The 224,554-nt window shown below is 73.6% G+C and carries 203 protein-coding genes, 1 pseudogene and 2 riboswitches; of the genes and pseudogenes, 91 read left to right on the top strand and 113 right to left on the bottom strand.

The features are described 5' to 3' along the window. Positions 1-98: 98 nt before the first annotated feature. Positions 99-833 carry a GntR family transcriptional regulator gene (locus tag AB0B76_RS13655; protein ID WP_360374327.1) on the bottom strand — a complete coding sequence of 245 codons (735 nt, stop codon included), beginning with the start codon at positions 831-833 and terminating at the stop codon, positions 99-101. A gap of 92 nt (positions 834-925) precedes the next feature. Here AB0B76_RS13655 and AB0B76_RS13650 point away from each other — a divergent pair, with 92 nt between their 5' ends. The 6 genes from AB0B76_RS13650 (at position 926) to AB0B76_RS13625 (ending at position 6,109) form a co-directional block, all read left to right on the top strand. Further along, the gene (locus tag AB0B76_RS13650; RefSeq protein WP_360374325.1) at positions 926-1,579 is read left to right on the top strand and encodes a putative N-acetylmannosamine-6-phosphate 2-epimerase; all 654 of its coding nucleotides are present in this window, start codon (positions 926-928) and stop codon (positions 1,577-1,579) included. Beyond that, positions 1,576-2,451, top strand: a complete 876-nt coding sequence (locus tag AB0B76_RS13645; protein WP_360374323.1) for an ROK family protein — start codon at positions 1,576-1,578, stop codon at positions 2,449-2,451. The genes AB0B76_RS13650 and AB0B76_RS13645 overlap by 4 nt, the downstream gene beginning before the upstream one ends. 80 nt (positions 2,452-2,531) lie before the next feature. After that, a complete protein-coding gene (locus tag AB0B76_RS13640) occupies positions 2,532-3,038 on the top strand; it encodes a SigE family RNA polymerase sigma factor (protein ID WP_360374321.1) in 507 nt (168 codons plus the stop codon). A 29-nt stretch (positions 3,039-3,067) separates the two neighbouring features. Beyond that, positions 3,068-3,715 carry a hypothetical protein gene (locus AB0B76_RS13635; protein ID WP_360374319.1) on the top strand — a complete coding sequence of 216 codons (648 nt, stop codon included), beginning with the start codon at positions 3,068-3,070 and terminating at the stop codon, positions 3,713-3,715. 84 nt (positions 3,716-3,799) lie between these two features. Further along, on the top strand, positions 3,800-5,293 hold the full coding sequence (locus AB0B76_RS13630) for a serine/threonine-protein kinase (RefSeq protein ID WP_360374317.1): 1,494 nt from the start codon (positions 3,800-3,802) through the stop codon (positions 5,291-5,293). A 93-nt stretch (positions 5,294-5,386) separates the two neighbouring features. Beyond that, positions 5,387-6,109 (top strand): hypothetical protein, encoded by a 723-nt coding sequence (locus tag AB0B76_RS13625; protein ID WP_360374315.1) that lies wholly within the window; start codon positions 5,387-5,389, stop codon positions 6,107-6,109. Between the two features lie 34 nt (positions 6,110-6,143). On the opposite strand, the gene AB0B76_RS13620 is transcribed toward AB0B76_RS13625, so the two are convergent. The 8 genes from AB0B76_RS13620 to AB0B76_RS13585 form a co-directional block, all read right to left on the bottom strand. After that, positions 6,144-6,851 carry an SDR family oxidoreductase gene (locus AB0B76_RS13620; protein WP_360374313.1) on the bottom strand — a complete coding sequence of 236 codons (708 nt, stop codon included), beginning with the start codon at positions 6,849-6,851 and terminating at the stop codon, positions 6,144-6,146. Further along, positions 6,851-7,675 carry a 5-deoxy-glucuronate isomerase gene (gene iolB / locus AB0B76_RS13615; RefSeq protein ID WP_360374311.1) on the bottom strand — a complete coding sequence of 275 codons (825 nt, stop codon included), beginning with the start codon at positions 7,673-7,675 and terminating at the stop codon, positions 6,851-6,853. Before iolB ends, AB0B76_RS13620 begins: the two co-directional genes overlap by 1 nt. Further along, complete coding sequence (locus AB0B76_RS13610; RefSeq protein ID WP_360374309.1) at positions 7,675-8,814, bottom strand: glycoside hydrolase family 88 protein; 1,140 nt, start codon at positions 8,812-8,814, stop codon at positions 7,675-7,677. Before AB0B76_RS13610 ends, iolB begins: the two co-directional genes overlap by 1 nt. Further along, positions 8,811-9,482, bottom strand: coding sequence for a hypothetical protein (locus AB0B76_RS13605; protein ID WP_360374307.1), 672 nt, complete (start codon positions 9,480-9,482; stop codon positions 8,811-8,813). Before AB0B76_RS13605 ends, AB0B76_RS13610 begins: the two co-directional genes overlap by 4 nt. A 5-nt stretch (positions 9,483-9,487) precedes the next feature. Beyond that, positions 9,488-10,381, bottom strand: coding sequence for a carbohydrate ABC transporter permease (locus AB0B76_RS13600; protein WP_360374305.1), 894 nt, complete (start codon positions 10,379-10,381; stop codon positions 9,488-9,490). Next, the gene (locus tag AB0B76_RS13595; RefSeq protein ID WP_360374303.1) at positions 10,378-11,283 is read right to left on the bottom strand and encodes a sugar ABC transporter permease; all 906 of its coding nucleotides are present in this window, start codon (positions 11,281-11,283) and stop codon (positions 10,378-10,380) included. The genes AB0B76_RS13600 and AB0B76_RS13595 overlap by 4 nt, the downstream gene beginning before the upstream one ends. A gap of 76 nt (positions 11,284-11,359) precedes the next feature. Next, the gene (locus AB0B76_RS13590; protein WP_360374301.1) at positions 11,360-12,667 is read right to left on the bottom strand and encodes an extracellular solute-binding protein; all 1,308 of its coding nucleotides are present in this window, start codon (positions 12,665-12,667) and stop codon (positions 11,360-11,362) included. Continuing rightward, the gene (locus AB0B76_RS13585; RefSeq protein ID WP_360374299.1) at positions 12,664-14,586 is read right to left on the bottom strand and encodes a DUF2264 domain-containing protein; all 1,923 of its coding nucleotides are present in this window, start codon (positions 14,584-14,586) and stop codon (positions 12,664-12,666) included. The genes AB0B76_RS13590 and AB0B76_RS13585 overlap by 4 nt, the downstream gene beginning before the upstream one ends. A 155-nt stretch (positions 14,587-14,741) precedes the next feature. On the opposite strand from AB0B76_RS13585, the gene AB0B76_RS13580 reads away from it, so the two are divergent. From AB0B76_RS13580 to AB0B76_RS13555, 6 genes are all read left to right on the top strand, one after another. After that, entirely contained in the window at positions 14,742-16,475 is a 1,734-nt protein-coding gene (locus tag AB0B76_RS13580) for a heparinase II/III family protein (RefSeq protein ID WP_360374297.1), read from the top strand. Then, entirely contained in the window at positions 16,472-17,557 is a 1,086-nt protein-coding gene (locus AB0B76_RS13575) for a substrate-binding domain-containing protein (protein ID WP_360374295.1), read from the top strand. The genes AB0B76_RS13580 and AB0B76_RS13575 overlap by 4 nt, the downstream gene beginning before the upstream one ends. Positions 17,558-18,587: 1,030 nt before the next feature. Beyond that, positions 18,588-19,358: a serine protease gene (locus AB0B76_RS13570; RefSeq protein ID WP_360374293.1), complete on the top strand. Its 771-nt coding sequence runs from the start codon at positions 18,588-18,590 to the stop codon at positions 19,356-19,358. A 13-nt stretch (positions 19,359-19,371) separates the two neighbouring features. Continuing rightward, a complete protein-coding gene (locus AB0B76_RS13565) occupies positions 19,372-19,812 on the top strand; it encodes an SRPBCC family protein (protein ID WP_360374291.1) in 441 nt (146 codons plus the stop codon). Positions 19,813-19,887: 75 nt separating this feature from the next. Continuing rightward, positions 19,888-20,991, top strand: a complete 1,104-nt coding sequence (locus AB0B76_RS13560) for a substrate-binding domain-containing protein (protein ID WP_360374289.1) — start codon at positions 19,888-19,890, stop codon at positions 20,989-20,991. A gap of 89 nt (positions 20,992-21,080) precedes the next feature. Then, entirely contained in the window at positions 21,081-22,526 is a 1,446-nt protein-coding gene (locus AB0B76_RS13555; RefSeq protein WP_360374287.1) for a ricin-type beta-trefoil lectin domain protein, read from the top strand. A 54-nt stretch (positions 22,527-22,580) separates the two neighbouring features. Here AB0B76_RS13555 and AB0B76_RS13550 read toward each other — a convergent pair whose 3' ends face one another. From AB0B76_RS13550 to AB0B76_RS13540, 3 genes are read right to left on the bottom strand one after another with little or no spacing between them, the layout of a single operon-like run. Beyond that, a complete protein-coding gene (locus tag AB0B76_RS13550) occupies positions 22,581-22,970 on the bottom strand; it encodes a nuclear transport factor 2 family protein (RefSeq protein WP_360374285.1) in 390 nt (129 codons plus the stop codon). Next, positions 22,967-23,908, bottom strand: a complete 942-nt coding sequence (locus tag AB0B76_RS13545) for a hypothetical protein (RefSeq protein WP_360374283.1) — start codon at positions 23,906-23,908, stop codon at positions 22,967-22,969. The genes AB0B76_RS13550 and AB0B76_RS13545 overlap by 4 nt, the downstream gene beginning before the upstream one ends. Beyond that, complete coding sequence (locus AB0B76_RS13540; RefSeq protein WP_360374281.1) at positions 23,905-24,261, bottom strand: PadR family transcriptional regulator; 357 nt, start codon at positions 24,259-24,261, stop codon at positions 23,905-23,907. Before AB0B76_RS13540 ends, AB0B76_RS13545 begins: the two co-directional genes overlap by 4 nt. A gap of 121 nt (positions 24,262-24,382) precedes the next feature. On the opposite strand from AB0B76_RS13540, the gene AB0B76_RS13535 reads away from it, so the two are divergent. Both AB0B76_RS13535 and AB0B76_RS13530 read left to right on the top strand, forming a co-directional pair. Beyond that, positions 24,383-25,756 (top strand): glycoside hydrolase family 43 protein, encoded by a 1,374-nt coding sequence (locus tag AB0B76_RS13535; protein WP_360374279.1) that lies wholly within the window; start codon positions 24,383-24,385, stop codon positions 25,754-25,756. A 113-nt stretch (positions 25,757-25,869) separates the two neighbouring features. Next, on the top strand, positions 25,870-27,552 hold the full coding sequence (locus AB0B76_RS13530) for a protein kinase (RefSeq protein ID WP_360374277.1): 1,683 nt from the start codon (positions 25,870-25,872) through the stop codon (positions 27,550-27,552). Between the two features lie 106 nt (positions 27,553-27,658). Here the strand turns inward: AB0B76_RS13530 and AB0B76_RS13525 are convergent, their stop codons facing one another. Both AB0B76_RS13525 and AB0B76_RS13520 read right to left on the bottom strand, forming a co-directional pair. Next, the gene (locus tag AB0B76_RS13525; protein WP_360374275.1) at positions 27,659-28,810 is read right to left on the bottom strand and encodes a hypothetical protein; all 1,152 of its coding nucleotides are present in this window, start codon (positions 28,808-28,810) and stop codon (positions 27,659-27,661) included. A gap of 85 nt (positions 28,811-28,895) precedes the next feature. Next, positions 28,896-29,729 carry a patatin-like phospholipase family protein gene (locus tag AB0B76_RS13520; protein ID WP_360374273.1) on the bottom strand — a complete coding sequence of 278 codons (834 nt, stop codon included), beginning with the start codon at positions 29,727-29,729 and terminating at the stop codon, positions 28,896-28,898. Between the two features lie 61 nt (positions 29,730-29,790). Between AB0B76_RS13520 and AB0B76_RS13515 the strand changes: the two genes are divergently transcribed. Further along, positions 29,791-30,384, top strand: coding sequence for a pentapeptide repeat-containing protein (locus AB0B76_RS13515; protein ID WP_360374271.1), 594 nt, complete (start codon positions 29,791-29,793; stop codon positions 30,382-30,384). Between the two features lie 110 nt (positions 30,385-30,494). Here the strand turns inward: AB0B76_RS13515 and AB0B76_RS13510 are convergent, their stop codons facing one another. From AB0B76_RS13510 to AB0B76_RS13500, 3 genes are all read right to left on the bottom strand, one after another. Continuing rightward, the gene (locus AB0B76_RS13510) at positions 30,495-31,493 is read right to left on the bottom strand and encodes an NlpC/P60 family protein (protein ID WP_360374269.1); all 999 of its coding nucleotides are present in this window, start codon (positions 31,491-31,493) and stop codon (positions 30,495-30,497) included. Between the two features lie 7 nt (positions 31,494-31,500). Then, positions 31,501-31,658: riboswitch (cyclic di-AMP (ydaO/yuaA leader) on the bottom strand. Between the two features lie 117 nt (positions 31,659-31,775). After that, on the bottom strand, positions 31,776-32,876 hold the full coding sequence (locus tag AB0B76_RS13505; protein WP_360374267.1) for an MFS transporter: 1,101 nt from the start codon (positions 32,874-32,876) through the stop codon (positions 31,776-31,778). Positions 32,877-32,936: 60 nt separating this feature from the next. After that, complete coding sequence (locus AB0B76_RS13500) at positions 32,937-33,443, bottom strand: DUF1269 domain-containing protein (RefSeq protein ID WP_360374265.1); 507 nt, start codon at positions 33,441-33,443, stop codon at positions 32,937-32,939. 158 nt (positions 33,444-33,601) lie between these two features. Here AB0B76_RS13500 and AB0B76_RS13495 point away from each other — a divergent pair, with 158 nt between their 5' ends. The 5 genes from AB0B76_RS13495 to AB0B76_RS13475 are packed head-to-tail and all read left to right on the top strand — an operon-like array spanning position 33,602 to position 37,941. After that, entirely contained in the window at positions 33,602-34,408 is an 807-nt protein-coding gene (locus AB0B76_RS13495; RefSeq protein ID WP_360374263.1) for an alpha/beta hydrolase, read from the top strand. A gap of 3 nt (positions 34,409-34,411) precedes the next feature. Beyond that, positions 34,412-36,841: a SpoIIE family protein phosphatase gene (locus tag AB0B76_RS13490; RefSeq protein ID WP_360374261.1), complete on the top strand. Its 2,430-nt coding sequence runs from the start codon at positions 34,412-34,414 to the stop codon at positions 36,839-36,841. A 1-nt stretch (position 36,842) separates the two neighbouring features. After that, the gene (locus AB0B76_RS13485; RefSeq protein WP_360374259.1) at positions 36,843-37,190 is read left to right on the top strand and encodes an STAS domain-containing protein; all 348 of its coding nucleotides are present in this window, start codon (positions 36,843-36,845) and stop codon (positions 37,188-37,190) included. Next, on the top strand, positions 37,187-37,435 hold the full coding sequence (locus tag AB0B76_RS13480; protein ID WP_360374257.1) for a hypothetical protein: 249 nt from the start codon (positions 37,187-37,189) through the stop codon (positions 37,433-37,435). The genes AB0B76_RS13485 and AB0B76_RS13480 overlap by 4 nt, the downstream gene beginning before the upstream one ends. Beyond that, complete coding sequence (locus tag AB0B76_RS13475) at positions 37,372-37,941, top strand: hypothetical protein (protein WP_360374255.1); 570 nt, start codon at positions 37,372-37,374, stop codon at positions 37,939-37,941. The genes AB0B76_RS13480 and AB0B76_RS13475 overlap by 64 nt, the downstream gene beginning before the upstream one ends. Here the strand turns inward: AB0B76_RS13475 and AB0B76_RS13470 are convergent. The 7 genes from AB0B76_RS13470 to AB0B76_RS13440 all read right to left on the bottom strand — a co-directional run bounded on the left by AB0B76_RS13470 (position 37,929) and on the right by AB0B76_RS13440 (position 44,182). Further along, positions 37,929-38,552 (bottom strand): ABC-2 transporter permease, encoded by a 624-nt coding sequence (locus AB0B76_RS13470; RefSeq protein WP_360374253.1) that lies wholly within the window; start codon positions 38,550-38,552, stop codon positions 37,929-37,931. The two genes, AB0B76_RS13475 and AB0B76_RS13470, sit on opposite strands and share 13 nt — an antisense overlap. After that, the gene (locus AB0B76_RS13465; RefSeq protein ID WP_360374251.1) at positions 38,549-39,424 is read right to left on the bottom strand and encodes an ABC transporter ATP-binding protein; all 876 of its coding nucleotides are present in this window, start codon (positions 39,422-39,424) and stop codon (positions 38,549-38,551) included. The genes AB0B76_RS13470 and AB0B76_RS13465 overlap by 4 nt, the downstream gene beginning before the upstream one ends. After that, positions 39,421-39,798, bottom strand: a complete 378-nt coding sequence (locus tag AB0B76_RS13460; protein WP_360374249.1) for a GntR family transcriptional regulator — start codon at positions 39,796-39,798, stop codon at positions 39,421-39,423. The genes AB0B76_RS13465 and AB0B76_RS13460 overlap by 4 nt, the downstream gene beginning before the upstream one ends. Before the next feature lie 80 nt (positions 39,799-39,878). Continuing rightward, positions 39,879-41,726: an Hsp70 family protein gene (locus AB0B76_RS13455; RefSeq protein WP_360374247.1), complete on the bottom strand. Its 1,848-nt coding sequence runs from the start codon at positions 41,724-41,726 to the stop codon at positions 39,879-39,881. Positions 41,727-41,816: 90 nt separating this feature from the next. Further along, positions 41,817-42,641 carry an SMP-30/gluconolactonase/LRE family protein gene (locus AB0B76_RS13450; protein WP_360374245.1) on the bottom strand — a complete coding sequence of 275 codons (825 nt, stop codon included), beginning with the start codon at positions 42,639-42,641 and terminating at the stop codon, positions 41,817-41,819. 132 nt (positions 42,642-42,773) lie between these two features. Further along, on the bottom strand, positions 42,774-43,070 hold the full coding sequence (locus AB0B76_RS13445; RefSeq protein ID WP_360374243.1) for a MoaD/ThiS family protein: 297 nt from the start codon (positions 43,068-43,070) through the stop codon (positions 42,774-42,776). Beyond that, the gene (locus AB0B76_RS13440) at positions 43,067-44,182 is read right to left on the bottom strand and encodes an exo-alpha-sialidase (RefSeq protein ID WP_360374241.1); all 1,116 of its coding nucleotides are present in this window, start codon (positions 44,180-44,182) and stop codon (positions 43,067-43,069) included. Before AB0B76_RS13440 ends, AB0B76_RS13445 begins: the two co-directional genes overlap by 4 nt. Positions 44,183-44,254: 72 nt before the next feature. On the opposite strand from AB0B76_RS13440, the gene AB0B76_RS13435 reads away from it, so the two are divergent. Beyond that, positions 44,255-44,794 carry a DUF488 domain-containing protein gene (locus AB0B76_RS13435; RefSeq protein WP_360374239.1) on the top strand — a complete coding sequence of 180 codons (540 nt, stop codon included), beginning with the start codon at positions 44,255-44,257 and terminating at the stop codon, positions 44,792-44,794. Here AB0B76_RS13435 and AB0B76_RS13430 read toward each other — a convergent pair. The 3 genes from AB0B76_RS13430 to AB0B76_RS13420 all read right to left on the bottom strand — a co-directional run bounded on the left by AB0B76_RS13430 (position 44,780) and on the right by AB0B76_RS13420 (position 46,731). Continuing rightward, complete coding sequence (locus AB0B76_RS13430; protein ID WP_360374237.1) at positions 44,780-46,006, bottom strand: MFS transporter; 1,227 nt, start codon at positions 46,004-46,006, stop codon at positions 44,780-44,782. The genes AB0B76_RS13435 and AB0B76_RS13430 overlap by 15 nt on opposite strands. Positions 46,007-46,120: 114 nt before the next feature. Beyond that, positions 46,121-46,423: a hypothetical protein gene (locus tag AB0B76_RS13425; RefSeq protein WP_360374235.1), complete on the bottom strand. Its 303-nt coding sequence runs from the start codon at positions 46,421-46,423 to the stop codon at positions 46,121-46,123. A gap of 8 nt (positions 46,424-46,431) precedes the next feature. Continuing rightward, positions 46,432-46,731, bottom strand: coding sequence for a hypothetical protein (locus tag AB0B76_RS13420; RefSeq protein WP_360374233.1), 300 nt, complete (start codon positions 46,729-46,731; stop codon positions 46,432-46,434). A gap of 309 nt (positions 46,732-47,040) precedes the next feature. Here AB0B76_RS13420 and AB0B76_RS13415 point away from each other — a divergent pair, with 309 nt between their 5' ends. The 4 genes from AB0B76_RS13415 to AB0B76_RS13400 are packed head-to-tail and all read left to right on the top strand — an operon-like array spanning position 47,041 to position 51,433. Next, a complete protein-coding gene (locus AB0B76_RS13415) occupies positions 47,041-47,637 on the top strand; it encodes a class I SAM-dependent methyltransferase (protein WP_360374231.1) in 597 nt (198 codons plus the stop codon). Between the two features lie 60 nt (positions 47,638-47,697). Then, positions 47,698-48,645, top strand: a complete 948-nt coding sequence (locus tag AB0B76_RS13410; RefSeq protein WP_360374229.1) for a hypothetical protein — start codon at positions 47,698-47,700, stop codon at positions 48,643-48,645. Beyond that, positions 48,642-50,333, top strand: coding sequence for an insulinase family protein (locus AB0B76_RS13405; RefSeq protein ID WP_360374227.1), 1,692 nt, complete (start codon positions 48,642-48,644; stop codon positions 50,331-50,333). The genes AB0B76_RS13410 and AB0B76_RS13405 overlap by 4 nt, the downstream gene beginning before the upstream one ends. 20 nt (positions 50,334-50,353) lie before the next feature. Continuing rightward, complete coding sequence (locus AB0B76_RS13400; RefSeq protein ID WP_360374225.1) at positions 50,354-51,433, top strand: DUF6183 family protein; 1,080 nt, start codon at positions 50,354-50,356, stop codon at positions 51,431-51,433. 105 nt (positions 51,434-51,538) lie between these two features. Here the strand turns inward: AB0B76_RS13400 and AB0B76_RS13395 are convergent, their stop codons facing one another. Genes AB0B76_RS13395 through AB0B76_RS13380 form a run of 4 tightly spaced genes read right to left on the bottom strand, consistent with a single transcriptional unit; the run spans position 51,539 to position 53,943 of the window. Continuing rightward, a complete protein-coding gene (locus AB0B76_RS13395) occupies positions 51,539-52,036 on the bottom strand; it encodes an SDR family NAD(P)-dependent oxidoreductase (RefSeq protein ID WP_360374223.1) in 498 nt (165 codons plus the stop codon). An 11-nt stretch (positions 52,037-52,047) separates the two neighbouring features. Next, positions 52,048-53,385 carry a cation:proton antiporter gene (locus tag AB0B76_RS13390; protein ID WP_360374221.1) on the bottom strand — a complete coding sequence of 446 codons (1,338 nt, stop codon included), beginning with the start codon at positions 53,383-53,385 and terminating at the stop codon, positions 52,048-52,050. Positions 53,386-53,412: 27 nt separating this feature from the next. Then, a complete protein-coding gene (locus AB0B76_RS13385) occupies positions 53,413-53,784 on the bottom strand; it encodes a hypothetical protein (RefSeq protein ID WP_360374219.1) in 372 nt (123 codons plus the stop codon). Positions 53,785-53,799: 15 nt separating this feature from the next. Continuing rightward, complete coding sequence (locus tag AB0B76_RS13380; protein WP_360374217.1) at positions 53,800-53,943, bottom strand: hypothetical protein; 144 nt, start codon at positions 53,941-53,943, stop codon at positions 53,800-53,802. Here AB0B76_RS13380 and AB0B76_RS13375 point away from each other — a divergent pair. Continuing rightward, positions 53,896-54,114: pseudogene (locus AB0B76_RS13375) on the top strand (ABC transporter ATP-binding protein); the annotation flags it as partial. The gene AB0B76_RS13380 and the pseudogene AB0B76_RS13375 overlap by 48 nt on opposite strands. Further along, on the top strand, positions 54,111-55,124 hold the full coding sequence (locus AB0B76_RS13370; RefSeq protein WP_360374215.1) for a zinc-binding dehydrogenase: 1,014 nt from the start codon (positions 54,111-54,113) through the stop codon (positions 55,122-55,124). The pseudogene AB0B76_RS13375 and the gene AB0B76_RS13370, both read left to right, overlap by 4 nt. A gap of 10 nt (positions 55,125-55,134) precedes the next feature. On the opposite strand, the gene AB0B76_RS13365 is transcribed toward AB0B76_RS13370, so the two are convergent. Continuing rightward, positions 55,135-55,863 (bottom strand): ElyC/SanA/YdcF family protein, encoded by a 729-nt coding sequence (locus AB0B76_RS13365; RefSeq protein ID WP_360374213.1) that lies wholly within the window; start codon positions 55,861-55,863, stop codon positions 55,135-55,137. A gap of 116 nt (positions 55,864-55,979) precedes the next feature. Between AB0B76_RS13365 and AB0B76_RS13360 the strand changes: the two genes are divergently transcribed. Next, a complete protein-coding gene (locus AB0B76_RS13360) occupies positions 55,980-56,915 on the top strand; it encodes a hypothetical protein (protein ID WP_360374211.1) in 936 nt (311 codons plus the stop codon). Between the two features lie 3 nt (positions 56,916-56,918). Here the strand turns inward: AB0B76_RS13360 and bluB are convergent, their stop codons facing one another. Then, the gene (gene bluB, locus AB0B76_RS13355; RefSeq protein WP_360374209.1) at positions 56,919-57,539 is read right to left on the bottom strand and encodes a 5,6-dimethylbenzimidazole synthase; all 621 of its coding nucleotides are present in this window, start codon (positions 57,537-57,539) and stop codon (positions 56,919-56,921) included. A 36-nt stretch (positions 57,540-57,575) separates the two neighbouring features. Next, positions 57,576-57,780: riboswitch (cobalamin riboswitch) on the bottom strand. 35 nt (positions 57,781-57,815) lie between these two features. Between bluB and AB0B76_RS13350 the strand changes: the two genes are divergently transcribed. After that, complete coding sequence (locus AB0B76_RS13350; RefSeq protein ID WP_360374207.1) at positions 57,816-58,700, top strand: alpha/beta hydrolase; 885 nt, start codon at positions 57,816-57,818, stop codon at positions 58,698-58,700. Positions 58,701-58,709: 9 nt separating this feature from the next. Here AB0B76_RS13350 and AB0B76_RS13345 read toward each other — a convergent pair whose 3' ends face one another. Next, positions 58,710-59,231, bottom strand: a complete 522-nt coding sequence (locus AB0B76_RS13345; protein WP_360374205.1) for a TrmH family RNA methyltransferase — start codon at positions 59,229-59,231, stop codon at positions 58,710-58,712. A gap of 151 nt (positions 59,232-59,382) precedes the next feature. Between AB0B76_RS13345 and AB0B76_RS13340 the strand changes: the two genes are divergently transcribed. Next, positions 59,383-59,973: a transglutaminase family protein gene (locus AB0B76_RS13340; protein ID WP_360374203.1), complete on the top strand. Its 591-nt coding sequence runs from the start codon at positions 59,383-59,385 to the stop codon at positions 59,971-59,973. On the opposite strand, the gene AB0B76_RS13335 is transcribed toward AB0B76_RS13340, so the two are convergent. The 3 genes from AB0B76_RS13335 to AB0B76_RS13325 form a co-directional block, all read right to left on the bottom strand. Further along, positions 59,970-61,220: a hypothetical protein gene (locus AB0B76_RS13335; RefSeq protein ID WP_360374201.1), complete on the bottom strand. Its 1,251-nt coding sequence runs from the start codon at positions 61,218-61,220 to the stop codon at positions 59,970-59,972. The genes AB0B76_RS13340 and AB0B76_RS13335 overlap by 4 nt on opposite strands. Positions 61,221-61,329: 109 nt before the next feature. Next, positions 61,330-62,334, bottom strand: a complete 1,005-nt coding sequence (locus tag AB0B76_RS13330) for a cobalamin-dependent protein (protein ID WP_360374199.1) — start codon at positions 62,332-62,334, stop codon at positions 61,330-61,332. Beyond that, a complete protein-coding gene (locus tag AB0B76_RS13325; protein ID WP_360374197.1) occupies positions 62,331-63,827 on the bottom strand; it encodes a SpoIIE family protein phosphatase in 1,497 nt (498 codons plus the stop codon). The genes AB0B76_RS13330 and AB0B76_RS13325 overlap by 4 nt, the downstream gene beginning before the upstream one ends. Positions 63,828-63,965: 138 nt before the next feature. On the opposite strand from AB0B76_RS13325, the gene AB0B76_RS13320 reads away from it, so the two are divergent. Together AB0B76_RS13320 and AB0B76_RS13315 are read left to right on the top strand one after the other, a co-directional pair. Continuing rightward, positions 63,966-64,352: an STAS domain-containing protein gene (locus AB0B76_RS13320; RefSeq protein WP_360374195.1), complete on the top strand. Its 387-nt coding sequence runs from the start codon at positions 63,966-63,968 to the stop codon at positions 64,350-64,352. A 29-nt stretch (positions 64,353-64,381) separates the two neighbouring features. After that, the gene (locus AB0B76_RS13315; protein WP_360374193.1) at positions 64,382-65,440 is read left to right on the top strand and encodes a hypothetical protein; all 1,059 of its coding nucleotides are present in this window, start codon (positions 64,382-64,384) and stop codon (positions 65,438-65,440) included. A 64-nt stretch (positions 65,441-65,504) separates the two neighbouring features. Here AB0B76_RS13315 and AB0B76_RS13310 read toward each other — a convergent pair whose 3' ends face one another. From AB0B76_RS13310 to AB0B76_RS13295, 4 genes are all read right to left on the bottom strand, one after another. Then, entirely contained in the window at positions 65,505-66,638 is a 1,134-nt protein-coding gene (locus AB0B76_RS13310) for a Pecanex-like protein 1 (RefSeq protein ID WP_360374191.1), read from the bottom strand. A 164-nt stretch (positions 66,639-66,802) separates the two neighbouring features. Then, entirely contained in the window at positions 66,803-67,588 is a 786-nt protein-coding gene (locus AB0B76_RS13305; protein WP_360374189.1) for a DUF1775 domain-containing protein, read from the bottom strand. 54 nt (positions 67,589-67,642) lie between these two features. Further along, positions 67,643-68,335 carry a hypothetical protein gene (locus tag AB0B76_RS13300; RefSeq protein ID WP_360374187.1) on the bottom strand — a complete coding sequence of 231 codons (693 nt, stop codon included), beginning with the start codon at positions 68,333-68,335 and terminating at the stop codon, positions 67,643-67,645. Positions 68,336-68,500: 165 nt separating this feature from the next. Continuing rightward, positions 68,501-69,292 (bottom strand): SDR family oxidoreductase, encoded by a 792-nt coding sequence (locus tag AB0B76_RS13295; RefSeq protein ID WP_360374185.1) that lies wholly within the window; start codon positions 69,290-69,292, stop codon positions 68,501-68,503. A gap of 134 nt (positions 69,293-69,426) precedes the next feature. Between AB0B76_RS13295 and AB0B76_RS13290 the strand changes: the two genes are divergently transcribed. Further along, positions 69,427-69,819: a hypothetical protein gene (locus AB0B76_RS13290; RefSeq protein ID WP_360374183.1), complete on the top strand. Its 393-nt coding sequence runs from the start codon at positions 69,427-69,429 to the stop codon at positions 69,817-69,819. Here AB0B76_RS13290 and AB0B76_RS13285 read toward each other — a convergent pair. Next, positions 69,806-71,242: a glycoside hydrolase family 43 protein gene (locus AB0B76_RS13285; protein ID WP_360374181.1), complete on the bottom strand. Its 1,437-nt coding sequence runs from the start codon at positions 71,240-71,242 to the stop codon at positions 69,806-69,808. The genes AB0B76_RS13290 and AB0B76_RS13285 overlap by 14 nt on opposite strands. A 60-nt stretch (positions 71,243-71,302) precedes the next feature. On the opposite strand from AB0B76_RS13285, the gene AB0B76_RS13280 reads away from it, so the two are divergent. Continuing rightward, positions 71,303-71,782, top strand: coding sequence for a flavin reductase family protein (locus tag AB0B76_RS13280; RefSeq protein WP_360374179.1), 480 nt, complete (start codon positions 71,303-71,305; stop codon positions 71,780-71,782). A 7-nt stretch (positions 71,783-71,789) separates the two neighbouring features. Continuing rightward, positions 71,790-73,031, top strand: a complete 1,242-nt coding sequence (locus AB0B76_RS13275) for a glycosyltransferase (protein ID WP_360374177.1) — start codon at positions 71,790-71,792, stop codon at positions 73,029-73,031. A 16-nt stretch (positions 73,032-73,047) separates the two neighbouring features. On the opposite strand, the gene AB0B76_RS13270 is transcribed toward AB0B76_RS13275, so the two are convergent. The 4 genes from AB0B76_RS13270 to AB0B76_RS13255 form a co-directional block, all read right to left on the bottom strand. Continuing rightward, positions 73,048-73,872, bottom strand: a complete 825-nt coding sequence (locus AB0B76_RS13270) for a hypothetical protein (RefSeq protein WP_360374175.1) — start codon at positions 73,870-73,872, stop codon at positions 73,048-73,050. 81 nt (positions 73,873-73,953) lie between these two features. Further along, positions 73,954-76,143: a carbohydrate-binding protein gene (locus AB0B76_RS13265; protein WP_360374173.1), complete on the bottom strand. Its 2,190-nt coding sequence runs from the start codon at positions 76,141-76,143 to the stop codon at positions 73,954-73,956. Positions 76,144-76,156: 13 nt separating this feature from the next. After that, positions 76,157-78,319: an RICIN domain-containing protein gene (locus AB0B76_RS13260; protein WP_360374171.1), complete on the bottom strand. Its 2,163-nt coding sequence runs from the start codon at positions 78,317-78,319 to the stop codon at positions 76,157-76,159. A 155-nt stretch (positions 78,320-78,474) separates the two neighbouring features. Next, positions 78,475-79,512, bottom strand: a complete 1,038-nt coding sequence (locus AB0B76_RS13255; RefSeq protein WP_360374169.1) for a LacI family DNA-binding transcriptional regulator — start codon at positions 79,510-79,512, stop codon at positions 78,475-78,477. Positions 79,513-79,576: 64 nt separating this feature from the next. On the opposite strand from AB0B76_RS13255, the gene AB0B76_RS13250 reads away from it, so the two are divergent. Then, entirely contained in the window at positions 79,577-80,428 is an 852-nt protein-coding gene (locus tag AB0B76_RS13250; RefSeq protein ID WP_360374167.1) for a methyltransferase domain-containing protein, read from the top strand. Between the two features lie 165 nt (positions 80,429-80,593). Here AB0B76_RS13250 and AB0B76_RS13245 read toward each other — a convergent pair whose 3' ends face one another. The 3 genes from AB0B76_RS13245 to AB0B76_RS13235 all read right to left on the bottom strand — a co-directional run bounded on the left by AB0B76_RS13245 (position 80,594) and on the right by AB0B76_RS13235 (position 83,103). Beyond that, complete coding sequence (locus AB0B76_RS13245) at positions 80,594-81,469, bottom strand: TIGR03560 family F420-dependent LLM class oxidoreductase (RefSeq protein ID WP_360374165.1); 876 nt, start codon at positions 81,467-81,469, stop codon at positions 80,594-80,596. 341 nt (positions 81,470-81,810) lie between these two features. After that, complete coding sequence (locus AB0B76_RS13240) at positions 81,811-82,506, bottom strand: alpha/beta fold hydrolase (RefSeq protein ID WP_360374163.1); 696 nt, start codon at positions 82,504-82,506, stop codon at positions 81,811-81,813. A gap of 210 nt (positions 82,507-82,716) precedes the next feature. Further along, positions 82,717-83,103, bottom strand: a complete 387-nt coding sequence (locus AB0B76_RS13235; RefSeq protein ID WP_360374161.1) for a tautomerase family protein — start codon at positions 83,101-83,103, stop codon at positions 82,717-82,719. 69 nt (positions 83,104-83,172) lie between these two features. Here AB0B76_RS13235 and AB0B76_RS13230 point away from each other — a divergent pair, with 69 nt between their 5' ends. Both AB0B76_RS13230 and AB0B76_RS13225 read left to right on the top strand, forming a co-directional pair. Continuing rightward, positions 83,173-83,616, top strand: coding sequence for a MarR family transcriptional regulator (locus AB0B76_RS13230; RefSeq protein ID WP_360374159.1), 444 nt, complete (start codon positions 83,173-83,175; stop codon positions 83,614-83,616). A gap of 77 nt (positions 83,617-83,693) precedes the next feature. Further along, positions 83,694-85,748 carry a phosphocholine-specific phospholipase C gene (locus AB0B76_RS13225; protein WP_360374157.1) on the top strand — a complete coding sequence of 685 codons (2,055 nt, stop codon included), beginning with the start codon at positions 83,694-83,696 and terminating at the stop codon, positions 85,746-85,748. Here AB0B76_RS13225 and AB0B76_RS13220 read toward each other — a convergent pair. After that, on the bottom strand, positions 85,717-86,739 hold the full coding sequence (locus AB0B76_RS13220; protein ID WP_360374155.1) for a HEAT repeat domain-containing protein: 1,023 nt from the start codon (positions 86,737-86,739) through the stop codon (positions 85,717-85,719). The two genes, AB0B76_RS13225 and AB0B76_RS13220, sit on opposite strands and share 32 nt — an antisense overlap. A 3-nt stretch (positions 86,740-86,742) precedes the next feature. Further along, positions 86,743-87,390 (bottom strand): HEAT repeat domain-containing protein, encoded by a 648-nt coding sequence (locus tag AB0B76_RS13215; protein WP_360374153.1) that lies wholly within the window; start codon positions 87,388-87,390, stop codon positions 86,743-86,745. A gap of 190 nt (positions 87,391-87,580) precedes the next feature. On the opposite strand from AB0B76_RS13215, the gene AB0B76_RS13210 reads away from it, so the two are divergent. After that, positions 87,581-89,089, top strand: coding sequence for a CehA/McbA family metallohydrolase (locus AB0B76_RS13210; protein ID WP_360374151.1), 1,509 nt, complete (start codon positions 87,581-87,583; stop codon positions 89,087-89,089). Positions 89,090-89,227: 138 nt separating this feature from the next. Here the strand turns inward: AB0B76_RS13210 and AB0B76_RS13205 are convergent, their stop codons facing one another. From AB0B76_RS13205 to AB0B76_RS13185, 5 genes are all read right to left on the bottom strand, one after another. Then, a complete protein-coding gene (locus AB0B76_RS13205) occupies positions 89,228-89,593 on the bottom strand; it encodes an MTH938/NDUFAF3 family protein (protein ID WP_360374149.1) in 366 nt (121 codons plus the stop codon). A 90-nt stretch (positions 89,594-89,683) separates the two neighbouring features. Beyond that, positions 89,684-90,721, bottom strand: coding sequence for a LacI family DNA-binding transcriptional regulator (locus AB0B76_RS13200; protein ID WP_360374147.1), 1,038 nt, complete (start codon positions 90,719-90,721; stop codon positions 89,684-89,686). A gap of 96 nt (positions 90,722-90,817) precedes the next feature. Next, positions 90,818-92,896, bottom strand: a complete 2,079-nt coding sequence (locus tag AB0B76_RS13195) for a discoidin domain-containing protein (protein ID WP_360374343.1) — start codon at positions 92,894-92,896, stop codon at positions 90,818-90,820. 238 nt (positions 92,897-93,134) lie between these two features. Further along, positions 93,135-93,605, bottom strand: a complete 471-nt coding sequence (locus tag AB0B76_RS13190) for a hypothetical protein (protein WP_360374145.1) — start codon at positions 93,603-93,605, stop codon at positions 93,135-93,137. A 10-nt stretch (positions 93,606-93,615) separates the two neighbouring features. Continuing rightward, positions 93,616-94,470, bottom strand: a complete 855-nt coding sequence (locus AB0B76_RS13185) for a helix-turn-helix transcriptional regulator (RefSeq protein WP_360374143.1) — start codon at positions 94,468-94,470, stop codon at positions 93,616-93,618. Between the two features lie 155 nt (positions 94,471-94,625). Here AB0B76_RS13185 and AB0B76_RS13180 point away from each other — a divergent pair, with 155 nt between their 5' ends. Further along, positions 94,626-95,609 carry a hypothetical protein gene (locus tag AB0B76_RS13180; RefSeq protein WP_360374141.1) on the top strand — a complete coding sequence of 328 codons (984 nt, stop codon included), beginning with the start codon at positions 94,626-94,628 and terminating at the stop codon, positions 95,607-95,609. Here AB0B76_RS13180 and AB0B76_RS13175 read toward each other — a convergent pair. Continuing rightward, positions 95,581-96,297, bottom strand: coding sequence for an SDR family oxidoreductase (locus AB0B76_RS13175; protein ID WP_360374139.1), 717 nt, complete (start codon positions 96,295-96,297; stop codon positions 95,581-95,583). The genes AB0B76_RS13180 and AB0B76_RS13175 overlap by 29 nt on opposite strands. Positions 96,298-96,376: 79 nt before the next feature. Here AB0B76_RS13175 and AB0B76_RS13170 point away from each other — a divergent pair, with 79 nt between their 5' ends. The 5 genes from AB0B76_RS13170 to AB0B76_RS13150 are packed head-to-tail and all read left to right on the top strand — an operon-like array spanning position 96,377 to position 100,854. Beyond that, positions 96,377-96,928: a TetR/AcrR family transcriptional regulator gene (locus AB0B76_RS13170; RefSeq protein ID WP_360374137.1), complete on the top strand. Its 552-nt coding sequence runs from the start codon at positions 96,377-96,379 to the stop codon at positions 96,926-96,928. 35 nt (positions 96,929-96,963) lie between these two features. Continuing rightward, a complete protein-coding gene (locus AB0B76_RS13165; protein WP_360374135.1) occupies positions 96,964-97,971 on the top strand; it encodes an ATP-binding cassette domain-containing protein in 1,008 nt (335 codons plus the stop codon). Continuing rightward, entirely contained in the window at positions 97,968-98,759 is a 792-nt protein-coding gene (locus AB0B76_RS13160; RefSeq protein WP_360374133.1) for an ABC-2 family transporter protein, read from the top strand. Before AB0B76_RS13165 ends, AB0B76_RS13160 begins: the two co-directional genes overlap by 4 nt. 1 nt (position 98,760) lies before the next feature. Continuing rightward, positions 98,761-99,546 (top strand): ABC-2 family transporter protein, encoded by a 786-nt coding sequence (locus AB0B76_RS13155; RefSeq protein ID WP_360374131.1) that lies wholly within the window; start codon positions 98,761-98,763, stop codon positions 99,544-99,546. A gap of 36 nt (positions 99,547-99,582) precedes the next feature. After that, positions 99,583-100,854, top strand: coding sequence for a hypothetical protein (locus tag AB0B76_RS13150; RefSeq protein WP_360374129.1), 1,272 nt, complete (start codon positions 99,583-99,585; stop codon positions 100,852-100,854). Here AB0B76_RS13150 and AB0B76_RS13145 read toward each other — a convergent pair. Then, on the bottom strand, positions 100,832-102,118 hold the full coding sequence (locus AB0B76_RS13145; RefSeq protein ID WP_360374127.1) for an FAD-binding oxidoreductase: 1,287 nt from the start codon (positions 102,116-102,118) through the stop codon (positions 100,832-100,834). The two genes, AB0B76_RS13150 and AB0B76_RS13145, sit on opposite strands and share 23 nt — an antisense overlap. Positions 102,119-102,164: 46 nt before the next feature. On the opposite strand from AB0B76_RS13145, the gene AB0B76_RS13140 reads away from it, so the two are divergent. The 3 genes from AB0B76_RS13140 to AB0B76_RS13130 all read left to right on the top strand — a co-directional run bounded on the left by AB0B76_RS13140 (position 102,165) and on the right by AB0B76_RS13130 (position 105,396). Beyond that, on the top strand, positions 102,165-103,595 hold the full coding sequence (locus AB0B76_RS13140; protein WP_360374125.1) for a PLP-dependent aminotransferase family protein: 1,431 nt from the start codon (positions 102,165-102,167) through the stop codon (positions 103,593-103,595). Between the two features lie 92 nt (positions 103,596-103,687). Beyond that, the gene (locus AB0B76_RS13135; RefSeq protein ID WP_360374123.1) at positions 103,688-104,770 is read left to right on the top strand and encodes an LLM class flavin-dependent oxidoreductase; all 1,083 of its coding nucleotides are present in this window, start codon (positions 103,688-103,690) and stop codon (positions 104,768-104,770) included. 2 nt (positions 104,771-104,772) lie between these two features. Beyond that, positions 104,773-105,396, top strand: coding sequence for an FMN reductase (locus AB0B76_RS13130; protein WP_360374121.1), 624 nt, complete (start codon positions 104,773-104,775; stop codon positions 105,394-105,396). Here AB0B76_RS13130 and AB0B76_RS13125 read toward each other — a convergent pair. After that, positions 105,368-106,300: a GNAT family N-acetyltransferase gene (locus AB0B76_RS13125; RefSeq protein ID WP_360374119.1), complete on the bottom strand. Its 933-nt coding sequence runs from the start codon at positions 106,298-106,300 to the stop codon at positions 105,368-105,370. The two genes, AB0B76_RS13130 and AB0B76_RS13125, sit on opposite strands and share 29 nt — an antisense overlap. Before the next feature lie 39 nt (positions 106,301-106,339). Between AB0B76_RS13125 and AB0B76_RS13120 the strand changes: the two genes are divergently transcribed. Then, on the top strand, positions 106,340-107,764 hold the full coding sequence (locus tag AB0B76_RS13120; RefSeq protein WP_360374117.1) for an MFS transporter: 1,425 nt from the start codon (positions 106,340-106,342) through the stop codon (positions 107,762-107,764). Positions 107,765-108,497: 733 nt separating this feature from the next. On the opposite strand, the gene gndA is transcribed toward AB0B76_RS13120, so the two are convergent. From gndA to AB0B76_RS13105, 3 genes are all read right to left on the bottom strand, one after another. Continuing rightward, entirely contained in the window at positions 108,498-109,934 is a 1,437-nt protein-coding gene (gene gndA, locus AB0B76_RS13115; protein WP_360374115.1) for an NADP-dependent phosphogluconate dehydrogenase, read from the bottom strand. 140 nt (positions 109,935-110,074) lie between these two features. After that, positions 110,075-110,323, bottom strand: a complete 249-nt coding sequence (locus tag AB0B76_RS13110) for a hypothetical protein (RefSeq protein ID WP_360374113.1) — start codon at positions 110,321-110,323, stop codon at positions 110,075-110,077. A 45-nt stretch (positions 110,324-110,368) separates the two neighbouring features. Further along, the gene (locus AB0B76_RS13105) at positions 110,369-110,923 is read right to left on the bottom strand and encodes a helix-turn-helix domain-containing protein (protein ID WP_360374111.1); all 555 of its coding nucleotides are present in this window, start codon (positions 110,921-110,923) and stop codon (positions 110,369-110,371) included. A gap of 109 nt (positions 110,924-111,032) precedes the next feature. Here AB0B76_RS13105 and AB0B76_RS13100 point away from each other — a divergent pair, with 109 nt between their 5' ends. After that, on the top strand, positions 111,033-111,746 hold the full coding sequence (locus tag AB0B76_RS13100) for a GNAT family N-acetyltransferase (RefSeq protein WP_360374109.1): 714 nt from the start codon (positions 111,033-111,035) through the stop codon (positions 111,744-111,746). Positions 111,747-111,929: 183 nt separating this feature from the next. On the opposite strand, the gene AB0B76_RS13095 is transcribed toward AB0B76_RS13100, so the two are convergent. Then, positions 111,930-112,091, bottom strand: a complete 162-nt coding sequence (locus AB0B76_RS13095) for a hypothetical protein (RefSeq protein WP_360374107.1) — start codon at positions 112,089-112,091, stop codon at positions 111,930-111,932. A gap of 146 nt (positions 112,092-112,237) precedes the next feature. On the opposite strand from AB0B76_RS13095, the gene AB0B76_RS13090 reads away from it, so the two are divergent. From AB0B76_RS13090 to egtD, 10 genes are all read left to right on the top strand, one after another. Continuing rightward, the gene (locus AB0B76_RS13090; protein WP_360374105.1) at positions 112,238-112,675 is read left to right on the top strand and encodes a DUF3307 domain-containing protein; all 438 of its coding nucleotides are present in this window, start codon (positions 112,238-112,240) and stop codon (positions 112,673-112,675) included. 51 nt (positions 112,676-112,726) lie between these two features. Further along, positions 112,727-113,209 (top strand): sigma-70 family RNA polymerase sigma factor, encoded by a 483-nt coding sequence (locus tag AB0B76_RS13085; protein WP_360374103.1) that lies wholly within the window; start codon positions 112,727-112,729, stop codon positions 113,207-113,209. Next, complete coding sequence (locus AB0B76_RS13080; RefSeq protein WP_360374101.1) at positions 113,202-114,221, top strand: hypothetical protein; 1,020 nt, start codon at positions 113,202-113,204, stop codon at positions 114,219-114,221. Before AB0B76_RS13085 ends, AB0B76_RS13080 begins: the two co-directional genes overlap by 8 nt. 76 nt (positions 114,222-114,297) lie before the next feature. Beyond that, entirely contained in the window at positions 114,298-114,774 is a 477-nt protein-coding gene (locus tag AB0B76_RS13075; RefSeq protein WP_360374099.1) for a hypothetical protein, read from the top strand. Next, positions 114,771-115,142, top strand: a complete 372-nt coding sequence (locus AB0B76_RS13070; protein WP_360374097.1) for a DUF393 domain-containing protein — start codon at positions 114,771-114,773, stop codon at positions 115,140-115,142. Before AB0B76_RS13075 ends, AB0B76_RS13070 begins: the two co-directional genes overlap by 4 nt. Then, positions 115,120-115,794 carry a TetR family transcriptional regulator gene (locus AB0B76_RS13065; RefSeq protein ID WP_360374095.1) on the top strand — a complete coding sequence of 225 codons (675 nt, stop codon included), beginning with the start codon at positions 115,120-115,122 and terminating at the stop codon, positions 115,792-115,794. The genes AB0B76_RS13070 and AB0B76_RS13065 overlap by 23 nt, the downstream gene beginning before the upstream one ends. Before the next feature lie 82 nt (positions 115,795-115,876). Beyond that, the gene (gene egtA, locus AB0B76_RS13060; protein ID WP_360374093.1) at positions 115,877-117,079 is read left to right on the top strand and encodes an ergothioneine biosynthesis glutamate--cysteine ligase EgtA; all 1,203 of its coding nucleotides are present in this window, start codon (positions 115,877-115,879) and stop codon (positions 117,077-117,079) included. Beyond that, positions 117,072-118,319: an ergothioneine biosynthesis protein EgtB gene (locus tag AB0B76_RS13055; protein ID WP_360374091.1), complete on the top strand. Its 1,248-nt coding sequence runs from the start codon at positions 117,072-117,074 to the stop codon at positions 118,317-118,319. The genes egtA and AB0B76_RS13055 overlap by 8 nt, the downstream gene beginning before the upstream one ends. Further along, positions 118,319-119,074, top strand: coding sequence for an ergothioneine biosynthesis protein EgtC (egtC, locus tag AB0B76_RS13050; RefSeq protein ID WP_360374089.1), 756 nt, complete (start codon positions 118,319-118,321; stop codon positions 119,072-119,074). The genes AB0B76_RS13055 and egtC overlap by 1 nt, the downstream gene beginning before the upstream one ends. Before the next feature lie 2 nt (positions 119,075-119,076). Next, positions 119,077-120,048: an L-histidine N(alpha)-methyltransferase gene (gene egtD / locus AB0B76_RS13045; RefSeq protein WP_360374341.1), complete on the top strand. Its 972-nt coding sequence runs from the start codon at positions 119,077-119,079 to the stop codon at positions 120,046-120,048. Between the two features lie 257 nt (positions 120,049-120,305). Here egtD and AB0B76_RS13040 read toward each other — a convergent pair whose 3' ends face one another. Next, positions 120,306-120,635, bottom strand: coding sequence for a PadR family transcriptional regulator (locus tag AB0B76_RS13040; protein WP_360374087.1), 330 nt, complete (start codon positions 120,633-120,635; stop codon positions 120,306-120,308). A 633-nt stretch (positions 120,636-121,268) separates the two neighbouring features. Here AB0B76_RS13040 and AB0B76_RS13035 point away from each other — a divergent pair. Both AB0B76_RS13035 and AB0B76_RS13030 read left to right on the top strand, forming a co-directional pair. Next, positions 121,269-123,413 (top strand): serine/threonine-protein kinase, encoded by a 2,145-nt coding sequence (locus AB0B76_RS13035; protein WP_360374085.1) that lies wholly within the window; start codon positions 121,269-121,271, stop codon positions 123,411-123,413. Further along, positions 123,410-123,838 carry a protein-tyrosine phosphatase family protein gene (locus AB0B76_RS13030; RefSeq protein WP_360374083.1) on the top strand — a complete coding sequence of 143 codons (429 nt, stop codon included), beginning with the start codon at positions 123,410-123,412 and terminating at the stop codon, positions 123,836-123,838. Before AB0B76_RS13035 ends, AB0B76_RS13030 begins: the two co-directional genes overlap by 4 nt. On the opposite strand, the gene AB0B76_RS13025 is transcribed toward AB0B76_RS13030, so the two are convergent. Further along, on the bottom strand, positions 123,822-125,996 hold the full coding sequence (locus tag AB0B76_RS13025; protein WP_360374081.1) for a glycoside hydrolase family 3 C-terminal domain-containing protein: 2,175 nt from the start codon (positions 125,994-125,996) through the stop codon (positions 123,822-123,824). The genes AB0B76_RS13030 and AB0B76_RS13025 overlap by 17 nt on opposite strands. Before the next feature lie 87 nt (positions 125,997-126,083). Between AB0B76_RS13025 and AB0B76_RS13020 the strand changes: the two genes are divergently transcribed. Then, positions 126,084-126,653 (top strand): TetR/AcrR family transcriptional regulator, encoded by a 570-nt coding sequence (locus tag AB0B76_RS13020; protein ID WP_360374079.1) that lies wholly within the window; start codon positions 126,084-126,086, stop codon positions 126,651-126,653. Here AB0B76_RS13020 and AB0B76_RS13015 read toward each other — a convergent pair. Next, positions 126,604-127,809: an MFS transporter gene (locus AB0B76_RS13015; protein ID WP_360374077.1), complete on the bottom strand. Its 1,206-nt coding sequence runs from the start codon at positions 127,807-127,809 to the stop codon at positions 126,604-126,606. The genes AB0B76_RS13020 and AB0B76_RS13015 overlap by 50 nt on opposite strands. Continuing rightward, on the bottom strand, positions 127,806-129,257 hold the full coding sequence (locus AB0B76_RS13010; RefSeq protein ID WP_360374075.1) for a bis-aminopropyl spermidine synthase family protein: 1,452 nt from the start codon (positions 129,255-129,257) through the stop codon (positions 127,806-127,808). Before AB0B76_RS13010 ends, AB0B76_RS13015 begins: the two co-directional genes overlap by 4 nt. Before the next feature lie 332 nt (positions 129,258-129,589). On the opposite strand from AB0B76_RS13010, the gene AB0B76_RS13005 reads away from it, so the two are divergent. Next, the gene (locus AB0B76_RS13005; protein WP_360374073.1) at positions 129,590-131,653 is read left to right on the top strand and encodes a M4 family metallopeptidase; all 2,064 of its coding nucleotides are present in this window, start codon (positions 129,590-129,592) and stop codon (positions 131,651-131,653) included. Positions 131,654-131,701: 48 nt separating this feature from the next. On the opposite strand, the gene AB0B76_RS13000 is transcribed toward AB0B76_RS13005, so the two are convergent. Together AB0B76_RS13000 and AB0B76_RS12995 are read right to left on the bottom strand one after the other, a co-directional pair. Then, entirely contained in the window at positions 131,702-132,082 is a 381-nt protein-coding gene (locus AB0B76_RS13000; RefSeq protein ID WP_360374071.1) for a PPOX class F420-dependent oxidoreductase, read from the bottom strand. Beyond that, positions 132,079-132,231 (bottom strand): hypothetical protein, encoded by a 153-nt coding sequence (locus tag AB0B76_RS12995; RefSeq protein ID WP_360374069.1) that lies wholly within the window; start codon positions 132,229-132,231, stop codon positions 132,079-132,081. The genes AB0B76_RS13000 and AB0B76_RS12995 overlap by 4 nt, the downstream gene beginning before the upstream one ends. Before the next feature lie 234 nt (positions 132,232-132,465). Between AB0B76_RS12995 and AB0B76_RS12990 the strand changes: the two genes are divergently transcribed. Beyond that, positions 132,466-135,882: a BTAD domain-containing putative transcriptional regulator gene (locus AB0B76_RS12990; RefSeq protein ID WP_360374067.1), complete on the top strand. Its 3,417-nt coding sequence runs from the start codon at positions 132,466-132,468 to the stop codon at positions 135,880-135,882. Here AB0B76_RS12990 and AB0B76_RS12985 read toward each other — a convergent pair. Beyond that, on the bottom strand, positions 135,861-136,319 hold the full coding sequence (locus AB0B76_RS12985; protein ID WP_360374065.1) for a GNAT family N-acetyltransferase: 459 nt from the start codon (positions 136,317-136,319) through the stop codon (positions 135,861-135,863). The genes AB0B76_RS12990 and AB0B76_RS12985 overlap by 22 nt on opposite strands. 79 nt (positions 136,320-136,398) lie before the next feature. On the opposite strand from AB0B76_RS12985, the gene AB0B76_RS12980 reads away from it, so the two are divergent. The 3 genes from AB0B76_RS12980 to AB0B76_RS12970 are packed head-to-tail and all read left to right on the top strand — an operon-like array spanning position 136,399 to position 138,688. Next, the gene (locus AB0B76_RS12980) at positions 136,399-136,929 is read left to right on the top strand and encodes a hypothetical protein (RefSeq protein ID WP_360374063.1); all 531 of its coding nucleotides are present in this window, start codon (positions 136,399-136,401) and stop codon (positions 136,927-136,929) included. A gap of 20 nt (positions 136,930-136,949) precedes the next feature. Continuing rightward, positions 136,950-138,044, top strand: a complete 1,095-nt coding sequence (locus tag AB0B76_RS12975) for a histidine kinase (protein ID WP_360374061.1) — start codon at positions 136,950-136,952, stop codon at positions 138,042-138,044. Then, positions 138,041-138,688 (top strand): response regulator transcription factor, encoded by a 648-nt coding sequence (locus AB0B76_RS12970; protein ID WP_360374059.1) that lies wholly within the window; start codon positions 138,041-138,043, stop codon positions 138,686-138,688. Before AB0B76_RS12975 ends, AB0B76_RS12970 begins: the two co-directional genes overlap by 4 nt. A 3-nt stretch (positions 138,689-138,691) precedes the next feature. On the opposite strand, the gene AB0B76_RS12965 is transcribed toward AB0B76_RS12970, so the two are convergent. Genes AB0B76_RS12965 through AB0B76_RS12955 form a run of 3 tightly spaced genes read right to left on the bottom strand, consistent with a single transcriptional unit; the run spans position 138,692 to position 141,526 of the window. Beyond that, on the bottom strand, positions 138,692-139,789 hold the full coding sequence (locus AB0B76_RS12965; RefSeq protein ID WP_360374057.1) for a nitronate monooxygenase: 1,098 nt from the start codon (positions 139,787-139,789) through the stop codon (positions 138,692-138,694). A 60-nt stretch (positions 139,790-139,849) separates the two neighbouring features. Next, positions 139,850-140,539, bottom strand: coding sequence for an ElyC/SanA/YdcF family protein (locus tag AB0B76_RS12960; protein ID WP_360374055.1), 690 nt, complete (start codon positions 140,537-140,539; stop codon positions 139,850-139,852). Between the two features lie 24 nt (positions 140,540-140,563). Further along, a complete protein-coding gene (locus AB0B76_RS12955; RefSeq protein ID WP_360374053.1) occupies positions 140,564-141,526 on the bottom strand; it encodes a carbohydrate kinase family protein in 963 nt (320 codons plus the stop codon). A gap of 20 nt (positions 141,527-141,546) precedes the next feature. On the opposite strand from AB0B76_RS12955, the gene AB0B76_RS12950 reads away from it, so the two are divergent. Further along, entirely contained in the window at positions 141,547-143,511 is a 1,965-nt protein-coding gene (locus tag AB0B76_RS12950; RefSeq protein ID WP_360374051.1) for a substrate-binding domain-containing protein, read from the top strand. Further along, positions 143,501-144,907, top strand: coding sequence for an extracellular solute-binding protein (locus AB0B76_RS12945; protein WP_360374049.1), 1,407 nt, complete (start codon positions 143,501-143,503; stop codon positions 144,905-144,907). The genes AB0B76_RS12950 and AB0B76_RS12945 overlap by 11 nt, the downstream gene beginning before the upstream one ends. Here AB0B76_RS12945 and AB0B76_RS12940 read toward each other — a convergent pair. The 6 genes from AB0B76_RS12940 to AB0B76_RS12915 all read right to left on the bottom strand — a co-directional run bounded on the left by AB0B76_RS12940 (position 144,895) and on the right by AB0B76_RS12915 (position 151,275). Next, the gene (locus tag AB0B76_RS12940) at positions 144,895-145,719 is read right to left on the bottom strand and encodes an alpha/beta fold hydrolase (RefSeq protein ID WP_360374047.1); all 825 of its coding nucleotides are present in this window, start codon (positions 145,717-145,719) and stop codon (positions 144,895-144,897) included. The genes AB0B76_RS12945 and AB0B76_RS12940 overlap by 13 nt on opposite strands. 52 nt (positions 145,720-145,771) lie before the next feature. Then, entirely contained in the window at positions 145,772-146,464 is a 693-nt protein-coding gene (locus AB0B76_RS12935) for a class I SAM-dependent methyltransferase (RefSeq protein WP_360374045.1), read from the bottom strand. 72 nt (positions 146,465-146,536) lie between these two features. After that, a complete protein-coding gene (locus AB0B76_RS12930) occupies positions 146,537-147,202 on the bottom strand; it encodes a response regulator transcription factor (protein WP_360374043.1) in 666 nt (221 codons plus the stop codon). Further along, positions 147,199-148,398, bottom strand: coding sequence for a sensor histidine kinase (locus tag AB0B76_RS12925; RefSeq protein ID WP_360374041.1), 1,200 nt, complete (start codon positions 148,396-148,398; stop codon positions 147,199-147,201). The genes AB0B76_RS12930 and AB0B76_RS12925 overlap by 4 nt, the downstream gene beginning before the upstream one ends. A 10-nt stretch (positions 148,399-148,408) precedes the next feature. Next, positions 148,409-150,394: a polysaccharide deacetylase family protein gene (locus tag AB0B76_RS12920; protein WP_360374039.1), complete on the bottom strand. Its 1,986-nt coding sequence runs from the start codon at positions 150,392-150,394 to the stop codon at positions 148,409-148,411. A 260-nt stretch (positions 150,395-150,654) separates the two neighbouring features. Next, a complete protein-coding gene (locus AB0B76_RS12915; RefSeq protein WP_360374037.1) occupies positions 150,655-151,275 on the bottom strand; it encodes an FtsX-like permease family protein in 621 nt (206 codons plus the stop codon). Positions 151,276-152,419: 1,144 nt separating this feature from the next. On the opposite strand from AB0B76_RS12915, the gene AB0B76_RS12910 reads away from it, so the two are divergent. Both AB0B76_RS12910 and AB0B76_RS12905 read left to right on the top strand, forming a co-directional pair. Next, positions 152,420-152,908, top strand: coding sequence for a MarR family transcriptional regulator (locus tag AB0B76_RS12910; RefSeq protein WP_360374035.1), 489 nt, complete (start codon positions 152,420-152,422; stop codon positions 152,906-152,908). Continuing rightward, positions 152,905-153,417 (top strand): hypothetical protein, encoded by a 513-nt coding sequence (locus AB0B76_RS12905; protein ID WP_360374033.1) that lies wholly within the window; start codon positions 152,905-152,907, stop codon positions 153,415-153,417. The genes AB0B76_RS12910 and AB0B76_RS12905 overlap by 4 nt, the downstream gene beginning before the upstream one ends. A 25-nt stretch (positions 153,418-153,442) precedes the next feature. Here the strand turns inward: AB0B76_RS12905 and AB0B76_RS12900 are convergent, their stop codons facing one another. The 9 genes from AB0B76_RS12900 to AB0B76_RS12860 form a co-directional block, all read right to left on the bottom strand. Then, on the bottom strand, positions 153,443-155,950 hold the full coding sequence (locus AB0B76_RS12900; RefSeq protein ID WP_360374031.1) for an RNA repair domain-containing protein: 2,508 nt from the start codon (positions 155,948-155,950) through the stop codon (positions 153,443-153,445). Positions 155,951-155,990: 40 nt separating this feature from the next. Further along, on the bottom strand, positions 155,991-156,164 hold the full coding sequence (locus AB0B76_RS12895) for a hypothetical protein (protein WP_360374029.1): 174 nt from the start codon (positions 156,162-156,164) through the stop codon (positions 155,991-155,993). 54 nt (positions 156,165-156,218) lie between these two features. Then, positions 156,219-157,583 carry a pectate lyase gene (locus tag AB0B76_RS12890; protein ID WP_360374027.1) on the bottom strand — a complete coding sequence of 455 codons (1,365 nt, stop codon included), beginning with the start codon at positions 157,581-157,583 and terminating at the stop codon, positions 156,219-156,221. Between the two features lie 154 nt (positions 157,584-157,737). Further along, the gene (locus AB0B76_RS12885; RefSeq protein ID WP_360374025.1) at positions 157,738-158,094 is read right to left on the bottom strand and encodes a cupin domain-containing protein; all 357 of its coding nucleotides are present in this window, start codon (positions 158,092-158,094) and stop codon (positions 157,738-157,740) included. After that, a complete protein-coding gene (locus AB0B76_RS12880; protein WP_360374023.1) occupies positions 158,091-159,092 on the bottom strand; it encodes a Gfo/Idh/MocA family oxidoreductase in 1,002 nt (333 codons plus the stop codon). The genes AB0B76_RS12885 and AB0B76_RS12880 overlap by 4 nt, the downstream gene beginning before the upstream one ends. After that, positions 159,089-160,396 (bottom strand): mannitol dehydrogenase family protein, encoded by a 1,308-nt coding sequence (locus AB0B76_RS12875; protein WP_360374021.1) that lies wholly within the window; start codon positions 160,394-160,396, stop codon positions 159,089-159,091. The genes AB0B76_RS12880 and AB0B76_RS12875 overlap by 4 nt, the downstream gene beginning before the upstream one ends. After that, positions 160,384-161,667 (bottom strand): enolase C-terminal domain-like protein, encoded by a 1,284-nt coding sequence (locus AB0B76_RS12870; RefSeq protein ID WP_360374019.1) that lies wholly within the window; start codon positions 161,665-161,667, stop codon positions 160,384-160,386. Before AB0B76_RS12870 ends, AB0B76_RS12875 begins: the two co-directional genes overlap by 13 nt. Continuing rightward, positions 161,664-163,076, bottom strand: a complete 1,413-nt coding sequence (gene uxaC, locus AB0B76_RS12865) for a glucuronate isomerase (RefSeq protein ID WP_360374018.1) — start codon at positions 163,074-163,076, stop codon at positions 161,664-161,666. The genes AB0B76_RS12870 and uxaC overlap by 4 nt, the downstream gene beginning before the upstream one ends. Then, positions 163,069-164,331 carry a Gfo/Idh/MocA family oxidoreductase gene (locus tag AB0B76_RS12860; protein WP_360374016.1) on the bottom strand — a complete coding sequence of 421 codons (1,263 nt, stop codon included), beginning with the start codon at positions 164,329-164,331 and terminating at the stop codon, positions 163,069-163,071. The genes uxaC and AB0B76_RS12860 overlap by 8 nt, the downstream gene beginning before the upstream one ends. Before the next feature lie 253 nt (positions 164,332-164,584). Here AB0B76_RS12860 and AB0B76_RS12855 point away from each other — a divergent pair, with 253 nt between their 5' ends. The 6 genes from AB0B76_RS12855 (at position 164,585) to AB0B76_RS12830 (ending at position 170,413) form a co-directional block, all read left to right on the top strand. After that, entirely contained in the window at positions 164,585-165,565 is a 981-nt protein-coding gene (locus tag AB0B76_RS12855; RefSeq protein ID WP_360374014.1) for a LacI family DNA-binding transcriptional regulator, read from the top strand. Positions 165,566-165,602: 37 nt separating this feature from the next. After that, complete coding sequence (locus AB0B76_RS12850; RefSeq protein ID WP_360374012.1) at positions 165,603-166,898, top strand: extracellular solute-binding protein; 1,296 nt, start codon at positions 165,603-165,605, stop codon at positions 166,896-166,898. Positions 166,899-167,025: 127 nt separating this feature from the next. Beyond that, positions 167,026-167,880, top strand: coding sequence for a sugar ABC transporter permease (locus AB0B76_RS12845; protein WP_360374339.1), 855 nt, complete (start codon positions 167,026-167,028; stop codon positions 167,878-167,880). Positions 167,881-167,954: 74 nt separating this feature from the next. Continuing rightward, complete coding sequence (locus tag AB0B76_RS12840; RefSeq protein ID WP_360374337.1) at positions 167,955-168,725, top strand: carbohydrate ABC transporter permease; 771 nt, start codon at positions 167,955-167,957, stop codon at positions 168,723-168,725. A gap of 2 nt (positions 168,726-168,727) precedes the next feature. After that, positions 168,728-169,336, top strand: coding sequence for a hypothetical protein (locus AB0B76_RS12835; RefSeq protein ID WP_360374010.1), 609 nt, complete (start codon positions 168,728-168,730; stop codon positions 169,334-169,336). A gap of 153 nt (positions 169,337-169,489) precedes the next feature. After that, entirely contained in the window at positions 169,490-170,413 is a 924-nt protein-coding gene (locus tag AB0B76_RS12830; RefSeq protein WP_360374008.1) for an alpha/beta fold hydrolase, read from the top strand. A gap of 34 nt (positions 170,414-170,447) precedes the next feature. On the opposite strand, the gene fxsT (AB0B76_RS12825) is transcribed toward AB0B76_RS12830, so the two are convergent. The 3 genes from fxsT (AB0B76_RS12825) to AB0B76_RS12815 all read right to left on the bottom strand — a co-directional run bounded on the left by fxsT (AB0B76_RS12825) (position 170,448) and on the right by AB0B76_RS12815 (position 177,682). After that, a complete protein-coding gene (gene fxsT, locus AB0B76_RS12825) occupies positions 170,448-175,376 on the bottom strand; it encodes an FxSxx-COOH system tetratricopeptide repeat protein (RefSeq protein WP_360374335.1) in 4,929 nt (1,642 codons plus the stop codon). 130 nt (positions 175,377-175,506) lie between these two features. After that, complete coding sequence (locus tag AB0B76_RS12820) at positions 175,507-175,989, bottom strand: hypothetical protein (RefSeq protein WP_360374006.1); 483 nt, start codon at positions 175,987-175,989, stop codon at positions 175,507-175,509. Positions 175,990-176,002: 13 nt separating this feature from the next. Continuing rightward, positions 176,003-177,682: a RyR domain-containing protein gene (locus AB0B76_RS12815; RefSeq protein ID WP_360374004.1), complete on the bottom strand. Its 1,680-nt coding sequence runs from the start codon at positions 177,680-177,682 to the stop codon at positions 176,003-176,005. A gap of 269 nt (positions 177,683-177,951) precedes the next feature. Here AB0B76_RS12815 and fxsT (AB0B76_RS12810) point away from each other — a divergent pair, with 269 nt between their 5' ends. Then, complete coding sequence (gene fxsT, locus AB0B76_RS12810; RefSeq protein WP_360374002.1) at positions 177,952-181,497, top strand: FxSxx-COOH system tetratricopeptide repeat protein; 3,546 nt, start codon at positions 177,952-177,954, stop codon at positions 181,495-181,497. A gap of 13 nt (positions 181,498-181,510) precedes the next feature. On the opposite strand, the gene AB0B76_RS12805 is transcribed toward fxsT (AB0B76_RS12810), so the two are convergent. After that, entirely contained in the window at positions 181,511-182,398 is an 888-nt protein-coding gene (locus AB0B76_RS12805; protein WP_360374000.1) for an alpha/beta hydrolase, read from the bottom strand. Positions 182,399-182,594: 196 nt separating this feature from the next. Between AB0B76_RS12805 and AB0B76_RS12800 the strand changes: the two genes are divergently transcribed. From AB0B76_RS12800 to AB0B76_RS12790, 3 genes are all read left to right on the top strand, one after another. After that, entirely contained in the window at positions 182,595-183,719 is a 1,125-nt protein-coding gene (locus AB0B76_RS12800) for an FxsB family cyclophane-forming radical SAM/SPASM peptide maturase (RefSeq protein ID WP_360373998.1), read from the top strand. 5 nt (positions 183,720-183,724) lie between these two features. Further along, entirely contained in the window at positions 183,725-185,482 is a 1,758-nt protein-coding gene (locus AB0B76_RS12795; protein ID WP_360373996.1) for an HEXXH motif domain-containing protein, read from the top strand. A 253-nt stretch (positions 185,483-185,735) separates the two neighbouring features. Further along, entirely contained in the window at positions 185,736-185,933 is a 198-nt protein-coding gene (locus AB0B76_RS12790; protein WP_360373994.1) for a hypothetical protein, read from the top strand. Positions 185,934-186,053: 120 nt separating this feature from the next. Here the strand turns inward: AB0B76_RS12790 and fxsT (AB0B76_RS12785) are convergent, their stop codons facing one another. The 13 genes from fxsT (AB0B76_RS12785) to AB0B76_RS12725 form a co-directional block, all read right to left on the bottom strand. Next, entirely contained in the window at positions 186,054-190,031 is a 3,978-nt protein-coding gene (gene fxsT / locus AB0B76_RS12785; RefSeq protein WP_360373992.1) for an FxSxx-COOH system tetratricopeptide repeat protein, read from the bottom strand. Between the two features lie 8 nt (positions 190,032-190,039). Then, positions 190,040-191,230 carry a TIR-like protein FxsC gene (locus AB0B76_RS12780; protein ID WP_360373990.1) on the bottom strand — a complete coding sequence of 397 codons (1,191 nt, stop codon included), beginning with the start codon at positions 191,228-191,230 and terminating at the stop codon, positions 190,040-190,042. Positions 191,231-191,368: 138 nt separating this feature from the next. Then, positions 191,369-192,571 (bottom strand): ROK family protein, encoded by a 1,203-nt coding sequence (locus tag AB0B76_RS12775; RefSeq protein ID WP_360373988.1) that lies wholly within the window; start codon positions 192,569-192,571, stop codon positions 191,369-191,371. Between the two features lie 34 nt (positions 192,572-192,605). Beyond that, positions 192,606-193,142 carry a sigma-70 family RNA polymerase sigma factor gene (locus tag AB0B76_RS12770; protein WP_360373986.1) on the bottom strand — a complete coding sequence of 179 codons (537 nt, stop codon included), beginning with the start codon at positions 193,140-193,142 and terminating at the stop codon, positions 192,606-192,608. 96 nt (positions 193,143-193,238) lie between these two features. Continuing rightward, positions 193,239-196,799, bottom strand: coding sequence for a choice-of-anchor D domain-containing protein (locus tag AB0B76_RS12765; RefSeq protein ID WP_360373984.1), 3,561 nt, complete (start codon positions 196,797-196,799; stop codon positions 193,239-193,241). Positions 196,800-196,975: 176 nt separating this feature from the next. Further along, positions 196,976-197,641: a response regulator transcription factor gene (locus AB0B76_RS12760; RefSeq protein ID WP_360373982.1), complete on the bottom strand. Its 666-nt coding sequence runs from the start codon at positions 197,639-197,641 to the stop codon at positions 196,976-196,978. Continuing rightward, entirely contained in the window at positions 197,638-198,732 is a 1,095-nt protein-coding gene (locus AB0B76_RS12755) for a sensor histidine kinase (RefSeq protein WP_360373980.1), read from the bottom strand. Before AB0B76_RS12755 ends, AB0B76_RS12760 begins: the two co-directional genes overlap by 4 nt. Before the next feature lie 220 nt (positions 198,733-198,952). Next, complete coding sequence (locus AB0B76_RS12750) at positions 198,953-201,367, bottom strand: FtsX-like permease family protein (protein WP_360373977.1); 2,415 nt, start codon at positions 201,365-201,367, stop codon at positions 198,953-198,955. A gap of 1 nt (position 201,368) precedes the next feature. After that, positions 201,369-202,109 (bottom strand): ABC transporter ATP-binding protein, encoded by a 741-nt coding sequence (locus AB0B76_RS12745; RefSeq protein ID WP_360373974.1) that lies wholly within the window; start codon positions 202,107-202,109, stop codon positions 201,369-201,371. 56 nt (positions 202,110-202,165) lie between these two features. After that, the gene (locus AB0B76_RS12740) at positions 202,166-202,666 is read right to left on the bottom strand and encodes a hypothetical protein (RefSeq protein ID WP_360373971.1); all 501 of its coding nucleotides are present in this window, start codon (positions 202,664-202,666) and stop codon (positions 202,166-202,168) included. 399 nt (positions 202,667-203,065) lie between these two features. Next, entirely contained in the window at positions 203,066-203,293 is a 228-nt protein-coding gene (locus AB0B76_RS12735; RefSeq protein ID WP_360373968.1) for a hypothetical protein, read from the bottom strand. A 199-nt stretch (positions 203,294-203,492) separates the two neighbouring features. Further along, the gene (locus tag AB0B76_RS12730; RefSeq protein ID WP_360373965.1) at positions 203,493-203,672 is read right to left on the bottom strand and encodes a hypothetical protein; all 180 of its coding nucleotides are present in this window, start codon (positions 203,670-203,672) and stop codon (positions 203,493-203,495) included. Positions 203,673-203,742: 70 nt separating this feature from the next. After that, positions 203,743-204,570 (bottom strand): ROK family protein, encoded by an 828-nt coding sequence (locus AB0B76_RS12725; RefSeq protein WP_360373962.1) that lies wholly within the window; start codon positions 204,568-204,570, stop codon positions 203,743-203,745. Between the two features lie 74 nt (positions 204,571-204,644). On the opposite strand from AB0B76_RS12725, the gene AB0B76_RS12720 reads away from it, so the two are divergent. Further along, complete coding sequence (locus tag AB0B76_RS12720; protein WP_360373959.1) at positions 204,645-207,005, top strand: ricin-type beta-trefoil lectin domain protein; 2,361 nt, start codon at positions 204,645-204,647, stop codon at positions 207,003-207,005. Positions 207,006-207,010: 5 nt separating this feature from the next. Here AB0B76_RS12720 and AB0B76_RS12715 read toward each other — a convergent pair whose 3' ends face one another. Next, complete coding sequence (locus tag AB0B76_RS12715) at positions 207,011-207,769, bottom strand: alpha/beta fold hydrolase (protein ID WP_360373956.1); 759 nt, start codon at positions 207,767-207,769, stop codon at positions 207,011-207,013. A gap of 46 nt (positions 207,770-207,815) precedes the next feature. Between AB0B76_RS12715 and AB0B76_RS12710 the strand changes: the two genes are divergently transcribed. Continuing rightward, positions 207,816-208,469, top strand: a complete 654-nt coding sequence (locus tag AB0B76_RS12710) for a helix-turn-helix domain-containing protein (RefSeq protein WP_360373953.1) — start codon at positions 207,816-207,818, stop codon at positions 208,467-208,469. Here AB0B76_RS12710 and AB0B76_RS12705 read toward each other — a convergent pair. Continuing rightward, entirely contained in the window at positions 208,466-209,563 is a 1,098-nt protein-coding gene (locus tag AB0B76_RS12705; protein WP_360373950.1) for an RICIN domain-containing protein, read from the bottom strand. The two genes, AB0B76_RS12710 and AB0B76_RS12705, sit on opposite strands and share 4 nt — an antisense overlap. A 239-nt stretch (positions 209,564-209,802) precedes the next feature. On the opposite strand from AB0B76_RS12705, the gene AB0B76_RS12700 reads away from it, so the two are divergent. The 4 genes from AB0B76_RS12700 to AB0B76_RS12685 all read left to right on the top strand — a co-directional run bounded on the left by AB0B76_RS12700 (position 209,803) and on the right by AB0B76_RS12685 (position 216,207). Continuing rightward, positions 209,803-210,555, top strand: coding sequence for an ROK family protein (locus tag AB0B76_RS12700; RefSeq protein ID WP_360373947.1), 753 nt, complete (start codon positions 209,803-209,805; stop codon positions 210,553-210,555). A 255-nt stretch (positions 210,556-210,810) separates the two neighbouring features. Then, a complete protein-coding gene (locus AB0B76_RS12695) occupies positions 210,811-214,698 on the top strand; it encodes a tetratricopeptide repeat protein (RefSeq protein WP_360373944.1) in 3,888 nt (1,295 codons plus the stop codon). A 67-nt stretch (positions 214,699-214,765) separates the two neighbouring features. After that, positions 214,766-215,350 carry a tetratricopeptide repeat protein gene (locus tag AB0B76_RS12690; protein ID WP_360373941.1) on the top strand — a complete coding sequence of 195 codons (585 nt, stop codon included), beginning with the start codon at positions 214,766-214,768 and terminating at the stop codon, positions 215,348-215,350. A gap of 71 nt (positions 215,351-215,421) precedes the next feature. Beyond that, positions 215,422-216,207 (top strand): phosphotransferase, encoded by a 786-nt coding sequence (locus AB0B76_RS12685; RefSeq protein WP_360373938.1) that lies wholly within the window; start codon positions 215,422-215,424, stop codon positions 216,205-216,207. Between the two features lie 102 nt (positions 216,208-216,309). Here AB0B76_RS12685 and AB0B76_RS12680 read toward each other — a convergent pair whose 3' ends face one another. Beyond that, a complete protein-coding gene (locus AB0B76_RS12680; protein WP_360373935.1) occupies positions 216,310-216,642 on the bottom strand; it encodes a VOC family protein in 333 nt (110 codons plus the stop codon). Then, the gene (locus AB0B76_RS12675) at positions 216,639-217,601 is read right to left on the bottom strand and encodes a YafY family protein (RefSeq protein WP_360373932.1); all 963 of its coding nucleotides are present in this window, start codon (positions 217,599-217,601) and stop codon (positions 216,639-216,641) included. Before AB0B76_RS12675 ends, AB0B76_RS12680 begins: the two co-directional genes overlap by 4 nt. 67 nt (positions 217,602-217,668) lie before the next feature. On the opposite strand from AB0B76_RS12675, the gene AB0B76_RS12670 reads away from it, so the two are divergent. Then, positions 217,669-218,349 (top strand): alpha/beta hydrolase, encoded by a 681-nt coding sequence (locus AB0B76_RS12670; RefSeq protein ID WP_360373929.1) that lies wholly within the window; start codon positions 217,669-217,671, stop codon positions 218,347-218,349. Here the strand turns inward: AB0B76_RS12670 and AB0B76_RS12665 are convergent, their stop codons facing one another. Beyond that, on the bottom strand, positions 218,350-219,147 hold the full coding sequence (locus tag AB0B76_RS12665; protein WP_360373927.1) for a hypothetical protein: 798 nt from the start codon (positions 219,145-219,147) through the stop codon (positions 218,350-218,352). It abuts the gene before it with no gap. 141 nt (positions 219,148-219,288) lie between these two features. Here AB0B76_RS12665 and AB0B76_RS12660 point away from each other — a divergent pair, with 141 nt between their 5' ends. After that, positions 219,289-220,374, top strand: coding sequence for a cellulose binding domain-containing protein (locus AB0B76_RS12660; RefSeq protein ID WP_360373924.1), 1,086 nt, complete (start codon positions 219,289-219,291; stop codon positions 220,372-220,374). Positions 220,375-220,443: 69 nt separating this feature from the next. Here AB0B76_RS12660 and AB0B76_RS12655 read toward each other — a convergent pair whose 3' ends face one another. From AB0B76_RS12655 to AB0B76_RS12645, 3 genes are all read right to left on the bottom strand, one after another. Further along, positions 220,444-222,723, bottom strand: a complete 2,280-nt coding sequence (locus AB0B76_RS12655) for an ABC transporter permease (protein ID WP_360373921.1) — start codon at positions 222,721-222,723, stop codon at positions 220,444-220,446. Positions 222,724-222,725: 2 nt separating this feature from the next. Continuing rightward, positions 222,726-223,457 (bottom strand): ABC transporter ATP-binding protein, encoded by a 732-nt coding sequence (locus AB0B76_RS12650; protein WP_360373918.1) that lies wholly within the window; start codon positions 223,455-223,457, stop codon positions 222,726-222,728. A 71-nt stretch (positions 223,458-223,528) separates the two neighbouring features. Next, complete coding sequence (locus AB0B76_RS12645; RefSeq protein WP_360373915.1) at positions 223,529-223,954, bottom strand: hypothetical protein; 426 nt, start codon at positions 223,952-223,954, stop codon at positions 223,529-223,531. A 31-nt stretch (positions 223,955-223,985) separates the two neighbouring features. Between AB0B76_RS12645 and AB0B76_RS12640 the strand changes: the two genes are divergently transcribed. Next, positions 223,986-224,414 (top strand): DUF2716 domain-containing protein, encoded by a 429-nt coding sequence (locus tag AB0B76_RS12640; RefSeq protein WP_360373913.1) that lies wholly within the window; start codon positions 223,986-223,988, stop codon positions 224,412-224,414. The last annotated feature ends 140 nt before the right edge of the window (positions 224,415-224,554 follow it).

Raw genomic sequence — 224,554 nt, 5'->3', positions numbered from 1 at the left:
TCGCCCTCGCCGCCGCCTACGCCGGCCACACCTGGGGCCTCGGCCGCCTCTGGGCCAAGCTCCCCTTCATCCAGCGCAACCGCTGGCTCATCTGATCTCTACTCGCCCCCCGCACGGCGGCCGGCTCCCGATCGGGAGCCGGCCGCCGTGGTCACGTCGATCTCGAACGAGTAGCGGTCGCCGCGGTACGTGGACGCGGCCCGCTCGACGGGGCGGTCGCGCTCGTCGAAGGCGGTGCGCTCGACCAGCAGGGCCGGGCTGAACGGCGGGGCGTCGAGCAGCGCGGCCGCCGCGGCGTCCAGGACCGTCGCGCGGATGGACTGCTCGGCCCGCGCGATCCGGATGCGGTACCGCCGGTGCAGCTCCGCGTACAAGGAGCCCTCGACCGTCGTGAGGCCGGGCACCAGGGCCGCGGGGAGGTACGTGTGCTCCAGGCACATCGGGATCCCGTCCGCGGTCCGCACGCGCTCCAGGTGCAGCACCTCGCCGGCCGGGCTCAGCGCCAGGGCGAAGCCGATGTCCGGGCCCGCCGCCACGAGCTCGGCGACCCGCAGGACCGACCCGGGCGCGAGGCCGCGCCGGCGCATGTCCTCGGTGAACGACGTCAGCTCGATGGTCTTGGCGATCGGCGGCCGGGCGACGAAGGTGCCGGCGCCCTGCACGCGGTACACCCGGCGCTCCCGCTCCAGGCGGTCCAGGGCCTGCCGGACGGTCATGCGGCTCACGCCGAACGCCTCGGCCAGGTCACGCTCGGGCGGCAGGCGCTCGTCCGGGCCCAGCTCGCGCTCGATGAGCCCCTCAAGGTGCGCGCGCAGCTGCTCGTGCTTCGTCACGCAACCTCCCATGGTCCGTACCACATGAATGCTAGCGCAGCGACGAGGGCAGACGCTACGGTAATTGGACTAGACCAATCCTGGAGGATCAGATGTTTGACGCCATCGCCGGTGGGCTCGTGGTGTCGTGCCAGGCGCCCGACGGGCACCCGCTGCGCTCGCCCGACGTGATCGCGCGGCTGGCCCGGTGCGCGGCGCTCGGCGGGGCCGTGGCGGTGCGGGTGAACGGCCCGCAGGACGTGCGCGCGGTCAAGGCCGCCGTCGACCTGCCGGTCATCGGGCTGCACAAGGTCAGGGCGGCCGACCGGTACCTCATCACGCCGCACCGGCCGCTGGTCGAGGACCTCGCCGCGGCCGGGGCCGACATCATCGCGGCCGAGGCGACCGGCCGCGGCGACCTGTCCGTCGCCGAGCTCGTGCGGTGCACGCACGACCTCGGGCTCCCGCTCATGGCCGACGTCGCCACCGCGGCGCAGGGCCTGGCCGCGTGGGCGGCCGGGGCGGACCTCGTGGCGACGACGCTGTCCGGGTACACGACGGACAGTCCACAGGGGACGCAGCCGGACCTCGCGCTGGTGTCCAACCTGGCCGTGGCCGGGGTCCGCACGGTCGCCGAGGGCCGGCTCGCCACCGCGGCGCACCTGCGGGACGCCTTCGCCCTCGGCGCCTTCGCGGTCGTCGTCGGTACCGCGATCACGGACCCGATGGCCCTGACCCGCGACCTCGTCACCGCGATCGCGCGGTGAAGACGGTGCTCGGCATCGACATCGGCGGGACGAAGATCGCCGCCGCGCTCGTGTCCGCCGACGGCACCACCGGCCCGCTGCACCGCGTGCCCACCCCGGCGCGCGAGGGCCCGGCCGCGGTCCTGCGGGCCGCCGCCGAGCTCGGCCGCCGGGTCATGGGCGACGCCCCGGTCGCCGCGTGCGGGGTCGGCACGGCCGGGGCGGTGGACCCGCACGGGCGCATCGCGCACGCCACCGACTCGCTGCCGGGCTGGGCCGGGACCGACGTGCGGGGCGGGCTGGCCGCGGCGCTGGGCCGGCCGGTGCTGGTGCGCAACGACGTGCACGCGCTGGCCGTCGCCGAGGCGGCCTGGGGCGCCGCGGCCGGGGCGGGCACCGTCCTCGTGGTCGCGGTGGGCACGGGCATCGGCGGCGCCGTCGTGGCCGGCGGCGAGCTCGTCACCGGGCGCCTGGGATTGGCCGGCAGCATCGGCCACCTCCCGGCCGCCGCCGCGCTGGGCCGCCGCTGCGGCTGCGGCGCGCTCGACCACGTCGAGGCCTACGCGGCCGGCCCGGCGATCGCCGCGGACCACGCCCGCCGGGCCGGCCTGGCCGCGGTGCCGCCGCTGGAGTACGTGGACCCGGGCGCCGCGGCGGTCGCGTTCGCCGCCGGGGTCCTCGGCCGGGGCCTGGCCGCCGCCGCGAACCTGCTCGACCCCGACGCGATAATCCTGGGCGGCGGCGTGCTCGGCCTCGGCGAGCCGTTCCGGGGCCTGGTCGTCGCGGCCCTGCGCGCGGCCGCCCTGCCCGGGGTCGCGGACGTGCCGGTACGCGCTCCGGCGCTCGGCCCCGCGGCCGTCCTCGCCGGAGCCGCGCGGCCGCTCCTGGGTTAGCGGCGAAGTTTCCTCGGCGACCGCCCAACCGATGCCGGGCCGCGCCCGTCTGTCGGGTGTCAGGGGCGAAAGGAGACGACGTGACGAACGAACGGGACGAGCAGTTCCGGCAGTACGTCCAGGCGCGAAGAGCCGGGCTGCTGCGCACGGCCCGGCTGCTCACCGCCGGCGACCACCACCTCGCCGAGGATCTGGTGCAGGCCACGCTGACGAAGCTGTACGTCAAGTGGCCGCGCTACCGCCGGGCCGGCAACCCGGGCGGGTACGTGTACCGGATCATGGTGAACACGCTGACCGACGAGCGACGGCGCCCGGCCGCGCAGCGCGAGCGACCGGCGGCGGTGCTGCCGGACGTGGCGCAGCCCGAGCCGGGCGTTGACCGCGAGTCGGCCGACGAGCTCGTCGCCGCGCTGCGCGGCCTGCCACCGCGCATGCGGGCGGCGGTGGTGTTCCGCTACTTCCACGATCTCGACGTCGCCGGGACGGCGGCCGCCCTGGGCTGCAGCCAGGGCACCGTGAAGAGCCAGACGGCCCGCGCGCTGGAGCTGCTGCGCGCGAGCCTCGTCCCGGTCGGCCTACGGCCCTGACGACCACATCACCACGCGAAGGGGCACTCATGGACACCGACCTGCACGACCGCCTCGACCGGCTCGCCGGCCCGGCCGCGCCGCCCGGCCCGGACACGCTCGAGGCCGACCTGACCCGGGGCCGCACGGCCCTGCGCCGCCGTCGCCTCGGCCGCCTCGCCGGCGCGTCCGGCCTGGCCGCCGCGGTGCTCGCGGCCGCGCTCGCCTACCCCGCGGTCCGGGACGCCCGGCCCGCCGCCCCGGCCGGCACCGGCACCGCGGGCACGACCGCGACCGTGCACCTGGTGGCGTACACGGGCACCCAGCCGGCGGGCTTCACCATCGACGAGGTGCCGCAGGGCTGGGAGGTCCAGGGCGTGGACCGCTACGGGCTGACGCTCGCGCCGGTCGGGATCGCGGACCGGGAGCCCGACTCGTTCGTCGGCAAGATCGCGATCATGGCCCAGCGCTCCGTGCCCGGCGACGTCGCGCGGCAGGACGTGACCGTGCAGGGCCGCCCGGCCCTGCTCGTCACCATGAAGGACGACACCCGGCCGTCGACCCTGTTCGTCCGGCAGGACAACGGGGTGTACCTCGTGATCCAGGTCTGGGAGTCGCTGGGCTGGACCGGCGGCGACATCGTCCGCTTCGGCGGCGGCGTGCACATGCAGCCCGGCGCCCTGGACACCGCGGGCTGAGCCGGCCACCCTTCCCCATCGCCGATCGTGATCGTGATCGAACGGTGATGCTTAGCCACGCGTCGATGGGGAATGGTGGGCTGCGTGGAGCGGCAGGTGCTGGGCGGGCGGTACCAGCTCGACGACGTGGTGGGCATCGGCGGCATGTCGACCGTGTGGCGCGCCCGCGACCGGGTCCTCGACCGCGACGTCGCGGTCAAGCTGCTCTCCGGCCGCTACGCCGCCGACGCCGCCGCCCGGCAGCGCATCCGCGTCGAGGCCCGGGCCGCCGCCGCGCTCGCCCACCCGAACGTCGCGCAGGTCCACGACTTCGGCGAGAACGTCGAGGCGGGCCGGCGCACCCCGTACGTCGTGATGGAGCTCGTCCCCGGCCCGACCCTGGAGGAGCGCACGGCCGCCGGCCCGCTGCCGCCCGCGGTCGTGCTGCGCGTCTGCGCCGAGGTCGCCGCCGGGCTGGCCGCCGCGCACGCCGACGGCCTCGTGCACCGCGACGTGAAGCCGGCCAACGTGATCCTCGCCCCGACCGGCGCCAAGCTCGTCGACTTCGGCATCGCCACCGTCGCGGGCCCGGCCGGCGCCGCCGAATCCGACGACGAGCTCTTCGGCACCCCCGACTACCTGGCCCCGGAGCGGCTCACCGACGACATGGTGACCCCGGCCTCCGACGTGTACTCCCTCGGCGTCCTGCTGTACCGGCTGCTGGCGGGCCACCAGCCCTGGCCGGCGTCCGGCGCCGCCGACCTGCTCGTCGCGCACCTGGAGACCGACCCGGCCCCGCTGCCGGACCGGCCCGGCGTCCCGGCCGAGGTCGCCGAGCTGTGCCGCCGGTGCCTCGCCAAGGACCCGGCCGCCCGCCCCACCGCCGGCGAGGTCGCGACCGCGCTGGCCGCGGCGGCCGGCATCCGCACCGTCACCGACGACCTCGCCCACCGGATGGCCCCGCCCGCCGTCGACGGCGGCTCCTCCACGATCCTCGTCCGCCTCACCGCGACGGCGGCCGCCCACCGCCGCCGCGCCCGGCTGGCGGCCGCCGGCGTGCTGGCCGCGGCCGCCGCCCTCATCGCCGGGCTGGTCATCGGCGGCCCCGGCCGCACCCGGTCGGCCGCCGCGCCGCCGCAGCCCCCCGTGCCCGCGCCCGCAACGGTGGGCGGCGGCGCGGCGGCCCCGCCCGCGCCGGGCCCGGCACCGTCGGCGAAGGCGTCGGCGACCCTCGCGGTGGTCCCCGGAACCGGCGCGACCGGCGCGACCACCGGCGCCACGACCAGGGCGGCGCCTCCGGTCGCCACCACCGCGGCGCCCGCCGGGAGCCCGGCGCCGGCCCCGACGGAGGCCGCGCCGACGGTGCCGGCGCAGACCTTCACCTCGGAGGGCGGCACGATCCGGGCCGGCTGCACCGCGGACGGCCGCGCCGAGCTGCTGTCGTGGACCGCGACCGCGCCGTACCGGGTCGACCGGGTCGACTCCGGCCCGGCCGCCGCGGCGTCCGCCGCCTTCGCCCGCGGCAACATCGTCGTCGACATGACCGTGACGTGCACCGGCACCGCCCCGGCGGAGACGACGACCCGGCGCACGAAGTAATGCCCGCATTACCCCGCGGACTCCCCCCAGCGTGCTGGTCCGCGGCGGCCGGGTCGGCCAGGCTGAGGCCGTCCCCCCGCCGAAGGAGTTCCGATGCGCAAGCTGGTCGCGCTCGCCCTGGCGCTCGTCGCCGCGTTCGTCTTCGCCCCCGGGCCGCTGGCCGCCGTCGGGCCGGGCCACGGGCTCGGCGACCCGCAACGGCTCGGCACCGCCCTGCGCGGGGCGTTCGCCGGCTCATGGAGCGCGGGCCGCCGCAGCCCGGAGCTGGCCCGGGTGGTCGACTACTGGCTGCGGTACCACCTGGTCAAGGCCGTCATCGCCGCGCTGCTGCTCGCCGCGCTCGTCGCGATCGCGCTCCGGCTGCGGCACTGGGCCGCCGCGTCCGTCGTGGCCGGGGCCGGGCTGCTCGCGCTCGCGACGGTGATGGCGAACGTGCAGGGGGCCATCGCGCCGTTCTCGTCGCTGCTGCCGATGCTCCTCGAGGGCCCGGACGCCGAGCACGGCGTGCTCGCGCAGGTGCGCCGGGAGCTGGCCGCGGGCGGGACGGGCCGCCCGCTGCTGCGGAGCATGGTCGGGGACTTCGCGCGGTACCACGAGGCCATGGCCGTCATCGCCGCGCTCGTCGCCATCGGGCTCGTCACCGTGAGCGTGGTGCTGTGGCGGCGCTTCGCCGCCACGAGGGCGGCCGTGTCCGCTGCGCTCGGGGCGGTGACGGCGCTCGCGTCGCTGGCGGCGCTCGTGATCGTGGTCGCGAACACGAGCACCGCGAACGACCCGGCGCCGGCCCTGGCCGCCCTGTTCGACGGCGGCTGGTGAGCACGACGGCCGGTGAGCACAACGGCCGGTGAGCTCAGCGCGCGAGCCAGCCCCCGTCGACGGCCAGAACGGTGCCATGGACGTACGCCGCCGCGTCCGAGCACAGGAACACCAGCGCCCCGGCCAGGTCCTCCGGGGTGCCCCAGCGGCCCGCGGGAATGCGGTCCGAGATCGCGGCGAACCGGGCCGGGTCCGCGCGCAGCGGGGCGGTGTTGTCCGTCTCGATGTACCCGGGCGCGATGGCGTTGACGTTCACGCCCCGCCCGGCCCACTCGTTGGCGAGGGCCTTGGTCAGGCCGGCCACCGCGTGCTTCGACGCCGCGTAGGACGCGACGCCCACGCCGCCCTGGAAGGACAGCATCGACGCCACGTTCACGATCCGGCCGCCGCCCGCGGCGAGCATCTTGCGGCCCGCGGCCTGGCACAGGTGGAATACCGCGTCGAGGTTCACGGTCAGCACGTCGTCCCAGTCGGGCCCGGACATCTCGGCCGAGGGCGAGCGCCGGATGATGCCCGCGTTGTTGACCAGGATGTCGACGCGGTCCAGCGACTCCACGGCCGCCGCGATCCCGGCCGGGCCCGCCGTGGCCAGGTCGCACTCGACGTCGGCGCCGGTGCGTCCCAGCAGTACCACCTCCGCGCCCGCCTCCGCGAGGGCCGTCGCGAACCCGCGGCCGATGCCCCGGTTGCCGCCCGTCACGAGCGCGACGCGGCCGTCCAGCCGGAATGCGTCCAGGATCATCAGTGGCCCAGGTCGCGGAGCATGGGCACGGTGCGGCCGACCCACGACAGGTTGACGTCCTCCAGGGCGCCCTGGGTGCGCTGGGTGCCGGCCAGGACCCACAGGTAGTAGGTCGTGTAGCCGGGCGCGCTGACCACCGTGTGGTAGCCCTCGGGCATCATCTGCATGCCGTGGTCGCGGGCGGTGAAGTTCTCCTCGTAGCCCTCGTCGGTGTACATGCGGCAGATGCCGAACCCGTCGGACGGGTTGACGCGGAAGTAGTACATCTCCTCGTGCGCCGCCTCGGCCGGGAGGTTGTCGTGCTTGTGGCGGTGCGGCGGGTACGTGCTCCAGTTCCCCGACGGCGTGTAGGTCTCGCCCACGATGAGCCGCCGCGCGGGCAGGCCGGGCTGGGAGATCTCGGTCAGGATCTGGTGGTAGGTGCGGCCGAAGTTCGCCGCGCCCCACCGCCCGCTCGCGACCTTCGCCGGCTCGATGACGTACGGGTCGGTCGCCAGGTCGCTGGGCGCGCTCGGCAGCGCGATCTCGACCGCCGAGTCCGCCTCGACGGTGACCTCGGCCCCGGCCGGGATGTACACCGAGTGCGGCTTGCCCCCGAAGACGTTCGGGCGGCCGCCCACCTCGACGAAGCGCGCGGCGCCGACGGTGAAGGTCGCGGTGCCGCCGAGAATGACGGCCAGGATCTCCCGGTCGCCCGACGCGAAGGTGGTGCTCTGCCCGGCGTCGAGCCGCAGCAGCGAGAAGTCCAGCAGCGAGCAGGGGTTGAACGGCAGCGCGTTGCGGCCGCGCTCGGCCGGGATGTAGCAGTGGTACTTGTACTGCATCAGTGCTCCTCGTTCAGCCAGGGTGCGGTCCAGCCGGGCCGGGTCGCGCGGGTCAGTGCCTCGAGATAGAAGTAGTCGCCCCAGAGGGTGCCCTCGTCGACGCCGACGCCCTTCGGTTTGTCGTAGACGCCGTGGCGCAGCAGGGCGTTGGAGTCCGCGCCGGCCCCGTAGGCGGCGATGAGCGAGGCGAGGATGCGGTCCGCGGCCGCCGCGTACGACTCGTCCCCGAGGGCCGCGGCGAGCTCGTGCAGGCCGCCGAAGGCGATCGCGGCGGCCGAGCTGTCGCGCTCCTCGCCGCTGCCGTCGCCGAAGACGAGGTCCCAGTACGGCACGTGGTCGGCCGGCAGGCGGGACAGGAACCGGTCGGCGCAGCGGCGGGCCGCGTCCAGCAGCGCCGGGTCGCCGGTGTGCCGGTAGTTCAGCGTGAAGCCGTAGATGCCCCAGGCCTGGCCGCGGGCCCAGCAGGAGTCGTCGGCGCTGCCCTGCTCGGTCTCCCCGCGCAGCGGCGCGCCGGTGACCGCGTCCCAGTAGAACGTGTGGAACGTGGTGCCGTCCGGCCGCAGGATGTGCAGGCGCAGCTGCTCGGCGTGGCGGCGGGCCGCGTCGGCGTACCGCACGTCGCCGGTGACCCGGGTCGCCCAGAACAGCAGCGGGGTGTTCATGAGGCTGTCGATGATGGTCCGCCCGCGCTGCCCGGCGTTGTCGAGGTCGCCCCAGGCCTGGATGATCCCGGCCGGCTCCAGGACCCGGGTCAGCAGGTGGTCGGCGGCGGCGAGGGCTGCCGCGCGGGCCGTCTCGTCGCCGGTGCGCCGCCACGGCACCACGCAGGAGAGGGTGTACAGGAAGCCGAGGTCGTGCGTGTCGATGTCGACGCGGCCGTGGATGCGCTCGGCGAACCCGGCCACGTGCGCCTCGGCCTGGCGCCGGTAGGTCTCCTCGCCGGTGAGCTCGTACGCCAGCCACACCATCCCGGGCCAGAAGCTGGTCGTCCAGCCCACGTTGGCCCCCCGTGGCCGATAGCGCTGCCCGACGGTCGTGTCGCCCGGGTAGCCCGCCCCGAACTCGGTGAGGTTGGCGTCGATCGTGCGCAGTGCGGCGGCGACGGCCCCGCGAAGGGGCCGGACGTCGGTCGACGTCATGTGCGGTTACTCCTCAATGGTTCCAGTGCGGCCCGCAGCGCGTAGCGGCTGTTGGCCCAGATGACGTAGAGCAGCGGCGCCGCGGCCAGGCCGAGCGCGACCGCGGGGCGCGCGGCGAGCAGGGTGAGCAGCAGCGCCAGGACGACCAGCGAGAGCAGGGTCAGCGGCCAGTGCCGGACGCCCAGGTACACCGAGGCCCGCAGCACGTCGCGGACCCGGGCGGACGGCCGCTCGGCCAGCGCCGCCAGCCCGTGCAGCGCGGCCGCGACGACGAGCACCATCCCGGTGACCAGCACCGGGATCGCGACCGCGCCGACCGGGCGGCCCCAGGCGGCGCGGGCGTCGACGCCGAGCACCACGAGCACGGCCGCGGCGAGCGCGCCGAGCGTCGCCGCCCGCCGGAACGAGGCCCGCCAGGCCCGCGCGAACGTGGCCACGACGGCGGTCGAGCGCGTCTCGCTGTAGCCGGCGAAGACCGCGAACACCCCGCAGAGCCCGGGCGCGGCCACCGGCGCGAGCAGGGCCAGCAGCGGCCACGAGCGCGACGTGTCGGTGGCGAACGCGACGGCGAGCACCGGCGCGGCGCCGAGCACGAGCATCAGGTTGGTCGCCAGGCCCAGGTACAGGATGTCGAAGGCCGTCCCGATGGTGTCGTGGCGCAGGCGCATCGCCCTCACCCCTTCAGCCCGCTGGTGGCGAGGCCCTCGACGAAGTACCGCTGGCCGAGCAGGAAGATGACCGCGATCGGCAGGACCGACAGCACCGAGCCCGTCATGATGAGCGCATATTCCGCGTTGTACTGCGAGATGAACGTCGACAGCCCGAGCTGGATGGTGCGCAGGTCGGGGCTGCGCAGGTAGATCAGCGGCCCGAGATAGTCGTTCCAGGTGCCGACGAACGTGAGCAGCGTCAGGCTGGCCAGGGCCGGCACCGACAGCGGCAGCATGATCCGCCGCCAGATGCCGTACTCGCTCATGCCGTCCATGCGGGCGGCCTCGCTGAGCTCCTCGGGGATCGTCTCGTAGTACTGCTTCATGAGGAACACCCCGAGCGCCCCGAAGGCCTGCAGCGCGACGATCGACCAGCGGCTGTCCGACAGCTGCAGCTTCGACATGATGATGAACTGCGGCACCATGTACGACTGCCACGGCAGCGCGATCGTGCTGACGTACGCCAGGAACAGCGCGTCGCGGCCCCGGAAGCGCACCTTGGCGAAGCCGTAGGCGGCGAAGCTGCCGGTGAGCACCTGCAGGAACGTGACCGCGACCGACAGCAGCAGCGTGTTGCCCAGCCACGTGGTCATGTCCGACTTGCGCCAGATGTCGACGTAGTTGCTCCAGACGACGGTGTCCGGGAACCACGTGATCGGCACGGTGAAGACCTCGTTGTTGTGCTTGAACGAGGACAGCACCATCCAGAAGAACGGCAGCAGCAGCCCGGCGGAGGCGAGGAGCAGCACGAGGTACCCCAGCGCCCGCCAGACCGGGTGGACGCGCCGGCCGCCGCCGTCGGACCGGGCCAGGACCGACCCGGGGTCGAGCCTCGGAACGTCGAGCAGCGTGGTCATGACGCCCTCCGCTTGTTCACGGTGAACTGCACGGCGGTGATGAGGAAGCAGATGACGAAGAGCACGATCGAGATCGCCGACGCGTAGCCGAACTGGTTCTCGCCGAAGCCCTTCTGGAAGATGTACTGCGACAGCACGAGCGTCGACTGGCCCGGCCCGCCGTTGGTCAGCAGCAGGATGAGGTCGAAGACCTTGAAGCTGCCGATGGTGAGCATGACCGTGACGAAGAACGTCGTCGGGCGCAGGCACGGCAGGGTCACGGACCAGAACCGTTGCCAGGCACCGGCGCCGTCGATGCGGGCGGCCTCGTAGAGCTGGGTCGGGACGGTCTGCAGCCCGGCGAGGAAGATGAGCATGTAGTAGCCCATCTCGCGCCAGGTGCCCACGATGATGACGGCCGGCATGGACCAGTCCGACGACACCGTCCAGCCGGGCGGGTGGTCGACGCCGAGCGCCCGCAGCAGCGCGTTGATCGGGCCGAACTCGGGGCTGAACAACATGTTCCAGACCTGGGCGACGGCCACGATCGAGGTGATGTACGGGAAGAAGGCGACGGTGCGGAAGAAGGCGACGCCGCGCATCTTCCGGTTGAGCAGCAGGGCCAGGCCCAGCGCGGCGCCCATGGTCAGCGGGATGTGGAAGACGGTGTAGACGACCGTGTTCCACAGCGCGGTCCAGAAGCTGTCGTCGCCCCACATCTGCGTGAAGTTGGCCGTGCCGACCCACTCCGCGACGCCGAAGATGTTCCAGTCGGTGAACGCGAGGTAGAACAGCACCACCACCGGCACGAGGGTGAGCAGCGCGAAGCCGAGGAAGTTCGGCAGGATGAACGACCAGCCGATCAGCGCGTTGCGCACGGCGGGGCGGATGCGGCGCCGCCGGGGCGGCGACAGGGTTGCCATGGATGTCTCCCGGGGTGTCGACCGCCGGCGCTGCGTTGCGCACCCAGCGCCGGCGGTCTGTGCAGCTCGGTCGGGACTACTTGTTGAGGACCTCGTTCTTGGCCCGGTCCTGGGCCGCGGTGATCGCGGCGTCGACCGGCTTGCTGCCCGACAGCACCGCGGAGTGCGTGTCGTTGAGGATGTTCTGCAGCCCGGCCGTGTACTTCGACACCGGGTTCTCGGGCCGGGTGTCGTGGGTGGAGAACGCGAACTTGGACAGGTCGTCGGTCGGCATGCCCTTGAGCGCGAACAGCACCCCGGTCACCGCGGCCGTGTCGGCCGGGGTGATGCCGATGCCGGCCAGGCCCTTGGCGCCGCCCTCGCCCGCGGCGTAGGCGAGGAACGCCTTGGCCGCGGCCATCTTCTGCTTGTCGATGGCCGGGTTGATGCCCAGGCCGGTCGGGTCGCCGAAGGTGATCGGCTTGCTCGACGTGCCGGTGGTGCTCTTGTCGAACTGCGGCGCCGGGGCCATTCCCCACTGGAACGTGTCGGCGTCGCCGGTCGACTGCTGCTTGAGCAGCGTCGCGATGTACCAGGTGCCCATGAGCATCATCGCGGCCGACTGCTTGCCGAACTGGGCCTGGTAGGTGAGCTTGTTCGTGGTGGCGGTGCCGTACGTCGGCTGGGCGCCGGCGGTCTGCAGGTCCAGCGCACGGGTGTAGTACGGCTTGAGGTAGCTGAAGTCGCCGCTCTCCAGCTTGGCGCCGGGCGTCTGGGCCAGGGCGAAGCCCTGCACCGTGGACTGCCAGACGTGCTCGTAGTCGCCGAGGGCGTTGCCGCCGGCGCCCTTGATCGCGGTGGTCAGCTGCTTCGATGCGGCGGCGTAGTCGTCCCAGGTCCAGGAGCCGTCGGGGTACTTGACGCCGGCCTTGTCGAACAGCGCCCGGTTGTAGAACAGCACCCAGGAGTCCTGGCGGTACGGAACGGCGTAGGTCTTGCCGTCGACCTTGTAGCCGGACAGGCCGCCGACCTTGTCGCCGAGCTTGCCGGCCACGTCGGAGACGTCGACCAGCTGCTTGCCCGACTGGTACGTGTAGAAGTTCTTGAGGTTCTTCTGGACGTAGATGTCCGGGGCCTTCTTCGCCGCGAGGTCCGCGATCATCTGGGTGTCGTAGTTCGTGGCGTCGTACTCCTTGAGCTCGACGGTCACGTTGGGGTTGGCGGCGTGGAAGCCGTCGGCGAGGGTCTTGAACTCGGGGGTGGTGGACAGGCTCCAGCCGGCCAGCGAAAGCGTGATCGGGCCGCTGGGCATGGCCTCCGGGGTGGCGGCGTCGTCGCCGCAGCCGGCCAAAGTGAGCGCCAGGGCCGCGACGACGCCCAGCGTTGCCGAGAACGAGCGCTTCATCCCTTCTCCTTCAGGGTGATGGGGTGTGGGGTGTCCGCGCCGTCGGGCCAGGTGACCCGCACGTGCAGCTCGCCGCCGGACTCGTCCAGCGACACGCGGCACGGTTGCGGCGCGGGTGTTGCGCAGAGTTCGACGAGCGTCGCGAGCCAGCGGCCCGGACGTACGGGGAACTCGAGCCAGGGAACGCGGACGGGGCGGCCGAGCGGGCCGCCGTCGGGGTGCACGGCGACGCCCGCGCTCGGTGCGTCGCCGCCGGACAGGTTGACGATCCGGGACACCAGCGCCGCGCCGGTCGCGGCGGCCGTCCCGCCGGACACCAGGATCGGGCCGCCGCCCGCGACCGCCCAGCCCCCGATGCGCAGCTTCACGGCGGCCTCGGCGGCGGCCTCGACCCGGATCAGGCGCAGCTCCCACGGCCCGCGGACGAGCGACCACACGGTCAGCTCGGCCGCGAACCGGGCCTTGCCGGTGCGGCCGCTGCCGTGGTCGCGCTGCCCCGGCTCGGCGTCGACCCAGTGCGCGGCCGCGCGGGAGCCGGCCACGCCGACGTCGCCGTCGACCCGGACGTCCAGGGTGCACAGCCCGCTGCGGTGCGAGTGGTGCCCGGCGCGGTCGGCGAGCACGACGGACTGGTCGAGCGGGTCGGTCCAGCCGGCCTCGTCGAGCACCGGGGCGGTGGCGGTGGAGTAGCCGATCCGGGCGTACAGCGGCGAGTCTCCGGCCTCGGAGCCCTCGACCTCGTGGTCGGTGCCGTGGTTGACGATCCGCACCACGCCGTCGTCCCGGGTGCCGCTGACGATCCAGCCGGGCGCGGCGATCGCGCGCAGGGTGTCGCGCTCCGCCACCGGCAGCGGCTCGGCGGGCGCGGTCCACAGCGGATGGTCCGCGGGCAGCGCGATGCCGAGCAGGCCCTTGCTCGCCCAGTACGGGGAGGCCGGGCCGGAGTACGCCTGGGCCAGGCGCGGCCAGGCGTGGTGCCAGCCGAGGGTGAGCAGCCCGTCGGTGCCGGGAACGCCGCGGCCGGCGAAGTGGCGCACGATTCGTTCGGCCGCGTTGCGCAGGCGGCCGGGGGACAGTGAAGGTACACCCGCCAGACCGCCGACCCAGAAGGGCGCGGCGGCGGCGAAGCGGTAGATGAGGCTCCGGCCCTGCAGCAGCGGCGAGCCGTCGGCGCCGACCAGCTCGATCGCGTCGAGCAGGAACCGGTCCAGGTCGGCCCGGTCCCGTTCGATCCGGCCCCCGGCCAGCTCGTGCGCGCCCGCCATCCGGGCCCACAGCGCCGGGTACAGGTGCAGCGCCCAGCCGGTGTAGTGGTCGAAGGCGCGGGCCGGGCCGTCGGCGAGCCAGCCGTCGGCGCGGCGGAACGTGTCGTGGGTGGCGAGGTCCTCGGCGACGTCGGCCGCGGACCAGGGGCCGTCCACCGAGCGCAGGAACGTCTGCACCACGAGGCGGAACCAGACCCAGTTGATGCGGGGGTACGTCGGGTCGCCGACGGCCGGCGCGAGGTACCCGACGATCCTTTGCCGGACGCTCGCATCGAGGCGCGACCAGAGCCACGGGCGGGTCAGGTCGAGCATCAGCGCGATCGAGGCCGCCTCGACCTTGGCCTGGGCGTGCTCGCCGAGCCGGACCCAGCGCTCCGGCGAGTTCGGGTCCGTGCCGGTGGCCAGGCCGGTGGAGTACCACTCCAGCAGCTCGGTCGCGACCGGCCCCTCGCCCCGCTCCCCCGCGATGCGGAAGCCGGCGAGCAGGAACGTGCGGGCGAAGCCCTCCAGGCCGTCGACCGCGCGCCCGTAGCCGCCCTCGGGCCCGGGCGGGGTGATCCGCGCGTGGCCCGGCGAGGCGTGCCGGCGGGCGGCCGCGAGGATGCCGTCGGCGAACCGCAGCCAGTCCGCGCGTGTCCACTCCGTCTCCGGCACGATCCGCCCCTCCGGTGCGTGTCGGCCAGGTGAACGGCCGACGTTTCCGGGAAGTAAAACGCTCACGATCGACCATGTCAATCCCAACCGACCCTACAAATTCAAACGTGATCTGATACGATCACGTTCGATCATTGGCCTTGGGGAGGGCGTCGATGGAGCTGCCGGTCTGGGATCCGTCCACCGTGGACGGCCCGACGCTGGATGCCCTGCGGGAGCGGGCCTCCGCCACCCGTGACACGCCGTGGCCGGTGCCCCTCGCCAGCCAGTACGCGCGCTACTTCCGCGACGGCGACCGCGACTCCTACGAGCAGGTGATCTGGGCCCGCGACCAGCGCGTCAGCCGGGCCGTGGCCCTCGCCGCCGCCACCGGCGAGGAGGCCTGGCTCGACGAGGCGGCCGACGGCATCGCCCTGTTCTGCGAGCAGAGCTCCTGGTGCTGGCCCGCGCACGACGACACCTTCACCCGCCACGGCGCCGTCGTCCCGACGGTCACCGACCCCTATCTCGACCTCGGCGCGAGCGAGGTCGCCGCCCAGCTCGCGTGGGCCGACCACGTGCTCGGCGACCGGCTCGACGAGCGCCTGCCCGGACTGCGGGCGCGCATCCGGCACGAGGTGGACGTGCGGGTGCTGACCCCGTTCGAGCGCCGCCGCGACTGGCACTGGCTCGGCCTCGGCGGCAAGGTCGGCAACTGGACCCCGTGGATCCACGGCAACGTGCTCGTCGCCTCGGTCCTGGCGACCGACCCGGCCCGCCGCGCGACCCTGCAGGGCCTCGCCGCCGGCGGCCTCGAGCGCTACATCGCCGCGCTCCCCGACGACGGGGCGATCGACGAGGGGTACTCCTACTGGTGGAACGGCGCGGGCCGCCTCCTCGAGGCCCTCGAGCTGCTCGACCGGCCGATCGAGGGCCGCGTGCGCGCCACGGTCGCGTTCCCGCACTCGGTGCACCTCGGCGGTCCGTGGTACCTCAACCACGCCGACGGCCAGGCCCGCCCGGCGATCGACCAGCCGTGGGCCCTGCTGCACCGGGCCGCGCGCCGGGCCGGCGACGCCGAGGCGGAGGCCCACGCGGTCGCGCACCGGGTGCCCGGCGGCCCGGTCGCGCACGAGAACCAGGGCCTGGGCCGGCTCCTGCGCGCCCTCACCGACCCGGCCTGGCGCGCCGCCGTGCCGCGGCCCCTGACCGGCGGCGGCGACGCCTGGTTCCCGTCCACGCAGGTGCTGCTCGCCCGGGACGCGGCCGGGCTGACGCTCGCGGTCAAGGGCGGGCACAACGACGAGCACCACAACCACAACGACGTCGGCAGCGTGGTGGTGGCCCTGCGCGGGGTGCCGGTGCTCGTCGACCCGGGGCGGCCCACGTACACGGCGCTGACCTTCTCGCCGCGGCGGTACGAGATCTGGACGATGCAGAGCGGATGGCACAACGTGCCGCGGATCGCCGGGGCCGAGCAGGCCGCCGGGCCCGGGTTCGCGGCCCGGGACGTCGCCGTCGAGGACGCCGGCCTGACGCTGGAGCTCGGCGGGGCCTACCCCGGTGACCACCGGTGGCGGCGTAAGGCGCGGCTGGACCGGGCGACCGGGCGCGTGACGGTGACGGACGCGTGGGAACTGGCGGGCGGCGGCGGTACCACCGAAATCCGCTGGATGGCGGCGGGAGTCGTGCGGCTGGCGGAGGGGCGGGCCGAGGTGGACGCCCTCGACGGCGCCGGGACCGTCGCCCTGACCTGGACCCCCGCGGTGCCGTGCGCCGCGGTGGTCCGCGAGCTCGACGACCCCATGCTGAGCGGCGTCTGGGGCGCCCGGCTCACCCGGCTGGACATCGACGTCAGCGGGCTGGGCCCGGCCGGTACCCTCGAACTGACCATTGAGGAGCTTCGGTGAGCACGACGGACAACCGCGGACCGCTGCAGGTGGAGCGGCGGACCAGGCTGCTGGAGGTGTTGCAGCGCCACGGGGTGCTGCGCGTCTCCGACCTCACCGACACCCTGGGTGCGGCCGCGGTGACCATCCGCCGCGACATCGCGCAGCTGGCGGCCGAGGGCCTGGTCCGCCGCGTGCACGGCGGCGTGGCCCTGCCCGAGTCCGACGTGGACCCGGCCGACCTGGTCGCCACGCAGACCCTGGGCATGCTCGTGCCGTCGCTGGACTACTACTGGCCGCACGTCGCCCAGGGCGCCGAGGAGGCCGCCCGCGAGCTGGACATGCGCATCGTCCTGCGCGGCTCGGCCTACGACGCCGGCGACGACCGCCCGCAGCTCACCCGCCTCGTCGAGCAACTCGGCGTCGACGGGCTCATCGTGACCCCGCGCATGCACGCCCCGACCGCCGAGGCGACGGTGGCCTGGCTGGCGGGCACGGGCCTTCCGGTGGTACTGCTGGAGCGCACCGCCACGTTCGGCCCGCACCACGAGGTGCTGGAGTCCGTCGTGACCGACCACGCCCTGGGCGCCGCGATGGCCGTGCGCCACCTGGTCTCCCTCGGCCACCGCCGCGTGGGCGTCGTGGTCGCCGAGAACAGCCCGACCAGCCCGCACGTGCACCGCGGCTGGCTGGAGGCCGCGGCCGAGTGCGGCCTCGCCCCGGACTCCACAGTGGACGTCTCCGTGCCCGACGCGAAGACCCCCGAGTCGCCGGCCGCCCTGGACGCGGTGCTGGAGCGCTGCCTGGCCACGGGCACCACGGCCCTGCTCGTACACGCCGACCCGGAGGCCATCGCCCTCGTCCAGCGGTGCGAGGAGCGCGGCCTGTCGGTCCCGGGCGACCTGTCCCTGGTGGCCTACGACGACGAGGTGGCCGGCCTGTTCAGCCCCCCGCTGACGGCCGTGCGCCCACCACGGCGCTCGATCGGCCGCGCCGCCGTCCGTCTGGTCGCCGACCGCCTGGCCGACCCGGACCGCCCCGCCCACCGCGTGGTGATAAGCCCGGCCCTGCGCGTGCGAGGCTCCTCGGCCCCGCCGATGTAGCTGAATTCCCAGCTCGCTCCGCTCGCGGCGGGGGAGCTCCGCTCCACCCACACCCCCCTCAAAGTCTGCGCCGGCGCGCTCGAACACGAACAGTCGCGCACACCGCCGCGCCACGTGCGCGTCACTATTGAATTCGGCTTCGGCGGCCGGCTGGAAGAATGGTCCTTTAATTTCGCTTTCCGAGTCGCCGGGCGGCGTGGGAAGCATTCGATTTTTCCGCGCATCGCCACAGGGGCGGGCCGACGTGAGCGTTCTACCAGTGCGCGGCGCTGCGGGCAGGCGGGGCGAAACGGCTCGGCGCAATCCGTCCCAGCGGGCAACTCGGCACCCTCCACCACGTCCAGCGCCTCGGGCTCGCCGTCGACGTCGCCGTCGCCGTCGCCGGCGGCGGCGGCGGCGCAGTGGCTCACAGGGTGCCCGCCCTGGTCAGCGGCCGGAACCGACGGCGCGGGACATTCGACCTCCACAACCGGCAGATCCGACGGAACCTGCGCGAGCGCTTCTCGGCCCCGCTGCGCGAAGTACGCCTCCGCCGCCTCGACACTGCCGAACTTGTCGCAAAGCTTCTTCCGATGCCGCTGCGCGAGCCCCCAGTCCCGATGCCTCTTGTGCTCCTTCCGAAACTCCTCACCCCCCGGCGAATAGTTACGCCGCCGAGTCGGATCCCGCATCGCAGTAATTTCGGCCCGACTGAACAACCCCCGCTGCCCCAACACATATCGATTATCCCAAATCACGCACGGCAACAGGATCCCGTTTCAAATAGCGCAAGACCGGGACCACCGAATGACGACCCGCACGAACCCGCCGGCAAAACACGGCCAAGAGGCATAACCGCAGGCAGCAACGAACAGGGACCACGCTTACCCATTGCGGGCGCCGGAGGCGCCCGCGCACCATCGGCCGAGCGTCGTTTCGTCAGCCCCCCGTCCAAGTAAGCCAGCAGTATGGCCCAGACGCTATGCCCAGCCCCCAGACATCGACACATATCATTCGAACCATCATCCAAACGAGATTGGGGAGGCTCCGGATGGTTCGAAGGCTTCTGGTGGTGGTAGCCGCAATGACCGCCGCGCTCGCCGGCGTCGTGCCCGGCAACGCGCAGGCGGCCGTGCCCGGAGAGTCGGTGGTGGGCGGGACCCGAGCCGCTCAGGGCGAGTTCCCGTTCATGGTGCGCCTGTCGATGGGCTGCGGCGGCGCCCTGTACAGCCCCCGGCTCGTGCTGACCGCCGCGCACTGTGTGAGCCGTACCGGTACCAACACCAGTATCACCGCCACGCTGGGCGCGGTCGATCTGCAGTCGTCCAGCCGGATCACGGTCCGGTCGAACTACGTGTACCGGGCGCCCGGGTACAACGGCAACGGCAAGGACTGGGCGCTCATCCGGCTCGCCACCCCCGTGACCGGCCTCGCCACGCTGCCGATCGCGACCAGCACGACGTACAACACCGGCACCTTCACGATCGTCGGGTGGGGCGCGGCCACCGAGGGCGGGGGCCAGCAGCGGTACCTCCTCAAGGCCACAGTCCCGTTCGTGCCCGACGCCACCTGCGACAACTCGTACCCGGACCTCGTCCCGAGCGACGAGATCTGCGCCGGGTACGCCTCCGGCGGCGTCGACACCTGCCAGGGCGACTCCGGCGGGCCGATGTTCCGCCGCGACGCCGCCAACGCGTGGATCCAGGTCGGCATCGTGAGCTGGGGCAACGGCTGCGCGCGGCCCAACTACCCCGGCGTCTACTCCGAGGTGAGCACGTTCGCGAGCGCGATCGCGTCGGCGGCGGCATCGCTGGGTGGGTGATGAGATAGGAGGCATGACCCGAGTCGTCACCGCCGGCCGTGACATCGCCGCGCCCGCCGCCGCCATCTTCGAGCTCATCGCCGACCCCGCCCGCCAGCCGGAGTGGGACGGCAACGAGAACCTCCGGGAGGCGGCGGACGGGCAGCGGGTCCGCGCCGTCGGTGACGTCTTCGTCATGACGCTGACCGGCGGCGCGGTCCGGGAGAACCACGTCGTCGAGTTCGCCGAGGGGCGGCGCATCGCGTGGCGGCCGAGCGAGCCGGGCCGGCCCCAGCCCGGGCACCTGTGGCGATGGGAGCTCGAGCCGGTCGACGCGTCGAGCACGCGCGTCACGCACACGTACGACTGGACGGGCCTCACCGACGAACAGCGCTTCGCGCGTGCGGAGGCGACGACGGCCGGCAAGTTACAGGCCTCGCTCGACCGCCTGGCGGCCCTGGTTGAGGAGCGCTAACACAGCGGTTGACGAGGTATCGTCCGACATTTATGTTAACGGGCACGAAACAATCGGCGGGCCCGGAAGAGTGCCATGACTGATCGGCTGTTCGGCGTTCAACGCCACGAGCGGCTGCTCAGCGAGCTGCGCCGGGCCGGGTCGGTGCGCGTCGCCGACCTGGCCCGGGAGCTGGGCGTCAGTGAGCTGACCATCCGGCGTGACATCGCCGCCCTGGCCGAGCGCAACCTCGTCACCCGCGTGCACGGCGGGGCCACGCTGCCCGGGCAGGGGCCCGGCGTCGACCTGCCCCGGCCGGTGCAGCGGCCGCGGACGCGGTTCACCATCGGCATCGTCGTGCCGTCGCTGGACTTCTACTGGCCGCCGATCGTGGCCGGGGCCCGGGCGGCCGCCGCCGCGCTCGGGGTCGCGCTGCAGCTGCGCGGCTCGTCGTACGACCCGGACGAGGACCGGCGCCAGATCGGCCGGCTCGTCGAGGCCAGCCAGGTGCAGGGGCTGCTGCTCGCGCCGAGCCTCGACGCGGAGATGATCGACTGGATCGGGCGGCTGCCGGTGCCGGCGATCCTCGTGGAGCGCCAGCCGCACCGGTGGACCGCGACCCCGCGGCAGCTGGAGTGGGTGCGCAGCGACCATGCGCTCGGCGCCGAGATCGCCGTGCACCACCTGCACCAGCAGGGCCACCGGCACATCGGGCTGGTGCTGTCGCACGAAAGCCCGACCTCCGAGCACCTGCTGCAGGGCTGGCGGGCCGCCTGCGCCGACCTGGCCATCGCCGACGGGATGGTCGTCGCGCTGACCGCCCGCGAGCACTGGACCGAGATCCGTGACGTGCTCGCGCAGTGCCGCCGCGCGCGCATCACCGCGCTGATCGTGCACAGCGACCCGGACGCCATGTCGATCGCCCAGTTCTGCGCCGAGCACGGCGTGGCCGTCCCCGACGACCTGGCCCTGGTGTCGTACGACGACGAGGTCGCCCACCTCGCCGAGCCCGCGCTGACCGCGGTGCGCCCGCCGAAGCACCACGTCGGCCGGCTCGCGGTCGAGCTCATGGTGTCCCGCCTGCTCGACGGCGACCGGCGCCCGTCCCAGCGCGTGCTCGTCGCCCCCGAGCTGGTGGTGCGGCACTCCTCGCTGTCGCTGGTCCGCCGCCCCGGCATGTTCGTTTCTGAACGTTTCTGACCTTCTCCGTTCGCTTGGTGGCGCCGCCGCCTCCGCTCCACTCCGATGTCATCCAGGCATCGACAGTCATGGAACGAAGGGGTGAACCCATGCACACAAGGCGCCGCTCGCTCACCGCCACCCTGGCGGCGGCCCTGCTCACCGCCGGCTCCCTCGCCGCCCTCGCCACGCCCGCGCACGCGGCGACGAGCGACTTCCGCGGGGTCAACTGGGCCGACCAGCGGGACAACTTCGTCAACGACACGCTGGTGCTGGGCGGGCTGAGCACGTCCGACAGCTACGCGACGACGCAGACGAAGGCCGACAGGATCCTCACGGGCTTCCAGAACAACCTCGGCGCCAACACCGTACGGATGCCGGTGAACTACCCGACGGTGTCGGGCTCCTACTGGAACTCCTACACCGGCGCCATCGACAAGGCCACCAGCAAGGGGATGCGGGTCATCCTGAGCTACTGGGAGGCCGACAACTCCCGCGACGGGCTGGTGGACAACACGACCCAGTTCTGGTCGATGTGGGGCACCATCGTGGCCAGGTACCAGGGCAACGCCAACGTGTACTTCGAGCCGATGAACGAGCCGCACGGGTACAGCGACGCGGACTGGAAGAACGTCGCGGCCCAGTGGCTGTCGAACTACTCCGGGGTGCCGCGCGGGCGGATCATCGTGAGCGGGGCCGGGTACAACCAGCGGATCACGACGATCGGGGACGACAGCCGGTTCGCGGGCACGCTGATCTCCCGGCACACCTACCAGTTCTTCGACACCGGGCGCCTCACCGAGGACTCGTGGCGGGAGAGCCTGCGCACGAGCATCGGCGCCTACGCCTCGCGCACGCTCATCACCGAGTTCGGCGCGCCGATGACCGACGGGCGCAACTACAACGCACCGTCCACTTCGGACAGCTTCGTCGCCTTCATCCGGGGCACCGCGGCCGAGGCGCGCGCGGAGGGGCTCGGCACCGTCTACTGGCCCGGCGTGCGCATCGCCGATCCCTACCGCCTGCAAGAAATTTCCGGCAGCGGTACCAGCCTGAGCCTGTCGACAACGAGCGCCTCCGGCCGTGACCAGCTGCGCTACTCGTGGGGCCTCGACGGCGGCGGGAACACGACGCTGACGCACTACCGGGTCACCAACCGCAACAGCGGCCGCGTGATGGACGTCGTCGGCGCGTCGGTCGCGAACAGCGCCGAGGTCAAGCAGTACGCGAACAACGGCGGCGCCAACCAGAAGTGGGCCTTCGAGGACGTCGGCGGCGGCTACTTCCGCGTCGTGAACGCCTTCAGCGGCAAGTGCCTCGATGTCGCGAGCGCGTCGACCGCCGACGGCGCGAACGTCATCCAGTACACCTGCACGTCCGGCAGCACGAACCAGCAGTGGCAGTGGAAGGCCAGCGGCAGCTACTTCCAGATCGTCGCGCGGCACAGCGGCAAGTGCCTCGACGTGGTCGGCTCCGGCACCGGCGACGGGGTCGACATCTCGCAGTACACCTGCAACGGCGGGAACAACCAGCTCTGGTCGCGCGCCACCGCGTGATCCCCGAGGCGGCGGCCGCCCGGCTCTCCGGCGGGGTGGCCGTTCACGGGCGTACTAGACCCCGGCCTCGCGCTTGATCTGGTCGAACTGCGCCGCCATCGCGGCGGCCAGCGCCTGTGCGGCCGACATCGGCCGGACCATGACGGTGAACTCGTCGATCAGGCCGTCCTCGTCCAGGTGCAGGAAGTCGCAGCCCTCGACGGCGACGTCGCCGATCCGCGCCGCGAAGACGAGCGCATGGTCCCGGCCGTCGGCGCCGCCGAGCTCGCGGACGTAGCGGAAGTCCTCGAACACGCGCAGCACGCCCCGCAGGATCGCCGCGACCATCGGCTTGCCCTCGTAGGGCCGGAACGCCACCGGGCTGTGGAAGACCACGTTGCCGGCCAGGGTCGCGGCCATGGCCTCGGCGTCGCGCGCCTCGACGGCACGGCGGAAGCTGATCACGCGCCGAGCATATCCCCCGTGATGAAGTCCCACTGCTCGTCGGTGACGGCCATGAAGTCGTACGGCGTGAGCAGTTCCGTCGTGTCGTCGCTGTCGACGACGTGCAGGGTTCCGGGTACCCCACGCCGGCGCAGCTCGATCGCACGCCCGAGCATCCGCGCCGCGCCCGGGTCGCCCTCCTCCACCGAGCGCCGGGCCAGGGCGACCGCCTCGTCCACGCGCCCCATCCGCACCAGCACGTCGGCGAGGCCGGACGAGGCCATGGGCGCGCCGGCGACCGCGGCCTCCTCCCAGACCCGCAGCGCCGCGCGCAGCCCGGCCGAGACCCGGGCGAGCATCGCGAGCTCGTGCCAGGCGCCCGGATCCCCGGCCTCGGCGGCCATCCGCCAGACCTCGAGGGCCTCGTCGACGCGCCCGGCCGCCTGGAGCTTGCCGGCGAGGAACCAGCGGGCGGCGGGCTCGTCGGCGGCGGCCCGGTGCCACACGGCGCGGGCCTGCTCGGCGCGGTTCATCGCGTCGAGCACCTCGCCGAGCCGCCAGCGCGCGCTGCGCGAGCCCAGGAACGTCGCGATCCGCAGGAGCAGCACCGCGAGGGCCGCGGCCCGGCGGGGCGGGCCGCCCGGCGTGATGCGGATGACGGAGTCGCAGAACGCGAACACGGCCCGGCTCGCCCCGTCCAGCGCGAACCGCCGCCCGCGCAGGCCACCGGCGCCGGCGAGGAACCCCAGGGCGGTGGTGAGTTTGAAGAGCTTGCCGGGGCGGCCGACGATCACGGCCTCCCACTCCTCGGCCCGCTGGACGGCGCGCTCCGGGTTCGCGTACGCCCACCGGGCCGCGACCCGCACGATCCGGCGTGCCAGCCAGGGCGAGAGGTCGGAGCACTCGTTGATGGCCAGGCCCAGCAGCACGGGCGCGAGGAGCTGCCACCATCCGCTCACCGGGCACCGCCCTCGGCGGCCAGGCCCGGCCGGGTCACGGCGGCGGGCCCGTAGGCCGGAAGCCGCCGCCCGCGGGCGCGCAGCAGATCGGCCGCGCCGGTGACGCCGTGCGGGGTGAGCCGGTAGAAGCGCCGGCGGGGCTTGTTGCCGTCGGGGTGCTCGGCCTCCCAGCGGCCGGTCACCCAGCGGGCCTCCTCGAGCCGGTCGAGGACGCCGTAGGTGGTCGGCCCGGACCGCCGCGCGCTCTTCATGATGGCCCAGCCGTGCAGCTCCTCCTGCCCGTGCCGGTGAGCGTCGAGCAACACGACAAGCACGTCGAGCAACGGCGCGGTGACCCGCTGAAGAGGGGGCATGGTCCTTATCTTACCTAGCTCGGTTATTGACCCACTTGACATCATCTATGTGAGCGATAACATCGCTCACATCCGCTCAGCAAGCCGCTAATTGTGAGCGATAACAATCAGAGGTGACCTCTTGAAGCGTCGCACCCTGCTCTCCGCCGCGGGCGCTGCCGTAGCCGGCGCCGCGTTCGTCCGCCCCGAGAACGCGTTCGCCGCCACCTACTCCGGTTATGCCATGGCGTACTTCACCGAGTCCCCCACCATGGCCGCCGCGAACTACGGCCTGCACCTGGCCGTCAGCTCCGACGGGCTCAACTGGACCCCGCTCAACCAGAACAACCCGGTCGTCACGCCGACGCTGGGCAGCAAGGGCCTGCGCGACCCGTTCATCCTGCGCAAGCAGACCGGCGGGTTCGTGGTGCTGGCGACGGACCTCAACGGCACGGACTGGAACTACCAGAGCCAGTACATCCACGTCTGGGACTCCGCCGACCTGCGCACCTTCACGGGGTACCGACTGCTGAAGGTGCACTCGCTCGCCACCCACGCGTGGGCCCCGGAGGCCTACTGGGACGCCGGGCGCGGGCAGTACGCGGTCGTCTACTCGGCGGTCACCGGCGGCCACAACGTGCTGATGGTGAACTACACCAGCGACTTCGTGACGGCCTCGAGCCCGCAGACGTTCTTCGACCCCGGCTACGACGCCATCGACGGCGACTTCGTCAGCGTCGACGGGGTCAACTACATGTACTTCAAGAACAACACGAACAGCACGCTGCTCGGCACCCGCTCCTCGAGCCTGAACCCGGGCAGCTTCAGCATCTACACGTCGGGCATCGGCCCGGGCCGCGGCGTCGAGGCCCCGCAGATCGTCAAGTCGAACACGGCGAACACCTGGTACATGTGGGGCGACACGTGGAGCCCCAACGGCCGGTTCTTCTGCTGGCAGAGCACCAACGTGGCCGGCGGCTCGTGGAGCCTGCTCAACGACCGCGCGTACACCCAGCCGCTGAACTCCAAGCACCCCGGCATCACGCCGCTCACGTCGACGGAGCAGTCCAACCTCACCGCGAAGTGGGGCGCCCCGGCGTGGAACCGCGTGAAGTCGTACAACTTCCCGGACCGCTACGTCCGCCACTCCAACAGCGTCGGGCGCATCGACGCCTACCCGTTCGACCCGTACCAGGACCAGCTGTGGACCCTGGTGCCGGGCCTGGCCGACTCGGCCGGGGTGTCGTTCCGCTCGGTGAACTACCCGGACCGCTACCTGCGCCACTCGAACTACGCGCTGGTACTCAACACCAGCGACGGCACGAGCACGTTCAAGGCCGACGCCACCTTCTACAAGGCGGCCGGGTTCGCCGACTCCTCGTGGACGTCGTTCCGCTCGTACAACTTCCCGGACCGGTACCTGCGCCACTACAACTACGTGCTGCGCATCGACCCGATCACGAGCGGCTCGCCGAGCACCGACAAACAGGACGCGACCTTCCGCATCGGCTACTGACGCGAGCGGGACGCCGGCCTGACGGCCGTGGTGGACGGCTGGTAGACCTTGCGGTTCGCCGCCCGGCGGGATAGGAACAGTCGTCCAGGTGTCCGGCCGGCTGAGGGGGCTCGTTGATCGGCGCGGGAACGGTGCTGGCCGGGCGGTACCAGCTCGAGCGGCACATCGCCGGCGGCGGGATGGGCGACGTGTGGGAGGGCCACGACCGGGTGCTCGGGCGCACGGTCGCGGTCAAGCTGCTGCGGGCGCCCACCGGCGAGCCCGAGTTCGTCGAGCGGTTCCGGGCCGAGGCGCGCACCATGGCGACGATCAGCCACCCGGGCGTCGTCGACGTGTACGACTTCGGCGACGACCCGGCCGCCGGGGTGTATCTCGTCATGAAGTACATCGACGGCGAGTCGCTGGCCCGCACCCTCGACCGGGTGGAGCGGCTGAGCCCCGAGGCCACCATGCGGCTGGTCGCCGAGGCCGCCGAGGCGCTGCACGCGGCCCACGAGAAGGGCGTCATGCACCGCGACGTCAAGCCGGGCAACCTGCTCGTGCGGCCCGACGGCAGCGCGGTGCTCACCGACTTCGGCATCGCCCGCTCGGCCGCCGCGACCCACCGGACCTCGACCGGGCTGCTGCTCGGCACCGCCTCCTACATCGCGCCCGAGCGCGCCGGCGGGCGGCCGGCGACGGCGCAGTCGGATCTGTACTCGCTGGGCATCGTCGCGTACCTGTGCGTGGCCGGCCGTCTGCCGTTCGCGGGCGAGAGCCTGCTGCAGATCGCGCTGCGCCAGGCCAACGACGCGCCGCCGCCGTTGCCGCCGGACGTGCCGCCCGCGGTCCGCGAGGTCGTGCTGCGGGCGCTGGCCAAGGAGCCCGCGCAGCGGTGGTCCTCGGGCGCGGACATGGCCGTGGCGGCCCGGGCGGCGGCCCGGGCGGCCGAGGCGACGCGGCTGGAGGCGCTTCCGTCGGTACCGGACGAGAAGCCGCCGTCACGCAGACTGCTCGTGGCCGGGGTGGCCGCGGCGGTCGTCGCGATCGTGGCGGTGGCCGCGGTGGTCCTCGCGCGCGGCGACGACCCGAAGCCGCCCTCCGTGGTGGCCGACGGGGCGCTGCCGGCCGACGCCGCCGGCCTCGACGGCGTCGCGGCCGGCCCGGGCGCGTCGAGCGCCCCGGCCTCGGCCCGCCCCAGCGGATCGGTCCCGGCGGTACCCCCGGCGGCCGCCGCATCAGCCAAGGCGTCCCCCGGCGCGCCCCCGCCGCCGTCCGGCCTGCGGGCGACCCCGGTGAGCGCGGCCGCCATCCGTCTGCAGTGGACGGACAACGCCCGCAACGAGACCGGCTACGAGGTCATCAACGGCTCGACGTCGCACACCGCGGCCGCCAACGCGACCACGTACACGTGGGACGGCCTCGCCCCGGACACGTACATGTGCTTCAAGGTGCGCGCGATCGGCGCGGCGGGCCCGTCGGCGTACTTCCCGGCCGCGCAACAGGACTGGGTGTGCACCACGAGCCAGGCCGGCACGGGCCCGGCCGCCCCGAGCGGCCTGACCGCGACCCCGCAGGGCCCGGCCGCCGTCCGTCTGCAGTGGACGGACAACTCCGCCGACGAGACGGGCTTCACGGTCATCAACGGCAACACGTCGCACGACACCGCGACGAACGCGAGCTCGTACACCTGGGACGGCCTGAGCCCGGGCACGTACATGTGCTTCAAGGTGCGCGCCTTCAACCCCGCGGGCGTCTCGCCCTACACCCCCGCCGCCCAGGAGAGCTGGGCCTGCACCACGACCCCGGCCGCCTAGGCCTGCGCCCGCACGAGGTCCCGCATCCGCTCCACCGGCAGCGCCGGGTTCGCCGCGGCGGCCGGTCAGGTCACGCGGCCCTGACCGGCCGGTGGAGCCGAGCCGGTCAGGGCAGGGTGACCTGCGCCGGGGTCGAGCGCTGGGTGGTGGTGCCGTCGCCCAGCTGGGAGTTGGCGTTGTTGCCCCAGCACCACAGGCTCGCGTCGGTGCGGACGCCGCAGGTGTGGTAGCTCGCGACGAAGCCTGCCGTCCAGGTGGTGGCGGTGCCGACCCGCGTCGGGGCGGAGCGGTTGGTCGTGGTGCCGTCGCCGATCTGGGCGGTCATGTTGTTGCCCCAGCACCACAGGCTGCCGTCGGCGCGGGACCCGCACGTCGTGTCGACCTCGGCGCTGACCCGGCTCCAGGTGTTGACGGTGCCGATCTGGATCGGGGCGGTCTGGTACGCGCCGGAGACGCCGAGCTGGCCGTAGCCGTTCTCGCCCCAGCACCACAGGGTGTGGTCGGTCCGGGTCGCGCAGCTGTGGGCGAACCCGGCGGTGACGCCGCTCCACGTGGTGGCCGTACCCACCTGGGCCGGCGTGGTCGAGTAGGCCACGCTGCCCAGGCCGAGCTGCCCGGACGAGCTGTCGCCCCAGCACCACAGGGTGCCGTCGGTGCGGGTCGCGCAGCTGTGCGCGTAGCCGGTCGTGACGCTCGCCCAGGTCGTGGCCGTGCCGACCTGCTGCGGGGTGGTCACGGTGTAGACGGAGGAGCCGAGGCCGAGCTGGCCGAGGCGGTTGAAGCCCCAGCACCACAGGGTGCCGTCGGTGCGGACCGCGCACGTGTGGCTGTCGCCGGCGCTGACGCTCGCCCACGTGGTCGCGGTGCCGACCTGGACCGGGGTGGTCTTGTTCACGGTGGTGCCGTCGCCGAGCTGGCCGCGGAAGTTGCGGCCCCAGCACCACAGCGTGTGGTCGGTGCGGGTCGCGCAGGTGTGGCTGGCGCCGGCGTCGATGCCGGACCACGTGGCGGCGGTACCCACCCGGGTGGGGGTGGCCCGGTCGACGCCGGAGCCGTCGCCGACCTCGCCGCTCCAGTTGCTGCCCCAGCACCACAGCGTCGCGTCGGTCCGGACGGCGCAGGTGTGCGCGTAGCCCGCGGCGACGGTGGAGACCCCGGCCCCGGCCGCGGCGGCGGGGCCGGCCATGGTGCCGACGGCGAGCAAGACACCGGCGGCGGACGTCACCGCCGCGGCGATGACCCTTCTCAAGTGGCTCATGCGCTGCGACGGTAGGATCGCGCGGCCACGGTGGGCAACGGCGCCGCCACCGTACGGCCGTTGTCCTGGGACTTGACCGGGAAAGTTACAGCGTTCGATCGCTCCAGACCGCGCGCACCGCGTCGGCGAGGGCGGCACCCTGGCGCAGGCCGGCCTCGACGGCGGCGGCGCGGCGGGACGGGTCGAGCACGTTGGGGCCGAAGGCCTCGAGCGCGGCGTCGTCGGGCTCGATCACCAGGCTGCGCGCCGCGCCGGTGGCGGCGATCTCGCGGTCGATGAGCGGGCGGATCAGGCCGCCGACGGGCGCGATGACGAGCAGCGCGCCGGCACCCTCGGCGAGGTCCGCGTTCGTGCCCGAGCGCACCCCGCCGTCCATGTACCGCCGGCCGTCGATGGTGACCGGCGGAAACACGCACGGGACCGCGCAGCTGGCGGCGACGGCGAGCGGGAGGGGTACACCCGCGGAACGATCGAACACGGCGGACCGGCCGCCGTCGGTGTCCACCGCGGTGATGCGCAGGGCCCGGTCGGGCCAGTCGGCGACCGGCAGCTGGGCGGCGAGGCGCGCGACGTGGGCCTGCTCGTCGCCGGTCGGCGCGGCCAGGGCCATCGCGCCGATCTCGGCGATGATCTCGGCGCGGGGGCGGGACCGGTCGGCGAGCAGCGCGAACGCGGCGATGGCCGGCGCGATGTCGACGGCCGGGGCCGGGCGGTCCGGGGCGGCGGTCTGGGCGGCGACCGCGTCGTCGAGGGAGATCCCGGCGGCCACGACGGTGCCCACCACCGAACCGGCGGACGTACCCACGACGAGGTCCGCGTCGCCGACTCCCACCCCGGCGCGCGCCAGCCCGCCGAGGACTCCGAACTCCCAGGCGATACCGGTCATCCCGCCGCCGCCGAGCACCAGCGCTTTCGTCATTGCCGGAAGGTAACCCATCCGCTCACCCGGCACACCGCCCGGACGCGCGGAAGATCGAGTCATGCCGACCGCGCGGACCGTCGGCGGGCTGTCGATCATCGGCCTCGGGCTCGCCGCGGCCGCCCTGACCTGGTACGGCGGCGGCGGCCCGGACCCGGCGCACGGCCCCCGCTGCACCACCCCGAGCGCCGCCGACCTCAGCGGCCGGACGGTCACCGCCTTCGACCTGGACCGCCCGCTGCGCTGCGCCAACCTGCACCGGGCCACGCTGCAGGACGCGGCCATCACGAGCGCCGACCTCTACGGCGCCGACCTGAGCCGCGCCACGGCCCGCTCGGCGCAGCTGAGCCAGGTGAAGCTGACCCGGGCCGACCTGGGCGGCGCGGTACTGCGCGACAGCTCACTGACCGACGTCGGCCTGCAGAACGCGACCCTGCGCGACGCCGACCTGCGCGCGGTGTCGTTCCTGCGCACCGACCTGGCCGCGGCCGACCTGCGCGGCGCCGACCTGACCGGGGCCACGTTCGAGGCCTCCAACCTGCGCGGCGCCCGGCTGGCCGGCGCCCGCCTCGGCGGCACGTCGTGGGTGAACTCGGTCTGCCCCGACGGCACCAAGTCCACCGACGGCACCTGCGAGGGCCACCTCGGCGCCTGAGCGGCAGGCGGGGAGGCCCATCGGGGCTCCGGGCGCGCCCGGACGGCCCCCCGCTCGTCATCCCTCCCGGGGTGGAGCGGGGGTCCGCTGCGGTGGTGACATGCGACCCGTCAGGGGCGGCCGTAGCCGTACAGCGAGTCGATGTCGATGGGGGCCACCTTCACCACGGTCCGGCTGTTCGGCGCGTGGATGATCTGGTTGTTGCCGATGTAGATGCCCACGTGCCCGAGGCCGTTGTAGAACACCAGGTCGCCCGGGGCCAGCTGGCTCCGCGTGATGTGCCGGACCTTGCCCCACTGCTGCGCGGCGTTGTGCGGCAGCGAGACGCCGGCCGCGTTCCACGCCATCATGGTCAGGCCGGAGCAGTCGAAGGTGTTCGGGCCGGCGGCGCCGAAGACGTACTTCTTGCCGAGCTGGGCCCACGCGTAGTTGACCGCCTTGCCCGCCGCGCCGGAGACGGCCGGCGGCGGACCCGGGTTCGAGTTCGACGCCGTGGTCTTCGTCGGCGTCTTGGCCTTGGCGGCCGCGGCCGCCGCGGCGGCGTCGGCCTTGCGCTGCATCTCGTCGAGCTTGGCGATGTTGCCCTCGATCTGCTTGCGCCGCCCCTCGATGTCGGCCTTCTGCCGGCTCTGCGCCGCCAGGGTCTCGTTGAGGCGCTTCTGCTCGGTGTCGACGCCGGACTTCGCGGTCGTGTACTTGGCGAGGTCCGCCTGCTGGTTGCGGGATATCTGCTGCAGCGTGCCGACCCGGTCGAAGAACCCGTCCGAGGAGCTGGCGCCGAGCATCAGCGACCAGGTGTTGAGGTTGCCACCGGTCTTGTAGGCGTTGACCGCGATCTGGCCGGCGGTGGCGCGGGCCGCGTCCATGCTCGCCTGCAGCGGCTGGAGGTCGGCCTCCAGCTGCTTGATCGAGGCCTGGGTGGCCTCCAGATCGCCGTTGATCTTGTTGTACTGCTCGACGACGAGCTCGAGGTCCCGGTTGCCCTGGTCGATCTGGGCCTGCAGCTCGTCATGGGTCGGGTCGGCGTGTGCGGCACACGCCGGCGCGACCATCGCCGCGACCGCCACCCCGATGAGGAGCGAGCGCAGTGCCGTTCGTCCGTTGAACACGGCAGCGTCCTTCTTCCGGACCGCCTACCGGGTTAGCTGACGGGTTCGGGCGGGAGGAAGGTGCGCCCTACCGCGACCTTGACGGGCGCGGATTCACCCCACGGGGCGAGCCCCAAGTGGGTCCCCGGCTCGTGCGTCGCGCCTGCTCCCAGGCCCTTCGTACGACTCGGCGGCGCCGGCCCGGGCCGCCCAGGGGGTGGGCGGCGACTGCCGGCCGGCTGGAGCAAACGTAACGAGAACATCTCGGCGGCGGAACCGCGCAGGCCCCGATCTAAGCAACACTTAACGCAGACTCAAAGATCCGTAGGCGGCGCTGAGCAGCAGCGGTACCAGGGCCGTCATCGTGGCGGCCAGCCCGACGAACTCCGCCGACCAGCCGATCAGCGCCGGCCCGAGCAGGATGCCGGCGTACATGAAGGTGGTCAGCCGGGCGACGAGCACCGCGGGCTCGGGGCCGGGCAGCCGTCCCACCGCGCTGAAGGTGAGCGGGATCAGCACCGACGAGCCGAGGCCGGTCAGGGCGAACCCCGCCACCGCGGCGCCCGGGTGCGGGGCCAGCACCGCGGTCGCGAGGCCGGTCGCGGCGACGGCGACGCCGAGGCGGAACAGCGGGCCGGGCCCCCAGCGGGCGGTGAGCCGGTCGCCGGTGAGCCGCCCGAGGGTCTGGCCGCCGGTGTACGCGGTGATCCCCATCGCGGCAAGGCCGAGCGTCGCGTGCCGCACGTCGTGCAGGAAGATGCCGCCCCAGCCGAGCGCGCCGCCCTCGCAGATCATGAGCGCCGTCGCGGTCAGGCCGAGCACGAGCAGCGGGCGGCTCCAGGCGGCCCGCGGGGACGACGGCGCCGCGGCGCCCGGCGGGTCCGGCAGGCGTGGGCCGAGTACCAGACCGGCGGCCAGGAGCAGAGCGCCCGCCGTGACCGCGTGCACGGCCAGCGACACGCCCGCGTGGGCCAGGACGGCCGTGGACAGCGAGGCCACGACCGCGCTGATGCTCCAGCCGGCGTGGCAGCCGTTGAGGATGGGCCGGCCCGCCCCGCGCTCGACGGCGACCGCGAGCGCGTTCATCGCGGCGTCGGTGGTGCCGTGGACCGCGCCGAGCAGCGCCGTGCCGGCGGTGAACCACCACGGGCCGGGCGCGACGGCGAGGCCGGCCAGCAGCACCGGCATGACGGCGAGGGTGACCCGCAGGATCGCCCGGGCGCCGACGCGGGCGGTGAGCGGGCCGACGAGCTGCATGCACGCGATGGCGGCGAGCGCGAACAGCAGGCCGGCGAGGCCGAAGCGGCCGTCGGTGAGGTGGTACCCGGCCTTGAACGAAGGGGCCCGCACGATGTACGTCGACAGCGTGAGGCCGTTGAGGAAGAACACGGCGATGACGGTCACGCCATCACGACGATCGGCGAACCCCGGATCGGACACCGCCGGTCCGGGGCCGCCGAACGGTCAGACCCGCGCCAGGCGGGCCGCCTCGAGCGCGTCGCGCAGGCGTTGCTCGGCCTCGTTGCTGAGCGAGCTGTGCAGGAGGCGGCCGCCGAGGTGGTACGGCTCCATCTCCGCCACGACCTTGTCGACGGTGATCTGGTCGACGAGCAGGAACAGGGCCGCGTTGCCGGGCTCGAGCGCCGACCCGACGTCCTTCATGAACTTGTCGTCCACCCCGGTGTCGGTGAACTTGCCGGCGACGCCGCCCGCGGCCGCGCCGACCGCCATGCCGATGAACGGGGCGAAGAACAGCAGGCCGATGAGGCCGCCCCACAGCGCCCCGCCGGCCGCCCCGACGCCGGCCATGCTCGTCGACTGGTGCAGCTTGACCTTGCCGTCGCGGCCGGCCTCGACCACCGCGGCGTCGCGCACGGTGATCAGCCCCTGGCGCTGCAGCTCGATGATCCTTTCCCGGGCCGAGTTCGCGGTGGCCAGGTCGGGATAGCCGATCGCCACGAGTTCACTCATGGTGCCTCCTCCTAGTTGACCGTCCTTGCCCTGCAACGGTCTTCGAGTCGCGGCCCGACCGCCTCGCCCGGCGGAGATGACCGCCGCCGCCCCGAAGGCGGGGAATAGCCGCCCGACCCCTTGTTCGCGCACGTCGGGCACTAGTAACGTCACTGGCCGTGAGCGCAGTGCTGCGGAACAACGTGCGGCTCCTCGGCCCCGAGAACGCCGCCGCCCCGGCGATCGTGTTCGCGCACGGCTTCGGCTGCGACCAGAACATGTGGCGGTTCGTCGCGCCCCGCTTCGCCGGCGAACACCGCGTCGTGCTCTTCGACCACGTCGGCGCCGGCGGCTCCGACCTGAAGGCCTTCGACCCGCAGCGGTACTCCACCCTCGGCGGCTACGCCGACGATCTGCTGGAGCTCCTCCACGAACTCGACCTGCACGGGGTCGTGTTCGTCGGGCACTCCGTCGCCGCGATGATGGGCCTGCTGGCCGCGAACGCCGAGCCGGACCGGTTCTCCGGGCTCGTGCTCGTCGGGCCTTCCCCGCGGTACATCGACGACGAGGGCTACTACGGGGGCTTCAGCGCGAACGAGATCGACGAGCTGCTCGAAAGCCTCGACAGCAACTATCTCGGCTGGTCCACGGCGATGGCCCCGGTCGTCATGGGCAGCGCCGGCCGCCCGGACCTCGGCGAGGAGCTCACGAACAGCTTCTGCCGCACCGATCCGGCCATCGCGCGGCAGTTCGCCGAGGTGACGTTCCGGTCCGACAACCGCGCGGACCTGGGCAAGGTGAGCGTGCCGACGCTGATCCTGCAGTGCTCCGAGGACGTCATCGCGCCGCGTGAGGTGGGCGCGTACTGCAACGCCAACATCCCCGGCAGCACGCTGGTCGTGCTCGACGCGACCGGCCACTGCCCGAACCTCAGCGCGCCCGAGGAGACCTTCGCCGCGATCAGCGGTTTCCTCCGGACGGGCTGAGGCGTGGCGGAGCCGCTGCCCGAAGAGAACGCCGAGGATCTCTACGACAGCGCGCCGTGCGGGTACCTCACGCTGCTGCCGGACGGCACCATCGTGCGCGCGAACCGCACGTTCCTGCAGTGGACCGGCTACCGCCGCGAGCAGCTGGCCGGCCGGCGCGTGCACGAGTTCTACGCGCCCGGCAGCCGCATCTGGCACGAGACGCACCTGGCGCCGCTGCTGCACATGCAGGGCGAGGTCCGCGAGGCGGCGGCCGAGTTCCGCAAGGCCGACGGCACGAAGCTCGACGCGTTCGTGAACGCGGCCCTGCGCGCGGGCCCGGCCGGCAGCCAGGGGCTCGTGCGGATGACGGTGTTCGACGCGAAGGAGCGCCGCACGTACGAGCGGCAGCTGCTCGAGGAGCGCCGCAGCGCCGAGCGCAACGCCACGCGGATCCGGTTGCTGCAGAAGATGGTGGTGCGCTGCGCCGCGATCGAGCGCGCCGAGGAGATCGTCGAGCCGATCGTGCAGGTCGGCGAGGAGGCGTTCGCGGCGACCGCGACCCGGGTGTGGCTCATCGACCCGGCGCAGGCGGCGCTGCGCCCGCTCGGCGACGCCGAGGATCTGCTGTCGCTCGACGACCAGGCCCCGGAGGCGCGCGCGGCGGCGCTGCTCGACGTCGTCCGGTACGCCGAGGACGACGGCGGCCTGCGCCTGGTCACGCCCCTGCTCGCCGACCAGCGGGTGCTCGGGGCGGTGTCGTTCGTGTTCGCGCCCGAGCCCACGCGCCCGCGCACGTTCGGCGAGGACGAGATCGAGCTCATGCGCACCATCGGCCGGCAGGCCGGGCAGGCGCTGGAGCGCATCCGGCTGTTGCAGGAGACGATGCGGCGGGCGTGGCAGTCGGGCTTCCTGGCCCGGCTCAGCCGCGACCTCGACGAGACGGTCGGGTTCGCCGGCCGCGCGACGCGGCTCGTGGAGCTGCTCGTGCCCGACGTCGCCGCCTACGCCCAGATCGACCTCGACGCCGCCGGCGACCCGGACGGGGAGCCGGCCTGGCGGGCGGCCGCGCCCCGGCGGCCGGGCGGCGGCTGGACGATCCCGAACGACGTGCTCGCCTCGGTGCACGCGGCCGGGCGGGCCGGGACCCTGGCCGCGGTGCCGCTGATCGCGGCCGACGGCGACCGGGCCATGGTGCTGCCGCTGCGGGCCCGCAACGCGATACTCGGCACGCTGCTGCTCGCCGGCGGCGACGTGGCCGGGACGGGGCACGTCGGGCCGGAGTTCCTGGCCGACCTCGCCGACCGGGCCGGGCTGTCGCTGGACAATGCGCGCCTGGCCGAGCGGGACCGCGAGGTGGCGCACACCCTGCAGCGCAGCATGCTCAGCGGCGACTGGCCGGTCGACCCGCGCTACCACGTGGTGACCGCCTACCGGCCCGCGGTGCACACGCTCGAGGTGGGCGGGGACTGGTACGACGTCTTCGCCACCTCCGCCGAGAGCGTCGGGATCGTCGTCGGCGACGTGGTCGGCCGGGGCCTGCGCGCCGCGAGCGCGATGGGCCAGCTGCGCAGCGCCGTGCGCGCCCTCGCCACCGCGCACGACGGGCCGGCCGACGTACTGCGGCACATGGACGACTTCGTCTCGCACTTCGCGGCCGGGCAGATGACCACGCTCGCGTACGCCGAACTGGCGCTGGACAGCGGGGAGCTGCGGTACGCCTGCGCCGGGCACCCGCCGCCGCTGCTCGTGGAGCCGGGCGGGGTGCCGAGCTTCCTGTGGGAGGCGCGCTCCGGGCCGCTGGGCGCGACGGCGGCCGGGCGGGCGCGCAGCGAGGCGGTGCTGACCGTGCCGCGCGGGTCGCGGCTGGTGCTCTACACCGACGGCCTCGTCGAGCGCCGCGGCGAGCGCTTCCACCAGGGCCTGGACCGGCTCGCGGCCGCGGCCGCCGAGCACTGGCAGACCCCGCTGGGCTCGCTGGCGACCGAGCTCAGCGACGCCATGCTGCCGGGCGGCGGCGGCCACGACGACATGTGCCTGCTCGCGCTCGACTACGCCGACGCGCCGTCGTTCCGGGCCGAGGTACCGGCGCGCATGCGCGCCCTCGCGCGCTTCCGCGCGGCCCTCGACGCGTGGCTCGCGGCCCAGGGCGTCGGCGAGTACGACCGCTTCGGCGTGGTCCTGGCCACCGCCGAGGCCGTGGCGAACTCGATCGAGCACGGGTACGGCCTCGACGAGGCCCGCGGCGGCGTGGCCGTCCTCGCGCAGCTCGACGGCGACACCGTCGCCGTGCGGGTGAGCGACACCGGCCGGTGGCGCCCGCCGCGCTCGGCGCTGCAGCGGGGCCGGGGCCTGGCGCTGATCGGGCGCCTCATCGACGAGCTCGTGATCGACCGCGGTACCAGCGGCACCACGGTCCTGATGCGACGCCGCACCGGCGGCGAGAGGCGGTGACATGGACGGGGAGCGTCAGGTCCGGGTGTACTCCACGGGCGGCTGCGAGGTCGTCCAGCTGCTCGGCGAGATCGACCACGCGACCGCCCCGCTCGTGGAGCGCGACGTGCTCATGAGCGTGCGCGCCGCCAGCGGCGTCGTCGTCGACCTCACCGAGACGACCTTCCTCGACAGCGCGGGGCTGCTCTGCCTGGACCGCGTGGTGACCGCGTTCGGCGACCGGGGCGCCCCGGTACGCGTGGCCGCGCCGCCCGACGGGATGGTGCGCTTCACCCTCGACCTGATCAGCTTCCTGCCGGACCTGCTGTCCGAGAACGTCGACACGGCCGTGGCCGCGATGACCGAATGACCAGGGGTGCGCCGGCGGTTTCCGGCGCGGTGGCGGCCGGGCTGGGGCTGCTGGCGTTCGCCGCCGACGCCGTCGACGGCGCGGCCGGCCAGGTGCTCGTCGCGCTCACCAGCAGCGGGTTCGCGTGGGGCCTGGCGGCCTTCCTGGCCGGGCGCGCCGCGGACGGGCGGCGGCGGCCGTCGTGCAGGCCACGGTGCTGCTGGTGCTCGCCACGCTCGTGTACTACCTGCTCGTGCTGCTGGTGAGCCGGCGCTGGAGCGGGGGCACCCTCGAGGACGGGCGCTCGGCGGACCTGATGGGGCTGCGGTCGGTCGCCCTCATGACGGCGGTGTGGCTGGCCGGCTCCCTCGTCGCCGGGCCGCTGCTCGGGCTGCTCGGCCAGGCCGTGCGTTCGGAGCGGACGGCGCCCGCGCGCCCGGAGCGGACGGCGCCCGCGGCGCCCGCGCGTTCGGAGCGGACGGCGCCCGCGTTGCTCGCGGCCCTCGCGGCCGGCGGCGCGTGCGGGGCGTTGGCCGGGGAGGGCTGGTGGTTCGCGACAGTCGTGCCGCCGTGGCGGCTGCTCGCCGCCGGCGACGACTTCTTCCGCGGCGTCGCCGCCGGCGAGGCGCTCCGGCTGGTGCTGCCGGTCGTCGTGCTGCTCTGGCTCGCGGCCCGGCACCGGCTGTGGCCGGCGTGGCCCGCGCTGCTCGGCGCGTTCGTCGCGGCCGGCGGGGCCGGCGCGCTGTGCTGGTACACCATTCACAGAATCTGAAGCGTGCGCCGGTCGAGGATCAGGGCCACCACGGCCGACCCGGCGATGAGGGCGGCCCCCAGCGGCCAGAGCATCGGCACCCAGTCGGCAAGCGCCGCGACGGACAGGTTCAGCTTGATGACGGCCATCATGACCAATGCGAGGGGCAGCACCGTGGCCAGCACACTGACGCGGGTGTACCCGAACCGGATGAACAGCGGGAACTGGACCGCCACGTTTACCGCGAACATCCCCCAGGACACCGCCAGCACCGCGCCGAGCGTGTGCGCGCCGAACGGCTTGGACTCGGCCCGCGCGAGGATCAGGGTCAGCGCCGTGCCCAGCGCGCCCGTGATCAGGAAGGCGCCCAGCGCCCAGACGTAGTGCCCGTAGACCACCGCGCGGCGGCGCAGCGGCAGCACCGCGTACAGCGTCTCCAGGCCCGCCTTGTCGGCGATGTTGAACGGATAGGCGACGACCGACGGGGCGACCAGCAGCACGAGCGCCGGCAGCACCACCGTCGGCCGCGTGGAGAGCAGCACGGTCACGATGAAGAGCATGAGCAGACCCTGGCGGCGGTACGGCGCGACCGTGCGCAGATCCAGCAGCGCGACGCGCGCGACGGCGCTCATACGAGGCTCCGGCGGGCGGCGGGGGCACCGATGTGGATGGCGATCTCCTCGAGAGTCGGTGGTTCGACGAGGACGTGCCCATCGAGCAGGCCGGCCTCGTCGGCGCGCACGAGCGCCTGCACGCCGGCCGCGGTGCGCCGCGCCCCGATCAGCTCGACGCCGAGGCAGGAGTCGAGGTCGTCCGGGCCGCCCCGCACGATGCGGTACCCGTCCAGGAGCGCGTCCTTGGTACCGCTCGACACGATGCGCCCGTCATGGATGATCGTCACGTAGTCGCCGATGCGGTCCAGGTCGGTCGTGATGTGCGTGGAGAACAGCACGCTGTGCCGCTCGTCGACCATGAAGTCCCCGATGATGCCGACGAGCTCGTCGCGGGCGACGGGGTCCAGCCCGCTGGTCGGCTCGTCGAACACGAGGAGCCGCGCCTGGTGCGAGAGGGCCACGGCGATCATGAGCTTCATCGCCATGCCGCGCGAGAGATCCTTGACCCGGGCCCGCAGATCGAGGCCGAAGCTGTCGAGCAGCTCGCGGTACCGACGACTCTCCCAGCGGTCGTAGAACGGCCGCAGGGTCCGCTCGACCTCGCTCAGGCGCCAGTCGCCGACGAGGTAGGTGTGGTCGAGCACCACGCCGATGTCCTGGCGCAGGGCGACCGGCCCCGGCACCTGCCGGCCCAGCAGCTCGGCCTCGCCGGACTCGAACCGCCGCAGCCCGAGCAGGCACCGGATCGCTGTCGTCTTGCCGGCCCCGTTGGCGCCGATCAGCCCCATGACGAAGCCGGTGGGCAGCTCGAAGCTCACGTCGCGCAGCGCGAAGCGCCCGGTCAAGGCGGTGCCGACGCCGCGCAGCGCGAACGCCAGGTCCCCGCTCACAGCCGGACCCCCTCGGCCGCGATGAGCCCGTCGAGGATCTGCACGATCTCGTCGCGCTCGAGCCCGGCGCGCCGCGACGCGTCCAGCGCGGCCTGGAGCCCGTCCTCGACCTGCCGCAGGAGCTGCTCGCGCACGAGGGCCGAGTCCAGCGGCAGGACGTACACGCCCTTGCCGGGCACGGTGGCGATGAACCCGTCGGCGGCCAGCTCGGCGTAGGCCCGGGTGGTCGTGATGATGCTGATGCGCAGGTCGCGTGCGAGGACCCGCACGGACGGCAGCGCCTCGCCCTCGCCGAGCTCGCCCGCGAGAATGGCGGTGCCGACCTGCTCCTTGATCTGCTGGTACAGCGGGACGCCCGCACTGTTCGACAACACGACCCGCACGCTGACATCGCCCCTTCCGTACCTACTGTACATGTGCACTATATACAGTCGGTACGGTAGTGCCGCAAGCCTCAGTCGTCGGCGGCCGTGAACGACGACAGGACCGTGTCGAGGCTGGAGCGCAGGCCGTCCCAGGCGATCGTCGCGGTCATCCAGATGACGGCGTACGCGTGGTGCGGCCCGGTCACGAAGTTCCGGTAACGCACGTGGAACCGGGCACCACCCAGGGCGCAGGTGTACTCCCAGTCGGCCGCCGGAGCCGCCGGCCGCGTGCCGTTGCGATGCGGCGGGCTGTACTCCACGCGGTTGATGCCGATCTCCTGGTACCCGCCGCCGTCGAACCCGTCCGCGCACCGCATGTTCCTGGCCTTCACCTTGTCCAGGAAGTCCGTGTACGGGTCGGCCTTCGGCGTCGTCGTCTGGTCCACGATCAGGAACATGGTGCGCGACGGCTCGGCGAACAGCAGCCGCGTCCCCGTCTGCGTGACGCTCAGGTTGCCGGGCACCGCGACCTCGAAGCCGCTCGGGTCGTCGTGCAACCGCCAGCCGGCCGGAAGGCCGCCGGCCGCCGATGCCGACGCACGCACGAGCGACGCGGCCGCCGACGCGGCCGGGGATGCGGCCGGGGATGCGGCCCCGTTGCCCGCCGGCGAGCCCGACCCCGCGGCCAGCGTCTTCCAGGACACCACCGACACGATGGCGACCGCGAGCGCGATCACCACGGCGACCGCCGCCCACCACACGCGGCCGGAGCCCTGGGCAACGGAATCCGGCAGCGGTACCGGCGCGGGCGGCACCGGCGGGGCCGGCAACGGTGCGCTGGGCTGGACCACAGACGGGCGGGCGTGCAGGGCGCCCTCCGCGACCACGAGCTCGGGCTGGTCGATGACCGTCGGGGCGATCCCGAGCGCGCGGTGCAGCAGCGTGGCGGCGAGCGGGATGCGCGACGACCCGCCGACGAGGAAGACGCGGGCGACCTGCTCCGGTGGTACCGCCGCGCGCTGCAGAACCGCCCGCGTGAGCGCCACGGTGCGGGCCAGGACCGGCCCGGCCACGGCCTCGAACTCCTCGCGGGTCACGTGCACCGGGCCGCCCACCACCGGCAGGTCCAGGGTGGCGGTGCTGTGCCGGGACAGCTGCTCCTTCGCCGCCTTCGCGTCGTGCCACAGCATCCGGCGGGCGCGGTGGTCGGCCTCGGTCTCGGGCCAGTCGAGCCGCCGCCAGGCCGCGGCCGTCGCGCCGCCGGGGGCTTCGGCGGTCGCGGTGCGCAGGTGGGCCAGGAGCGCCGCGTCCAGGTCGAGGCCGCCCGCGTCCGGCAGGCCGTCGGCGGCCAGGACGTTGAAGCCCGTCGCCGTGCGGCAGACCACGCTCACGTCGAACGTGCCGGCGCCGAGGTCGTACACGACGATCGCGCGGCCGGGAGGGATCGGGTCGCCGAGGACCGACACGAAGTACGCGGTGGCGGCGACCGGCTCCGGCACGAACCGCACCGCGGGCAGCCCGGCCCGCGCGGCCGCCTCGGCGAGGACGGCGAGGCGCGGCCCGCCCCAGGTCGCCGGGTGGGTCAGCACCGTCTCCCCGGCGGCGCCGCCCGCGACGCGGCGCGCCTCCCCCGCGACCCGGGCGAGCACGGCCGCGATGAGCTCGACGACGGGGCGGTCGCGTTCGCCGAGCCAGACGGTACCGTCATCGATGCGCCGCTTCGGGTTGCCCTCGAAGGCCGCCGGGTTCCCGGCCGCGGCCCGCACCGCGTCGACGCCCACGAGCGGCTCCGCCTCGCCGGCCGCGAAGACCGCCGACGGTACGAGCGGCGAACCGTCCACGACGAGCGCCCGGATGCGCCCGTCGGGCCCGGCCAGCGCCGCGACCGTGTTCGACGTGCCGAAGTCGATGCCGAGGCGGATACGCGCGGCGTCCATCCCGTGACTGTAGGAAGCGCCCGGCGCGGACGGTAAGCGCGGCGCGGACGGTTCCCGCGGCCGAACGGCCGAGCCGCTCCGGGTATGCGCTCAGGGGCGCCCCACGCCCGGCGTGTCGACCTCCACGGCCAGGACGCGCCCGCTGCCCGGCGTCACCATCTCGGCCGCGGTCATGCCGTTCCACTGCGCGGCCGTGATGAACAGGGTCGTGCCGCCGAGCGCGCACGCGAACGCGCCCCGGTCCAGCTCGATCGTCCGGAGCACCGGGCCGCCCTCGGCGACGCGGGCGCAGAGCTGGTGGGGCACGTCGGCGTACCAGACCGCGCCGTCCGCGTCGAGGCAGATGCCGTCGGGTACGCCGTCGCCGAGGTCGGCCCAGACGCGGCGGTTGGACAGGTCTCCGTCCGCGGCTATGTCGAAGGCGACCAGCTGGTGCCGGTAGGAGTCGGCGACGATCAGCGTGGTGTCGTCGGGGGTGACCGCCATGCCGTTGGGGAAGGCGATGTCGTCGGCGACCTGGCGTACCGGGCCGCCGGGCGGGGCCAGGAAGACCGTGCCCGGCCGCGCCTCCTCGCCGCTCATCGGGTTGAAGTCGACGCGGTTGACGTACACGTTGCCCCGGCCGTCGGCCGCGATGTCGTTCCAGCCCTTCAAGCCGAGGTCGGCGTGCGGGACGAGGTCGCCGCCGGGCTCGCGGCGCAGCAGGCGGCCGTTCGGGGAGTCCACGACGATCAGGCGGTCGCCGGGCAGCCACACGGTGCACAACGGCAGCGACGGCACCCGCGCGACGACCTCACTCGCGCCGTCCGTCGCGACCGCGTGCACCTCGCCGGCGGTCCAGTCGGAGAAGTACAGCCGGCCGTCGTGCCACCGCGGCGCCTCGACGAGTCCGAGGCCGTCCATCAACACGCGCATCGCGTTCCACCTTTCGTCCGCATCCTGCCCTCTGTACGAACGACGGTGCACCCGAATCGACAATCAGGGCAGCGTCTTGCCCGCATTGCCCACCACCCACAGGGCTTCGCGCGCGCCGCGGCGAGGTGGACGTCAGCCGCCCGCCATCGCGCCGATGATCAGCAGGGGCTCGCGGCCGGCCGCGACCGGCTCCGGCAGTGCCGAATCCGGAGGCTCGTTGGAAAGGTCCTCTTCGCAGGCGTAGAAGCGGACGAACGCGCGGCGGGTGCCGGTCGCGCGGTCGCGGATGGTGCCGCGCAGGACCGGGTAGCGCTCCTCCAGCGCGTCGAGCACGCCGGCCAGCGTTGGCGCGCCGGGCACGTCCAGCTCCAGCTCGTGGGCGGCCTTCGCGAGGCCGCGCAGGTGCGGGGGCAGCACGACCCGGATCACGGTACCGCCTGCACCTCGACCGAGAGCACGGCCGGCAGGTCGCGCACGATGGGCGCCCAGGTGTCACCGGCGTCGGCGGAGCGGTACACCTGCCCGCCGGTAGTGCCGAAGTAGATCCCGCACTCGTCGAGCGTGTCGACGGCCATGGCGTCGCGCAGCACGTTGACGTAGCAGTCGGTCTGGGGCAGGCCCGCGGTGAGCGGTTCCCACTCGTCGCCGCCGCTGCGGGAGCGGTACACGCGCAGGCGCCCGTCCGGCACGTAGTGCTCGGAGTCGCTCTTGATCGGCACCACGTAGACGGTCTCGGGCTCGTGCGCGTGCACGGCGATCGGGAAGCCGAAGTCGCTGGGCAGGTTGCCGCTGACCTCGCGCCACGACCCGCCGCCGTCGTCGGTGCGCATGACGTCCCAGTGCTTCTGCATGAACAGCACGTCGGGGCGGGACGGGTGCATGGCGAGGCGGTGCACGCAGTGCCCGACCTCGGCGTCGGGGTCGGGGATCTGGCCGGAGACGAGACCGCGGTTGATCGGCCGCCAGCTCTGCCCGGCGTCGTCGGAGCGGAACGCGCCCGCGGCCGAGATCGCGACGTAGATCCGGTCCCGGTGCACCGGGTCGAGGATGATCGTGTGCAGGCACAGCCCGCCGGCGCCCGGCTGCCAGCCCGGCCCCGACTCGTGCGTGCGCAGCGCCGTGAGCTCCTGCCACTCGCGGCCGCCGTCGGTCGAGCGGTACAGCGCGGCGTCCTCGCCCCCGGCGTAGACGGTGTCGGGGTCGTCGCACGACGGCTCGAGGTGCCAGATGCGCTTGAACTCCCAGGGCCGGGGCGTGCCGTCGTACCACAGGTGCTCGCCGACGTTCCCGGCGTAGCCGAAGTCGTTGCCGACCGGCTCCCACGTGCGGCCGCCGTCGTCGGAGCGCTGGATCAGCTGCCCGAACCAGCCGCCGGACGGCGCGGCGTAGAGCCGGTCGGGGTCGGCGGGCGAGGCGTTGACGTGGTAGACCTCCCAGCCGCCGAAGTGCGGCCCGTCGACCTTCCAGTCGTTGCGCCGGCCGTCGGCGCTGAGGATGAACGCACCCTTGCGTGTGCCGACGAGAACCCGGACTCCGGTCACGGCGCCACCTCCCTCTCGTTCGCATCCTGCCACGAACCGGGCCCGCGCGCCGGGAGTCCCATACTGGTACCCGTGAGTGTGCGGATCTGCACCGTCGGGCACGGGGCGCGCCCGATCGGGGAGCTCGTCGCGATCCTCGTCGAGGCGCGGGTCGGCACGCTCGTCGACGTGCGGCGGGAGCCCGGGTCGCGGCGGCATCCGCAGTTCGGGCGGGAGGCGCTCGCCGCCGCGGTGGAGAAGGCCGGGATTCGGTACACCTGGCAGGGCGACACCCTCGGCGGCCGGCGCCGTCGCCGGGCCGGGTCGCGGCACACGGCGGTGCCCGAGCCCGCGCTCGCGGCCTACGCCGACCACATGGACACGGCCGCGTTCCGCGCCGCGATCGACGAGCTGGTCGCCGCGCCCGGGCCGCTCGCCGTGATGTGCGCCGAGACGCGGTGGACGCAGTGTCACCGGATGCTCATCGCCGACGCGCTCGCGCTGCGCGGCGCGGCCGTCGAGCACCTGACCGGGCCGGGCGCGCGCGAGCCGCACCGGCTGAGCCCGGGCGTGCGCCGAGACGACGACGACCGGCCGGTGTACGACGCCCAGCCGACGCTACCGGGGCTCTGAGTGCGCGATCCGCGTCAGCGAGCCCCACAGCAGGATCACGAAGAGGGCCGAGCCCGCGAACGCGAACCAGAACGGCGCCGCGACCCCGTAACGGTCCGCGAGCGCCCCGCCGACGGCCGAGCCGATCACCAGGCCGCCGAACACGCACACGGTGTTGACGCTGTTCACGCGGCCCTGCAGGTGTGACGGTACCGCCCGCTGGCGCACGGTGATCGACGTCGTGCCCCAGATGAACACGTGCGCGCCGAAGATGAACATGATCGCGCCCGCCACCAGCGGCGAGCGGGTCAGCGCCAGCGCGAGGTGGGTGAGCGTCTCGATGACCAGGCCCACGCGCATGATGTTGCCGAGGCTCACGTGCCGGGTCAGCCGGCCGTACAGCAGGGTGCCGAGCAGGCCGCCGGCCGCGCCGATCGTGGTGAGCACGCCGTAGCCGGCCGGGCCGAGGCCGAGGCGCTGCGTGGAGTACAGCACCAGCACCGACCACGCCGCCCCGAACGCCAGGTTGAAGATCAGGATCGTCAGCACGAGCGTGCGGACCGCGGGGTGGGCGACGGTCCAGCGGAAGCCCTCCACCATGTCGCGCCGGAGGCCGCCCGGGACGCGCTCGCCGCCGGCCGGCAGCGACGGCATCCGCAGCAGCATCAGCACCCCGGCCAGGACCAGCACGACCTGGGCCACCAGCGGCCACACGCGCCCGGCGGCGAAGAGCGTCGCGCCGAGCGACGGGCCGGCGAGCTGGTTCATGGTGATGTACCCGGTCGCCACGCGCGCGTTGGCGGTGGCGAGGTCGTCGCGGGGTACGAGCATCGGCGCGATCGTCCCCGTGGTGTTGTCGGCGAACACCTCGGCCGTCGCGAGCAGCCCCAGCCCGGCGAGCGCGATGGCGACCGTGACGACGCCGGTGGCGACGGTGACGACCAGCCCGGCGAGCACCAGGATGCGCGCGGCGTGCGCGACGAGCACGATCCGGCGCCGGTCGACGCGGTCGGAGAGCACCCCCGCGTGCAGCCCGAACAGCAGCGGTGGCGCCCACCGCAGCAGTGCGGCGAGCGCCACCGGGAACGGGTCGGCGGTCAGCGACGCGACGAGCAGGGGCCCGGCCGCGACCGCGACCCCGTCGCCGAGGTTGGTCGCCCAGACCGCCCCCACCAGCCAGCGGAAGGGCCGCCCCAGACGTGCGGGCAGCACCCGCTCCAGGCCGATCGTCACCACCGGAGGCTACGGACCGCTCCACGGGTGCCGCAAAGCCTTTCACGAACAGCCACCGGCTGCTGGACTGAGGCCTGGGCGCCCGGCCGCCCCGAACCGGCCGGGCGCCCGCGCTCAGCAGGCCTGGATCGACCAGTTGGGGTCGATCCAGATCGACGTCCAGGCGGCGTACCCGCCGGCCGGGACGTTCTGGCAGTACAGCCGGTGGTCCGACACGGTGATCCGCATCGAGTGCGCCGAGCCGCAGCGGTTGCGCACCACGTAGTAGACCGTGGCCCCCTGGAACACCGGACCGGCGTTGCGCACGCCGCACGTGCCCGGGTCCGCCTGGGCCGGGGCGCCCGGCGCGGCCACGCTCAGCGCCAGACCGGTGGCCGCGACGGCAACGCCGCTGAGGACCTTCCTCGACAGATTCATGACCCCTCCTAGCAGTTGACGCCGGACCAGTACGTGTAGACGCGTTGCGAGTTGTACCAGCGGAATCCGTACCCGTCGATCTGCAGGCACTGCCCCTTGCTGCCGTCGGCGAACACGATCTTGATCTTTATGCGCGAGGAGCAGATGTTGTTGATCTGATACAGGAAACCGTTGGGCGTGTTGGCGATCGGCCCCGCACCGGCCCGCCAGCAGTGGCCGGGGTCCGCGCTCGCGGACGCCGCACCCGGCACCGTGAGCGCGCCGGCGATGAGCAGCGGGGTGAGGACTCGCACGAGCTGCCGTCTCAACCTGGGCACAGTGACCTCCAATGGTCTTGAGAACCCGGAGTTGCCTTGCCGATCCGCGGATGGCGATGAATCTAGCGGCCCGCGCCGGCATGGACCCGCGCCGATGCCCGGGTTGAGAAAATCTTGAGACGGTAGGTTCGCGGTAGAAATTCAGTAGCGCACTGTGCCTTGCGGCGGCCGCACCTCCGCCGGCCCGGTCCACAGTCCACAGTGGACGTACGCGAGCACCGGTCCGGAGCCGCCTGGGGATCTTTGCCGTTCCGGCAAAGAAATTCGTCGGCCGGGCGGCCGCGACCCCAGGCTGGGGGCATGGACGCGCAGGAGTGGGAGGACCGGTACCGCGCGCAGGACCGGCTCTTCAGTGGCAACCCCAACGGGGTACTCGTGACCGAGGTCGCCGCGCTCGCGCCGGGGCGGGCGCTCGACGTCGGCTGTGGCGAGGGCGGCGACGCGCTGTGGCTGGCCGGACGGGGCTGGCGGGTCACCGCCGTCGACATCGCCCCGACGGCGCTCGCGCGCGGCGCCGCGGCCGACCCCGAGGGCCGGGTGACGTGGGCCCGGGCGGACGTGCGCGCGCAACGGCCGGAGCCGGGCGCGTACGACCTCGTCTCGGTGCAGTACTTCCCGCTCGGGCGGGAGCCGGGCGACGCCGCGCTGCGCGGGCTGCTCGACGCCGTCGCGCCGGGCGGCCGGCTGCTCTACGTCGGGCACGACGTCACCGACGGGTCCGATGCGGCGCCCTTCCGCCCCGAGGACTACTACCACCCGGCCGACGTCGCCGAGCGGCTCGGCGCCGGCTGGACCGTCGAGGCCGCCGGGACGCGCCCGCGCACCGCCCCCGCGCCGCCCGGCACGCACCACCGCCACGACACGGTCCTGCTGGCCCGGCGCGACGTACCTTCGTGAACCGCCTCCACCGGGAAAGGGGAGCGACACGGAGGCGGGCGGCGCCGTACGATCCCGCGCGTGATCTTGCAACTGCTCCAGTGGTGGCCGGTGCGCACGGACGCCGCCGCCTGGCACCCCGACCTCGCCGGGCTGCGCCGCCTCGTGCGGGCCGGCGACTGGGCCGGCGTCGAGGCGTACTTCGACGGCCTCCCGCCCCGGGCCGACCGCTCCACCGCGGTCCTGTTCGTCGCCAACGAGCGCGGCGCCGAGCACTTCCTGCAGCGGGCCGTCGACGCCCAGCGCGACTCCGCGCTGGCCCGCACGCTGCTCGGGGCGCGGTTCATCGTGATCGGCTGGCAGGCGCGCACCGCGGCCTACGCCAGGAACGTCTCGGCGGCGCAGTGGAAGGTGTTCGGGGACTACCTCGGGCGGGCCGAGCGCGTGCTCGCCGACGCCGTCGCGATCGACCCGGCCAACTCGGCGGCGTGGACCGAGCGCATCACCACCGCGCGGGCGCTCTCGCTGGGCCCGGACGAGTCGCGGCGGCGGTACGAGCGGGCGGCCGAGCACTGCGACACGCCGTACCGCGCACAGGTCCAGCTGCTGCAGAACCTGTGCCCGAAGTGGGGCGGCTCGTTCCCGGAGGTGCACGCCTTCGCCGAGCGGTGCCTGACCGGGGCCGAGCCGGGCTCGCTGAGCGGGGCGATCGCGGCGAACGCCCAGCTGGAGCAGGCGCTGCAGGAGGACTACGTCCGGGACATCCGGCAGTACCTCGCGCGCGCCGACGTCCGCCGGCGACTCGAGGCGGCGGCGGAGCGGACGGTACTGCATCCGGACTTCGCGCCCGGCCACGGCTGGGTCAATGCGCACTCGGCGTTCGCCGCCGCGTTCTCGCTCGGCGGCCACATCGCCGCCGCCCGCCCGCACCTGCAGGCGCTGGGCCCGTTCGTCGCCCCGTACGGCTGGGAGCAGGTCTCGGCGAAGTGGCCCGACCTGGTGCGGCAGGCCCGGCGGGACGCCCGGTGAGCGCGCCGGTCCGGCCGGCGGAGGTCGACGGCGTGCCGGTGCTGCTCGCGCCGCACGCCGGCCCGATGCGCGCCGGGCTGATGTTCCGGGTCGGGCGGGCCGACGAGACCGCGGCGACCGCCGGCATCACGCACCTCGTGGAGCACCTGGCGCTGCACAACCAGGGCGGCCTCGAGCACGACACCAACGGCATGACCGGCCTGACGACGACCCAGTTCGTCACCCAGGGCCGCCCGGAGGCGGTCGCCGCCTTCCTGCACGCGGTCTGCGCCGGCCTGCGCGCCCTGCCCCTGGAGCGCCTCGACGTCGAGCGGCAGATCCTGCGGACCGAGGCCGAGCACCGCTCCGAGCCCATGGGCGTGGCCCTGGCCCTGTACCGCTACGGCGCCCGCGGCTACGGCCTCCCCGCGCTGCCGGAGTGGGGCACCCACCGGCTCACCGCGGACGACGTCGCCGAGTGGGCCCGGACCCGCTTCACCCGGGCGAACGCGGTCCTGTGGGTCGCCGGCGGCGACCTCCCGCCCGGGCTGCGCCTCGACCTGCCCGCCGGCGAGCGCCACCCGCTGCCGCCCGAGACCTCGGCGCTGCCGGTGACCCCGGCCTGGTTTGCCCAGCCGATACCCGCGGTGGTGCTGGAGGCGCCGGTACCCCGCACCCGCGCCGCGGCCGCGTACGCGCGCCTGCTCGAGCGCGCCCTGTTCCGGGAGCTGCGCCAGGAGCGCGGCCTGTCCTACGTGGCCACCGCCGGGTACACCGCCGACGGCCGCCCGCAGGCCCGCGTCACGGCGATGGCCGACGGCCGCCCGGAGCGCCTGCGCGAGGTCCGCGACGGCTTCCTGGCCGAGGTCCGCCGCCTCGCCACCGACGACGTGGCCCCGGAGGAGCTCGAGCACGTCCGCGAGCACGGGCTCGCGGCCCTGGACCGGCCCGACGCCGAGGCCCGCCTCCTGCCCCAGCGCGCCACGGACCTGCTGTGCGGCCGGTCCGGCGGCACCGCCGACGAGCTGCGCGCGGGGCTCCGCGCCCTCACCGCGGCCGACGTGCGCGCGGTGGCGGCGGGCGTGGAACGCTCGGCGCTGCTCATGACGCCCCGCCTCGGGCTGGGACCGCCGGCGGGCTTCGAGCCGGCCCCGACGGGCTCGCGGTTCGCGGTCACCGGCACGCGCCACCGCTCCCGCGCCGAGCCGGACACGGTGCTGGTGCTCGGCGCCGACGGGGTGAGCGTGGTGCGCCCGGAGGGCCCGCGCACGGTGCTGTACGACGAGTGCGTGGCCCTGCTGCGCTTCCCCGACGGCGGCCGCAACCTGCTCGGCCCCGACGGCGTCGGGGTGCCGATCGAGCCGGCGCTGTTCCGGCTCCCGGGCGACCTGCCGGCCCGCCTCGACGCCGCGGTCCCCGCGTCCGTGCACGTGGACCTGCCGGAGCGCGACGAGACTCCGCGCCCGCCCCGGACGGCGGGACTGCGCGCCCGGGCGCGTTCGGTGGCCCTCGCCGTGCGCGTGCGGTGGGACCGCTCGGCCGTGGCCCGCGGCGGCGTGCGGCGGGCCGGGACGCCCGCGGCGCTGCTGCTGGCCGGCACCGCGTCCGGGGTCCTCGCCGTCGCCCTGCACGCGCGGCCGCTGGCGTGGCTCGCCGCGGTGCTGTTCGCCGTCCTGCTGTACCGCCGCCGGATCCGGGGCCGCTGGTAGCCCTCGCTAGAGTCCCGGGCGTGGAGAACGATCCGGACGCCATCGCCGCCGGCATCGCCGGCCAGGAGAACGTCACCGAGCTGTGGCACCTCGCCGACCGGCGCGTGGCCGCCGGGGACGCCGCGTTCGTCGTCGACCTCGGGATCGCGCTGTGGCGGCGGTACGGCGGCGAGGATGTGCGGGCGCCGTGGCAGTACCGCAGCATCTTCGACCGCGTCGTGCGGCTGCTCGCCCTCTCCCCCGGCACGGTCGCCGACGCCGTGCGGCTCATGCACACCGTGGGCGCCGGCCGGACGGTCCGGTTCGCGGCCGCCCTGCTCGCCTCCGGCCACGGCGCCGCCGCTGACCTGGGCGCGGCCCTGGGGGCCGGGGCGCCCGCCGAGCTGCGGGCGTGCCTGATGCACGAGCTGGTGCTGCGCGGGGTCGCCGCGGACGTCGGGTGGGCCGGCGAGCCGTGGTGGCGCGAGCACCCGCTGGCCTGGCTGCCGGCCGCGCTGACCCCGTTGGAGGGGCGGCCGGAGGTGCCGCACTACACCCTGAGCGGCCGCGGCGGGAGCATCCCGCACGAGGATTCGACCGCGCTGGAGGAGGGCGGTCCGGCGGCGCCGGTCCGCGAGACGACGACCCCGGACGCGGCCGCGGCGATCGGGGCGGCCGTGGACAACTGGGCGGGCGAGTCCAACGGCTCGGTGGCGGCGCACACGTACGCGCTCGGCGCCCCGCTGCGCCCCGGCGCGGTGGCCGCGACGCTGCGCTCCCTGGGCCTGGAGTGCCTGCAGGAGCTGGGCGGGGTCGGCTCGGGTACCGCCGGCAACGCATGGGGGCAGCTGTTCGTGGCGGCCTCGTCCGGCGGGGCGTACAACGCGGGCGAGTACGGCGCCTACGGACGGCTCGCCGCCTGGCGCTCGGTCGGCGCGCTGGCCGGTGCGCCGGCGGGGGCCACGGCGGCCGAGGTCGAGGCGGCGGCGCTCGCGAGCGACTGGTACGGCTTCTCCGGCGCGAGCGGCTGGTTCCAGGGCGTCGCGTGGGACATCGGGCTGGCCACCGTCGCCCCCGGCGGGCGGCGGCTCGCGATCCTCGCCGCGACCGACACCGACTGACCGGCCCGCGAACGGTGCGAGCCGCCGGAACCGCGGACGCTGCAACCTGAGCCGGTCACCGTGAAGGCATGCCACGCCCCACGCCGGAGTGCCTCGAGGTCGACGTCACGCCGCTGCCTCGGCGGCGACGAGTTCGCGGTGCTCGTCGAGCAGCTCGCCGACCCGCGCGACGTGGCCATCGCGGCCGGCCGGGTCGCCCTGCACGTAGACGCCGGCGCGCAGCCCCTCGCCACTGCGCACGCGGTAGTCCCGGCCGACCCGCAGCAGCCCCTCCTCGTCGCGGAGGCCTGTCGCGTTTTCCGCGAACGTGTCGGCCCGGTCGGCGTCGGAGTAGCCCAACACCGGGCCGGCGCGCCGGACGCCGGCCACGTTGACCAGGACGGTGATCGCGCCGAGCCCGGCCGCCACGACCGCCTCGACCTCCGCCGCCGAGCTGACGTCGGCGGGGTGGGCGGCGATGCCGTCGTGGCCGGCCGCGAGCTCCGAGACGCCACCGGCGTCGCGGTCGACCGCCGCCACCCGGACGCCGTCGGCGGCGAACGCCAGCGCGACGGCGCGGCCGATGCCCTGCGCGGCCCCGGTCACCAGCGCGATCCCGTCCATGGTCGCCCTTCCTAGGCCTGGGCCCCGGACAGGGCCTGCTCGCGCTCGCGTTCCCGCTCGGTGAGCTGCACCCGGGCCATCGCGCGGCGCAGGATCGGCGGGCCCATCACCGAGGTGATGACGGCGATGAGGACGATTACCGTGTACGTCGCGACGGACAGGACCCCGAGCCGCAGGCCGGTGGTGGCGACCACGACCTCGACCACGCCGCGCGAGTTCATCCCGGCCCCGAGCGCGATGGCCTCCCAGTGCGACAGCCGGCTGCCGCGTGCGCCGATGTAGGCGCCGGCGAACTTGCCGGCGATCGCGATGACCAGCAGGACGACGCCCGCGACGAGCACCTTCGGGTCGGCCAGCGCCGTCAGGTCCACGCGCAGCCCGGCCGTGGCCAGGAAGACCGGCGCGAGCACCGACAGCACCACCGTCCGCAGCGGCGCCAGGTCGGTCCACAGTGGACGTCCGGGCTTCGCGTCGAGCTCGCCCGGCCGCTCGCGGGTCTGCCCGATGAGGATGCCGGCCACGAAGGCGCCGAAGAGCGCCTCCATCCCCATCGACTGGGTGGCGGCCGCGCCGAGCAGGACGAGGATCACGGCGACGGTGACCCGCACCCCGCCCTCGGCCGAGCGCCCCGCGACCCGCATCACCCGGCGGACCAGCGGGCGGCCGATCAGCAGGGCGGCGGCGAGGAAGCCCAGGAGGTACACCACCGACAGCACCACCGATCCGGCGTGGACCCCGGTCGTGGCCGCGGCCGCGACGATCGAGAGCAGGAACCAGCCGACGGCGTCGTCGACCGACCCGGCGGCCAGGGTCAGCTGCCCGATGTCGCGGTGCAGCAGCCCCATGTCGGCGAGGGTCTTGGCGATGACCGGGATCGCCGTGACGCACATGGCCACCCCGAGGAACAGCGCGAACACCCACCGGTCGGTCCGGCCGCTCAGCAGCGCGGCCGGCACCAGGAACCCGGCGCCGATGCCGAGGGCCAGGGGCAGCAGCAGCCCGGAGAGGCTGACCCGCACGCCGGTGAGGCCCCGGCGGCGGATCATCGCCGTGTCGAGCTGGGCGCCGGTGACCCCGACGAGCAGCAGCACGCCGATCTGGCCGACCGCGTCGACGAGGTGCAGCTGGCTGGCGTCGTCCGGGAAGAGCCACCGCAGCGCCCCGGGCGACCACGCGCCCAGCAGCGACGGGCCGAGGATCACGCCGGTCAGCAGCTCGCCCACGAGGGCGGGCAGCCGCAGCCGCACCGCGAGCCGGCCGAGCGCGAGCGCGACAAGCAGCAGCAGCGAGATCTGCAGCAGGAAGACGAGCAGGACGTGTGGAGCGAGGCTGGGTAGTGGATTACTCACCGTCATCCCCTTCGTGGTGATCGAGGTTCACCACTCCACGCTTCCAACAGCCATCGATCCCCGTCCACTCCCGTAAAGCCGTGACAGCGCGGACGTAGCGACGGATCGGCGTGAGCGCTCCGCCACCAGCCCCGCGTCCTGCGGCCCCACCGGCTCCTCCCGGTCGCGGACGCTGCGGCGGGCCGGCGGCTCGGCCACGTCGAGCAGGTCGAGCAGGCGGGCCAGGCCGACCCGGGACTCGAGCATCTCCCCCGCGACGAGCGTGAAGTCGTCCACCGAGCTGAACAGGTCGCGGCTGGCCAGCACGAACGTGACCACCACGCCGACGCTCACCCAGCCCGCGCCGGCCAGCAGCCCGCCCGCGACGAGCAGAGCGGCGCTGGTCAGGCGCTGGATCACCCACGTGACGTCGATCTACGTCGCGGCGCGCTGGGCGGCCCGGGCGGTGCGCAGGTAGCCGCCGGCCTCCTCGCGCATCCGCGCGAGCCAGGTCCCGGTGGCGCCGTCGATCTGCAGCTGCTGCACGACCTGAACCTCGCCGCCCGTTACGCCGGCCACGTGGTCGCGATGCGCGACGGCCGGATCGTGGCCCAGGGCGAACCGGCCGCCGTGTTCACGCCCGAGCTGCTGTCGTCGGTCTTCGGGCTCGAGGCGCTCGTGGTGCTCGTGGTGCCGGACCCGGCGACGGGTACGCCGCTGGTCGTCCCGCTGCCTAGAGTGGCGGTGTGAATCTCACCGCGCGCTTGCACGCCGCCGGCGACGTCCGGCTGGCCGAGGAGCCCACGCCCGAGCCCGGCCCGGGCGAGAGCCTCGTCGAGGTGACCGCGGTCGGGCTGTGCGGGTCGGACCTGCACTGGTACGCCGAGGGTGGCATCGGCGACGCCCGCATCGCGCACCCGATCGTCGGCGGCCACGAGATGGCCGGGGTGGTCCGCGGCGGCGCGCTGGACGGCGTGCGGGTCGCGATCGACCCGGCGATCCCGTGCCACCGCTGCGACCTGTGCCGGGCCGGGCACCCCAACCTCTGCCGCGACATCGTCTTCGCCGGGCACGGTCTGCGCGACGGCGGTTTGCAGCGGTGGCTCGTGTGGCCCACCGACCGCCTGTACCCGCTGCCCGAGGCCCTCACCGACGCCGACGGCGCCATGCTGGAACCACTGGGCGTGGCCGTGCACGCGGTCGACCTGGGCCACGTGCCCCTCGGCGCCGACGTCGCGGTCCTGGGCTGCGGCCCGATCGGCCTGCTGCTGATCCAGGTGGCCCGGGCCGCCGGGGCCGCCCGGGTGCTCGCGACCGACCCGCTCCCGCACCGCCGCGCGGCCGCCCGGGCCTACGGCGCCGACACCGTGCTCGACGCCACCGCGTCCGCCGACGAACTGGCCGCCTTCACCGGCGGCCGCGGCGCCGACGTGGCCTTCGAGATCGCCGGCACCGACGCCGCCATCGAGGCCGCCGTCACCGTCGTGCGCCCCGGCGGCCGGGTCGTGCTGGGCGGCATCCCGAGCACCGACACGTCGTCGTTCCCGGCCGCGGCCGCCCGGCGCAAGGGCCTGACGTTCGCGATGGTGCGGCGGATGAAGGAGGTGTACCCGCGGGCGCTCGCCCTGGTCGCCGCGGGCCGCGCGGACGTGCGCAACCTCGTGAGCCACCGCTACCCGCTGACCTCGGTCGCCGAGGCGTTCGTGGTCGCCAACGCCCGCCGGGGCCTGAAGGTCGTCGTCGAGCCGAGCGACCGCTAGGGCCGCCGCGTCACGGCGTGTGGGCGGCGACCGCGTCGCGCAGGGACGGGTCCGGCGGCGACTGGACCGCGGGCGGGCGGCCGCGCACCGCGTCCGAGGCGGCCTTCCACGCGGCGGCGACGTCGCGGGCCTGGTTCTTCCAGATCGTGATCGTCCGGCAGCCGTCGCACCCGGACGGCACGCCCCAGGCGTCGATGCCGACGCGGCGGCAGAGCGTCACCGCACGGTACAGATGGATGTCCTGGCTCACCAGGAGCGCCCGGGTCACGCCGTAGACGTCGCGGGCGCGGCGGCAGGTGTCGTACGTGTCCAGGCCGTAGGGGTCGACGACGACGCGGGACGGCTCGACGCCGTGCCGGGCGAGGTAGTCGCCCATCACCCGGACCTCGTTGCCCGAGCCGCCGTGCGCGTCGCCGGAGATGAGCAGGGCCTTGACCTTGCCCGCAACGATTAGGGCGGCGGCCTTGTCGAGCCGGTTGCGCAGGAACGTCATCGGGTCCTGGCCGCCGGGCGCGACCTGGGCGCCGAAGACGATTGCCACGTCGGCCGCCGGGGCCTGCTCGACCCCGACGAGGCGCCCGGCGGACGCCGCGCGGATCCAGACCGTCGGGGCCAGGCCCACCACGACGAGCACGACGGCGAGGACCGCGAGGCGCCGCAGCCACCGGCGGCGGCGCGGGCGCACCGGTTTCGGCTCGTCCGGCTCGGTCACCGGCTCCGGCGTGGTCACGTTCGGCATGCGGGCAGCATGGCAGGGCCCGGCCGCGCGTGCCGTCCCGCCGGCCCTGTCGGGTTTCGGCGCCGGCGCCGACTTGCCCGGTATTGGGCGGGTCACGGGCGGCTACGGTGCCGCGCATGATGCGAGCCCTGACCCTCACCCTGGTCGCGGTCGCCGTCGTGGCGGCGCTGCCGGCCGTCCCCGCCGCCGCGGCCTTCCCCGGAGCCAACGGCCGCCTGGCGTTCCAGCGCTTCGACGCCGCCGCCGGCGCGCTCGGCGACGTGTACACGGTCACCTCCTCCGGCAAGGGCCTGACCGACCTCACCGCCTCCCCGGCGGTCGAGGACCGGGACCCGGCCTGGTCCGCCGACGGCGCGCACATCGCGTTCCGGCGCTACGGGGCCGGCGCGGACCAGCTGTGGGTGATGGACGCCGACGGCGGCGGGCTGGCCGTCGTGCGGTTCAGCGGTACGGCGTCCGCCCCGGCCTGGTCGCCGGACGGCACCCGGCTGGTCTACGAGTGCTGGTCGGGCGGCGACACCGACATCTGCGTCATCGACGTCGACGGCGCCGACCTGACGGACCTGACCGGCACCGCCGGCGTCGCCGAGCACACGCCGGTGTGGTCGCCGGACGGCACGAGGATCGCCTACGCCGTCGACCTGGCCGCCGGCGGCAGCAGCCTGGTTGCGCTCGACCCGGTGACGCTGTCGGCGACGGCGGTCACCGCGCCCGCCGCCGGGGTGTACGACTCCCGCCCGGACTGGTCGCCGGACGGCACCCAGCTCGCGTTCGGGCGGTTCGTCGTGGGCAGCGGCTACGGCGGCGGGATCTACCGCACCGCGGCGTCGGGGGCCGGGCGGGCGAAGCTGGTGACCAGGCCCCGGGCGGGCAGCGACTCCCACCACACGATGCCGGCCTGGTCCCCCGACGGGACCCGGATCGCGTACTGCGACCTGGACGACGACGAGGCCTGGGGGCACATCTTCACGATCCGCCCCGACGGCACCGGCAACGCCCAGGTCACCTCCGGCGCGACGACGGACGAGGTCCCCGACTGGCGCCCGGTCTGAGCCCTACCAGCGGTCCTCGTGCCGGACCTGGTCCAGCGGGGAGCGCCGGCGCCAACCGTGGCGCTCCAGGTCGGGCACGTCGTGGCTCCGGCTCACCGGGCCCAGGCAGAGCCACGCCACGGGCCGTACGCCGGCCGGAATGCCGAGCAGGCCGCGCAGGAACTCCTCGCGGTAGAAGGAGACCCAGCCCAGGCCGAGGCCCTCGGCGGTGGCCGCGAGCCAGAGGTTCTGGATCGCCAGGCACACCGAGTACAGCCCGGCGTCGGCGATCGCGTGGCGGCCCAGCACCGCGGGGCCGCCGCGCCCCGCATCGTAGGTGACCACGACCGAGAGCGTGGACTCCAGCACCCCGTCGATCTTGATGCGGGCGAACCGCGCGGCCGCCTCGGCGTCGAGGGTCGCGGCGAACACGTCGCGCTCGCGGGACACGTGCGCGTGGAACTCCTCGCGCAGCGCGCGGTCGCGGACGACGATGAAGTCCCACGGCTGCGTCAGCCCGACGCTTGGCGCGGCGTGGGCGGCGGTCAGGATCCGGTCCAGCGCCTCGCCGGGCACCGGCGCGCCGGTGAACTCGGCGCGCACGTCGCGGCGGCGGTTGATGATGTCGTACAGGTCATGCGTCAAGGCAGGCTCCCGCTGCGCTCACACCCCGGGACAGGCCGGGGCCGTCGGTCGCGAGGCCGGTCTTCGGACTCCCGGATCGTCGCCCCTCCGCCCGCCTTCCCAGCCCTTCCGGGCCAGTGGCTACGCGTGCACGTGTGGGCGGCGGCTCCCCGGTCACCGCGGCGGGCCCGTGCCGGATTCTCACCGGCTTCCCGATTCTCCCCGCCGTCGCCGGCGGGGCACCTCGCTTCAGTTGATGCCGGCCCGCACGCTACCAGGAGGCAATAGGCTCGGCGCATGACGCAGACGCAGACGCACACGCTCGCCGTACCCGGCGCCGACCTGGTCTACGACGTCACCGGCCCGCTGCCGCCGGCGGACGGACGGCCGCCGCTGTTCATGATCGGCCAGCCGATGACCGCGGACGGGTTCGGCGCGCTCGCCGCGCACTTCCCGGACCGCACCGTCGTCACGTACGACCCGCGCGGCCTGGGCCGCAGCGCCCGCACCGACGGCGGGACCGACAACACGCCGCAGCAGCAGGCCGCCGACCTGCACCGGCTCGCCGCGCACCTCGGCGCCGGCCCGGTCGACGTGTTCGCCAGCAGCGGCGGCGCGGTGACCGCGCTGGAGTGGGTGAGCGCCCACCCGGACGACGTCGCCACGCTCGTCGCGCACGAGCCGCCGATCAACCCGATCCTGCCCGACGCGGCCGGCGCGGACCGGGCGCGGGCCGCGTTCAACGACGCGTACGAGACCGGCGGCAGCGGCCCGGGCATGGCCGCGTTCATCGCCATGACCTCGTGGCGGGGCGAGTTCACGGAGGAGTACTTCGCGCAGCCGGCCCCGGACCCGGCGATGTTCGGCATGTCCACCGCCGACGACGGCACCCGCGACGACCCGCTGCTGTCGCGGGACTCGTGGGCGGTCACCGACTACCGCCCCGATGTCGCGGCCCTGAACGCGTCCCCGGCCCGCATCGTGATCGGCGTGGGCGAGGAGTCGGCGCAGACGTACACCGCGCGCACCGCCGAGGCGATGGCCGCCCTCCTGGGCGGGCCGGCCACCGTGTTCCCGAGCCACCACGGCGGCTTCCTCGGCGGCGAGTTCGGCTACGCCGGCAAGCCGGAGGAGTTCGCCGCGAAGCTACGCGAGGTCCTCGCGGCCCCTCCGGCGGGCTGAGCGGCCGCGTCAGAGCAGCCCGGCGAGTTTGTACAACACGAGGGATCCGGCCACGGCGACGTTCAGGCTCACGCCGCTGCCCACCATCGGAATCTCCACCGCCCCGTCGAGCAGGTCGAGGGCCTCGGGCGGGATGCCCGTCGACTCGTGGCCGAGCACCATCACGGTGCGCCGGCGCGCGGCGGGCAGGTCGGCGAGGCGCACGGCCTCCTCGGCGAGCTCGACGCCCACGATGCGACTCCCGCCCGCACGCTCGGCGGCGAGCCACCGCAGCGGATCGCCGATGCGGTGGACGCACGCGGGGCGGCGCAGCGTGTTGCCGCGGGCGAGGGCCTCGTCGATCCAGGGGTACCGCGGGACGACGAGACAGGCCCCGACGGCGTCGCAGGTGCGCAGGAGGGTGCCGAGGTTGACGCCGTGCATGGGCCACAGCGGGGCGGCGAGGAGGTGTCCCCAGCAGCGGTGGGCGCGGGGACGGCGGGAGGAGCGCAGCTCGGACGGGGTCCGGACGCGAATGGCGGTGCTCACCATTGGGGCGTGCTTCGCGGCGCACGCGGGCCATCGACGGCAACAGGGCCGCTGCCCAGGGTAGGTCATTGCAGCGCCGCGCGCACCTCCGCGCGGGCGGTCCGGGTCGACGGCGGACGGCTCCCCATCATGCCCGGGCGGTATCGTCTCCACCGTGGCGTTGGGTGATCGGGGCGCGGAGTTCCTCGCCGCCGACGAGGTGGTGCAGGCCGACCATCCCGCCGTGCGGGCGGCCGCGGCTCGGCTGCGCGCCGGGCGGGCCGGCGACGTGGAGTTCGCTCGGGCGGCGTACGAGTTCGTGCGCGACGAGGTGCGGCACTCGTTCGACGCCGGGGACCCGCGGGTCACGGTGAGCGCCGCCGACGTGCTCGAGCACCGGGTCGGGCTGTGTTACGCCAAGTCGCATCTGCTCGCCGCGCTGCTGCGGGCCGAGGGGGTGCCGGCCGGGCTGTGCTACCAGCGCCTCGCCGCGGGCGGGGAGACGTTCGTGCTGCACGGGCTGGTCGCGGTACACCTCAATGGGCAGTGGCATCGGCAGGATCCGCGCGGGAACAAGGCCGGCGTCGACGCCCGGTTCTCCCTCGACGGGCCGCGGCTCGCGTTCGCGATCGACGCGGCGGCCGGGGAGTGCGACTACGCGACCGTGTTCGCGGCGGCCGACCCCGCGGTGCTGGCCGTGCTGCGCGCCACGACCGACGTGCTCACGCTGCGCACCGCGGGTCTGCCCGGCGAACTGAGCACCTAGCGGTCCAGGCCGCGCATGCGCGGGCGGGCCTCGCGCAGCCGGCGCCTCAGCACGACACCGACCAGGACGATCACGCCGATCGGGACCCAGGCCAGCGCATAGACCGGCCAGTAGTACCCGAGGTCCAGCATGGACCGGTCGGGGCCGACGTCGCTGCTGCTCACGCCGAAGAAGGCCAGCAGCAGCGTCAACGGGATCGCCAGCAGCGACACCGAGGCCAGCAGGCCGGTCAGCACCCGGTCGCGGCGCTCCTCGCGTTCGCGGCTCGCCTCGGCCAGGACCGAGCTGCGCGCCTGGATGACCGCGCGCAGGCGTTCGACGATCTGTGAGGTGTTGGCGACGGCGGCCTCGATGCCGACCACCTCGTGGTAGGAGGTCCGGAACGAGTCCATGCGCGAGTCGGGCATGAGCACGCTGTCGAGGTACGCCTCGACGCCGAAGCTCAGGTCCAGCTGGATCTCGCCGAGGTCGGCGGCGAGCCGCGCGTGCTGCTCGCGGGCCTCCTCGATCGTCGTCATGGGCGCGCTCAGGTCGTGTTCGAGGGCGTGGAAGGCCAGCGAGCGGGCGCCCCGCAGCACGCCGAACGCGGCGACGACGGTGAGCGCCACGAAGATCAGCGCGTTCTGCACGCTGGGGCTCCAGCCGGCCACGACCGTCGCGTAGCGGCTGTTGGCCACGTACGTGCGGCCCTCGATGTTGAGCGGGCCCGGCAGCCGGACGCCGACCTGCCCGCCGAGGCCCGACGTCTGGGCGGCGAGACCGCGCAGGAGCGTCTCCACCGCGCCGTCGCGCCGCTGCCCGTCGTGCATGATCTCGTGCGTCAGCGACTCCCCGGCGAACACCATCTGGTGCGCGTACCCGATGCGCAGCGGCTCCTGGGTCTTGAGCCGCACCGCGAGCCAGTCCAGGAGCAGCCCGTCGCCGTAGGCGAGCTCGTCGCGCTCGTAGTGCATGTACGACAGGTGCGCGAGGATGTCGCCGGCGGTGGCCGTGTCGGCCAGGTGCGCCTCGACGATCAGCACGGGATCGCCGCGGCTGGTGCGCAGCACGACGGTCCGGAGGCGTTCGAGGGCCGCGACCGTGCCGCCGCGGAACTTCGCCGGCTTCGCCTCGGCGTCCAGCAACACGCTCGGGAAGAGGTTTACCGAGTGGTGCACGAACCGCTGCAGGAAGCCGAGGTCGAGCGCCGCGGCGAGGCTCGACGAACCGGTCGCCGGCAGGCGCGGGCTGAGACTGTAGATCGACACGGCGCGGGTGGTGGCAGCGGGGCCCGGTTCGGGGGCGGACGGCATGCCCATCACGGTGGCAGGCGCGCCACGGCCGCCCCATCGACCGTAAGGCCGCCCTTTTCCGGCTCTAGGCCGGCAGCTGGGCGAGGCCCGCGGCGAGCATCGTGCCGGCCCGGGGGAAGTCGTACAGCATCGCGCCGTACTGCCGCAGCGGGATCGTCAGGCTGGACGCGGGCACGCCACGGCTGTGGAGCACCTCCGACGTCCACGCCAGGAATCCCGTGAACAGCTCGGGGTCGTCGACGTAGACGGCGGCCGCGAGGAAGTCGACGATGTGCGCCAGGTCGGTCATTGTCGCGTCGAGCTGGACGACCGAGTACTCCCGCATCGGCGGGAACTCCCGCAGCAGCTCCGCGGCCGCCGCGTCCACGAGGTCGCCGCGGCGTTTGAGCAGCGCGGTGTGCTCGTCGTCGGCGAGGTGGGCCAGCGCCTCGGCGGCCGGCGCGAGCAGTGCGCCCGGGTCTTCGAGCAGGTCGGCCGCGCCGTCGGCGCCGGGGGCCCAGCGGGCGCCGATCGCGCGGGCCCAGCGGCCGTCGGGGCCGAAGCCGCGGCCGCCGACGATGAGCGGCACCTCGGCGCGCCGGCAGGCCTGGACGGCACGGTGGGCGGCCGGCAGGCGGGTCGGCAGGGCGCAGCTGAGGGCGACGGCGTCGACGTCCTGCTGGTGCAGGTACGACACCAGGTGCGCCACCGGCACGCTCGCGCCGAGGAAGGTGATCTGCCAGCCGCGCAGCCGCAGGACCTCGCCGACGAGGCGGGCGGGCAGCGCATGCCACTCCCCGTCGAGACAGGCGACCACGAGCCGGCCCCGGGAGGCGGCGCGACGACGGGACGCGATGCTGCCGACGGCCGCCACGACCCGCTCGCTGATGTGCGTGGCCGCGTGCTCCTGGGCGACGCTCCACTCGTTGCGCTGCCACCACTGCCCGACCTGCTCCTGGGCGGGCGCGACGAGGTCGAGGAGCACCCGCTCCGGGTCGACCCCGTCGTCGAGCAGCCCGCCGGCGATGTCGACGGCGCCGTCCTCGTCGGCGTCGGCCAGGCATTTCAGGTACTCGTCGTACGCCGTCACGAGCTGACGGCCGCCCGCGTGGTGTGGTGTACGGAGTGCAGGTGCCGCGGGGCCGTGCGCACCGGCTCGGCCCGCACCGCGAACACCGCGATGTCGTCGTGCTCGCGCCCGCCCAGCCAGTCCATCGTGACCTGCTCGACCCGCTCGGCCAGCGCCGGCGCCGGCATCGCGGAGCAGCCGGAGAGCGCGGTGGTGAGGCGGCGCAGCCCGTACATCTCGTCGCCGCGGTGCCCGCCCCGCGCCTCGGTCACGCCGTCGGTGAACAGCAGGCAGGTCTCGCCGGCGGCCAGGTGCAGTGTCTGCCGGCCGAACACGGGATCGTCGGTGACGCCGACGAGCATGCCGCGCAGTTCGACGGCCTCGACGGTGCCGTCGGCGCGCAGCACCAGCGGGGGCAGGTGGCCGCCGCCGGTCAGGGTGAGCCGCAGGCCGCCGCTGGGGCGGGGCTGGGCGGTGCCGAGCACCATGGTGGCGAACCGGCCCTCGCCGGTGCTCTCGAGGCCCTCGAGCAGCATGTCGTTGAGCACGTGCAGCAGCCGCTGCGGGTCGTCCTCGACGCGGCGCAGCGCGCGCAGGCTGTGGCGCACCTGCCCGGTGAGCACGGCCGCGTCGACGCCCTTGCCGGACACGTCGCCGAGGAAGAACATGGCGCCGTCGTCGATCGGGTGGGCGCCGTAGAAGTCGCCGCCGATGTGCATCGTGGAGCGGGCCGGGCGGTAGGCGGTCCCCCAGCTCAGCCCGCCCACCGGGGGCGGCGGCTCGGGCAGCAGGCTCTGCTGCAGGGTCTCGGCCACGCGCGACTGCAGCGCGTAGAGCTGCGCGGCCTCCAGCGCGGTGCCGACCCGCTGGGCGAAGTCCTGCAGCACGTCGAGGTCGACGTCGGTGAGCCCGGCGACGATGAGCGCCGCCGCCGGTCCGCCGGCGGCCTGGATCGGCACCACCCACGCGGCCGGGTTGGGCGCGCCACCGAGGAACGGGGTGCCCCCGGGCCACAGGAACGGCTGCGCGACCGGGTTGCCGTCGAGCGTGTCGCGCACGGCGGCGGGCAGCGCGGCGAGGGTCACCTGGTCGCGGCGTACCGGCGCGGAGCCGGCCGCGTGCCAGCAGCGGGCCCGGCCCCGGCGGGTGGGCAGCACCAGCAGCGCCGACCCGGCGAAGGAGGACACGGCCAGCTCGACGGTGGCCCGGCACACCCGGTCGGCGTTGAGCATGCCGCCGAGGCGCCGCGCGGTCGTGGCGAGGAATGCCGCGTGGTCGTTCGCCCGTTCGAGGTACCAGGCGACCTGACCGGCGCCGAGCTCGACCCGGCGGGCGGCCAGCCCGGCGGGCATCGACGCACCGAGATGTGCCGCAGGCAGCTGGGCGGCCGCGGCGGCGTTGCGGTAGAGCACGGTTCCGGCGTCGTCGCAGAGCAGCACGCCCTGGTCGACGTGGTCGAGGAGTGCAACGATCGCGGGTGCGGCCGCGTCGGGCGCACCGGTCGGTGCGTTCATCGATTGTCCAATCCGTGGCCGTTGCGGTCGATATCGAGCCTACGCGCCCCGGATCCGCACGTCCAAAGCAAGCGCGCCGGGACGGACGGCCTTACCCTGGGACGCGGACGGCCCTTTCCGGTTGAGGAGACCTTGGCGATGACGATCGGCGACGAGCACGACAGGGCGACGCTGGAGATCACCGTCACCGGCCGGTCCGGCGGCACCGTACTGGTCGCCGTCGACGGGGAGCTGGACTACGACACGGCCGACGACCTGCGCGCGATCCTGTTCGACGCGCTCGACGAGGCCCGCGCCGCGGTGGTGCTCGACCTCGCCGGGCTGCGCTTCCTGGACAGCAGCGGGCTGGGCGTCATCGTGGGCGGCTGGCAGCGCGCCCGGGTGACCGGCGTGCGCTACGTCGTGCGGCGGGCACCGCTCGTGATCGCCGAGCAGTTCGAGATGACCGGCCTGAGCCAGGTCCTGACCTTCGACGAGCACGACGGCGAGGACGCGGGCGCGGAGGCGGACAGCAGCGCCGCCTGAGCCCGATCGCGCGTTGTACAGTGCGCGCCATGATGACGGACGATGCGGACGCCGACCTGCGCCGGCTCGCGGGCGACGCCAAGTTCCCGCACCGCGACGCGGCGCGCCGGGCGGTCCGGTTCCGCGAGTCCGGCGACGTCGCCGACCTGCTCGCCGTGAACGACGACCCGCACCCGTGCGGGATGACCGAGGTCCTGTTCGCGCTCGCCGGGTCGCAGCGGCCGTGGCTCAACTGGGTACCGATGCCGAGCGAGGCCGTGTCCAACGGGGCCAACGACGCCGGGGCCCGCATCGCCGGGGGCGCACGCCTCAACTCCATCCGGATCGCGCTGTCCGCGGCCGAGCCCGCCAGCGCCATGGTCGCGGCCCGGCGGGTCATGGGCGACTTCCGCGCCGAGATCGGCTCGTTCCCGGAGCCCGACATCCGCGTGCCGCTGCGCCGCGGCCGGTACGCGGTGTGGCGCTACGACGGCGACATGCCCGTGCCCGCGGTGCCGGCCCCCTCGGCGGAGGCGGTCGAGCGGCTGCACGAGGTCGGGGGCGAGGCATGGGCGTCGCCGCTGTCGGGGTACCTGCAGGCCAAGCCGCTCGGCGAGCTGCCCCTTCCGGACCTGCTCGGGCTCCTGGCCCACCTGCCGGAGCCGCCGGCCACGCCGCGCTGGGAGCACCTGGCGAAGTCGACGCCGATGTACTGGTACCGGTTGATGCAGCCCTGGGTGTGCCTGGGCCTGCTGAGCCACGCCGCCGACGAGCCCTGGGCCGGCTCCACGCGCCGCGCGGTCCTCACCGACCTCGCGCTCGGCATCGAGGACTGGGTGGCCGACGCGGCGCTGTTCGCGCTCGTCACCGCGGCCTACCGCGACCCGGCCGTGCGCACCGAGGTCCGCGACCTGGTGCGGGCCCGCCTGGACGCGGCCGCGCGGGCGCCCCGCGAGGTGACGATCGAGCTGTCGCTGGCCCGGCTGATGCTCATCACGCCGGGGAGCACCGCGGCCGACCACGCCCTCGCCCGGCAGTGCATCGCCCGCATCACCGGCGACGACGAGCCCGCGCCGCGCAAACGCCGCTGGTGGCAGCGCGCCCGCTGACGAACAGCGGGCGACGGACGGCAGCGTTCCCTGCCATCCGTCGCCCGCGTTCAGGGGGGTGTTGCTAGTTGGTCACGGTGATCCGGACCGAGTCGAAGGCCGGGATCTCGTTGGCCTTCTGCATCATCGGGATCCGGTGCGAGCCGTCACCGGCCCAGGAGGCGCACTGGGCGGTACCGGTGGTGGGCATGCCGGTCACGTTGATGGTGACGACGTCGGGCTGGGAACTGCCCGCCTTGTCCTCGGTGGCCACGAAGAACGCCGGGGCCACGGTCGGGTCCGGGGCGCTGCGCGTGGTGGCGAGCATGCGGCACGCGGTGTGGAAGTGGCCGCGGGTCAGCCCGTCGGCGGTGAGGAACGCGCTCTCGAGGTAGTAGCCGCCCGCCGCCGCGCCGAGGAACCGGTCGCGGACGAGGTTGCGGGTGCTCACCTGGAGCGTGAACGCCTGGCCGACCCGGACCCGCTGCGGCGCGCCGGTGATGAGCAGCGTCGGGTTCTTGTCCTGGCTGCTGACCTCGCCGAACGCGGTGCTCACGCAGCGCGGCGCGTCCTGGAAGCCGATGTGCGGCTGGAGCCGGCTGTCGCTGCAGTCGTTGCCCAGCGTGTCCAGGGTCGTACCGGTGCTGCTGCCGACGGTGGGGTTGGCGGTCGCGCCGCCGGTCCCGCCATTGCCACCGGTGCCGCCCGTGGCGCCGGTGCCACCCGTCGCGGTGGTCGCGGCCGGGGTCGGGCAGTTCGGGTTGACGCGGCGCCACCGCGGCCGGCCCTGCACCTGGCCGTCCCCGACGTGGTTGGTCACCTGGTGGCCGTTCTGCGTGCCACCGTTGACGTCGCCGGCGGTCTGGTCGGCCTTCGGAACGTTGCCCGCGGCCGGGTCGGCGCCCTCGGCGGCGGCCGCGCTCGCGGGCGGCTTCGAGGTGGCCGACGGCTTCGGGGTCGCCTTGCTCGAGCCGCCGGCGGCCCCGGTCGCGGGGCCCTTCGCGGTGGCGGTCGGGCACGCCCGCGGCCCGGTGTTCTGGCCCGGCCGCCGCGTGGCGGCCTGGGAGATCTGGGTCACCGTGAGGCCCGCTACGAAGGCGATCACGGCGGCGATGACGGTGACCGCCCGCTTGCCACGGGCCTTCGCGGGCCGCTCGTCGTCCTCGGCCGGGCGAGCCGGGCCATCCGGCTCGTCGCCGTAAAAGCTCCTTCGCTGCATGACGGAACCTCTCTGGGGGCAATCCTTCGTCTTTTAATTCGAGTTCAACCTAGAATTGCTGATTGACCATCGTCAACCGGGCAAGCAGAAAGTAAGCAACTCTAAAAAGGTTCCTAAGTTAGCGCATTTGGGCAGGCCGAAGCCCCTCAACCATTGCGCTGAATTCAGGAGGTCGAGACCATTTCCGGGTCTTCGACAGAGTCCTCGGCCGGCTTTTCGGGGGCCGGGGTGCGCCGTTGTTGCAATATCACGCTGACGACACAGATCACGGCGATCAGCAGCAGCGCGGCGAGGCTCCACATCAGGTACGAGGGGCCGCCCGACGGCGCGCCGGCGGCGGCGTTCGTATCGGCGGTGTCGGCCGCGTCCGCGGTCGCGCCGCCGTGCGCGCCCGCGTGCTCCGCCTGGCCGCCGGGCTTCAGCGCGAGCACCGGGCCGCCGGCCTGGGCCGTGCGGGACACCTGGGTGCCGTCGGAGTTCGTGAGCACCAGGCCGAAGAACAGCTTGTCCACGGCCGGCAGCGGGCCGATCGACAGGTACAGCTCGGTCGTCCTGCCGGGCGCCAGGGCCTTGTCCGGCATCGCGATCCACTTCACCGCCGTCGTGACCTCGGTGATCTGGTACCCGTGCAGCGACGGCAGCGGCTTGTCGACCTTCACGTTCGTCATGGAGGGCGCCCAGTCGTCCACGGACAGCGGGTACACCTCGGCGATCGGCGCGTCCGCGGGCAGCTGCAGGTCGATCGCGGTGACCGAAGCCGACGGGCTGTCGTTCGTGATCCGGAACGTCAGGTCGGCGGCGCCGCCCTGCGCGGCCTCGGTCGGGGTGACGGACACGTCGGCCGCGGCGGGGGCGGCGATCCCGAGGAGGGCCACGGCGCCGGCGCCGGCGACGGCGGCGCGGACGGCCCACCCCGGGCGCCGCCGCGACTCAGCCTGCGTGTACTTCACACCGGGTTGTTCGTAGCGGCGGCCCGGAGAGTTCAAAGCCCGCCCAAGATATTTTCAGCGCTGGCTGGGGCGTTTGGCATCGACCCGGCTCAGCACGGTGCCGACGACGCGGCGCCAGTCGGCGTCGAACTCCGGGCCCGCGCTGTGTGACCCGACCCAGTACACCGCGTAACTGGCCACGACTATCGCGTTGCCCTGGCCGACCACCGCGACGGCGACGTCGGCCGAGCCCGGGTACGTCGGCTCGTACACCTTGTGCCGCACGGTCACGAAACCCTTCCACCCGCCGGACTCCAGTGGGTCGATGGCGGCGGTCTCGGTGTAGCCGGCCTCGCTGGTGTCGTCGCGCGGCGCGGCCGAGCGGGACGCGCTCGGCGGGCAGGCCTCCATCGCGTCCTGCAGCGACGTGAACGCGGCCTCCATCGCGGCCGCGTCCTTGTACACGAGGCCGAGCTGGTCGAACGCCTGCGCGCCCTTCTCGCCCTCGTCGGCCATCGACGCGGCGACCGCGCCGGTGGGCGAGCCGGGCACCGGCGGCCGTTTCGCGACCCCCGGGCACAGCGGCGTCACGCTCGTCGTCGGCGGCGTCTGCGCCGGCCGCTTCCACGCCGTGCCGATGTCGGCCGGCTCCAGCACGCCGGCCTGCAGCATCGCGGTCGTGTAGGTCGCGCCGCGCGGGTCCGGCGCGTCGTCGCCCGAGCAGCCTGCCAGCGCCAGCGTCACCGCGACGCCACCGGCCGTCACCATCCGTCGAACTCTCGTCGCCATCGGCACGCGGCCCATCCTGACAGACGACGCGCGACCAGGAGTAGGCCTGGACCCACCCCGGTCGTGCAGCCAGGTCCATACCGGCCCGCCCGCACGCTCCGTAGTGGCTGCGCCCCGGCCGCGCCACCTGAGCCTTGCCGAAAGCTAGCGGCGCAGGTCGTGCCGGCGGTGCGTCGCCTTCGCCACCAGCCCGGCCGGCAGCAGCCGGCGCAGCGGGAAGACCAGCGCCGCGTTGCTGCCGACCGCGTAGTGCGCCCGCGGCCGGGCCGCCTCGACCGCCTTCACGATTGTCGCGGCGACCCGCTCGGCCGAGACGCCGGACTTCTCGTTGCGGTCGAGCGCGGCCAGCATCCGCTCGAAGTCCGCGCGGAACGGCGAATCCTCGGCGATGTACTTCGTGCGCCGCTCGCTGATCCCGGTGCTGATCGAGCCGGGCTCGACGGTGGTGAGCCAGACGCCGAACGGGCTGTACTCGTGCCGCGCCCCGTCGCTGAAGCCCTTCAGCGCCGCCTTCGAGGCGACGTACGACGAGCGGTACGCCAGCGGGAACGAGGCGAGCATCGACCCGACCATCACGACCCGCCCCCACCGCCGCGCACGCATGCCGGGCAGCAGCAGCTGGGCGAGGCGGACCTGGCCGAGCACGTTTACCTGGAACAGCCGCCGCAGCGCGTCGCCGGGCAGCTCCTCGAACGGCCCGGACTGGCTCTCCCCGGCGTTGTTGACGAGCACGTCGACGGGCCCGGCGGCGGCCGCGAGGGCCTCGATCGACGCGTCGTCGCCGAGGTCGAGCCGGAGGAACTCGACGCCGTCGGCCCGCTGCGCCGAGGGGTCGCGGCTGGTGCCGAGCACCCGATAGCCCCGCGCCGCCAGCGCGGCCGCGGTCGCCCTCCCGATGCCCGACGACGCCCCGGTGACGAGCGCGATGCGTTCCATCGCAGCACCATACCGCCGGCTCAGGCGTCGAGGGCGTCGATGTGCACCTTGCCGTCCATGCCGAACGCCATCGTCGAGGGCTGTAAATTTCAGCCGTTTCGCGGGTGCCGGCGATCTGCGGTTAGCATGCCGACGTGATTCTGGCGCTGCTGCTCGACCTGGCCAACATCGCCGGCGGCTTCCTGCTCGCGATCGTGTTGCTGCGCCGGCTCCCCCGGGTCGGCGACGACCTCGCGCGCTTCGCGGAGCGGGCCGCGCCGTTCGGCTGGATCGTCGGCATCGTCGCGCTCGCCGTGGGCGTCGCCTACCTGCTCATGCACCTGCTCGCCGGGCCGCGCGTGTTCCACTTCGAGATCGTCGGCATCGGCGTCGGGCTCGCGCTGCTGTGGGACCGCCTCACCGGCCGCCGGGGTCCGGACCAGCCGTCGCCGGCGGCCGACGGGCCGACCGGACGGGCTCTGCTCCTCGCGGTCTTCGGCATCGTCGCCATCATCGTCGGGCTGCAGGGGCTCTTCACGCCGGACTGATCGGGGTGTAATCGAAGCGCCGCACCGCGCTCGCCCGCGCGACCTGCTCCACGCCCACCACGCGGCCGGTGAAGCCGCCCGCGACCTCGGTGGCCAGGTAGCGCCCGTCGAGCCCGGCGAGCGCGACGAACCCGCCGGCGTCCACGTAGCCGAGCTCCACCTGGTCGGGGCCGGCGGCCGGGCCGTTCGCGACCGGGTGCGGGCCGACCCGGATCGCCGGGACGGCGGAGGCGGCCGGGACGCGGGCCAGCTCCTGGGTGAACGGGCCCACCGTCGCGGCGGCCACGAACATGCCGTCGACGAGCTCGACGTGCGCCCGGTGGCGCTCGTCCAGGCGCAGCACCAGCCGGCCCGCGCCCAGCGTCAGCTCGGCGCTCGCGAGCCAGAAGCGGTCCACGGCGCGGGTCGCCAGCAGCCCCGCCTCGCCGTCGGCGCCCGCCAGCACCAGGCCCTGCGGGGGGCCGGCCGCCGCGAACTGCGCCGGGTAGCAGCCGGGCGAGACCCAGCGCGGGTCCAGCGCCGCGAAGTCGTCGGCGAAGGCCGTGTCGGCGCGGGGCACCGCATAGCGCCCCTCGTCCACCACCGGCCAGTCGTCCTCCCAGCGCACCCCGGCGAGGAAGGTCTCGCGGCCGTTGACGTGCCAGCCGGGCGGGGCGCCGTGGGGGCGCACGGCGAGGTACACCATCGCCCAGTCGCCCTCGAAGGTCTCGACGAGATCCGCGTGGCCCGTGCTCTGCACCGGGTCGGTCGTGCTGCGGTGGCTCAGGATCGGGTTGGCCGGGCCCGGCTCGAACGGGCCGGAGATGCTCCGCGAGCGCGCGACCGTGACCGCGTGGCCGCGCTCGGTCCCGCCCTCGGCAAGCAGGAGGTACCACCAGTCGCCGCGGCGGTACAGGTGCGGGCCCTCCGGGTAGGCGAGCCCCGTCCCCGGCCACAGGGCGACCGGCGCGGAGAGCAGCGCGCCCGTCTCCGGGTCCACCCGCGCCTGCCGGATGGGCCGCTCGCCGCCGGCCGACCACGTCAGGTGGCAGTCCCCGCGCTCGTCCCAGGCCAGGTCGGGGTCGATGCCGGCGGCGCCGCGGGTGACCACCGGGGTGCTCCACGGCCCCGCGGGGTCCTCGGCCCACACGATGATGTGCCCCTCGGAGGCGCGCGCGATGTCGGTCGTGACCATCCAGAAACGCCCGCCGTGGTACCGCAGGGTCGGCGCGAAGATCCCGCCGCTGCCCGTGCTCGAGACGAGCCGCAGCTGGTCCGGCCGGTCGAGCACGTGCCCGAGGCGCCGCCAGTGCACCAGGTCGCGGCTCGCCGAGATCGGTACCCCGGGCAGGTACTCGAACGACGAGTTGACCAGGAAGTACTCCTCGCCGGCCCGGCAGACCGACGGATCGGGGTGGAACCCGGGCAGGATCGGTTCGCTCATGAGCCAGGGATGGTAGTCGCTCTTGACCTCAAGCACGGTTGAGGTTCTACCGTGGTGCCGGTGAGCAGTGACGTGGTGGCCGGGTTCAAGGCCGCGTTCCGGGGCTACCCGACCGGCGTCGCGATCATCTCCGTGGCCGGCCCGGACGGCCCGGTGGGGCTGACCGCGTCCAGCGTCGCGTCGGTGTCCCTGGCCCCGCCCGCCCTGTCGTTCTCGGTGATGGACTCCCCCTCGGCGCTGGTCATCGCGGGCGCGCGGAGCCTGGTCGTCAACCTCCTCGGCGCCGCGCACGCCGGCCTCGCGCACGACTTCGCCCGCCCGGGCGGCCCGCGGTTCACCCCGGAGCAGGGCTGGACCACGCTGCCGACCGGCGAGCCGGCGCTGCGCGACGCCCAGGCGGTGCTGCGCTGCGTGCCGCTGCACCGGGTGCCGGTCGGCGCCTCGACGGTCGTGGTCGCCGAGGTGACGAGCGTCGTGACCGGCGGCCCGGACGGCCGCCTCGTCTACCACGAGCGCCGGTTCTTGACCGAGCGACGATGATGGTGTGATGGCCCGCGTCGCGATCATGGCAATCGGCAGCCGAGGCGACGTCGCCCCTTTCACCGGGCTCGGCGTGCGGCTGCGGGAGGCGGGCCACGAGGTCACCATCGCCTCCCACGCCGTCTTCGAGCCCCTGATCCGCCGGCACGGCCTCGGGTTCCACCTGCTGCCGATGGACGCCCAGGAGCAGCTGCAGACCCGCTTCGCCGACCGGGGTCTCACGCGCATGACCATCGCCGTGAACCAGATGATCGCCGAGAACGCCCGCCCGCTGGCCGAGGCGATGCTGGAGGCCGCGCGCGCGGCCGACGTGCTGCTCGTGACCCCGCCCAGCTGGTTCGCCGCCGTGATCGCGGAGGGGCTCGGGATTCCCAGCATCGGCGTGTACCTGCAGCCGCTGACCCCGACGCGCGAGTTCCCGCCCGCGGCGCTGACCGCCCGGTCCCTGGGCGGCTGGGCCAACTACCGCGCGGCTCGCCTGCTGCTCACCGCCGGCCAGCGACCCTTCCGCTCCGTGGTCGCCGAGCTGCGCACCGAGCTGGGCCTGCCCGCGGCGAGCCCGGCGGCCTGGCTCAAGGCGACCGAACAAAGGCAATGGCCGATCCTGTACGGCTACAGCCCTCTCGTCGTCCCGGCCCCGCCGGACTGGCCGGCCTGGTACCGCCCCGTCGGCTACCTCCACCCGGCCCCCGAGCCGGACTTCGCGCCCGCCCCGGAGCTCGAGCGGTTCCTGGCCGCGGGCCCGCCGCCGGTGTACATCGGCTTCGGCAGCATGCCGGTCCGCGACCGCGACGCGCTCTCGGCCCTGCTGGTGACCGCGGCGCGCACGGCGGGCGTGCGCGCGATCGTGAGCGCGGGCTGGGCGGGCCTGACCGCTGACGCGGAGGACGTCCTCGCCGTCGGGGAGGTGCCGCACGAGTGGCTGTTCCCGCGGATGGCGGCGGTCGTGCACCACGCCGGGGCGGGCACGTCGGCGGCGGCCCTGCGCGCCGGGGTGCCGCAGGTTCCGATCCCGGTCATGGTCGACCAGCCGTTCTGGGCGAAGCGCCTGGACCGCCTCGGTGTCACGCCGGGCCCGGTCCCGATGCGCAAGCTGCGCGCCGAACGCCTGGCCGAGGCCCTGAGGGCGGCGACGACCGACCCCCGCTACCGCGAGCGGGCCCAGGCGCTGGCCGCCGCCCTGGCCAAGGAGGACGGCGCGGGAGCGGTACTGCGCGAGGTGGCGCGAGTAACGAGCGGCGCCGCCTGACCAGCGACGCCGTGTGTCACGGGCGGCCCCACGCCCGCCTGACCTTGCGCCGCACCCGCGTCGCGGCCGCGAGGGCGACCGCGCCGGCCAGCAGGGCGATCCCGGCGGTCGACAGCGCGCGGATGCCCAGGAGCATGTAGGACCCCCACAGCGCGTCCGGCTGCGGCGGGATCAGGGCGACGGTGGTCAGGGCGGTCCCGGGCAGCAGCAGCGCGACGCCCGCCCAGCCCGCGACCCGGGCCGGCGTCGGCCCGCCCGCGAACCGCCGCCCGCCGAGCCACCCGGCCGCCAGCCCGGCGACGTACCCGAGCAGCGCCAGCGGCACCACCCGCCCGGGCCGGGCGCGGCCGAGCGCGAGCACGACCGAACCGTCCGACCACTCGTAGACGCCGAGCGTCCACGCCCCCTTGCGCGCGCTGACGTCGCCGCCGGCCGTCACCCGCCAGCCCTCGGCGGCGAGCGTGTCGCCGATGGTGCGCACCGTGGTGGCCGGGTCGTCGCCGCCCGGCGTGGTGAGCCAGACGGCCCCGCCGATGTAGTCGGAGTCGCCGACGAGCCACGTCCACGGCCCGTCGGGGTGCTCGTAGCCGAACAGCTCGACCAGCCGCCCGGCGACGACGACGTTCGCGGCGGTCCCGTCCGCGGCGACCGGCACGGCGGGCGCGACGATGGCGATCGCGGCGGCGTCGTCGGGCAGGTCGGGCGCGCCGAGCCAGCCGAGCACGGCCCCGAAGCCGGCGCCGAGCGCCGCGAGGGTGATCGCCACGACGACCGCGGCGACGACGGGACGCAGGCGGGTGGTGGCGGCGGTGAAGGGGTCAGCCTGAACTACGGCGGCCATCCGTTCGGGTCCTTCCAGCGAGCACGACCCCCCGCGCCCGGTGCGACTCTAGCGCCGGGCGCGGAGGGGCCGCGCATCAGGTCAGCTCAACCGGAGGTAGTCCAGGTTGAAGCCGCCGGTCTCGCAGTAGACCGTGACGAGCTGGTCGCCCGCCGGCACGGTCACCGTCGCGTGGACGGACTGGTAGCTCGCCCAGCCGCCGGTGTCCGGGACCGACACCGTCGACAGGACCTGGCCACCGGCGTCGCGGAAGGTGATCGCGCCGTTCGCGGGCGCGCCGGTGCCGTTGGCGACCCGCAGCTCCAGGTCGTAGGTTCCGGCCTGGGCCACCGCCAGGCGGTACTGCAGCCAGTTGCCGGCCGCCGTCCACCCGACGTTCTTCCCGCCGCTCGCGGACGGGTTGTTCTCCACGAAGTTCGCGCCGCCGTCGGTCCAGCCGTGCTCGGCGACGTACGCCTCCGCCTCGACCTTCTCCCCGATCGGCGCCCCGTGCGGGGCCACCGTCACGTGCACCGCAACCGCGGAGCTCGCGACGCCGTCGGTCACCCGGAACTTCAGGTCCAGGGCGCCCGCCGTCGTCGGGTGCAGGCTCACGACGCCGGTCGCGGCGTCCACGGTCACGCCGTCGGGCAGGTCGACCGCGTAGTACGCCAGGGCGTCCCGGTCGCGGTCGGTGGCCTTGAGCCGGAAGGTGGTCGTCGTGTACTGGTCCGCGACCACGTCCGACACCGCGGCCAGCACCGGGGCGTGGTTGCCGTGCGGCGAGGGCAGCTCGGCGTGCCAGCGGAACGTCGCGTAGGCGCCCGCGGGCACGGTCTCGACGAACTGCTTGCCGGCGAGCACGACGCGGACCTTCTTGGCCGTGGCGTTGGCGTTGCCGACGACCGCGACGAAGTCGTCGCCGTCGCGGTACACCACGTTGCCGACCCCGCCCGCCGTGGCGCTGGACTCGACGCGGGTGTGCCGCGGGGTGAGGTACTTCGCGAACTGCCCCATGGCGTAGAGCTCGTCGCGGACCGTGAACGTGCGTGTCGTGGTGTCGACCTTCACCAGCCGGTCGGGCCACTTCGTGGTCGCCGCGATCTGGTCCCAGTCCACGTTGTTGTCGCGCAGCGGGGTCCAGTGCAGGGTGCCGCCGTCCTGGTCGGTCGCCTGGGCCCACATGACGTACGAGCTGGCGTCGAGCCGGAAGTAGCTCAGGATCGTGGCCGGCGACAGGTCGCTGGTCTCGGTCAGGTGCACCGGCTTGCCGGTCTGCTCGTAGGCGTCGCGCATGACCGCCGGGTCGCCCCAGTACGGGTGGAAGGCGATCGCGTCCGCGGCCCGGCGCGCGGCCGGGTCGTTCAGGACGCGGTAGTAGTTCTTGGTCTCGGTGCTGTTCGGGTCCTTCCAGTCCCAGAAGTTGAAGTCGTGGATGTACACGTCCACGTCCCGCGGCAGGTACCGCTGCATCGCCACGGACAGCTTCTGCTGCTGCTCGACGCTGATGTCCATGGCCGGGTACACCACGTCCATGCCGGGCTCGTTGAGCAGGGTGAGCGCGTCGACGCGGATGCCGTGGCGGGCGTACGCCTCCACGTACTTCGCGTAGTAGCGGGCGAAGACGTCGATGCAGTCGTCGCGCAGCTTGCCGACCTGGTAGTAGTCGGTGCTGCTGCCCGGCTTCAGGGCCACCTCGCCGAGGAACTTGTCGTTGGTCTTCATCCACGCGGGCGCGCTCCAGGCGGAGGCGAAGAACGTGGCGCGCGGGTTGTACTTCTGGATGAGCTTGACGGTGTCCACGATGTGCAGGTCGATGTCGCGCTGGATCGAGAAGTACTTGAGCCCGAAGTCGTCGGCCACGCCGGCCGGCAGGTCGTCCTCGGACCAGAACGGCAGGTGCTCGATGAGGTCGGGGCTGCCGATGGTGAGCCGGAAGCGGTTGAGCCCGGCACCGGTGCGCGGGTCGGCGAGGAGCCGGACGGCGTCCTCGCGCTGCTGCGGGGTGAGCTTCCACAGGTTCGAGACGCTTGTCTCGTCGAGGGAGAAGCCGATTCCGCTGTACCGCTGCCGGATCTGGCTCGGATCGACCACCACTGTCGCGTCGGCGTCCACAGTGGACCCGTCGCCGACCGTGACCGCCGGCAGCGCCTTCCACGCCGCCGCCGCGCCGGTCGAGTAGGTGCCGGTGACGACCTCACCGCGGTGATGCTCCGGCGCCGCCGTGGCCGGTGCCGCGCCGACCATGATGGACAGCAGGGCGGTCGAGGTGACGGTACTGATGCGTCGCATTGCCCAAGGCTCCTTACGGTCCGCTGACCAGGTACTCGACCTGGTGACCGCTGTTGACGGCCGCGCCGGTGTTGTTGATGACGTGCGAGATGGTGCCGGTGCCGCCCAGCGACACGGTGACCATGTCGTGGAACCTCACGCCCGACTTGGCCGGCACCTCGAACGCGTGCGCGTTGACGACGCTCGAGTTGACGTTGAAGTAGCAGTAGCTGCCCAGGCCCCACGCCTCGTGCGTGGTGACCGAGTCGGCGACCTTGTACGCGGCCCAGCCCTGCATGGAGCCGTTCATGTAGGCGGCCTGGTTCGGCGCGTCGTACGGCATCTCGTTCTGGTAGAAGTACGTGCGGCCGTTGTTGCCGTTCCAAATCGTCTGGTACTGCTGGTAGTGCTCGACGAACAGCCCGTAGAACGTCACGTTGTTGCCGTTGACGACCAGCCCGTTCTGGGCGGTGTTCGTGGTCCAGCCGACGCCGGAGCCGTGGTCGGCGCGCCAGATCCACGAGTGGTCGCCGATCACGTCGTTGCTGTTGATCCGCAGGCTCACGGTGGCCTTGCCGACGCCGGCACCGCCGATGCGGAAGAACACGTCGGACAGGCTCGTCGGGTCGGAGGCGTGGCTCGCGGTGGAGCCGGACGGGCCGATCTCGGCGAGGACGGGCGAGTTGGTGGTACCCGCGTCGAAGAGCAGGCCGGCGAGCTTGACGCCGTCGACGTCCGCGGTCTTCAGCGCGGTGATCCCGCCGTCGGGCACGAGGGTGGCCAGGCCGAGGCCGAGGATCACCGTGTCGGCGCGGGTCACGTTCAGGGTCTCGCTGAGGTGGTACACGCCCGGGGTGACGAGCAGGTTCTTGCCCGCGCTCAGGGCCGCGTTCATCGTCGCGGCGGTGTCGCCGGGCTTGATGACCTGGAACTGGCCGATGGGCAGGCTGCTCCCGGCCGGGTTGCCGTTCGCCCAGCTGGTGCCGGACGCGTTGGTGCGCAGCGCGGGCACGAACACCTGGTAGGCGCCGGCCGCGTCGACGTACAGGAACGGCTTCTCGCGCACGACCGGGGCGGTGCCGACGGTGGTGTACGGCGGGCTGGGGAAGCTGTTGGCGGGCGCGCCGGTGTCGCCGACGAAGACCTGGTTCCAGTTGGAGCCGTTCCAACTGCCCATCGCCGAGTTGCGGGTCAGCCACTGCTGCTGCGTGCCCGACTGGATCTGCCCGTCGATCTTGCTGTCGGCGATGAACCCGCCCGACGACCAGCCGCCGTCGGAGAGGGCGAGGTTGCCGCGCACGTGCATGCGGCGGTACGGGGCCGCCTGCGACACCGCCCAGCGGTCCAGGCCGCCGGTCGGGGTGACGGAGAGGTTCTCGGCCGAGCGCCAGAAGTTCTGGGTCGCGTTCTGGCTGCCGTCCGGCCACCAGTCGGCCTCGGCGTGCACGGCGCCGTTGATGACGACCGCGTCCGGGGTGAGGCCGAGCCCGGCGACCTGGGTGTAGAAGCCGACGTTGGCGTCGACGTTGTAGGTGCCCGGCTTGAACAGCAGCGCGTAGCGCTGGCTGCCGAACTGGTTGCTCACCTGGCCGTTGAAGACGCTCGTGAGCTTGCTCTGGATGCTCGCCTGCGACATCGACGGGTCGAAGACCGTGACGTTCGGGCCGAGGTCGGGGTTGTTCGGGTTGTTGGGCACGCCGGTGGCCGTCGCGGTCGGCTGGGTGGTGGCGCCGGAGAAGTTCCACTTCTGGTTGGCGCCGCCGCCGCAGGTCCAGATCTGCAGCTTGGCCCCGTCGGCGAGGTTGTTGTCCTTGATGTCCAGGCACTTGCCGGACTTGGTGTTGATCAGGTCGTGGCTCGCGTTGAGGGTCCACTTCTGGCTGGCGACCGAGTCGTAGCACGTCCACAGGTGCACGACGGCGCCGTCGGTGGTGGCCCCGCTGACGACGTCGAGGCACTTGCCGAGGCCCTGCACGGAGCCGTTGTCGGCGAACGTCCAGGCCTGGTTGGCGCTGCCGGCGTAGCAGGTCCACATCTGCGGCTGGTTGCCGTCAGCGGTGGAGCCGTCGGTGACGTCGAGGCACTTGCCGTTGGCGGAGCTGGTGATCTGGCCGGTACTCGCGGCGGAGGCGGTGGTCATGGCGACGGCTCCGACGCCGGCCACGGTCGCGGCGGTGACCGCGATCGCGAGCAGCATCGAACGGCGCACTCGTCTGGGTGCGTGCATCGGGTGTCCTGTTCCACTGGCGGGGTGGTGGGGGTACCGCCAGGAAACCGCCCCGGGCCGAGGCATGTCAATGAATCGCTGTCACTTTTTTCGACTCTTGACCGAAGTATTTTCTGTAACACACGTCAAGCCGGCCCCGTCGACCCCCGGACGACCAGCTCGGTGGCCAGCTCGACGTGCAGCGCGTCGAGCTCGTGACCGGTCAGCATGCGGCTCAGCAGCGACACCGCCATGCGGCCCATCTCGCCCACCGGCTGGCGGACCGTGGTCAGCTGCGGGTGCGTCGCCCGGCTCACGTCGATGTCGTCGAAGCCGGCGATCGAGAGGTCATCCGGCACCCGCAGGCCCCGCGACACCGCGGCCTGCAGGGCGCCCACGGCCATCTTGTCGTTGAAACAGACCAGGGCGGTCGGGCGGTCGGGCCGGTCGAGCAGCTCACCCGCCAGCGCCCGGCCGGCCTCCACGGTCGGGTCGGTCGAGGTGCGCAGCAGGTCCGGCTCCGGGTACGCGCCCACGGCGACCAGCGGCGCGTGGAAGCCGGCCAGGCGGTCGCTCATCGCCATCCAGTCGAGCGGGCCGCCGAGCACGCCGACGCGGCGGTGCCCGAGCTCGACCAGGTGCGCCATGAGCCGCCGGGCCCCGGCGAAGTTGGCCGCCGACACGGCCGCGATGTTGCGCGGCGGGGCGTTGCGCGGGTCGACCACCACGAACGGGAACCCGCGGTCGCGCAGCCGCTCGAGCTCGGCCTCGGGCTCCGGCGGAAGGATCAGGATCGCGCCGGTGACCTGCGGCCAGCCGGTGAGCGTCGCCAGCACGCCGGTGCGCCGCCAGGCCGACTCCCCCGCGTCGACGACCGCGTGCATGCCGTGCACGTCGAGGGCCTCGGTGATCGCCGAGACGATCAGCCCGAAGTAGTCGGTGAGCACGTACGGGCAGCGCACGTAGACGCCCAGGTCCGCCTTGGGCACCCCGGCGCCGCGGCGGCGCGGGGCCCGCCGGCCCAGGCCGCCCATCGCCTGCAGGACCCGGTCGCGGGTGTCGGGGGCGACGTTGGCCCGGCCGTTGAGGACCCGCGACACGGTCGCGATCGACAGGCCGGTCTGGGCGGCGACGTCCCGGATCGTGACGCGCTGCTCCGCCGTTGTTTCAGTGCCCTGTTTCATCGCCGATCAGCGTAACGCAGCGAATCCGTTGAACCGATCCGGCGTTTTGGCAGTACATAGAGGTGTGACCGCTACGATCGCCGCCCACGCCGAGGCCGTCCGCCGCTACTACGACCAGAACACGGCCGCGTTCGACCGGCTCGGACAGGGCGGCGCGTCGATCCACCGCGCTGTCTGGGCGCCGGGCGTGACCAGCCGGGCCGAGTCGTTCCACCACGTCGACGAGCTCATCCTGGCCGCGCTGCCCGAGGGCGAGCCGGAGCCGCGGGTCGTGGACCTCGGGTGCGGGCTGGGGGCCAGCCTGATGTACCTGGCGCTGCGCGCGCCGATCCGGGGCGAGGGGCTCACGATCAGCCCGAGGCAGGCCGAGGGGGCGACGCGGCTGCTGGCCGGGGCGGCGCTCGCCGACCGGGTGCGCTGCCGGGAGGGCAACTATCTGGACGTACCGGCGGACCTGCACGCGACCGCCGACGTCGTGTTCTCGATCGAGGCGTTCCTGCACAGCCCCGACGCGGCCGGCTACTTCCGCGAGGCGGCCCGCGTGCTGCGCCCCGGCGGCCGGCTGCTCGTCTGCGACGACTTCCTCACCCCGCGGGCCCCGGACGCGCCGCCGCGCGAGGCCCGGCGGCTGGCCGAGTTCCGCGACGGCTGGCGGGTCGGCTCGCTGCTGACCGTCGAGCAGGTCCGCGCGGCCGCGGCCGGGCACGGCCTCGAACTGGTCGCCGACGTGGACCTCACCCCGCATTTGGAGCTGCGCCGCCCGCGCGACCGGTTCATCGCCGCGCTCGTCGCCGCCGGCCGTCCGCTGCCCCTGTCGGGCGAGTACTGGATGATGCTCTCCGGCGGCGACGCGCTGCAGTGGTGCCTGCTCAACGGCCTGCTGAACTACCGCGTCCTGACGTTCGAGCTGTGCTAGCTGTGCTAGTCGTGGTCGCTTCGCTCCCGTTCCTTTGGGGGAGCTCCGCTCCACCCAAACCCCCTCCCCCACGTTTGTCGCCGTCCGTGGGCGGAAGGGACCGGGAGCGAGCGGCGTGCGGCCTTCACCGACCGCACCCGCTTTCCTTTTCTGCGGCTTGGCCCGTCAGCCCGTGACTTCGCGGATCGCGTCCATCGCCTTGAGCTTGTCCACGCCCTGACCGAGCAGGCCGTCGGGGACGATGAACTCGTCGAGGCCGTTCGCGCGGTACTCGGCGAGCACGTCGGCCAGCGCCGCCGGCGAGCCGCCGATGACCGGCATGTGCGCCTCCGGCAACGGCCCGTCGACCACGACGAGCGCCTGGGCCGTGCGCCCGATCGCCTTCGGGTCGCGGCCCTCCCGCGCGCAGAAGTCGTCCAGCACCGCCGACTTGTGCGCGATGACGTCGGGCCGGCCCCAGGTGTTCCACACGTCGGCGTACCGCGCGACGATCCCCAGCATGCGCCGCTCCCCGCCGCCGCCGATGAGGATCGGCAGCGGGTCCTGCACCGGCTTGGGGTTGCAGACGGCGTCGGCGAGCCGGTAGTACTCGCCGGCGAACGTGGTGCTCGGCCGGCGCAGCAGCCCGTGCAGCACCTCGAGCGCCTCCACGAACCGGTCCAGGCGCTGCTTCACCGGGGGCAGCTCGATGCCGTACTGCTCGTGCTCGTTGACCTGCCAGCCCGCCCCGACGCCGAGGACGAACCGGCCGCCGGTCACGTGGTCGGCGGTCGCGGCCATGTTGGCGAGCACGGCCGGGTGGCGGTACGTGTTGCCGTACACCAGGGAGCCGATCCGCACCCGCGGCACCGCGGCGCCGAGCGCGGCCACGAGCGTGCCGCACTCCAGCGTCGGCCCGCCGGCGTCGCGCCCGGGCCCGGCGTTGGGCATGAAGTGGTCGGCCACATAGACGCCGTCCCACCCGGTCGCCTCGGCGTGCCCGGCCACTTCCAGGATTTCGTCGTACCGCTGGCCGGCGCCCGGCCAGATCGAAAGTCGCATGGTTCCTCTATACAACGAGCGCGACGTCGGCGTCGGTGCTGTATCCCTGCTCGCTGCGCTCGCGGTGGGGGAGCTTCGCTCCACCCACACCCCCTCAAGATCTACGCCGGCGCACTCCGGCGGCGGACGGGCGCGCGATGACGGGGTCGCTCGACGCGGCGGTGTTCAACGCCGCGGGGGACGGGCGGTCCGGGGGGCGGTTCTGGATGTCCAGCATGCTCAACGAGGCGGTCGTCCACGGCTTCGACGCGGCCGGGGCGGGGGGCGGCCGGTCGACGGCGACACCGGCCTCGCGCAGCACTGGCTCGACAACACCGCCCCCGTCAGCGGCTGACGCCGGCTCAGCGGTACGACTCCAGCAGTGTCATGCACCGCTCCGGGCTCTCCACGTGCGCGTTGTGCCCGAGCCCGGCGAGGGTGACCACCGGCACGCCCAGCGCCGCGAGCTGCTCGTCGGTGTTCATGGGGTCGCGCTCGCCCCGGGCCAGCACGACCGGCGCGCCCGCCCCCGCGACCAGCGCGGGCATGTCCGGCGCGCCGACCCCGAACGCGCGCGGGTCGAGGGCGAGCCGCCACCGGCCGTCCTCTTGGCGGATGCCGTCCGGCGTGTCGTCGGCGAGACCCGCCAGGCCCGCCACCCGCAGGTGCCGGGCGAGGGCCTCCTCGCGCGTGTCGTACCAGGCCACCGGGCGCCCCGCGAGGGCCCGCGCGCGGTCCAGCTCCTCGTCGCCCCAGGCGACCTTGATGCCGAGGCCGACGACCGCCCGCACCGGGAACCGGGCGGCCAGCGCGAGGCCGACGGCCCCGCCGAGCGAGTGGCCCAGCACGACGGTGCGGCCGTCCACGAGCGGGCCGACCGCCGCGGCCAGGGCGTCGAAGGTGTACTCGGGCAGGTCCGCCGCCCCGCCGTGCCCGGGCAGGTCGGGCGCGAGCCAGCGGCCGGGCCAGTGGCGGGCCAGCAGCGGCGCCCACCCGGACCACACGGCCCCGGTCGCGCCCAGCCCGTGCAGCAGCAGGAGCCGCGGCTCGCCGGTCACGACTCGTGCCTCATCGGTCGCTCACCACCGGCTTCACCACGGCCGAATGGTAGCGGACCGGCCTCGTCAGGCGGTCCCGGCCGGGTTCAGGATCGCGATGCGAGTGGTCCGGCCCCGACGGCGTCGTCGTCCGCTGGGTGCTGCGCGGCAGCGGGGCCGCCGGGATCGCCGCGGCCGACGTGGAGCACGCCGAGCGGCTGCGCCGGCCCGCTACGGCGTGACGACGACTCCGCCGATGCCCGTGCGCCCGGGCAGGGTGCCGACGAGTTCGACCGTGACGCCGGCGCGGACGCGTTCGCCGAAGACGGCGACGATGGCGTCGGTCACGGCGGCGACGAGGCGCGCGACGACCTCGCCGGCGTCGGGGCGGGCGAACGCGCCTTCCTTGATGCCGAAGGTGACGGTGGGCGATGGGGCTTCGGCCGGTGTACCGCCGATGCCCCATCGGTTGGCCGGCAGGCCGATCAGGTGCACGACCGCGAGGCTTCGGGCCCACTCCCCGTAGACGGCCACGACGGCCTCGGTCAGGCTCTCGATCAGGGCGGTCTCACGGCCGGCCAGGTCGCGCTCCAGCACATGAACACTGAGGTGGGGCATACCATCCCTCCGGAAACAGATTTGATGGCAAATAAGCTTTGATATCAAACATAATTTGAGGATGGGCGGATGTCAACGGACGACACGGTCAGGGACCTGCTCCTGGTGATGCCGCGGCTGGTCGGCCGGGTCAAGCGGCTGCCGGTGCCGGAGGAGCTGCGGGCGTTCGACCTCGCGCCGCGGCACCTGTCGATGCTCTCGCTGCTGCTGCTCGACGGGCCGCTGACCGTCAAGGAGCTGGCCGGGATGCTGCGCCTCGCCCCGACCACGGTGAGCCTGATCGTGAGCGACCTGAGCCGCAAGGGGGTCCTGGTGCGGCGCGAGGACGACGCCGACCGCCGCCGCCGGATCATCGACATCAGCGCCTCGAGCCGTCCCGCCATCGCGCAGTGGCTGTCGCCGGGCGCTCAGGCGTGGCGGCACGCGCTCGCGCCGCTCAGCCCCGCGCAGCAGCAGATGTTCGTCGACACCCTGCTGCGGTACGAGCACGCCGTCGAGGCGCGCGAGGACTGACCGGCGAACGCGGAGTTTCCGTTCTCCACAACCGGGCGGCGCCCGCCGTACATGTGCCGGCCGTAGCGTCCGGGGCCATGGCTAACGTCGATCGTCGTACATTTCTGCAGATGGCGGCGGCCGCCGCCGTACCGCTGCCGTTCGAGCAGGCGCTGTCGATCCCGGCGCACGACCGGCACGGGTCGATCGAGGACGTCGAGCACGTCATCTTCCTGATGCAGGAGAACCGCTCGTTCGACCACTACTTCGGCACCCTGCGCGGCGTGCGCGGGTACGCCGACCCGCACCCGGCCAAGCTCGCCGACGGCCGCAGCGTGTTCCACCAGCCGGACGGGGACGGCGAGGTGCTGCCGTTCCGGCCCGAGGTACGCGACATGGGCAAGACGTTCCTGCCCGACCCGCCGCACGGCTGGAACGACACCCACGGGGCCTGGAACGGCGGGCGCTACGACGGCTGGGTGCCGAACAAGGGCGTCACCACGATGACGCACCACACGCGCAAGGACCTGCCCTACCAGTACGCGCTCGCCGACGCGTTCACCGTCTGCGACAACTACCACTGCTCGCTGCTCGGGCCGACCGACCCCAACCGGTACCACATGTGGACCGGCTGGGTCGGCAACGACGGCAAGGCGGGCGGGCCGGTGATCACCAACGCCGAGGCCGGCTACGACTGGTCGACCTACCCCGAGCGGCTCGAGCGGGCCGGGGTCTCCTGGAAGGTGTACCAGGACGTCGGCCTGGGCCTGACCGCCGAGGGCTACTGGGGCTGGACGAGCGACCCGTTCATCGGCAACTACGGGGACAATTCGCTGCTGTACTTCCACCAGTACCAGAACGCCGCCCCCGGCAGCCCGCTGGCCAAGGCGAAGCAGGGCACCGAGGTCAACCGGCAGGGCCGCAGCCCCGACGCGCTGCTGGCCGACTTCCGCGCCGACGTCGAGGCCGGGACGCTCCCCCAGGTGTCGTGGATCGTGGCGCCGGAGGCCTACACCGAGCACCCGAACTGGGAGCCGGACTACGGCACCTGGTACGTCTCGCAGGTCATCGACATCCTCGCCGCGCACCCCGAGGTCTGGAGCAAGATGGCGCTGTTCGTCACGTACGACGAGGAGGGCGGCTTCTTCGACCACCTCGTGCCGCCGACGCCGCCCGCGACCCGGGCCGAGGGCCTGTCGACCGTGCCGACCACGAACGAGATCTTCCCCGGCTCGCCCGACCACCCCGCGGGTCCGTACGGTCTCGGCGTGCGGGTACCGATGATCATCGTGTCGCCGTGGACGCGCGGCGGCTGGGTCAACTCGGAGCTGTTCGACCACACGTCGCTCATCCGGTTCCTGGAGCGGCGCTTCGGCCGCGGCCGGCCCGACCTCGTCGAGTCGAACATCACCCCGTGGCGCCGCGCCGTCGCCGGCGACCTGACGTCGGCGTTCGACTTCAAGACGCCGAACGCCTCGCGCCGCGTGGACCTGCCCGGCACCGCCGACCTCAAGCCCGCCGACCTGACCCGGCAGCCGGACCAGGTGCCGGTGCCGCCGGCCGACGGCAAGCTGCCGGCCCAGGAGCACGGGGTGCGCGCGGCCCGCGCGCTGCCCTACGCGCTGCACGCCGACGGCCGCCCCTCGGCCGGCGCGTTCGCCGTGGACTTCCGCAACACCGGCCGCGCGACCGGCGTGTACCAGGTGCGCTCGGCCGACCCGGCGATCGCCCCGCGCACGTACACCGTCGAGCCCGGCAAGCAGGTGACCGACGTGTGGCCCGCGGACAAGGGCTACGACCTGTCCGTGCACGGCCCGAACGGCTTCTTCCGCCGCTTCGCCGCCGGGGCGCGCCACCCGGGCGTGACGGTACGCGCACGGTACGACAACCACGGCGTCGTCCTCGAGCTGTCGAACAAGAGCGCCAAGCGCGCCGACCTCGACATCGCGGACCGCTACTCCGGCCACCGCTCGCGCGTGACGCTGCGCGCGGGCGAGACGCGCACCGAGCAGGTGCGGCTGGAGCGCAGCCACGGCTGGTACGGCCTCACCCTCACGATCCCGGGCGAGACGGCGTTCGCGGTGGAGTACGCCGGCCACGTGGAGGACGGCGAGGCCTCGATCAGCGATCCGCTGATGGGTGGCCTGCTGTAAGGACGCTCACCAGGGCCGAGGCGAGGAGGGCCACGGGTCGCTCCTCGTCCTCGGCCAGGTCGCGCAGCAGCGGCAGCGCCAGGGCCGCGGGCATCTCGGCGAGCGCCTGGACGAGCCGGAGACGTACCGCCGAATCCCGGGTGTCCGCGAGCTCGCCGGCCAGCGCGGCCATGATCCGCCCGGCCCACTCCGGATCGTTCTGCGCCATCGCGCCCAGCCGCTCGGCCGCCTCGACGTCGTTCGGGCCGTGGGCCACCATGCCGAGCAGCGTCGGTACCGCCGCCGTCACGCCCCGGGCGCCGAGCGCGAGCGCGGCCCGCCGCCGGATCGCCGCGTCCGGGTCGCCGAGCGCGCCCGTGAGCATCGCGGTCGCCTCGTCGCCGGCCAGCTCGGCCAGCGCCCCGACCGCCCGCCGCCGCACGTCGGCGTCGGCGTCGGCCAGGCCGGGCGCGAGGCTTGCCGCCCCGTCACCGCCGGCCCGGGCGAGCGCCCACCGCAACGCCCCGGCGACATTGGGATCGGTCTCGCCGAGCACGGCCTTGACCAGCAGTTCCGCCGGTACCGCGGCCGCCTCCGCCGGGGCCATCACGGCCTGCTGCCGCCGCGCCGCACTCGGCGAGGCGAGCCCGTGCAGCAGCTCGACGATGCGAGCGACGTCGGGCCAGCCGGCGGGCTCGGCGGCGTCGACGGTGCGGAGCCGCTCGAGCAGCTCCCGCTCCCGCCCGAGCCGCTCCTCGCTCTGGCGGACGAGGTCCCCGACGAGCGCGGCGGGGGTGAACCCGGGATCGTCGAGCGTGCGCCCGATCTGCCGCAGCGAGAGCCCGAGCGAGCGCAGCCCCTCGACGTAGAAGATCCGCCGCACGTCCTCGGGCGTGTACTCCCGGTAGCCGCCGACCGTACGCCCGGTGGGTCGCACGAGCCCGAGCGAGTCGTAGTGCCGGAGCATGCGGGCACTCACCCCGGACCGCCGCGCCACCTCACCAATGAGCACGCACTATTCTCCTGCGCGCTCCGGCCCGAGCGCGAAGACCCGCCGGGCCTCGTCCACCGCGAACCCGGCGTCCGGGTCGAGCAGGAGCCGCTCGGTGGCTTCGGCGTGCGCGCGCACCCCCGGCTCGGAGTGGCCCGCGGCCGCGCGCAGTACCGGCTCGACGGCGTCACCGAGCGCCACGAGGGCCCGGCTCAGGCTGAGCCGCACCTCCCGGCCGCCGCGCCCGAGCTGCCGCCCCAGCTCCGCGGCGAGCGCCCCCTTCGCCTCCTCGGGCACGAGCACGACAGCGGCCCGCCAGGCCGCGCGCGCAACCCCGTCATCGGCGTCGCGGAGCAGCTCCACGCCGATCGCCGGCCACGCGGTGCGGTCCCCGATCTTGGAGAGGGTGTGCAACGCCTGGCTGCGGGCCTGGGCGGCGTCGGAGCGGAGCTCCGCGCACACCATCGGCACGGTGACCGCCGCCGGGAGCCGCGTGATCGCCCACGTGAGCATGTCGCGCACGAAGAAGTCCGGCTCGACCGCGCACCGTGCCACGAGCGCGTCCACGAACCGGGCATCGCCCCGGGTCCCGGCCGCGAGCGCCGCCTTGAGCCGGACCGACGAGTTGTGCGCGCCGAGCGCGTCGACCAGCCGCGCGTCCTGTGCATCCATGCCGCCAGTCAAAGCCTTGTCACAGTGACAAGGTCAAGCCCACGTCACCAGGTCCACTCACGCACGAGCAGACCGGGTCCTCGCACGCCGAGGGGGTGTGGGTGGAGCGAAGCTCCCCCCACCGCGAGCGCGGCGAGCCAGGAATGCAGCGTTCACCTCAGCGCTACCCTCGCCCGGCAGGCTGCGGGACATGGATCGTCGTCAACTGCTGCTCACCACCGTCAAGACCGGCGTCGCGGCCGGGGTCGCCGGCGGGGCGGTCATGCTGGATCCCGTCGCGTTTCCCGCGTCCGCCGAAACCGCCGGGCCCGTCACTCGCACGATCACCGGGCACATCCCGTACGGCGCGCCCGACTGGGTCTACGTGCCGCTCGAGATCCCGGCCGGCGTCAACCGGCTCACTGTCGAGTACTCCTACGACCGTCCGGCCGCCCCGGCCGGGCAGAACGGCAACGCGCTCGACATCGGGCTGTTCGACGACCACGGGATCGAGCTCGGCGACGAGCGCGGGTTCCGGGGCTGGTCGGGCGGGTTCCGCACGAGCTTCACCGTCTCGGCGTCCGACGCCACGCCCGGGTACCTGCCCGGGCCCGTCCGGCGCGGCACGTGGCACGTCATCCTCGGGCCGTACACGGTGCACCCGCAGGGGCTGAACTGGACCATCACCGTCAAGCTCGAGTTCGGGCCCGACGGGCCCGCGTTCCGGCCGAACCCGGCGCCGCTGCGGGCGACCGGGCGGGGCCGGGCGTGGTACCGCGGCGACATGCACCTGCACACCGTGCACTCGGACGGGCGGCGCACCCCGGCCGAGGTCGCGGCCGCGGCCCGGGCGGCGAAGCTCGACTTCATCGTCTCCACCGAGCACAACACGTCGAGCGCGGCCGGCGTCTGGGGCGAGTTCGCCGGCCCCGACCTGCTCGTCATCGACGGCGAGGAGGTCACGACCCGCAACGGCCACTACACCGCGCTCGGGCTGCCCGCGGGGACGTGGATCGACTGGCGGTACCGCGCGGTCGACGGCGCGCTCGCGCGCTTCGTGCAGCAGATCCACCGCGCCGGCGGGCTGGCGGTCGCGGCCCACCCGCTCGCCACGTGCGTCGCGTGCGGGTGGAAGTTCGGCTACTCGGGGCTGGACGCGGTCGAGGTGTGGAACGGGCCGTGGACGCTTGACGACGAGGCCGTCCTCGCCGGCTGGGACAACCTGCTCGTCGCCGCGGTGCGGGAGGGGCGCGCGGACTGGATTCCGGCCGTGGGGGACAGCGACGCCCACAGCGAGCCGCAGGTCGTCGGCCTCCCGCACAACGTGGTGTACGCGGGGGACCTCGACCGCCGCGCCATCCTCGACGGTGTGCGGGCCGGCCGCCTCTGGATCGCCGAGTCGGCCGCGGTCGACCTGGCCTTCACCGCGACCGCCGCGGGCCGCAGCGCGGGCATCGGCGAGCGCCTCCGGGTGCCCGACGACGCCCCGGTGACGCTCACCCTGCAGGTGAGCGGCGCCCCGGGGTGCGCGGCCCGCCTGATCACCGACCAGGGGCAGCGTTTTGCGACGGTACTGCCGGCCGACGCCCCGGCCACGCTGACCTGGACGACCACGGCCCGCAACGCGCGTTACGTGCGCGCCGAGGTCCGCCGCCAGCAACCGACCCCGACGACGGCCGACACGATGGTGGCCCTGACGAACCCGATCTTCCTGGGCTGAGGCGAACAGGCCGGCGGACGGCCCGGCGCCGTTCTCACCGCTCCTGTTCGCCGCCAGAGTGCGCTGGCGTAGATCTTGAGGGGGTGTGGGTGGAGCGAAGCTCCCCCACCGCGAGCGCCAGCGAGCCAGGGATGCAGCTCAGCACGTCGAGTGGAACAGGCCCCCGACCGCGGCGGTGCCCGCCAGGATGTTGTACAGCTCCGCTGCCGCCGCGGTCTCGGCCGTGTGCACCTGCACCCCGCGCTCCCGCAGCAGCGCCAGGGTCTCGTCCGCGACGCCGAGGCGCTCCTCCATGCCGAGCGACAGCACGACCACGGTCGCGCCGGCGTCGAGCAGCTCCTCGACGTCGGCGGGCTGGGTGCCGGGGGAGTGGCGGGTGCCCGTCTCGTTCCAGTCCCATGCGCGGGCGCCGCCGGGCCAGAGCTTGGCGTCCTTGAAGTCGCCGAACCCGTCGACGGTGATCGACCCCCAGGAGACCGCGAGGATGCGTGGCGATGGCGGCATCGGCCCACGGTACCGCCGCCGCGAACAGCTCGAGCCCCCGTCCTCGGCGGACGCCCCGGTCGCTCCCCCACCGCGAGCGCCGGCGAGCTGTTAGGCAGACGCTCGCAGGATCAGCTCCGGGTTGAAGATGACCGAGCGCGGCGAGCGCTGCGGCTCGCGGATTCTCGTCATCAGCAGCTGGGCCATCTCCCCCGCCATCTCCTCGACCGGCTGGCGCACCGTCGTCAGCGGCGGATGGCACTCCAGCGCCGCCGTGCTGTCGTCGAAGCCGATCACCGCGATGTCCTCCGGCACCCGGCGCCCCGACTCCTGCAGGACGCGCAGCGCGCCGTCGGCCATGAGGTCGTTCGCGACGAAGACGCCGTCGACCGAAGGGTGCTCGGCCAGCAGGCGGGCCGCGGCGCGCTCGCCGCCGGAGCGGGTGAAGTCGCCCTCGATGTGGCGGGGTGTGAGGCCGTGCGCCTTCACGGCCTCCTCGAAGGCGGCGAGGCGGTCCTGGGCGGCCGGCATGTCGAGCGGGCCGGTCACGGTGGCCAGGCAGCGGCGGCCGAGGGCGACCAGGCGGTCGACGGCGAGCTGGACGCCGGCGCGCTGGTCGACGTCGACGAAGCTGATGGTCACGGGGTGGCCCGGGCGGCAGGAGAGGACGACCGGGATGCCGAGCTCGACCAGCTGGGCCGGGAGCGGGTCGTCGACGTGGCTGGAGATGAGCAGGGCGCCGTCGACGTGGCCCTGCCGGAGGTACCGCAGCAGATGCGGGCGCGCGGGCGGGTCGGCGAGGAAGATGACCAGGTGGATGCCCAGGGGGCGGAGCACCTCCTGAGCGCCGGCGGTCACGCGGCCCAGGAACGGGTCGGTGAACATGCGGGTCAGGAACGGTGTGGAGTACCCGCGGTTCTCCGGCTCCGACACGACCAGGGCGATCGAGTCCGTGCGGCGGGTGACCAGCGACCGGGCGGCCAGGTTCGGCACGTACCCGGTCGCGGCGATGGCCCGCTCGACCGTCCGGCGCAGTTCCGGGTCGACGGTCTGGACACCGTTGATGACCCGGGAGACCGTGGCGCGTGACACTCCGGCGTAGTTGGCGACCTGCTCAAGGGTGGGCGGTCGCGAGTCGGTGCCCGTCATGGTTGTCACGGTAGATCGTGCCCCGTCGCGATGAGAGCCGCGGGTGGACGGATCCGCATGTCACGTCCACCCGCGGCCAGTTCGGTGAGTTACCTGCTACTTGTAAACCCGCACGTAGTCGACGTACATCCGCGACGGGAACGGCGTGGTGGCGTCGATCGGGCCGGGGAAGTCACCGCCCACGGCGAGGTTGAGGATGACGTAGAACTGGTGGTCGTACACCCACGGGCCCCGGGTCGTCTCGACCGTGTCCTTGTTGGCCACGAGGATCACGGTGTTGTCGACGCGGAACGTCATGTGCTTGCTGTCCCACTCGACCGAGTACACGTGGTAGTCCAGCGAGAGGTCCACGGTGGTGAGCTTCTGGCCGTAGCCGCCGCCACCGTTGTACGCCGGCGCGTGCAGCGTCGAGTACACGTCCGTGGTGCTCTTGCCGAGGATCTCCATGATGTCGATCTCGCCGTTGTACGGCCACGGGCGGCCCTGCAGGAAGTCGGCGCCCATCATCCAGAACGCGGGCCAGAGGCCGTTGCCCTTCGGCACCTTGATCCGGGCCTCGACCCGGCCGTACTGCGTGGTGAAGCTCGTGCTGGTGTTGATGCGGCCCGAGGTGTAGTCGCGGCCGCCCTCGGTCTGCTTGCGGGCCTCGATGACCAGGGAGCCGCCCTGGATGCTGGTGTTCTCCGAGTTCGTGTAGTACTGGATCTCACCGTTCTGGCCCGTGCCCGGGTCGACGTGCCACTTGGACGTGTCGACGTTGGTGCCGGTGTTGAACTCGTCGCTCCAGACCAGGTTGGTGGCCGGGAAGACCGGGTCCGCGGGCGGGGCCGGGGGCTGGGTCGGGGCGCCGCCGGTGCCGTACACCTTGAACTCCCACAGCGAGTAGCCGTAGCCGTTGGAGCGCTGGGTGCCGTACATCCGCACGTAGCGGCCGTTGCCGTTGACGGTCAGGGTCTCCTTGAAGCCCTTGCCCGTCGTGGTGCTGTAGATCGACGTCCAGTTCGCGGCGTCGGTGGAGGTCTGGATCTGGTACGCCACCGCGTACGCCGGGTCCCACTGCAGGATGACCTGGGTGATGTGGGCCTGCGCGCCGAGGTCGACGTAGATCCAGCCCGGGTCGACCCAGCCGTTGTCGGGGCTGGTGGCCCAGCGGCTCGCCGGGTCGTTGTCGAAGGCCTTGTCGGGGGTGCACGGGTTGCAGTTGGTGTCGTTCTGCGAGGTCGAGGCGACGGCCGGCTTCTTGTAGGACAGCAGCACCGAGTTGCCCGGGTTGGTGCTGGGCGTCGGGCTCGGCGAGCTGGGGGTGTCGTTCGTGGTCGACGGCACGCCGCCGACGCGGATCTGGAACTCCCACAGCGAGTAGCCGTACTGCGTGGCCCGGGCGGTGCCGTTCATCCGCACGTAGCGGCCGCTGCCGGTGACGTTGAGGTTCTGGACCCCACCGGTGCCGGTCGTGGTCGTGTAGATGGTGGTCCACGCGGTGCCGTTGGTCGACGTCTGGATCTGGAACGCCGTCGCGTAGGCGGTCTCCCAGTTCAGCGTGACGCCGCAGACCGACTGCACCGAGCCGAGGTCGACCTGCAGCCACTGCGGGTCGCTCGCGGCGCTGGACCAGCGGGTGCCGGCGTTGCCGTCGACGGCCGACGCGGCCGGGGTGCCCGCGTTCTCGGTCGAGGAGGCGGTGGCCGTCTTGCCCTGCGCGGCGTTGGCGGCGCCGCAGCTGCCGGGCGTGGTCGGCGAGCCGCCGAAGATCTGGAACTCCCAGAGCGAGATGCCGTACTGGGTGCTCTTGGCGGTCGCGTTGAGCCGGACGTAGCGGCCGGTGCCCGACACGGTCAGGCTGACGTTGCTGCCGCCGGTGCCCGACGTGGTCGAGTAGACGCTTGTCCAGTTGGTGGCGTCGTTGGAGGTCTGGATGGTGAAGGCGGTGGCGTACGCCGCCTCCCAGTTCAGCCCGACCCGGGAGATCGCCTGCGGCGAGCCGAGGTCGACCTGGATCCACTGGGGCACGGTGAAGGCGCTCGACCAGCGGGTGCCGGCGTCGCCGTCGGTCGCGCTGGAGGCGGGGGTGGCCGCGCTCTCGGACGACGACGCGGTCGTCGGCTTGCCCTGCGACAGCAGGGTCTCGGCCGCGTTGGCGCGGGTGACGACGACGACGATGTACGCGCACAGCATGGCGGCCACCGCGAGCGCGATGATGCCGTAGCGCAGCGTGCGCCGGCTGGGCCCGTGTCTTCCTGCGTTCAATCCGACGGATCGATGGCCGGGGGCGGAGACCGACCAGTCCATGGGTGACTCCTTCGTGGCGGGGGTGTGACGGCGGAGTTGAGAGAGCGCTCTCTCAAACAGCCACAATGACCCTTCCACGGAACCCTGTCAATGCCCCGGAGAGCGCTCCCTCGCGAAAGCCCGCCTACTTGTGCAGCACGACGGCGTTGACGCCGGGGGCGGAGAACGTCCCGTCGCCGCCGCTGACCTCGAACCGGCCGGTGGTGCCGGTGACCGGCCCGCACGGCACGGAGCGGAACGTGATCGTGAACGCCGTCCCGCCGGCCGGCACGAGGGTCGCCCCGCACATGGCGCTCTCCAGCGGCGCCGCGAAGGTGACGGTGAGGGTGCCGTAGTCGGAGATGTCGGCGTGCACCGATCCGTCCTCGGACGTCCAGTCGCCGCCGGCCACCTTGAGCTGCCCCTGCTCCTCGACGACCTTGCTGGTGAAGAAGCCGATGCCCACGATCGGCCCGACGACGAACACGCCGACGCAGCACAGGATCAGCAGCACCGGGATCCCGACGGCCAGGGACACGATGAGCGCGACGTTGGTCTTCTTGGGTGGTGGCAGCGGAGGCTGGTACGGGTGCGGATAGGCCTGGTAGGGCTGCATCCGCGGGAGTCTATCGACCCCCGGCAACCAGCCGCAGCCCGCGCGGCGCCGGTGCGGTCAGCCGCGCCAGGGCCTCCTCCGTGGCCGCGTCGGCCGGCAGGTACACCAGCAGCTTCTGGTCGTCGTCGGCCGGCAGCTCCAGGGTCTCGTAGGCCAGGCGCAGCGCACCCGCCGGGTGCGCCATCCGCAGCACGCCGCTCGCGCGGGGCAGGCCGGGGATCGCGCCCACCCGCGCGGTGAAGGCGTCGCCCGCGACCACGGTCAGCTCGTCGGCGAGGGCGGCCACCGCGGCGTCGGCGCGGAACGGGCCCTGCTTGAGCGCCGCGACCTGCTCGTCGGCGACGTGGTCCCAGTCGGGGAAGGCCGCGCGGGCGCGGGGGTCGGCCAGGACGTACCGCGGCAGGTTGGGCACCGCCGCGTCCAGCAGCCCCAGGGGCCGCACCAGCGCGTCGAACGCGGGTGTGCGCGCCACGAGGTCGCCGAGCCGGTTGAGGATCGCGGCGGGCGCGGGGTCGAGCCGGTCCAGCAGCGCGCGTACGGTCGGCCGCACGGTCGCCGGCGGCCTGGCCCGGGGCCCGCGGCACGTGAAGCCGGGGTCCGCGGCCTTGGTCAGGCGATGCAGGTGTACCCGCTCAGAGGGCGTCAGCCGCAGCGCATCCGCGAGCGCGGAGAGCACCGGCGGCGACGGGTGGCGATCGCGGCCCTGCTCGAGGCGCGTGACGTACTCGACGCTGACCCCGGCCAGGGCGGCCAGCTCCGAGCGGCGCAGGCCCGGCGTGCGGCGGCGGGGCCCGCTCGGCAGGCCCGCCTCGGCCGGCTTGACCGCCTCCCGCCGCGTACGCAGGAACAATCCAAGTTCGCTCACGCCACCTCCGCTTCGCTCCGGCGCCGCGACCGAAGGGCCCTGCGCCAATGGTGAGCGGCCCCTCCGCTTCGCTGCGGACCGCTCACGCCACCGACGGTACAACCGCGGGCTCTTCCGGATCGTGGCCCCGCTGCTACCCCTCTAAGATCCCCGGCGTGCTGAAGCGACTGTTCCGGGGGCTCGCCGACCCCGTCCTCGACGACGACCCGGCCTTCGACGATTTCGACCTGCGCGCCGCCCGCGACCGGGCCCGCGGCGGGGACTGGCAGGCGGCCCGCGACGTGCTGCACGGCGCCGACCACGAGGTCCGCGGGAGGCGCTTCGCGGTGCTCGGCGACACGGCCGCGGCGGACGAGTCGTGGCTGGCGGCGTGGGAGCGGGAGGAGCCCGGGCACCCGGACGCGGCGATCCTCCGGGCCGCGCACCTCATGTCCGCGGCGGGCCGCGCGCGCGGGGCCGCGAGCGCGAAGCACACCACCGCGGAGCAGTTCGCCGGCTTCGCGTCGCTCGGCGCGGCGGCCCGGGCGGCGAGCCGGCGCGCGATCGAGCTGGCCCCGGCCGACCCGGCGCCGTGGGACGGGGTCGTGTCGTCGATGCTGACCGGCAACGGCTCGATGCCGGAGTTCAACGACGCGATGCGCGAGGGCCTGCGCCGCGACCGGTACCACTTCGAGCTGCACCTGTCCGCGGTGACGTACCTGTGCCGCAAGTGGTACGGCTCGCACGAGAAGATGTTCGCGGCCGCGCGCAAGGCCGCGGACGGGGCGCCGGCCGGGGCCAGCGTGCACGTGCTGCCGGTGTTCGCCCATTTCGAGTACGCGATGCGCGAGTACTGCTGGGACACCCGCAGCCCCGAGGCGTTCCTGCAGGTGTGCCAGTACTTCGGCCGCCGCGACGTGGCCGCCGAGGTCGACGCGTGCGCGGAGCGCTTCCGCGCCGCCGGGCCGCGCCGCCTCGGGCGCGCGCCGACCGCCTACAGCTGGCTGGCCCTCGCCAACGTGCTCGCCGGGCGGCCGGCCCGGGCCCGGGCCGCGTTCGCCGAGCTGCTGCCGTACCGGGCCGGGACCGGCGCCTGGGGCTACTTCTACCTCGACGGCGCCGACGGGTTCCTCACCGGCTGGAGCTGGGCGCACCGGTAGCGAGCTGCACGCCGCCCGCGACCGGCAGGACCGTGCCGGTGATGTAGCCGTTGGTCGCCAGGGCCACGATGGCCTCGGCGACCTCCTCGGCCCGGCCGACCCGGCCCGCGGGCAGCGCCGCCGCGAACGAGGCGAACAGCGCCTCGCGGTCGGCCGCCGCGAGGCCGTCCCACCACGGCGTGTCGATGACCCCGGGCGAGACCGCGTTGACCCGCACCGGCGCCAGCTCCACCGACAGCGGCCCGACCAGCGCCTCCAGGGCCCCGTTGAGCGCCGCGAGCCCGGCCGTGCCCGGCAGGGCCGCCCGCGCCGAGCTCGCCGACACGATGGTGACCGACGCGGCGCCGGCCAGGTGCGGCAGCGCGGCCCGCAGCAGCCGCAGGTGCGGCCAGAACTTGCCCTCGAACGCGGCCCGGAGCTGGCCCAGGTCGAGCTGGGCGAGCGGGCCGGCGCCGAGGGAGCCGCCGAGGGCGAGCACGAGGTGGTCGTACCGGACACCGCCGCCGAACGTCGCGAGCGCCCCCTCGTCGGTGGCCGCGTCGGCGACGACCCCCGGCAGCCCGGCCTTGTCGATCCGGGCCTGGTCGCGGCCGGTCACGGTGACCGCGAACCCGCGGGCCGCGAAGGCGTGCGCGGTGGCCAGGCCGATGCCGGAGGTGCCGCCCGCGACGAGAACCTGCTGAGTCATGCTGCATCCCCTTTGTCGAGACTTGCGTTCTCGACAAGCATTGCCGAGACTGCCGGTCTCGGCAAGTTAGGATCATCACATGCACCGGGAGCACACCGGCCGCCGCCGCAACGAGGCCGCGCGGCAGGACATCCTCGACGCCGCCGCGGCCCTGATCGCCGAGCCCGGCGGCGCGGCCGTCACCGTCGACGCGATCGCCGCGCGGGCCGGCGTGGGCAAGCAGACCATCTACCGCTGGTGGCCGTCGAAGTACGCGGTGATGCTCGACGCCCTGCTGGAGCGCGCCCGCGCCGACGTCGTCGAGACCGGCGACGGCACGCTGCCCGGCGACCTCACCGCGTTCCTGGTCAGCTCCTTCGCCGGCGCCGAGCGGGGGCGGGCGTTCCTGGCCACCGCGGCCGGAATCGCGCAGTCCGACCCGGCCGCGCGCGAGATGCTCGAGCAGTTCACCCGGCGCCGCCGCGACGCCCTGCGGGGACTGCTGGAGCGGCACGGGGTGGCCGAGCCCGGACTGCTGGTCGAGCAGGCGTACGGCGTGCTGTGGTACCGCCTCATGATCTCCCACGAACCGCTCGACCGGGCGAGCGCCGAAGGCCTCGCGGCGCTGCTCGCGGGGCAGGCGGATATTTAGTTCGGGTATCGAAAAATGTCCGTTAGTCTCCGTCGGTGGCAATCGTGGAGGCACGTCAGCTGACCAAGGTCTTCCGAAGGCCGGACAAGGATCCGGGCCTACGGGGGGCCGTCAAACACCTCTTCACCAGGCGCTTCACCGACAAGGTCGCGGTGGACCACGTCGACCTGTCGATCGAGGCCGGCGAGGCGGTGGCCTACGTCGGGCCCAACGGCGCCGGCAAGTCGACGACCGTCAAGCTGCTCAGCGGCATTCTCGTGCCGACCACCGGCGAGGTCCGCATCGACGGGCTGTCGCCGCGCAAGGACCGCATCGCGGTCTCGCACCGCATCGGGGTGGTCTTCGGCCAGCGGACCCAGCTGTGGTGGGACCTTCCGGTCTCGGAGTCCCTCGCGGTGCTGCGCGACATCTACGGCATCGACCACGGCACCTACCGCAAGCGCATGGCCCGCTTCGACGAGGTCCTCGACCTCGGCGACGTGCTGCCGGTGCTCGGGCGCAAGCTCTCGCTGGGCCAGCGGATGCGCGCCGACCTCGCCGCCGCGCTGCTGCACGCGCCGCCGGTGGTGTACCTCGACGAGCCCACCATCGGCCTCGACCTCGCCGTGAAGGACCGCGTCCGCGAGTTCTTCCGCTCGGTGCGCGACGAGGGCACCACGGTCATGCTCACCAGCCACGACCTCGGCGACATCGAGGGCTTCTGCCGCCGCCTGGTCATCATCGACTCGGGCCGGATCATCTTCGACGGCGACCTCGACGCGGTGAAGGACGCCTTCGCGCGCGAGCGGATCCTCAACGTGGAGACCGATTCGGCGGTACCGCTGGAGGCCCTGCGCACCGCCCTGCCCGGCGCGGCCGTGGAGCCGGGCGAGACGCCGCTGCACTTCTCGGTCCGCTTCGACCGGTTCGCGATGACCGCGGGCCAGGCGGTCACGGCCCTGGCCCCGCTGACCAACCTCGTCGACTTCAACGTCGACGAGCCCTCCATCGAGGACGTCATCCGCCGGGTGTACTCCGGCGAGCTCCAGCTGGATGCAGCATGAGGGCTTATACCGCGCACGCCCGCGCCGCGGCCCTGTCGGCGCTGGCGTACCGCGGCAACTTCCTGCTCTCCCTCGGCGGCGTCGCCTTCCAGCTCGTCGCGCTGCTCGCGGTCTGGAAGGTGCTCCTGGGCGACGGCGCGGCCCAGGTCGGCGGCTACGACTGGCCGCACATGCGCAGCTACCTGCTCGTCGCCTTCGCCTCCGGCGCGCTCGTCGGCACCTTCGTCGACTTCCGCATGTCGCACCGCATCCAGTCCGGGCTCGTCGCGCTCGACCTGGTCAAGCCGGTGGACTACCAGCGGGCCCGGCTGTGGGAGGTGGTCGGCGGCGTGTGGATCGAGATCGCCGTCGTCGCCCTCGTGACCGGGGTGTCCATTGTGGTCAGCGGCCCGCCGGACCTGCCCCCCGGGCCGGAGCTGGCCCTGTTCGCGGTCAGCATGGTGCTGCTCGTGCCGCTGAAGTTCATCGTGGTGTACGTCTCCACGCTCGCCTGCTTCTGGACGCAGAACTTCGTCGGGGTCCTGTGGGCCCGCCAGGCGATCACCGGCCTGCTCTCCGGGGCGCTGGTGCCGCTGGCGTACTTCCCCGGCTGGCTCGCCACCGCCGCGCAGTGGTCGCCGTTCGCCGGGCTCACGTCGACTCCGGCGCTCATCTTCGTCGGCCAGGCGTCGGGCCGCCACGCCCTGCTGCTCGTCGCGGTCCAGCTCGGCTGGCTCCTGCTGCTGTGGTACGCCGCCCGCGCCCTCTTCGGCCGGGCCCTGCGCCAACTGACCGTCCACGGGGGATGAGATGCGGATCTTTCGGCTGTACCGGCGGCTGCTGGGCGCGCACCTGCGCTCACTGCTGGAGTACCAGGGCGACTTCTGGGTGATGATGGCCGGCACGGTCGTCATGCAGGTCGTCAACGTGGTCTTCCTGGCCGCCATCTTCGCCAAGGTGCCGGCCATCAACGGCTGGGACTTCTGGGCCGTGGTGGCGATGTTCGGCATGGTCGCCGTGGCCGAGGGCGTCGGCTCCCTGTTCTTCGAGGGCATGTGGAGCCTGTCCTGGATGATCAACCAGGGCGACATCGACTACATGATGGTGCGCCCGTTCCCGGTGGTCCTGCAGGTCAGCAGCGTCCAGGTCGGCATCAACGGCCTGTCCAACCTCGTCACCGGCGGCCTCATGCTGGCCTTCTCACTGTCCCATGTGGACGTGGCCTGGTCCCCCGCCCGGATCGCCCTCGGCCTCGTGGTGCTGCTGTCCGCGATGGCCATCAAGGTGGCGATCAACCTGGCTACGAACGCGGCCTCGTTCTGGATGCAGAGCCCGAGCCCGCTCTTCGCGATGGCGGTCCACCAGGCCGGCGACCTGGCCCGGTTCCCGCTCTCGGTCTACCCGTGGGCGCTCAAGGCCGCCCTGGGCTTCGCCCTGCCGTTCGCGTTCGTGAGCTTCTTCCCGGTGAGCTACGTGCTCGGCCACGGCCGCGCCTGGGTCGGGCTGCTCACGCCCCTGGTCGCGGTGTACTGCCTGGCCGCGGCCGGCTGGATCTTCACCCGCGGCCTGCGCCGCTACGAGAGCGCGGGCAACTGACCCTGGCGCATGGACGGCGGTCGCTACGGTGGGGGCGTGACGGAGTTCCTCGCGTTCGCGGTGCGGCGATGGTTCGGGCTGCGCAGCATCCTGGAGGCGTTCGCCGAGGCCGGGCGGAATGTCCGGGACGAGATGCGCCGGTTGGCGGAGGAGATGCGCGACGAGCGGCGGGCGGCCCGGTGGCGGCGGCTCGCGGCGCTGCGGCGGGGGCTGCGGGACCGCTATGAGGGGTGGGCGCACGCACGGGCCGCCGCGGGCGGGGTCGTCGCGCGGCCGGAGGTGCGGGCGCGGCTGCGGCGGCTGGCCTGGCAGGCCGTTCGGCGGTACGAGCACGATCAGCGGCGCCTCGCTGTCGCCGCCGTCGTCACCGCGGCGCTGCTGTTCCTCGGGTTGCCGATCTGGCTCCTGACCGCCGCCGGGGTCCCGTGGATGACGCAGGGCGCCGCGATTCTCCTGGCGTTCGTGGTCCTCGTCGGGCCCGCCGCGTACGTGCCGCGGTTCGGGATGTGGATGCCGCCGCTCGCCGCGGCCGGGCTCGGCGCCGTCCTCGCGGTCGTGCCGGGCGGGCTGGCGCTGGGCCCGGCCCCCTTCCCGGTCGTCGTCCTGCGGGTCGGGCTCGTGCAGTGGCTGGGCCTGCTGCTCGCCGTGGCCGAGGTCGTGCTGGCCGCACGGGTCGTCAACCGGCGGCGCATGCGGCGGCACCCGGAGATCGAGGCGGCCGAGCTGCTCAACTGGCTGCTGCCCTTCCTCGACCCCGGCGGCCTCGCGACCGCCGGGCCCCGCCGCGCGGTCGCGCGCGGGCTGGAGCAGCTCGCCGAGGTCTTCGAGCACGGGTACGCCGCGGCGCTCGCCCTCCCCGCCGCCGACCTCGACGCCGAGCTGCGCGGGCGGCTGCGGCGCATCGCGGCCGGGCTGCGCGCGCAGGAGGTCGCCGTCGCGCTGCCCGACGCCGAGACCGTCGCCACGCTGCGGCGGCAGCTGCTCGCCTGCGCCGGGGCCGTGGCGACCGGGCGGCTGGGCAGCCTCGCCGGGATCGTCGACGCGGAGCCGCGGCCGGTGCGGCGGCGGGTCTTCGCCACGCTCGCGGTGCTGCGCTCGGTCGCCGTCGCGCTGGTACCGGCGGCCGCCGTGGTCCTGCTGCACCGGGCCGGGCTGCTGCTGTGGGACGAGCTCGGCCGGGGCGCGGCCGCGGTGGCCGCCGTGTGGGCCGTCGCGGTGCTGCTCATGGCGCTCGACCCGCAGTTCGGGCCGCGGGTCCGGGCCGTGCGGGAGCTGCTGGGCCTGCTCAGGGGCGAACCGAGGGCCTGATGTTGTGGTTGAGGTGGAAGACGTTGTCCGGGTCGTAGGCGTCCTTCACCGCGGTCAGGCGCGCCAGCTGCGCGGCCGGGTAGGCGCGCCGCACGCCCGCCTCGCCCTCGTCGTTGAGGACGTTGACGTAGACGCCGGACGCGTACGGGGCGAGCAACGCGCCCGTCGCCCGCGCGACGGCCATGCGCTCGGCGTCCTCGGCCGGGTCCGTCCAGCGCAGGCCGGTGCCGAACTCGAACAGCGTGTCCCGGTGCGCGAATGCCGTCGCCGCGGGGGCGACGTCGGCGATGGCTCCGCCGTAGGTCTGCAGGCTCCGCGCGGCCGGTCCGGGCGTGAGAAAGGCGTCGACGGCCGCGTCGGGCAGGGCGCGCAGGTAGTGACCCTTGGAGTAACGGCGGTACGCGTGCCCGCCCGTCGTGTCGTCGCGCGTCTGCAGGTGCAGGTACGACACCTCACGCACGGTCGCGGCGGGCATCTCGGCCAGCAGCCCGGCCGGATCGCCCGGGCCGGCCCAGACGAACCCGAGGCGCACCGAGCCGTCGCCCGGCGAGACCGCCTCGAGGGTCGCCGGGCGGGGCGCGACGGCCGCGAGGTCGCGCCAGTGCCGCAGCGCCGCGGCGGCGCCGGACGGGTCGACGGCGTACTCCGCGACGAGGGCCCGCGTCCCGACCGGGTGCAACCGGAACTCGAACTCGGTGACCACCCCGAAGTTCCCGCCCCCGCCGCGCAGGCCCCAGAACAGCTCCGGGTGCTCCCGGGCGGACGCGGTAAGCACCTCGCCGGCCGCCGTCACCACGCGGTACGACACCACGTTGTCGCAGGCCAGCCCGTACTGCCGGGCCAGCCAGCCCATCCCGCCGCCGAGCGTGAGCCCGCCGACGCCGGTGTGCGACACGTTGCCGGCCGTGGTCGCCAGGCCGTGGCGCTGGGCGGCGGTGTCGAGCACGCCGAGCAGCGCCCCGCCCTGCACCCGGGCGCGGCGCCGGGCCGGGTCGACCCGCACCGCGGCGAGCCGGGTCAGGTCCAGCATCAGCCCGCCCTCCGGCACCGCGAACCCGGCCGCGTTGTGCCCGCCGCAGCGGACTCCCAGTTCCAGGCCGCGTTCCCGGGCCAGCCGCACCGCCGCGACCACGTCGGCCTCGCACGCCGCCCGCACGATCAGGGCCGGGCGGCGGTCGACCATCGCGTTCCAGATCGAGCGGGCCTCGTCATATCCCGGGTCGCCCGCGGTGAGCACATTGAGCTTCTGCGCCGTCGTCGTCATGCTGAAAGCCTCTTCGAATTTGGTACTGCATGAGAGGTCCGATCCCGTGCGCGAGTCGAGGACCAATTCCGGTGCCGCCGCGACCGACCTGCTGCTGGACGCGCTCGACCGCGACTCCGGCGTCGCCCTGCACCGGCAGCTGGAGGCCTCGATCCGGGCCGCAGTGCGGGCGGGGCGGCTGCCGGTGGGTGCGTCGCTGCCGCCGAGCCGCGTCCTCGCCGCCTCGCTGGGTGTGTCGCGGGGCGTGGTCGTGGCCGCCTACGAGCAGCTCTCCGCCGAGGGGTACCTGACCAGCCGCTCCGGCGGATACACCCGGGTGAATGCCGGCCCGGAGACCGCACCGGCCGCCGAGCCGCCGCCCGCGCCCGCGCCGGCCGCGCCCGTCGTGAGCTTCAACTACGGGCGCAGCGACGTGTCGAACTTCCCGCGGGCGGCCTGGCTGCGCAGCCTGCGCCGGGTGCTCACCGAGGCGCCGGCGGAGCGGCTCGGGTACACCAGCGGGCAGGGCGACCCCGAAATGCGCTCGGCGCTGGCCGCGTACCTGAACCGCGTCCGCGGCACCGTCGCGCACCCCGGCGACATCGTGATCTGCTCGGGGTACGCCCAGGGGGTCGCACTGCTCGTGACCGTGCTCGCCGCCGGCGGGCGGGGCGGGCGCCCGATCGCGGTCGAGGACCCGTCGTCCAACGACGACGTGTGGCCCCTCGCGGCCGCCGCGGGCCTGGGGCCGGCCGGGGTGCCCGTCGGCGAGCACGGCGTGGACATCGCGGCGCTGGAGGGCGTCGACGCCCAGGCGCTCGTGCTCACCCCCTCGCACCAGTGGCCGACCGGCGGGGTGCTCCCGGCCGAGGCCCGCGCGGGCGTGGTGCGCTGGGCCCGGCGCACGGGCGCGCTGGTGGTCGAGGACGACTACGACGCCGAGTACCGCTACGACCGGGCCGCGATCGGCGCCATGCAGGGCCTGGCCCCGGACCGCGTGGCGTACCTGGGCTCGGCCAGCAAGACGCTGGCGCCGGGGCTGCGGCTGGGCTGGATGCTGCTGCCCCGGCGGCTCGTGGGCCCGGTGGTCGAGGCGAAGCTCCGGGCGGACCGGGGCTCCCCCGCCATCGACCAGCTGGCGTTCGCCGACTTCCTGGCCGCCGGCGAGCTGGACCGGCACCTGCGCCGGATGCGCCCCGTGTACCGGCGCCGCCGCGACGCCCTGCTGCGCGCCCTGGCCCGCCACCTGCCACGACTGCGTCCGGCCGGCATCGCGGCCGGGCATCACCTGGTGGCCTGGCTGCCGCCGGGGCTCGACGAGGCCGCGGCCGAGCAGGCCGCGGCCGCGGCGGGCGTGGCGATCGCGGGGCTGCGCCGGTACTACCTGGCCGGGAACGGTCCGCCGGGCCTGCTTTTCGGGTATGCGTCCCTGAGCGAGCGCGCGATCGAGGACGGCGTGGCCCGGCTCGGCGCCGCGCTGGGAAGTCACGGAAGTTGATTGTTCACTGGCGGAATGTTTGACTCGTCAGCTATGTTGTAGCGCGCAGAGGCCGGGAACCGCCCGGGTCCGCAGTGAAGGTGGCGTTCGAGATGCAGTTCGGTGTGTTCACCGTCGGTGACGTGACGCAGGACCCCACGACGGGGCGGGTGCCGACCGACGCCGAGCGGGTCAAGGCCATGACGACTATCGCGCTCAAGGCCGAGGAGGTCGGGCTCGACGTGTTCGCCATGGGCGAGCACCACAACCCGCCGTTCGTGCCATCGTCGCCGACCACCATGCTCGGCTGGATCGCGGCGAAGACCTCGCGGCTGCTGCTGTCCACCGCGACTACCCTCATCACGACGAACGACCCGGTGAAGATTGCCGAGGACTACGCGATGCTGCAGCACCTGGCCGACGGCCGCGTGGACCTCATGCTGGGCCGCGGCAACACCGGCCCGGTGTACCCGTGGTTCGGCCAGGACATCCGCAAGGGCATCCCGCTCGCCGTCGAGAACTACGCGCTCCTGCGCCGGCTGTGGCGCGAGGACGTCGTTGACTGGGAGGGCGAGTTCCGCACGCCGCTGCAGGGCTTCACGGCCACCCCGCGCCCGCTGGACGGCGTCCCGCCGTTCGTCTGGCACGGCTCGATCCGCACGCCCGAGATCGCGCAGCAGGCCGCGTACTACGGCGACGGCTTCTTCGCCAACCACATCTTCTGGCCCAAGGAGCACACCCAGCGCATGGTCGAGCTGTACCGGCGGATGTTCGAGCACTTCGGCCACGGCTCGCCCGACCAGGCCATCGTCGGCCTCGGCGGCCAGGTGTTCATGCGCAAGAACTCGCAGGACGCCAAGAACGAGTTCCGGCCGTACTTCGACAACGCTCCCGTCTACGGCCATGGCCCCTCGCTGGAGGACTTCTCGGCGCAGACCCCGCTGACCGTCGGCAGCCCGCAGGAGGTCATCGACCGCACGCTGGGCTTCCGCGAGTACGTCGGGGACTACCAGCGGCAGCTGTTCCTGCTCGACCACGCCGGCCTGCCGCTGAAGACGGTGCTGGAGCAGCTCGACATCCTCGGCGAGGAGGTCGTGCCGGTGCTGCGCAAGGAGTTCGCGATCGGCCGCCCCGCGCACGTGCCGGACGCGCCGACGCACGAGTCCCTGAAGGCTCTGCAGAAGGTGGACGCATAACCATGAGCACCCGCTCGATCGTCGCCGTCACCGCCGGGTTGAGCCAGCCGTCGTCCTCACGACTGCTGGCCGACCGGCTCACCGCCGCCGTCAGCGCGGGCCTCGACGCCGAGGTGCGCGTGTTCGAGCTGCGCAACGTGGCCCACGACATCACCGACAACCTGCTGACCGGCTTCCCCTCCCCGGCGCTCAAGGAGGTCGTCGACGCGGTGGCCGGCGCCGACGGGCTGGTGGCTGTGACCCCGATCTTCAACGCGTCGTACAGCGGGCTGTTCAAGTCGTTCTTCGACGTGCTCGGCGACGACGTGCTGCGCGACAAGCCGGTGCTGCTCGGCGCGACGGGCGGCACGGCCCGGCACTCGCTGGCGCTGGAGCACGCGCTGCGGCCCATGTTCGTCTACCTGCACGCGGTCGTGGCGCCGACCGCGGTGTTCGCCGCGACCGAGGACTGGGCCGCCGGCGGGCGCGACACCCTGCACGAGCGCGTACGCCGCGCGGGTGCGCAGCTGGCCGCGCTGGTCTCCGAGCGGGGGCCGGTCGAGGTCGCCGACCCGTTCGCGCTGACCACGTCGTTCGAGGACCTGCTCGGGGGCCCGGTCAAGAAGGAGCCGCCGCGGTCGACATGATCCACACCGGGAGCTCGTCGACGTGGAGCTCCCGGACGACCTCGAAGCCGACGGAGCGGTACACCTCGACGTTCTTCGGGTTTGAAGTTTCCAGGTAGGCCGGCAGCCCGTCGGCCTCGGCGCGCGCGAGCCCGGCCGCCAGCACGGTCCGGCCGAGCTTGCGGCCGCGGTGGTCGGGATGGGTCGCCAGCACCCCCAGGTACCAATGCGGCGTTCTGGGCAGTTTGGTGTGCACGATCGACTGGTAGAGGCCGAAGCGGCCGGCCTGGGGCGGGTGCTCGACCCCGTCGCCGCCCGGGGACCTCGGCGCGTCCCACATCGCGACCGCGGCTCCCCCGTCGGCGACCCACACCGTGCCGTGCCCGGCGCGCAGGTCGAACAGCGCGCCCGCCATCGCGGCCGCCTCGGCCGGGTAGGTCGCGTCGTCGGGCATGAACCAGCGCATGGCCGGATCGGTGGCGAACGCGGCAACGAAGGTGTCCACGACCGCGTCGCGGTGCTCGGCGGTGGCCAGGGTGACGACGGGCTCGCTCATGGGCTGGATCACTTTCGACGTCACTTTGGACAGGTACGCATCGATGGCATCGCGGTTGCGGCTGAGACAGGCGATCCGGGCGTCCATGCGGTCGCGCTCGTAGCGCAGCTGGGCGACGACCTCGGGCCCGGCGTCGGAGATCGTGATGCTACAGGGGTTGTCGAGGCACGGCAGGACGTTTCTGATCAGACGCGTGGGCAGCCCGGACTCGAGCAGCCCGCGGATCTGCTGCACCCGGTCGACCAGGTGCTCGCCGTAGTCCCGGTACCCGTTGGCCCGGCGCTCGGGGGTGAGCAGTCCCTGCTCCTCGTAGTACCGCAGCAGCCGGGCGGGCGTGCCGGTGCGGGTGGAGAGTTCGCCGATACGCATTGACCTTCACACTAATGTGAGGGTCGGACGATGGCGAGCATGATCCTCGCGGTGCTCTCGGCGGCGCAGTTCCTGCTCGCCCTCGACTTCTCGATCGTGTACGTCGCGCTGCCGGCGATCGCGCGGGACCTCGGGCTCTCGCTGGCCGCGGCGCAGTGGGTCGTGAGCGCGTACGCGGTGCCGTTCGCCGGCTTCCTGCTGCTCGGCGGCCGCTTGTCGGACCGCTGGGGCGCGGGCCGCCTCTTCCTGGTCGCGACGCTGCTCTTCGGCCTGGCGAGCCTGGCCGGGGGCCTGGCGTCGTCCGGCCCGGCCCTGCTCGCCGCCCGCGCCGTGCAGGGCCTGGCGGCGGCGCTGCTGCAGCCGGCGATCCTGGGGCTGATCGGCGCGCGCTTCGCGGGTGCGGCGCGGACGCGGGCGCTGTCCGTGTGGGGCGCGGTGGGCGCTTCGGGGCTGGCCGCGGGCGTGGTGCTGGGCGGCGCGCTGACGCGGCTGAGCTGGCGCTGGACCTTCTTGGTGAACGTGCCGGTGGTCGCGGCGTGCGCCGCGGGGGCTGGGGCTTGGTTGTGGTCGACCGCGCGGACGCGCGCGACGCCCGCCCCGTTGACGCGCACGTTGCTGTCGACGGCGGCGGCGGTACTGCTGGCTTTGGGCCTGACCGAGGGAGGCGCGCGCAGCTGGCGCTCGTGGCCGACGCTGCTGGCATTGGCCGGCTCGTTGGTCTTTTTCGCTTTTATCACGATTTTTCGGACATCGAGGCTTGCCCGGCGAGGCCGGCCTGGAGGTTTTCGTCCGCGCGCAGCGTCCGGGCGGGCCGATCAAACGTCGAGTCCCGCCAGCCGTTCGCCGCGATCTTTGCGCACGGGTTCATGGTCCGCCGCCTTGTACATGGCGAGCGTAGGCTCCGAGTTCTACGTGGTGACCTTGATGCTGCAGGACCGCGACGGCTACACACCTCTGCAGGCCGGCCTGGCGTTCCTCCCTTTGGCCGCCCTGGTCACAGCGGGCAGCTCGGCGACGGCCCGCCTGATACGCCGCTTCGGCACAGCCCCGACCCTGGCCGGCGCCTTCACGGCGGCCGCGGCGTCCCTGGCCTGGCTGGCCCTGACCGCGAACACGGGCTACTTCCAGGGCGTCCTACCGGGCCTCTTGGTAAGCGGCGCCGCCCACGGCGTCATCTACACGTCGATGTTCGTCCTGGGCGCCCGCGAGGTCCCACCGGCCCAGCAGTCGTCGGCCGGCGCAACGATGACAACGGCCCAGTACCTGACGGGCGCGGTCACGGTAGCCCTGCTGACCCTGCCCTTGCACAGCGGCGCGTACGCAACGGCATTCTGGCTGACAACGACGGCCGCGGCTGCGGGCGCTTTGGTAGCCCTGAGCCAGGCCAAACACGACCGCGCGATCAAGGCCCCGGACGCGGACCCGGACCCCGTCGCACCCGCATTGGCCGACCGCACCGTTTGACCGCACCGCTTGACCACGACTGCACGCGTTGACCAAAACTGCACGCGCACCGAAGACCAGCGGCACCACCGCGAGCCAGGCGACCGCTCGCTCAATCCATTATCCCAGAGCCGCGGCAGTCCCACTGCCCCGACGAACCCGCCCGGTTCCAGTGACCCCACACGCAACCCACGACCCCGCACCCACCGCACCTGCACTCACGACCCGCGCCCACTGCACGCACGACCCGCACCCACCGCACTCGCACCCACCGCACTCGCACCCACCGCACGCGCGCCCGACCCGCACCCACCGCACTCGCACCCACCGCACTCGCCACCCACCGCACCCGCGCCCACCGCACGCGCGCCCCGACCCGCGCCCGCCGCACCCGCTGCACGCACGACCCGACCCGCGCCCGCCGCACCCGCGACCCGCACCCCGCACTCACCGCACTCGCACTCGCACTCGCACTCGCACCGGCACCCCACACCCACCGCTCTCGCTCCCGGCACGCCACACCCACCGCTCTCGCTCCCGAGTCGCGGCACCCCCGCACTCCGCACCCGCGACCCACCCCCCGACACGTCGACAGCCCCGAAATGCCGAACCCCCGACCCGCAAACAGCTGCGAATCGGGGGCCCAAATCAACACGGAACCAACCCCGGCGACGGTGGCGTTCCGCTTTATTCACCGTACCACGGCCGTCCTAACCGATCACGGCCCTCGATACGCAAAGCATCCAAGCAAACACTACGCGCTGTGTTCCTTCTTGTCGCCCGCCCACTCCACGTGGAAGATGCCCTCGCGGTCGGTTCGCCGGTACGTGTGGGCGCCGAAGTTGTCGCGCAAGCCCTGGATCAGCGAGGCCGGCAGGCGCTCGGCGCGCAAGCCGTCGAAGTACGCCAGCGAGGACGAGAACGCCGGGGTCGGAATGCCCGCCGCGGCCGCCGCGGCCACGACGCGGCGCCAGGCCGGCACGCCCGCGTTGACGGCGTCGGCGAAGTACGGCGCGACCATGAGGCTCTTGAGCCCGGGAGTCTCGTCGTAGGCCTCGCGGATGCGGTTGAGGAACCGGGCGCGAATGATGCAACCGCCGCGCCAGATCGTTGACACACGGCCGCGGTCGATGTCCCAGCCGAACTCTTCGCTGCCGGCCTGGATGTGGTCGAAGCCCTGGGCGTAGGCGACGATCTTCGACGCGTACAGGGCCGCGCGCACGTCCTCGATGAACTGGTCGCGGTCGGCGATGTCGAGCGCGGCGACAGAAGAGCCGAAAGCCGAACGCGCGGCCTCGCGCTGGTCGGCGTGGCCCGACAGGGAGCGGGCGAAGGTCGCCTCGGCGATACCCGTGATCGGCACGCCCAGGTCGAGCGCGCTCTGCACGGTCCAGCGGCCGGTGCCCTTCTGCTCGGCCTGGTCGAGCACGATGTCGACGAAGGCCTCGCCGGTGTCGCCGTCGATCTGGGAGAGCACGTCGGCGGTGATCTCGATGAGGAACGACTCGAGGTCGCCGGTGTTCCAGGTGCGGAAGATGTCGGCGATCTCGGCCGGGGTGGCGCCGAGGCCGGCCCGCAGCAGGTCGTACGCCTCGGCGATGAGCTGCATGTCGGCGTACTCGATGCCGTTGTGCACCATCTTCACGAAGTGCCCGGCGCCGTCGGGGCCGACGTGGATGCAGCAGGGCGTGCCGTCGACCTTGGCCGAGATCTTCTCGAAGATGGGGCCGAGCTTCTGGTACGACTCCGGCGAGCCGCCCGGCATGATGCTCGGGCCGAGCAGGGCGCCCTCCTCGCCGCCGGACACGCCGGTGCCGACGAAGTGCAGGCCGTGCTCGCGCAGGCCCTGCTCGCGGCGGCGGGTGTCGGCGAAGTGCGCGTTGCCGGCGTCGACGATCATGTCGCCCTCCTCGAGGAGGGGCACGAGCTCGTCGATGACGGCGTCGGTGGGGCCGCCGGCCTTCACCATGATGATGACGGCCCGCGGGCGGGCGAGGGAGGCCACGAAGTCGGCCATGGACTCGCTCGGCACGAACGTGCCCTCTTGCCCGAACTCGTCGACGAGCCGGCGCGTGCGCTCGTACGAGCGGTTGTGCACGGCGACGGTGTAACCGTTGCGGGCCAGGTTCCGGGCCAGGTTGCGGCCCATCACCGCGAGACCGGTCACGCCGATCTGCGCCAGGTCGGACATCTGCGATGCACCTCATCCAGTCGAGCTCTCTGCCCCGGACCGGCGACCACTACCCCGTGATCACGGTTCGAAGCGCGCGTCGGACCAGGCTACCCGCCTGGTGTCCGCGTCCGGTGAGGTGATGCGCGAGGTTCCAAGACTCAGGACACGCGCAGACGGTTCTTGCACACCATGAGGGTGATGCGGCGGTCACAGAAGGCCACGAGGTCCCACGAGATCCGCATTCTGGCGGCGGTACCGCGGGAGAAGACGCCCCGCCGCGGCTCCACGACGAGCGCCGCGATCTCCCGCGTGCCGCTATCTCCGAGCACCGTCTCGACGCCATCCACCGTACCGATGGGCCGTCCGGCCAGATCGACGACCGGCCTGTGCAGCAGATCGATCTCCATGCGTGCCTGCGTACCCGCGCACGATGATCGACTACCCAGCCGGAGCTAGCGGGCGCGCACGCCGTCCAGGGCGACCGTGAGCACGCGCTCGCGCTGGGCGTCGTCGACGTATCCGCCGGCAGTCAGCCCCGAGACCAGCCGCAGCAGGTCGTCGGTGCTGACGTCGCGCCGCGCGGCGCCCGACTCCTGGGCGCGGGCGAGCAGCGGCTCGAACGCGGCGTACATCGCCTCGCGCGCGCCGCGCACCATCTCCGAGTCGCGGTTGATCTCCTCGTAGATGGCGCGCTTGGTCGCGACGTAGCCGACGAACCGGCGCAGCCAGGCGGCCAGGGCGTCCCACGGTTCGAGGCCGGCGACGTCCTCGGCGGCGCGGCACAGCGCGTCGAGCTCGCCGAGGTACACCGCGTCGAACAGGTCCTGCCGGGTGGGAAAGTTGCGGTACAGCGTCCCGATCCCGACCCCGGCCCGCCGGGCGATCTCCTCGAGCGAGGCGGTCGTGCCGTGCTCGGCGAACGCGTCGCGCGCGGCGACGATGAGCGCGTCGAAGTTGCGCCGCGCGTCCGCCCGCTGCGGCCGCCGCACACCCGGCTCCGTCTGCATGCACCCACCCTTTATCGGAGGTCGACCTCCACTTTAGCACCGGCCCCGAAGATGACCTGGACCGCGCGGCGGCGGCAAGACAATGAACACCCCGACATAGGCTGCGCGAATGGACGCAGACGCCCTGACGACGGCGGCCGGGAACGCGGCCTGGCTCTGGGCCCGGGTGGCCCGCGCCCGCGGTTACGAGACGCGGTCCGGTGACGGGTGGGTGGCCGTGCTCGGCGACGAGCGCTACGGGCGCCGCGTGCTCACGCTGGGCCCCCGCGCCGCCGAGGACTTCGCGGACCTGGTCGCGGGCGAGGGCCGCGTCGTCGTCGAGGACGCGTTCGGGACGGTGGACCTGACGGACCGGGGACTGGCCATGCGGCAGCTGCCGGTGATGATCCGGCGCCCGGGTAAGCCGGTCGACGAGCCCCGCCTGCCCGTGCGCCGCGTCGGGAGCGCCGCCGACCTGGCGGTCGCGGAGCGGCTGGTGGTCGAGGACTTCGCGCTGGAGAACTTCCAGCCGTACGCGCGCGGGGTGGTCTTCCCGGAGAGCATCCTCGCCGACCTCGAGTTCTACCTGGCCGACCTCGACGGCGAGGTGGCCGGCGCATGCGTGGCGGTGCCCGAGCCCGGCGCGGTCGGGGTGTACTGGGTGACGACCGGCACCGCCTTCCGCTCGCGGGGCGTGGGCCGGGCCCTGATGCACGCCGTGCTGCGCCGCTTCGACGACCGCCCGATGACGCTGACGGCCTCGCGGATGGGCCGGCCGCTGTACGAGTCGCTCGGCTTCGAGCACATTACGCAGGCCGGCTGGTGGAGCGCTCCTACCGCGTGATGACCCGGTCGGGGTGCAGCCGGGCGAACTCGCCCACCCGGTCGTCGCGCGCCGCGGTGAAGAGGTCGGCCGTCGCCGGGTCCAGGTTCTCGTAGTCGCGGCCGTCGCGTTGTTCGGTGTTGAAGCGGCCCGCGTTCGTGCTCAGGAGGGTCAGGTCGTCCGGGCCGATCGCGCGCAGCCGGACTAGATCAGGTACGCGCGGTCGCCAGCCTCCGTCACGTGCACGATGATCACGGTGTCGGCGCGCGCGGTGGACCGGTCCTCGCCGGGGCGGGCGTCCAGGCCGGCGGGCAGGATGTTGCGCCCGGGCTCGGCAAACTCGGGTCGCTGCGCACCTTGACCCAACTACCGGCTTGACCGGTTAGTTACGCATTTGCGCTGCTCTGGGCGGGTGACGCGACCCAGGACACATGTGTTCTGCCACGTTCGACGTAGAAGTGACCGGCGGCGGGGCGGATGATCGGAACTCCCGTCGATGTGAGGAGCGGCCGATGTCGGATGACACGCTGACGCACTCCGTGGTGTTCGCCGTGGCCCTGCTGGCCCTCTTCGTGGGCCACAGCCTCGGCGACCACGTCACGCAGACCGACCGGCAGGCCGGGCTCAAGGCGGGCCGGGGCGCGACCGCCTGGCGGGCCATGGCGGGGCACCTGCTCGGCTACCACGTGACGGTGACCGTGGTGCTGCTCGGCACCGCCCTCGCGCTGCGGCTGCCGCTCTCCCCGCTCGGCGTCGTCGCGGGGATGGTCTTCTCGGCCGTGACCCACGGCCTGCTGGACCGCCGCTGGCCGGTGCGCGCGATCCTGAAGGCGACCCGCTCGCCGCAGTTCGCCGAGGCGCAGAGCCCGGTGTGCGGCATGTACGTGGCCGACCAGGCCCTGCACCACCTCGCCCTGCTGGTCTCGGCGCTGATGATCGCGACCCTGTAGCGCGGAAAAAGGCGGGCGCAGCGATCCGGCCGCCTCGCGCGTGACATGAATATGCCCGAGCCGCCCTTCAGCGAGTTCTACGGCGCGCACTTCCAGCGCATCGCCGTGCAGCTCTACGCGTACCTCGGCGACCACGCCGAGGCCCAGGACCTCGCCCAGGAGGCGTTCTGCCGGGCCTTGGAGCAGTGGCCGCGCATCGCCGGCTACGCCGACCCCGCCGGCTGGGTGCGCCGCGTCGCCTGGAACCTCGCCACGAGCCGGCTGCGGCGGCTGCGCACCGCCCTGGGGTTCCTCGCGCGGCAGCGGGAGCAGCACGTCGAGGGGCCCACGCCCGACCGGGTGGCGCTCGTCGCCGCGCTGCGGGAGCTGCCCGCGGGCCAGCGCCGCGCACTCGTGCTGCACCACCTCGGGGCGCTCGGCGTGGCCGAGATCGCCGAGCAGGAGGGCGTCGCCGAAGGCACGGTGCGCTCCTGGCTGACCCGCGGCCGCGCCCGGCTGGCCGCCCAGCTCACGCCGGAGGTGTGGCATGCCTGAGACCACTGTGGAGGACGAGTTCGCGCGGTTCGCCGACGAGTACCTCGGCACGTTCCGCCCGGTGCCCGTGGAGGCGATGCGAACGTGGCGGCGCAGCCGCCGGCGCGGGGTGCTCTGGCTGGCCGGGCTCGGGGCCGCGCTCGTCGCCGCCCTGTCGCTCAACGCGCTGCAGCCCGCGGTGGCGCCCGACCGGCCGCCGTTCACGGACCGGCCGGTGCGGCTGGAGGGCGCGCACGGGACCATGGTCGTGCGGTTCACGGACCGCACGCACGGGTGGGTGCTGTTCGACGACTGCCACCCGGGCGGCGGCTGCGCCCGCTTCCTCGGGCACACCGACGACGCGGGCCTGACCTGGCGGCCGGTGGAGCTGCCGGACCTGCCGCCCGAGGGGCACATGGGGTTCATGATCCGCGGGGCGGACTCGTTCCTCGTCGGCGTCAGCGACCCCTACCTGGCCTGGTGGGCGACGGAGGACGGCGGCCGGACGTACCGGGCCCTCAGCCCGGAGGACGCGCTTTCCGTCGAGGACCCCGGCGAGCTGCCCAAGCCGCCCACGAGCCGGGGGCCCTGGCGGCTGACCCACACCGGGCTGGAGACGACGGTGGAGTACTCCCCCGACGCCGGCCGGACCTGGCGCGCGGCCGGGCCGAACATCGGGGTCGGCGCCTTCGTGCGCGTCTCGCCGGACGGGCGCGACGCCTGGGCGGTCGCCGCGAACCCGACCCGGGTCTGGCGGCTGACGCCGGACGGCGCACTCGCCGTGCCCGACCTGCCGATCATGGCGAACGCGGACACGATCAGCCCGGCGAACGGGGGCGGGCTCGTCATGGTGCTGCCCGGCCCCGGCGTCGGGGTGTGGCGCGACGGCGGTTTCACCCCGCTGCCCGCCCCGCTGGCCGACGCGTACCTGGCCGGCCCGCTCGACGACGGCTCGATCGCCCTCCTCGCGTCCGACGGCGCCCTCGTCGTGGGCCAGGCCGGCGGGGAGTGGGTGCGCTACACCGCGGCGTGACCGGGCGCACAGTTGAACACGTTCAGGAACGGCGGTACCGTCTTGTTGAACACGTTCAAATGGACGGAGGCCGGAGATGGACCTCAAGCTCACCACCTACCTGGCGTACCTGGTGATCAGCATCCTGCTGACGATCTGGGTCGCCCGCACGCTGTTCAAGAACGGGCAGGTGTTCCTCGACGACGCGTTCGCCGACGAGCGCCTCGCCGAGTCGGTCAACCACCTGCTCGTGGTCGGCTTCTACCTGCTCAACCTCGGCCTCAACCTCGGCTTCGTGGCGATCGCGCTCAAGGTCACCGGGCCGGTCGCCGGCGGCAGCGGGGCGATGGAGACCCTGGCCGCCAAGCTCGGCCTGGTGCTGCTCGTCCTCGGCGGCGTGCACTTCGCCAACCTGTTCGTCCTCAGCCGCTTCCGCCGCCGCCGGCTGCTGGAGCAGGCCGCGCCCCCGATCGAGCCCACGCGCACCCTGCCGCCGCCGCGGCCCGGTCCCGAGACCCTGCGGCCCCCGGCGAACCGGCGCCCGGGCCCCGAAGAGATCCCGCCGCCGCGATGATCACCACGCTCACCGTGCTCTACGACGAGGGCTGCGGGCTCTGCCGCACGGCACGCTCGTGGCTGTCGACCCGGGCCCAGATCGTCCCGCTCGAGTTCGTCGCGGCGGGATCGGACGAGGCGCGCCGCCGGTATCCGGCGCTCGACCCGGCGGAGACCCTCGCCGACATCACCGTGGTCGCCGACGACGGCGGCGTGTACGTCGGGGATGCGGCCTGGCTCGTCTGCCTCTGGGCGCTGGACGGATATCGGGGGCTGGCGGCGCGCCTCGCCCAGCCGGGCCTGCGGCCGCTGGCCCGGCGGGTGGCCCAGTCGGCCGGATCACTGCGCGGATATCGTCAGGACTGTGGTGAAACCTGCGACACCTGAGACGGGCCGGGGCGAGCAGACCAAGCGGCTCATCGTGGACACGGCGGTGCGGCTGTTCCGCGACCAGGGGTACGACAAGACCACCATGCGGGGCATCGCCCAGGCCGCCGGCGTGTCGGTCGGCAACGCCTACTACTACTTTCCCTCCAAGGATCACCTGGTGCAGCAGTTCTACGCCACGGTGCAGGAGGACACCGCGGCCGCCGTCGCCGGCGCCCTGGCCAAGGGTGGCCCGTTCGACGAGCGGCTGCGGGTGGCGCTGACCGGCATGCTCGACACGATGACGCCGTACCACGCGTTCGCCGGCAAGTTCATCAAGACCGCCGTGGAGCCGGGGTCGCCGCTCAGCCCGTTCAGCGGCGAGTCGGCCCCGGCCCGCGAGCGGTCGATCGCGGTCCTGCGCGAGGTCGTCGAGGGCGCCACCACGAAGATCGACGCGGAGCTGCGCCCGGAGCTGCCCGAGCTGCTCTGGCTCGCGCAGATGGGCATCACCCTCTACTGGGTGCACGACACGTCACCCGACCAGGCCAAGACGCGGCTGCTCATCGACCGCGCGGTGCCGCTCATCGACCGGCTCGTCGCGCTGGCCCGCGTGCCCGGCCTGAAGTCGGTCACCCGGGAGACGCTGAAGCTGTACCGGCTACTGCGCTGACGTCCCGCCGTAGTCGTTCGGTAACCGTTTGTTCAACGTCTGCGCTCGCCGATCGAGGGTTCCCGAGGTACCGTCGGCTCTCATGGCGACCTTGCAGGGCACCCGCACGGCCGCCGACCACGACGCGGTCATCGCCGAGATCGAGCAGGCCGAGGGCTACATTGCATCGATCTGCTTCAAGACCGGACCACCCGCGGCGGTCGGTGTCGAACTCGAGTTCACCGTTCACGAACGCGGCGATCCGGCGGCCCCGCTGGATCCCGCCCGGCTCTGTCAGGCTCTCGGCGACCACGCGCCGCCGACCCTGCGGGCCGACTCCCCGGCGCTCCCGTTGCGCGACGGCGGCGCCGTCACCCTCGAGCCCGGCGGCCAGGTGGAGATCTCCAGCCGGCCGTACGCCTCCCTGATCGAGCTGCACGCCGGCGTCGGCGCCGAGATCGAGCAGCTCACCGCCCTGTTGGCGGGCGCCGGACTGGTCCTGGGCGACACCGGCGCCGATCCGCACCGCGAACCGCGGCGCCTGCTCTCCACCCCCCGGTACGACGCGATGGAGGCGGCCTTCGACCGCCACGGCGAATCCGGAAAAATCATGATGTGCTCGACCGCGGGCCTACAGGTCTGCCTCGACCCCGGCCCGGAGGGCGAGCTCGCCGAGCGCTGGGCCGCGGTGCACGCGCTCGGCCCGCCGCTCATGGCGCTGTTCGCCAACTCGGCGCACTTCGCGGGTGAGGACACCGGCTGGGCCTCGACCCGCCAGCGCGCCTGGCGCGGCATCGACCCGTCCCGGACCCGCGCCGTGGGCACCGGCGGGCGCCCGGCGGCCGACTGGGCGGACTACGCCCTGGACGCCAAGGTGCTGTGCGTCCGGCGGCCCGACGGGGCCTGGGACGCCCCGTCCGGGGTGACGTTCGCGGACTGGATCGGCGGCGCCCTGGACACGAGGCCGACCTTCGCCGACCTCGACTACCACCTGAGCACCCTCTTCCCGCCGGTCCGCCCGCGCGGGTACCTGGAGATCCGCTACCTCGACACCCAGCCCGGGCGCGGCTGGTTCGCGCCCGCGGCGCTGCTGCACGCCCTGCTCGACGATCCCGGCACCGTCTCGCGGGTCCTCGACCTGTGCGCGCCGGCCGCCGGGCGCTGGGTGCAGGCGGCTCGCGACGGCATGGCCGACCCGGTGCTCGCCCGGGCCGCCCGGGCCGTGCGCGAGCTCGCCCTGGCGCGGCTGGACCTGCCGCCGCACCTGATCGAAGACGTCCTGGAAGGGAGCACACGCAATGGCTGACCTGCGGGAGCGCGTCGCACAGGAGCTCGAGCGGAGCCGGGCCCGCTCGGCCGGGCTCACCGAGGCGGTGGACGAGGGCGACCTGGTGCGCCAGCACTCGCCGCTCATGTCGCCGCTGGTGTGGGACCTCGCGCACATCGGCAACCAGGAGGAGCTGTGGCTGGTGCGCGACGTCGGCGGCCGGGAGCCGGTCCGCGCCGACATCGACCACCTCTACGACGCCTTCAAGCACGCCCGCAAGGACCGTCCGGCGCTGCCGCTGCTCGGGCCGAAGGAGGCGCGGGCCTACGTGGCGACCGTGCGCGACAAGGCGCTCGACGTGCTGGAACGGGTACACCTGGAGGGAAGGCGGCTGACCGAGGACGCCTTCGCCTTCGGGATGATCGTGCAGCACGAGCAGCAGCACGACGAGACCATGCTCGCCACGCACCAGCTGCGCGCCGGCGACCCGGTGCTCGCCGCGCCGCCGCCTCCGCCGGCCACCGTGGATGTGCGCGGTGAGGTGCTGGTGCCGGGCGGGCCGTTCACCATGGGTACCTCGACCGAGGCGTGGGCGCTGGACAACGAGCGGCCCGCGCACGCCGTCGACGTGCCCGCGTACTGGATCGACAAGGCGCCGGTGACCAACGCGCAGTACGCCGCGTTCCTCGACGAGACCGGGGCGAGCCCGCCGCTGCACTGGAGCCGCGACCCGGGCGGCTGGCTGGCGACCGAGTTCGGCCGGACCGGCCCGATCGCCCCCGACGCCCCGGTCGTGCACGTGTCGTTCCACGAGGCCGCGGCCTACGCGGCGTGGGCGGGCCGGCGGCTGCCGACCGAGGCCGAGTGGGAGAAGGCGGCACGGTGGGACCCCGGTTCCGGGCGTTCGCGGCGGTACCCGTGGGGCGACGGCGACCCCGAGCCGCACCACGCCAACCTGGGCCAGCGCCATCTCGCCCCGGCCCCGGTCGGCGCCTACCCCGCGGGCGCCTCCCCGCTGGGCGTGCACCAGCTCATCGGCGACGTGTGGGAGTGGGTCGACAGCGACTTCGCCGCCTACCCGGGCTTCACCGCGTTCCCGTACCGCGAGTACTCCGAGGTCTTCTTCGGCCCCGAGTACAAGGTGCTGCGCGGCGGCTCGTTCGGCACCGACGCCGCCGCCTGCCGGGGCACGTTCCGCAACTGGGACTACCCGATCCGGCGGCAGATCTTCAGCGGCTTCCGCACCGCCCGCGACGCCACGCCCGCGGAGCTCGCCTAGTGTGCCGGCACCTGGCGTACCTGGGGCCGCCGATCCCGCTGGCGGACCTGCTGTTCACGCCGCCGCACTCGCTGGAGCGCCAGTCGTGGGCCCCGGCGGACATGCGCGGCGGCGGCACCATCAACGCCGACGGGTTCGGCGTCGCCTGGTTTCCGAACCCGGACGAACCGCCGATCCGGTACCGCCGGAGCGTTCCACTGTGGACAGACGCCGGACTGCCGGCCCTGGCCGCCGCGACCCGCTCCGGCGCGATCCTGGCCGCGGTCCGCTCGGCGACCGTCGGCCTGCCCGTCACCGAGACGGCGGCCGCGCCGTTCACCGACGGCCGGTGGCTGTTCAGCCACAACGGCAAGGTGACCGGCTGGCCGGACAGCGTGGCCGGGCTCGCCGCCGCGCTGCCCGTCCGCGACCTGCTGACCCTGGACGCCCCGACCGACAGCGCCCTGCTGTGGGCGCTGGTGTGCGCCCGCCTGCAGGCCGGGCTCGCGCCGGACAAGGCGCTGGCCGGGGTGGTCGCCGACGTCGCCGCGGCCGCCCCCGGCTCGCGGCTCAACCTCCTGCTCACCGACGGCGCGACGATCGCGGCCACCACCTGGGGCCACTCGCTGTCGTACCTGTCCACCGTGGACGGCGTGCTCGTCGCCTCCGAGCCGCTGTCCCCCGACCCCGCCTGGACCGCCGTACCGGACCTGTCCCTGCTCGTCGCGGCCCCACCGGCCGTGACGGTCATCGCACTGGAAGGTGCTGTCTCGTGACGCTGACGGACGTTGACCTCGAAATCCACCTGACCGACGCCGACCTCGCCGCGGGCCTGCGGGAGGACGCCCGCCGCGGGCTCACCGCGAGCCCGAAGTGGCTGCCGCCGAAGTACTTCTACGACGCCCGCGGCAGCGAACTGTTCGAGGAGATCACGCGGCTGCCGGAGTACTACCCGACGCGCGCCGAGCGCGAGATCCTGGCCGAACGGGCCGGGGCGGTCGCACGCATCACCGGCGCCAAGACGCTCATCGAGCTCGGCTCGGGCTCCTCGGAGAAGACCCGCCTGCTGCTCGACGCGCTGCGCGAGCACGGCACGCTCGGCTCGTTCACCCCGCTGGACGTGTCCGGGGCGGCGCTGCGCCACGCCCTCGCCGACCTGCGCCGCGAGTACCCCGACCTGCACCTGCACGGGATCGTCGCCGACTTCGTGCGCCACCTGGAGGTGCTGCCCGAAGCCGGGACGCGGCTGGTCGCGTTCCTGGGCGGCACGATCGGCAACTTCACGCCGGCCGAGCGGGCGCCGTTCCTGGCCGCCCTGCGCGCCCGGCTGGCCACGGGCGAGTTCCTGCTGCTCGGCGCCGACCTGGTGAAGGACCCGGCGGTGCTCGTCCCGGCCTACGACGACGCCGCGGGCGTGACGGCCGAGTTCAACCGCAACGTCCTGCACGTGCTCAACCGCGAGCTGGACGCCGACTTCGACCCGGACGCGTTCGCGCACGTGGCCGTGTGGGACGCGGAGCACGAGTGGATCGAGATGCGCCTGCGGGCGCTCGCGCCCATGACGGTACGGCTGCGGGCGCTCGACCTCGAGATCACGTTCGCGGACGGGGAGGAGCTGCGCACCGAGGTGTCGGCGAAGTTCCGGCGCGAGGGGCTGGCCGCGGAGCTGGCGGCGGCGGGGTTCGCGGTCCGCGACTGGTGGACGGACGAGGGGGCCCGCTTCTCGGTGACACTGGCCGCGGCGGTCTGAGGTTCTGTCGTCCGGTGTGCGGGCCGGGGTTCACCTGGCCCGCACACCGCTTTTTCGTCGCCTCGACATATCCGACATTTCGTATTTGTCGAAGTCGCTGACGGCGGGCCGGTGTCGTGGTTTCAGCGCGGCGTCAGGGGGCTGGGCGAAGGTACGGATCGGCGGACCACGCCTCGCAACTTCAGGCCTGCGAGAACCGAGAGGATGGACACAATGCGCAACCAATGGGCCGGCCCGACCCGTTGACGGGACCCGCGTCAGCGGGCATCAGCCGCCCGCAGACGCAGCCGCTTCGCGGCCGCCGCGGCGTTCCGGCGCTGGCGCTCGGCATCGGCCGCCAGCGCCGCGGCGCCGCTTTCGGTAAGCCGGTAATAACGCCGGTGCCGCCCGTCGACGACCTCCGAGCCCTCGGGCGCGACCAGACCCTCGGCGGTCAGGCGGTCGAGAGCGGCGTACAGGGTGCCGGCCGGCAGCTGCACCCGGCCGGCCGAGAGCTGCTCGACCTCCTGGATCACGGCGTACCCGTGCAGTGGCCGCGCCGCGAGGGCGGTCAGGATCAGGAACGTCGGCTCCCGCATCGGGGTCATGCCGATCTTTATACGGCTTTTTGCCCCGATCAGGACGCCCGGTGCCGGGCCCTTCCGGCGGACGGATCCACCGTTTCGAGCACGCGGGGCCCGGACTGGCGCGGAACGTGACCGGCCGGCTGCGCCGCGTGCACGCCGGGCCGCATGGGCTGCGCGAATCGCGAGTTCTCCATCGGGGACGCGTAGACCGGTTCGGTGGCGAAGGCCGCGCCGGCGTAGACGGGCTCGGCGGCGCACGTGGCGGCCGGGGCCGCGGGGTAGGCGGCCTAGCCAGGCCGTCATCGCCGCGCCGAGGATCAGGCAGACCACGCGGTACGGCGGCGTGTTGCCCGGCAGGAAGGCCGCCCCGAACACGGCGAGACCGCCGATGCCGGACGCCAAGAGCATGAGCTCCACCCGAACACCTGCGAGCAACCGATCCGCAACCACGGTAGGCGAGCATCCGGACGCGCACTGTCAGCAGATCGGCCCGAGGCCCCGGCTCATGGGGGGAGGAAAATCTGTCCGGCGCCACACACCGGCGAGGGGTGCGCGTGCTCCGGAGATCCTTCGGGTACACAATGTTGCATGACCGCCGCGCCCCCCGTTGTCGCCAACCGTTACCGAATCCTTGAACCCCTGGGAGTCGGTGGTATGGGGCGGGTCTGGCGCGCCCGGGACGAGACTCTCCACCGGGACGTCGCGGTCAAACAGATCGTCCTGCCCCCCGAGCTGCTCGACAGCGCCCGGGACGTGGCAATGGAGCGCACGCTGCGCGAGGCGCGGGCGGCGGCGCGGCTGAGCCACCCCAACGTGGTGCGGGTCTACGACGTGCTGGCGGCCGAGGGGCAGCCGTGGCTCGTGATGGAGTACGTCAAGTCGCGCTCCCTCGACCAGGTCATCCGCGAGGACGGGCCGGTGCCGCCGCGGCGGGTCGCCGAGATCGGCCTCGCGGTGCTCGACGCGCTGCGCGCGGCCCAGCGGGTCGGGGTCGACCACCGCGACATCAAGCCCGGCAACGTGCTGCTAGCCGAGGACGGCCGCGTGGTCCTCACCGACTTCGGCATCGCCCGCGTCGAGGGCGAGGGCCACGTGACCCGCACCGGCCTCGTGCTCGGCTCGCCGGAGTTCATCGCGCCCGAGCGGGCCCGCGAGGGCATCGCCGGCCCGGCGAGCGATCTCTGGTCGCTCGGCGCCACCCTGTACGCCGCGGTCGAGGGTCGCTCCCCGTTCGGCCGCGGCTCGGCCATGGAGACGCTGACCGCCCTCGCGTCCGAGGAGGCCGACCCGCCGCAGCGCGCGGGCCCGCTCGTCCCGGTGCTGCGCGCGCTGCTGCGCAAGGACCCGCGGGCGCGGGCCGACTTCGCCCAGACCGACGAGCTGCTGCGCCGGGCCCTGCTGCCGCCGGAGCCGCCGCGGAAGAAGCGCTCGTGGCTGGGCGGGTGGGGCCGCGCGGAGACGCCGGCACCGGTCGTACCCGCACAGCGCACGCCCCCGGCCCGCCCCGCCGCCCGCGCCACGCCCCCCGCCGCCACGCCCCCCGCCGCCGCGCCCGCCGCCGCCTCCGCGCCGGCCACACCCGCCGCCGCCCCGGCCGCTTCCGCCGCGGCGCCCGTCGCCGCTCTGGCCGCCGAGCCCGTGGTGCAGGGGAAGGAGGAGCAGCCGGTTCATACCGGCGTTTCCGATAAATCCGGCGTGATCGAGGGCCCGGTGTTCGGCACCGCGGCGGAGGACGAGCACCCGGAACCGGACGTGGATGCACCGGAGGCCGCGACCTGGGTACCGGTGGCAACGGATCAAGAGCCGGCCGAAGACCCGACCGCAATAGTCGAGCCGGCCACGGAAGCAGAACCGGCCGCGGAGGTCGAGGAGGAGCCGGAGACCGAGGCGGTCGCGGAAGAACAGCCGGAGACAAAGGCGGAGGCCGAGCCGGAGCCCGAGCCGGAACCCCAGCCCGAACCCGAGACGTTCGCGCCGACCAGGGTCGAGGAGCGCCGAACCCCCGTCGGAGCGTTCGCGCCGGCCAAGGCCGACCCCGTCCCCCAGCGCGCGGCCGGGTCCGCGGCCGTGGTGGCGCCGCCCCCGCGTACCGAGCAGCGGCGCACCGGCCTCCTCCTCGGCGGCGCCGCCGCCGTGCTGGTGGTGGCGGCACTGGTCTGGTTCACCGTGCGCAGCGACGACAACGACCCCGCGACCCAGGGCACCGGCGCCACCCAGACCACCGCGGCCCCCGGGCCCAGCGCCGCGGGCACGTCCGCGGCCGGGAGCGGCCAGGGCAGCTCGGCGCCCGCGGGCAACGACGGGAACGGGGCCGGCCCGACGGAGCAGCCGCAGAAGGCCGGAACGGCCTCGGGCACGCTCCCGCCGCTGCCCGCGGGCTGGGTCGACTACCACGACCCGACAGGCTTCTCCGTGTACGTCCCGCAGGGCTGGACCAAGTCGCAGGACGGCACGATGGTGTACTTCCGCGGTGGCGGCCGCACCCTCGGCGTCGACCAGTCGGACAAGCCCAAGATGAACCCCGTCGCCGACTGGACCGCGCAGGAGCAGGACCGGGGCGGCAGCTACTACAAGAACTACACGCGGGTGCGCATCGATGAGGTCAAGAACTACTTCGTGGTCGCCGCCGACTGGGAGTTCACCTACGGCAGCAGCGGCCGCCAGCACGCGAACAACCGCGGCGTGGTGACGTCGGACCACCAGGCGTACGGCATCTGGTGGTCGACCTCCGAGGGCGACTGGGACAGCGCCCGGTCCGACCTCGACATCGTCTTCGCGAGCTTCCGCCCGAAGCCGTGACGGCCTGGAGCGACGGCGAGGAGGGTCTGCTGCGGCTGCCCTCCGGCCGGGCGATCCGCGGGCGGGGGCTGCGCCACGGGCCGCCCGCCACGGCGCCGGAGTTCGGGCTCTACCTGGTCGCGAAGCCGCCGGTGGTCGGGTGGGACGCGACCTGGGTGCGCTGGCCCGACTTCCGGCTGCCGTCGGACCGGGCGGCGGCCGCGGCCGCGTTCGCCGCGGCGCTGCGGCGCTCGGGGGACGAGCGGGTCGAGGTCGCCTGCGGGGGCGGGCGCGGCCGGACCGGGACGGCCCTGGCGTGCATCGCGATCCTCGACGGCGTGCCGGCGGACGAGGCCGTGGCCTACGTCCGCCGGCTCTACCACCCGGGCGCCGTCGAGACCCCGTGGCAGCGGCGGTACGTGCGGAACTTCAGTTCGCGGCCTTGAGCAGGGCCGCCATGGTGTCCGGGCCGAACGCGTCCCCGGCGAAGGCGGCCACCCGGGCCAGCGGCATGTTCGCCATGAGCGTGAACATCGCCGGGTCGGCCATTCCCTGGGCCATCGTGTCGCCGCCCGCCGCCGCCATCGCCGCGAACGCCTCCCCCAGGGCCGCGGCCCCGCGCGGGTCGGCGAACCACTCGGCGATCGTCGACTCGGCCGTGAGTACCCGGCGCTCGTCGTCGCCGGCCACGGCGACCGCGGCGGAGAGCCGGAGGTCGCGCGAGGAGGAGCCGACGGCGATGGTGTACTCCCCCGCCTCCACGACCCACAGCCCGACCTCGACGTCCCAGTAGGCCAGGTCGGCGAGCTCGACCCGCAGGACGACCTCGGCCGCGGCGCCGGCCGCCACGGGTACCGATGCGAAGGCCTTCAGCTCGCGCGGCGCACGGCGCACGCGGGAGGCGCCCAGGGACGTGTACACCTGCACGACCTCGCGGCCGTCGCGGTCCCCGGTGTTGGCGACCGTCAGGCGCACCTCCAGCGCACCGTCCACGGTGGACACCGCCAGGCCGGAGTACGCGAACGTCGTGTAGGACAGCCCGAACCCGAACGGGTAGGCGACGTCCTGATCGCGGGCGTCGAAGCCGCGGTACCCGACGTGCACCCCCTCGCCGTAGCGCACGTGCCCCTGCTCGCCCGGGAAGTCCAGGTACGCCGGGTGGTCCTCCAGCCGCCGCGGGATGGTCTCGGTCAGCCGCCCGGACGGGTTCACCACGCCGAAGAGCACGTCCGCGAGCGCGGCGCCGCCGGCCTGGCCGAGCAGCCAGCCCTCGACGAGCGCGGGCACGGTCGCGTCCCACGGCGCCGTGCGTACGACGGCGCCGTTGGAGAGCACGACGACGGTGCGCGGGTTGGCCGCCGCGACGCGCTCGATCAGCTCGAGGTGCCGGGCCGGCAGCTCCAGGCCCGTGCGGTCGGAGCCCTCGGTCTCCTCCTCGGTGCCGGCGAACACGATCGCGACCGACGCCGCGCGGGCCAGCGCCACGGCCGCGTCGACGTCGTCGTAGCCGGGCGCGAAGTGCACCGGCGCCCCGGCCAGCGCGGTGATGGCGTCCAGCGCGTTGTCCAGCCGCGTCGGGTTGATGAGCGAAGAGCCGCCGCCCTGGTACCGCGGGCTGCGCGCCTGCTCCCCGAGCACCGCGATCGCGGCCTCGCCCGGCGCCAGCGGCAGCAGGCCGCCCTCGTTGCGCAGCAGCACGATGCCGCGGCTCGCGACCTCCCGCGCGAGCGCGTGGTGCTCGGCGGCGTCGAAGGTCGCGCCCGGACGGGCGGCCGCGAGGGCCTTGCGCACGAGGGCCTCGACCCGCCCGGCGGCGGTGGAGAGTGCGGGGGCGGGCAGGCTTCCGTCGTGTACCGCAGCCGCGAGCGCCCGGTCGCCGGCGTCGTCGGGGCCGGGCATGGTCAGGTCGAGGCCCGCGCGGACCGCCTCGACGCGGTCGACGACCGCGCCCCAGTCGGAGACGAGCACGCCCTCGTAGCCCCACTCGCCGCGCAGCACCTCGGTGAGCAGCCAGTGGTGCTGGCTGGCGTACACGCCGTTGATCCGGTTGTAGGAGCACATCACCGTCCACGGCTGCGCCCGCTCGACGACCCGCTGGAAGGCGCGCAGGTACATCTCCCGCAGGGTGCGCTCGTCGACGTCGGCGCTGACCCGCATGCGGTCGGTCTCCTGGCTGTTGATCGCGAAGTGCTTGAGCGAGGCGCCCACCCCGCGGCTCTGCAGGCCCGCGACCCACTCCGTGGCCAGCACGCCGGTGAGGATCGGGTCCTCGGAGAAGTACTCGAAGTTGCGGCCGCCGAGCGGGGCGCGCTTGAGGTTGATGCCGGGGCCGAGCAGCACGGCCACGTCCTTGGCCAGGCACTCCGCGGCGAGCGCCTCCCCCACCCGCCGGGCGAGGTCCGTGTCCCAGGTGGAGCCGAGCGCGACCGCGGGCGGGAAGCAGGTGGACGGCTCGCTGTCCAGCAGCCCGTGCCCCTCGCCGAAGACCTGCTTGCGCACGCCGTGCGGGCCGTCGCTGACCATGATCGCGGGTACGCCGGGCGCGGCCGTGGTGTGCCAGAAGTCGGCGCCGCTGGTGAGCGCGGCCTGCTCCTCGATCTCCATGTCGACCCCTTACTGAGTACCTAGTAAGTAGTAATTAAGGCGTAACGTAGACCGGACGACCCCGGGCGACAAGGGAGGTGGCGGCAGTTGGCACGGCGCGAGCGCTCGCGGCTGCCGGCCGGGCAGCGGCGCGAGCAGATCATCGCCGCGGCGACGGCCCTGGTCGCCGAGCGCGGCTTCTGGGGCCTGTCGATGCAGGACGTGGCCGACGAGTGCGGGCTGACCGTGCCGGGGCTGCTGCACCACGTCGGCTCGAAGGACGGCCTGCTCATCGCCGTGCTGGAGCACCGCGACGCCGAGGACCGCCGGTCGCTGGGCGAGCCGCACACGCGCGACCTGCGCGACCTGTGCGCCGCGCTGGTGCGCCGCAACGCCGGCCAGCCGGAGATCGTGCGCCTGTTCGCGGTGCTGGCCGCGGAGTCCCTGGCCCCGGACCATCCCGCGCACGACTACTTCGCCGCCCGGCAGCGCACCGTGCTGGAGTCCATCGCCGCGCTGGCCGCGCCGGTCTGCCCCGCCCCGGAGGCGCTCGCCCACCAGGTCATGGCGACGATGGACGGGCTGCAGCTGCAGTGGCTGCGGGACCCGGCGGGCACGGACCTGGTCGCTATGTGGCGGGCGGCGGCGGAGCGGCTGTTCGCCGGCCTATCGGGGTGAACAGGGCCGCCAGGGCGGTCACCGTGACGGCGGCGCCGGCCACCCCGAGCGTCGCCGGTACGCCGAGATGCTTCGCCGAGAAGGTGAGCGCGGCGTCGCCGGCCGGGGCGAGCACGAGCTGCAGCGTCCAGAACGCCGCCGTGACCCGGCCGAGCAGGTGGCCCGGGGTGACCTCCTGGCGCAGCGACACCGAGGAGATCCCGGCGATGCCCGTGCACAGCGTCACCGCGGCCGCGAGCACGGCGATGAGCGGCACGTCGGTCGCGAGGCCGATCCCGGCCACGACCAGCCCGCACAGGCCGAACGCGCCGATCCAGGTGGCCCCGAAGCCGGCCCGGCGGCGCAGCGGGGCGACCGCGGCGGAGGCGAACGTGGAGCCGAGCACCCCCGCCGTCAGCACCAGGCCGATGACCGCGTCCGGCTGCCCGAGCCCGCTCATGAGGTGGTACACGATCACGTCGTTGAGGCTCGACGTGAAGAAGATCAGCACCGCGAGGAGCACGGTCAGCGGCAGCATCACCGGGTGGCGGCGGATGAACCGCACCCCCGCGCCGAGGCCGCGCTCGGGGCCCGCGGATCCGGGCCCGCGCAGCTTCACCAGGAACAGCCCGGCCGCCGAGAGCGCGAAGGAGATCGCGTCGAGGCCGATCGCGTAGACCGGGCCGGCGCCCTGCGAGACGAGGCCGGCGACGGCGGGCCCGGCCAGGTACGCGACCGAGTACGCCCCGTACAGCAGCCCGTTGGCCTCGGCGATGCGGTCGGCGGGCACCAGTGCGGGCACCACGGCCACGTAGGTGACCTGGAAGACCATCGAGAACACGGCGGCGGCGGGCAGCACGAGGTACAGCAGCCACGGTTGCGGCCCGGCCAGCCACGCGAGCGGGACGGCGCCGAGCAGCACGAACCGGGCCAGGTCGCACCGGCGCAGCACGCGGCGACGGTCGAAGCGGTCGGCGATCACGCCCGCGACGACGCCGGTGAGCAGGGTCGCCACCGCCGACAGGGCGCGGATCCAGCCCAGGTCGGTGATGGAGACGGTCCCGGTGCGCATGAGCAGCGGTACGGCCGCGAACGTGCACGCGTCGCCGAACGCCGACAGCGTCTGCACGCCCATGAACACCGCGAAGTCGCGACTCCGCCAGAGGGCGGCGCTCACGCCTTCAAGAGCGGCACGACCAGGTGGCGGGGCAGGTCGATCAGGCGCGCGTCGAGGTACTCGGGCCGCCCGACGAGCTCGGCCGCCCGCTCCTGGGCGGCGGCCCTGGTCAGGCTCGGGTCGGCCCGGATCAACGCGTCGCGCAGCACGTTGCCGATCTTGCCATGGACGTGCGTGAGCAGCCATCCGGCGACGCCCTCGGCCGGGCGCAGTACCGCCTCCACGGTCGCCTGCTTCGGGCCGGGCGTGCTGCGGCGCAGGCGCAGGTCGTACTTGGCCCCGACCAGTTCCCGCAGCGCGGCCTGGGCCGACTCGTCGCGCAGGTCGGGGTGGTTGTTGGCGACGAGCAGCGTGACCCGCGGGACGTTGAGCGCGAGCAGCACCCGGGCCAGCCACGGGCCGGGGTCGCCGGCGAGGTCGACGGTGAGCTCGTCCGCCGGGAGCGGGCCGCCGCCGAGGATGCGGGCCGGGCCCCGGGCCGCCTGCGACATCGGGGTTCGGGCTTCAAGGGACTGCTCGCCGTGGGTGTAGATGTTGGCCGAGCCGGCGAGCTTGTCGAGGCGGCGGTCGAGGACCTGCCAGGTGTGCGTGGTGGGGCGGCAGACGTAGAGATCGCTGGCGCTGCCGACGGCCTGGGCGCCGTGGTACCGGTTGAAGGCCGGCAGCATCGCCTCGATGACCAGGTCGAGGTCGAGCACGGCCCGCTGCACCTTCAGGCCGAGGGCGGGGGTCAGGGGGCTGAAGCCGTAGGCCATGACGAGCCGCCCGTTGGTGCGGTCGCGCAGCGCCTGGGCGCCGCGGCCGAGGAAGAGCTGCACGCCCTCGGGCGTGTACGGCGGGTCGGTGAAGATGACGTCGGCGGTGCCGGCGACCGCCGGCGGCAGGCCGAAGCGCAGGTCGGCGTGGTAGCAGGCGATGCCCGCGCCCTGGCCGTCGATGTACTCGAGGAGCCGCTCGTCGACGTCGACGACGGTGACCTCGGTGCCGGGCAGCGCCTTGCGCACGGCGAGCGAGGTGAGGTCGTGGTCGCCGATGCACACGAGCCGGGCGCCGGTCAGGTCGTAGGTGCGGGCCAGCCACCGGGCGCGGCGCTCGGCGGTGCCGGCGGTGGCGGAGACGTGGTCGAGGGCCTGGTCGGGGCGGGGCGCGCCGGCGATGAGCTCGGCCATCCCGGTGACGTCGGCCTCGGCGGCGACGGCGAAGCGTTCGAGGTACCGCTGCCGGATCGACGGCTCCAGGGACACCCTGCCGCGCTCGCTGCGCAGGTCCGCACCGGCCGCACGCAGGATCGCCTCGGCGGTGCGGCGGGGGACGGCATGATCGCGGACGAGGTCGTCGAGGGTGGCGGACCCGCCGGCGAGCGCCATGATCAGATCGCGCGATCGGCGGCCCGCGATCCCGGATGCCGAGACGACGGCGGCCACCGCGTCGATCGGTTCGGGCTCCACCGGGGCACCCTACCATCCGGTTAGACAGTTAAATGTTAACCCGCAGTAGCGGTAAAGCCCGCATTCGATCTACAGAGCGCGAGATTTCCGGGATGTTTCACATCCCGAAGTACAGGGTGGGGGCGAGGGTGCCGGAAGGGCATCGACCCTTGTCCAACTCTTCCGAAGTGTGTGATCGTCCTCGCATCGCCGTAAGTCGATGTCGACGCGGGCCTTCGTACGGCGCGCACACCGGCCCTCAGACGCTTCGACGCGGCGTGACCTCCGTTGGTTCCGGCCTGCCCGTCAAACATTCCCCGGTGGGTTTGGGTCGTTGCTGAAAGAAGGCACCCTTGAAGCTCTCCCCACGGTTCGCTACAGCGGCCGGTGTGTTCGCGGTCGGGCTGGTCACAGCCGGCACGGCCGCGGCCATTCAAGCCACGAACGCCTCGGCCTCCACGGACGCCGTCGAGGTGTCCAACGCCGCCGCCGCCCAGTCGGTCGACTCGTATGTCAAGAGCAAGCCGAGCGTGATCCAGCCCAGCTCCGACGAAAGCTACGTGCAGAACTCGGTGACGGCCTCGGGTAACGCCAAGTACATCTCGTACGACCGCACCTACAAGGGCCTGCACGTCAGGGGCGGTGACTTCGTCGTCGTCACGGACAAGGCCGGCGCGACGCAGTACACGTCCGTGTCGCAGACCAAGGCGATCGGCAACATCTCGACGACCCCGTCGATCACCTCGGCCTCCGCCGAGAAGGTCGCCCGGCAGCAGCTCAAGACGGTCAACAACGTCGAGGGCACCAGCCTGGTCGTGTACACGCTCGACGGGTCGGCGAAGCTCGCCTACGAGACCACGCTGTCCGGCACCGGCGCCGAGGGCGCCAGCCGGCTCACCGTTGACGTCGACGCCAACACCGGCGCCCTGATCAAGTCGACCGAGCACGTGGTCGAGGGCAGCGGCACCGGCTGGATCAACGGCTCCGTGACGATCAACACCACGCAGTCGGGCAGCACGTTCAGCATGAAGGACCCGTCCATCACGGGCCTGTCGTGCCAGGACGCGGCGAACAACACCACGTTCTCCGGCTCCGACGACGTGTGGGGCAACGGGACCGGCACCAACCGGGAGACCGGCTGCGTCGACGCGCTCTACGTCGCGCAGAAGGAAATCTCGATGCTGTCCTCGTGGCTGGGCCGCAACGGCTTCAACGGCTCCGGCGGCGGCTGGCCGCTGCGGGTCGGCCTGAACGACCAGAACGCGTACTACGACGGCACCCAGGTCCAGATCGGCAAGAACACCGCCGGTCAGTGGATCGCCTCCGCCGACGTCGTCGGCCACGAGAACGGCCACGGCATCGACGACAACACGCCGGGCGGTATCTCGAACGGCAACACCCAGGAGTTCGTCGCGGACACGTTCGGCGCGGCCACCGAGTGGTTCGCGAACAACCCGAACGACCCGCCGGACTACCTGGTCGGCGAGGAGGTCAACCTCGTCGGCAGCGGACCGATCCGCAACATGTACAACCCGTCGGCCCTGGGCGACGACAACTGCTACTCCAGCAGCATCCCGTCGGAGGAGGTCCACGCGGCCGCCGGCCCGGGTAACCACTGGTTCTACCTGATGGCGCAGGGTTCGTCCGGCAACGGTCAGCCCGCCAGCTCGACCTGCAACGGCTCGACGGTCACCAACCCGCTGGGCATCCAGAACGCCATCAAGATCATGTACAACGCGATGCTGATGAAGACCTCGTCGTCGTCGTACCTGAAGTACCGCACCTGGACGCTGACCGCGGCGAAGAACCTGTTCCCGGGCAGCTGCACCCAGTTCAACACGGTCAAGGCCGCGTGGGACGCGGTGTCCGTGCCGGCGCAGTCGGGCGACCCGACCTGCACCGGTGGCACCACGCCGCCGCCCACCACCGGTGGTCCGACCACCACGCCGCCCACCGGCGGCTGCTCCGGCCAGAAGCTGGCGAACCCCGGCTTCGAGTCCGGCGCGACGTCGTGGTCCGGCACCACGGGCAGCATCGGCCAGTGGGCCAGCTCGGGCGAGGCCGCGCACGGCGGCACCTACAGCTCGTGGCTCGACGGCTACGGCTCGACCCACACCGAGGCGATCCAGCAATCGGTGACCATCCCGGCCGGATGTACAGCGACGCTCTCGTTCTACGTCCACATCGACACGGCCGAGACGACCAGCAGTGTGGCCTACGACAAGCTGACCATCACGGCCGGCTCGACGACCCTGGCCACGCTGTCGAACCTCAACAAGGCCTCCGGCTACCAGCTCAAGAGCTACAGCATCAGCGCGCTGGCGGGTCAGACGGTCACAATCAAGTTCAGCGGCACCGAGGACTCCTCGCTGCAGACCTCGTTCGTCATCGACGACACGGCCGTCACGCTGAGCTGAGCAGTCTCTGAAGGAGGGGCCCGGGCCGCGCGTCGCCCGGGCCCTTCTTCATATCGTCACCGCGATCCCGATGACCGGCGGCTTGCGCAGGCGCAGCACCCGCGCGAAGAAGTTGCCGGCCCGGGACAGGAAGTACTTCCCGGCGATGTACCGCCGCGCCTGCGCCGTGCCCGCCTCGTCGAGCAGCCGCGCGGTGCCGGACGCCGTCGACGCCCCCGGCTTCACCGTGCCGCGCACGTTGCACGGGGTGAGCTCGACCTGCCCGTTGTTGCGGATGCGCTTGACCTTCCAGGCGTCGAGGTTGGACACGATGAACACCTCGCCGTCGTGCAGCGCGTGCCACACCGGCGTCGCGACCGGAGTGCCGTCCTTGCGATACGTGGTCAGGCGGACGTAGCCGGCCCGCCCGATCTCTTCCACTGCGCTCATTCGTCAAATGTACGGAGCCGGTCGCCCAGCGCCCGGGCAATCGCCTCCGGCGCGTCCGCGGGCAGGAAGTGCCCCGCGTCGCCCACGCCGGCGACGGTGAGCGCCGGCAGCTCGGCCCGGCACAGGTCGGGCCGGCCGGACCGCCCCATGCCGATCAGGTCGGGAAGAGCACGGGCGGGCCGTCTCCACCGGTGTCCAGGCAGTGCATACTCGTGCCGAGCACCTTCACGCCGCCCATTCTGCAACACCCCGTTTGGTTGGACTTGCCGCGCCGGGTGGGCGCCGCGGCCGCGCCGTTCAGGTGCTCATCGAGCCCGCGGACTCCCCGTGCACCGGACCGGCCCGTAGGCTCGGCGCGGCACACGTCAGGATCGGGGGCCCGCATGCTGCAGTTCCGCATCCTGGGCCCGCTCGAGGTCGACAACGCCGGCGCCCCGGTCGACACCGGCACCCCGAAACAACGCGCCGTGCTGGCGATGCTCGCCACCCAGCCCGGCCGGGTCGTCTCCGTGCAGCGCCTCATCGACGAACTGTGGGCCGACGAGCCGCCGGAGCGCGCGATCGCGTCCCTGCAGGCGTACGTCTCCCGCCTGCGCCGCGCCCTCGAGCCCGGCCGCACCGCCCGCGACCGCTCGGCGGTGCTGGTCAGCCGCTCGCCCGGCTACGTGCTGCAGGTGCCGGCCGAGTCCGTCGACGCCGCCCGCTTCGCCGCCGCCGTGGAGCGCACCGGCGAGCCCGCGGACGTCCTGCCGGCGCTGAGCGAGGCCCTGGACCTCTGGCGCGGCGACCCGCTGCCGGAGCTCGGCGAGTCGGCCCTGGCCCGCGCCGAACGCAGCCGCCTGGTCGAACTGCGGCTGACCGCGATCGAACGGCACTCGGACGCCCTGCTCGCCCTCGGCCGCGCGCCCGAGGTGGTGTACCGCACCGAGTCCGCCCTGGCCGAGGCCCCCTACCGGGAGCGGCTGTGGGGGCAGCTCATGCTGGCGCTGTACCGCGGCGGCCGGCAGGCGGACGCGATGTCGGCGTACGCCCGCGCGCGCCGCGGCCTCACCGAGGAACTGGGCATCGAGCCGGGGCCGGCGCTGCAGCAACTGGCCCAGGAGATCCTGCGCCAGGCCCCGCACCTGGAAGCGGCACCCGCCACCGCGGCGGCCACGCCACCCGCTGCGGCACCCACCGCCGCGCAGACCACCACGACACCCACCTCGGCCACCGCGCCCACCGCCACGACACCCACCGCCGCGCCGGCCACCTTCGCCACCCAGACCTCCGCCACCACCGCTGCTCCCACCACCACCGCCGCCGCCGCCGCCATCGCCACCGCCACCCCCACACCCACCGCCCTCCCCGCGTCCGCACCCGCCACCCTCGCCACCACCACAGCCCCAGCCGCGCCCACCAGCACTCCTGCCGCCACCGCCATCACCACTGCGCCGTCCTTTCCTCCGGGCGTTACCGAAATTTCCGACATGCGGAGCATGTCGGAAATCGACGACGGCGACGAACTCGTCGGCCGCGACCCCGAGCTGCGCACCGTCGACCGCCTCCTCGCCGAGGCCGCCGCGGGCCACGGCCGGCTGCTGCTCGTCTCCGGCGCCCCCGGCATCGGCAAGTCGGCCCTGCTGCGCGAGGTCGCCGCCCGCGCCCGGGGCTTCGTCGGCGCCGGCTCCGGCGTCGACGGCGAGGCGCCGCCCGTGTTCCTGCCCTGGGCCCAGATCCTGTGCGCCATCGCGAGCAGCGAGCCCGCGGCCGCCGCCCTGGCCGAGGCCTTCGCGCCCTACGGCAACCTGCCCGCCGTCCTCGACCCCACCCTCGCCGACGTGCTGGCCCTCCCGGCCGCCGAGCGGATCGCCGACCCCGAGATGGCGCGCTCCCGGCTGCTGCGCGGCATCGTCGACGGCCTCGGGCGGCTCGCCGGGAACGTGCCGCTGGTGCTGGTACTCGACGACGCCCACTGGCTCGACGCGCCCTCCACGGTGCTGCTCACCATGTTCGCCAAGGCGTTGCGGGGCCGCCGGATGCTGCTGGCCGTCGGGTACCGGGAGGCCGAGCTGGCCCCCGACGCGCCCCTCGCCGGCGTGCTCGCCGAGCTGGTCGCCGGCCCGGCCGCGGTCCGGATGCCGCTGGACGGCCTCGGCCCCGACGGCATCGCCGCGCTGGCGCGCTCGGTCACCGGCGGCGAGGTGCCCGAGGCGACCGTCGACATGCTGGCCGACCGCACCGGCGGCAACCCGTTCTTCGTCGTCGAGCTGCTGCGCGTGCTCGTCGCCGAGCACACCCTGTCGCCCGAGCACGTGCCGGTGCGGGTCCAGGAGGTGCTCCGCCGCCGCCTGGCGAAGCTCCCCGGCCAGGTCAACGCCGTGCTCGCGGTCGCCGCGGTGCTCGGGCGCGACGTGGCCGTGCCGGTGCTGCGCGACGTCGTGCAGATCGACGAGCTGGACCTGTTCGACACGCTCGACACCGCCGTCGTCGCCGGGCTGCTGACCGCCACCGACGACCCCGGCCTGCTGCGGTTCTCCCACGATCTGGTGCGCCAGACCGCGTACCAGGACCTGGGGCCGCTGCGCCGGGCCCGGCTGCACGCCCGGGCCGCCCAGGCGCTGCGCGACACCGGCCTGGGCACCGCGGCCCAGCTGGCCGGGCACCTGCGGGCCGCGCTGCCGGTGCTCTCGCCCTACGACGTGGTGCCGGCCCTGGCCGCGGCGGCCCGCGAGGCGTACGACCGCACCGCGCACGAGCAGGCCTCGGAGCTGCTCGACGAGGGCCTGGAGCGGCTGCGTGCCGCCCCGGCGAGCGAGCGGCGCGACGTCGCCGAGCTCGACCTGCGCATCCGGCTGGCGTACATGCGCCAGGCCAGCGACGGGTACCTCGCGCCGGTCGCCGCCGAGCAGTACGCCGCCATGGAGCCGCTGCTGCTGCGCCTGCGGGGACGGCCGGTGCTCGACGTGCTGCCGGCGCTGTGGGGGTACGCCTCCTTCCACACCGCCGCCGGCGACGTGCGGCGGGCCGTGTCGGTCGCCCGCTCCCCCGCGCACGGCCCCGCCGACCCGTGGGCCGCGGTCGTCGCCGAGGTGCACGAGGGCCACGCCGCGCTGACCGTGCCGGACCTGCCACGGGCCTACGCGCACTTCGAGAACGCGCTCGACGCGCTGCCCGGCGGTGACCTGCCGGTGTTCCCGATCGTCAACTGGGACCCGGTCATCGGCGCGCTGGCCCCGGCCGCGATCGCCTGCGGCATGCTCGGCGACGACGACACGGCCCAGGCCCACCTCCGCGCGGCCCGGGCGCGGGCGGCGCGGGTCGGCGAGCTGTTCCTGGACATGTACGTCGCGCATTTCACCGCCGTCGTGGCCGCCGACCGCGACGATCCCGAGGCGGCCGCGGCGGCGGCCCGGGACACCCTCGGGCTGGCGGAGCGGGGCGGGCACCGGGAGTACCGCAGCCTCGCCGGGCTGGTGCTGGGCTGGGCGGAGGTGCGCACCGGCGACCCGGCCGGGCTCGAGCGCATGGCCGCCGCGCGCGAGCACCTCGGCGACGCCATGCGCCGCTTCGGGCGGCTCGAGGCCCTCTACGCCGACGCCCTGCTGGCGCTCGACCGGCGCGACGAGGCCGCCGCGGTCACGGCCGCCGCGCTCGAGGCCGGGCTGACCGGGCAGAGCGCGTTCGCCGAGCCGGACCTGCTCCGCCTGCGGGCCCTGGCGACCGGCGACACCACCTGGGCCGATGCGGCGCTGCGGCGGGCCGGCGAGCTGCACCACGCCCGCGCGCTGGCCCGGGCTCAGCTGATCGTGCGCTCGTAACAGACGGACAGCTCGGAGCCCTGGTAAACCCCGAAGAGCGGGATCTGGCGGTACCCCTCCCGCTCGTAGAACCGCCGCGCGTCGGGCTGCTCGGTGCCGGTCTCCAGGCGCAGCCGCGGCCAGCCGCGCCCGGCCGCGTGGCGTTCGAGGGCGCGCAGCAGCGCCGTGGCGACACCCGTGCCGCGGGCGGGCGGGGTGACGTACATCCGCTTGATCTCGGCGCTGGAACCGTCCAGCCGCCGCAGCGCCCCGCAGCCGACCGGTGCGCCGTCGCGCTCGGCGACCAGGAAGACGTCGACGTCGTCCGCGCTCGGGGCGGCGCCGGGTTCGTGCTCCCCGCCGCCGTACCGCGCGTCGAGCTCCGCCACCTGCTCGGCCCGCAGGGCCGCCCCGGCCGGGTCGTCCCACGGCCGCTCCCGGATGATCCACTCCGCCACGGGTTGGATACTAATCTCCACCCAGGGTTCCAACCGTGGGTGGCGGCGCTCGCGGACGCCGATCAATACCGTTCTCGCCATGAACACGACCACGCTGCTGATCGCCGTCGCCGTCATCGTCCTGCTCATGGTCCGCCGGTACATCGGGGAGCCGCTCGCGGCCCGGCGCCTGATCGTCCCGCCGCTGCTGCTCATCGTCGCCGGCGGCTACACCCTCGCTCAGGTCGACTTCGCCACCGCGGCCAAGCACCCGGTCATCGACGGCGCGGTGCTCGGCGCCGGGGCGGTGCTCGCGGTGATCGGCGGCATCGTGCGGGGCCTGACCGTGAAGGTGTTCGTGCAGCAGGGCCACGTGTGGTACCGCTACACGCTCGTCACCATCGGCGTGTGGGTCGCCCTCATCGTGCTGCGGGTCGGCCAGACGCTCGCCGGGCGCTCCCTGCACGCCGACGCGGCGGTGCTCTCGGCCGGCCTGCTGCTCGTGCTCGGCCTGAGCTTCCTCGGCGAGGCCGCGATCGTCGGCCGGCGCGCCATCGCCACCGGCGCCCCGTTCGCCCCGCAGGGCGCCCGGCGGGCCGCCCGCCGCGGTGACTTCATCGGCCGGGTCTGAGCATGGCGCAGACTGGTCCGGTGTTCGAGTTCGTCACCGCGCGCCGCGTCGCCCGGTACCGCCAGCTGCGCTCCCTGATCATCCTGACGATCGTGGTCATCGCGATGTTCCAGGACGAACCCCGGCCCGGGCTCTCCGGCCGGGGCCTCGCCCTGCTCGCCGGCATCGTGTTCGGCGGGGCGGCGTGGACCGCGATGACGCTGCGGTTCGGGGCCCCGCGCTGGCAGCCGTACACCATCGCCGCCTGCATGCTGGCCGGGTTCGAACTGACCCTGGCCCGCCCGGGCGGCTACGGCGCCGTCTTCGCCCTCGCCGGGGTCACCATCGCGTGCGCGTCGCTGCCGCTGACGACCGCCGCGGTGCTCACCGGCGCCGGCGCGGTCCTGCTGGTCGTCGCGCACACGATCGCCGGCTCCCCGCTGGAGTCGATAGTCATCTGGGCCGGCGCGATGCTCCTGCTGTTCCTGCTGGGCAACGTCCGCCGGGAGCGCGAGGCCCGCGCCGAGCAGAACGAGCTCCTGGCCGGCGAGCAGGCCAAGGCGGCCGCGCTGGCCGAGCGGGCGAGGCTGGCCCGCGAGATCCACGACGTGCTCGCCCACTCCCTCTCCGCCCTGTCCCTGCAGCTGGAGACGGCGGCCGCGCTGCTGGAGCGCGACCGGGCCGCGGACGCCGCGGTGATCGTCGACCGCGCCGGCCGCCTGGCCCGCGACGGCCTCACCGAGACGCGGCGCGCCGTGAGCGCCCTGCGCGGCGATCCCGTGCCGCTGCCGGAGCTGCTGCGCGAGCTCACCGCCGACGCGGACTTCGCGCTGCTGGGCGAGCCGCGCGACGTGACCGCCGAGACGGGCCTGGCGCTGTACCGCTCCGCGCAGGAGGCGCTCACGAACGTCCGCAAGCACGCGCCGGGCAGCTCGGTCGACGTCCGGCTCGAGTACGGCGACGCCGAGATCCGCCTCACCGTGCGCAACCACGGCCCGGCCGGGCCGCCGACGACGGGGTTGTCGTCCGGGTACGGCCTGACCGGCCTGCGCGAGCGCGCCGAGCTGGCCGGCGGGGCGTTCGCGGCCGGGCCGTCGGACGACGGCTGGCTGGTGGATGTGAGGATGCCCGGATGAGCATCCGGGTTGTGGTGGCCGACGATCAGACCGCCGTGCGGGAGGGGCTGGCCCTGATGCTGAGCCTGCTCGACGACGTCGAGGTGGTGGGCGAGGCCGCGGACGGCGAGGCGGCGCTGGAGCTGGTGGCGCGGCACAGCCCGGACGTGGTGCTGATGGACCTGCGCATGCCGCGCATGGACGGCGTGGCGGCCACGGGCGCGATCCGCGCCGCGCACCCCGAGACCCGGGTGGTGGTCCTGACGACGTTCGCCGACGACGACGACATCCTGACGGCCCTGCAGGCGGGCGCGCTGGGCTACCTGACGAAGGACGCGGGCCGGGTCCAGATCGCCCAGGCCATCCGCGCGGCCGCGGCGGGCCAGTCGGTGCTGGACCCGAAGGTGCAGCAGCGCCTCCTGGCCGCGGCCGTGCAGTCCTCGTCCGCGGCACCGCCCCCGCCCGTCGCGGAGGGCCTGACCGCCCGCGAGACCGAGGTGCTGAGCCTGATCGCCGCGGGCCTGTCGAACCGTGAGATCGCCGAGCGCCTGTACGTCACCGAGGTCACGGTGAAGTCGCACATCAACCGCCTGTTCGCGAAGATCGGCGTGCGCGACCGCGCCCAGGCCGTCCGCTACGCCTTCGAGCGCGGCCTGGCCTCGTGACGGTCAGGCCCGGCTGGCGAGCCGGCGGAGGACGTCGGCGGCGGGACCGTCCGTGGCGAAGCGGAAGCCCGTCCCGGCCCACAGGTTGACCCGGTCGGCGTCGTTCGCGCGCGCGGCGGCCCGGCGCAGCGGGGTCGTGAGGTAGTGGACCGCGGGGTAGCCCGAGGGCGCCTCGCCGTCGTGGCGGTCGACGAAGCCGTTGCGCAGGGCCCGGGCGGGCCGGCCGCTGAACGCCCGCGTGATCACCGTGTCCACGGTGGACCAGATCCCGGTCCCGACGAGCCCGTCGCCGGCGTCGTCCCGGGCGCTCTCGTCGCCGGCCTCGGCGCGGACGGCGCGGGTGGCCGCCTCGGCCAGCGTCGTCTTGTGTACCGCCGACGCGCCGCTCTCGTCCGTGCGCAGCAGGGCGGTGCCCACCATCACGGTCTCGGCGCCCGCCTCCAGGGTCGCGACCACGTCGTCGGCGGTGCCCACGCCGCCCGCGGCGATCACGGGAAGGTCGACCACGCCCTGGACGGCGCGCACCAGGTCCGTGAGCGGAACGTCGCGCGGGATGATCGTCGGCGTGAAGGTGCCCGAGTGCGCGCCGGCCTCCGAGGACTGCACGATCAGGCCGTCGAAGCCCAGCTCGGCGGCGGCTCGCGCCTCCGCGGTGGACGTCACGGTCTGCAGGACCACGGTGCCGGCCCGGCGCAGGGCGGCCACGGTGGCCGCCGGGGGCAGGGCGAACGTGAAGGAGACCAGCGGGACCGGGCGGGACAGGAGCAGGTCGATCTTCGCCGACCAGTCGTCGTCGTGCTCGGTGATCTCGGCGTTCGCCAGGTCCAGGCCGTAGACGTCGGCCTCGCGCTGCAGGATCCGGGCGTAGGCGCGGAACTCGGCCGGGTCGACCGGGACCGGGTTCGGGGCGAAGACGTTCACGCCGTAGGGGCCGTCCACCTCGTCCAGCTGGGCGGCCAGTTCCGCCGCGGTCCGGTAGCCCGCGGCCAGGAAACCAAGGCTGCCGGCGCGGGCCGCCGCCGTCACCAGGGCCGTGGTCGTCGGGCCGCCGGCCATGGGGGCGGCGATCACGGGTGAGGCAACGCCCAGCAACGAGGTCATGCCCCCGATCATCCCCCGCCGGCGGCGAACCCCGAAGACGGGGGCGAAACCGGGCACGGATCAGCCCTGGTCGAGGGCTTCCTGCACCGAGGTCTCGGGCCGGCCGAGGAACACCGGGTCGCGCCCCGACAGCACGTCCCACGCGGCCTTGTCCGCCGCGCCGTACTCGCGCGCCGAGGCCTGCAGCCACGGCGCCCGGAAGCGGGCCATCGTCGTGTCGCCCACGCCCGTCGCGTCCACGCCGAGGTGGCGGCACAGCGTCACGGCGCGCTCCAGGTGGAACGCCTGGGTGACGATGATCATCTTATCGACGCCGAAGACGCGCTTGGCCCGGGCGCAGGAGTCGTACGTGTCGAAGCCCGCGTGGTCCTCGATGATCCGGCCGGCCGGGACGCCGTGGGCGTTGAGCCACAGCCACATGTTGCCGGGCTCGTCGTACCCCCAGTCCATGTGGTCGCCGGAGACCAGGATCGCCTTGACCTTGCCCGCGGCGTACAGCTGCCGCGCGAGCTCCAGCCGCGCCTCCAGGAAGGGCGAGGGCGTCCCGTCGTCGTACACCTGGGCGCCGAGCACCATGGCGACCGGGGCCGCCGGCACGTCGGCGACGGTGAAGATGTGCCCGTCGGCCGCCGTCCGCAGCCACATGCTGCTCTCGGCCGTCAGGACGCCGACCACGATCGCCGCCGCGAACCCCAGCCGCACCACACGCCGCAGATATGCCCGCCACATTCCCCCGAGGATCGCGTTCACCCGCGGAATTCCAACAGAACGACGCTAATCCGACAAGCGCGGGCCCCAGGACGGCGCCGCCCGGGCCATCGCGGCGGCCAGGTCGGCCTCGGCGATGAGCTCCTGGTGGGTGCCCTCGGCGCCGCAGGCGAACGCGCCCGACACGGCGCCCGCGAGCGCGCACTCGGGCAGCGGGCGCCCGTGCAGCCAGCGGCTCATGAAGGCGGTGCTGAACGCGTCGCCGGCGCCGTTGGAGTCGACGGCGGGCCGCTCCAGCGCCGCGACGGGGAAGCGCAGCGGCGCCGGGCCCGACCACTCGGCGAGCACCCGGCAGCCGGCGTCGCCCTCGGTGGCCACCACGACCGAGGCGCGGCCCTCGGTGAGGATGCGGCGCATGACGTCGTCGATCCGGTCGGCCGCGGCCGCCGAGGAGAGGAACACCAGGTCCGCCTCGCCCGCCATCGGCCACGCCCAGCCGGCCTCGCCGTCCCAGGCGTGCACGTCCGTCGAGGTCGAGATGCCCAGCTCGCGGGCGGCCGCCCAGACGGCGGGCGTGCGCTGGGTGGCGACGTGCACGTGGGCCGCCTTCTCGACCAGCGGGAGGTAGAAGTCCTCCGGGAAGACGTACCCGTCCGGGTGGCGCCCGTCGAAGAAGGAGAACCGGCGCCCGGCCGCGTCGACGAGGTTCACGCTGCGCGGGGTGCCGTTCGGCGCCGGGATGAAGACGCCGTCGAGGCCGAGCACCGCGTGGCGGGCCCGGATCAGCGCGCCCTGCTCGTCGTCGCCGAGCACGTCGGCGAACCGGGTGCGCAGGCCCAGCGCGTGGAACCCGAGCGCCACGCCGTTGCCGGAGTGGGCGACGTAGTCGCGGATCGGCGGCACCGGCAGGTTGTCGCTGTCGGGCAGGGCGAGCTCGGGCACGCGGACGATGGTGTCCACGCCCGCTCCCCCCAGCACCAGCACGTCGAAGTCGACCACCGCCGAAGCATAGACGGCGCGGCTGGGCATCGAGGGGCATGATGGAGACCATGGCCGGCTCGGGGGACGACGGGAACGGCCGTGAGTCCGCCCGGCCGCTGGTGTCGATCCTGGTCGCGCTGTTCACCGGGGCCGGGATCGCGCTGCAGCAGCTGTCCACGGGCCAGCCGGCGTCGTTCACGCGCTGGGCGATGCTCATCGGCGGCTCGATCATCGGCGGCCTCGGCGGGCTCTTCGCCGCCGGCCTGTTCGAGTCGCTGCTGCACTGGTCCGGCGACGTGCTGCAGAAGCTGGGCACGCTGCTGCGGCCGCGGGTGCTGGCCTTCGTCGGCGGGCTGTGCCTCACCGCGCTGGCGGTCGGCTACGTCGTGCCGCCGGCCGTCGACTTCGCCAAGCGCTGGTGGCGCGGGTGCGAGCGGCCCGCCGCGGTGCGGGTGCTCACCTCGCAGGAGCAGCTGGATGCGGTACGCGAGCTCGCCGACGCCTACGAGTCGGCCACGGCGGCGGCGAACCACGGGTGCCCGACCGCCGAGCTGTACGTGTTCGCGGCCCGCCCCGACGACGCCCGCGAGGCGATCGGCAGCGGCTGGAGCAACGACGCGCTGGGGCAGATCGGGCCGCGGCCCGACGTGTGGCTGCCCGACTCCACCGCCGACGTGGACGCGGCCCGGGACGCGGCCGCGCGCTTCGCGGTGCCGGTGCCGATCGCCGAGCAGCGGGTCGTCGCCGCCTCCCCCGTGGTGCTCGGGGTGCCCGCGGCCGCGCTGCCCGACGACCTCGCCGAGCGGCGCGCGGAGCTGACCTGGAAGCAGCTGTGGGACGAGGTGGTGCGCCGCGGCTGGGACGTGCTGCGCCCGGACCCGTCGGTGTCGGGGGCGGGGGCGCTGGCCACGACGGTGCTGTACGACCGGACGAAGGCCGACGCCCCGGGCGCCCGCGCGATCGAGCAGCGCATCGAGCGCTCCCTCGACGCGGGTGGATTCCCGCTCGGCGACAGCACCGAGCTGCTGTGCCGCAAGCGCGCCGGCGACCCGCACCGGGCCGCGGTGCTCACCACCGAGCAGGCCCTGGTCCGGTTCAACCAGGGCCTCGGCTGCGGGCTCGACCAGGGCCCGCCCGACCGCGACCAGGCCCTCGTCGCCTTCTATCCGGCCGACACGGTCGGCGCCGACCATCCGCTCGTGCGCCTCGGCTGGGACACCACCGCGGCCACGGCCACCGCCGCGGTCCGCGACCTCGAGGGCTGGCTGGGCCGCGACGACGGCAAGCGCGCCCTGGTCCGCTCGGCGCTGCGGCCGCCGCCGCTGTTCGACGTGGCCGACCCGCTCACGGACCGCTTCGGCGCGCACGCCGGGGTCGCGTTCGAGCGCCGCCCGCCGCCGCCCGACACCGTCCGGACGACGCTGCTGCGGTACTCCCAGGCCCGGCGCCCGGGCCGGGTCCTGCTCGCCATGGACGTGTCCGGCTCCATGCAGACCCTCGCCGACGGCCGCCAGACGCGCTTCCAGGTGGCCTCGGCCGGCGTCGGGCGGGCCCTCGACCTGATGAGCGGCCGCGACGAGTTCGGGCTGCGGGTGTTCCCGAACACCCGCGACATCGTGCCGCTCGGCCGGGCCGACGTGCCCATCGCCGGTGTACCGCGGGCCAAGGCCGCCGTCGACGCGCTCGCCCAGGTGAAGCCCGGCGGCGACACGCCGTTGCTGCAGACCATCGCCGGCGGGGTGGACGACGCCGCCCGCGGCCTCGACGAGCAGATCGCCGGGCTGGTCGTGCTGACCGACGGCAACGACACCAGCGGCGTGGACCCGGCGGGGGTCGACGCCCTCGTGCGCGGCAAGGGCGTGCGCGTGTTCGTCATCGCGATCGGCGAGGCGAGCTGCGGCGCGTTCGGGCTGCGCGACATCACCGCGCACACCGGCGGCGCGTGCTACGACGCCGCGACCGGCTCGATCGGCGACATCCTGCAGGACCTGTTCGGCCTGCTCTGGGGAGGTGAGCCCGCGAATGGCGGTTGACGGGTCCGCAGCGTCCATAGTGGACAAGAAGCCGAAGTGGCGGCCCGCGTGGCCGAAGCGGCGGCCCCGGGCCGAGCTCGTCGCGCTCGGCATCGCCGCCGGCGTCGCCGTCACGCTGCTCGTCAGTGCGTTCGTGGTGCCGTGGTTCGCCGGCGACGGCGCGGCCGAGGACGGCGAGCTCGTCATCCTCAGCGGGCGCGACGACGGGTATGGCAACCAGCGCCAGGCCCTCGTCGACCAGTGGAACGCGCTGCACCCGCGCAGCCCGGCCCGCATCGAGGAGCTCGCCGCGGTCGCCGACGCCCAGCGCAGCGAGATGGTCGCCCGGGCGCAGGGCGGCGGCCGGGGCGACGCCGACATCTACAACCTCGACGTGACCTGGACGGCGGAGTTCGCCTCCCAGGGGTACATCCGCGAACTGGACGCCGACACGACGGGTTTCCTGGGGGCGCCGCTGGCCACGTGCCGCTACGACGGCAAGCTCTGGGCGCTGCCGTTCAACACCGACGCCGGGCTGCTGTACTACCGCGACGACTACGTGGGCACCCCGCCGACGAGCTGGCCCCAGCTGGTCGCCGCGGCCCAGTCGGTGCTGACCGGCTTCGGCGCGCTGTCCGGCGACGGCGCGCGTCCGGGCGCCGGGTACACCGGCCAGCTCGCCGACTACGAGGGCCTGACCGTCAACGCGCTGGAGGCGATCTGGGGCGCGGGCGGCGACGTGGTCGACGGCGACGGCAACGTCGTCATCGACTCCAAGGAGGCCCAGGACGGCCTGAACCGGCTCGCGGCCGGCCTGAGCCGGTCGTCGCCGCAGGTGATCCTGCCGGAGTCGGCGAGCTTCGACGAGCAGGCCGCGACCCAGGCGTTCGCCGAGGGCAAGGTGCTGTTCATGCGCAACTGGCCGGTCGCCCATCGGGCCCTGGACCCGCCGGCCGACCTGGCCGCGGCCCGGCCGTCGACGGCGGCGAGCCCCGCGCCGAGCGCGTCCGACACCCGCCCGGCGGTCCGGTTCGAGGTGACCCGGCTGCCCGGGCCGAGCGCGCTGGGCGGGCAGAACCTCGCGGTGTCGGCCCACAGCCGGCACCCGAACGCGGCCCGGCAGCTCATCGAGTTCCTCACCAGCGAGCGCAGCCAGCAGATCCTGTTCGAGCGCGGCGGTTTCGCGGCCACCCGCGAGATCGTGTACCGCGACGCCCAGGTGCTGCAGCGCTACCGGTACGCCCCGACGCTGCTCGAGGCGATCCGCTCGGCCCGCACCCGCCCGGTGACCCCGCACTACGCGCAGTTCTCCGAGACGTTCCGCGCGGTCGTCCGCGCCGCCCTCGCCGACGGCGGCCAGCTCCCGGCCGACGCAAAGGCCCGGCTGGAGGCGGCCCTCAAGGGCTACAAACGCTGAGCCGCGGCGTCGGTACCTTCGACGACGCCGGCGAGCGCGGACAGGCTCTCGGTGCCGGGCACGAAGTACCCGTCGTGCCCGTCGACGCCGCCGACCGGGATCGCGGTGGCGCCGAACGCGGCCTCGTAGGGGTGCGCGCCGTGCCCGGCCCCGGCGATGCGCACGCCCGGGATGCGCCGGGTCCAGTCGTTGGCCGCGGTGCCGGCCCAGACGTGCGCGGTGGTGTGCAGGTCCGCGGCCCGCTCGACGCCCATGCCGGGGCTGCCCAGCGCGACGATGTCGGTGACCCGCGGGTCGAGCCGGTGCGCGGCGAGCCCGGCGACGGTCGAGCCGTAGCTGTGCCCGACGACCACGATCCGCTCGCCGGGCAGCCGCGACACGAACTCCCGCAACGCGGCCGCGCCGGCCGAGGCGAGATCCTCGCGGGCCGCGTCGAGCCCGACGCCGTGCGGCGGGTGGTAGCCGAGCCACGCCACGACGGCGACCGCCGGGTCCCCGATCGCGTCGTACAGCTGGTGCGCCTGCCACGCGGGCGCGCGCCGCTGCACACCGCCGAGCCCGCGGTCGAAGTTCGCCGCGGTCGTGTCCACGCCGGGGACGAGCACCACGACGGTGTGCGCGCGGCCCAGGTCGCCCACGATCTCCAGGGCGCGGCCGTCGGCGAGGCGGACGCTCTGGATCGGCAGCGGCGCCGGCGTCGCCGGGGCGTGCGTGGGGCCGAAGACGGTCAGGGCGGCGGCGACGACCGGGAGCAGCAGCAGCGTTCTCAATGACAACGCCTTGGGCGACAGCTGAGCACCGTTGGACTTCATGCCGAGGAACGTAGGAAGCCGGCCGGGCCCGGATCGTCATACCGCGGCGCCGTTATCCGGCTAGTTCCACGGTACTGAAGAAGGCCATCGGGTCATGGGTGCCGGCGTGCACGGGGGCCGCCATGCGCAGCCGGCGCTTCACGCCGGTCAGGTGGTCGCGCAGGTCCGGGTCGCCGTGCCGGGACGCGGTGAGGTGCGCGATGCCGCGCTCCCGCAGCCAGCGCAGCAGCACCGCGCCCTCGCTGCCGGGCCAGGGGCGGCGGCCGTGGTACACGTCGTGCACGGCCACGGCCACGCCCGGCTTGAGATGGTCGAAGAGCCCGGCGGTGTACCAGCGGGCGAACCCGGCCGTGTGCAGGGCGTCGACGAACACGAAGCCGGGGTCGCCGGGCAGCTCGGCCGCGCGCACGTCGCCGCGCACGAACCGCCAGCGGGTGCGGGTCAGCTCGTCGGGCAGGCTGCGCGTGGCGTGGTCGACCCGGTCGTAGGTGTGCAGCACGCCGTCGCCGTTGTCGCGCAGGGCGCGCAGCAGCCACGACGTGGACCAGCCGTGGTACGAACCGATCTCGACCACGGTGTGCGGGCGCAGCGCCCGCACGGTGAGGTAGCTGATCTCGGCCTCGATGTCGTCCAGCTTCGGGCGCATCGGGCGGGCCGCGAGCAGCTCGCGCTGCTCCTCGCGGGCGGCGCGCAGGGCGTCGGCGTGCTCGCGGTACCAGGCGATGATCGTCTCGACGGAGTACATGCGCGCAAGTTAGAGCCGCGGACCCGGCCCGGTCGTCACTCCGCGGAGCCAGGGGCCGGGGGTACCGGGGTACTACTCTCCCGCGGTCACGACCCCGGCCTCGTAGGCGAAGACGACGGCCTGGGCGCGGTCGCGCAGGTCGAGCTTCTGCAGCACGCGGCTCACGTGGGTCTTCACGGTCTGCTCGGCCACGACGAGGGTCTCGGCGATCTCGGCGTTGGACTGGCCGCGGGCGATCAGCCGCAGCACCTCGAGCTCGCGCGGGGTCAGCTCCCGCAGCCGGGCCGGCTGGTGGGTGACCGCGCGGGGGCGGGCCGCGAACTCCTCGATGAGCTTGCGGGTCACCGAGGGCGCGAGCAGCCCGTCGCCGGCCGCGACCACCCGGACCGCGTTGACGAGCTCGGCCGCGGGGGCGTCCTTGAGCAGGAAGCCCGACGCGCCGGCGCGCAGCGCCTCGAAGACGTAGTCGTCGAGGTCGAACGTGGTGAGGATGAGCACCCGGGGCCGGTGCAGGCCGGGGCCGACGCCGAGGATGCGGCGGGTGGCCTGCAGCCCGTCGAGGACGGGCATGCGGATGTCCATGAGGACCACGTCGGGCGCCCGCTCCCGGGCCAGGGTCACGCCCTGCTCGCCGTCGGGGGCGTCGCCGACGACGGTGAAGTCGGGCTGGGCGGCCAGCAGCGCGGCGAAGCCCTGCCGGACCATCGCCTGGTCGTCGACGATGAGAATCTTGATCATGCCTCTCCCAGGGGCAGCGTGGCGACGACCTCGTAGCCGCCGTCGGCGGCCGGGCCGGCGCGCAGGGTCCCGCCGATGGCGGCGGCGCGTTCCTGCATGCCGATGAGCCCGTGGCCGCCCTTGCCCTCCGGGGCGGGCGGGCCGCCGGTGGGCTCGTTGCGCACGAAGACCCGCAGCTCCTCCTTGTCGCGGAAGATGACGATGGCGACGGGCGCCCCGGCCGCGTGCCGGCGGGCGTTGGACAGCGCCTCCTGCACGATGCGGTAGGCGGCCAGCCCGACGCCGGGCGGCACCTCGATGCCGGGCGCCGGCGAGTACTCGACCTGCACCCCGGCCGCGCGCGCCTCCCGGACCAGCCCGGAGAGCTCGTCCATGGTCGGCTGGGGCTCGGTGAGCGGGACGGAGTCGTCGCGCAGCACGCCGAGCAGGCGGCGCATCTCGGTGAGGGCCTCGCGCGAGGTACCGGCGATGGCCTGAAGCTCTTCCGCCACGGCCGGCGGCACGCCCTCGATGCGGTAGACGGCGGTCTCGGCCCGCACCGCGATCAGCGACATGTGGTGGGCGACGATGTCGTGCATCTCGCGGGCGATGCGGTTGCGCTCCTCGGCGACGGTGCGCCGGGCCTGGGCGATCTCGGTGCGCTCGGCCTCGGCCGCGAGCTCGCGCTGCACCTCGCGGCGGCGGCGGATCTGGTCGCCGATGACGAGGATGGCCAGCACGAGCAGCAGGAGCCCGGCGACGTTGGCGGGGTTGACGTAGACGACGACCAGCAGGAACGCGCTGATGCCGACCCAGACGACGATCGCGCGGTGGTGCCGGATCGCCACGACCGCGAGGATGAGCGGGTAGCTGAGGATCTGCACCGGCTGGAACGGCCACGGGGTGCCCTGCTGGATCTGCAGGGCGAGGCTGGTGTAGATGGCCGAGAGGAACGCGAGGCGCCAGGCCAGCAGCGGCCGGGTGGCGACCAGCCCGATCGGGGCGCCGACGAGCACCGAGCAGGCGATGACCTGCATCCAGTGGCGGCTGCCGGCCTCGGGGACGTTGCCGTTGTAGTACTGGAACGCCAGCAGCCCCGACAGCAGCCCGCCGATCGCGCCGACGAGCGGCAGCGAACGGCCGAGCCGGGTCCTGGGGTGGACCGCGGGATCCTTGGCGGCGATGAGCCCCCACAGGCCGCGCGCGATCCACCCCACGACGGTCATGCTATGCCAGCTGCGGTACCACCTCGTCGAGGGCCTGGTCGACGGTCTTCGCCGTGATGGCCTTCTGCTGGATCAGCTTCAGCTCGGCCTCGAGGTTGGCGGGCGAGACGGCGTAGGTCGGGTCCTCGGCGGTCGCGTCGACCTCGTGGTACACCAGCACCAGCCACGACCTGTCCCGCAGCGCCTGGTCGATCCACAGCCCGACCTGGGCCGGGGTCGTGGTGTCGAGGATGTTCTGCACCTTGATGTTGTAGACGTCGGTGCTGTCCTTGGTGTTGTACCCCTCGTCGGTGGAGCGGTGCGAGCGGTAGTACAGCTTGCTCTTGGCGAGCACTGTCGCGTTGTACTCGCCGTACGGCGTCGCGAAGTTCTTCGCCACCCCGGCGCCGTACCAGGACCGCAGGCTCGCCTGGCTGTCCTTGAGCTCGCTGTCGACCTGGACGGCGGTCAGCGTCGGCAGGTGCGGGTGGGTGACGGTGTGCGACGCGATCTCGGCCCGGTGGTTGACGAGGTCGCCCATCTCGGCCTGGGTCATGTAGTCCGGGTACGTGATGGTGCTCGTGAGCAGGTAGAACGTCGACGGCGTCTGGTACTTGTCCAGCAGCGGCACGCCGGCGGTGTACTGCGACTTCCAGCCGTCGTCGAACGTGAGGCTGATCAGCGCCCGGTTGAGCTGCGCCGGGGTGTACTCGCCGAGGCTGAAGTCGTCCGCGGTGACCCAGCCGACCTTCGCGAGCACCTGGAACACGGTGATCTTGGTGGCGCCCGCGGGGACGGTGTACTGCGCGCCGACCTTCGCCCACGCCGCGGAGGCCGGGGCGGCCGCGAGGTACGCGTACTGCTGCGAGCCGTCGGCCATGGTGACCTCGACGTCGATCTCGCTGTCGGCGTTGGACTGGTACCAGTTGGAGTACTGGTAGGTCTGGCCGGGCGTGACGGTGACCGCGGCCGGGCTCCACTTCGAGTCGCCGCTGGTGTACTTCGTGATCTGCGTCTTCACGCTGCGGCTGCCGGTGTGCCCGGTGCTGAGGTAGCTGAACGCGGTGGTGTTCGTGCCCCAGGTGGAGCTGCTCCAGCCCGAGGGCGCGGTGCCGTTGGCGGTCTCGACCGACGGGTTGGCGATGAGGTTGCCCGGCGTCGTCGGCGGCGGCGTGGTCGTCGTGTTGTTGACGGTCACGGTGACCTTCGACGTCGCGGCGGCACCGCTGGAGGCCGTCCGCGCCGTGGCGGTGACGGTGTGCGCGCCGTTGGCCGCCTTCTTCGTGTCCCAGCTGGCGGTGAACGGCGCGGTGCTGTCCTCGGCGCCCAGGTCGGTGCCGTCGACGGCGAACTTGACGCCGAGCACGTCGCTGCTGGCGGTGGCGGCGACCTGCTGGGTGCCGGTGACGGTGGCGCCGTCGGCGGGCGCGGTCAGCTGGACCGAGGCCGGCGTCGGCGTCGGGTCGGCCGCGCCGGACTCGGCGAGGAAGTACAGGTCGGTCTGCAGGCTGCCCTTCCTGGCCAGCACGTGGTACACGGACGCCTTCACCGCGTCGGCGGGCGTGGTGAACTCGACCGACAGCTGCTTCCACGCGGCCGAGACGGGCGCGTCGGCGAGCCACACGAACGTCTGCTTGCCGGCGGCGTTGGTGTAGAGGATCTCGAGCGTGGTCAGCACGTCGCCGATGTACCAGTCCGAGACGACGTACTTGGTGCCCGGCTTGACCGTGACCGGCGCCGACATCCATTTGGCGTCGCCGGACGTGCGCGACGTCATGGTGACGGCGAGGCTCTTCTGACCGTCCTTGCCACCGGCCTTCCAGCTCGGCGTGGCCTGGTTGGTGCCCCACTTGTCGAAGGTCCAGCTCGCCGGGCCGGAGCCGGAGGCGGTTTCCGCCGAGGGGTTGCCGATCAGGTTGGCCCCGACCGCGAACGCCGTGACGCCGGGCAGCAGCGATGCCACGACGGCCGCGAGGACCGTGCCGATGAGTAGTCTGGACAGCCGCACGTGTCGGTACCCCAATCGTCACCGTGAGCAACTTCGGACGGGGTATCGGACCAATCGCCTGCAGGTCGCGTCAACGCAACGTGAGGGCCCCATCACGACAGTTCGAGGGGGCGCGGTCCTGACCTGCGCCCGTTCGCAATTTAGCCCTCGGTTTCATGCACGTTCGGATTAATCCCCACGCGCCGAGGGTGACTTCGCATATCACCCGAACGTGATGGCGCCGCGCCGCGCGGCTCGTGGTCGAGGTGCCGCGGCCGCCGCTACAGCCGCCGCTCGACCGGCAGCCGCGCGCGGGTCAGCAGGCCGCCCGCGGCCATGGCGATGAGCGGTACCACCACGAGCGTGACGGCCAGGCTCGGCCACGGCGGCGTGAACGGTATCGGCGGCTCCGACGGCCAGTGCAGCACGCTCCCGCCGTTCAGCGCCGCCAGCACCGCCGCGCCGGCGCCGAGGCCGCCAGCACCGCCGAGCAGCGAGCCGAGCCCGGCGATGAGGCCCGCGCGGCTCAGGGCCAGGCGCCGCCGCACGCCCGGGGAGGCCCCGACGGCGCCGAGCGTCGCGTGGTCGGGCCGGCTGTCCACGGCGGACAGTCCGGTGGCGATGCCGGCCGCGCCGAGCGTGATGACGGCGGCGGCGATCGCGAGCAGCAGCACGATCAGGGTCACGCCCGAGTTGCGCGCGCCGATGATGTCGCCCTGGTAGCCGTGCCCGAGGTGGGCCAGGCGCTCGCCGAACGCGTCGGACTCGGCCGTGGTCGGCGTCCGGGTGATGGCGGCGACGATGCCGACGACGGCGCTGTCCAGGCCGGCCCGGCGCACCGCCTCGGGCGAGATGGCGCAGAACTCGGTCGAGCGGGCGGTCGGCGCGTAGTACCCCGGCACGACGAGCGGCTCGTCGCGGCGCGGGTCGACGAGGTGGACGGTAAAGCCCCGAATTGTCAGCCACCCAGGGCCTGTGGCTCAAATGGCGGAATGACATCGACTTTCGGTTCCGCCGGCACGGGCTGCGCAATGGCGTTGGGCCAGGCCGCTCAAAACCGTCCACACTCTGCCGCGGCCCCGGATCGCCATCGTCGTCGGCAATGGCACGTTCCACAGGCTGCCCATCCGACGGGACGGCGCATTCGGCCCGCTCAACCGGCGGATCCGGCAGGACGGACCAAAACCCCGCTCAACCGCCGGAACCCGCAGGACGAGAGGTTCGGTCTTCTCAACCGGCGGACCCGGCGGGACGGAACACTCCGCTTGGTCAACCGGCGGACCCGGCGGCACGGAACACTCCGCTTGGTCAACCGGCGGACCCGGCGGCACGGAACACTCCGCTTGGTCAACCGGCGGACCCGGCGGCACGGAACATTCGGCTTGGTCAACCGACGGCCCTGCCGGATCCGGCGCAAGGGCAGCCGCCGCCCGCCGCTCGTAGCCCGCCTTCGCCTCCGCCGCCCGCCGAGCGAAGCTCGCATACCCAGCCGCCTCGCTGCCGTATTCCCGCCGAAGCTTCTCCGCATACCGCCGCCGAAGCCCCCAGTACCGACGCTCCTTGCATTCTCGCCGAAACGCATCCCGAGAAGGCGACCAATTCCGCGCCCGAGTCCGATCCCGCATAGCAGCCACTTGCGCCCGACTGAACAACGATATCTGCCCCACCACAAAACAATTATCCCAACCCACCCAGAAACCCGCCGTCCCACTTCAAATAGCGCACAAATCCGGGACCACCGAATGACGACCCGCACGAACCCACCGGCAAACCACGGCCAAGAGGAATAACCGTGCGCAACAACGAACCGGGACCACGCTTACACGTTGCGGGAGCGCAAGCTCCCGCCACCATCGGCCGAGCGTCGTCGGGCAGCCCCAAAGTCCAGCCCGGGATTGTTATGTAGATGCTGGCCAATGTTCGAGGTGGCCTCGGCGGAGGTAGTGCCGGCCATGCCGCGCCACCCTGCGGGGCTTCGAGGTGCGCGGTTGAGGTCGCTTGGATCGTGCCTTGCCAGAGATGCTAAACATGTTTAGCATCTGCGCTATGACCGATCAGCGCGGTGGGCCGCAGGAGAACGCGGGCTTTCTGCTGTGGCGGCTCACGATGGCTTGGCGGGCACAGGCCGGCGCGGCGCTGCGGCCGCTGGGGCTGACCCACACCGAGTACGTGCTGCTCGCGCTGCTGTCCTGGCACTCCCGCGATGGCGACAGCCCCACCCAGCGCGAGTTGGCCGACCAGGGCGGCCTGGACCAGATGCTGGTCTCCAAGACCGCGCGGGCACTGGCTGCGGCCGGGCTGGTGGTTGCGGTGCCCGACCCGGCCGACGGTCGGACCGCGCGGATGGCGCTCACCGACGACGGGCGTGCCACGTTCCAACACGCCGCGGTAACGGTCGGCGAAGCACACCAACAGTTCCTGGCCCCACTTGGCGAACGAGCCGGGGCGTTCATCCGAGATCTTCAGCAACTGCTTCCCGCCACCACCCGCGACCCGCGACGGCGGGCACGACGGGACGAGAGGACCAGATCGTGAAGACTCCCATCGTCCGTACGCTGATAGCCGGGGCCGCCGCCGGGTTGGCCCTGTCCCTGGTCAACTTCAGTACCTTCGGCCTGCTCGGCGGCTCCCACCAGGGCCAGACCGGGATGCTGTTCAACCCCGCGACGCAGAGCCCCAAGGTCATCGCCGTATACAAGACCATCGAGCCCCTGCCGTTCATCGTCACCCGGCCGTACCTCATCCTTGCCGGGTTTGTGGCCTTCGCCATCGGCCACACGCTGCTGTACCGCTCGGTCGCCGCGGCGTGGCCGGACCGGGTGGTGGCGCAACTGTGGCGCCTCGCCTTGACCCTGTGGTTCCTGTCCGCGTTGTTCTTCGAGTTCCTCGCCCCGTTCAACCTGCTGCACGAGCCGTTGCGGGTCCAGGTGTGGGAACTGTTGTTCTGGGCGTTGTCCTGCACCGCGGAGGCGACCGTCATCGTCGTCTTGGTGTCGCCGATGATCCGGTTGCCTGCCGGTACGGCCGCCCGGGATCGTGGGTAGACGATCGGCGATGAAGCACCGCTGACTACAACGAAAGCACCGCCGCGACGGCGGAGGCCGACCCCCCGTCGATGCCGAGCTGCCGCCGCCGCGGATACGGCCGAACCGAAGCCCCCGCATCCTCGAGCGCCAGAATCACCCCGAGCACCCGCCCATCCAGATCGTCGGCCGCCGGCAGCGTCACCAACCGCGAGTGCCGCCACGGCTCCGGCAGCCCCCCGCCGCCGAACGCCGCCGAAACCAGCGCCGCCGTGGACCGGGTCATCGTCCGCGTGGTGTTTACCCCCGGCGGCGTGGGCGAGTACACCGGCCAGTACGCGTGCCGGTCCCCCGACCGCGGCCGCCGTGGATGGGTTGCGCAGTGGCGCAGGAAGGCGTCGAGGTCCGTGACGTTGTGCCGCATCGCCTCGGACACGAGCACGGCCCAGCTGAAGCCGCCCACCAGCCCCCACGCCGCGCCGTCCAGCTCGCGTTCGCGGGCCCAGCGGCGGACCCGCGTCAGCAGCGAGCGGAAGAGCGCGACGTCCAGGCCCTCCACGAGCGCGTCGGCGTCGCGGATCGCGAGCAGCGCCCGGCGCCCGGCGTCGTCCAGCAGGGTGTCGGCGACCGCGGGCACGTGCTGGACGTCGACGCTCACGCCGGCCACGGCCGCGCGGACCACCGGCACGATCGCGCCGGCCACCCGCGCGCCCGGGAGGACCGCGGCCAGGGCTGCGAGCGGGTCGCCGGGCGCGGGCGGCGACACCCACACCAGGTCCAGGTCGGTGTCCTCGGTGGCGACGCCGAGGCGGACCGAGCCGACGACGTGCACGCGGGAGCCCGGGCGCACCGCCGCGCACGCGTCCTCGACGAGCAGGCGCGCCGCGTCGTGGCCCGTCGTCAGCGGCACAGTGCGGCGCACGGCGAACGGCTCGTCGCCGCGGCGGCTGATGAGGTCCACGGCGGTCACGGTGAACTCGATCGGCTTCCACTCGCGGCGCAGGGCGGCGAACATGGACTCGGTCGCCGGGCCCGTCAGCTTCGCGATGGTCAGGTGCGGCGTGTACCTGTCCGCGGTACACCCGGGGAACCGCGCGGCCAGGGCGCTCTGCAGGCGGCGCAGGGCCTCGGTGGGCGACGGCTCGACCCAGACGGTCGTGGAGCCGCGGTGCTCGAAGCGGCGCACCGTGGCCAGGCGCACGCGGATCGGCCCGGTGCCCGCCACGGCGTCGGCGACAAGCGTGGCGGCCTCGGCGAAGCCGGACTCGGGCACGAAGCCGTAGACGAGGTTGATGTGGGGCATCCAGCGGTGGTACGCCGGGTCGTGCACCGCCCGCACGGCCTGGATCTGCGCCCAGACGGACTCCGGCGGGCGGACGACCAGCGCCGAGGTGTGCACCGGCGCGGCGGCGAGCGTCGGCCGGGCCGGCTGCAGCAGCGCGGTGACGCCGAAGTGGTCGGAGACGTACTGCGGAATGCCGTCGTCCTGCGCGAACGGGTGGTCGCCGAAGCGCTCGGCGACCACCGGCGCGAGGTCGCCGCGCACGAGGATGCGGTCGAGGCGGCCGGCGCGCCCGGTGCGGGAGGCGACCGCGGCGAGCGGGTTCACCGCGGGGTCGAACGTGAAACCGGCGTCGTGCGGGTGTACCGCGCGCCAGGCGTCGGTGTAGCCGGGCACGGCCGGGGCGGCGTCGTCGCCCGCGTTGAGGTCGGTGAGCACGACGGCGGCGTCGAGGTCGCCGCGGTCCAGGCGCTCGGCGATGACCCGCAGCTGGTGCCCGCGCCGCTGCTCGGCCCCCTCGGTGTGGTCGCTGGTCAGGTGGGCGGCCAAGAACCCGACGGCGCGGCCGTTGAGCACGGTGTGGCCGAGGACGAGCCGCTTGTACGCCGAGAGCCGATGGACCTCCAGCGTGAGCGGCCACCGGGCGATGAGTGTGGTCCCGTAGCCGATCTCGGCGTCGGGCCCGGCCGAGACGCAGTAGCCCGCCCGCACCCACGGTGACGCGAGCAGCGCCGCCCAGAGCTCGTGCGTGACCTCGTGCAGCCCGACGACGTCGGCGCCGAGCCCCTCGAGCAGGTCGACGCAGGCGGGGACGCGGCGCTCGGGATAGGTCAGTTCCCGGTCGTACGCGTCCGACAGCACATTGAACGTGGCCACCTGGATCGCGTCGGCGTGCACGGGCGCGGCCGGCCCGGCCGGAACCCACTGCGCGGCCGCGGGATCGAAGCGCAGGCAGGCCGCGGCGTCGAACGCCGAGATCGTCCGCGCGGCGGAAGCCGGCCCCTGCTCCACAACGGCCGCCGTCAGCGCGGCCAGGTCGGCGGCGCCGGGGCCGAAAACGAGGTCGACGCGCGCCTGGCGGTCCCAGACGACGACCGCGCCGGCCTTGACGTACCGCACCCGGTGCCACGGCACGTCCCCGCCGCCGACGAACGCGAGCAGCGGCGTCTCCCGGATTCCGGCCCCGCGCTCCTCGTAGCCGACCGAGAAGCGGGCCGCGTCGAGACCGGCGTCGTACCGGATCCGTGAGACGACGTCCTGCACGGGTCTCATACCTTGAGCCTAGGCCGCGCGATGATACGGCCGCGAACGATTAACGGTACTGCTGGTGCTCCCGCCGGTCCTTGCGCCGCCGCAGCAGGATCACGAGCACGGCGACGAGGCAGACGATCACCATGAAGCAGCAGCACGGTATCAGCAGCCGCCCGAACAGCTCGCCGGCCTGCACCGCCGGGTCGTTCGGATCGAGCGTGGGGGTCGGCGTCATGACCGTCGATGGTAGACCGCGGCGCCCGGAGCCGGGCGCCGCGGTCGCCCACGGTTACTGGTAGGTGATGTCCGACGAGCTGAAGTTGCAGTGGCCGTCGCCCATCCCGTCACCGAGATACGTCGGCTCGCTGCCCTTCGCCACGCCCTGGTACTCGGCGCAGACGTGGATGCTCGAGGAGCCCTGCACCACGACCCGGGTCAGCGTGGCGGTGTCGCCCCAGTTCGTGTTGATGCCCACCACGTACTTCGCCTTGTTCAGCAGCACGTTGTCCACGGTCACGTGGCGCTCGTAGTGGTTGGTGCAGTTGCCGCAGCCGCGGTACAGCTTGCCGATGTCGCTGGCGTAGAAGTTGCTGATGTGCACGGTGCCGTTGCCGTTGTGCTGGAACACCTTGTCGGAGGCGGACTTGGCGCCGCCGCCGATGACGTACGAGTCGCCACCGCTGGTGCCCAGGAAGGTCGCGGCGTCCTCGCCCACGTCCTCCCACCACACGTTCTGGATGGTGCAGCGGCCGAGGCAGTGCACGCCGTCGCCGGCCGGGGAGCCGATGATGACGTTCTTCAGCGTCGCGCCGTCAGAGAGCTCGAACATCGGGTCCTGGCTCTCGCTCTGGCTGCCGTCGCCGATGCAGCAGTACCGCTTCATGCCGCCGTCGAGCGTCCCGCTGACGGAGACCGTGCCGCTGACCGAGACGGAGCCGGTGGAGCTCGGCCACGAGCCGGTCGGGGTGCTCCCGCCGCCACCCGTCGGGGTGGGCGTCGGCGACTTGGTCGCGGTCGGCGTCGGCGACGGGGACCTGGTCGACGTCGGGCCGGTGGTCGTCGGGCCGGGACCGGCCGCGTCGCTCACCGTCACGTCGTCGAACGAGGCCGCCGCGTAGACGGTCTGCACGCCGATGCGCCCCTTCGAGGCCACCGAGCTCGAGCCGGAGCCGACCGAGGAGCCGTCGACCGAGCCCGAGATGCTGCTGCCGGAGACGGTCAGCGACAGGGTGTACCAGGTGCCGGTGCTCACCGTGCGCGAGACCGACCCGAGCACCGTCACCGAGCCGCTGCTGACCGCCTGCAGCTGCACGCTGCCGGGCAGCAGCGCGAGCCGGTAGAAGGTCGTGGAGCTCGAGGACCGGGCCAGCAGCGCGGCGTGGCCGTTGCTGGCGAGCGAGGTCGGCTTCACGCGGGCGCTGACGGTGTAGTTCGTCCAGCCGGCGTCACCGGCGAACTCGCGGGCGTTCTCGCTGCCCGAGTTGCTCTGCTGCAACGCACTGGAGCCGTCGGAGACGACAGCCCACGTGCCGCCGGACTTCGACCAGCCGCTCGTGTCGCCGTCCTCGAAGTTGTCGCTGAAGAGGGTCGCCGCGAACGCGATCTGCGAGAAGATCGCGGCCGAGGCCGTGAAGGCGACGGCGCCGGCGGCCACGATGGGCCATCTGCGCCGCCTGGGGCGGGTTTCCATGCTTCCTCCGGGTCAGGGACACGAGTCGCATGGGGGTGTGCGGCCGAGACTGGGCGGGTCTGCCGCATGCGGGGGCGGGAGGAAACCGCCTTAGGAAAGCGGTTTCCTCATCGCCAAGCTAGACCGTCGTCGATCCCGCGTCAACCGGTGAGAGGTGCATCCAGGTGAAGACGAGGGGTACGTCCCCGTCGCTGACCAGGTGGTGGTTCTCGCCGGGCTCGATGATGAGGATGTCCCCGGCGGCGAACCGGGTGTCCGCGGCGCCGTTGAGCTCGAGCACGCCGGCGCCCTGCACGATGGTGAAGATCTCCGGGACGTCGTGCACGTGCACGTCGGACTCGGGGTGGGTGCGGTGCCCGGGGTCGTCGTAGCGGCTGATCCCGCCGCGCTGGACCGGTCCCCAGCCCTGACCGATGGCGGCGAGCGTGGCCGGGGTACCGCCGTCGGGCAGGTCGGCCAGCGAAAGTTTCCTCATTGGAAGGCTCCGATCTCACGGAAGTGGGCGCGCTCGGTGGCGGCCCGCCGGATCAGGCCGGCGGCGCCCGGGATCTCCATGCCGTCGTCGCGCCGGGCGAGGCGGGCGGGGGCGAGCAGCACGGGCTCGTCGGCGGCCAGGATCGCCTCGGCCAGCGCCGTGAACGGCTCGGTCCGCTCCAGCGGCACCAGCAGCGGCGCGTCGTGCTCGCGGTGGTCCAGCAGGTTCTCCAGCAGCCCGATCCGGCCCGGCAGCACCTCGCCGTCGAGCCGGTCCTGGGCGTAGCCGACCTCGGCCGTGCCGTCGTCCCCGACGACGCTGATGTCGCCGGGCACGAACTCGCCCGAGCACAGCGTGACGGCCACGAACACCGAGCGGCCGTCGGGCACGGTGAGGCGCAGCGTGGCCGTGTCCTCGACCTCGACGGCGGCGCGGGTGCGGTACCGATCCAGGCTGAGCGTCCACGGTGGACGGATTCCCGTGATGGCGAGGGCCTGCATCAGCGCGTGCGCGAAGGGGTTCACGAGCGCGCCGTCCCGCCCGCGCCGGCCCGCCCACGACGTGCGGGTCCAGTAGGTGTCCGGCCGCCACCAGGCCCCGGCGACCGCGGCCGAGCGCACCGCGCCGACCCGGTCGGCCAGCATCGGCAGCGTCGGCGAGCCGAGGGCCTGGAAGCCGATCTGCAGCACCCGGCCGCGGGCCGCCTCGGCGAGCCGCCGGTGGTCCGCGAGGGACAGCACCGGCGGCTTCTCCAGCAGCAGGTCGGCCCCGGCGTCGAGGACGTCGAGGGCGATCGGCAGGTGCGTGTGCGGCGGGGTGCAGACGATCACGACCTCGGGCTTGCGCTCGGCGAGCATCCGCCGGTGGTCGGTGTAGTCGAAGCCGGCCTGCACGTCGCAGGTGGCGACGAGCCGGACCCGCTCGCCGAGCGCGTCGATCGCCCGCAGGTGCCACGACCCGTGCCCCGCCGCCCCGATCAGCGCGACGCGCGCGGTCACCGCAGCGCCTCCAGCGTGCCGAGCACCCCGTGCCGGTCCAGCTCGCGGCTCCACGAGTCCAGCTGCGCGCGCAGCTCGGCGTCGTCGGCGAACCCGGGCGGGAACACCGCGTCGAGCTCCAGCAGCGACGGGGTGGCCCGCAGCCGGTCGGCCAGCGGGTCGTCCAGCGGCAGCGGGGTGCCGTCGTCGGCGGCGCCGCGCACGAAGCGCATCCAGGCGGCGAGGACGAGGGTGGCGTACACCGGGACGCTGCCCGCCGCCCGCCGGTCCGCGATCGTGCCGAGCAGCCGCTGCGGGAGCTTCTGCGAGCCGTCCATCGCGACCTGGAGGGTGCGGTGGCGCAGGGCCGGGTTCGCGAAGCGCTCGAGGACGCTCTCGCCGTACCGCTGCAGGGACAGGCCCTCGGGCGGGCTCAGCGTGGGCGCGATGTCGGTGCGGATGAGACTCTCCATGGCCGCCCGCATGCCGGGCAGCTCGAGCGCCCGGTCGATGGTGGGCGCCCCGGCGAGCGCGCCGAGGTACGCCAGCGCCGAGTGCGCGCCGAGGAGCATCCGCAGTTTCAGCCCCTCCCACGGGGCCACGTCGTCGGTCAGGATGGCCCCCGCGAGGTCCCACGCGGGCCGGCCGCCGGGGAAGTCGTCCTCGATGACCCACTGGCTGAACGGCTCCGCGGCCACCGTGGCCCGGTCCTCCAGGCCCAGGACGTTCCGCGCGGTCGCGTAGGTGGCGTCGGTACTGGCCGGGACGATGCGGTCCACCATCGTGCTCGGGAAGCTCACGAAGTCCGCGGTGCCGAGCTCGGCGGTGACCAGTTCCCCCAGCCGGCGCCCGTTGGAGGGGAGGTTGTCGCAGCTGACCAGCGCGATCGGGGCCTGGGTGGCGGCCCGGGCACGCAGCCCGGACAGCAGCAGCCGCATGATCGGCGAGTCGGCCCGGTAGGCCTTCTCGGTCACCGTCAGCGTGACGACCCGCACGGCCGGGTCGGCCAGCAGGCGCTCGACCGCCTCCGGCTGGCTGGCGGCGTGCAGACCCTGCGTGTGTACCCCGAGCACCCGCGGGCTGACCCGCTCGCCGTCCACGGTCAGCACGCTGTAGAGCAGGTCCTGCTCCAGCAGCGGGTCGAGCACGGCCCGCGAGCGCGGCGCGACAGCGGCGATGCCCCAGTCGCCGCCGCCCTTGACGATCGCGTCCTCCGTGAAGACGGCCTGGTGGGCCCGGTGGAACGCGCCCAGCCCGAGGTGCACGATGCCGGTGCCGGTGGGCGTGACGGCACCGCTGGCGGTGGCCCGGCTCAGGCGCTCCATACCGGCCCCTCCGGGAAAGCGAACTCCGCCACGGACTCGGGGCGCATCTCGACGCTGTAGCCGGGGCGCTCGGGCAGCCGGTAACGGCCCCCGACCACCCGGACCGGGTCGGTGAAGTGCTCGTGCAGGTGGTCGACGTACTCCACCATCCGCCCCTCCAGCGACCGGCCGACGCGCAGGTAGTCGAAGAAGGACAGGTGCTGCACGTACTCGCACAGCCCGACCCCGCCCGCGTGCGGGCACACGGTGACCCCGAACTTGGCCGCCATGAGCAGCTCGGCGAGCACCTCGCCGACGCCGGCGACCCGGCACGCGTCGACCTGCATGATGCCTATCGCGCCGGCCTGCAGCAGCTGCTTGAAGATGACCCGGTTGGCCGCGACCTCACCGGTGGCGACCTTGCACCGCGCGCCGAGGGCCCGCTGGACCGCCGCGTGGCCGAGCACGTCGTCGGCGTGCGTGGGCTCCTCGATCCAGTACGGGTCGAAGGCGACGAGCCGCTCCATGTTGGCGATCGCCTCGTCGACGTCCCAGACCTGGTTGGCGTCCATCATGAGCAGCGCGCCGGGGCCGATCTCGGCGCGGATGATGCCGGCCCGGCGCACGTCGTCGTCGATGGGCCCGCCGACCTTCATCTTCACCGCGTTCCAGCCGTCCTTGACGGCGGCCCGGGTGAGCGCGCGGACCTTCTCGTCGTCGTACCCCAGCCAGCCCACGGAGGTCGTGTACGCCGGGAAGCCGTGCTCGGTCACGTGGGCCAGGCGGTCGTCGTACCCGTCGAGCCCGGCGTCGAGGATCGCGGCCGCCTCGGCCGGGGTGAGCGCGTCGGTGATGTGGTGGAAGTCCACCGCGGCGACGAGGTCGGCGGTGGGCATCTCGGCGAGCAGCCGCCACAGGGGCTTCTGTTCGAGGCGCGCCCGCAGGTCCCACACGGCGTTGAGGATCGCCCCGGCCGCCATGGCCACGACGCCCTTCTCGGGGCCGAGCCAGCGCACCTGCACGTCGGCGGTGAGCGTGCGGGCGCCCTCGGCGGTGCACAGCTCCTCAACGGTGTGCCCGACGACGTGGTGCTCGAGGGCCTCCACCGCGGCGCAGGTGATCTCGTTGCCGCGGCCGTTGGTGAACGTGAGGCCGAACCCGCGTTCCGACGCGGTCTCCAGCACGACGTAGGTGGCCGAGTAGTCGCCGCGGTTGATGGCGTCGGAGCCGTCGCCGGCGGCCGCGGTCGGGAACCGTACGTCGTGCACGGTCAGGCCGGTGATCTCGGTCACGCCGACTCTCCAGTGTGGACGGTGCGCTGGTAGACGCGCTTGGGCAGGTGGTAGGCGAGGTCGGCGATGGTCTCGGCGGCCTCGTCGAGCGGCAGGCGGTGCTCGGCGACGAGCCGGGCCAGGAAGCCGGCGTCGACGCGGCGGGCGACGTCGTGCCGCACCGGGATCGAGCAGAACGCGCGGGTGTCGTCGACGAAGCCGGCGGTGTTGTAGAAGCCCGCGGACTCGGTGACGGCCTCGCGGTACCGGCGCAGGCCCTCGGGGCTGTCCAGGAACCACCACGGCGCACCGAGGAACACCGCCGGGTAGCCGCCGGCGAGCGGGGCGAGCTCGCGGGTGAACGCGGTCTCGTCCAGGGTGTAGAGCACGATGCGGAACCGCGGGTCGGTGCCCAGCTCGTCCAGCAGCGGCCGCAGCGCCTGCACGTACTCGGTCGGGCCGGGGATGTCGCCGCCGACGTCGCGGCCGTGCCGGGCGTAGAGGGCGGCGTTGTGGTTGCGCACGGCGCCCGGGTGCAGCTGCATGACCAGGCCGTCCTCGACCGACATGCGGGCGAACTCGACGAGCATGTGGGCGCGGAAGCGCTCCGCGTCGCCGTCCTGCGGGGCCCCGCGCAGGGCCCGGTCGAACAGGGCGGCGGCCTCGTCGCGGGGCAGGGCGAGCGTTGCGGCCGTGGGGTGGCCGTGGTCGCTGGAGGTGGCGCCGGCGGCGATGAAGGCCTGGCGGCGCTCGCGCAGGCGGTCGAGGAACTCCGCGTAGGTGCCCGCGCCGAGCCGCTCGACGCGCTCGGTCCAGCCGGGCCAGTCCAGGTCGACCATGTCGTCCGGGCGGAACGTGGTGATGACCCGCCCGCCCGGTCCGCCCCAGCCGTCGGCGGCGAGCTTGGCGTGGGCGCCGAGGTCGGACAGCGGCGACTCGGTGGTGGCCAGCACCTCGAGGTTGAAGCGCTCGAACAGCGCCCGGGGCCGGAACTCGGGGTCGGCCAGGCGCGCGGCGACGGCGTCGTAGACGTCGTCGGCGGTCCGCGCGTTCAGCGGCGTCCCGACCCCGAAGACCTCGGCGAGTACGCCTTCGGTCCACAGCCGCGACGGGGTGCCCCGGAACAGGTGCCAGTTGGCGGCGAGCAGCCGCCAGATGGTGCGCCCGTCGGTCTCCACCGGCGTGCCGTCCAGCGCCGGCACGCCCAGGGCGGCGGGGGCGATGCCCTGGCTGGCCAGCATCCGCGTGATGTAGTGGTCCGGCACCACGATGAGCCGGGCCGGGTCCGGGAACGGCTTGTCGTCGGCGAGGATCGCCGGGTCGACGTGGCCGTGCGGGCTGATCAGCGGCAGGTCCTTGGCGTGCCGGTAGAGCTCGCGCGCGATGGCGCGGACCCCCGGCTCGGCGGGCAGCAACTGGTCGTCATGCATGGGTGATACCAGCCTCGAGCTCTGCGGGTCGGACGGGCCGACCGGTGGTGATGGACTCATTGGCGGCGAGCCCGATGAGGAGGGCACGGGCGCCGGCGGCCGCGTCGGCGGAGCGGCCGAGCGGGTCGGCGGGGGCCGCCGGGTCGAGCAGCTGCGCGAGCATGCGCACGTCGGCGCCGCCGTGGCCCGCGCGGGCGTAACCCTCGACCGGCACCTCCACGGGCGGGCCGAAGAACGGGCGCAGCCGCAGGCTCTTGGTGCCGGGCTCGCGGTGGCCCTTGAGCGAGTCGGCGGCCTCGACCGAGACGTGGTCGGTCTCGATCACGTCGAGCTCGAGCCGCCCGCGGCTGCCGTTGAAGGCGATACGGTACCCCTCCCAGGGCGCGTAGGCCGTCAGGTGATACGTGAGGGTCGCCCCGCGAGCGTAGCGCACCAGCACCGCGAGATCGTCCTCGATCGTCACGCCCGGCGCGAAGACATCCTGGTCGCGGCGGTAGCCGTCGGCCTGCACGGCGGCGTCGCCGTAGAGCGCGGTGAGGTCGGGATCGCTCATGTCGATCGCGAACTTCCCGGCGCCGTGGCCGGCCCCGTCGCCGCCGTAGAAGAAGAGCCGCCCGTCGGCGTACACCGACGCCGGGTCGTCGTCGAGCCACCAGTTGACCAGGTCGAAGTGGTGCCCGGCCTTGTGCACGAGCAGACCGCCGGAGTCGGCCTTGTCCCGGTGCCAGCGCCGGAAGTAGTCCGCGCCGTGGCGCACGTCGAGCAGCCACTCGAAGTGCACCGACCCGACCTCGCCGATCTCGCCCCCGGCGATGATGCGTTTCACCGCCTCGTGCAGCGGGTTGTAGCGGTAGTTGAAGGTGACCCGCACCTGGTGGCCGGTGCGGTGCACGGCGTCGAGGATCCGCGCGCAGCGCCGCGCGTCGATGGTCATCGGCTTCTCGGTGAGCACGTCGCACCCGGCCTCCAGCGCCGCGACGATGTACTCGTCGTGGTAGCGGTCCACGGTGCACACGATGACCACGTCGACCCGCTCACGCTCGATCATCGTGGCGAACTCGCTCGCCGGGTAGGCGGGCACGGGCGCGGGGAGCCGGTCGTTGTGCCAGGCGATGCGGACCGGGTTCGGGTCGGCCAGCGCGACGAGCTCGCAGGTGTCGCGATGCTCGGCGGTGAGCGCCCGGACGAACATGGCCGCGCGCGACCCGGTACCGACGATCGCATAGCGCGTTCTCGGCGCGTTGCGCGTGTTCAAGGAACCCCCTACGGCGAAGGGTTGCAAAGGTTTGCAGCAAACTATGCGCAAGACCCGCTGGTCGGGTCAATACCGCTGGGCCCACCGAATCCCAAGGCGTTGACATGGGAGCAAACGTTTGCATAATTGGCAGCACCCGATGCGGTGACCCAGGTCACCTGACCCCGGGACCGGCCCACACCCCGGCCGGCCCGAGACCCATCCCGGCCGGACGGCCGGGTTGCCGCGACCGGCCCGCCGAGAGGACAACCACGTGCCCGCCACGATCCGAGATGTCGCCCGCGCCTCCGGCGTCCATGTCTCCACCGTGTCCCGCACGTTCTCGGCCCCGCACCTGGTCAACCCCGACACGCGCAGCCGCGTGCTGTCCACCGCGGAGAGCCTCGGCTACCGGCCCAACCGCGCCGCCCGCGCCCTGATCACCGGCCGCACGCACAACATCGGCCTGATCGTCGCGGACATCGCGAACCCGTTCTTCCCCCCGCTCATCAAGGCCGCCGAGTCCCAGTCGCGCCAGCGCGACTACCACCTGTTCGTCGCCGACACCAACGAGGACCCCGTGGTCGAGGAGCAACTCGTCCACGCCCTCGCCAAGCAGGTCGACGGCGTGCTGCTGTGCAGCCCGCGCATGAGCAACGACCTGATCGAGAAGCTCCGCAAGGAGGTGCCCCTGGTCGTGGTCAACCGGCCCGTCGAGGGGCTTCCCGCGGTCGTGATGGACGTCGCCAACGGCGCCCGGACCGCGATCGAGCACCTGGTGGGCCTCGGGCACCGCGACCTCGCCCTGCTGGGCGGGCCGCGCGGCTCGTGGACCAACCGGGAGATCCGCCGCTCCGCAACCGCCGCGGCCAAGGCCGCGGGGGCCACGCTCACGGTCCTCGGCCCGTTCCAGCCGACGGAGGCGGCCGGCTCGGCCGCCTGCGAGGCGGTACTGGCAACCGGGGCCACCGCCGTGCTGGTCTACAACGACCTCATGGCGATCGGCCTGCTCGAGGGCCTGCACGACCGCAACGTGAAGGTGCCGGAGGAGCTCAGCGTCGTCGGCATAGACGACATCATGCTCAGCCGGCTGGTGCGCCCGAAGCTGACCACCGTGGCGACCCCAACCGCGGCCGCCGGCCGGGCGGCCGTGGACATGCTGTTGCACCACGACGAAGAACATCGTTCGACCGCCCTCGTCACGCTCCAGACCCAACTGGTCATCCGCGATTCGACCGGCCGCGCTCCGGTCTGAACCCCACTCGCGGCCAATGCCTAGGAGTGAAACTTCCATGTCCGGAACCCCCCGCCGCCGGCTGCTTGCCGTAGCCGCCGCGGCCGTTCTGCTCGCGCCCCTCGCCGCCTGCGGTGACGACGCCGGGTCATCCCCCTCGGCGACGTCCACCGAGCCGGTCGAGCTGACCTTCTTCTGGTGGGGCGGTGACGCCCGCGCCAAGCTCACCGAGGACGCGCTGAAGCTCTACACGGCGAAGCACCCCAACGTCACGTTCAAGACGACGTGGCAGGCCAACCAGGGCTACTTCGACAAGCTGGCCACGCTGACGGCCGGCAACGCCGCGCCCGACATCTTCCAGATCGACGACAACTACCTGACCGAGTACGCGGCCCGGAACGTGACGCTGGACCTGAGCTCGTACCAGAAGTCCGGCAAGCTCGACACGTCGAAGTTCCCCGAGAGCCTCTGGAAGTACGGCGAGGTGGACGGCAAGCTCGCCGGCGTCGCCTTCGGCGAGAACACACAGGGCCTGGTGTACAACAAGACCAAGCTCACGGCGGCCAACCAGCCGCTGCCCGCCAACGGCATGTCGTGGGACCAGTTCATCACCTGGGCCCAGGCGGCCGGGGCGGCGACCAAGACGCCCGGCACGCAGGACCCGAGCGCGGACTACAAGGCGTTCTGGGTGTGGCTGCGCCAGCAGGGCAAGGACCTGTACAAGGGCAAGGAGCTCGGCTTCACCGCGCAGGACGTGACCGCCTGGTTCGACCTGTGGAAGGGCGCCCGGGACAAGGGCGCGACACCGACGGCCGACGTGATCCGCGAGGGCAACGCGACCGACGTCACCAAGCAGCTCGTGGTCACCGGCAAGGCGCTCACCTCCTGGGTGTGGGTCAACCAGCTGCCGGAGCTACAGAAGAACACCAAGGACGAGCTCGGCGTCATGGCCTACCCCGGTGATCCGAAGGCCCAGTGGGCGCGCGCGTCGATGTACTTCTCGGTGTACCGCGGCAGCTCCAAGAAGGACGTCGCCGTCGATGTCATCAACTTCCTGGCCAACGACCCCGAGGCCGGCAAGGTCCTCGGCACCGACCGCGGCCTGCCGTCCAACCTCGACGTGCGCACCACGGTCGAGGGCGCGGTCACCGACAAGGCGATGAAGACCTCCATCGACGTGGAGAACCAGCTCGGCAAGACCTTCGGCCCCTCGCCGCAGGTGCCGCTCAAGGGCCACAGCACGCTGCGCTCGGAGCTGATCAAGGCCGCCGAGTCGGTCCAGGCCGGCAAGGCCTCCTCCGCCCAGGCCGCCGAGGCGTTCATCACCGCCGTGAAGACGGCCATCTCCAAGTAGGGAACCCCTTCCAGTGGCGCTCACGACCACGGAACGGCCACCGCGACACTCCGCCCGGGTCCCCCAGGGATCCGGGCGGGGGGTCCGCCGCGAGGGCCGGGCCGGCTACGTCTTCCTCTCCCCCTGGCTGCTCGGCTTCGGGGCGTTCACGCTCCTGCCGATGCTGGGCTCGCTGCTGCTGAGCTTCACCGACTACGACATCCTCTCCGACTTCTCGGAGCTGCACTTCGTCGGCTTCGACAACTACCGGCGGATGTTCACCGAGGACCCGGCCTTCTGGCACGCGGTCACGGTGACGGTGCTGTTCGGCGTCATCGCGGTCCCGCTCAAGCTCGCGGCCGCGTTCGGCGTGGCCCTGCTGCTCAACCGCGAGATGCGCGGCGTCGGGTTCTTCCGCGGCCTGTTCTACCTGCCGTCGCTGCTCGGCGGCAGCGTGGCGCTGGGCTTCGTGTGGTACTCGATGTTCAACCGCGAAGGCTCGTTCAACCGTTTGCTGGGGCTGTTCGGCATCCACGGCGAGGGCTGGGTCAACGACCCGGACTGGGCGCTGGGGACGCTGATCCTGCTGGCGGTCTGGCAGTTCGGCGCGCCGATGGTCATCTTCCTGGCCGGCCTCAAGCAGGTGCCCGTCGAGCTGTACGAGGCCGCGTCGGTCGACGGCGCGGGGGCCTGGCGGAAGTTCTGGTCGGTGACGATGCCCATGATGTCGCCGGTCATCTTCTTCAACCTGGTGCTGGAGACCATCCACGGCTTCCAGGGCTTCACCTCGGCGTTCGTCATCTCCGGCGGCACCGGCGGCCCGGTCGACTCCACCCTGATGTACACGCTGTACCTGTACATCAAGGGCTTCACGGACTACGAGATGGGCTACGCCTCGGCCCTGGCCTGGGTGTTCCTCGCCGCGATCGGCCTGCTGACGGTCCTGCTGTTCAGCACCGGCCGCTTCTGGGTGCACTACTCCGACGGAGGGGACGACCGGTGAAGGTGGCCAAGCAGGGCCTGCGGCTGATCGTCATTCTGGCGATCCTGGCGATCATCCTGTACCCGCTCGCGTGGATGGTCGGCAGCTCGTTCAAGAGCCAGGAGGAGATCCTCAACAACGTCTCCATCTGGCCGGACAGCTGGACGCCCGGCAACTACCCGGACGGCTGGACGCACTTCAAGAGCGCCTCGGTCACGTTCGGCCGGTTCTTCCTCAACAGCACGCTTGTCGCCCTGCTCGTGGTGGTCGGCAACGCGGCGAGTTGCCTGCTGGCCGCGTACGCCTTCGCGCGCCTGCGCTTCCGCGGCCGCCGGGTGTGGTTCGCCATCATGATCGGGACCCTGCTGCTGCCCGGCCACGTGCTCATCGTGCCGCAGTTCATCCTGTTCAAGCAGCTGGGCCTGGTCGGCGGCGAGTTCCCGTACCTGCCGCTGGTCGTGCCCCACTTCCTGGCGACCGAGGCGTTCTTCGTCTTCCTCATGGTCCAGTTCATGCGCGGCATCCCCCGCGAGCTGGACGAGGCCGCGAAGATCGACGGCTGCTCGCCGTTCGGCGTGTTCCGCAGCGTGATCCTGCCGCTGTCGCGCCCGGCCCTGGTGACCACCGCGATCTTCTCGTTCATCTGGACGTGGAACGACTTCTTCCGCCAGCTGGTGTACGTCTCGGAGACCACGAAGAACACGGTGCCCGTCGCGCTGCGCTCCTTCATCGACTCCTCGGGCCAGGTCTCGGTCGGCCCGATGTTCGCGATGTCGGTGCTCTCCCTCGTGCCGGTGTTCCTGTTCTTCCTGGCCTTCCAGCGGATGCTCGTCGAGGGCATCAACACCTCCGGCCTGAAGGGCTGACCATGAAACGCGACTGGCCGGAGACGGTGACCGCCGCCGCGGACGTGGCGCTGGTCGGCATCGCGGTGACCATCGCATCGGTACCGCTGCTCACGGCGGGCGCCGCGCTGCGCACCGGCTCGTCGGCGATCCACGCGATCGCCGTGGGCGAGAAGGTGGACCTCCGCGCAATGGGGCGGCTGTTCCGCGCCTCGCTGCTGCGCGGCGCCCTGGCCACCACCGCCGCCGCGGCGGCCGCCCTCCTGCTGGTCTTCAACGTCGGCGCCGTTGCCGCCGGCCGGGTCCCGGGCGGGTCACCCGCGCTGGCCGGCACCGGCGTCGCGGCCGCCGTGCTGCTCGCGATCGGCATGCTGAGCCTCGTGCGCCTGGGCCGGGACACGTCCCCGTCCGGGTGGCGCGAGGCCCTGCGCTGGGCCGGCCGCACAGCGTGGCGGCAACCGAGCGCGGCGGCGGCGGTGGCCGGGGTGTCGGCCGTCGCCGCCGTGCTCGGGGTGTTCGTACCCCTGACCGCACCACTGCTGGTCGGCTACGCCCTGTACGCCGCCCACGCCGTCACCGCCCGCCTGGCCGTGCGCAAGGATGAGGCGGCGCAGGTCGATTTCACGTCATAACAGATTGGAGACCGAAGTCGGCCGTTGCCGTAGCGTGGGTTGCGGGCCCGCCGTTAAGCTCAATGCCTGAAGCGCTCTGACGGACACATCGCGAGGCTTCATTCATCTGACGCGATCGGCGGCGACCGGCAAGCACCTGGAAGGGCGGCTGGAGTGTCCCCAGAGGGCGAGCCCCCGACTGTTTTCGCGACCCGCGACGACGGCCTGAAACTCGCATACCAAGTCATTGGCGCGCCCGACGGGTTCCCCGTCTTTCTCCTGCACGGCATGCCCGGCAGCCGTATCGGCCCGCGGCCGCGGCACATCACCGTCTACCGCCAGGGCATCCGGCTCATCTGCTACGACCGGCCCGGCTACGGCCGATCCGACCGCCGGGAAGGGCGCGACGTGGCCGATGCCGCCCGCGACGTCGAGGCCATCGCCGACCGTCTCGGCCTCGACCGGTTCGCCGTCGTCGGGCGCTCCGGTGGCGGCCCGCACGCGCTGGCCTGCGCGGCCGATCCGCTCCTGCACCGCCGGATCACCAGCGTCGCCGTGCTCGTCAGCCTCGCCCCCGCCGACGGCCTGGACCTGGACTGGTACTCCGGCATGAACCCCGACAACGTGCGCGGCTTCGGCCGCGACACGCCGGACACGGCGGCGGTCGATGCGGAGATCACCCGGCGGGCGGAGCTGGCGAGGAAGGACCCGCGGCTGCTCCTGGAACACCTCCAGATGCAGATGACGGCCATAGACCGCACGGTCGTCAGCCAGTCCGGGCTCCGCCGCGCGATCCTGGAGGCCTACCGGGAGGGCCTGCGCAACGGGCCGTTCGGCTGGATCGACGACACCTTGGCGCTCGGCCGGAACTGGAAGTTCCTGCCGGAGTCGATCGACACCAAGGTGACCCGGGTGTCGATCTGGCACGGCCGTCACGACACGTTCGCGCCGGTGAGCCACGCCGAGTGGCTCGCGAACGCGATCCCCGGCGCCGAGGTGAACATCGAGCCCAACGCCGCGCACTTCAACGCCATGGAGGCGCTGCCGCAGGTGCTGGCGCGGCTCGGCCGGGGCCGCACCGTGACCGTTACCGGCTGACCCGGCGCCGGGCCCGGCACGCTCCGGGCGGTCCTCAGTAAGGGTGCGGGTCGAGAATCCGGCACACGTGATGCCCGGCGGCGAGTGACTCCACGCTGGGGTGCAGCCGGCCGACCCGGTCGGCCAGCCGTGCCACCGCCTGCTCCACGCCCCGCCCGGGCCGGGTCAGGGCCAGGTTGGCCCGGCTGCGCAGAACGTCGGGGTGCTCCTCGCCGAGCACGGCCCGCAGCCGGCCGATCGCCTGCTCGAGCCGGGCCCGGTCCCGCTCGTCGTGACTGCCCGCGACGGACAGCACGGCCGCGTTGCTCACGGCGGCCAGCACGAACGGGTGCTCGGGACCGAGCCCGGCCTCGAGCGCCGCGGCGGTGCTGCTCGCCAGGTCGCGGCCCGCGAGCTGCTGGTCCTCGCTCCAGAGCGCCACCGCCCGGTTGACCCGGGCGGCCAGGACGTACGGATGCCCGGCGCCGAAGATGTCGGCGAGGCTTGACTCAACGGCAAGCAGCTCGACCGAGGCCCGCTCCGCGGCGGGGCGGGTCTGCCCCGTGGCGGCCCGGGACAGCCGGGCCAGCGCCGTGTCCGGGTGGCCGTCGCCGAACCGCTCGCGCAGCCGGCTCCAGGCCTCCTCGACCAGCTCGGCCGCCTCCGCGAGCTCGCCCGCACCACGCAGCGACACGGCCAGGCTGACCTGGGTCGTGAGCGTGCCCCGGGACTCGCTGCCGTAGAGGTCCCAGTAGTCGGCCAGCACCAGGCGCAGCAGCGCCGCGGACTCACCGTACTCGCCGGCGTCACGCTGGTCCCGGGCCAGGTTGCCGGCCGAGAGCAGCGTGCGGGGATGCCCGCGGCCGACCGTGTACAGCCAGGTCTGGTAGGTCTCCTGGTCGAGCTCCAGGGCGCGGCGGAAGTCGCCCGAGAGCCGGTGCGACGTCGCCAGATTGTTGGCGGCGATCAGGGAGTGCCGGTCGTCCCGGCCGAACTCGTCCACCGAGGCGTCGTACGTCTCGCGGTCGCGCTCCAGCGCCTCACGGTACCGCCCGAGCGCGCGCAGGTCGGCGCCGTAGCCGCCGGCGGTCGCGATGGTGTGCGGATGCCGCGCGCCGAGCACACTCTCCTGACCGGCGAGCGTCTCCTCGCTGAGGCGACGCGACTCCTCGAACCGGCCGAGGCTGCGCAGCAGGTTCGCGCGGATGCCGCGCACCTGGAGCAGCTGCGCCTGCAGCTCACGCGCGGGGGCGTCGCCGGGCGGCCGCGCGACGAGCCGGGCGGTCCACGATTCGTCGGCGCGCTCGGCGTACCTCAGGCCCTGCTCGTATCCGCCCTCCAGCCAGATGGAGTGGAGCCGGTCGACGACCAGCTGCCGCACCGCCGGGTGGTCGCTCTCGACCGCGTTGCTGCTGTCCAGGTGCGGCCACAACACGCGCAGCACCTGCCGCACGTCGGGGTCCTCGACGTCGCCCCGCGGGCGTGAGCCGGCGAGCAGCAGATGGGCCTCGGCCCGGACCTCCTCGCGTTCGTCGTCGCTCAACCGGGCAAGCAGGGTCGCCTGGAGCAGCCGATGCACCTGGACCTGCCGGCTCGGCTGGTCGAGCTTGAGCAACGCGTGGCGGTTGAGCCGCTGCACGAGACCGACGGCGATGCCGCGCTCGCTGCTGCGAACGGCCAGCTGGGCGGCGACCTGCTCGTCGTGCCGCGCGACGACCCGGGCGACCTGGTCGCCGTGGACGAGCTCGAAGGAGATCTCCGGCGCGAGCACCGCGGTCAGCTGCAGCAGGCGGAAGGCGCCCGGCGAGTCGTCGCGCAGGCGCTGCAGCGAGAGATCCCAGTAGCCGCCGGTTCCCGCGTCCGGCCCGGCCCGCACGAGATCGGCCAGGAACGCCGCCGGCGGCGAGCCGGCGTCGGCGAGCAGTGCTCCGGCGAGCGCGACGAAGATCGGCACGTGGTCGACCGTGCGCGCGACCTGCGCCGCCTCCGCGCCCGTGATCCGTTCGGGGCCCACCCGGCGCACCAGGTGCTCAACGCTCTCCTCCGGCTCGAACGCGCCCACCTCGACCGGCGTGACGGCGTCGTCGAGGTCGGCCCGGCGGGTCGTGACGATCACGTCGCCGTCGCCGGACGGCAGGTGCTGCGCGATGTCCCCGTACTCCTCGACGTTGTCGAAGATCAGTAGCCAGCGCGGCGGGCCGCTCCCCGGCCGGGCCTCGGCCCGCTGCAGCCATTGCCGGACCGCGTGGGCCCGCTCCGGCACCGACGGCTCGCCGGGCAGGCCGAGCTCCCGGCCGAGCTCGCTGAACCGGACGTCGACGAACTGCGGCGGATACGCATGCACCCACCAGACCACGTCGTAAAGGCCGCGGAACCGGTGGGCGTACTCGACGGCGAGCTGAGTCTTGCCGATACCGCCCCGCCCGTGCAGCGCGACCGGCCCGCGCCCGGTGCGCAGCTGCGCGCGCAGCCGCCGCAGGAGCTCGTCGCGGCCGGTGAAGCGGGTGTTGCGGCCCGGCGCGTTGAACACGAGCGGGGCGTCGCCCGGGTAGCGGGGCAGGACGGACCGGCCGGACGTGGTGTCGGCGAGGTCGAGCCCGATCAGCTGGAGCAGCCGCCGCTCGGCGCCCGCGCGACCGGCGCCGGTGATCGAGACCCAGTGCTCGAACGGGACGTCCGGCAGCCGGCCGGTGTCGTCGAGGTACAGCACCAGGGCGTTGGCATCGTGCTCGGGCTCACGGTTGGCCGGCGAGACGAGCAGCAGCAGGCGCGAGGCGATCGGCGTCTCGGCCGGGTCCGCGACCCGCACGCCCGTGGCGGCCAGCACCCCGCGGACCCAGTCGGCCCAGGCCTCGTCCTCCGGCGCGTAGCGCAGCACGATGACGTCGTCGGCCACGGCCGGCTTCCGGTTGAACCTCGCCATGATCCGCGCGCGCAGCGACTCGTCCATCGGCGGCAATGCCGTCACGGCGCCACCGGTGATGTACCCCGTGAGGGCCTCGTAGGCCGACAGCAGCGTGTTGTGGGCGCCGCCCTCGTCGCCGAAGGCCGCCAGGGTTTCCTCGAACGCGTAGAACGTGCGGTACGGCACCTCGACCGTCAGCCAGTAGGCGCGCCGCTCCGCATCGGTCATGCCCTTGGGCAGCTCGGGAAAGCGTCGCCGGGCGAGCGTGCGCCCGGCATCCGCCTTGGCCTTCTCGCCCTCGTCGACGCGCATCAGCACCGGCAGGATGCGCCGCGAGCGCGAGTGCGGGACCTCGTAGCCTTCGACGCGCCGGGCCACCTCGGCGGCCCCCTCGATCCCCTGGGACGCCGGCGTGAAGCAGTCGACGAGCACGTCGGGCAGGTGCAGGGTGCAGATGTCGGCCGGGTCGCTCAGGCCGGTGCCGCTGTCGATCAGCACGTAGTCGTAGTGCGCCTTCATCTCCTCGCGCAACGCGTCGAGGAACTGGGCCCCTCCGAGGTCGTAGAACGCCTCCCACGGCAGGCCGGCCACGTGCGCGGCGTAGTCGAGGTTGTGCCGCCCGGCCAGCATGATGTCCAGCGTCCCGGCACCGGGGAACGTCCAGTTCAGGGAGAACGCGTAGCGCTCGGCGCGCGCGTACTCGCGGTACCAGTCGGCCGGCCGGTCGGTGGCGTCCTGGACGACCGCCCACGCGTACTCGCCGAGCAGGTTCGCCACGCCCTCGGTCGTGGCCACCTGCTGCGGATCGAGGAACGGGCCGAAGAACCGGTGCAGGGCGGGGGACTCCAGGTCCCAGTCGGCGACCAGCACGCGATGCCCGTTGGCGGCCAGGATCCACGCGACGTTGGCCAGCGCCATCGTCCGGCCGGTGCCGCCCTTGTACGAGTAGAACGTGATGACCTGGCCCTCGTGCCCCGTCATCGCTTCTTCCGTCGCCGGCCGGTCGTACGCGTCGCGTCGCAGGCTCATCCGGGGGCCGCCCCGCGGCCAGGTCCGGGAGAGCCGTTTCAGGTACTGGTTGCGCGCCTGGAACAGGGCGGTCGGCAGGATCTGTTCGAGCTGGTCGAGCCGGCGCACCGGGGCCGGACCCGGGCGGGCGGCCGCCCGCAGCACGTCGATCACCTCGCCCCGCGGCGCGGCGCCCCGGGCGCCGGGCAACACGATCGGCACCGCCCACGGCGGCAGGGCCGCGATGCCGGCCCGGACGTCCGCATCGTCCGCGGTGCCGTCCACGAGCACCACCAGCGGCTCGGCCTGGTCCCGGCCGAGGTCGGCGAGCTCGACGACCCGGGTCGGCAGGCCCAGCCGCTGCGCGGTCTCGGCGATGAGCCCGGCGACGGGCAGCGCATGACCGGCCCCGGAGTACGGATGCCAGCGGACCCCTTCCCCCGGCGCCAGCACGCTGACCACCAGCTTCGGCCCGGCACCGGGGCCGCACGGGTCCGCCGGGCCGGCCGGTGCGGCGGCGCGGGGCGGCAGCGCCCGGCCGGCCGCGGCCACGATCAGCGCCGCGAGCGCCGCGACGATCTCGGCGTACGGCTCGGCGTAGACGCCCAGCCGGCACATCGCCCGCAGGCCGTTCTGCTCGTAGGCCGTCGTCCGGCCGCGCATCCACGGTGCGTCCGCGACCGCGACCGCGGCGACGGCCTGGCCGGCCTCCCGCCGCGAGTCCCAGGGCGGCAGCGGCGTCCACAGCACCGGCACCGTGTGCCGGTCGACCGCCGCGGCGTCGCGTCCCGCGGCGAACCACCGTTGCTCCTCGGCGGCGCCGTCATTGCCGAAGTACTGCGGCGAGTACAGCGGCACGAAGACCAGCGCCGTGCCGAGTGCGTCTGCGCGGGCCGGCGGCGGCCCGTCGAAGAAGCCCCCGGTGGCGCCCGGAACGCGGCCGGGTCTGCCCGCGATCGCGCCGGACATGTCGTCGAAGAACTTGCGCACCCAGAAATCCGGCCCGGACGAATGGCGGGCGTAGCTGAGGAAGAACACCGGGGCGCCGGCCGCCGGCTCGGGCTGTTTCATCGTCACATACCGCTCCAGGCCGATGACGATACGCTGCCGGACCCACGATATCGATCGTCCGCACCCCGCGTGTATCGCGGCACCGGATCGACGTGCATGTCATCCGTCCGAGCGGTATCGAGCCGAACGGTCAGGTGCGCTCCGCGCCGGCCGGCCAGATCACCGTCATCGGCATCTCGCGGTCCCGGGCCAGGGTCACCACGTCCGCGGTGCCGCCCGGGTCGCCGCGCTCGTGCCCGTCCCAGACCGCGATCAGCTCGTCCACCCGGTCGAGCATGATGCGGTTCGCGGCCACGTATGCGCTGCGCCCCGAGCGCTTCGCGCCGGTGCTCAGGACCGTGCGGGCGCCGGCCAGCAGGGCGTCGAACTCGCGACGGCGCTCCGCGGGGACCACGCGGCGGTAGTCCGGCGCGGGCAGTACGACCTCGTAGACGCCGCCGACGTCGCGCACGGCTCGCGCGAAGAGCTGGTCCGCACCGTCGGCCAGGCAGGTCACGCCGATGAGCCCGCTGCCGTCGTCCCCGTAGGAGTGCAGATGCTGCACGAGCGCTGAGTAGATGACCTCCGCGCCGACGTCGGTGAGGTTCGTGTGACCCGTAATGCCGATGCGCATGCGGTTACCCCAATCAGCCGGTCGTCGCGCGGATCGGTTCGTTGAGCCGGACGATCGTGAAGCCCTCGTCGGCCAGCATCTCGGTCATGTACCGCACGGCCTCGCGGGCCTTCTGCCGGCCCGTCTCGCCCAGATCCTTCCACGCGACGAGGTCCGGATGGCGGCGCCGGCGCTCGTCGCGTGTCTCGGCGTGGCGCCAGCCCTGGCCCGCCCGCTCCTCGCACCAGCGGCGGTGCTCGAGCTCGGCCAGCTCCTCCAGCTCCTGCTCGGTGATGAGCCCGTCCTCGCCGTTGCGCACCGCGATCACGCAGCCGAGCTTCTGCATCTTGGCCGCTATGCCCTGCACCTGCGCGCGGTTGGCGTTGCGCATCGACTCCGACAGCTGCGCCCAGGCGACCGCGCTGCTGGGGCTGGCGGCGCCGCGGGCGGTTTCGAGGTACCGCTGATGGAAGCGCCTCGCCAGGCGCTCGGTCAGGTCGTCGGCGATCAGGCGCGCGTCGCAGGCCCGGGTGATGATCGGGTACACCCGCAGCTTGCCGCCGACCTCGTCGAGCAGGTCGTTGTGCTCACCGCCGTGGAACGCCTCGGCGAGGGCGGTGGCCTGGTAGGTGGCCACGTAGACCGCGTCGGCGACCGCCTGCCACAGCTCGGTGCTCGCCAGCGCGAGGTCGAGCATCCTCGGCTCGTCGCGGTGGCACAGGTGGATGCGGTCGTAGCGGGCGGGCCGGGTGATCCGCGGCAGCCAGGTCTCCAGCAGCTCGTTGTGGGCGCGCACCTGGCAGGCGGAGGCGAGGAACGGGAAGCGCGCCAGCAGGGTGGCCAGCGTGCGGCCCGCGTCGGCGCCGATGAGGTCGATCTCCAGCTGGTCGGGGCGGCCGCCGACGGAGCGCCAGTACCGCGCGGTCTCGACGAGCAGCACGCGCGGGAACGAGCCGTCGCCGGAGATGAGCAGGCGCACCGGCGGGCCGTCGGACGCGGGCGGGTGCAGCGGGTTGAGGCGGTACAGCATGCGCGCGGCCACGTCGTCGACGTGGAAGTAGTCGAGCCGGAAGCGGTTGGAGCCGGCCGCGCCGAGCCGGCGCGCCTGCAGCAGGTGGCAGGTCTGCTGGCGGTTGAGCTGCACGAAGATCCACGGCGAGGTGCGCAGCATCTGCAGCTCGGTGCCGGCCGTCACCGACACGGCGTGGTTGAACTCGTCGTCGTCGCCGCAGATGTAGAGGTACCGCGCCCGGCGCAGCCCCGCGGCCCGCAGCACCTCCGGCGAGCGGGCGTCCCCGGAGACGCCGAGCATCCGCCGGTGGCGCAGCTCGAACGCCCGGATGGGGGCGCGGCGCACCACCACGACCCGCTCGCCGGTGGCGAACAGCTGCGCGGCCAGAGCCTCGGCGAACGGGGTGTCGCCGCAGACCACGGCGTGGCGGCGGGCGGTGCGGGAGCGCAGCCGGCGCATCTCCCCCGCGAGCAGCACGCGGCCGGTCTCCGCGACGGCGGCGAGGGTGAACAGCGGGGCCAGGAACCGCGCGGCCTGCAGCTGCCAGGGCAGCGGCTCGTGCGGCGGCTGCAGCGGGTCGGAGCCGAGCACGAAGAGCTGGATGGTGTAGTACCACCGGTCGGAACCGTCCAGCGCCGGCAGGAAGTTGCGCATGCCGGCCAGCCCGAGAACCAGCCCGGCGACGCCGACGAAACCGAACACCGTTCGGAGAATGGTCACTCCCGGCCGGCCGCCGCCCCGTTCCGGCCCTCCCACCGCACACCCCCAGCGTTCATAGACGGATGGATCTCCAGTGTGCGGTAATCGCTGCGTTACTGACAGGTGCCGATGCGTGAGGATTTTCATCGCAACTCTCGGGGCACATCGACGACCTTCGGTCCGCGGCGCGCAAAATAGTACTGACAGGCATAAATCGCTAGGCTCCTCCGCTGTTTGTTGGCGGAGCGTGATTCCTCGGGCACGATCGATGAATGTCGCAGGCGCACGGGGGCCGGATCGTCACCTTCTACTCGTTCGCCGGCGGGGTCGGCGTCACGATGGCGCTGGCGAACGTCGCCTGGATTCTCGCGGCCAACGGGCGGCGCGTCCTCGCCGTCGACTGGGACGTCGACTCGCCGGGCCTGCACCGGTACTTCGACCACTTCCTCGCGGATCCGGGCCTCCGCGATCCGGCCCGCACCGGCGGGAACGACGGCGTGAGCGAGCTGATCCGCCGGGTCGAGGCGGGCGGGCGGTACGAGGCGCCCCGCCCTCAGCGCCTGGACTGGGGGCACTTTCCCGCCGGCGGCGTCATCGACTACCTGCCCGCCGGGCGGCACAACCCGGCGTACACCTCGTCGCTGGGCGCCATGGACTGGGACGGCTTCTACCACTACCGGGGCGGCGGGCGGTTCTTCGACCGGCTGCGTCAGGACATGACCGCCGAGTACGACTTCACCCTCATCGACAGCCCTTCCGGGCTCGGCGAGATGGCCCAGGTGTGCATCTCGCACCTGCCCGACGTCGTGCTCAACTGCTTCACGCTGGGCGGCAAGAGCATCGAGGGCGCGGTGCGGGCCCGGCGGGGCCTGCGCAGCACCGACCGGCCCGGGCGCATCCTGCCGGTGCCGATGCGGGTCGACCCCGCCGAGCGGGACCGCGCCGAGGCCGGCCTGCGCGCCGCCCGGACCCGGATGCCCGACCTGCCGACGGGGATGAGCGACCGGGAGCGGGACGCGTACTGGGCCGCGGTCGAGGTGCCGTACGACCACGCGTACGCCTACGAGGAGAGCCTCGCCGTGCTCACCGAGGAGCCGGGGCGCCGCGGCTCGGTGCTGGCCGCCTACGAGCGCATCGCCTATCAGTTGGGCGATCCCGGCGTGCGTGGCCTGCCACCGGCCGACGACGCGGTCCGCCGGCGCGCCGCCGGTCGCTTCGCGCGGACGCCGGACGGCCCGGACCGGCGGATCATGGTGCACTACGAGCCCCGCGACCAGGCGTGGGCGGACTGGGTGATCGCCATCCTCGGCGCGGCCGGGCTGGGCGTGCAGGACGCCGGCGAGCGTGCGGCCGCGCCCGGCGGCGGGCGCGAGCTGCGGATCATCTCCGCCGGGCGCGCGGCCGAGATGGCGGCGCGCCGGCCGGTCGATCCGGCGGCGCACCGGCCCCCGCTCGGCGTGTACGTCGACGACTCGCCCGTCCTGGCGGCCTTCCCCGACCCGCCCGCGGTACGACTGCACGGCCTGACCGAGGCGGACGCCGCCGATCGGCTGCTCCGCCTCGCCACCGGGGCCGGCGGCGGCCGGGCGTCGACGGGCCTGCGATATCCCGGCACGCCTCCGGCGGCGAGCCGCCTCCCCGCGCACCGGCCCGGCTTCACGGGCCGCGAGACGGACCTGCGGTCGCTGCGGCGGCGGCTGCTGCGGGCCGGGCAGGCCGGGCCGCACCAGATCAAGCCGGTCGTCCTGTACGGCCTGAGCGGCGTCGGCAAGACGGCGCTCGCGGCGGAGTACGTGCGGCGCTTCGCGGGCACCTACGACCTGGTGTGGTGGCTCGACTGCGACGAGCCGGACGAGGGCATCGCCGAGCTGGCCGCCGCGCTCGGCCGGGCGCCGGGCACCGTCGCGCCCGAGACGGCCAAGGCGCTCGTGGAGGAGGGCACGCCGTTCCGGCGCTGGCTGCTCGTCCTCGACGGGGCCGAGGGCTACCCGCAGATCGAGGCGTTCCTGCCGCCGCACGGCGGTCACGTCGTGATCACCTCGCGGAACCATTCCTGGCCCGGCGGGGTCCTGCGCATGCAGGTCGGCTCGTTCGACCCGAAGGACAGCGCCCTGTACCTGCGGCGGCAGGTGCCCGGCCTGGACGGCCCGGGCGCGGATCAGATCGCGCACGCGCTGGGTGATCTGCCCCTTGCCCTGGCCACGGCGTCGGCCCAGCTGAGCGCCTCGGGCGAGTCGGCCGCGCAGTACCTGGGCCGCCTCGAGGACGGCGACCTCGGGATGCCCGAGCTCGTGGCGGCGTGGGAGCCCACGCTGCGCCGGCTCGAGGAGCGGTCCCCGGCCGCCTACCGGCTGCTGCAGCTGTTCTCGGTGCTGCACAGCGACACCGCGAGGGACCTCGTGTACAGCAAGGCGATGGCCGAGGTGCTGCGGCCGTTCGTGAAGGCGCCCGCCGACCTGCGGGCCGAGGTCGCCGTGCTCGTGGCGCAGATCATCTCGCTCGGCCTGCTCGAGCTCGACGTCGAGCGCATCCACATGCATCCGCTGCTGCAGCGGGTCGTCCGCGAGCGCACGCCGCCGCCCGAGCGGGCGGAGATACGCCACGCCGCGCACCTGGTGCTGGCCGCCCTCGCCCGGGGGCGCGACATCGACGACCATCGGGACTGGCCACAGCTCGACCTGATCTGGTCCCACCTCGCGGTCGCCCGGGCGGCCGTGTGCCGCGACGAATCGGTGCGGGCCCTGGTCATCGACCACATCCGGCGACTGCAGCACGGCGGGGCGCTCGCGCGCGCCGCACAGCTGGCCGCCCGGACCGAGGCCGCCTGGGCGGCCGAGCCCGACGGCCCCGACTGGCAGGTGCTGCACCTGCGCGGCGTCCACGCGACGGTGCTGCGCGAGCAGGGGCACTTCGCCGCGGCGCGGCGCATCGACGAGCAGGTCGCCGCGGCGCAGGCGGACCTGCTCGGCGCCGAGCACCCCAACACGCTCACGAGCCACGACCGGCTGGTGGCCGACCTGCTCGGGCTGGGCCGCTACGAGGAGGCCGTCGGGCTCGCCCGGAGGGCGTACCGCTGCTGGTCACGGACCGTCGGTTCGGAGCACGCGCGCACCCTCGACGCGCTCACCGAGCTGGCGACGGCGTACCGGGCGGCCGGCCGGTACCGCGCCGCCCGGCGCTGCGACGAGCGGGTGGCCCGCCGCCGGCCGTTCCCGGCCGCGGACCCGCACCCGGCGGTGCTGCGCTCGGCCGCCGGCCTGGGCCGGGACCTGCGCGACGCCCGCGAGTTCGAGGCCTCGGTCGAGCTGCTGCGCGCGGTCGCCGAGGCGTCCGGAACGATCCTGGGCCCGGGCGCGCCGGCCACGGTTGCGGCCCAGGCCAACCTGGCGGTGTCCCTGCACTCGGCGGGACGGCCCGAGGAGGCGGTACTCCTGCTCGGCGACGCCGCCCTGAAGATGGCCAGGCTGGTCGGCAAGGCCGCCCCCGTCGCCCTCGCGTGCCGGCACAGCTGGGGCCTGAGCCTGCTCGCGACGGGGCGGGCGCCGCGGGCCCGGACCGAGCTGGAGCAGGTCGTCGAGCTCTACGGCACCGGCCTCGGCCCGGCGCACCCGCTGACCCTGATCGCGCAGGCGAATCTGGCCGCGGCCGCCTGGGCCACCGGCGACCGCGACGCCGCCCCCGCCGCCGCGGCGGCGGCGGCCGCGCTGGCCGCGAGCGTGCCGACCGAGCACCCGCTCGCCCGGGCCGTCACGGCGAACGCGGCCGCGCTGCGCGGTGGCGCGCCGGCTTTCCTCCCGCCCACGGTGGACCCGTACTGAGCCAGGCTCACGATCAGGCGGCGACGGGCGCGGCGCCGGCGCCCCCGGCCCACCTCATCAGGTCCAGCATGACCGTCAGGGCGTCGAAGTGGGCCATGCCGGGCTCGATGTCGAACTTCGCGCGCTCGATGTGGTCGGCCAGCCAGCGGGTGTGGCTGGCCGGGGCGAACCGATCCTCGGCCCCGTGCCAGAGCCGGACGGGCACCCGGATGTCGCCGAGCTCGAAGCCCCAGTCGGCGCTGAGCGCCATCAGGTCGTCGATCCAGCCGTCGGCACCGGCGCGGACCGCCGCGGCGTAGGTCTGCAGCAGCTGGCTCTTGATGCCCGGATCGGCCACGACGCGCCGGTCGGACCCGGGCATCTCGCGCTCGAGCTCGGCGAGCAGGAACGCGGGATCGTCGGTCATCCGGTCGGTGCGATGCCGCAGGTGATCCTCCAGCAGGTCGTCCCGGCCGTCGCTCGCCTCGGAGTAGGCCCGCCGGTTGGAGGCGGCCATGTCGCGGTACCAGTCCAGCCCGACCGCGCCGCGCGGGGCGAAGCTCACCAGGGCGGCGGCCCGGGTGACCCGGTCGCGCAGCAGCGCGGCGCAGGCGAGTGCGTGCGGGCCGCCGCCGGAGCGGCCCAGCACCCCGAAGCGGGGCAGCCGGAGCTCGTCGGCGAGCGCCCGGACGTCGTCGGCCGCATCGGCCACGCTGCGGCCCGGATCGCGGGTCGAGTCGCCGTAGCCGGGCCGGGAGTAGCAGACCAGCAGGATCCCGGCCCGGTACAGCACGCTCGGGCGCGGCTTCGGCCCGCTCGCGCTGCCGGGCATGCCGTGGTGGAGCACGACGGGGCGCCCGTCGGGCCGGCCCGACACCTCGTACTGCAGCCTCCGGCCACCGGGAGTGACGAGCTCTGGCACCGGCCGGCCTCCCGCGCGTGACGAGTAGGGGTTGTGGCGACAAATGTTAAGAGCCCATCGACGGCGTTCCAAGCCGTCTCCCTAGAATTGGTGAGGCGACCCGGGCGGCGCACTTGTCCGTGGGCGTCACAATCCAGCGGGGGATGTTTGGCCAATCCCTGGACAAGACTTCAAACTCTGCGGAAGATGACACCCCGTGGGCTCGCCGACGCGCCAACTGATCTTGAAAGTGCACAGTCGCTGCAACCTGAGCTGTGACTACTGCTACGTGTACGAGAGCATAGATCAGAGTTGGCGGGAGCAGCCGAACACGATCGCGGCGGCGACCGTGGATCGCCTGGCCGAACGCATTGACGAACACGCGCGCCGGCATGATCTGCGCGAGCTCGAGGTGGTCCTGCACGGCGGGGAACCCCTGATGGCCGGGCACGACGTCCTGGCGGCGACCCTTGGCAAGATCCGCGCCGCATTCCCCGCGACCCGGTTCGCGATCCAGACCAACGGCATCCTGCTCGACGACCGGTTCCTCGAGCTGTTCCACGAGTACGGCGTCCGCGTCGGGGTCAGCGTCGACGGCGGACCGGCCGCCACCGACCGGCACCGGCGGTACGCGAACGGGCGGGGCTCCTACGACCGGATCTCAGCCGGTATCGCACGGTTGATGGAGCCGGCGCACACAGGGATCTACGGCGGCCTCCTGTGCACCATCGACGTGCGCAACGACCCCGGCGAGGTGTTCGAGGCGCTCCTCGCGTTCCGGCCACCGCGCATCGACCTGCTGCTGCCCCACGGCAACTGGACCACGCCACCGCCGGACCGGGAGCGGCCGCTGGCCTACGGGAACTGGCTGATCCAGGTGTTCGACCGGTGGTACGACCACCGGCCGGCCGAGACGAACACCCGTATCCGTCTGTTCGAGTCGATCATTGCCCGGCTGTTCGGGCGGCCCAGCCACACCGAGACCATCGGCGGCGAGCGGCCGGGGATCGTGACCGTCGAGACCGACGGATCGTACGAGCAGTCCGATGCGCTCAAGACCACCACCGAGGGCGGGCCGGCGACCGGGCTGACGGTCGGCGGCCAGAGCCTCGACGAGCTGCTCGACTACCTCGCCGTCGCCGCGCCGTACCGGCTCTCGGCCAAGTGCCAGGCCTGCCCCGTGGTGCAGGTCTGCGGTGGCGGGCTCCGCGCGCACCGGTACTCCGCCGAGAACGGCTTCGACAACCCGTCGGTCTACTGCGACGACCTGCTGACGCTCATCAACCACATCGCGTCCCGCGTTCGCGCGGACCTCGCCCAGGCCGCGGCGGCCGGGCGGTGAGCACGGTGCGAGCCTCGCTCACCCAGGAGCAGTTCGGGGGGATCGCCGCCGGATACGGCGACGCCGGCGCCATGGCCGTGCTCGCCGCCGGCCAGCTGGCCAAGCGCAAGGCCCTGATCGCGATGGTGCTGCGGGTGGCGGCCCCGACGCCGTACGCCGGGCCGTTGGGCACCGCGGCCGCGCTGCTCACCCGGGCCGAGGCGAGCGCACCCGACGCCGTGGCGGGCGTGCTCGCCCATCCGCACCTCGACGCCTGGGCGACGCTGTGCCTGCACCGGCTCGCCGACCGCGACGAGGGGTCCGCGGAGGACCTCACTGACCTCCTCGGGCACCTCTCCTCCTATGCGGCCGCCGGGGCGATCGCGGCGGGGCTGCCCTTCGACATCGAGCTGCCGACGCTCGAGGGCGCGGCGAGCGTGCCGGGGCTCGGCCGCGCGACCGGGCTGGGTGAGGGCCGGGCGCACGTCTGCGCCACCGCATCCGGCGTCCGGTTCACGGGCGCGTCGGGCACCGTCGTCGAGCTCGACGGCCCGGGCTGGCAGCCGCGCCGTTCGGTGCCGCTGGCCGGCGGCTGGCGCCTCGCCGTCGAGGACCTCGATCCGTTCCGGCACTGCTACGAATCGCCGCCGCTGGCGTACCTCGGCGAGGCCCGCGCGCATCACCTCGAGAAGCTGCTCGTCGAGGCCTGGCAGCTGATCGAGCAGGAGCACCCCGGCCACGCCGTCGGTATCCGGCACAGCCTTCGCTCGATCGTCCCGCTCGCCACCCCGGAGAACGGCACGATGATCAGTGCCGCGTCACGGCACGCGTGCGGCTCGGTCGGGTTGTCGATCCCGGACACCGCGGCGGATCTGGCCCTGCTGCTGATCCACGAGCACATGCACGCCAAGCTCGGCGCCCTGCTCGACCTGGTCGATCTGCACCGGCGCACCGCGGGCGCGGTCTTCCACGCGCCCTGGCGCCTCGATCCCCGCCCGGCCGGGGCGCTGCTGCAGGGCATCTACGCGCACGCCGGGGTGACCGACTATTGGCGGCAACGACGACGCGGTCGGGATGCCGACACCCGGCGGGCGGCCGCACAGTTCGCGTACTGGCGCGCCATGAACCAGATCGCCGTCGATGCCCTGGCGGACAGCGCCGAACTGACAAACCCGGGTATGAATTTCGTGCGCGATCTGCGGGCCACGCTGGACGGCTGGGAAGCTGAGCAGATCGACCCCGTAATTCTTTCGCGAACCCGATTGTTTGTCACCGCCCAGGCCGTGCGCTGGCTGCTCATCAATGCCCGGGCGAGCGCCGAGGAAACTGAACGATTCCTAAGGTACGTGCGTTTCGGTGCCGCCCCCGGCGAGTTCGCCGAGCGCGGAGAGATCCGCCCCGGCACGGTCCGCGGACCAGCCGGCGCGCCCGGGATCCTCGGTGAGATGCATCGATGGCTCGACGGCCGGACCGACATGGTGAGGCCGTCTGGCCCTGATCCCGTCTCGGCAGGCATGATGCTGCTCGGCGGCGACGCAATCGGAGCCGAGCGGGCCTGCCTGGCCCGCCTCGACGCCGACGCCGCCGACGACGACGCCTGGATCGGCCTCGCGGTGGCCCGCACCCTCACCGCCGAGCGGCGGAACGGTCCGGATTCGAGCGATCCGGCCACGCGGATCCTTCGGACCCGCCCTGAGCTGCTGCGCAATGTCGTCCAGAAGATGCAGCACGACAACAATGCCGGCGCCGCAAGTCAGGTGATGCGACTCGCCGGTAAGTTATGAGCTCGGGACCAATTCCGAAGAGCTCTTGTGCCATACTGCAAGGCGTGGATTTTGCCCTGGCGGAGAGCCGGCGATGTCGACATCCGCAACATCCGTAGTAGCGGGTGCTCATCCCAGCACGGTGACGTGCCGTGCCCGGTCGTCGGCCAGTCTTGATGGTGGCTTCACACCGCGTGACCGATCCTGGCCCCCTGCCGACGGTTTCGCAAAACCACGACTCTCCAACACACACTTTTCTCACCTGAGGTGAAGCATGCAGAAGGCGGCCGACGCGGCCGTGCCGGCCTCGATCCAGGCTCCGTTGCTGGATCTCGCGTCGGCACCGCTGGCGACATTGCTGTCCGAGCCCGAGGGCCCGGAGCGAACCACGCTGAACGTCGTGATGAAGCGGCTGTTCGATCCGCGCGAGCGTGACCTGCTTACGGTCTCCGCGTTCGGCTCCGCCCTCTGACCGACCCCCGACCCGAGCCGCCCGGCCGATACCGCGCACCCTGCGGTCTCGCCGGGCGTCGGTCGTTTCCGGCCGCGAACACCCGGCCGGGGCCGCGGTCGCGGCCCCGGCCCGGTCCGGCTACGTCGGCGGCGGCGAGATGTCGCAGTTGAGCCGGCGACGCCCCTCCTGCAGCGCCACGGTGTTGGGGTGCGCGGGGCCGAGCGTCTCCGCGCTACGCGCGAGCGTGGTCGCGAAGAGCTGGTCGCCGCTCGCCTCGTCGCCGGTCGCCCGGCGCGACACCACCAGGTTCCAGGCCGCGGCCAGGGTGTCCGGGTTGTCGGCGCCCAGCACCTCCTTCAGCCCGTCCCAGACGTTCTCGTCGATGTTCCGGGCGCCGAGCAGGTCATCCTCGTCGAACACGACGTTGGCGAGGTTGATCCGGCTGGACAGGGTGTAGGGGTGCCTCGGGCCGAGCGCCTCCTCGAAGAGGCGGGACGCCTGCTCCGAGAGCTCCCGGGCCTCGGCGAGCCGGCCGTTGATCCGCACGAAGATCGCCAGATTGTTGAGCGCGGCCACGCGGAACGGGTGGCGCTCGTCGAAGAGGTGGGCGAGGCGCTCGTAACCGGCCAGAACCTGGCGGGCGATGCGCTCGGCCTCCTCGTTGCGGTACTGCGCCGACTCCTCGAAGGCAGCGTTCATCAGGCAGGACAGGGTGTCCGGATGGTCCTCGCCGTGAAGCTCGCGGTAACGCTGCAGGGTGTCGGCGGTCAGCTGCTGCGCCGCGTGGACCTCGCCGAGCTTGCGGAGGGTCACGGCCAGGTTCTTTGCCGCGCGCAGCGTCGGCGCCGACGAGTCGCCGAAGGCCCTCCGGTAGATCGGCAGGATGTCGTCCAGCACCTGCCGTGACATCGCGAAGCGCCCGAGCGCCCGCAGGTCGTGCGCGAAATTGTTCGCCGCGAGCAGCGTGTGGGGGTGCTCCTTGCCGAAGCTGCTGTTGTTCCGGCGGCGGGTGAGCTGGTCCTCGTCGAGGTCGGCCGCGCCCGCGAAGTCCCCGACCAGCCGCAGGGAGACCGCCAGGTTGTTCTCGGCCAGCAGGGTCTTGTCGTGCTCGTCACCGAACGTGCGCTTCGCCCGCTTGTACGTGTCCTCGGCCAGCACCTTCGCCTCGTCGTAGCGGCCCAGGGCGCGCAGGTCGGCGGCGAGGCCGCCGGCGACCATGACGATGTAGGGGTCGTCGCGGTCCTCGACCTTCTCCTTGAGCAGCTCCAGGGCCCGGCTGTCGATCGCCAGGGCCCGGTCGTACTCGGCCTGCGAACGCAGTGCGTTGCCCAGGTGGAAGTCGACCAGCAGCGTGATGGGGTCCTCGCCGATAGCCGGATCGGCCCGCCAGATCGCGACGGTCTCCTCGGCGAGCTCCTGGCTGCTGGGGAAGTCGCCCCGGAACCACAGGTACCGCACCACGTCCGCGACGAACAGGCGGACCGCCCCTTCCGGCGAGTGCTGGGCCTGGGAGCCACGGACGTGGGGCAGCAGCCGGGCGTAGGTGGGCCAGCCCTTCAGCTCGTCGGGCTCGGTGCGCTCGGCGGTGGCCAGCACCCGGTGGACGTGGCGGCGGTTCTCCTCGCGCTCCGCCTCGGTCAGGCTGCCCCGGATGACGTCCTGCATGAGCCGGTGGATCTGGATCACCGTCTGCCCGGTGTCGACGGAGGCCAGGGCGTACCGGCCGATCCGGCGGATCAGCTGGCCCCGCCGGATCGAGTCGTGCAGCGCCGGGTCATAGCGCAGCAGCGGCTCGGTGAAGCCCGGGGTGTACAGCAGCCCGGTCGGAATCGGTTCGGGCGCGAAGAAGGCGCAGATCTCCAGCAGCTTGGCCGCGGCCGGGGACTGCTTGCGCAGCTGGTCGAGCGACAGCTGGAACGTGGCCGTCGTGGTGCGCTCGTAGCCGACCGGCGCGTTCTCGGACAGGACGCGCAGGGGGTGCGTGTCGAGCAGCTCGAGATAGCGCTCCACCGGCATGCCCGTCTCCGACAGCCACGCCGCCGCCTGCTCGATCGCCAGCGGCAGGTCGCCGAGCCGGGCCGCGACGGCCTCGGCGGCGGCCGCGGGCAGCCCGGCAACGCGGCGGGTCAGCAGCGTGACGCTCTCGGCCCGGGTGAACGTGTCGATCTCCACGACCTCCGCGTCCTGCGGCGCCCACTCCTGGTTGCGGGAGGTGAGCAGGACGTGCCCGGGGCCCTGGGGCAGGAACTCCCGGATCGTCTCCGGCTCACCGACGTTGTCGAAGATCAGCAGCCAGCGCGGCGAGAAGCGTCCATGGCGCAGCGCCTCCCGGACCAGCCGCACGCTCTCCGGGGAGTCGGCCTCCTGCTGCAGGTTGAGCTTCTCGGCGAGCCGGCCCCACAGATCGCCCAGCGACGAGCGGACCTGGGCGACCTGCTCGGCGGAGATCCACCAGACGAGGTCGTAGTCGGCGGCGAACCGGTACGCGTACTCGATCGCGACCTGCGTCTTGCCGACCCCGCCGAGGCCGTAGAGGGCCTGGGGCACAACCACGGTGATGTTGGCCGACAGCCGGTCGCGCAGCTGGTCCAGGGTGTCGCGGCGACCGGTGAAGGCGGCGTTGCGCTGCGGCACGTTCCAGATCGGCGGCAGCGCGCCCGGAAAGCGGGGACCCGTGCCGACGTCGGTCGCGGCGGACCGGCCGACGGAGTCCCCGGTCGCCCCGACCGCGCCGAGCACCGCCTCGTGGGCGCGGTCCTGCGGCACGCCGGCCAGATCCACGGGCAGGCGCTCGGTGAACGGCGGCGCGATGCGGGTGCCGTCGAGGCGGATCGGCGCCGGCGGGGGCATCCCGGCCGCCGTCCGGCTTTCCAGCAGCTGCCACAGCGGCACGGCCTGCGGCGAGGAGACGTAGTCCTTGGACAGCAGCACCAGGGTGCGCCCGGCCTTGGCGAGGCCGCGCTCCACCTCCGTCGCGAAGTTCGGGCCCGTGACCGAGTCGATGTCCAGCAGGGTCACCCGCATGTCGACCTCGAGCAGCCGGTACTGGATCCACTCCGCCCACATCCGGTCCACCGCGGCGTAGCTGATGAGCACGTCGGAGGTGCTGCTCGGCCGGGGGCGCTCGAACTTCGCCAGCCACTGCCGCCGCTCCGACTCCTCGATGGCCGGCATCTCCCGCACGTCGCCGTCGGTCAGCACGCCGGCCAGCCGCTCGTAGGCGGCCAGCAGGGAGGTCTCCAGGCGCGGGCGCTCGGCGAAGGTCGCGAGGATCTCCTCGTAGGCGAAGAACGGCTTGTACGGGATCTCGACGTCGCCCCAGTACCGGTTCGCCTCGTCCAGGTTGCGGTGCTCCAGGAACGAGCGGAAGCGCCGGCGGGCGTGGTCCCGGCCGATCTCCAGCTTCACCTGCTCCGCGTCCTCCACTCGCATCAGCGCCGGCACGAACCGCAGCGGGCGGTCCGGGCGCTGGTTGCGGATCGACTCGCTCACCGCGACGGCGCCGTCGATGCTTTGGATGCTCAGTGTGAAGCAGTTGACCACGACGTCGGGCAGCAGCACCGTGCACACGCCGGCCGCGTCGCTCAGGCCGGTCCGGCTGTCGACGAGCACGTAGTCGTAGTGCTGGCGCATGTCGCGCGCCATGGCGTCGATGAACGCCGTGCCCTGGAGCCGGTCGTAGAACCTGGGCCAGTCGAACGTGCCGACGCTCGCGGCGTACGCGTGGTTCTGTCGCCCCGACGGCAGTAAATCGACGCCGCCCTTGCCGGGGAACGAATGCCACTCCAGCGACACCGCGTGGTTGCGCACCCGGGCCTGCGCGTCGATCCAGCCCTCGTCGTCGGCGCGGTCGGGCCGCATCGCGGCGGTGACGAAGCCGGTGAGCATCTCGATGACGCCCGTGGAGTTGCGCAGGTCCTTGTCGAGCAGGAACGGGTGGAAGTACCGGTGCAGGCCGGGCGACTCCAGGTCCCAGTCGACGACCAGCACCCGCTTGCCGCTGCTGGCGAGGATCCAGGCCACGTTCGCCAGCGTCATCGTGCGTCCGGAGCCGCCCTTGTACGAATAGAAGGTCACGATCCGGCCGGACGCCGCCGTCTCTTCAGTCGCAGTCATCGTGCCTCCTACGGTCCTTCGAGCATCGGGCGCGGGGGGTACTTGCCGGGTGGCGGCCGGCGGGAGATCTGGCCGTCGACGACGAGCCGGTTGCGCGCCTCGGCCAGGACGACCGCGAGGTCGGCCTCGAACGACGGCCCGGTGATGATGCTGCGGCGGGACATGATCTGGCCGAGGCGGCGCTCGCTGCTGCCGAGGACCTCGCTCATGAGATCCGCGAGGCGGCCGCTGTTGGCCTCGGTCTGCGCGTCGACCGGGCTCATCACGACCAGCATCGCCGAGACCTGCTCGCGCTGGCGGTCGTAGTCCCGCAGCAGGTCGCGGTGCGCGGCGACGTCGACGCACCACGGGTCCACGAGCAGCACGACGATGTGGTTGCGCTGCCGCGCCGTCTTGATCCGTTCGGTCAGCTGGTCCAGCCCGGCGAACGTCGCCTCGAACCCGTACTCGGAGGCGACCTTCTGGGCATAGTCCCGCAGCGGCCGGCCGGGCCCGAACGGCGACCAGTGCAGCGGGTCGGTGCCGTAGAAGCTGCCGTCGCGCGCAATGGCCTCGGCCTCGGCCCGGGTCGGTGCGGCGACGACGAAGTGCAGCGTGTCGGCCGAGCCGGAGACGGCGCCGGGGCCGGGCGGGTGGAAGGCGCTGTCCAGCCGCGCGAAGTCCTGCTCCGAGAGGCCCGACGGCGGCGCCTGGTCCGACCCCGCCACGGCGACGATATGCGTCGCGATCGCGTTCAGAAACACGTAGTACGGGTCGTGGAGGCTGTGTAATCGCAGCATCTGACGCAGCCCGTGCTGGTGGTAGGCCGCCTCCTGCACGTCGATGCCGTAATGGATGGACTGCGCCACCTCGGGCAGTTCCTTCGGCGGCAGCCAGACGACCGGCACCAGTCCCTGCACCCGCGGGTTGCCGCCCCCGGCCGACCGCTGCGCGAACAGCGTCCATTCCCTGCCGCAGGGCCGGCTCAGGAAATACGCCGGGGAGTACAGCGCCAGGAAGCACGAGCATTTCGCGATCGCGTCGACCAGCGCCTGCGGCCAGTGGTCGCCCAGCTCGATATTGTGAATGTCGAAGAATCCGACCTCATCGGTCTGGTCGAGCCCGGCGTGCGCCCGCACTTCGTTGCAGAGATCGTCGTAGAAGCGCCTGATGTATGGGTCGTCGGGACCGCGGGCGTAGCTGAGGAAAAAGTACAGCACTCGTCCTCCGCGGCATGCCGATCCGACCCCCTGGGGCCTCAGTATATAGATCAACATGCGCGCAAACACCCCCGCCGATCCGAGATGGCGACGGGGGTGACGCGCAATCGTCCTAACCGGCGAGGCGTTCCGCGTTTCTCAGGCCTGGTCGGCGGTGGCGAAGGGCACCGTATCGATGCCCAGGGCCAGCGCCACCGCGCCCAGGGCCGCCGCCCGTGGGGTCAGTACGCTCTGCACGACCTCCACCGCGTCCGCCGCGGCGGCGAGGGCGGTCTCGGCCAGGCCGCGCTGCAGCGGGGCGCGCAGCAGGTCGGTCGCGGCGCCCAGTTCGTCGCCGAGCAGCACCCGCTGCGGGTTGATGAGGTTGACGAGGTTGCCCAGGGCGTAGCCCAGCTGCGTGCCCGCGTCGATGATGAGGCGGCGGCAGCCGGGGTCGCCGGCGTGCGCGTAGGCGATGAGGCCGCCGAGGTCGTGCAGCTCCGGGTGGCTCTGGCGGGCGTTGGCGAGCAGGGCACGGCCGCCGACGGCGAGCTCGACGCAGCCGCGGTTGCCGCACCGGCACACCGCGCCGCGCGCGTCAAGGGTTACGTGGCCGAGCTCGCCGGCGGTGCCGGCGGCGCCGCGGTACAGCCGGCCGTCCAGCACTATGCCGGCGCCGATGCCGGTGGCGAGCTTGACGTAGACGAGGTCGGTGCAGCCGCGGCCGGCGCCCCAGACGTACTCGCCGAGGGCGGCCAGGTTCGCGTCGTTGTCCACCCGCACGGGCAGTCCGAGCCGCGCGTTGAGCTCGTCCGCCGGGCGCAGGTCGGCCCAGCCGGGCAGCATCGGCGGCGAGCCGATGCGCCAGTCGCGGGTGATCGGCGCGGGCACGCCGAGGCCGACGCCGACCACGTCGTCGCGGGTGGCCCCGATGTCGCCGAGTGCGGCGTCGATCAGGCCGACGGCCAGCTCGAGGGCGTCGGCCGGGCGGTCGTCGATGTCGAAGTCGGTGCGGGAGCCGCGCTCGGCGATAACCGCGTGCCCGAGGTCGGCGACCGCGACGCGCACGTGGCGGCGGCCGATGTCGGCGCCGACGGCGATGCCGGCGCGGCGGGTCAGCTGCACCACGGAGGCGGGGCGGCCGCCGACGGGGCGGGCCGCGGCGCCGACCTTCTCGCTGACGAGCCCGGCGCCGCCGAGGTCGGTGAGCACGGCCGAGACGGTGGGGCGGGAAAGGCCGCTCAGGGTGACCAGCTCGGCCCGGGTGCGGGGGCCGTACAGGCGCAGCGTCTCGGCGACCCGGCGGGCGGTGCCGCTCAGGCGCCGCCACAGGTCGCGGGGATGCGTCTGCTGCGCCGCCACGGCGCGTAATCCTTCAGGGCCGTCAATAGTTATGTCAAGGGTTCACCGAACCCGTCCCCCGCGAGGACGCCAGGCGTCCGGCGGGGCCGAAGGCCCGGGCGAGCGGCCCGCCGGCGCCGAGCGCCGCGATGGCCCGGCTGGCGCGGCTCTTGACCGTGCCTGCCGAGCAGCCCAGCTCGTTGGCGATTTCGCGTTCGGACAGGCCGGTCCAGTACCGCAGCAGCAGCACTGTTCGCTGGCGGGGCGCCAGGCGGCGCAGCGCGGCGAGGACGAGGTGGGCGGTGTCGAGGCCGTCGTACGGGTCGGCCGGCGACGGCTCGGGAAGGGTGGCCGCGGGGACCTCGCGCCGGAGGCGCCGGCCGGCCCGCCAGGCCGCGCGGGTCATCACGCGCCGCATGTAAGCCTCAGGGCGGGACCACCCGCCAGCCCACGGGGACCGGGACGACGACCCGGCCGGCCACGATGTTGCCGTCGACCAGCCGGGGCGTCGGCGGCGTCGCGCCGACCGGGCTCGCCGTCGCGGGTAGGCGCTCCGGCGCCGGCCGGGTGGCTTCTCGTCGCCGTCAGCCACACAAAGGCCGCGACGGGCGGAACGGTTCCATGCGACACGGAGGCGGCGCCACCGGAGCCCGCAGGCCCCGGTGACGCCGCCTCGAAGGGAGAAACCTCAGACGTTCCACACCTGGAAGGTGGAGAGCTGCCCGGCCGGCCAGCCCGTGTTCGACGTGAAGGTGAGGCGGAAGTACCGCTGCGTGCTCGCCGTGAACGTGATCGTCACGGTGTTGTTGGCGCCCGGCGTGAAGCTGTAGTCCGCCGCCGCCTTGAGCTCCGTGAACGACGAGCCGTTGGTGCTGCCCTGGAGCTGGATGCGCTGGGTGCGCGCGCCCCACCCGGCCGGCAGCTGCAGCACGACCCGCGACGCGCTCTGCGCCGAGCCGAGGTCGACCTGCACCCACTGCGGGAAGGCGTTGTTGACGCTCTCCCAGTAGGTGTTCTGGTTGTTGTCGACGACGTTGCCCGAGGGGTACACGTCGTTGTGGCCGGACTCGGCGGTCGCCTTGCCCGCGGCCAGGTCCGTCGGCGTGGTGCCGCCGGCGCCGGTGCCGCTCAGCGCGACGGTCGTCGGGCTGTTGTTGGCGTTGCTGGTGACCGTGAGCGTGCCGCTGCGGGTGCCCGAGGCCGTCGGGCGGAAGGTCACGCTGACGGAGCACGAGGCGCCGACGGCGATCGAGCCGCAGTTGTTGGTCTGGGCGAAGTCACCCGAGACGCTGACCCCGGAGACCGAGGCCGCCGCGGTGCCGGTGTTCGTGATCGTGACCGACTGCGCGGCGCTGGTGGTGTTGAGCGCCTGCGAGGCGTACGTCAGCGAGGCCGGCGACGCGCTGAGCACGGGCGCGTTGGGCGTGCCGCCGCCGCTGGGGTACACCTCGAGCTCCGACAGCTGCGCGGCCGGCCAGCCGGTGTTGGCGGTGACGTTCACCCGCACGTAGCGGACGTTCGTCGCCGGCACCGTGACGGCGACCGTGTTGCCCGAGGCCGGGTTGAAGGTGCGCCCGGCCGAGGCCGACAGGGTGCTGAAGTTGGTGCCGTCGGTGCTGCCGGTGATCGACAGCGTCTGCGTGCGCGTGGCCCAGGCGGTGTCCGGCGGCAGCTTCAGCGTGACCTTGCCGATGCTGCTGGTCGCGCCGAGGTCGACCTGCACCCACTGCGGGAAGGCGTTGTTGTTGCTCTCCCAATAGGTGGCCGCGTTGCCGTCGGTGGCGGTGCTCGGCGCCTGCGTGCCGTTGACCTGGCTGCTGGCGGTGACGGTCTTGTTCAGCGCGATGTTGGTGTCGGTGCCGATGCCGGAGCCGGTCAGGCCCACGACGGTCGGGCTGTTGTTGGCGCTGCTGGTGACGGTCAGCGAACCGGTGCGCGAGCCCGAGGCCGTCGGGGTGAACTTGACGGTCACGATGCAGGACGCGCCCACGGCGATGCTGCTGCCGCAGGTGTTGGTCTGGCTGAAGTCACCGGAGGTCGCGATGCCGGAGACGGTGGCCGCGGTGGTGCCCGAGTTGTCGAGGGTGACCGTCTGGGCGGCCGCGGAGGTGCCCACGACGGTACCGCCGAAGCTCAGGCTGCCCGGGTTGGCGTTCACGATCGGGCCGGGGGCGACACCGGTGCCGGACAGGGGCACGGTGTTGGTGATGCCCGACGCGGTGACGGTGAGGGTACCGGTGCGCGAGCCCGCCGCCGCCGGGTGGAACGTGACGCTCACGGTGCAGGACGCGCCGGCGGCGATGCTGCTGCCGCAGTTGTTGGTCTGCGCGAAGTCGCCGCTGACCGCGATGGTGCCGACCGGGGCCGCGCCGCTGCCGGAGTTGGTGACCGTGACCGCCTGGGCGGCGCTGGTCGAGCCGGTGACGACCGAGCCGAAGCCGACCGCGGCCGGGCTGATGTTGATGCTCGAGCCGTTGTCGGGCAGGTACGGCGGGAAGGTCGGGGTCTGCAGGTTCGAGCACGCGGTGGTGGACAGGCCGCTGTTGCCGCCGCCGTCGGTGAGCGTGAAGCCGACGCCGCAGTTGTAGATCGCGGCCGGGGCCTGTACGCCGGTGGCGGTGGAGTTGCTGATCGTCGCGGCCCCGCCGACCTGCTCCTGGATCGCCCAGGTGCCGGTGTTCTGGATGGTCGCGTTGTTGATCTTCACGTTGGAGATGTTCGAGCCGGAGACGAACTGGATGGCCTCGAACGGGCTCTGCTGGATCAGGATGTCGTCGACGTTGGTCAGGCCGTTCATCACGCCGTCGCGGGCGTCGAACCACAGCGCGCCGACGCCGAACTGCCAGTTCGGGTCGAGGCTGCCGGAGCGGATGATCGTGTTGCGCAGCACGTCGGTGCGGCCCAGCGTCGTGGAGGCGAAGCGCTGCGCGACGTGGATGCCACCGCCCTGGGTGAGGCCGGCGTCGACGACCCGGTTGTCGGTCACGAAGTTGTCGTGGCCGCCGTAGATCGCGATGCCGTTGGCCAGGATCGGGTACTGCACCGTGTTGTGGTCGAACGAGTCGTTCGCGTCGGCGTTCTGCTCGGCCCAGGTGGCCAGGCCGTCGTCGCCGGCGTTGCGCACGTCGCTGTTGGTGACCCGCGAGTTGGTGACGCCGTTGTGGAAGTTCACGCCGTCGGCGGTGAAGTTGCGCAGCCGCAGCCCGCTCATCACCAGCTTGTCGAACGGCCCGTCCATCCAGGCGCCGACCTTGGTGTGCTCGATCCAGACCCGGTCGACGGTGGAGTTGCTCATCGCCCCGCCGATGCCGTTGACCTGGTCGGAGTCGTTGCGCTCCTGGACGTTGCCGAAGATGGCGAAGTCCGACAGGTGCACGTTGCTGCTCGGCGTCGGCGCGTAGTTGCCGTAGAAGCCGATGCGGTCACCGGTGGTGCGCGAGCGCCACATGCCGGCGCCCTTGATGGTGATGTTGTTGACCGCGATGTGGCCGAGGATCTTGAACGTGCCCTCGGGGATCCACACGGTGCCGCCGGCCCCGGCCGAGGCGATCGCCGAGTTCATCGCGGCGGTCGAGTCCTGCACGCCGGTCGGGTCGGCCCCCTTGCTGGTGATCGAGACCGAGCCCGACGGCTGGGCCAGCGCCGCGCCGACGTTCTCGAAGTCGGCGAAGTCGACGGTGTACGACGACGCGGTCGAGTCGGAGTCGACCTGCAGCTTGAACTTCGTCCCGGCCGGATAGGTGGTCGGGAACAGCCGGTTGACCTCGTCGTAGAAGTGGTGCGGGTTGCTGCCCGGCTGGTTGCTGAACGGGTAGCTGCTGTAGTACCAGCTGTACGCGTTCGTCAGGGTGAAGTTCGTGCTGCGCGTGCCGTTGATGTACAGCGACAGCGGCGCTGTGTAGACCGAGCCGCCCGCGGTGTCCGGGATGCTGTAGCGGAACACGAGCGAGTTCGTCGCCACCGGGGTGGTGAACTCGACGTACTTGCCCTGGCCCTGCAGCGTGACGGCCTTGCGGTAGGAGGCCTCCGCCGGCAGCGTGTTGTATGCCGCGCTGGGGCCGATGACGGTGCCGTTGGTCGAGGCGTTCTCGGCCTGTACCTCGACGTAGGGCAGGGTCGCGCCCACGCCGCCGGTCGCGGCCGCGAGGGCCGGGGTCGCGACGTAGACGGCAACGCCGGCGGCGGCCAGGGTGGCGCCGGCGACGAGGGCCGCGGTCCGCGCCCTGGGCCTCAATCTGGGAATGCGCATGGGGGTGCCAACTTTCGACGGGCCGGGCGCACGGTCGGACCCCCGGTTGGCGGCGGCGGGGGCCTCTACTCAGTGCGCTGAACGGGGGATGCACCGGTCGGCGGTTTGGTCGGTGCAAGAGGGACGGTAACGCCAGCGACACGAGCGCGCAATATCTAGACTCATCTTCGCAAGACTCAGACCGATGGACGCACCAATCCGGTCTCGTAGGCGAGCACCACGAGCTGAACCCGGTCCCGCAGCCCCAGCTTGGTCAGCACCCGCCCGACGTGGGTCTTGACCGTCGTCTCGGCGACGCGCAGCCGTTCGCCGATCTCCGCGTTCGACAGCCCCTCCGCGACCAGCAGCAGCACCTGCCGCTCCCGGTCGGTGAGCAGGTCGAGCCGGCCGGTCCCGGCCGGGGCCCGGGCCGGCGCCGGGGCGGGCACCACGAACCGGTCCAGCAGGCGCCGGGTCACGCTTGGCGCCACGACGGCGTCGCCGGCCGCGACCACCCGGATCGCGGCGAGCAGGTCGGCCGGGGGCGCGTTCTTGAGCAGGAACCCGCTCGCCCCGGCCTGCAGCGCGGCGAAGGCGTCCTCGTCGGTGTCGAAGGTGGTGAGCACCAGTACCCGGGGCGCGTCCGGCCGGGCGGCGAGCCGGGCGGTCGCGGCGACCCCGTCCATCACCGGCATGCGGATGTCCATGACCACCACGTCGGCCGGGGTGTCCCGCAGGAGCCGCAGCGCCTCCGCCCCGTCGCCGGCCTCCCCCACGACGGTCATGTCGGGCTGGGCGGACAGGATCATCCGGAACCCGGCCCGGACGAGGTCCTGGTCGTCGACGACGAAGAGCCGGATCATCCGGACACCGGGATCGAGGCCCGCACCTGCCACCCGCCCTCGTCGAGCGGCCCGGCCGCGAACGTCCCGCCGTGCATGGCCACCCGCTCCCGCATCCCCACCAGCCCGTGCCCGGGCTCGCCGGCCGGCGCGGGCCCGCGGCCGTCGTCGGTGGCCGTGATCGTCAGCCGGCCGCCGGCGCGCTCCAGCCGTACCGTCAGCGTCGCCCCGGCGCCCGCGTGCCGCAGCGTGTTCGTCATCGACTCCTGCACGATCCGGTACGCGGTCAGCTCCTCGGCCGCCCCGAGCGGCCCCGCCGCGCCGAGCACGCGCAGCGGCAGCCCGGAGGCGGCCGCGAGCTCGGCCACGTCGGCGAGGCCCACCCGGCGCCGATCGTCCGCGGAGGGCCCGCGCAGCACCGACAGCACCCGGCGCATGTCGGTGAGCGCGTCCCGGCCGGTGGCCGCGATGGTGTCGAGGGCCTGCCGCGCCTGCGTCGCCGCGGGATCGAGGGTGTACGCCGCGCCGTCCGCCTGCACGATCATGACGCTCAGGCTGTGGGCGACGACGTCGTGCAGCTCCCGCGCGATGGCGGCTCGCTCGTCGGCGGCGGTGAGCCGGGCGAGATGGTCGCGCTCGCGCTCCAGGGTCGCGGTCCGCTCCTCGAGGGAGGCCACGTAGAGCCGGCGGGTGCGCACCGAGAAGGCGGTCACCCAGGCGGCGACGGTGATCGCGCCGAGCACGGCGAACACCGTCCAGAAGTTGCCGTTGTTGCGCCGCTCGGTCGCGGCGGCCAGCACGACCCCGACCCCCGCGCCCGCGCCGGCCACGCCGCCCCAGAACAGCCTTGGCTGGTACTTCACCACGGAGTACATCGCGATGAGCGCGGCGATGTCGACCATCCGCACCGCCGGGCGGACCGCCAGCTGCGCGAGGGCGAGCCCGCAGACCACCACGGCCACCGGCACCGGGTAGGCCCGCCGGAACAGCAGCACGAGCGCCATCGCGGCCAGGATCGCGGCGACGGCGGGCGGGCGGGCGAGATCGCGCTCGAGGTACAGCAGCGCCAGCACGCACGCCGTGACCCCGATGTCGAACAATCTCGCCCTCACGCTGTCCAGATTAGGTCCTGTCCTGTCGGTCATGCCGAGCCGCGACGGAGTCCAGATTTCGCCTGCGTGTGCCCCGCGGAGGCCTGGCTACCGGTGTTGTAACCCGGCCTTCGCGGGGTGCGCGCAGCGCCTTGGGCGGGCCGGCTCGCCGCAGCGCGCCGGGCCGGCCCGGGCGAGGGTCTGGGCCCGGCGCAGGCCGGCATGACCGGCAGGGCGGGGCCTAAGCACGGGCGGCGCGCCGGGCCGGCAGGACCGCGGCGAGCACGGCCGCGGCAGCCGCGAGGCCCACGAACCCGGCCAGCTGGCCCACGGGCACGCTCAGCAGCGGCTGTACCGCCCCGAAGGCCGCCTTCGCCGTGAGCCACCCGTACAGCACCCCGAACGCCACCCCGCCGAGCGCCCCGGCCAGGGCCATGAGCAGCGCCTCGGTCAGCAGCGTGGCGCGCAGCTGCCCGCGGGTCAGGCCCAGCGCCCGCACCAGCCACGACTCCCGGGCCCGCTCCAGCACCGACAGCGACAGCGTGTTGCCGATCCCGATGACCGCGATGACCAGCGCGAACGCGAGCAGGGCGGCGATGATCGCGACCATCTGGCGGATCTCGGCGTTGCGCTCGTCGCGCACCTCGGCCAGGTCGGCCACCTGCACCAGCGGGTGGGTGGCGAGGGTGTCGTCGAGGCGCTGCCGGGCGGCCGCCGCGGACTGCCCGGGGGCGGCCTTGACGAGCACGAGCGCGTCGTCGTGGACGCCGGGGAACAGCGCGGCGAAGTCGGCGTCCGACAGCACCACGTCGCCGACGAGGCTGGAGCTCTGCGCGACCGCGGCGACGGTCACGGTGAGCCGGCGGTCCCCGGCGACGAGGTCGAGCCGCTCCCCCGCAGTGGCGTGGACCTCGCCGGCGGCGGCCACGACGGCGGTACCCGGGCCGAGCCCCGCGGCGACGGCATACGCCTGCGGATCGACGGTGCCGACCAGCACGTCGCCGGCCTGGCCCTGGCGCACCGGCGCGACGACCGGGAAGCCGGCCGCGCGCACCTCGCCCGCGACCGCGGCCGGCACGAGGTCGCCCGGCACCGACGGGGTGAGCAGGTAGTCGACCGGGAACGCCCGGTTCAGCTGGGCGTCGGCGGTCCGGTTGGCGGTGGCGGCGACGGTCCCGCCGCCGGCCATCAGCGCGACGCCGATGAGCAGGGTCGCCGTCGTGGCCGCGGTCCGCCCCGGGTGGCGGGCCGCGTTCGCCGCCGCCATCTTCGCCGGTACCCCGAACAGCCGCCCCGGCAGCCACCCGAGCGCCCGCACGACCGGCCCGACGAGGCGGGGCATGAGCAGCAGCAGGGCCGCGAAGTTGCCGATGCCGCCGAGCATCACCAGCACCATCGCCCCGAGCGCCCCGCCGGTGCCGCGCAGCCCGGCGGCGGTGAGCGCGGTGCCGCCCAGCGCGGCGAGCCCGGCCAGCACCAGCGTGGTACGCCGGAATGCGCCGGACTCCGGCACCGCGGCCCGCAGCGCCGCCATCGGCCGGACCCGCGCCGCCCGCAGGGCCGGGGCGACCGCGGCGCCGACGGTGACCAGCAGGCCGAGGGCCGTCCCGGCCAGCAGCGGCGGCGCGGTAAGCACCACACCGCCGGCCGGCAGCCCGAGCAGCGGGGAGAGCCGGGACAGGGTCAGCGCGACGAGCACGCCGAGCCCGGTGCCGAGCACCGCGCCGGCCCCGCCGACGAGCGCCGCCTCGGCGAGCACGAGCCGGAACACCTGCCCGCGCCCGGCCCCGACGCAGCGCAGCAGCGCGGTCTCGCGCAGCCGCTGGGCCATGAGGATGGTGAACGTGTTGACGATGACGAAGCCGGCGACGAGCACGGCCACGAGCGCGAACAGGCCCAGGCCCACGAGCAGCCCGCCGAGCTGCCCGGAGGCGGCCTTGGCCAGGTCGTCGCGCAGCTGCCGGCCGGTCCGCGCCCGCGCGTCGGAACCGGCACCGAGCCGGTCGCGCACGGCGTTCGCGTCGGCACCCGGCCGCAGCGCGGCGACCACCTCGCGGTAGCCGGTGGCGCCGGTCAGCCGGGTCAGCTCGGCGTCGGTGACGACCACGGTGGAGGTGCGCCCGCCGCGGAAGCCGGTGACGTCGACGAGGCCGACCACGCGCAGCCGCTGCCGCCCCTCCCCCGCGTCGATCACGGTGATCTCGTCGCCGGCCGCGACGCCGATGCGCCCGGCGGTCCGCGCGTCGAGCGCCGCCTCGCCGGTCATATCCGGCAGGCGTCCACTGTGGACGTCGAACGGCCGCAGCCGCGCGACGGTGCCGGCGTTGACGCCGTAGCCGGGCTCGCCGAGGTCGGTCACGAGCCGGCCCCGCCGGTCCAGCAGCGGCAGCCGCTCGGCCCGGCGCCCGTCGGCCGCGGCCACGCCGGCGTCGGCCCGCGTACGGTCCAGAGTGGACGGGTCCAGCCGGGCGTCGCCGCGGGCGGTGACGGCGGCCCCCACGTCGCGGGCGGCGCGGGCGTACTCGTCGTAGAGCGCGGCCTGAGCCGTGTCGCGGTAGATGAGCGTCCCGGCGACGAAGGCCACCGCGAGCACCACGGCGACGAGGGTGGGTACGAGGCGCCGGACCCGCAGCCCGGCGATCGCGGTGCGCAGCACGTCAGCCCCCCAGCCGGCGCAGCCCGGCGAGGACCGAGTCCGCGTCGGGCCGGTGGATCTCGTCGACGATCCGCCCGTCGGCGAGCAGCACCGCCCGGTCGGCGTGCCCGGCCGCGACCGGGTCGTGGGTCACCATGACGATCGTCTGGCCCAGCTCCCGCACGCTGCGGCGCAGGAACTCCAGCAGCCCGGCCCCGGTGCGCGAGTCGAGGTTGCCGGTCGGCTCGTCGGCGAAGACGACGTCGGGCCGGCTCAGCAGCGCCCGCGCGCACGCCACCCGCTGCTGCTGGCCGCCGGAGAGCTCGTCGGGCCGGTGCCGGAGCCGGTCGGCGAGGCCGAGCGTGGTCACCAGCTCGCGCAGCCAGCCCGGGTCGGGCTTGCGGCCGGCGAGGTCGAGCGGCAGCGTGATGTTCTGCTCCGCGGTGAGCGTCGGCAGCAGGTTGAACGACTGGAACACGAACCCGACCCGCTCGCGCCGCAGCCGGGTGAGCGCCCGGTCGGACAGCCCGGTGATCTCGGTGCCGCCGATGCGCACCGAGCCGCCGTCGACGGCGTCGAGCCCGGCCAGGCAGTGCATGAGCGTCGACTTGCCGGAGCCGGACGGCCCCATCACGGCGGTGAACTCCCCGGCCGCGAACTCGACCCCGACCCCGTCGAGCGCCCGCACCGCGGTGTCGCCGCGCCCGTACACCTTCACCACGTCGGCGGCCCGGACGGCCGCGGTACCACTGCTACTCGTCACGATCGGTGACGCTAGGCGCGCCGCGGACCCGCGTCGTCCGCGCGAGGTCGTACTACCTAAGCAGTACGCGCGATCGTCTCGGCGACGGCGGACGGCGACGGCATCGCGGCGATCTCGGCCACCAGCTCCGCGGCCCGCACGTGGTAGCCGTCGTCGGAGAGCAGCTTGGCGGCCTCGACGCGCACGGCCTGCGCGCAGCGCTCCGGGAACGGCACGACCCGGGCGGCGCCGGCCGCGCGCATCGAGGCCGCCATCGAGCTGCCCGACCCGCCGTGGTGCACGAAGAGCGCGCAGCCGGGCAGCACCTGGTTGTTCCCGACGAGGTCGCGGCCGGACGGCCACAGCTCGAAGAACGAGGCGTCGCCGCCGACGACGGCCGCGGTCAGGCCGGCCCGGCGGACCTGCTGGTGCAGCGGCCGCGGTACCGCGACGAGCACCTGGTCGCCGCGCAGGTGCAGGGCCCAGCGAACAGCCGCGCAGGTGCAGGGCCCAGCGAACAGCAGGGCCAGGTCGCCGAGGTACTGCTCGCCGAGGTCGGGCCGCAGCCGCCGCACCACCGGCAGCAGCCCGGCCTCCCGCTCGGCCGCCAGGGCCTCGAGCGGCCCCCTGCAGCGCGAGCGTCGCGTCGAACCCGGACAGCAGCCGGCGGTGCTTGGCCCCGTCCATCCCGGGCCCGGCCCCGATGGGCGTGACGGAGAGCAGCAGCTCGGGCCGGGTGAGCGCGACGGCGCGGGCAGCACGGGCACGAAGTCCTCCTTGGACCCCACCACCCCGGCACACAGCACGACTGCCGCATTGCGGTCGACGTCCGCGATGGAAGGTGGTCGAACCACCCGCGCCGTTTAGCTCGGGCTATAGTTGATGCGGCCCCCGGATCCCACGAGCCGTTGGACGATCAAGACCACCGTCGAGGTTCGCCAGTGGCTGCGCACGTTGCGGCAGACGGAGCCGGACACCTATCGCTCCGTCAACGTCGCCCTCGACATGAGATCGGTGGGGTCGTCGCCGCGATCCTTCATGTCCAGCATCTCCCGTAGATGAGCGGACGTCAGAAATAGGATGACCTTGCTCTCGAAGCCGCCGCAGCAGCCCATCGGCGCCGGCGGTGACATCGACCGGAACTCGGCCTGCGAGCCGCGCTGGGATCGCGCAATATTCGGCAACCACGGGTACGACATCCACATCGCGCCGATTCGAGCAACTCGCTGATGTAGTCGTCGACGAGCGGACCTTCCACGCTGTTGGGCGACAACACCGGCACGAATACGTCGCCGGGAGCGATGTTCGGCGGCACGACCGCCGTCGTCTCAGGGACCTTGATGCCGGCCTCACGCAGAGCCATGGTGAGGCGAGCGATCACGCCGCGGTCCTCGTCCGCACCGCTCAGGTAGACGTCGCGTGTGCGGTGAATCGCATCCCGATGTGCGCGACGACGGCCGACTTCCCTGAGCCGGGCGCCAGAAGAACCCGCATTCTGGTTTCGTCGACCGCGATGGCCCGCTCGATCGCCTCGACGGCACGCAGTTGGAGCGGCGGAGTCTCTCGGAAGAAGGCTGCGGTCACGCTGCGCAGTCTTCCTCGTCGGGCCGCGCTAGGTCCAGACGGGCCGGAGACATCTGCGGGTCGGTGGGAGTCAGTGCAGGATCGCGTCCGGGGGCAGTGACGGCAGGAGGGCCGCGCCGGTCAGTGGGGCCGTCTCGCCCAGTTCGGCCGGGAGCACCGTGACCCGCTGGTAGGTCAGGATCCGGGCGAGCGCCCCGCGCAGCGACGGCCACAGCTCGGCCCGGCTCAAGGGGATCGCGCCGCCCAGGGCGACCGCCTCCAGGCCCGCGCTCAGGGCGAAGTTCGCCACGCCCAGGGCCAGGCTCTCGGCGTACGCGCGCCAGAAGTGCTCGTCGTGGACGTCCGACAAGGGGCGGCCCAGGCGGCGGTGCAGGGCGCCGCCGCCGATCAGGGTCTGCAGGCAGCCGGTCTGGCCGCAGTCGCACGGGTGGTCGTTGCCCGCCACGAGCTGGTGGCCCGCCTCCGTCGTCAGCCAGACGCCGCCCAGGCGCAGGGCCGCGCCGACGCCCGTGGACAGGGTCAGGTAGCCGCAGCGGTCGTGGCCCCGCAGCGCGCCGGCGTGGCACTCGCCGAGCAGGCCGCAGGTCGCGTCGTGCGCGGTCCGGACGGGCGCGCCCAGGGCGGTGGACAGGTCGGCGGCGAGCGGGCGGCCCTCGTAGCCGCGCAGGTTCAGGGCCACCCGGACCTCGCCCGCCGGGGTGACGCGGCCGCCGAAGGACACGCCGATCGCGGGCGCGCCCGGCGGCACGGCCGCGATCAGGGCCGCCAGCTGGCGGTCGTAGTCCGGCTCGGTCGGGAAGCGGGTGGTCGCGTCCCCGTACCGTACGCGCGTCCAGGTGCCGCCGATGTCCAAAGCGGCCGGCCTCGCTCCAGCAAAAACATCAAACGAAATCGACACGACTCATTGTAGATGTGTGTAGATATTTGTGGGAATCTGGTCGTGGTTCACCCCACCGCCATGGAGGACCGCACATGAAGGCACGTCTTGCCCTGGTCGCCGCGCTCTGTCTCGTCGCCGCCCAGCTGATCAGCACCGGGCCCGCGGCCGCGGCCACCACCGTCACCATCAACGGGTCCGCCGCCGGGCGCACGTTCGACGGCGTCGGCGCCATCTCCGGGGGCGGCGGCAACAGCCGCCTGCTCTACGACTACCCGGAGCCGCAACGCTCCCAGATCCTCGACTACCTGTTCAAGCCCGGCTACGGCGCCGCCATGCAGATGATGAAGGTCGAGGTCGGCGGCGACACCAACTCGACAAGCGGCGCCGAGCCCAGCCACCAGCACACCGCGAGCGACCTCAACTGCAACCGCGGCTACGAATGGTGGCTGGCCGAGCAGGCGCGGGCCCGGAACCCGCAGATCAAGCTGTACGCCCTCGCCTGGGGCGCGCCCGGCTGGATCGGCAACGGCAACTTCTGGTCCGACGACATGATCAACTACTACATCAGCTTCCTGGACTGCGCAAAGAACAGCCACGGCCTGACGTTCGACTACATCGGCGGCTGGAACGAGCGCGGCTACGACAAGGGCTGGTACGAGCGGCTGAAGACCGCGCTCAACGGCCACGGGTACAGCAACGTCAAGGTCGTCGCCGACGACACCAGCTGGAACCCGGCAAACGACGTGGTGAGCGACCCGGCGTTCGCGGCCGCCGTCGACGTGCTCGGCTCGCACTACGTCTGCGGGTACCGCGGGGCCCAGACCAACTGCCCCAGCAGTACCAACGCCGTCAACAGCGGCAAGAAGGTCTGGGCGAGCGAGAACGGCTCCGACGACTACAACCTCGGCGCCGTCGCCCTGGCCCGCGGCATCAACCGCGGGTACATCGACGGGAAGATGACCGCGTACATCAACTGGCCGGTCATCGCGGCGATCACCCCGAACATCCCGTTCCCGACGATGGGCGTGGCCCTGGCCGCCCAGCCGTGGTCCGGCAACTACTCGGTCGGCAAGAACACCTGGGTCATGGCCCACACCACGCAGTTCACCGCCCCGGGCTGGCGCTACCTCGACTCGGCGTCGGGCTACCTCGGCGGCAACCGGGCCAACGGCTCGTACGTCACCATGCGCGACCCGAACACCGGCAACTACAGCGTCGTCATCGAGACGATGGACGCCACCGCCGCGCAGCCGTTCACCGCGACCGTCACCGGCGGCCTGTCGACCGGGGCCGTGCACGTGTGGTCGTCGCTGCTGAGCAGCACCAACCAGGCCGACTACTTCGCGCACACCACCGACGTGACCCCGTCCGGCAGCACGTTCACGGTGACGCTGCAGCCCGGCCGGGTGTACACGCTCAGCACCACCACCGGCCAGGGCAAGGGCACCGCGACGTCCCCGGCCGCCGGGAGCCTGGGGCTGCCGTACACCGATGACTTCAACGGGTACACGATCGGGCGCGAGGCGAAGTATCTCGCGGACATGCAGGGCGCCTTCGAGATCGCCCAGTGCGGCGGGACGAAGTGCGTGCGGCAGATGTCGCCGCGGGCCCCGATCACCTGGGACGACCTCAGCGACCCGTACGCGCTGCTGGGCGACCTGGGCTGGAGCAACTACAAGGTGTCGACCGACGTGCTGCTGGAGCAGGCGGGTTACGTCGAGGTGATCGGCCGGGCCGGCACCCAGCACGCGTTCGGGCCAGCGGGCCTCAACGCGTACTACCTGCGCCTGTCGAACACCGGCGCCTGGACACTGCTGCGCAACGACGTCAACAACGCCATGACGACCCTGCGCAGCGGTACCGTGGCCGCGCCCGGCACCGGCACCTGGCACAACGTCGCCCTGACGTTCTCGGGCACCAACCTCACCGCCCAGATCGACGGCGCCACGGTGGCCACCCTTACCGACTCGGTGTGGAGCACCGGCCAGGTCGGCATCGGCACCAGCCAGGGCGAGACCGCGCAGTTCGACAACCTGTCGGTGACCGCCGTCGCCGGGCCGCCCCCGCCGGTCAGCGGGCCCCTGGTGAGCGCACAGTCCGGCCGCTGCCTCGACGTGCCCGGCCAGTCGCAGACCAACGGCACCCAGGTCGAGATCTGGGACTGCAACGGCGGCGCGAACCAGCAGTGGACGCAACTTTCCAACGGCGGCCTGCGGGTGTACTCGAACAAGTGCCTCGACGTGCTGAACAACGCGACGACGACCGGGGCCCCGGTGGCGATCTGGGACTGCAACGGCGGGGCGAACCAGCAGTGGACCGTGCGCTCCGACGGCACGATCCTGGGCGTGCAGTCCGGGCTCTGCCTCGACGTCACCGGCCAGGGCACCGCGAACGGCACCCTAGTGGAGCTCTGGACCTGCAACGCGGGCGCCAACCAGCGCTGGACCCGCTGACCCTTCTAGTGCCCGGGCTCCTTCGCGGGAGCCCGGGTCAGGAACCCCGCGACCATGTCCGTGAAGTTCGGGCGGGCGATGCAGGGCGCGTTGTGCGCCGAGCGCGGCAGGACCAGCGTGCGCGCGTCCGGCATCACCGCGGCCAGCTTCTCGTTCATCGCCCGGTAGTAGGCGCCGCTCTTCGCCCCCGCGACCAGCAGGGTCCGCGCGGTGACGCCCGCGTACTGCGCGGCCGGCCCGCCGGTCGCGGTGATCTCCTCGGTCTCCAGCATGGTGCCCGGCAGCAGTTCGCCCATCATGCGCCCGACCGGCGTCTTGAGGAACAGCCGGGAGATCGCCACCCGCACCCCGAACGGCAGCGCGTTGAGCTGCAGGCCGCTGCTCATCACCGCGATGGCCCGCGGGATGTCCCCGGCGTCGATGTAGGCGCGCATCTGCGGGATGTACGCCGTCGGGAACACGCTGTCCACGTTGACGGTGCCGTCGTACAGGATTATCGAGTCGAGGTCGAGCTCCAGGGCGGCCCGCATGACGACGAGGCCGCCGTAGCTGTGGCCGAGCACGTTGCGCGCGCCGGTGCGCTCCAGCACCGTCGCGAGGTCGGCGACCTCGTCGTCGACCGTGTACCCGGGCGGCTTGGGCGGCTCGCCGGCCCGGCCCCGCCGGTTGTAGAGGTGGACGTCCACCCGCCCCTTGAGGCGCTTGGCCAGCGGCTCGTAGTACTTCGCCGTGATAGCCCCGCCGTGCACCACCACCAGATCCATGACCCCTCCATATCTGCGAACGCTGTTTGCAGTTTACAGTAGTGGGGTGGAGGAGAGCCAGTCGATATTCCAGCGGCCGCCGCGGGGCACCCGGGGCCCGGCGCCGGGGCACAGCCGCGAGGAGATCGTGGCGGTCGCGGTCGCGCTGGCCGACGCCGACGGGCTCGGGGCCGTGTCGATGCGCGCGGTCGCCGCGAAGCTCGGCACCGGGGCGGGCTCGCTCTACCGGTACCTCTCCTCGCGCGACGACCTGCTCGACCTGATGGCCGACGCGGCGATCGGCGACCTCCGCCCCTACCCGGAGGCCGCCGACCCGATCGACGCGCTGGTGCTGCTGGCCCAGCGGCAGCTGACCGTCTACAAGCGACACGCGTGGCTGCTGGAGGCGGTACAGCAGACCAAGGGCTTCGGCCCCAACGGCCTGGCGTACTTCGACCACTGCATCGGCGTCCTGGCGCCCGTGCGGCGCCCCACGACGGCGAAGTTCGAGGCGGTCGCGATGATCACCGGCGTCGTGTCGCTGTTCGCGCGGCCGCAGCCGGAGGGGCTCTCGTTCGCGGCCATCGACTTCTCGCGGTACAAGAATCTGGCCGCGGCGATCGCGGAGGCGTCCTCCGGGGCGCTGCAGGCCCCGGAGGACGTCCCGGATCTGTTCGAGCGGACGGTGCGCAGCCTCCTGTCGGGCCTGCTGCGGCTCTAGCGGCGGGCCCACTTCTGGGCGCCGGTGCCGTTACAGTCCCAGAGCTGCACCTTGGTGCCGTTGGCGGTGCCGCTCGACGTCACGTCGACGCACTTGCCCGAGCCCACGCCGACGACGCTGCCGTCGGTGTTGAACGTGAACTTCTGCGCGTTCGTGTTGTTGCAGTCCCAGAGCTGCACCTTGGTGCCGTTGGCGGTGCCGTTGGCGTTGATGTCGAGGCACTTGTTGCCGTACAGCCGCAGCTCTCCCGCCGCCGTGCGCGTCCACGACTGGTTGGCGGCGCCGTTGCAGTCCCAGATGATGAGCTGGGTGCCGTTGGCGGTGCCGCCCCCGGAGGCGTCGAGGCAGCGCCCGGACTGCGGGTTCACCACTGCGGCCGCGGTACCGACCGGAGGTACACCGCCGCCCTGGAGGCTCGCGGGCACCGACTGCAGCGCGGAGTACCACCGCGCCCCCATCTTGTCGTAGCCGCCCGCGTTCGGGTGGACGCCGTCGGCCAGGTCGGCGGTGGTGATGGCCGAGTGCATGTCGACGAGGTGGGTGCGCGAGCCCTTGCCGGCCACGACCCCGGGAACGGCGGCGTTGTACGCCTGCACCCGCGCCTCCAGCGTCGGGTCGCTCTCCGGGGTGATCTGGGCGACGAACAGCTCGACGAGGGGGTCGTTGGCCCGGATCTTGTCGATCAGCGCCGACAGCCGCGCGGGGGCGTTGGCGATGTCGTAGTTCTGGTTCATGTCGTTGGTGCCGATGTGCAGCAGGATGGTGCGTGGGGCGTAGGAGCGCAGCCAGCCGACGATGTTGGCGTCGAGCTGGTCGATGCGCCAGCCGGAGTGGCCCTCGTGGTCGTGGTCCCCGAGGTTCGCGGGCCCGTTGAAGCCGGAGCCGACGAAGTCCACGGTGTACCCACCGGCGGCGAGGCGCTGCCAGAGGTTGATGCGGTAGCCACCGGGCACGTTGTAGCCGTCGGTGATCGAGTCGCCCAGCGGCATGATCTTCACGCCGCCGTTGGACTCCGCGTATGCGGGCGCGGCGGCGCCCAGCGCGGCCACGACCATGGCGGCGGCCAGGCCGATAGTGGTCAGGATTCGTCGCATGCCGATTCCTCCCTGGGGAGATGGCCTGCACGCCGCCCTGGCGGAGGCGGCGTGCAGGGGTCTTCGGGGGCTGCCGGCACATTGATTGTCAGCGATGTTCACGGCCGCGTCGAGCCGGCGGCACCACTCGGCGCGACGAGTGATCCGCCGGTTGCGCCGAGCGGTCGGGCCACGTGATCAATGCTGCTTTTTGTTGGGTCCGAGCGGCGCCGATGCACCGCTGGGCGCACAATCCACCGATGGGAAACACGCTGACCATCGACTGTGGCGGCGGCGGCCTGAAGGCGGCCGTCGTCGACGACGCGGACGCGCTGGTCGGCGGCCCGATCCGGATCCCGACGCCGTACCCGTTCCCGCCCGACCGCTTCATCCGCGCCCTGCTGGACATCCAGTCGCAGCTCCCGGCCGCGGACCGGGTCACCGTCGGCCTGCCCGGCATGATCCGCCACGGCCGCGTGGTGGCCACCCCGCACTACGTCAACCGGGCCGGCCCGCACACCCCGGTCGACCCGGAGCTCTACGCGGCCTGGACCGGCTACGACGCCCGGGCCGCGCTCAACCGCGCCTTCGGCCGCCCGGTGCTCGTGCTCAACGACGCCGAGGTACACGGCGCCGCCCTGGTCGACGGCACCGGCCTGGAGCTGGTCATCACCCTCGGCACGGGCCTGGGCAACGCGCTCTTCGACGACGGGGCGCTCGCGCCGCACCTGGAGCTCTCGCACGGCCCGATCCGGCGCAAGAAGACCTACGACACGTACATCGGCGAGATCCAGCGCCGCGAGCTGGGCAACGCCCGCTGGTCACGGCGCGTGCGCCGGGTGGTGGACGGGCTGCGGCCGGTCTTCCGCTGGGACCGCCTCTTCATCGGCGGCGGGAACGCGGCGCTCATCGACGCCGAGGCGGTGGCCCGGCTGGGCGACGACGTGACGATCGTGCCGAACACCGCGGGGGTGCTCGGCGGGGCGCGCGCCTGGAAGCTGATCGGCGGCTGACGCGGCCTTTGGACCAGCCGCCGACGGTCGAACAGACGACGCCGGCGGTCGGACGGTCGGTGACGGCGCCGCTTCGGCCGGTAGTGACCCACGTCTACACGCCATACGCTGCGGGCGTGGCGGACTGGGATGCCTACCGGCAGCATCAGCAGGAGGCCCACCGCCGCGGCGGGTTCCGGCTACGGCTCGAACGCGGCGGTGGTCCGGTAGCACCGCCCGGCGCAGAACCCGCTGCCCTGTGATCAAGAGGTGCGGATGTCCAACCATGAGGTCGGCTCGATCCACGTCCACGCGCCCGGACAGCAGATCGGTGACCACAATGTGCAGCACAACCACTTCCGCGACACGGGTCCGGCGTACGCGCTCGTCCGCCACGCCGAGTTCGCCGGACGCGGTGCCGGGGCCGAGGAGCCGGGCTGGCTGCGCCGGCAGCCGAGCCGGCTGCTGGACGCCCGCAACGGGATCGTTCCGTTCCAGGGCCGTGAGAGCGAGCTCGACCAGCTCGCGGCCTGGCGCGACGACGACGTGCCGGAGCGCCATCTGCTGGTGCACGCTTACGGCGGTCACGGCAAGACGCGGCTCGCCGCGCACTTCGCGGGGCTTTGTACGGAGTTGAACTGGACCGTGTGGCATGCGCGCCAGGGCCCCGTCACGGTCGAGCGGCCGGCGCACGGCACCGCCGACGGTGCCGGACTGCTGCTGATCGTCGACTACGCGGATCGGTGGAACCACACCGACCTGGTGCGCCTGTTCGCCGATCCGCAGCTGCAGCACGGACGGCTGCGGGTACTCCTGCTGGGGCGGGGCGCCGGGTGGTGGCCCTCGATGCGCGGGGAGCTGGCGGAGACCCGCCACACCGTCGCGACGGATCTGCGGCTGGGCCCGCTGGCCCCGACCGCCGCGGACCGGCTCGAGGTGTTCGCCGCGGCGCGTGACCGGTTTGCCGCCGCGGATCTGTACGACATCGCGGAACCCCGGCGGGTCGCGGCGCCGGGTGCCCTCGAACACGCCGGCTTCGGCCTGGTCCTGACCGTGCACATGGCCGCGCTCGTCGCCGTCGACGCCGCCGCGCGGGGTCACCGGCCGCCGGAGGATCCGCACGGCCTCTCGGCGTACCTGCTGGACCGCGAGTTCGTGTCCTGGCAGCGGCACTACCAGAGCGGGCTGAAGGACCGGGAATACAAGACGCCCCCGACCGTGATGGGGAAGGCGGTGTTCGTCGCGGTCCTCACCGGCGCGATGCCGCACGTCGCCGGCGAGCGCGTGCTGACGCGGTTCGGCCTCGAGGTACACCCGCATCGAATTCTGGCGGACCATCGGACGTGCTATCCGCCCGTGGACCGCGCCCTGGTCTTCGAGCCGCTCTACCCGGATCGCCTCGCCGAGGACCTGCTGGCGCTGCTGCTGCCGGGGCACTCCATCAGCGCCTACGACCCGGACCCGTGGAGCGTCGACGTGCCCGCCGCACTGCTCGCCCGGGTGCAGGGCGGCGCACCCGGCTTCACCGCCCGGACCGTGACGTTCCTCGCCGCGGCCGCGGACCGGTGGCCGCACGTCGGCCCCCGGATGCTGTACCCGCTGCTGCTGGCCGATCCCCGGCTGGCCCTCGATGCCGGCGCCGCGGCACTGACGGCCCTGGCCGAGATCGATGCCGACCGGCCGCTCCGCGATGACCACCTCGCCGTCCTGGAAGCGGTCGAGGCGATTCTCCCGCAGGGCCGGGACGTCGACCTCGACGCCGGGATCGCCACGCTCTGCGCCCGCCTGACCGCCCACCGCCTCGCCCTGACCGACGACCCGCTGGAGCGCGGGCAGCTGTACGAGCGGCTCAGCACGCGGTTCTGGCGCGCCGGCCGCAACGACGAGGCGCTGGCGGCGGGGCGGGAGGCCACCGCCATCGCACGCACCCTGTCGGCGATGGACTCGGAGCTGTTCGGCTCGCAGCTGGGCTTCTCCCTGTCCAACCTCGGCGTCCAGCTCTCCCTGACCGGCCGGGTCGGCGAGGCGCTGCAGACGTCGGCCCGGGCCGTCGACATGGTCCGGCGGGCCGTCGGGAACGATCCCCTGCGGCTGTCGGCCGACTTCGCGCTGGTCCTGTCGAACCACGCGATGCGGCTCCGGCAGGCCGAACGTCTCGAGGAGGCGCTGGCGGCGGCCCGGGAGGCCGAGACGGCGATCCGGCTCGCCGCGGCCGCCGACGGCGGCGGGCACGACGCGGATCTGGCGGCCGTCCTGGCCAATCTCGGCGTCACGCTGGCCGCGGCGGGCCGGCCCGCCGAATCGGTGGTACCGACCGAGGAGTCCGTGTCGATCCGCCGCGCCCTGGTGCGGCGCGACAGGGCCGCGTTCGAGCCGGACCTCGCCGCGGCACTGTCCAACCTGGCCAACCAGCTGTGCGCGTGCGGCCGCGCCGCGGAGGCGGTCGAGCCCGCGCAGGAGGCGTTCGACCGCACTGCGCGGCTGGCCGCGGCCAATCCCACCGCGTTCGACGCCGACCTGGCCGCCCGGGCCACCAACCTCGCCAACGCCTTCGCCGGCGCCGGACGGCACCGCGAGGCGTTGCGCGCGTCCGAGACGTCGGTCGAGGGAGCCCGGCGCCTCGCCGCGCAGAACCCCGCCGTGTTCGCCCCCTTGCTGGCGACGGCGCTCGCGACGCTGGCGATCGGCCTGCAGGACGTGGGCCGGCCCGGCGAGTCGCTGGCCGTGACGGCCGAGGTGGTCGAGATGCGCACGGCGCTCGCCGAGGACGATCCGGCCGTGTTCCGGCCCGCGCTGGCAACGGCCCTCGTCAACCTCGGGGTGGGCCTGGCGACGCTCGGCCGCGCCACGGAGTCCGTTGCGGCGCTCCGGCACGCGATCCAGCTGCTCCGCGCCGACTCCAAGGGCCACGAACTGGGCCTGGCACGCGCCTTGGTCCAGCTCTGCGGCAGTCTCTGGTCCGCCGGGATGAACGCCGAGGCGCAGGCGGCCGGGTCGGAGTCCGTCGCGATCCTCAGGCGTCTCCGCCTCGCCGCGCCCGGCGCCCACGACAAGGACCTCGGCCAGGCGCTGGGCAATCTCAGCATTCCGCGGTTCGCGCTCGGTGCGCACGACGCGGCGATCGCCGACAGTACGGAGGCGGTCGGGATCCTCCGCCGGTCGGCCCGGAACAACCCGGCGGGCGACGAGCCGCAACTGGCGCACGCGCTGACGAACCACGCGGGGCTGCTGGCCAAGCACGCCCGCCACGACGAGGCGCGGGCGTCGATCGACGAGGCCCTGGTCCTGGCCCGGCGCGCCGTCGACCGGCACGCGGAGGCGCATCAGCCGGAGCTGGACCGTGTTCTGCAGATGAGCGCCGCCATAGCGCTGGCGGCCGAGCAGATCAAACCCGGGACACGGGTGTCCGGGCCGGCCGTGCCGGTGTCCGACCCGGGGGTGCCTGTGCCCGACCCGGCCGTGCCTTTGCCGGACACGGCCGTTCCGGACCCGCCGTTGCTCGACCAGGCCGTTCCGGACCCGGCCGTTCCGGACCCGGCCGCGGTGATCGTCATGATCGAACGACTCGTGGCGCGCCGGGAACAGACCCTGGGCCCCGACCACCCGCACACGCTCGTCGCGCGGCAGGGCCTGGCCCAGGCGCTACTGCGGGCGGGGGAGGTCGAGCGAGCCTGCGTCCTGCTCGAGCAGTCGCTGGCGGATCACGACCGCGTCTTCGGCCGCGACCATCCGGACACCCTCGTCGCGCGCAACAATCTCGGACACGCGCTGACAACAGCGGGGCGCCCGGCGGAAGCCCTGCCGCTGCTGGAAGCGAACCTGGCGGGGCTGGAGCAGACCGTGGGCGCCGACCATCCGGGCATCCTGACGGCGCTGGCGAACATCGCCCGCGCGCACAACGAACTGGGCCACCCTGACCGCGCCGCGACACTCATGGAGCGCGCCGGCACGATCAGCCAGGCCGCGTACGGCCCGGACCACGAGCAGACGATGATGGCGCACCTGCTCATCGGCCGATTCCGTTACCTGGCGGGGGACGCGGCCGGCGCGTTGCCGGCGTACGAACGCAGCCTGGAGGACCACGTCCGCGTGCACGGACCCGAACACCCCGCGACGATCGAGCTCCGGACGGAGCTCGACACCGTACGCGCGGCCGCCTCGTGACGCGAGTGCGCAGCCGCGGTCGCGGTTGACGTGTAACGCGAGGCGGGCTCCGTGCTTTCATGTCCGGGTGGACGACGCGGAGCAGTGGTTCCGGCGAGGCGACGAACTTGCCGATGCGGGTGGACCGGCCGAGGCCGAAGCGCGGGCGCTGCTGAGTGCGGCGGTGGCGGCCGGGCACGGCCCGGCCCGGGCGCGACTGGCCGACTTTCTGCTCCATCAGTACTCGGGCGCCGACGCCGCGTCCCATTCGGAGGCCCTGCGGCTGCTGGGTGAGGCGGTGGCCGCCGATGGGCCCGGTGCGCGGAACATGCTCGGCCTCACGCTCTGGGACGACGGTGTGCTGGACGACGCCGAGGAGCACCTCCGGGCCGCGGTCGCGGAGGGGGATCCGGACGCGCCGGTGAACCTGGCCGGGCTGTTGCACCAGAAGGGCGACGACGCCGGGGCGTTCGCGTTGCTGCGGCAGGCGGCGGAGCGTGGCGACGGGCCGGCCTACTGGATCGTGATGCGGCTGCTGCCACGACACGGCCGGACCGCGCGGGAGGTGGCCGCGGCCTACGAGTCGGCCACTTCCCCGCACGAGCGGCCGGTGTGCGTCCTCCTCCCCGCCGGCGCGTGGCAGCTCGACCCCTCGGTGTTGCCGGTCGACTGAAAAAGAATCCGGAAGGAGGTGTCGGATCGCGGCAGGACCGTTCGTAGCGGTGGATGAGTGAGGATTGAGCCGTGAGCGAGGAGCAGCGCCTTCCCGGCGGGAACACCGGTGGAGCGGTCCGTGTCGGTGACACCGTCCGGCGCGTTCCGGGGCGGTGGACGCCATCCGTGCACGCGCTGCTCCAGCACCTGGAAGGGGCCGGCTTCGGTCAGGCGCCGCGGGCGTTGGGCTTCGACGAGCAGGGCCGGGAAGTGCTGTCGTACCTGCCCGGCGAGACGGTCGGGGTCGCCCGGCCCTGGCCGGCGTGGGTGCACAGTGATGACGCGCTCCGCCAGGTTGCTCGCTGGCTTCGGAGCTTCCACGCCGCCGTCGCGAGCTTCGTTCCCCCGCCCGGGGCGGTCTGGCGCGAAGGCGGGGCGTGGCGGCCCGGCCTGGTCGTCGGCCACAACGATGCCGCGCCCTACAACGCGGCGTGGGCCGATGGCCGGCTCGTGGGCTTCTTCGACTGGGACTTCGCCGCGCCCGTCACGCCGGAGTGGGACCTCGCGTTCACCGCGTTCGCCTGGGTGCCGCTCCACGCCCGTGACGTGGTGCGGGCGGAGGGGTTCACCGCCTTTGCGGACCGGCCTCGGCGGCTGCGGTTGTTCCTCGACGCGTACGGGTGGGAGGGGCCACCCGGCCCGTTCGTCGACACCGTCCGGCAACGCGTCAGCGCCTCGGCCGCCGGCATTCGGCGCACCGCGGCCGCCGGTGATCCGGCCTATCGGCTCATGATCGAGCAGGGCGTCGATGTGGCGCTGGATACGGCGGTGCGGGAGCTGGCCGGCTTTCAGTCCGGCGGCGAGTCCTCGACGTAGTCGCCGAACGGCTCGATCGATCCGCCCCAGCTCGTTGCGGCTCTGCCGGGTCATCGTCCCGGCGGCGCAGCGGTACGACCAGTGCGCGCCATGGGCCCTACGCTATTCGACGCAGAACTCGTTGCCCTCCGGGTCGGTCATCACGGTCAGGTCGTCGCCGGCGTGCCGGACCTTCGCGCCCAAGGCCTCCAGGCGCGCCACCTCGGCCGCGATCGGGCCCGGGGCGCGCAGGTCGAAGTGCAGGCGGTTCTTGGCGGTCTTGGGCTCGGGCACGCGCTGGAACCAGATGTTCGGGCCGCCCCAGCCCGCGGCCTCGACGAAGGCGCGGTCCGGGGTCGAGTCCTCGTCCACGTCGGAGCCGAGGGCCGCGGCCCAGAAGCGGGCCTGGGCGAGGGCGTCGGTGCAGTCGAAGGTGACGCTCTTGATGTAGGTCACCCGGCCACGGTATCGGCGAGGGCCACCAGGCGTCGTCCGAGTTTCGCGACCTCGTCGCGCAGGGCGTCCGGGCGCACGACGGTGAAGTCCCAGCCCAGGCCAGCCAGCATGCGGGCCATGCCGTCGAGGTACTCGGCGCGGCAGACGAGCCGGGCGTCGCCCCCCGCGGGGCTTACCGCGCCCACCGTGGCGGGCACGCGGCGGCGCACCTCGTCGGGGGTGGCGCGCAGCAGGACCTCGACCTCGTGGCGGTACGGCACCGCGGCCAGCCCCGCGACCACGTGCCCGGCCGCGTCGAACGCGGCGGGCGCCTCGAAGCGCGTCTCCCCCACCGACACCGAGCCGATGCGGTCCAGCCGCAGGGTGCGCAGCTCGCCGCGGCGGTGGTCGAAGCCGCTCGCGTACCAGCGGCCGGCGTGGAAGACGACGCCGTACGGGTCGAAGTCGCGCTCCGAGTCCTCGCCGCGCCAGGAGCGGTAGGTGAGCGTGACACGGCGGCGGTCGCGGGCCGCCTCGCCGAGAGAGAGCAGATGGCGCACGTCGAACAGGCCGCCCGCCCGCGCCGGCTGGGTGAAGCCCAGGGTCTCGCGCACCGCCTGCACCCGCTCGCGCAGCACTGCCGGCAGTACCCGCTCGATCTTGGCCAGGGCCGACGCGCGCGCGGCGGTGCCGATGCCCAGGCCGAGCCGCTCGGCCGCGAGCAGGCCGAGGACGACGGCCACGGCCTCGTCGTCGCCGAGCATCAGCGGCGGCAGGCGGTAGCCCGGGGCGAGCCGGTAGCCGCCGTACCGCCCGCGCTCGGCCCGCACCGGGAGCCCGAGGTCGGCCAGCGCGGCGGCGTAGCGGCGCACGGTGCGCTCGTCGATGCCGAGCCGCTCGGCCAGCTGCGGACCGGTGATGCCGGGCTGGGCCTGGAGCACCTCCAGCAGCGCGAACACCCGCCCGGTGGACTGTGACACGGGCCACTCCTCCGAGGCCGTTGAATCAGGACCGGATTCGCCCTGATTCCATCGTACCGTCGCAGGCATGACGAACTTCGTGTTGGTTCCCGGGATGTGGCTCGGCGCGTGGGCGTGGGACGAGGTCGCGGAGCCCCTGCGCGCGGCCGGGCACCGCGTCGCCGCGGTGACGCTGGGCGGGCTGGCCGAGCGGGCCGGCGAGGACGCGACGCTCGAGTCGCACATCGACGACGTGGTCGCCGCGGCCGGCGACGCGCCGGAGGTAGTGCTCGTCGCGCACAGCTACGGCTGCTTCCCGGTGCGCGGCGCGGTCGAGCGGCTCGGGGACCGGGTGCGGCGGGTGGTGTACGTCGACAGCGGCCCGGTTCCGGACGGCACCGCGCAGGCCGACTTCGGCGGGGGCAAGCCGCCGCGCGCCGACGTGCCGCCGCCCTCGTTCGACCCGGCCGACGACCCCGCGCTGTTCGCCGGGCTGGAGGGGCGCTCGGAGTGGATTCATGAGCAGAGCACCCCGCACCCGCAGGCCACCGTCGCCGCCAAGCTCCGTCTGGCCCGCCCCGAGCAGCCCCCGACCGACCTGGTGATCAGCACGTTCACGCGGGAGAACGTGGAGCAGATGATCGCGGCCGGGCACCCGTTCTTCGCGGGCCTCGACCGGCGCGACTACCGCGTGCTCGAGCTGCCGACCGGGCACTGGCCGATGTTCAGCCGCCCGGCCGAGCTCGCCGCGCTCCTCGCGAAGGCCTGATCAGACCCGGTCGTACACGGTGTTGGCGTTCGGGTCGGTCAGCGACTTCGCGGTCCAGGAGTTCTTGCCGCACTCGTACGGCTGCGGGTTGTTGTGCGGCTCCACGGTGTTGTTCAGCGCCTGCTTGCCGTCCACGTCGACGGTGATGGTCACCGTGCTGCCGGTCGAGGTGAACAGGATCTCGTGGTTGGCGGTCTTGAGGTCCCACTCGTTCTTGCCGGTGAACGTCGCCTCGACGTCGTGGCCGTCGTCGGTCCGGCCGGTGTAGCGGGCCCCGGACCAGTCCTCGGTGCCCTTGCCGTCGACGGAGATCTTCCACGTGCGCCCGCCGCCGCTGAGCTTGGTCTGGCCCATCTTCTTGCCGCCGACGGTCACGCTGCTGAGGTCGAACAGGGCGCTGTACTGCGTCTGCTTCCAGTTGCCGACCAGGCAGGAGTCGACCGGCCCGACCTGGGCGTCGGTCCTGCCCGCGCTCGGCGCGGCGGCGGTGGTCGCGGCCGGGCCCTGGCCCGGCGTCGCCGGGTCGTCCTTGCGCACGACGACGACCACCACGACCGCGATGGCGACGACGGCGAGCACGGCGAGGCTGGCGATGAGCGCGATGAGCCCGCTGTTGCGCCGCGGCGGCCCCGGCGGCGGGTAAGCCGGCTGGTAGTGCTGCTGGGGCGGCGCGGAGTACGGCGGCGGGGCGGAGTACGGCGGCGGCTGGGGCGGAGCGGAGTACGGCTGCGGGTTGTACTGGCCCGTGTACTCCTCGCCGTGCGGCGACACCTCATAGTGTTCGTACGGCTGCGTCATGGTTCCTCCCCGTGGTCATACATTCGCGTACGAGGATGGCACAGGGCCGCCCGTGTAAGGTTCACTCCCCGCGCGCAGGTCCCGGGCCCGGGTACGACCACCGCATTGAGCTGTATCGAAGCGCTTGCTTCAATCCACGGCATGCGATGGCGTTTGGTGTCCACGGTGACGGCGGTGCTGGCCCTGCTGACCACGTCGGTCGCGCTGGCGTGGCCGAGCTCGGCCGCGGCCGCGCCGGTGCGGATCATGCCGCTGGGCGACTCGATCACGGGCTCGCCGGGCTGCTGGCGGGCGCTGCTGTGGCAGCAGCTGCAGGCCGGCGGGTACACCAACATCGACTTCGTCGGCACCCAGGCCCCGCAGGGCTGTTCGGTGCCGTACGACGGTGACGGCGAGGGCCACGGCGGTGCCCTCGTGACCGCGGTCGCCGACCAGAACCAGCTCGTCGGGTGGCTCGACGCGACCCACCCCGACGTGGTGCTCATGCACTTCGGCACCAACGACGTGTGGAGCAACCGCAGCACCGACACGATCCTGGCGGCGTACTCGAAGCTCGTCGACCAGATGCGCGCCAGCAACCCGTCGATGCGCGTCCTCGTCGCGCAGATCATCCCGATGAACCCGTCGACGTGCCCGGAGTGCGCGCAGCGGGTGGTCGCGCTCAACGCCGCGATCCCGGGCTGGGCGGCCGGCAAGACCACGGCGGCGTCGCCGATCGTGGTCGTGGACCAGTGGACGGGCTTCAACACCGCCACCGACACCGGCGACGGCGTGCACCCGAACGACAGCGGCAACCAGAAGATGGCCGCGCGCTGGTACCCGCCGCTGGCCCAGGTCCTCAGCGGCGGCGTCCCGACGAGCCCGTCGCCCACCACCAAGAGCCCGTCACCTTCGAAAAGCACAAGCCCCAGTGCCTCTTCGGTACCGTCGGGAGGCTGCGCGGCCACCTACAAGGTGACGAACCAGTGGCCCGGCGGCTTCCAGGGTGAGGTCACGGTCCGCAACGCCGGCACCGCGGCGATCAAGGGCTGGACGACCCGCTTCACGTTCACCGCGGGCGAGACGGTGAGCCAGGCCTGGAACGCGACGGTCACCCAGTCCGGCGCCGTGGTCACCGCGGCCAACGTGGCCTGGAACGGCGCCCTGGCCCCGAACGCCTCGGCCACGTACGGCTTCATCGGCACCGGCACCGGCGGCACCCCGGCCGTCACCTGCGCGGCGAGCTAGGACACCCCCCTCGGCGATCCCGGGAGCCCAATCGGCCGGTTACGGCGCGGGGTTACCTTTTCGGGTGTTTCACTCGCGCACGGCGGCCATCCGCGCGGCCGGGGTCCGCAGCGCGACCGCCGCCGGGGCCACCGCCGCGATCACCGCCACCACGCCGCACACGGCCGCCACGCCGAGGACCGGGGTCCACGGCACGACCAGCGCCACCTTCGCTCCCCCGGCGCTCAGGTGCGGCACCATCGCCAGCAGCACCCCGCCGGCCAGCGCCCACGCCAGCGCCAGCCCGGCCGCCGTGGCCAGCAGGGCCTCGACGCCGACCATGCCGAGGATCTGGCGGGGCGTGGTGCCGGCCAGCCGCAGCACGGCGAGGTCGCGGGAGCGGTCCGCGGTGGCCATGACCAGGGTGTTCGCGATGGCGATGGTGGTGTACAGCAGCGCCATCCCGAGCACCGTGAGCAGGGCGAGGTCGTTCATGCGGCGCTGCTCGGTCTCGAGGCCGGTGAAGTACTGGGCCGGCGTGAGCCGGCCCGGGTCCGCGGACGGGCCGGACAGGTAGACGGCGTCGGCGTGGCCGGGCCCGAGGGACCAGGGCAGCAGCACGGCGTCGTCGAGGTCGACGGACGGGTCCAGCACGCCCGCGACGCGCAGGTGGACCGGGGTGGAGTCGTCGAGCCAGAAGTCCGCGGTGTCGCCGGCGCGCCAGCGCATCGAGGCGGCCAGGGCGTGCCCGACGACCACGGTGCCGTCGGCCGGCTCGGCGCTCACGCGCATGACGCGGGCCAGGCCCGGGCCGGCGAAGAGCGCGTCGAACGGCTCGGCGTAGTCGTCCTGGTTGATGTACACCACCGAGCGCGCGACGGGGACCCCGCCGTCCGGCACCCGGACCGGGTTCACGAGCACACCGGTCGCGGTGAGCCGGGCGGCGCCCGCGTCGGCCTGGGCCTGCCAGATGGTGGCGGTGGCGGACAGGGTCGTGGCGGCGATGCCGGCGGTGACGAGGATCGGGGCGACGGTCGACGCGGTCCGGCGCACCGCCGTGCGGGCCCCGTCCCGCGCGAGGGCGGCCGTCACGCCGGGGAGCAGGCGGCCGGCCAGCCAGGCGGCGCCGGGGGCCAGCAGCGGGGCGAAGAGCGCGACACCGGTGATGGCCAGCTGGGCATCCAGGAGTACCAGGGCGATCGCTTCGGGCCCGTCGACCGGGACCCAGATGAGCATCGCGGCCGTCCCGCCCAGGAACAGCAACCCGAACACCCAGCGCCCGGCGGTCATGACCCGCCGCTCGACGGAGGCCTCGCGCAGCGCCTCGATCGGCCGGACCCGCCCCGCCCGGCGGGCCGCGACCATCGCCCCGGTGAGCGCCACGAGCAGCCCGGCGCCGAACGCGGCCAGCAGCGGCCACCACACGAACCCGGCGGTGAACCCGGCCGGCGCGAAGCCGTTGCGGCCTATGAAGTGCGCGAACGGCGGCGCGGCGAGCAGCCCGGCGGCGCAGCCGGCCAGCCCGGCGACCGCGCCGACGACCAGCGCCTCGCCGAGCACGAGCCGGCGCACCTGCCGCGGCGTGGCCCCGGCGGCGCGCAGCAGGGCCAGCTCCCGCCGCCGCTGGGCCACGGCGAAGGCGAACGTGCCCGCGACCACGAACACCGCGACGAACGCGGCCACGCCCGCCGTGGTGCCCAGCAGCGACGCGGCGACGGCCAGCAGGTCGCCGTCGGGGTTGGGCTCGGCCTCGGCGCGCGCGTCGCCGGTGAGCACGCGCGGGCCCTCGCCGACCGCGGCCCGCACCTGCTCCGCGGTCCGGCCCCGCACCGCGAGCGCGTCGATCCGGCCGCCGCTGAGCTGCTCGGCGGCCCGGTCGGTGAGGTACACCGCGCTCGGCCCGCCTACGGTACCGGCCACCGTGAACTCGCGGCCGGCGATGGTGACGCGGTCGCCCGGGTGCCCGCCGGTCGCCACCACCTCGTCGTCGGCGCGCGGCCCGGCATCGGCCGGGATGCCGTGCAGCGCCGCGGCCGACCACGGGTGGGCGTTGCCGGGCAGCCAGCGGTCGACGACCGCCCCGGGCAGCCGCGCGGGCAGGTCCGCGGGCAGTGCGCGGGAGCGGTTGGTGGAGGTGCTGCTGGCGTACTCGTCCTCGGTGCCGGCATCGACGACGACCGTGATGCTGTTCTGGCCCGCGACGACGACGTCGGCGGTGTCGTACCAGACCGGCCGGCGCGCCCCGCCGACGCTGGAGGCGAGCGTGAGGCCGGTGGTGGCCAGCAGCGCGACGCCGAGCCCGAGCGCGACGAAGAGGCCGGCGAAGGAGGCCCAGCGGGCCCGTACCGTCTGCAGCGCGATCCCCAGCATCGTCACACCCCCGCGCCGTCGGTCTCGAGGGCGGTCATCCGCTCGGCGACCGCCTGCGGGGTCGGGGCCGCCATCTCGGCGGCCACGCGCCCGTCGGCCAGGAAGACCACGCGGTCGGCGTGGGCGGCCGCGAACGGGTCGTGGGTGACCATGACGACCGTCTGGCCCTGGCCGTCCACCATGGACCGAAGCAGGCCGAGAACCTCGCGCCCGGTGCGCGAGTCGAGGGCCCCGGTCGGTTCGTCGGCGAAGAGCACGTCGGGCCGGGTGATGATGGCCCGGGCGATGGCGACCCGCTGCTGCTGGCCGCCGGAGAGCTCGGCGGGCCGGTGCCGGGCCCGGTCGGCGAGCCCGACGGCGTCGAGCACCGCCCGCACCTCCCGGCGGGACGGCTTGCGCCCGGCCAGGCGCAGCGGCAGGGCCACGTTCTGCTCGGCGCTCAGCGAGGAGAGCAGGTTGAAGGCCTGGAACACGAAGCCGATCCGGTCCCGGCGCAGCAGCGTCAGCCCGGTCTCGTTCAGCGTCGCCAGGTCGGTGCCGGCGACGCGTACCGTGCCGGCGGTGGGCCGTTCCAGCCCGGCGGCCGCCTGCAGCAGCGTTGACTTGCCCGACCCGGACGGCCCCATGACGGCCGTGAACGTCGCCCGGGCGAACCCCAGTGTCACCGAGTCGAGCGCGACCACGGTGCCGAACCGCTTGTGCACGCCCTCGAGCGCCACGACGTCTTCGGTCATGGACCAATCTCACCGCGTACGGGGGCCCCGGTTCACGCCCGCGGGCCGGTGTCCTCGCGGTAGGGACAGCCCTACACCGGGTGCACCTTCCACGGCGCCGTCCTCAGGCCGCCGCGGGAATCGATGCCCGTCTTGAGCCGTTCGCCGGTCTCGTGGGAGATTCCGGGGGCCTCGTAGGTCGGCACCTCGACGGCGGTCGCCGTGAACGTTTCCTTGCCGGTGCCCTCGTAGTCGATGCGTACGACGGTCGGACCCTGCACGGTCTCCAGCAGGAGGAACACGTGGCCGGGCCCGCTGAGCGGCGGGGTGCGCCGGCCCAGGTCGATGCAGCTGGACACCTCGCCGAAGGGCGACGAGCGGGCGAACAGCGAGCAGGCCTGCGGCTCCTGGTCGGCCAGGAACGACGAACGCTGGGGGAAGCCCACGGCGAACGGGCCGCCGCCACACACCAGCACTACCGCCGCCGCGGCGGAGGCCGCCCACCCGAGTCGATTCATGCCGACATTGTTAGCAGATATCCTGCTGCGCGTGGCGCCGTGGGAGGACCTCGCGTTCGATACGTACGACGAGTTGTGGGCGCGCGTGCCCGACGACCCCCGTCCGTCGGTGACGTTCGATCTCAGCGGCTTCTTCACCGCGGAGGTCCAGGCCGAGTTCAACGCGGCCGAGCGCGCGGTGGACAGCCTCGCGCACCTGGCGTTCGTCCGGGTGCTGCCGCCGGACACGCCGCTGCTGGTGCTGAACTGGGAGCACGCGTCGCACCGTTTCTGGCCGCACCGCGTGACCACGGCGCCGCCGTGGCTGGTGGTGCCCAACGGCGACCACTACGTGGTCGGGACCGAGGACTTCGCGCTGGGCACGCGGGGGCACCCGTGGGAGCAGACCCTGCAGGTCTGGGGCGAGCCGCTGCTGCAGGTACTGGTACCGATGCTGGCGTGGCTTCCTCGTAAATCATGAAATATCCGAAAAGTCGCGGCGCGGAGCGCCCGACTTTCCGCGCGGCGCGGCGCGGAGCGCCCGACTTTCCGCGCGGCGCGGCGCGGAGCGCCCGACTTTCCGCGCGGCGCGGCGCGGAGCGCCCGACTTTCCGCGCGGCG

It is taken from the genome of Dactylosporangium sp. NPDC049140 (assembly GCF_040648435.1).
The sequence above is the reverse complement of the archived record's forward strand: the minus strand, read 5'-3'. Positions and strand labels throughout refer to the sequence as shown.

Coding starts and splice junctions, on each gene's coding strand:
- fxsT (WP_360374335.1), bottom strand. CDS start 175,376: ATGAAACAGCCCGAGCCGGCGGCCGGCGCCCCGGTGTTCTTCCTCAGC.
- AB0B76_RS13315 (WP_360374193.1), top strand. CDS start 64,382: ATGATGACGGACGATGCGGACGCCGACCTGCGCCGGCTCGCGGGCGAC.
- AB0B76_RS12650 (WP_360373918.1), bottom strand. CDS start 223,457: ATGACCGAAGACGTCGTGGCGCTCGAGGGCGTGCACAAGCGGTTCGGC.
- AB0B76_RS13080 (WP_360374101.1), top strand. CDS start 113,202: ATGCCTGAGACCACTGTGGAGGACGAGTTCGCGCGGTTCGCCGACGAG.
- AB0B76_RS13135 (WP_360374123.1), top strand. CDS start 103,688: ATGCAGTTCGGTGTGTTCACCGTCGGTGACGTGACGCAGGACCCCACG.
- AB0B76_RS13245 (WP_360374165.1), bottom strand. CDS start 81,469: ATGCGACTTTCGATCTGGCCGGGCGCCGGCCAGCGGTACGACGAAATC.
- AB0B76_RS13565 (WP_360374291.1), top strand. CDS start 19,372: ATGACCCGAGTCGTCACCGCCGGCCGTGACATCGCCGCGCCCGCCGCC.
- AB0B76_RS13590 (WP_360374301.1), bottom strand. CDS start 12,667: ATGAAGCGCTCGTTCTCGGCAACGCTGGGCGTCGTCGCGGCCCTGGCG.
- AB0B76_RS13025 (WP_360374081.1), bottom strand. CDS start 125,996: ATGGAGATCGAGGAGCAGGCCGCGCTCACCAGCGGCGCCGACTTCTGG.
- AB0B76_RS12930 (WP_360374043.1), bottom strand. CDS start 147,202: ATGATCAAGATTCTCATCGTCGACGACCAGGCGATGGTCCGGCAGGGC.
- AB0B76_RS13035 (WP_360374085.1), top strand. CDS start 121,269: ATGGGGCGGGTCTGGCGCGCCCGGGACGAGACTCTCCACCGGGACGTC.
- iolB (WP_360374311.1), bottom strand. CDS start 7,675: ATGCAGTACAAGTACCACTGCTACATCCCGGCCGAGCGCGGCCGCAAC.
- AB0B76_RS12765 (WP_360373984.1), bottom strand. CDS start 196,799: ATGCGCATTCCCAGATTGAGGCCCAGGGCGCGGACCGCGGCCCTCGTC.
- AB0B76_RS13225 (WP_360374157.1), top strand. CDS start 83,694: ATGGCTAACGTCGATCGTCGTACATTTCTGCAGATGGCGGCGGCCGCC.
- AB0B76_RS13345 (WP_360374205.1), bottom strand. CDS start 59,231: ATGGTGAGCACCGCCATTCGCGTCCGGACCCCGTCCGAGCTGCGCTCC.
- AB0B76_RS13605 (WP_360374307.1), bottom strand. CDS start 9,482: ATGCGCCTGCGCCACGACACCATCGGGACGGCCTTCGACATCCTGTAC.
- AB0B76_RS13570 (WP_360374293.1), top strand. CDS start 18,588: ATGGTTCGAAGGCTTCTGGTGGTGGTAGCCGCAATGACCGCCGCGCTC.
- fxsT (WP_360374002.1), top strand. CDS start 177,952: ATGTCGCAGGCGCACGGGGGCCGGATCGTCACCTTCTACTCGTTCGCC.
- AB0B76_RS13310 (WP_360374191.1), bottom strand. CDS start 66,638: ATGCAGCGAAGGAGCTTTTACGGCGACGAGCCGGATGGCCCGGCTCGC.
- AB0B76_RS13485 (WP_360374259.1), top strand. CDS start 36,843: ATGGACGGGGAGCGTCAGGTCCGGGTGTACTCCACGGGCGGCTGCGAG.
- AB0B76_RS13270 (WP_360374175.1), bottom strand. CDS start 73,872: ATGGCCGCCGTAGTTCAGGCTGACCCCTTCACCGCCGCCACCACCCGC.
- AB0B76_RS13275 (WP_360374177.1), top strand. CDS start 71,790: ATGGCCCGCGTCGCGATCATGGCAATCGGCAGCCGAGGCGACGTCGCC.
- AB0B76_RS13325 (WP_360374197.1), bottom strand. CDS start 63,827: ATGAACGCACCGACCGGTGCGCCCGACGCGGCCGCACCCGCGATCGTT.
- AB0B76_RS12965 (WP_360374057.1), bottom strand. CDS start 139,789: ATGACCTCGTTGCTGGGCGTTGCCTCACCCGTGATCGCCGCCCCCATG.
- AB0B76_RS12980 (WP_360374063.1), top strand. CDS start 136,399: ATGAACACGACCACGCTGCTGATCGCCGTCGCCGTCATCGTCCTGCTC.
- AB0B76_RS12955 (WP_360374053.1), bottom strand. CDS start 141,526: ATGCCCAGCCGCGCCGTCTATGCTTCGGCGGTGGTCGACTTCGACGTG.
- AB0B76_RS13075 (WP_360374099.1), top strand. CDS start 114,298: ATGGACCTCAAGCTCACCACCTACCTGGCGTACCTGGTGATCAGCATC.
- AB0B76_RS13525 (WP_360374275.1), bottom strand. CDS start 28,810: ATGAGCCACTTGAGAAGGGTCATCGCCGCGGCGGTGACGTCCGCCGCC.
- egtA (WP_360374093.1), top strand. CDS start 115,877: ATGGCGACCTTGCAGGGCACCCGCACGGCCGCCGACCACGACGCGGTC.
- AB0B76_RS13190 (WP_360374145.1), bottom strand. CDS start 93,605: ATGCAGCCCTACCAGGCCTATCCGCACCCGTACCAGCCTCCGCTGCCA.
- AB0B76_RS12760 (WP_360373982.1), bottom strand. CDS start 197,641: ATGATCCGGCTCTTCGTCGTCGACGACCAGGACCTCGTCCGGGCCGGG.
- AB0B76_RS12705 (WP_360373950.1), bottom strand. CDS start 209,563: ATGCGACGAATCCTGACCACTATCGGCCTGGCCGCCGCCATGGTCGTG.
- AB0B76_RS12875 (WP_360374021.1), bottom strand. CDS start 160,396: ATGGAGCGCCTGAGCCGGGCCACCGCCAGCGGTGCCGTCACGCCCACC.
- AB0B76_RS13090 (WP_360374105.1), top strand. CDS start 112,238: ATGTCGGATGACACGCTGACGCACTCCGTGGTGTTCGCCGTGGCCCTG.
- AB0B76_RS13300 (WP_360374187.1), bottom strand. CDS start 68,335: ATGGTGACGGCCGGTGGCGTCGCGGTGACGCTGGCGCTGGCAGGCTGC.
- AB0B76_RS12660 (WP_360373924.1), top strand. CDS start 219,289: ATGCGATGGCGTTTGGTGTCCACGGTGACGGCGGTGCTGGCCCTGCTG.
- AB0B76_RS13365 (WP_360374213.1), bottom strand. CDS start 55,863: ATGCCGAACGTGACCACGCCGGAGCCGGTGACCGAGCCGGACGAGCCG.
- AB0B76_RS12665 (WP_360373927.1), bottom strand. CDS start 219,147: ATGACGCAGCCGTACGAACACTATGAGGTGTCGCCGCACGGCGAGGAG.
- AB0B76_RS13265 (WP_360374173.1), bottom strand. CDS start 76,143: ATGCGACGCATCAGTACCGTCACCTCGACCGCCCTGCTGTCCATCATG.
- AB0B76_RS13210 (WP_360374151.1), top strand. CDS start 87,581: ATGGATCGTCGTCAACTGCTGCTCACCACCGTCAAGACCGGCGTCGCG.
- AB0B76_RS13415 (WP_360374231.1), top strand. CDS start 47,041: ATGGACGCGCAGGAGTGGGAGGACCGGTACCGCGCGCAGGACCGGCTC.
- AB0B76_RS13155 (WP_360374131.1), top strand. CDS start 98,761: ATGCGGATCTTTCGGCTGTACCGGCGGCTGCTGGGCGCGCACCTGCGC.
- AB0B76_RS13235 (WP_360374161.1), bottom strand. CDS start 83,103: ATGCCCCACCTCAGTGTTCATGTGCTGGAGCGCGACCTGGCCGGCCGT.
- AB0B76_RS13120 (WP_360374117.1), top strand. CDS start 106,340: ATGATCCTCGCGGTGCTCTCGGCGGCGCAGTTCCTGCTCGCCCTCGAC.
- AB0B76_RS13595 (WP_360374303.1), bottom strand. CDS start 11,283: ATGGCAACCCTGTCGCCGCCCCGGCGGCGCCGCATCCGCCCCGCCGTG.
- AB0B76_RS12900 (WP_360374031.1), bottom strand. CDS start 155,950: ATGAGACCCGTGCAGGACGTCGTCTCACGGATCCGGTACGACGCCGGT.
- AB0B76_RS13635 (WP_360374319.1), top strand. CDS start 3,068: ATGGACACCGACCTGCACGACCGCCTCGACCGGCTCGCCGGCCCGGCC.
- fxsT (WP_360373992.1), bottom strand. CDS start 190,031: ATGACTGCGACTGAAGAGACGGCGGCGTCCGGCCGGATCGTGACCTTC.
- AB0B76_RS12720 (WP_360373959.1), top strand. CDS start 204,645: ATGAAGGCACGTCTTGCCCTGGTCGCCGCGCTCTGTCTCGTCGCCGCC.
- AB0B76_RS13230 (WP_360374159.1), top strand. CDS start 83,173: ATGTCAACGGACGACACGGTCAGGGACCTGCTCCTGGTGATGCCGCGG.
- AB0B76_RS13350 (WP_360374207.1), top strand. CDS start 57,816: ATGACGCAGACGCAGACGCACACGCTCGCCGTACCCGGCGCCGACCTG.
- AB0B76_RS13170 (WP_360374137.1), top strand. CDS start 96,377: ATGCACCGGGAGCACACCGGCCGCCGCCGCAACGAGGCCGCGCGGCAG.
- AB0B76_RS13085 (WP_360374103.1), top strand. CDS start 112,727: ATGCCCGAGCCGCCCTTCAGCGAGTTCTACGGCGCGCACTTCCAGCGC.
- AB0B76_RS13650 (WP_360374325.1), top strand. CDS start 926: ATGTTTGACGCCATCGCCGGTGGGCTCGTGGTGTCGTGCCAGGCGCCC.
- AB0B76_RS13205 (WP_360374149.1), bottom strand. CDS start 89,593: ATGCCGCCATCGCCACGCATCCTCGCGGTCTCCTGGGGGTCGATCACC.
- AB0B76_RS12990 (WP_360374067.1), top strand. CDS start 132,466: ATGCTGCAGTTCCGCATCCTGGGCCCGCTCGAGGTCGACAACGCCGGC.
- AB0B76_RS12995 (WP_360374069.1), bottom strand. CDS start 132,231: ATGGGGCGGTCCGGCCGGCCCGACCTGTGCCGGGCCGAGCTGCCGGCG.
- AB0B76_RS12940 (WP_360374047.1), bottom strand. CDS start 145,719: ATGAAGTCCAACGGTGCTCAGCTGTCGCCCAAGGCGTTGTCATTGAGA.
- AB0B76_RS13480 (WP_360374257.1), top strand. CDS start 37,187: ATGACCAGGGGTGCGCCGGCGGTTTCCGGCGCGGTGGCGGCCGGGCTG.
- AB0B76_RS13600 (WP_360374305.1), bottom strand. CDS start 10,381: ATGACCACGCTGCTCGACGTTCCGAGGCTCGACCCCGGGTCGGTCCTG.
- AB0B76_RS13395 (WP_360374223.1), bottom strand. CDS start 52,036: ATGGACGGGATCGCGCTGGTGACCGGGGCCGCGCAGGGCATCGGCCGC.
- AB0B76_RS13215 (WP_360374153.1), bottom strand. CDS start 87,390: ATGGATGCACAGGACGCGCGGCTGGTCGACGCGCTCGGCGCGCACAAC.
- AB0B76_RS12820 (WP_360374006.1), bottom strand. CDS start 175,989: ATGCGCATCGGCATTACGGGTCACACGAACCTCACCGACGTCGGCGCG.
- AB0B76_RS13055 (WP_360374091.1), top strand. CDS start 117,072: ATGGCTGACCTGCGGGAGCGCGTCGCACAGGAGCTCGAGCGGAGCCGG.
- AB0B76_RS13160 (WP_360374133.1), top strand. CDS start 97,968: ATGAGGGCTTATACCGCGCACGCCCGCGCCGCGGCCCTGTCGGCGCTG.
- AB0B76_RS13580 (WP_360374297.1), top strand. CDS start 14,742: ATGGAGCTGCCGGTCTGGGATCCGTCCACCGTGGACGGCCCGACGCTG.
- AB0B76_RS13070 (WP_360374097.1), top strand. CDS start 114,771: ATGATCACCACGCTCACCGTGCTCTACGACGAGGGCTGCGGGCTCTGC.
- AB0B76_RS12935 (WP_360374045.1), bottom strand. CDS start 146,464: ATGTACTCCGTCGAGACGATCATCGCCTGGTACCGCGAGCACGCCGAC.
- AB0B76_RS13470 (WP_360374253.1), bottom strand. CDS start 38,552: ATGAGCGCCGTCGCGCGCGTCGCGCTGCTGGATCTGCGCACGGTCGCG.
- AB0B76_RS13455 (WP_360374247.1), bottom strand. CDS start 41,726: ATGGACGCCGCGCGTATCCGCCTCGGCATCGACTTCGGCACGTCGAAC.
- AB0B76_RS12735 (WP_360373968.1), bottom strand. CDS start 203,293: ATGTGGATGTCGTACCCGTGGTTGCCGAATATTGCGCGATCCCAGCGC.
- AB0B76_RS12910 (WP_360374035.1), top strand. CDS start 152,420: ATGACCGATCAGCGCGGTGGGCCGCAGGAGAACGCGGGCTTTCTGCTG.
- AB0B76_RS13320 (WP_360374195.1), top strand. CDS start 63,966: ATGACGATCGGCGACGAGCACGACAGGGCGACGCTGGAGATCACCGTC.
- AB0B76_RS12850 (WP_360374012.1), top strand. CDS start 165,603: ATGTCCGGAACCCCCCGCCGCCGGCTGCTTGCCGTAGCCGCCGCGGCC.
- AB0B76_RS13260 (WP_360374171.1), bottom strand. CDS start 78,319: ATGCTGCTCGCGATCGCGGTCACCGCCGCGACCGTGGCCGGCGTCGGA.
- AB0B76_RS13200 (WP_360374147.1), bottom strand. CDS start 90,721: ATGACGGGCACCGACTCGCGACCGCCCACCCTTGAGCAGGTCGCCAAC.
- AB0B76_RS13110 (WP_360374113.1), bottom strand. CDS start 110,323: ATGGAGATCGATCTGCTGCACAGGCCGGTCGTCGATCTGGCCGGACGG.
- AB0B76_RS13500 (WP_360374265.1), bottom strand. CDS start 33,443: ATGAGTGAACTCGTGGCGATCGGCTATCCCGACCTGGCCACCGCGAAC.
- AB0B76_RS13540 (WP_360374281.1), bottom strand. CDS start 24,261: ATGCCCCCTCTTCAGCGGGTCACCGCGCCGTTGCTCGACGTGCTTGTC.
- AB0B76_RS13040 (WP_360374087.1), bottom strand. CDS start 120,635: ATGACCCCGATGCGGGAGCCGACGTTCCTGATCCTGACCGCCCTCGCG.
- AB0B76_RS13620 (WP_360374313.1), bottom strand. CDS start 6,851: ATGATCCTGGACGCATTCCGGCTGGACGGCCGCGTCGCGCTCGTGACG.
- AB0B76_RS13145 (WP_360374127.1), bottom strand. CDS start 102,118: ATGACGACGACGGCGCAGAAGCTCAATGTGCTCACCGCGGGCGACCCG.
- AB0B76_RS13450 (WP_360374245.1), bottom strand. CDS start 42,641: ATGCGCGTGTTGATGGACGGCCTCGGACTCGTCGAGGCGCCGCGGTGG.
- AB0B76_RS12790 (WP_360373994.1), top strand. CDS start 185,736: ATGCAGAAGGCGGCCGACGCGGCCGTGCCGGCCTCGATCCAGGCTCCG.
- AB0B76_RS12895 (WP_360374029.1), bottom strand. CDS start 156,164: ATGACGCCGACCCCCACGCTCGATCCGAACGACCCGGCGGTGCAGGCC.
- AB0B76_RS13100 (WP_360374109.1), top strand. CDS start 111,033: ATGGACGCAGACGCCCTGACGACGGCGGCCGGGAACGCGGCCTGGCTC.
- AB0B76_RS13425 (WP_360374235.1), bottom strand. CDS start 46,423: ATGAATCTGTCGAGGAAGGTCCTCAGCGGCGTTGCCGTCGCGGCCACC.
- AB0B76_RS13255 (WP_360374169.1), bottom strand. CDS start 79,512: ATGAAACAGGGCACTGAAACAACGGCGGAGCAGCGCGTCACGATCCGG.
- AB0B76_RS12715 (WP_360373956.1), bottom strand. CDS start 207,769: ATGGATCTGGTGGTGGTGCACGGCGGGGCTATCACGGCGAAGTACTAC.
- uxaC (WP_360374018.1), bottom strand. CDS start 163,076: ATGCATGACGACCAGTTGCTGCCCGCCGAGCCGGGGGTCCGCGCCATC.
- AB0B76_RS13360 (WP_360374211.1), top strand. CDS start 55,980: ATGATGCGAGCCCTGACCCTCACCCTGGTCGCGGTCGCCGTCGTGGCG.
- AB0B76_RS12950 (WP_360374051.1), top strand. CDS start 141,547: ATGGCCGGCTCGGGGGACGACGGGAACGGCCGTGAGTCCGCCCGGCCG.
- AB0B76_RS13285 (WP_360374181.1), bottom strand. CDS start 71,242: ATGAGCGAACCGATCCTGCCCGGGTTCCACCCCGATCCGTCGGTCTGC.
- AB0B76_RS12970 (WP_360374059.1), top strand. CDS start 138,041: ATGAGCATCCGGGTTGTGGTGGCCGACGATCAGACCGCCGTGCGGGAG.
- AB0B76_RS13130 (WP_360374121.1), top strand. CDS start 104,773: ATGAGCACCCGCTCGATCGTCGCCGTCACCGCCGGGTTGAGCCAGCCG.
- AB0B76_RS12700 (WP_360373947.1), top strand. CDS start 209,803: ATGGGAAACACGCTGACCATCGACTGTGGCGGCGGCGGCCTGAAGGCG.
- AB0B76_RS12655 (WP_360373921.1), bottom strand. CDS start 222,723: ATGCTGGGGATCGCGCTGCAGACGGTACGGGCCCGCTGGGCCTCCTTC.
- gndA (WP_360374115.1), bottom strand. CDS start 109,934: ATGTCCGACCTGGCGCAGATCGGCGTGACCGGTCTCGCGGTGATGGGC.
- AB0B76_RS12945 (WP_360374049.1), top strand. CDS start 143,501: ATGGCGGTTGACGGGTCCGCAGCGTCCATAGTGGACAAGAAGCCGAAG.
- AB0B76_RS12670 (WP_360373929.1), top strand. CDS start 217,669: ATGACGAACTTCGTGTTGGTTCCCGGGATGTGGCTCGGCGCGTGGGCG.
- AB0B76_RS13175 (WP_360374139.1), bottom strand. CDS start 96,297: ATGACTCAGCAGGTTCTCGTCGCGGGCGGCACCTCCGGCATCGGCCTG.
- AB0B76_RS12885 (WP_360374025.1), bottom strand. CDS start 158,094: ATGAGGAAACTTTCGCTGGCCGACCTGCCCGACGGCGGTACCCCGGCC.
- AB0B76_RS13295 (WP_360374185.1), bottom strand. CDS start 69,292: ATGGAACGCATCGCGCTCGTCACCGGGGCGTCGTCGGGCATCGGGAGG.
- AB0B76_RS13515 (WP_360374271.1), top strand. CDS start 29,791: ATGCCGACCGCGCGGACCGTCGGCGGGCTGTCGATCATCGGCCTCGGG.
- AB0B76_RS13610 (WP_360374309.1), bottom strand. CDS start 8,814: ATGACGTCGACCGACGTCCGGCCCCTTCGCGGGGCCGTCGCCGCCGCA.
- AB0B76_RS13555 (WP_360374287.1), top strand. CDS start 21,081: ATGCACACAAGGCGCCGCTCGCTCACCGCCACCCTGGCGGCGGCCCTG.
- AB0B76_RS13125 (WP_360374119.1), bottom strand. CDS start 106,300: ATGCGTATCGGCGAACTCTCCACCCGCACCGGCACGCCCGCCCGGCTG.
- AB0B76_RS13560 (WP_360374289.1), top strand. CDS start 19,888: ATGACTGATCGGCTGTTCGGCGTTCAACGCCACGAGCGGCTGCTCAGC.
- AB0B76_RS13520 (WP_360374273.1), bottom strand. CDS start 29,729: ATGACGAAAGCGCTGGTGCTCGGCGGCGGCGGGATGACCGGTATCGCC.
- AB0B76_RS13195 (WP_360374343.1), bottom strand. CDS start 92,896: ATGCTGTGCGCGTACATCGTCGTCGTCGTCACCCGCGCCAACGCGGCC.
- AB0B76_RS12645 (WP_360373915.1), bottom strand. CDS start 223,954: ATGAATCGACTCGGGTGGGCGGCCTCCGCCGCGGCGGCGGTAGTGCTG.
- AB0B76_RS13105 (WP_360374111.1), bottom strand. CDS start 110,923: ATGCAGACGGAGCCGGGTGTGCGGCGGCCGCAGCGGGCGGACGCGCGG.
- AB0B76_RS13625 (WP_360374315.1), top strand. CDS start 5,387: ATGCGCAAGCTGGTCGCGCTCGCCCTGGCGCTCGTCGCCGCGTTCGTC.
- AB0B76_RS12840 (WP_360374337.1), top strand. CDS start 167,955: ATGGTCGGCAGCTCGTTCAAGAGCCAGGAGGAGATCCTCAACAACGTC.
- AB0B76_RS12695 (WP_360373944.1), top strand. CDS start 210,811: ATGTCCAACCATGAGGTCGGCTCGATCCACGTCCACGCGCCCGGACAG.
- AB0B76_RS13000 (WP_360374071.1), bottom strand. CDS start 132,082: ATGAGCGCAGTGGAAGAGATCGGGCGGGCCGGCTACGTCCGCCTGACC.
- AB0B76_RS12835 (WP_360374010.1), top strand. CDS start 168,728: ATGAAACGCGACTGGCCGGAGACGGTGACCGCCGCCGCGGACGTGGCG.